Here is a 170,266-nt window from a genome sequence, read left to right as displayed (position 1 = left end):
CCCGCGGCTTACGCCGCTCCTTTGCTCATTATCGGGCGCTCACTTCATCAGGAATGGAAGGCTGATCCTTATGCAAGCATAAATCAGCCTGCCCATTCTGATGGCTGAACTGCTGCAACAGTTCAGCCGCGCCATTCGCAAAGTCGCGCTGACGCGCTGACCCGCGGCTTACGCCGCTCCTTTGCTCATTATCGGGCGCTCACTTCATCAGGAATGGAAGGCTGATCCTTATGCAAGCATAAATCAGCCTGCCCATTCCTGATGGCTGAACTGTTATTAAAATTTCCAAAAAACCATGTTGATAAATCTTTAGAAAGGGAGTATAATAGTTGATACGAATTTAGTGATTTAAAGCGTTTAACCGTAACGGTTTAGCGTGTTAAAATGATCCCGAAAAGTATGATAGCCTTGATATGGAATATACTACCGGGCTTTTGTCCGGACTATTTTCTGATTTGGCTTACAAAAATGTACTAGGATTAGTCAAGGAGAGGAGTTTTATTTATGAAAGGAAGATTAATGAAAAAAGGATTTGCTTTGTTTGTGTCGTGTATCATGGGAACCGCGCTCATCGCGGGATGCGGCAGTTCAGGCACCGGCGATTCTGCGGCCGCGGATTCATCCGCCCAGACAACAGCAGCGTCTGAAGCTGCTGACGGGCAGGAGGGGAGCCAAGCCGCTTCCGGTACCGACGGTACAGTTTATAATATCGGTATCTGCCAGCAGTTAGAGCATGATGCTCTGGATAAGGCTACACAGGGCTTTCAGGATGCCTGTACAGAGCTATTTGGCGCGGACTATGTAACTTTTGAGACTCAGAACGCCCAGGGCGAACAGGCCAACTGCGCGACGATCGTCAATAATTTTGTCGCCTCCGATGTGGATTTGATCCTGGCCAACGGCACAACTGCTCTGCAGAGCGCGGCAGCCGCCACCAATACGATCCCAATTCTGGGAACCTCTATTACAGATTTCGGCGCGGCGCTGGATATCTCCGACTGGACAGGGGTCAGCGGCACCAATATTTCCGGAACAAGCGACCTTGCCCCCATCGACCAGCAGGAGGATATGCTTCTGGAGCTTGTCCCTGACGTGACAAAAGTAGGTATTGTTTATTGTTCCGCCGAAGCAAATTCTGCCTATCAGGCTCAGGAATTTGAAAAAGCGCTGGAGGAGGACGGCATTGAATATGCCGAGTATACAGCAGCAGATTCCAATGAGATTCAGTCCGTTGTAACTTCCGCCACAACAGAATGTGACGCGCTCTATATCCCGACAGATAATACTATGGCCTCAAATACAGAAATTATCAATAATATCTGCGAGCCTGCCGGTATTCCGGTCATTGCCGGGGAAGAAAATATGTGCCGGGGCTGCGGTATTGCCACTCTTTCCATTGATTATTATGATATTGGTTACAAAGCCGGTGAAATGGCTTACGATATTCTTGTCAACGGCGCGGATGTCTCCGCGATGGAAGTGGAGTATGCTCCGGTAGTGGAGAAAAAATACAACGCTGATCTGTGCGAATCTCTGGGAATCACTGTTCCGGACGATTATGTTGCCATTGAGGCGGAATAAGAAAGGTTTGGATGAAATCATATGTTTGCATATTTTTCCTCTTTGGATCCCGGAGCATTAGCGCGTTCTCTGCCGGGGAACGTGGCTCAGGGACTGATCTGGGGTATTATGGCCCTGGGGGTGTTTATCACCTTTCGGCTGCTGGATTTTGCCGACCTGACGGTGGACGGTTCGCTGGCCACCGGAGGGGCAGTAGCCGTTATGCTTATCCGCGGAGGCGTTCATCCGGCGCTGGCCCTGGTGTTTGCTTTCCTCGCGGGAATGCTGGCCGGACTGGTGACCGGTCTGTTACATACGCTTTTGGGGATTCCCGGCATACTGGCAAGTATATTGACCCAGATTTCCCTTTATTCTGTTAATTTGGGGATTATGGGAAAAGCGAATCAGGGAATCAATGTGGATCAGTACCCGTTAGTGGCGTCTCTGCGGTATGTCACTGGCGATATGACTACCCGTGTAGTGTTTTTTGCCGGAATCATTATTGGATGTCTGGTTTTGATCGCTATCTTATACTGGTTTTTCGGTACTGAGCTTGGCGGAGCCATTCGTACTACCGGATGTAATCCAAATATGGCCAGGGCTCAGGGCATCAGTACAAATTTTATGAAAGTGTTGGCGCTTATGCTGTCCAACGGCCTTGTGGGACTGTGCGGCGGGCTTTACGCCCAGTATCAGGGTTCCGCTGATGTCAACATGGGCCGGGGCGCTATTGTCATCGGCCTGGCCGCTGTCATCATCGGCGAGGTGTTGTTCGCGAAGCTCTGTTCCGGGCGGAGTATGGCTTTTGCTTATACAATGATCGCTGTTGTTATCGGCGCTATTATTTACTATATGGTTATCGCCGTTGTCCTCTGGCTGAAAATGCCTCAGGACTACATGAAACTTTTTTCCGCCGTGGTGGTTGCCTGCTTCCTGGCCATCCCTTATCTTAAAGGCAAGTATGGCCGAAAGAGAAAGGCGGTGCCGGGAAAATGAGTTATATGCTTGAATTAGTCAACATACACAAAACTTTTAACATTGGAACGATCAATGAAAAGATCGCTTTAAACGGTGTCAATCTTCGGTTAAATCCTGGAGATTTTGTGACGATTATCGGCGGAAACGGCGCCGGAAAATCGACGACCTTAAACGCTGTAGCCGGAGTATGGCCGGTGGATGACGGAAAAATCCTCATTGACGGTGTGGATGTGACCCGCCTGCCTGAACACAAGCGGGCAAAGTATCTTGGCCGGGTTTTTCAGGACCCGATGACAGGAACCGCTGCCACTATGGCTATTGATGAAAATATGGCTATTGCCGCACGCCGGGGACAGCACCGGACGCTGCGGTGGGGAATTACCCGCAAAGAGCGGGAGCATTACTGTGAAATGTTAAAATCCCTGGATCTGGGACTGGAATCCCGGATGTCCACAAAAGTAGGGCTTTTGTCCGGGGGACAGCGTCAGGCCATCACCCTTTTAATGGCAGCGATCCAGAAGCCAAAGTTGCTGCTTCTGGATGAACATACGGCGGCTTTGGATCCTAAGACCGCTCAGAAAGTTCTGGATATTTCCGATAAGATCATCGCGGAAAATCATTTGACTGCCATGATGGTCACTCACAACATGAAAGACGCCATCGCTCACGGCAACCGTCTTGTGATGATGCATGAGGGGCGGATCATTTATGATGTGTCCGGCGAGGAGAAGATGAAACTTCAGGTTTCAGATCTTTTGCAGAAATTTGAGCAGGCCAGCGGCAGTGAATTTGCCAATGACCGTATGATGTTTACATAAGAAATTTTGTGCCGCGCAGATATGCGGCAATACTACAAAAGGCGCCGCGCCAGGTTTATGGCTGCGGCGCCTTTTCGGTGGTGCGCCCCGGCGGGCGCATAGTGACAGCTCAGCCGCGCCTTCGCTGCGCCCGCGCTGACCTGCGGCTTACGCCGCTCCTTTGCTCATTAACGGGCGCTCAGCCCATCCCTGATGGCTGAACTGTGTTACTGTTCACTGGCAAGCCAGCGAACAGTAACGTCGGCATATTGTTTCATCGAAAGGGCTGTTTTGCAATCGGGAGAAATAGTGTATAATATAGGAAACGTCATAATAATATTTATTATGACGTTTCCTGCGCCGATTTTTGCTGCGCAAAGCGCCGATCTTTCCTTGCAAAAATCGTGCGCATCCCCCGGAGGGTTTATAGTAAACGACAAATATATTTGTCGTTTACTATAAAAGCACTATGAAGATCGGACGTTGACGAAGGAGGCATGACCTATGAAGTTTCGACTGGCGCAGATACAGATGCCGGTATATAAAGAGATCAGACTGTCTGTGGAATATATGGAGCGGATGGCAGCCAGGGCGGCCGCCATGGGAGCGGACGTGATCGCCCTGCCGGAAATGTTTGCCTGTCCCTATGCTGTGGGAAATTTTCCGGTGTATGCCCAGGAGGAGCGGGGGCCTTTGTGGCAGACATGCCGGGAGACGGCGCGGCGGCTTCACGTTTATTTGTCTGCCGGAACCATACCGGAGAGAGACCCTTCCGGAAAAATTTACAATACCGCCTATGTTTTTGACCGCCAGGGCAATCCCATCGGAAAACACAGGAAGATGCACCTCTTTGATATTGCCGTGGAAGGCGGCCAGCATTTTCAGGAATCCGCCACTTTATCAGCCGGGGATCAGGTGACGGTGTTTGACACAGAGTTCGGCCGTTTTGGCCTGTGTATCTGCTATGACTTTCGATTCCCTGAGCTTGGGCGGCTTATGGCTCTTGAAGGAGCCCAGGTGATCCTTGTCCCGGCGGCTTTTAATATGACTACAGGGCCGGCCCACTGGGAGCTGATGTTTCGGTCACAGGCGGTGAATAACCAGGTGTTTGCCGTGGGAACCGCCCCGGCCAGAGATGAATCGGGGGATTATGTGTCCTGGGGCCACAGCATTGTGGCCGACCCGTGGGGCAGTGTGGCGGCCCAGATGGATGAGAAGGCGGGCATCCAGGTGACAGACATTGATCTGGATAAAGTGGCGGCCGTGCGCGAGCAGTTGCCTTTGTTAAAGCATCGAAGAACGGATATATATGTATTGAAAAAGAATGGGTTTTAGAGGAGGCTGTCGATGGCCGGATATCAGGAAGAAGAATTTACCATACAATTCGCTGAAAATATATCACAGCAGGAACATATGCACCAGGATGTGGAGCTGATCTTTGTTATTGACGGCAGAGTGAGGGTATCTATGCTGGAAAAGCAGTTTGACCTTGGGGAGGAAGATGTGATGGTTGTCAACAGCAATCACCGCCACGGCATATATTCCCTGGGGAACAGCCATGTGTGCCTCATCCGCCTGAATTATTTTGCCCTGCTGAAATATCAGGACAAAAAAATCTTATTTTTTTACTGCAACAGCACCGTGGAAAAAAATGACAAATATAATGGCCTGAGAATCATTATGGGAAATCTCCTCAGTGAGTGCGCGGTGAATATGGACAAAATGACATTTATGAAGAAAAGTCAGCTTTACAGGCTGCTCCACTATCTCTCCCGGTACTTTATGACAGATACTCAGGGAGAATCTCAAAAGGGGGAAGACGTCCGGACAGAAAAAATGCTCCAGTACATTAACGCCAATTATGCCAAGCCTCTGACTCTGGCGGAGATGGCGGATCTGATGTACATGGCCCCGTCATCCTTTTCCCGGTATTTTAAAAAGCGGGTGGGGATGACTTTTATTGAGTATGTCAATAACGTGCGCCTCCATTTTGCTCTGGAGGACATACGCTACACAGATAAGTCTATCGCATGGATCGCCCAGAATCATGGATTTGCCAATTCCTCAGTGTTCTGCCGGGCGTTTAAAGAACTTTATGGCATGTCCCCTATGGTTTACCGCAGACAGGGCCATGTGGAGAAGGCTTTGGAGGGCGCCTCCCTGGCGGATCAGAGTTTCCTGGAAAAATATGTACAGGGAAGCGATACACAGGTGTGGAATCCCTGGAAGAAAAACCATATAACGGCCAGGGCCAATGCCGGGCAGAGGGAGCCTTTTGACAATATCTGGGGGAAAGCGGTGAATCTGGGGCTGGCTGAGAAACTTCTTTCAGCGGTTCTTCAGTCCCAGATTGCCAGCGCCCGCCGGGATCTTGCATTTACCTATGGACGGGTGATCGGGATTTTATCTGAGACAATGCTGCTCCGCCCCGGTCATGAACCTTTTATCAGCAGTTTTGATACTCTGGATACAGTTTTCGACTTCCTTGTTGAGGAGGGGATCTGCCCTATTGTCAGTCTGGACAATAAACCTTACGGTATAAAAAAGAGCATTAACGAAGATGTGGTGGAGCGGCGGTCTGAAAAAATTTTTGAAACTATGGAGGAATGTCTGGGCGTCATTGACAGCCTGGTCAGCCATCTGATATCAAGATACGGTCTTCGGGAAGTGAAAAAATGGATATTTGAATGCTGGTATGACGAGTATTTTGAAAATACCATGGGCCTTCCGGGGGATTTTATAGATAATTTTTCCGATATAAGCAGGTGTATACACAGACGGCTGCCCCACGCCCGGATTGGTGGATGCGGCCTGAGTACGGCAATAAGCCCGGAAAAATTCCGTGGTTTGATTCACCGGTGGAGCGCTGAGGCTGAAAGGCCGGATTTTATCTCGATCTATCTGCTGCCCTATGAGAGGGCAGATATAGACGGACGTCTCCACGGGCAGCGCCGGCTGAATACAGCGGCCATGGAGGACGTCGCCTCCTGCAGGACTATAATGGCGGAGGAGGGATGGGACCATATGCCGCTGTACGTTACAGAGTGGAATATGACCATATCCCAGCGCAATTACTTTAATGATACTTGCGGTAAGGCGGCCCTTATGGCGGACCAGATGATCCGGCTCCTGGGGCAGATTTCTCTGGCAGCCTATGATGTTATCAGCGATTTTTCCGGGAGCTATTATGATTCATCCCGGCTGCTCATCGGAGCGTGGGGGCTGATCACCCGCGCCGGTATATACAAGCCTTCTTTCTATGCCCTGACATTTATGCAAATGCTTGGGCCTTACCTTCTGGGAACCTTTGAAAACGGGATCATTACCGCAGGGGAGCGCTCGGAGTATATTATCTTTTGCTATAACCATAAGCAGATGAAATATAATTACTACATGAGAGATGAATACGATTTTGACCTCCCGGAAGTCCAGCATCTTTTTGAGGATGAGGAAAGTCTTGATATTTCTTTTGTCCTGGAAGGTGTGGAAAACGGAGAGTATCTTATCCGGCAGTATAATGTGTCCCCAGTTCAGGGCAGCGTCCTTGAGGAGTGGGAACATCTGGGGCTTGAGGAACCCCTGAGTCTGGAAAATATTCAGTATCTAAAAAAGAGATGTATTCCCTGCCAGAAAAACAGCCACATCCGCGCCGATGGGGGAAAGCTGGAATTTATGGAGACTCTCAAGGCCCATGAGATACGGCTGATCAAAATCACCCGGAAGTGACCGGAGGAATCAGAAGGAAATGACAGCGCAGTAAAACATGACAAGAGCGACAAACGCCAGGGAAAGGGTGAAAAAAAGGCCGAAGACTGCTGGGACAATAGAAAAGAAAATGGAAACAATTTCAGAGGAGGATGGCATAAGAGAGCAAACGCCGGATTTTTTGTCCAGGTAAAGGGTGTAGATCTCGCCCATCCGAAAATGCTTTTTTGCCTTTTCGCGGGAGGTGTGCCATTGCATCCGGCCTCTTTGGGGATCGGTATAAGCGAACAGTGGATAATAACTGTATCCGTCCTCGCCTTTGTCTTTGCGGATCAGCCCGGTACATCGTGCTTCCACCGGCTCAAAGGCGCCCAAAACATATTTAATGCTCCACAGGATCGGATCGAAAAAGGGACGGAAACATAAGGGGATAAAAAAAATGAAGCACGCTATTGCGGCGGCCAAGACAAAAACGCCCAATATCCCCAGGAAAATACCGCCGGTGAGATTGGGGGCCTCTACCTGATAGTCTGAAAGTTCTGTCAGTATGTAATTTCCGCGAAATATGAAAGCAATGGCGGTTATCAAAAAGAAGGCGGCCAAAATAAGGTGCAGAATCCAAAAAGGCCTTGCTTCTCTGGACAGGCACCAGTTTTTAGTGGCAGGGTCAAAGAGGATCGGGAGACGTATTCCGGGCCGAGAGGGCGCCTTTAATATCCCTTTATACTCCCGGATCTTTTCATAGTCCTGACCAAGGCAGGAAAATCCCAATGTGACTTCGGTGGAGGATTTGTCGTCGTCAATGATATCCCTGGACGGCCTGGATTCGGAGTAGCGGATGCGGGTAACTGTTGCTTTTAGCCGGAAAGCTTTGACCCAGGTTTTTTTGCGGGATTTGTTCGCGCGGGCAAGAAGCAGGAAAATAATGGACAGAAAAAGACAGCAGACAATGATAATCCTCATAAAAGAACCCCCCCTCATATAATAAGAGTTGCCCGACAAATGGGCATGAGACACGGATTGCTCCGTACTTCGTACTCCCCAATCCTAAAAACACCTCAAATCCGCTCATTTTTCTGCGAAAAATGACTGCTTTTCGGTGTTTTGCGCGCCACAAAGCCATGCTTGCCTGCGCAAGCGCAGCCCGCATGACCTTTTGTCGCTTTCATCATGTAATGGGATAAGCAGTCAAAGACTACGGTTCGTTTGCCTGATAATCCATGGGGCAGAACATAAAAGGTTAAAATCAGCAATTTTTATTGCCGGATTTTAACCTTTAATTTATTTTTAGAGAAAATCGGCACGGGCAGGACAAAATCCGGACAAGAGGACGAATGAAACGGGGGACGGACAGAGGTATACTAAACTCATCTTAAAAAGCAGTGACGGTTCAGCCGATAGGCGGCCTGTCACTGAGAAATGTGGTTACTCTAATGGGAGAAATAAAAAGGAGGAGAACTTTTAATGAAAAATAAGTGGATGGCAGGTTTGCTGTGTGTGTCAATGATCGCTGCTCTGGGTGCAGGCTGCGGCAACTCGGAATCGTCCGGGGCAACGGCAGACAATAACGGCGGCGCGGCTGTAAGTGATGACAGCGGGGATGCTGGCAGCAGCGCAGCGGAAGATGACAGCGGTGCAGCAGCCGCGGAAAATACGGAGAACGGAGCAGACAGCGGCCAGGGCGTGCCGGTAGACTGGGAGGAAGACCCGGCGGAAGTGACGTGGATGATATGGAACGTGGGCGGCACCTACACTCAGGAAGGGCTGGAGGCTGTGGAAGCGGCTGTCAATGAGATCACTATGGAAAAGATCAATGTCCATGTCAACCTGGAAATGCTTGAGATGGGAAGCTATCTTTCCCAGATGCCTATGCAGGTGGGCGCCGGGGATAAGATTGATCTGATCTCCACATTCCCGGCAGGCGCGGGGAATTTTAATACTATGGTTAATGCAGGGCAGCTTTTGCCAATTGATGATCTTCTCGCGGATTATGCCCCGGAAACTCTTGAACTTTTGCCGGATACATATCTGGACGCAACTACTGTTGACGGCAGCGTGTACGGCGTTCCGGTGTACACCGATAATACCAACGATCTTTACTGGATCTGCCGTGAATCTTATCTGACAGAAGCGGGATTCACTGCAGAAGATATCCAGAGTGTGGATGATATTACAGAAGTTTTCGCGGCAGTTCATGAGCTTCACCCGGATATGAAGATGATCAGTTCCGGAGCAAAGAACCTGCTGGGTTCTAGCGGAGTTATGCTGACTGGCACTGCTTATGACACCCTTGGAACATCTATAGTGGGAGTTATGGTTCAGGATGATGCCGCAAAAGTGGTTAATATTTATGAAACTGAAGAATACAAAGAAGCGGCCGCCATTTTACACGATTGGTACACGAAAGGCTATATTGACGCGGATGTTATGATCCGTGAGGATGATCCCAGCGGGGATAATACAGTATTTTCCTATTTTCTTGCAGGAAACCGATCAAGGACAAGCGGAAGCGAGGAAATGGCGGGAGAACCTTTGGTTTCTGTAAAACTGGCGGATGGATGTGTAACTACAGGGACGATGACGATCATGACCATGGCTATTCCTGTCAGCGCCACAGAGCCGGAAGCGGCGGCACGTGTCCTGAACCTGTGCTATACAGATAAGGATCTGAAAATGCTTGTCAGCTACGGGCTGGAAGGAGAGAATTATGCCTACGACGATCAGGGAGGCCTTGTTGTTGATACAAGCAGCAGTTACGCGCCAAATACTGTGGGTATTTTCGGAAATGTTCTTTTATGTGATCAGACAGCATCCGATATGGCCCTTGGGTATAAAGTGTCGGATATTGACCAGAGCAGCCTGACTTACTCACCTCTCCTTGGCTTTGCTGTAGATACAGAGCCTATCACCAATGAGACCGCCCAGTTATCTTCCGTTTACTCGGAATATCAGGCCATGGTTGACTGCGGTATTGCCGATGAAGATACCTATAATGAATTTATTGACAGACTTTACAGCAGTGGTCTTGAGACTTATATGAATGAGATCCAGGGCCAGTTGGACGCATGGCTTGCCGAAAATGGCCAGGCCGCGGAGTAATTAGATTTGACAGACAGGTTTTATTGTGACGATCTTCTAAAGGGCGCGGCGGGATAAGAAATCCCGCCGTTCCTGTTTTTGAAAAAGAAAAGGAGATTGAAGACTATGGCAGTATTAGAAGTAAATTTTATATCTGAGACATTAATGCGCACCGTTCCTATGCACGTGATCCTTCCTGCGGACAAACTTCCTATGCCGGGAGAAAAGCGCAAACCGGTGAAACCCTTTAAAACCCTCTATCTTCTCCACGGGATACTGGGAAACTATACCGACTGGCTTTACGGCACCCGGATACAGCGGTGGGCGGAGGAAAAAAATTTGGCGGTAGTCATGCCTTCCGGCGACAATGCCAGTTATGTAGACCGGGCGCAGGAGCATAATTATTACGGACAGTTTATCGGTGAGGAGCTGGTAGATATGACCCGTAAAATGTTCCGTCTGTCGGAAAAACGGGAAGATACATTTATTGGCGGTCTGTCCATGGGGGGCTACGGGGCCCTGCGCAACGGCCTGAAATATTCAGAAACTTTCGGGTATGTGGCGGCCCTGTCCTCTGCGTTTTTCTTTGAACATCTGGATTCTCTGACAGAGGACGGGATGTATTTCGCCCAAAAGAGATCCTTCCGTGAGGCCACCTTTGGGAAAGATCTGGAAGCGGCGGCGGACAGCGACATGAATCCCCGTTATCTTGTGAAAAAGATGAAAGAAAATGGGGATAAGTTTCCTGAAATTTATATGGCCTGTGGACGGCAGGATGGATTGCTTGAGGATAACCGTGCTTTTGCTCGTTATCTGAAAGCGGAGAACGTCTCTGTCACATATGATGAGGAGGATGGAAGCCATGAGTGGGATTTCTGGGACCGCCAGATCAAAAAGGTACTGGACTGGCTTCCTCTGGATGAAAGACAGGCGGGGCGCAGCAGCGGAAATGTAGGTCTGGGGATAAATATGGAGAAATGAATAATCCCAGACTTGTATGTGGCCTTTTGTTATGGTATATTTAAGTTTACAGGGCTTTCACAGATGCAGATTTGTGAGGGCTGCCATAAATATGTGTGACGAAAGGAAAAAAATCTCATGAAAAATAATAATCCTGGTGTACTGCGCCTGATTCTTAGGATACTCCAGGGTGTCCTTATCGGTGTGGGCGCTGTGCTGCCTGGTATTTCCGGCGGCGTACTCTGTGTTGTTTTTGGTATTTACAAACCGGTCATGGAACTGCTGGGAAGCCCATTTAAAAGATTTAAGACCCATGTACCAAAGCTGCTTCCGGTGATTATCGGAGCGGTTATAGGTTTTCTGGGCGTGGCAAAGATTCTGGCCTTTTTCCTGGAGCGGTATCCGGACCCATCGGTATGTCTGTTTATTGGCCTGATCACAGGTATGCTGCCATCATTGTTCCGTGAAGCGGGAGAACAGGGGCGGCCAAAGGGAAGCTGGGTGTCTATGGTCATCGCTTTCGCAGTGATCTTAACCTTGCTGATTTCCCTGAATCTGTTTTCAGTGACCATCACCCCCAATTTCGGATGGTACATTTTCTGCGGTTTCTGCCTGGCATTGAGTGTGATTGCCCCCGGAATGAGCTTCTCCACCCTGCTTATGCCCCTTGGCCTGTACACGCCGTTTGTCGATGGTCTTGGAAGCCTTCAGATGGGGATCTTAGTTCCGGCGGCTATTGGCGCTATTGTCACTGTGATCTGCCTGGCAAAAGGGGTGGATGCTCTGTTTGATCATTTTTATCCCTACGCTTTCCATGCCATTATCGGTATTGTGATCGCTGCTACAGTAATGATCATTCCGTTTAAGAGCTTTACAGTGTCCGCCGGCTCTGCCGCTGTGAATATTATCTGTATCGTGGTAGGTATTATTGCCGCCCTGGCTTTGGATAAGTTTAATTCCCGGATTCCAAAGCAGGATTAAAATTAAATTTGACAATATCATTCTTTTTTGATATCATAAAAATGACATGTATGTTTCGGTAAAGATACAGATTTTAATTTGAGGTGTTTTAATGAGGATGAGCAATTAAAAAGCAATACGCAACACATTCGCTGCGCTTGGTTTTTGCTGCCTTTTTAAAACACCCTTTTTCTATTTTGCCGCAGATTTAGCCAGGGGGTGGGCCAAAATCCGCAGGCGGTCTGTATGAAATGTACCCATACATGGAGTTGTGCGCAGACCACCCGGCGTCTTAGAGCGCTTTGGGTTTTTGATCCAGTGAGTGAACTGGGCATGACATGGTTGTAAGAAATGTGGATCGAGGGAGTTTGTACCTTTAAGTACCATGATTTTCATGCGGGATCATGAGGAGGAGATGGACAGAAAAGTTTGATGATGAATTGGACGGCTGTAAGATGCCGGCCCCAAATTTATAAAGCAACTGATTTTTTACACATGAACTTGCCGTAAAACGTGCGGCATAATAATTATGGTAACAGTTTGGGATGGCGGGAAAAAGCAGGCTGCAGCCTGACAAGAAGATACGCCGTCCGAAATAGTTACTGACTATGAAGGAGTGATTTTCATTGGACTCAGTTCCCCAACAGATACTTTTACAGGTAATATTGATTTTAATTAATGCGTTTTTCGCAGCTACGGAGATTGCCGTTGTTTCCCTTAACAGCAACAAGCTTAAAAAGATGATGGAGGATGGCGACAAGACCGCCGGACGTCTTTTGAAACTGGTGGAAGAGCCTACGGGCTTCTTATCAACGATCCAGGTAGGTATTACCCTGGCCGGATTTTTAGGTAGTGCGTTCGCGGCGGATAATTTCGCCCAGTATCTTGTAGATTGGGTGTATAACGGTATTGGATTCCGAGGTCTGCCTCTTTCAGTCCTCAATACCCTTTCCGTAATTGTGATTACCATTATTTTATCCTACTTTACATTGATTCTTGGAGAGCTGGTACCGAAACGAATTGCCATGCAGAAATCCTATCAGGTGGCGAAATTTTCCTGCAGGGTTGTAAGCGCTGTGGCATTTGTCATGCGTCCTGTGATTTTCTTCCTCTCTGCATCAACCAACGTGGTCCTTCGCCTGCTCCGGTTTAAGACGGAAGCTGAGGAGGAGAGTGTTACAGAAGAAGAGATTCGCATGATGGTAGATCTTGGCGAAGAGAAAGGCGTTATTGACGAAGATGAGAAGGAATGGATACAAAATGTGTTCGCTTTTGATGACACGCCGGTGAGAGATATTATGACTCACAGCACTGATGTGATTTTTATCCCTCTCAAATCCGATGATAATGAAGTTCTTGAGATTATCCGGAACAGCGGAAAATCCCGTTTTCCGGTATATGATAAAGATTTTGACGATATTGTGGGCGTGCTGTATGCCAGAGATTTCCTTATGGCTCACAGCGAGGACCGCAAGGATCTGAAGAAGTTTCTCCGCGCGCCTTACTTTATCCCGGAAAGTATTTCTGCGGATAAACTGTTTAAAGATATGCAGACGAAGAAAATCCATTTTGCTGTTGTTATTGACGAATTTGGTCAGGTTAGCGGTATTGTAACGATGGAGGACCTTCTTGAGGAAATCGTCGGAAATATTTACGATGAGTACGACAAGTTTGAGGAGAAAGAGCTGGAACAGATCTCAGATAATATCTGGAGGGTTAACGGTGAATGTGATATCGAAAGCCTTTCCGAAGAACTTGACGTGGATAGTCTGGAGAGTCCGGACTATGATACAGTGGGTGGTCTGGTATTTTCTCAGTTACATACCATCCCAAAAGACGGAACAACTTTTGACATTAAAGTGGGAAATCTGATCTTTCATGTGAAACAGATTGAAAACCGAAGGGTCAAGGAAGTTCTGGTGGAGCGGTGCGAGCCGGAGCCGGAGGAATCTGCAGATGAGGAAGCTCAGAAAGATTCTAAGAAGGACGGAAAAGACTCAAAAGATTCTTAGTCACAGTTCAGCCATCAGGGATGGTCGGGCCAAACTGTTACGATTCTTTACAGTTTGGCAGAATAATTGGTTGACATTCCTTTGGTAACGTGATAAAGTTTTATTAAACCGTTGAGAAAGAATGAGTAACTGTAATAGAAATCTCACAGAGAGCTGCGAAAAGGTGAGAGCGCGGCAGAGGGATATACAGCGAATGGGCTTAGGAGGGCAACCCCAAAGCCGCCGGTTTGGTCCTTTTACAGGATCAGAGATGTTTCCGGCAGGCCGGTAGGGGAGACGGAGAGCATAACTTCGTTAAAAAAGGAGCATATGTCAGTATGCGATGAGTGGATGCGAAGGCATCAAGCTGGGTGGCACCGCAGGAGTTGAAAATAATATGACTCTTGTCCCTGCAATGGTATTACATTGCGTGGGACAGGAGTTTTTTTATGGTCGAAACTTCGGTTCCTATGACATAAAAAAACGCTCCGCGCAGGATTGCTTTGCGGCGGAGTATTAGAAAGGAGAGTTAATAATGAGCGAGAAAAAAATCCCTTACAAAATTTATCTTGATGAGAATGAAATGCCAAAAGATTGGTATAATGTGCGGGCAGACATGAAAAATAAGCCGGCTCCGCTCCTTAATCCGGCCACGCTGCAGCCAATGACAGCAGAGGAGCTGGGACAGGTTTTCTGCGAGGAGCTGGTAAAGCAGGAACTGGACGATGAAAACAGATATATTGAAATACCGGAAAAAATCCGGAATTTTTATAAAATGTACCGTCCGTCACCTCTGGTCAGAGCGTACTGCTTAGAGGAGAAGCTTCAGACCCCGGCAAAGATTTACTATAAATTTGAGGGAAATAATACTTCGGGAAGCCATAAACTCAACTCTGCCATCGCCCAGGCTTATTATGCGAAAGAGCAGGGACTTAAAGGCGTTACTACGGAGACGGGAGCCGGACAGTGGGGAACAGCTTTGGCTATGGCCTGCGCCTATCTCGATCTGGACTGCAAGGTGTATATGGTAAAATGCTCCTATGAGCAGAAACCTTTCCGCCGGGAAGTTATGCGCACTTATGGCGCCCAGGTAACGCCTTCTCCGTCGGAGACAACAAAAGTGGGCCAAAAGATCCTGGCCGAACATCCGGGCACATCGGGAAGCCTTGGCTGCGCCATCTCTGAGGCAGTGGAAGTGGCGACCCATACGGAAGGGTACAGATATGTTCTTGGAAGCGTACTGAATCAGGTTCTTCTCCATCAGTCGGTCATTGGTGTGGAGACGAAGATCGCCATGGATAAATACGGTATTAAACCGGACATCATTATCGGATGCGCCGGCGGCGGCTCCAATCTTGGCGGCCTGATCTCGCCTTTCATGGGCGAGAAGCTGAGAGGCGAGGCGGACTATCAGTTCATTGCGGTAGAGCCGGCGTCCTGTCCAAGCTTTACAAGAGGAAAATTTGCCTATGATTTCTGTGATACGGGTATGGTGTGTCCTCTGGCTAAAATGTATACTCTGGGAAGCGGGTTTATTCCATCGCCCAGTCATGCCGGCGGACTGCGCTATCACGGCATGAGTTCTGTTCTGTCCCAACTGTATCATGACGGCTATATGGAAGCCAGAGCAGTGGCACAGACGGCTGTATTTGAAGCAGCGGAGCAGTTCGCTCGGGTAGAAGGCATCCTTCCTGCTCCGGAAAGCAGCCATGCCATCAAAGTTGCTATTGACGAGGCGTTAAAATGCAAAGAAACCGGGGAGGAGAAGACCATTCTTTTCGGCCTTACGGGAACAGGATATTTTGATATGTACGCCTACGAGGCATTCCACGATGGAAAGATGGAAGACTATATCCCTACAGATGAAGAACTGAAGGCAGGCTTTGACGGGATTCCCAAATTCCCCGGAAATATGGAATAAAGACCAGCTTAAAAACAGAGAGCTTGTCCTGCGCGGAAAATTTATTCTGCGTTGGACAGGCTCTTTATTTTTGACAGGCTCTTCCGATTGTTAATAAGTCCGCCGATTTCCCGGCTGTCCCCGGATTCAATCCGGGGAAGCAAGGCGCAGGGTGATCAGCCGTATCTCATGGGGCTCAAGCCGTTGTGAAATCTCCAGACAATGGTCTGTAACGGAAAGGGTTTTTTTATAAAATCCGGGGCAGGCCCGGCTTTTTAAAAGCTGGAGTTCCTCCGGGGTATCCAGGTCGGGACGGCCCATGGATATCCACGCTTCAAAGGGGCTGCCGCAGCCGGGATGGATGTAGCGGCAGGAAAGTTCATAGGCGCCGTTGCGCATATCTGTCAGGGTGAAAGAGATTTCTTTCGTGACGGCGCCGGAAAAGGCAGCCTGCCAGTGTTCATCGGTTGTGTCAAAGGTGATGCCATGGCCGTACAGGTTATTAAAATGATAATAATTGTACAGAAGTATGGCAAAGTGGTCTTTGTCCCTGGTGATACAGCAGCCCTCGCCGTTATAGAGGATTTCCGGGAGCAGCCGGTTGAGAAAATCGTAAGCAAAATAGGCGGGTTTGGGGATGCCGTTTCGGGTAAACAGTCCCAGCCCTCCGTGAAAAAGGGCATGGGGCATGGGAAGCTCCTGATGGAGATCTGTGAGGCACCAGTGGCAGAACCCTGCCGCTTTGTTGTGATTTTGAACCATATTCCGGACAATATAGCAGGAGGAAAAACATGTATCATTCAGCCATTCTCTGTGAGATGGAGAGAAATTCCATTCCGTTATATAAATTTTATCCGCCTCAATCCCGGCTTTGGCCAGACTTTCCAGAAAATGATGGAAAATATCCGGGTCCCGGGACAGCGCTACAGCCTGGGTATAATCCTGGGCTTTCCACTGGCGGGCCGAGGCGTTAAACGCGTTATCGTCTGCCACCACAGGATAAAAGTGAAAAATATACACATCCGGCAGGCACTGATGCTCCCGGGCATAGTTTAAAAAACGGTCGTAATTCAGTTCCGGATATTTTAAAGCTGAGTAGGAAGTGCTGGCAAAGATCAGGGCAGGATCGCAGTCTTTCACCTTCTGACGGGTTTGGCGGTAAAGGTCAAGGGCTGTCTGGGCGTCTTCAAAATCAAAGGATAGGCCGCTGAGGGTTTCATTCCAGAAGGTAAAAATCCACTGACGCACCTGATGTGCCCCGTATCTTTCCAGAAGATGGCGGGTAAATGCGGTGATCAGGCTGCACCACTCATCGTTCGATGAGGGAGGTGAGATGATGACCGGTTTCTGGAAAACCGTATGATTGGCAGAAGCGGCAAGGGCAGCCGGCATAAAGGAATACTGGATCATGGGTCTGAGATGATTTTCCAGCAAAAAATCAAGGATCATATCCACATAGAAAAAGTTAAAATGAAGCTGTCCGGAAGCGTCCCGCGTACACACCATAAGATCATCGTCGAGAATACCGTGAAACTTAATGTATTTAAAGCCGATATCCTTCTGCGCCTGCCGGATCATATCCCGGATCGGAGGAAGAAGCAGCTCACTGGCCCGGCTGACGCCGCAGAAACACTTAAAACTGCTGTTCCACCGTCCGGCGCTATTGGAGATGGCAGAGATTTCCCCGAGCGCCGTCTTGGAAGAATATTCCTGAGAGTTTTGCGCCCCAGGGTGTTCCTGAAGATAGGGAGCCAGGCGACTTAAAAAATCGTAGCGCTCCAGCATGAGATAGGAGTTCTGGTGTTTGGGCCGGAGAAGCTCCTGGGGCGGCGCAAAGGCGCTTCCCTCACTGCTGACCCGGTACATCGTCTGGGAGCGGTCTCTTGTCTGGATATTGCGCCCGGTATCCGGCAGGCTCTTGATCTGCTTCCGGTATTCGCTGGGAAGCATATGATAATATTTTTTAAATACCGAAGAAAAAGAGCGGGGCCGGGCAAATCCGCAGCGGGCGGCAATGGCCTCAATGGAGTCGTCTGTATTGATCAGATCAATGATGGCGTGATCGAGACGCACGTTATTGATATATGTGGACAGAGATACCCCCATGGTTTTTTCAAAAAATGAAGACAGATAGGCGGGAGTGAGAAACTGGCGTTTTGCCAGATCCGTCAGTGTGATAGGTTCTTTATAATTTTCGTGGATATATTCCAGGATACTTTTTAAACGGTTCAGATATTTAATGGAATGGGGCGTATAGGCTTCGCCCTCCCGGCGGAAGTTCAGGCACAGTTCCCGGATCAGATCAATGGCACAGGCGTAGTTGGAAAGCTGGGAAAATTCACTGTCTGAGGTATTATTTTTTAACAGCATGGCAATCAGGTGTTTTAAATGAAAGTATCGCTGGCTGTTTCCCGGATCAAGAGCGCTGTTGCAGTCAAACTGGATATTTTCTGGGATCGCCCAGTCCAGATGAAATTCCCCGAGACGCATCTGGACAACGATAAGACTGCAGTCCGGACTGGAAAGTTCATGGATATGATTGGGATTAATAAGCAGGATATCATCTTCTTTTAATGTGAGGGAATGATTTTCGATGGCAACCTGCATACTGCCCTGAAGGACAAAGAGTATTTCAATACTGCTGTGCCAGTGGCGGGCAGATGTGCCGATCCTCTGAAAAAACAGTTTGACCGGGACGTTGGACTGATAATTAATGATTTCATGTGTGATTGTACTCATTGTAAAGCCCCCGTTCATTTTTGGCCGCTGCCGGCTGACGAAAAGGTCAGTGCAGTTTCGGTCATTGATATAAGAAAAAGATAGCATAATCGGGAAAAATGGGCAAGGGATATGCCGATTTTTACGATTTTTCGGCTTTGTATAAATTAATATAATCACTGATTTCAGAGAAGAGAAAAAAAATAAGCACATAAAAACAAAAAAGGCTTCATTGTTGGATGGTAAAAATTGCCCTATAATATGTTCAGAAAGAGAAACAAAGAAAACAATTTGAACAAAAAGAAGGGAGGATTTCATGGGAACCCGGTTTAAATGTAACGAGGAAACTATAGCCCGGACTAAGGCGGGGAAAATCAGAGGCTTTTATGACGACGGCATTTATACTTTTCACGGGATTCGCTATGCCAGGGCAAAACGGTTTCAGATGCCGGAACCGGTGAAACCCTGGGAGGGAGTAAAAGACGCTTTAAGTTACGGCTACATCTGCCCGGTTCTGAACCAGCCGAGACCGACAGGAGAAGTGACAACGCCTCATCGATTCTGGCCGGAAAATGAGAACTGCCAATATCTGAATATATGGACTGGTACCCTTGATCCCAGGGCTAAAAAACCGGTGCTTGTATGGCTTCACGGCGGAGGCTTCTTTTCCGGATCTTCTATTGAGCAGGTCTGCTATGACGGGGCTGCGTTGGCGGATTTTGGCGATGTGGTTGTTGTCTCTGTCAATCACCGGCTGAATGTTTTTGGCTATCTGGATTTGTCCTCTTTTGGCGAACCGTATAAGAATTCAGGAAATGCCGGCATGGCCGATCTTGTAGCTGCTCTCAAATGGGTTCACGAAAATATTGAGGCTTTTGGAGGAAATCCGGAGAATGTGACGATTTTCGGACAATCCGGAGGCGGCGCAAAGGTAACGGCCCTGGGACAGATCCCCGAGGCAGACGGGCTGTTTCATAAAGCGGTGATTATGAGCGGCGTTTTTTCCAGTATGTCTTCCGGGGAAGAAGTGAAAGGCAGAGAACTTGTGCTGGAAATTCTTCATCAGGCCGGACTGAAGGAAGATGATGTGGACCGGCTGGCCGGAATTCCTTCTCAAAGACTGATTGAAGCAGTCAATGCCGCGGAAAAGAAATTTTCCGGAGAAGGAAAATATGTGGAGTGGAATCCGGTTCCCAATGACTGGTACGTGGGAGATCCTCTGGATTGTGGATTCCGGGATCATTTTAAAGCCATTCCCACACTGGTCGGATCGGTTCTGGGAGAGTTTGATCTCCAGCCGCCGATTCTTCATAAGGATCAGTTAAGTCTGAAAGAGCGGCGGGATATTGTGGCTGAAAAATATGGTGACGAATATGCGGACGAAGTAATCCGTCGTTTTAAAGCGGCGTATCCCGATAAAAATGAAGTTTATGTCCGCAGTGTGGATCTTTTGTTCCGTCCGGGAACACTGGAATATGTCCGGAAGAAATCAGAAAAAGGGGCGGCCCCGGTGTACTGCTATATGTTTTCAGTATGCTTTGATATTGACGGAGACAAGCTGGCATGGCACTGTTCCGATATCCCTTTCTGGTTCCATAATACATCGTTGATCCCTGTGTGCCGGATTGACGGTGTGACTGAAAAACTGGAAAAAGTTATGTCTATGGCGCTTGTCAATTTTGCCCGCAGCGGAAATCCCAATGCGGCAGGACTGCCCGGATGGGATCCCTGTACGCCGGATCATGTTGTGACTATGATTCTGGACAGAATATGTGAAGTGAAGATTGACCATGAAAAAGATCTGATTCCATATCTGGAAAAAGTGACGCCCCCATTTCATTTTGACCCGTCTGTGATGGGATCAGACGATGATGATGACAGTGAGGGAAGCGCGTGGTTTTATTAAAAAATATACATTATTTAAACATAAGGAAAGGAAGAAAGAAATGAAAGGAAAGATTACAGCATTAATTATGGCAATGGCACTGACGGCAGGCTGCCTGGCCGGATGTGGAAACTCGGAAAATGGCGCCGCAAGCGGGAGCAGCACAGGCTCCGACAGCGGCGCACAGAGCGGTGAGGCCTCTGAGGCGGCCGATGCCGGGGAAGAACTGGAAGATATCGCGGACATTGTGGTAGCCTATCCTATGACTTACGCGCCCCAGGATGTCCAGACGGTGGAGGATGCTCTCAATGAGATTACAGAGGCAAAGATCAATACCCACGTTACGCTGTCACCGTTTGACCTGGGTACATATAATGAGCAGATCAACCTGATGATCAGCGGCAGTGAAAAGCTGGACGCTATGGTCACATTTTTCTACGGTTCCACAGAATTTACAAGTATGGCTTCCCAGAACCAGTTAGAGCCGTTGGATGACCTGCTGGCAGAGTATGGCCAGGGTATTCTGGAAACACTTCCGGAGCAGTATATGTCAACGACAAAGATTAACGGACAGACCGTAGGCGTTCCGGTATATAAAGATAATGTAGCCACTGTTTATCTGGCTATGCGCACAGATATTCTGGATAAATATGACCTGACGGAACAGGCTCAGAATATCCAGTCTGTCGATGACATCGAGGCTATTTTGCAGACCGTAAAAGATAATGAACCTTCTCTTGTACCTATGTTTGTTCAGAAAGATATGGGTGTTCTCACTCAGGGGATGTTTTTAACAGGTGATCTGGATGACGTTACCGTTTATGAACCGCTGTACCAGGAGCAGATCGTTTCTATCCCTAAGGATGATCCTACCGTTGCCCAGGAGGTTTATGATACTGATTACTACAGAGACGCTGTTGTAAAAATGCATGACTGGTATGAAAAAGGACTGCTGTTCCGTGATTCCGCAACGACAGAACTGATCAATACAACAGCGATTTCCAGCGACACCGCTTTTGCTATGGTATTTGCTGCTGAAAACGCGACAATGATGTCAACGGTTCAGGATTGCGGCTATGAAATGACTGTTATTCCTCTGGCTTATCAGAACGTCACATCTCAGAAGATCAGCCAGCTTGACTGGGTTATTCCGGTAACAAGCACAGAACCTGAGGCGGCGATGAAGTTTATGAACCTTCTCTATACGGACGCGGATGTGGTAAACCTGCTTAATTACGGTGTAGAAGGGGTTCATTATGTTAAAAATGACAATGGAACTATCAGTTTCCCGGAAGGCAAAGATATGAACTCTGTGGGCTACTACGGAAACCTGAGCTTCTTTATCGGCAATCAGTATCTTGCCTATGTGTGGGATAATTATGATCCGGATACCCGGGCCAAATCGCTTGAGATTAATGAAAATGCCACCTATTCGCCGCTGATCGGATTTACCTTTGACAGCAGTGCTTTTGCCAATGAAATTTCCGCTGTATCTAATGTCGTGGCTGAATATCATAACACATTAGTCAGCGGTATGGCAGAAGACCCGGAAGCAATGCTGGAAGAATTCCGGAATAAGTTAAATGCTAGCGGTATGTCCACACTTGTTGCCGGCGTTCAGGAGCAGTTAGACGCATGGATCGCTGAGAATGGTTTGCAGACATCCGACAGCGCCGCTGCATCAGAAGCAGCCGCTGAAACTGACGCCCAGGCAGATACAGCTCAAACAACTGAGGAGACAGAATAATGACGATAAAATATAAGGAAAAGGACGGCTACCGTCTGTACCTTAACGAGAAAGGCCCTGTACTGGGCCTTTCTCAGGATACAAAGGTAAACATTATTGAGAAAGACGGATGCCTTTTTAAAGATTTTGAAGGGACAGGCCAGCTCCTGCCCTATGAAGACTGGCGTCTGGATGCCAGGACAAGAGCCGCGGATCTGGCCTCCCGGCTTTCTGTGGAGGAAATTGCCGGGCTGATGCTTTACAGTGTCCATCAGCTTGTGCCCGCCACCAACGACTTTTTTTTCTGCGGGACTTACGGGGGAAAGGAATATGCTGAGAGCGGCGCCAATCCCTGGGATCTGACCGATCAGCAGAAAGAATTTCTTACAAAAGATAAAATCCGCCATGTGCTGGCCATGAAGCTGGCCGATGCGAAGACGGCCGCCCGGTGGAATAATCAGATGCAGGCTCTTGCGGAAAATACCGGCCATGGAATTCCGGTCAGCATCAGCAGTGACCCCAGGCACGGCGCCGGAGCTGTCACTGCGGAATACAAAGCGGGAAACGGGGATACGTCCAAGTGGCCGGAAGGTATTGCCATGTCCGCCACATTTGATCCGAAGATCTGTTATGAATTTGGTAAGATTGCTTCCAGGGAATACCGGGCTATGGGCATTACCACGGCGCTCTCCCCGCAAATCGATCTGGCCACAGACCCAAGATGGAACCGTTTCGGGGACACGTTTGGAGAGCATGAGCGGCTTACCATTGACATGACCAAAGCCTACTGTGATGGGATGCAGACCAGTATCGCCGACGTCCATTCGGGGCAGGAGAAGGATTTTTGTGAAGAAGGCCAGGGCTGTTACGGGGCGGATCGGGGCTGGGGGCCCTACAGCGTCAGCGCCATGGCCAAGCACTGGCCCGGGGGAGCCACCGGCGAGGGCGGCAGAGACGCTCATTTTTCCTATGGAAAATATGCCGTTTATCCGGGCCATAATTTTGCGCAGCATTTAAAGCCATTTACAGAGGGCGCCTTTAAACTGGATGGGCCTACCGGCCAGGCCGCGTCCCTTATGCCTTATTATACGATTTCCTGGGATGCGAATCAGGACTGTACTGAGCATGTCGGTAATTCTTATAACCATTATCTTATTTCTGAACTTTTAAGAGAAAAATACGGTTTTGACGGCGTTGTGTGTACAGACTGGGGAATTACTCATGATCAGAGCAGGGGCGCGGGATTTAGGGGCGGCGCCTGCTGGGGCGTGGAAAATCTCACGGAAGCGGAGCGCCACTATAAGGTGCTGATGAATGATGTGGATCAGTTTGGCGGCAATAATGACGCCGGACCGCTGCTGGAGGCTTACACAATGGGCTGCCGGGAACACGGGGAAGACTTTATGCGCCGCCGCATAGAAAAATCTGCGGTGCGGCTGCTGGCCAATATGTTTTGCTGTGGTCTGTTTGAAAATCCCTATGTGGACAGCGAAGAGAGCGCTGCCCTGGTAGGCTGTGACGATTATTGCCGGGCCGGGTACAAAGCCCAGTTAAAATCGGTTGTCCTTTTGAAAAACCAGGACAGGCAGGGAAAAACGGTTTTGCCATTAAAGGAGCGGGCAAAAGTCTATGTGCCTAAACGTTTTATCCGGGAATACAGAGACTTTTTCGGACATATCCAGGGAAATGAATGGGTGGACCCTGTTGACCGGTCTGTGCTGGAGCAATATTTTGACGTGGCAGATACGCCGGAGGACGCGGACGCGGCTCTGGTGGTGATTATGGCACCGGAAAGTGAGGGCTATAATGATGAAGATCGGGAAAAGGGGGGAAACGGCTATATGCCCATCAGCCTTCAGTACCGGCCCTATACGGCGAAAAACGCCAGAGTTCACAGCATTGCCGGGGGCGATCCTCTGGAAGATTTTACAGACCGGGGTTATCAGGGCAAGACAAATATGACTTTAAATGAGCAGGATCTGGATAATGTTCTTGAGATGCGCAAAAAGATGGGAGATAAGCCGGTGATCGTTATCGATGTGCTGAATAAGCCATCGGTGATGGCGGAATTTGAGCCAGCGGCGGACGCCATTGTGGCAGAGTTTGGCATACAGATTCAGGCTGTTCTTGATGTGATTACAGGAAAATTTCAGCCGTCAGGCCTCCTTCCTATCCAGATTCCCAAGGATATGGAAACAGTAGAGGCACAGCTTGAGGATGTCCCCTTTGATATGATTCCCTACAAAGATTCAGTAGGCCATATCTATGATTTTGGCTATGGCATGAATTTTAATGGCGTGATTGATGATGAGCGGACAAAGAAATATACAAGGCCATAAGTTAAGGAAGAAGCGATGGAAAAGAAAAAGATCGAAGAATGCCGGCAGAAAGCCGCCGCCCTTGTGGCCCAGATGACTCTGGAGGAAGCAGCATCCCAGCTTAGATTTGACGCGCCGGCGATCCCGCGGCTCGGAATCCCGGCATATAACTGGTGGAATGAAGCCCTCCACGGTGTGGCCCGGGCGGGAGCGGCCACCGTATTTCCCCAGGCGATTGCCATGGCGGCGATGTTTGATACGGAAGGGGTGGAAAAAATTGCCGATATCATTTCCACGGAGGCTCGGGCAAAGTATAACGCCCAGTCCGCCCAGGGAGACCGGGGTATTTTTAAAGGGCTGACGATGTGGTCGCCGAATATTAATATTTTCCGCGATCCCCGGTGGGGACGGGGGCATGAAACTTACGGCGAAGATCCCTATCTGACCGGTGCGTTGGGAAAAGCCTTTATCCGGGGACTCCAGGGGGATGGAGAATATTTAAAGGCTACGGCGTGTGCAAAGCACTTTGCGGTGCATTCTGGCCCTGAAGGGCTGCGTCATGAATTTGACGCCCGGGTTTCACAGAAAGATCTGTGGGAAACCTATCTCCCCGCTTTTGAGGAGGCAGTGACAGAGGCTCATGTGGAAGCGGTTATGGGCGCCTATAACCGGACCAACGGGGAACCCTGCTGCGGCAGCAAAACCCTTTTGGTGGATATTCTCCGGGGAAAATGGCATTTTCAGGGGCATGTAGTTTCCGACTGCTTTGCCCTGGCAGACTTTCATGAACACCATATGGTGACGAAAACAGCCACAGAGTCGGCGGCCCTTGCGATGACCAACGGCTGTGACCTCAACTGCGGCGTGACTTATATGTATCTGCTCAAAGCCTGTAAAGAAGGGCTTATTGGGGAGGATCTCATCCGTCAGGCCGCCATCCGTCTGTTTACAACCCGGTATAAGCTGGGATTATTTGATGAGGATTGTTCCTACAATAAAATTCCCTTTGAGGAAAACGATTCGGCCGGCCACCGCCAGGCCGCCAGGGAAGCCGCGGCGAAAAGTATGGTACTGCTGGAAAATAACGGTATCCTGCCCCTGGATTTTTCAAAGCTCTCCCATGTGGGCGTAATTGGCCCGGTGGCAGATTCCAGAAAAGTCCTTGAGGCCAATTATAATGGCACGTCATCTCATTTTGTCACTTTACTGGACGGAATTCGGGAACTGTGTGAGGAGAATCAGGTGCGCCTGTACTATTCTCCCGGCGGTCTGCTCAATGAGCCGGCAAATCCCTTTGAAGCCATGTTTGAAAACCGTATCGGCGATGTCAAGGCGATTGCCTGCCGGAGCGACGTTGTATTTTTATGTGTTGGTCTTGATCCTACTATGGAAGGTGAAGAAGGAAATGAGACAACGGACGGCACGGGGGACAAGCAAAGACTTGGCCTTTCAAGTCCTCAGAAGGAAATGTGCGACGCTGTATTTTCCACAGGAACCCCGGTGATCCTCCTGGTGACAGGCGGAAGTTCTATAGATATCAGCCCTTATAACAAAATGGCTGCTGCCGTACTTTATACGTGGTACAGCGGTGAAGAAGGCGGTCATGCCGCCGCAGATCTGATCAGCGGAAAACAGTCGCCCTCCGGACGTCTTCCCATCACTATTTACAAAGAGACCAATACGCTTCCGGATTTTACGGATTACGCCATGAAGGGAAGAACCTACCGCTATATGAATGAAAAGCCGCTGTACAGCTTTGGGTATGGGCTTTCTTATACTAATTTTGTTATTACTGACCCCAAAGCCCATGTGGAACAGGACATGGTGGTGTGCAGGGCCCGGGTATTCAACATCGGACCACGGCCGTCGGACACAGTACTTCAGGTATATATCCGATATGAAGGAGAGGCTTTTGAAAAACCGCTGTGCAGTCTGAAACATTTTCAGCGGATACATATTGAAGCCGGAGCGGAAAAAATGTGGGATTTCTGTCTTCCCCTCAACCGCTTTGAAAGTGTTCTTGAAGATGGTACATCCCGTCTCCTTCCCGGGCAATATACTATTTTGCTCACTGACAGGGGGCCTCTGGAGATACAGGCCAAAATCCAGGTCAGCTTATCTTAGATAGAGGTGTAAACGGAACTTCCTTTTTCGGGACTTTTCTCAATGAAATCAGAAAGGCAATCTATGGAAATATACATAGATACAGGCTATAAATATACAAGCATTATAACATTTTTTCGTGTATATTTATGATAGAAAAACGACTTGAAAATCAGGAGGAATGAGTATCGTATGAGTGCGCGGCAATGTTATGAGGCGGATGTCTGTCTGAATAGCGCAGATAAAGTCTGTGAAAAAGTTTTGCTGGATCTTTCTCTGAATCCACAGTTTATTGGGAAAAAGAGGCCGGAACGCTTTATCAGGGTTATGGAAGAAAATGACGGCGGAATTGCCATCTTTTCTCCCTGTGGCCCAACGGAAGATGGGCTGGAACGGAGAAATCCCTTAATCGTGGCTATAGGCGACAGTGTTACGGCAGGGCGGTTCCAGTGGCTAATATCTCCGAAAGAGCGGGAAGAAAACTATAACAAATTTATAGCGGGCGACTTTTCCCATGCCATTTTTCATATTGAGGCATCGGATACATTACAGGCATATCCAGAGCTGTTTCGCCGCAAGCTGATCCGCCATTATGTTTACACCTGCGTCAGCGTCATTAACGCCGGGATTGCCGGGGATCATCTGAAAGGAATGTTTGCACGACATGAGCGGGATATTATCACTCACCAGCCGGATCTTGTCCTGATTAACGGTTCTCTAAACTGGGATGAGACAACGGGAACTATGGGAGAATATAAGAAACTGCTGGGAGAGATGGTTAGGAATATAAAAGAACGTACAGAGGCTGATATTGTTTTAATGACATCCAACGCTATGGCCGGAGACCGGAACCGGATAAAGATTCTTGACGCCTGCGCAGATGCTATCCGGGAGACTGCCCAGGAAGAAGATGTATGTCTGGCAGATGCCTATGCCATGTGGCAGGTTTACAGCGCCATGGGCCATCCTGTTGAAACGCTGCTGTCCAACGGTCTGAATCATCCGGTGCCGGCGGGCCATGAGGCTTATGCCCGGCTGCTTATGCAGTTGATTTTATAAAGATATCCGTGTATACTTGATATAAGATTTGAGTAAAAATCCGTATCCGTGAGACTGGAAAGGTCAGGCGGGATGCGGATTTTTCTGTAAAGGGGAAGTTGCGGTGTCCAAAAGCAGGGAAACAGAAAGAAGGCCAAAGAGCAGTGACCTTTACGCCTTTAATGAGCATGAGCAGTGGCTCAGGGATCTTTATTACAATCATGGGGGAACATTTTTGGCACAGCCCATGACTTATACAGAATATGAACAGCTTATGGAAGAACATCCGGACTATCTGGATCTGAGAGAATTTTTTGAAGATACTATGGTGAGGAATATTACAAATTATTCTCTCGCGAATCGTGCAAAGATGCCGGAATATGGCAGCGATATTACTATGGTGAAACATGACCGGTATTCGTATACGATAAAACATACCCATGATTATGTTGAGGGTGCCTATGTACTCAGCGGCCGGAGTCATCAGTTTGTGGGAGAGCAGGATTTCTGGCTGGAACCGGGAGATTTTTGTCTCCTTTCTCCAAGTACATTCCATTGCATTTCATCTGCGGCGGATGACGCTATTGTTTTTGCGGTTCTGATCAGCCGCAAGCTGTTTAATTCAGCCTTTTTGGATATCATGAAGGATCATAATATTCTTTCGGACTTTTTTACATCGGTTCTTTATGAGGAATCGGCCAGCCCTTATATTCTGTTTAAAACCGGGGATGACAGCCGGATTCGCCAGGGCTTTCTTAATATGTATGAGGAAGTATGCCGGCGGCAGCGTTTTTTTGGCGAGAGTATCGTCCTGTATTTCAGGCAGATTATGATACAGCTTCTGCGGAGGTATGAAATGTTTGCCATTATCCCCAACCCGGTGAATAATCATATTGAAAATCATATTACAGCTATTTTGGGCTATATTGAGGCCAACTATAAAACGGTAACGCTTCATGAACTTTCCCGGTTTTTTTCTTATAATGAATCCTATCTTTCGCGGATGCTGCGCCAGTATACCGGGAAAACCTTTCCGGCGCTTACCGGCGGCCTTCAGATGAAAAAAGCGGCGGAATTGCTGCAGGCGACGGATATGAGCCTGAGTGATATTGCTCAGGAAACGGGCTGCTTTGATATGAGCCATTTCTATAAAAAATTTAAGAAGTACTATGGCACGTCACCGTCAGAATATCGAAAGCGGTTTAAAGGATGATGTCGGATTTGTACCAATGTACATAGCAAAAAGATACAATCACAGCCAGAAGTTATTTCCTATAATGAGTTTAATCTTAAAGCCGTAGATGGGTTAAGAAAATAAGGAGATAACGAAAGGAATGATGGTATGAAACATTTGGGAGGAACCGCGCTGATGGCAGCTTTGGCTTTTTGCCTGACAGCCTGCGGAAATGCAGAAAGCACCGGAAATTCAGAAAATAGCAGCACTCAGGCGGCTGGTTCGGAAAATACGGCAGTGTCGGCTTCTGCTGCTGAGGAAGATATTGCTGAAATTGTTGTGGCTTATTTTACAAACACAGATATTAGCAGTGATGAGACACAGAGAGTTCAGGATGCGATCAATGAATTAACGGTGGAAAAGATTAATACCGAAGTGACGCTGCTGCCCATAGCCATCGGTTCCTGGAGCCAGCAGATCAATTTGATGATTGCCGGCGGTGACGCGCTGGATTTGCTTCCCACATTTTATTATGGCTCCGGAACGTTTGACTCTATGCGATCTTCAAATCAGTTAATGCCGCTGAATGATCTTCTGGAAGAGTACGGGCAGGGCATATTAGCGGAAGTGCCTCAGGATTACCTGAATACTACAACCTATGATGGAAATATCTATGCGGTTCCCACAGCGGCAGATAAGGTTTCATCCATTTATTATGCGATGCGGACAGATATTCTGGAAGAACTTGGACTTTTAGAACAGGCGGAGGAAATCTCATCGATGGAAGATGTAGAGGCAATTCTGGCGGCGGTTAAAGAAAATACCGATTTGACACCTCTTTTTGGATCGGCATCGGGGAACGGTGTGATCCATTTTGGAAATGTTCTTGTGACAGGTGAGTTTGAAGACGCCATCGAGTTTAACAAGCTGGTTAATGACTATATTGTCACCCTGGATACTGATCCGACAACGGTGGTCAATTTGTACAGCACGCCGGAGTACCAGGCATCCGTGGAGTTGATTCATGACTGGTATAATAAAGGTTACATTTATAAAGATGCGACAACGACGGACGAGGTTAATTATGACACTGTAAAAAATAATGTGTGCTTCAGCTTTTTCTATGCCGCTGAAAATGCTACGAAGAATTCAGGTCTGGTCGGCTGCGGTTATGATATGACCGTTGTCAAGGTTTATGATACATCGATCAGTACATCCTCTGTGAATACAATTACATGGGGTATTCCTGTCAACAGCAGCGAACCGGAAGCGGCTATGAAATTTTTAAATCTGATGTATACTGACAAAGCGATTATTGATCTGCTTAATTACGGTGTTGAGGGCGTAAACTATACTGTTTTAGATGACGGAACCTATGGCCCGGTGACTGATGAAACGGTGGCGTCTACCGGCTATCCTCTGAACCTTACATGGCTGTTTGGCAATCAATATCTGTCCGGCGTATGGACGGGAGACGATCCGGATCTGCGTGAACAGTCCAGAGAAATTAATGATCACGCGAAATTATCTCCTCTGCTGGGATTTGCGGCCAACGCTGAGGGCTTTGATACACAGATCAGCGCCATTACCAGTGCGGTCAATGAGTATGTCCCCGGGTTAGTCTGCGGCGTGTCTGTACCATCGGAAGTTCTTCCGGATTTTAATGAAAAACTGGAAGCAGCCGGAATTGAGGATCTTATAACCGATGTTCAGTCTCAGTTGAATCAATGGCTGGAGGGACAGGAGCAGGAAAGTAATGAATAAAAATCAGAAAACATCAATTCTTTTTGGAGAGCATATGGTTCTCCAAAGGGGTAAGCCGGTGCCGGTCTGGGGAAAATCCAGACCGGGAGACCGGATCAAAGTATCGGTACAGGGGCAGGAAAAGAGTGGCTATGCCGATGCTTCGGGAAAATGGATGATCCGCCTGAACCCTTTAGCTATGTCCTGGGGCGAGACATTGAAAGTGTCCGGTGAGGATTTTGAAGAAATTTTTGAAGACGTCCTTGTCGGTGATGTGTGGATTGCGGCCGGACAGTCCAATATGGAATTTCCTATGTTTTATGAAAAAAATTATAAAGAAGAACTGGAACAGATCCGGGAATCCGGAATCCGTTTTTTTGATTACCCGGAAGTCTGCTATGAAGGTCAGTTGGATTTATATGAGTATAATAATGATGGGGTATGGCGGGTCTGTGATTCCAAAAATCTGGGCTATTTTTCTGCGGCGGCTTATTTTTTTGCAAAAGAACTCAGTAAAGCCCTTCAAATCCCCATAGGCATTATCGGATGTAACTGGGGCGGCACCACGGCGTCCTGCTGGATGGATCCGAAATATCTTAAAGATCATCCGGGGAAAGTGTGGCTGGAGGATTATCAGCGGCAGACTGCCGGTATGGATATAGACGCCTATGAAAAGAATATCCAAAAGGACGTCACACTGATCCGGAATAACTGGATTCATGATGAGGCGTCTCTGGAACATGAGACCGGGTATGAAGAACTGAAGACAATGTATGAAAACTTTTTGGCTATGGGAGATCAGGCGGAACCGGCTATGGGGCCGAAATCCTGTAAAAGGCCCGGCGGACTTTACTATTCCATGGTATGTGCAGTGGCGCCTGCGGCAGTGACCGGAGTGCTTTGGTATCAGGGAGAAAGCGATGTGCTTCACAAAGAAGTGTACAAAGATGTCTTTCCGGCGCTCATCCGCTGCTGGCGGCATCTCTGGGAAGAAGAACTCCCGTTCCTGTTTGTCCAGTTGGCACCGTTTAAAGGCGTCGGTCTTTTTGGCGGCAGTGATTATCCTTCAATCCGGGAAGCCCAGCAGCTTACTGCAGATTCCGTGAAAAACACAGGTATGGCGGTCATTACAGATGCCGGCTCTGTGTATGATATTCATCCGAAAAACAAAAAGCCGGTGGGGGAAAGACTGGCCCTCATCGCCCTGAATAAAGTGTATGGTATGGACAGCCTTCTCTGTGAGGCGCCGACGCTCATCAGAGGATGGCTGGCCGATAATGCACTAATTCTGGAATTTAAAAATGCCGGAGATGAGCTGGATCTTCGGGGAGACCGGGTCGGTGGCCTGGAAATTTTCAGAGATGGGACACCGGTTGAAAACTATTCTGTCACTGTGGAAGAAAATATTCTGCGTATTTGTGGGCCGGAGATTGTCCCAGGCGCGGCTTTTCTGGTGGAAATGGCCTGTACGCCCTATTATTGCGTGAATCTGTATAACAGCGCCGGGATTCCCGCCAGACCGGCCAGAGTTGAGATCTGAAAAAATATAAATATAAATGCCCTGCCGTCAAAAGTCCTCCTTTTTGGCGGCAGGGCGTTGTTTACTTGCCTAAAACAGCCGCCGCACTTCCCTCTCGTCAATGTCCCGTATCCGTTTTAAGGGGATTTTCGCGGCGGCAAAAGCCTTGTCTTTAAAGTGGTCCCGGCAGCGGGCGTCCTTTGTCTCATGGCTGGAATCGTCCAGTTCCACTGCGAAAAGAACATGGAGATCATGGTCGCAGATGACAAAATCCACATGCTTCTGGGCGATTTTGTGGAAATATTTCATATAATTTTTCGTATCAGTGACCGCCAGGAGATCTTTGACGCCCACTTTGGGACAGACCATACAGCCGTGGGCCTCCGCTTCCTGCCTGAGAAGCTGGTAAAAACGGTATTCCCGCCGGGTTAAAATGTGCTTTGCGGCGTAAGGATAGTAATTGCGTTTTTTATACCAGAGGATAAGAGCGGCTGCGGTCAGAATGATGATAATGATAGCACAGGCAATAATGATTTGCTGTTCCATTTTGTATTGTTTATGTTCCTGATCCACGGCGATACTGTTTTCGCCGCGGCCGAGTGAAACGACGGATCAGGAGCTTCCTTTCTGATTGCGTTAAAATTTCCAGTGGAATGTACAGGTCAATATCGGCCAGGAGAAGTCCCCGGCGATCCTTAAATACCCGGTGGATGTCCGTATATTTGAAGTCTGTGCGTTCACTGTTTCTCGTGACTGTAAAATGGCCGGTGCCAAAAGAGAGATGGAAAGTCTCGGCAGGATAATGACCGTCATAGTCAAGCTTTGTCCCCGGAAAATGAATCTGCAGGGGCCGTATAAAGTTGACCAGAAGAAGGAAAACAATGAAGCACAGTCCCCCAAAAAACAGCATCAGCCGAAGGTGCATAAGGATTTTTTCATGGAGTGGGAGCGGCGTTTGGAGACGGCTGATATCAATGCCCAGGAACAGGGCGATCATAAAAAAAGCGCAGACCGCAGACAGACTGATGATCTGAAAAGACCGGGATGATAAGACGCTGCTTTTCTTTTTATAAAGCGCCGTTTTTCTTTCCTCAAGCTGCCTTCCGGTGGAAAATTCAATTTCAAACATATGTAATACCCCCTCTTTAGAGTACCTTGTGTTTTTGTTTTGGCCGTCTGAAACGCTGGATCAGGAGCTTCCTTTCTGATTGCGTTAAAATTTCCAGTGGAATGTACAGGTCAATATCGGCCAGGAGAAGTCCCCGGCGATCCTTAAATACCCGGTGGATGTCCGTATATTTGAAGTCTGTGCGTTCACTGTTTCTTGTGACTGTGAAATAGCCGGTGCCGAAAGAAAGATGGAAAGTCTCGGCAGGATAATGGCCGTCATAGTCAAGCCTTGTGCCGGGGAGATGTATTCGCAGGGGATACATACTGTTGACAAAAAGGAGCAGGGCAATAGCGGCTGCCGCAGCGCAGAAAGTCATTAAAACCATATAAGCGGAGGTCTGTTCTGATTCCGGTGCAAGTTCATAATAGGGCAGTGACAGAACAATAAATCCACGGTCTATGGAAGCCCAGCACACGGCAAAAAACAGTCCGCCAACAACACATAGGCAAAAAACAGTGAGACAGATTAAACGGAATTTCCGGCTGGATAACAGGTTGTTGTGTTTACTGTATAAAATATCTTTTCGGTCTTCAATACACCGGCCAGTGGAAAATTCAATTTCAAACATAAAAAACCCCCTCCCCAGTTAAATGTTTAAAACCCCTTATTCGTCAAGCTGATCAAGCATTTGCCTTAATTCCTGGAGATCTTCCCGGTTTAGCGCTTTTGATCGGCCAAAAGCGCTTGCAAGAGCCCGGATGGATGGCTTTCCCCAGAAATCAATGATAGAACTCATTTGGTCGTTAAGATAAGCGTCCCGGTCGATCAGAGGATAGTAGCGATGGCTGCGGGTCGAACCAATATGTCCGGCAAAGCCTTTTTTAATGAGACGGGAAATGAACGTGGATACGGTCTGAGGCTTCCAGTCATGTCCATATTTATTGCGGCACATTTCTATAATTTCCCCAAGCCCTGCCGGGGAATCGCTGTCCCAGAGACAGCGCATAACGATTTCTTCAGATTCGCTGAGCTTCTCCATAAAAAAGCCTCCTTTCTTTGGCTGGTAGTTTGTGTGTCGATTTTCCAGGAAGATAATACTCATGGAAAATCTTTTATCCTGCATTTATTTTACTACATACGTAATATAAATGCAACAAAAGATTTGCTGTATTGATTTACCAGGAATCCCTGGCGCTACTATTCACGGGTAGCCGGAAACACTTGCTGTTTCCGGCGTAAGAAAGTGATTCAGGGGTGCGCTTAAACCATTCGAGCAGCGAACTTTGCATGGTTTAAGTGCAGGTTACTGTTCACTTCGTGAATAGTAATTCTCTGGCGGCGCTGTGAAGGGAAAATTGATTTTTGTGGAAAGTGATCAGGCTCTCCTGTTCCATTTTTCCAAGTTCTTTTGAGAGGGCGCTTCGATCAACACAGAGATAATCTGCAAGCTCCTGCCGGTTAAACGGTATTGTGAAAGTATTGCTTCCATTTTGGATGGCCTGGAAAGAGAGATATGACAGGAGACGTCCCCGTATCGACCGGCGGGAAATATCATTGATTTTTCTGGAGAGACTGAGATTTTTCCTGGCCATGACCGTCAGAAGATTGGCAATTAGCCGGCTGTGAAAAACACAGGCTGATGAACAGGTAGTGAGAACCTTCTGAACATTTAAAAAAAGGATCGAGCTGTCTTTTGCGGCGATGGCATCGACCATAAGTTTTTCCTCCGGAGCGCATGCATAGGTTTCTCCAAAGACCTGCCCTTCACATATATATCCGAAAATGTTCTGGCTGCCCCACACGTCGGTCTGCTCAATGCGGACTTGCCCGGACAGAACAAGGCCCATGGCACTGATAGTATCCAAGGCAGAATAAATAATCTCTCCTTTCTTATATTCCCTCGTATATGCCCCAAGGCAATTTAACAGTCCTTCAATATCCTTTGGCTCAATATGGTAAAAAAGAGGCGACTGGCATAAATCTTCGATTTTCATAAGCTCCTCCTTATTAATGATTCTTTTGCGGTTAGTATAATAGGCGGGACGGGGAAAGTCAATGCCCGTTTTCCTGCTGTCTGAGCTGTCAGGAAAAATTTTAAAAATGTGGTTTTTGCAACAGATTTTTCTTCGGCAATCACGTATGATAGGCACATAGACAAGAAATCACATTCCAAAACAGGGAAAGTCCTGAAATGGATTGCCATAAGGCCAGGGGCCAGAAGGAGGAATAAATATATGATTCGCAGAGTTATCCAGATTGATGAAGAAAAATGCAACGGCTGCGGCCTGTGTGCCAATGCCTGCCATGAAGGCGCTATTGGTATGGTCAACGGAAAGGCACATCTGCTGAGAGATGATTATTGTGACGGACTTGGAGACTGTCTTCCCTCATGTCCCACAGGGGCAATTTCCTTTATAGAGCGGGAGGCTGCAGCCTACGATGAAGCAGCGGTAAAAGCCCATATGGAACAGCGGGCAAAAGAGGCGGCCCAGGCCGGCGGGCAAAATCTGCCTCATGCACAGGCGGCCCAGGAAAGGCCGGCGCAGACCGGTGCGAAAGCAGTTCATGGATGTCCGGGTTCGGCTATGCGTCAGATGAACCGGAAGGCAGCGGATCACAGACAAAGTAACAGCGGCTCTGGAACAGAAGAGGACGCCATGAGATCTTTTGCAATGGAATCCCAGCTCTCACAGTGGCCGGTACAGATCAAGCTGGCGCCGGTGAAAGCTCCCTATTTTGACCATGCTAAACTTCTTGTTGCCGCCGACTGTACTGCATTTGCCTACGGCAATTTCCACAATGATTTTATCCGTGGAAAGATTACCTTAGTAGGATGTCCGAAGCTGGACAGCGTGGATTACAGTGAAAAGCTGACGGAAATTATCCGTGAAAATAACATTGAAAGCGTTACCATTGTCCGCATGGAAGTGCCCTGCTGCGGCGGTCTGGAAAATGCGGTGAAAAAGGCGCTTATGGACAGCGGAAAGTTTATTCCATGGCAGATTGTGACCATTTCCATTGATGGAAGAATTTTATAGTAAACGACAAATATATTTGTCGTCTACTATAAACTCTCCGGGGGATGCGCACGATTTTTGTAAGGAAAGATCTGCGCTTCGCGCAGCAAAAATCGGCGCGGGAAACGTCATAATAAAAATTATTATGACGTTTCCTATAGATTAAAGAATGCGGGAAACTGCTGCAAAACTACAAATTTATCAGGAGGACAATATGGATCAGAAAATGTTTTGTTTTCAGTGTGAACAGACGGCAGGATGTAAAGGCTGCATGGGAAACGCCGGGGTGTGCGGTAAAAAGGCGGACACAGCCGCCCTTCAGGATAAACTTACCGGCGCTCTCATCGGTCTGGCCGGAGCCTGTGCCAATAACGAAAAGACTGAAATGACAGACCACCTTATTCTGGAGGGGCTGTTTACAACAGTCACCAATGTAAATTTTAATAATGAAACGATCTTACAGCTCATTGACCGGGTTCATGAGGAAAAAAACAGAATTTCACCCGGATGTACAGGCTGCGGGGCGCCCTGCGGTCAGACGGAAGATTATGATATGAGTAAGTTGTGGAATGCCGATGAGGATATCCGTTCTTTAAAATCTCTGATCCTTTTTGGCATCCGGGGAATGGCTGCTTATGCTTATCACGCTATGGTGCTTGGCTACACAGATGATACCGTCAATGCCTTTTTCTACCGTGCCTTGTTTGTCCTTGGTCTGGACTGGACCATGGAGCAGCTTCTTCCGGTAGTATTGCAGGTGGGCGAAGTAAACCTGAAATGTATGGAACTTCTGGATAAGGCCAATACAGAAACTTTCGGTACTCCGGCGCCCACAATGGTGCCGCTGACTGTGGAGAAGGGGCCGTTTATTGTAGTCACCGGACATGATCTTTATGATCTTAAACTTTTGCTGGAACAGACAAAAGATAAGGGCATCAATGTTTATACCCATGGAGAAATGCTTCCGGCCCATGCCTACCCGTTGCTGAAAGATTACCCTCATCTGAAAGGAAATTTTGGAACCGCATGGCAGAATCAGCAGAAAGAATTTGCCAATATCCCGGCTCCGGTACTGTTCACTACCAACTGTCTCATGCCAGTAAAAGACAGTTACGCAGACCGGGTTTTTACAACAGAGGTTGTTTCCTATCCGGGAATGGTACACATCGGGGAGGATAAAGATTTTGCCCCGGTGATCAAGAAAGCCCTGGAGCTGGGCGGCTATGATAAAGATATGGAATTTACCGGAATTAACGGAGGACATCAGGTGACGACCGGGTTTAGTCACGGCACTGTTCTGTCTGTGGCGGATCAGGTCATCGACGCCGTGAAGTCCGGCGCTATCCGTCATTTCTTCCTTGTGGGCGGATGTGACGGCGCCCGTCCGGGACGGAATTACTATACAGAATTTGTAAAGCAGACGCCGTCAGATACCGTGATCCTGACTCTGGCCTGCGGCAAATACCGTTTTAACGATCTGGATCTGGGAACTATTGGAGGCCTTCCAAGGCTCATGGATATGGGCCAGTGCAACGATGCTTACAGCGCCATCAAGGTGGCTGCGGCTCTGGCGGACGCATTTGGCTGCGGCGTCAATGATCTGCCTCTGTCCATGGTTTTGTCCTGGTATGAGCAGAAAGCAGTCTGTATCCTGCTGACACTTCTCCATCTGGGGATTAAAAATATTTTTCTCGGTCCTAGCCTCCCGGCCTTTGTATCGCCCAATGTGCTGAATTACCTTGTGGAAAATTATAATATTTCGCCCATCAGCACACCGGAAGAAGATTTAAAGAAAATTTTGGGATAATTAAGGAGACAATAAATATTGCCTGAGCCTGAAAATAAGAGAGCCTGCGGGATTTCCACGGGCTCTCTCTTCATATCATTTGTACATTGTATAGGATTATCTTTTGTAAACAGGATTCCTCTGTTTACAAAATACACAACGTTATTCATAACAGTTCAGCCATCCGTAATGGGGCGGGCTGAACTGTTGCTTCCCTTACATATTGGTTCAGCCATCCGTAATAGGTCGGAATAAACTGTCACTATTTACTTTTTAATCCAAACTCTTCCAGCAGTTTTTCACGAAAAGCTTCATCTTCAAGGCTGCGTTTCAGATCCTTATAGCGTCCCTGACTTACCAAAGCATTGGCCAATTCCAATGACTGCTTTTCGCCGCGTTTTTCACCAATCTTTTCGCCTTCCAGACGTCCGGCCTCCCGCTCGTCCTTGAGCATTTCTTCCAACATCATATACTGCGCCTCCATTTCTCGGTTACATTGATTCAGAAACTTTCTTGTGCTTAGGTCCATGATTTCCGACAGGCAATGCCTTTGGCAGAGATATAGTGGGGCGCAGGGATTTCCCTGTGCCCCATAGATCAGGAACATATGTTATCTTTTGTAAAACTGTAGTTATGTGTAATGATCGACACCTTATCGGCGGATATATGAGTCTACAGTTGATATTCTTTAAATAATTTTTCCAGATATTCGCTGTCCACAGCGGCGCGCCTGATATCGTCAATACGGGAATCAAACAGAAGCAGGGCGTACAGACGGTTGATCCGCTCTGTGGCTAGTTTTGCGCCCTGTTTCAGTCCGCGTTCCAGCCCAATCTTTTCGCCCTGTTCCAGTCCGCGTTCCAGCCCAATCTTTTCGCCGCGCTCCAAACCCTTCTGCTCTCCCTCATCGAAAATCATTTGTCCCAGTCGTGTCATAAATATCACCTCTTTAATATCCTTCAGATCCTGCTCATTATCCAGAAACTTTTCTGCAAAGGCATATAGCATAGCCATGGCGTGAGTGGCTTTTGAACTGTGCTGCCCTTTCATTAAGCGAGCGGCATCTATGATTCGCTCTTTGGGGGAAGATGTGCCTTCAAACAATGGTGTTAATGCAAGCTGGGCAAGATCCTTATCGGTCAGAGCTTCACCCCGTGCCTTCTTTTCATGAAGCTGCGCCAGAATGTCATCGGCGTTGGCAACGTCCATACATATCGGGATCGTCCGATAAGTGTTAATGCCATAAGATTCTTCATAGCAGATCTTTCGGATTCCGCCTGTAAAAATCACATATGTAATGACATCTTTGCCGGAAATATAGTGGAGCCATGCTTCATAAGAATGAAAGCGCCGGAGATCGCCGATGCCCCCATCGGTAGTTTGAAATTCAAAATGAAGATATTTTCCTGATTTGGTCAGGAAAGTAAAATCCATATACATATTGGTTAAAACAAGGACAGGGATTTCAGTTATGCCGTTGTCATCTTCAAGTTCTTCATGGATATCCCAAAGAGGCAGAAGTTCCTTGCCAAAATAGGTGTGGGCGGTCTTTAAAACAATGTCTTCATAATTTTTATCCGAGTTGCTCAATGATTCATATTCGTTCCTTTCGTATTTGTCTAGTCATCTTTTGTGTTTTGAATATTTTATAAAATACGAAAGCTTCTTCTATGTTCCTGTCTTTACTATAGCAGATTTGGCAGGCTGACTCAAGATGTGGAAAAATTTCTCTGTTTTTCTGGATTAAAGGAAAAGAAGTCTATTGAAATAAAAAACGAAACATCGTATAATTATAACGATATAACGAATTAAAGCGGATGGCAGGGGGGTTTTCCTTTGGAATGGTTATCAGATCAGCTTTTATTTTACGGGGGATTAATTGGAGCTGCGCTCATATTGATTATAGCAGTCATATATTTTTGCGTTTCAAATATCCGTCGAAAGCACTTAATAGAACAGTTAGATAAGGAATACGGAAAAGATCGTCCCTGATTGTTTTAGAGGTGTTTTCAGGATACTTTATAAATCATACTTGTTTCAAGGGAGGAAAATGAATGAAGGGTAAAAGAGTGTTGTTAATGATGTCTGCTACATTATTATTGGCGGGTATGCCTGTATGGGCATCAGAAGTTAATTCAGAAGCTGCCGTCTCTGCGGAAATAAATAGGGAGACAGCGGATACTTATGTGACAACTGAAGAAAGTATGGAAATTTTTCAGTATAATGCCGCGGTTAATAGTAACGACAGCGCGGAAGGCTTCGTGTCCCGATTATATCAGTTGGTGCTTGGCAGACAGCCGGACGCAGGGGGCCTTAATGCCTGGACAAGTCAGCTTGTCAGCGGCCAGGCCACGGGAGTCCAGGTTGCCAATGGATTTATCTACAGTACTGAATTAAAAGGCAGGAATTTAAGTAATTCAGATTATGTGGAAATGCTTTATCAAACTTTTTTAAATCGTTTTTCGGATGTGTCGGGAAAAGCAAGCTGGGTGAATCTTCTTGAAAAGGGCATGTCCAGAGAATATGTCTATAAAGGATTTGCCAATTCCGGTGAATTTCAAGAAATTTGCGACGATTATGGCATTCAGAGAGGTGAAGTGGTTTTAACGGCGCCGAAAGACCAGAATCAGGGCGTTACGATGTTTATTTACCGCTGCTACGAGAAATTCCTTGGACGAAAAGCGGACGATGCAGGCCTTAATGATTGGGCCAATGAACTGCTGACCGGTCGTATTGACGCGAAAGAGGCGGCCAAAGGCTTTGTGTTAAGTCCGGAATTTCAGAAGAAAAATCTGAGTAATACAGACTATGTGAAAACGCTTTATCGCGGTTTATTTGACCGGGAAGCGGACTCAAAAGGATTATCTGAGTGGAAAGCTCATCTGGATGCAGGCAATTCAAGGGAAGCTGTTTTCTACGGATTCGCCGATTCTGATGAGTTCAGAAAACTGGCGGCCGGCTTTGGCTTAAACAGTTCATGGGCTGGGACGCCGGTGACATATAAAATGAGCAAATCGGCATTTGTAGAGTGTCTGTTGGATAATGAGAGCGTATGGCGGGATGATATAGATGATGGCTATGGCATACCTTTATATTATTCGTTAATAGATTTTGATCTGGATGAAGAATTAGAATTGATGGTTGTATATCCAGGCGGAACTATCCAGTTTGCGCCAGCCATTCTTTATGATATTTCTGACGGAAAAATACAGGAATTTTGTACTACGGAGATTGACCAAATAAAACTGTATAAAAATAATGCAACAGGAGGATATCAGTATATCATAAGTAATTATTGGAGTAATGGCATATATGGTTTTACTAGAGGAATGGAGGCTGTGCAGTATTCCTCTTCTGGAGAAACAACATTAGCGGAGTTTGTCCATAGAACAGAACTCAGTACTGATTACTATTATGTAAACGATACTGAAGTTTCTAAGGCCGAGTATGACTCTGCGTATAACGGCTATTTTTCAACCCTTACGGATACAAATATGAAATACGGACAACTCAGCTATGATAACTGGAAAGGGTATACAAGACAGCAAAAGAGAAATGCTCTTATTTCACTGTATGATGCCTTTTCATATACGAAGTAATGGGAGAATGTTTTTTATCATTTAAGGAGTTGATATGTTATGAAAGGAAAAATTATTAAAACTGTCATAGCTGTGGGACTTGCGTTTTCCATGACTTTTAATACGGGAATCCCTGCCCTGGCAAATTCCAACATGGCAGAAACGGAAACAGGTCAAGTTGAGACCTATGATGCTTCCGAAGATGGAGAAAGTACTGATGAAACCACGGAGGAAAGCATTCAGGATACAGGAACTGTAGAATCTACAGGAGAAAACATCCAGGATACATATGCGCAGGAGACAAAATCCATTGAAATTCAGACTGAAGAAACTCAGATGCCAGAATCCCAGACGGTGACAGAAACAGAGCAGGCTGTGACTGTTGAAACGGAGACTGTTCTCCAGACTCAGTTGGAAAGCGAAACAATAGAGATAGATTCTTTTGCAGGAAGCTCCATTGCAACGGCAACATCTATATCTTTGGGGAAAACCTATCAAGGAATGGTGTCTGAAACTAATAAAAAAAATTATTACAAATTTACTATTCCTTCATCTGGACGTGTTACGAATACAGCAATTGCTCATGCTGGAGGGATTAATTATTTCATATATGATAGCGCAGGAAATGAAGTTTATCATGGTGATCCTGGATGGAATAGTACAACCGGACAGAGTTCTGTGGATGATACAATTGACCTGACAAAAGGAACTTATTATTTTGCAGTTATTTATTCTTGGATGGACGGATCATATTCCTTTAATCTGAGCTTTGGTAGTGCTAATGAAAGTTTTACGGAGACAAATGGAGGAACAAATAATAGTATGGCCAGAGCCAATGGCATTTCATTAAATACCAGTTATAAAGGCCAGATTGCCGGCAATGATACCATTGACTATTATAAATTTACGATTGGATCATCCGGGCGGATAACCAATTATGCAACAGCAGAAATAGCAACCATTAATTATTATATTTACGATACATCAGGAAATGAATTGTATCATGGTTATTCCGAACGGAACTCTGTGACAGGTCAGAGCAGTATTGAAGATACCATAGATCTGACAAAAGGCACATACTATTTTGCCGTGGCACAAAATTATGGTACGGGAAATTACAGCTTTAAACTCCAGTTTGCCAGTGCAGGAGAAAGTTTCACAGAGACCGGAAATGGTACAGATAATACAATGGCAACAGCAAGAAATATTTCTCTTGGAAAGACATATAAAGGCCAGATCGCTGTCAATGATGATAAGGATTATTACAAATTTACCGTTTCAAGTACGGGTAGGTATGTAAATACTGCAACGGCCTATATGAGAGGAGTCAATTATTATATATATGATCTGTCCGGACATGAGGTCTATCATGGAGATGCTGTATGGAATGAAACCCTGAGATATAGTTCGATCACTGATAAATTCGAATTGGAAAAAGGCACATATTATTTTGTAGTAACCCGATATCTTGATTATGGTAACGGAAATTATTCATTTAAGCTTTCAAGTTATGCGCAAGTGACTGGAATTTCCTTAAATAAGTCAAACGCTACATTAACAGAAAAAGGACAGACGCTGCAGTTGACTGCGTCTGTAAAGCCAGACAACGCGACGAATAAAGATGTAGAATGGAGCAGCTCCGATTCTTCAGTGGCAAGTGTTAATGATCATGGGCTTGTGACCGCAAAAAATAATGGAACTGCCACAATTACTGCCAAAACTAAAGAAAATGAAAAAACGGCAAGATGTGTTGTCACAGTCTATAATATGTCAACTGAGGGCGCGTCTGGTTTTGTATATCGTTTGTATACAAACATGCTGAACCGTCAGCCGGATATTTCCGGACATTCTTCCTGGGTATCTGTTTTACAGAAAAGAGATGATACAGGAGCAGGAGTAGCCTGGGGATTTGTGTTCAGTACAGAGGTTAAAAACCAGAATTTAAGCAACACTGAGTTTGTAAAAAGGCTGTATCGCACATTTCTTGACCGGGAGGCAGATTCGGCCGGGCTGTCCAGTTGGGTAAAACAGTTGGATAATGGTATTTCCCGGGAAATGATTTTTAAAGGCTTTGCGGAATCCGCAGAGTTTACATCCATATGCCGTTCCTACGGAATTACCAGAGGAAATGTTAATCTGGCAGCACCAAGAGATCAGAATGCGGGAGTTACAATGTTTGTATTCCGGTGTTATCAGAAAGCATTAGGACGTAACGCGGATACAAGCGGATTAAATAATTGGGCGAATGTTCTTTTAACCCATAAGGAGACGCCAAAGCAAGTTGCCCATGGCTTCATCTTTTCTCCGGAGATGAACAGTAAGAATCTTTCCAACAGAGAGTTTATCAAAGTTCTCTATAGGGTATTTTTGGATCGTGAAGCAGATTCTGCCGGTTTGGAATCCTGGGTAAGAGTTTTGGAGCAGGAAGGTAAGAGCCGGGAACATGTATTTAACGGTTTTGCGGATTCTCCTGAATTTCAGAAAATAGTGGCTTCTTATGGACTATAAAAATTAGTATAAAGTGTGTCAATGATGATGGCAGGGGGAATAGCAGAAGCTGTTTCTCCTGCTCTCTAAATTTTTAATTTTATCAGGAGGAGATTAAAGTGAAACTGAAGAAATGGTTGTCAGGGATTCTTGCCATGATCCTCATATTGGCACTGGTGATCCCGTCAGGTTCGATGGCATCCGCCGCGGAAACTGAGACAATGAGCCAGAGTGAATCTTATGAAGAAACAACAGACACAGAAAGTGAGGAAGGCTCTAATGATTCTGTTACCGGAGAGGATTCTCTGACAGCGGATAGTGACGATGTGAAGGAATTGGACGAAACTATAGAATCTGTAAACAACAATTATACTGAAACATCGATAGAACAAACGGCAGATCAGGAGTCCGAAACTGGGGAGTCGTCCCAAAGTATGTCCGAAACAAGCGAAGATAGTAAGGCTCCCCAGGATAGTTTCGAGACGGATGTACAGCAAAGTACAGAGTCATCTGAGATGGGTGATACTTCGGAAGCGACAGGACAAAGCGGTACAGTGCAGGATCAGGATACAGAAAGTGAATCTATGGATGAAACTGTAACGTTAGACAGCGAAAATTTACAAACGGATATTGAAACAGAGGATACGGAACTTTTAGAAACAGATGAAAGTCAGTCGGAAACCAAAATGGAGACTGAAACGGAAACGAATTTTGAAGAAGATTTGAACAATAGCTTGCCTGAAATGATTGCCAACAGCATTCAGGCCGGGATTCCTCAGGTGATGTCATTATTGCCGTTGGAAGAGACAAAAGCCTATCTTATATTAAATGATTATTCAGAGGAAGATTTAAAGCAAGTACCACTTGAAACCATTTTAAATAATCTTCAGTATAGTGACGGAACATCTGTTTATATTGATCCGGAATCAAAAATCGTGTGGACTTATTTTAAAGATGAAGCTGGTAATATTATACAGGATGAATATCATGAAATTGGACGAAATGAGATTGTAGATTTGTCTCAGTTTCAAAATTCCACAGGATATACATTAGAATTAATTGTTGGCAACGGAAAACAGCTAGATCCTAATAATAAGCGATATATTATAACCGTATATATTTCCAATAAATATTCGGAGAAATTGGAATTTGAACTTTATACACAGAATCCGGACGCATCCCGTGAAAAAGTAAATATTTTAAGCAAACATTTTGCTGTAAGCGATTCAAATATTATGGGAAGTTCCGGTACATATATTCCGTTATGGGGATATTATTATGTATGTTCTGAAGGAGAGTATATACAGCCATATATTTCCGTATCTTCTTTGTTGGATCAACGTCCAGATGTGGATGTTGTTATTTATAAATTAGATGAATATTTACAAAATTCACAAAGTGGACATGAGATTTACCCGACGATTACAGACAAGATATTAAATCAGGATATGTCTGTGGCTAATTCTGGCTATAAAATAGATCGAACAACAGATTCAGGAGCCGGTGAAGTTTTTATTTTTCTTTATTACATTAATGGAATACAGTTAGATGCTACGGTTGTTGAATTTTTATTTGGCGGTCAGACATCCAGTTTGGAAGGAGATATTTTTGATCTTCAAGATTCAAACAAAACAAGTATTGTTTATCAAACAAATGTGAGCTTCTCAGCAGAAACAAATGAAAATGTAGATATTTATGAATATGTTTTGCAACAGGGATTTTCAGCGAATAGGGAATATCGTTTTGCATTAAATGCCATAAGCGGAACTGCGGGAAATGTTAATGAGCATATTACTAAAGTTGTAGAAGGACACTATAATTCTTTGGCGGAAGCCTCAAATTTACCGGATATCAAAGATTTATTATTGGGAGATGAAGCGGCAGGATATGAAAAAGATTATAGCAATGGCGTTGATTTTACAATTTTCTTTGATGATTCCGTATTTGGATTAAGCGATGTTTATCAATTTACGATAAGAACAAAGGAATATAATGATGTATGGATGGATTATACAGATGCCCCCATTGTAGGTGCGCAGGATCCATGGTTTCGTGTAACCGGTGCGTCGACTCCAGATGGGGGGACGCTGGATACATATGTTGTGGAAAATGGTAAAGAGATAAACATGGATACCATGTATGGTTATGGATACCAGACTATTTTTATTTATACTGAGAATGAAAAAGAGGATATATCAGCCATTGTCCCAACATTTGATATGGCCGATTCAGAAAATGTCAAAGTTACATCAATACATATTAATGATGGTCAGACTTATAATATCGGAGAGGCCATTCCCTGCCCTACAGATGAAACAACAGTAACTTTCCATGTAACTATCGAAGACGAAAATGGCTTGCATACTAAAAACTACAACGTATCCTTTATTAAAAGAAGTTCAGGCCCCAAACTTTATGTGACCGATCCCAAAGGAGATAACGGCGTAAGGTCTGTTTTCCTGGACGAATATTTTGAATACAAGCATGATATCTTCATCGCTAATATGGGCAGTGAACCTCTGACCGGGCTGAGGGTAGAGCTTAATGCAACCCATGTGAAGTTAGATGATTACTGGACGATTGGCGGAGAGGGAAATGATACTCTGGCGCCTTTTGATACGACGGCAGTGACGACAGAATATGGTGAATTGCCCAATATCGCAAAAATCCGACTGCTTCCTGATGGAGAAGGGGAAATTGAGGGGACGATCACAATATATGCTGACGGACAGGAACCTGTAACTATTCAGTTATCAGGCCGGGCCATGAATCCTGAAATCATCACATCATCTGTGGAAGACGCGGTTAAGTTCGTTCCATATTCATATATGATTTCCACAAATAATATGTATGATTGGACAGACGTAACTTTTACAATGGAAGGTGAATTGCCGGAAGGCGTAGAATTTATCGAATCTACTGGGGAAATCTATGGGGTTCCGAGAGAAACCGGAGAGTTCCCTCTGTCTGTGACAGCGGAGTTTACCAGTGATACCTATGATTTTGAGTCATCGACCATTGAATTTACATTAACTGTTCAAGATAACAGCAATGAAAATGTTTACAATGCCACAGATGACCAATATCAGATTCTTGATCCCATTGGCGAGGATGTAGACGGTAATTACGACTTTGTCCTTACAGAAACCGGAGATCAGATGTTTGTCTCCAATGGTGAATTTGATGAATTTGTAGACCTTTGGCTTAACGGTGAAAAATTAATTGAGGGCCAGGATTATACGAAGGAAGCGGGAAGCACCCGTATTACGATCCAGAGTCAGATTTTTGAGGATAAGGCAAATTCAGACGGCAGCAATACTATAGCGGCAGAATTCCGTGTGGATGGAGATTCCAATAATGAACTCAGAAGAACTGCGCAGAATTTCCGGCTGGATATTCAGCAGGAACCGTCTACAGGCGGTCAGCCATCTACAGACGAGACACAGAGGCCTGCAGAAACCACCACGCCGTCCACAGACAGACCGCCTGTACAGGATGAAACCCAAAGGCCGACGGAAACAACAACCCCATCAACGGATACTACTCCGGCACAGGATGAGACACAGAGACCTGCAGACACGGAAAATCAACGGCCGTCAGTAAATCCAGATGAAACGGATACCTCTTCAACATCGGCTCCGAATACAGATCAGCGCCCCTCAGGCGATGAAAATCAGGATGTTGATGACACCCAGGCAAACGGTTCAACAGGAAATTCGGATGGTGACGCAAACGCGAATACTAGCGCAAACACGAATACGAATGCTAATGCTGGTGAGAGCGGTTCTGAATCCTACAATAGCAGCGGGCAAAGTGATTCTGCCAATTCTGCCCGGTATGTTTCCTTTAATGTGGAACTTGTAGATGAGGAAAATGTTCCATTGGAAGATTATATTGTCGAAGTTCATTCTCAGCCGCAGAGTACGCGGACAGATTCTCATGGAAATGCTGTATTTAGCAAAGTGGAGTTTGGCGGCCATACTCTGATTGTAAAAGATGGAGACAGCAATACATTGGCGTCCAAAGATTTTGAACTGCGTTCTGGCAATAGCGTCTCTATTAGTGGAACAATAATCACTGCGGCAGGCGGTTCTGATGTGACATTAAAAGTCAGGTTGGAGGATGGACAGTTAGTATTTTTAAATGCGACGGCGTCTGTTGCCAGGACTGGGGATGCGATGATGCCAATGTTATGGATTGGTATATGTCTTGTATCAGGTTTTGCTGTTTTGGGATGCTGCGTATATATTACCAAAAAACGCAGATATAGAAGGTAAAGAGGTTAGTATGAGGCGGTACGGTGTGCCGCCTCATCTCTGTAATCTGGAGAATTATTTTATCAGATGTGGGAAGAATCCCGCGCCAAGACCCGCGAGCGGGTCTTGAATATGAGGAAGTAAAAATGTCAGAGATTATTAATTCGACCTATGAGATTATTGGAAAGATCGGTTCCGGAGGCGGGGGAAATGTTTTTCTGGCCAATCATCTGCGCCTTGGAAAGAAAGTGATTTTAAAAGCGGATAAGCGTAAACTGACAACCCGGCCGGATCTTTTGCGTCGGGAAGTGGATGTTTTAAAAGAACTGCATCATCCCTATATCCCTCAGGTGTATGATTTTTTCGTGGAAAATGAAACTGTCTACACAGTCATGGATTATATTGAAGGCGAAAGTCTGGACAGGCCATTGAAGCGGGGCGAGAGATTTTCTCAGCCGCAGGTGATTTGGTGGGGACGCGAACTTTTGGAAGCATTGTGCTATCTTCACAGTCCCACCCATGGTTCGCCGCCGAGAGGATATGTACATAGCGATATAAAACCGGCCAATCTCATGAGAACGCCGTCTGGTGATATTTGTCTTATTGATTTTAATATTACACTTGCCATCGGAGAGGAGACAGTGATCGGGTGCAGCGCGGGATATGCTTCGCCGGAACATTATGGACTGGATTTTTCTGTTGAAAGTACGACGGTAGATTATGGAGCTGTATTGGAAGGCGGGGACGAGACAAGGACGGTTAGGCAGGGAGTTTCCAGTACCGTGCCGGCCGGAGAAAAATCAACGGTGACTCTGGGTACAACATCAGAGAAAACTGTAAAGAAAAAAATCATTGTACCTGACGTGCGCTCGGATATTTACAGCGTTGGAGCCACTTTATATCATTTGTTAAGCGGGAAGAGACCCTCTAAAGACGCCAGAAAAGTCATTAAACTTTCTGACAAAGAGTTTAGCCCGCAGATCGTCCGGATTATTACAAAGGCAATGGAACCTAATCCGGATCTGCGGTATCAGACAGCCGATGAAATGTTAAACGCGCTGACCCATTTGCATGAAAATGACATTCGGATGCGCAGATGGAAAAAGCGGCGGATCGGGGCATATATTTGTTTTCCGCTATTATTTCTGGCAGGACTGGGCGTATCCTTTATCGGGCTGAAGAGAATGCAGACAACGGAGCGGTGGCTTAGGCTGGCTGAGTATTCGGAGAACGCTTTTTTACAGGGAGATACACAACTGGCTATAGATTATGCCATGCAGGCATTTCCTGAACATAGGAACATCTTTACCCCTCAGACCGTTCCCGAAGCTCAGGCTGCGCTGACCAAAGCTGTGGGAGTTTATGATCTGTCCGATGGTTATAAAACTGATCAGACACTGGCCCTGCCATCGGCGCCCTTTTTTCTGGAAATTTCACCGGATGGAAAAACTGGCGCTGCTGTATGCCAGCAGAAGCTGGTTATTTTTGATATAGATTCTGCTGGTGTATTATCAGAGCTGCCTGCAGGGGACTCCGCTTTAGCAGAAGCAGAGTTTTCAGATGATCATACCATAATATATGCGGGGGCAAATGGACTCCAATGTTATGACATAAATGAAAAGCAGGCTGTGTGGTCGGGGGAGGAAGCAACCGCTCTGGATGTTTCCGGGGATCTCCAGTCCGTGGTTTCGGTATATAAAGAACAAAGCTACGCCAATATTTATAATGTTTCCAGCGGGGAAATTGCAGACACTGTAGATTTCAGCGGGAAGTCTCAGCAGATAGCGGTCAATGATAATTTTGCCAATCCCCAAAATAACCTGCTGGAATTAAACGGGGACGGCAGCCTTCTTGCGGTGAGTTTTGAAGATGGATCATTGGAGATTTATGATCTTAAAAATAATGACAATGTGACCACACTTCTGGGTTCAGAGTCGGGATTTAACCATTTTGAGGGTGGTTTTTATAACAATTACTTTGCCTTTTCCGCATCATCTCCGGAACGTTCTGTCTTTGCGGTCATTGATGTGGATACAATGACACAGACAGGGGGCTTTGAATCGGAGAAAGCATTCAGTGTTCTGACTGATGAAAATGGAATTTATGTGCAGACGGAAAATATTCTTGTACAGATAGATCCGGTGACAGGAGATCAAACGCCCAGAGTTACAACCACAGAAAATATAACAGGATTTGACGTGTCCGGTGATTACACCGTTATTGCCTCAGATGAAGGGATTTCTTATTTTAATAATGGGACAATCGTCACCCGGTTTGATCAGATACAGCAAAATGATTTTCTTCAGATTTCGGGAAACGCCGCGTTAATCGGGAGTATGGATGCTCCTTATATACGGATAATGAAATATGAAAATCATCCGGAAGCAGAAGTACTTACCTACGATCCTTCCTATGAACATGATGAAGCCAGGATAAGTGGAGATGGAAAAACTGTAATGCTGTTTTCCTATGATCAGTTTCGTATATACAGCGCACAAGGCGATCTTATACAGGAAGTCGTGATACCTGATCCTCAGCAGGTATATGACCAGCAATATATCCGGGATGGGGAGAATTCTGTATTGGAAGTGCTGTATTATGACGGGACAAAACATGTATATAATGCAGAAGATGGAATACTGATCCGACAGGAGCAGGGCGAAGCTCCGGATGAAGAAATGTATGAAATCTTTTCCACAGATAAACTGAGATTTGAATCACCTCTTCATGGCGCTGTTACTGTCTATGATATTGAATCCGGGAAAAAGGTGGGAGAACTGGAGGAGGACGCATATCTTACATATATTACACAGGCAGAAAATTACATTATCGCCCAGTATGTGACGGCTGACGGATACTGTTACGGGCAGATGATGAATGAAAAGTGTGAAGTTTTAGCTCATCTGCCCTATTTAACAGATATTGTCGGTATGAAATTATATTTTGACTATCCGACGGGAAATATTCGCCATACCCATATTTACAATATTGACGATCTGATTGAATCTGGCCGCAGTCAGATATCGGGGATTGGATAGAATTTATAGGGTTTCTAAAAAGTTGATAAGCGCTGTGTACTGTTTTTCCTCTAATTTTGCGGCATAGTATAAAAGCCTTCGCTGCCGGTCATTGATCAGCACTACATTCTCTTCATCGTTTTCCACAAAAAACTGGGAAAGGGTAATGCCGAAGGCATTGCATATTTTGGCCAGTGACGGAATAGAGGGAAGCATATTTTTACGATACCAGGATGAGATCGTTGATTGTGTGAGACCGGATTTTTCCGCGAGCTGATATTCTGTCCAATTGCGTTCCAGCCTAAGTTGAGTGATTTTTTCTAATATATCCATAGCAAATCTCACCTCCATGTCTAAACAGTGTGCTATGTATGACGTTAATTATACTTAAAAATAATATTGCAAATTAGTACATTAAAGCGTATAATATTAACGATAAAACGTATTAAACAGAACATAAAATATGAGGGATGAGTGAGCATGAAACTGAAGATAGCAATTTTGGATTCGGATACCGTATTTGTCAATCGCCTGGTAAAGTCATTTCAGCAGAAGTATCCCGATGACATGGTTTTGTCTCTGTTTACCAATGAAGAAAAACTTTATGAAAGTCTGGAAAGATCCTATGTGGATATCGTGTTGGCGGATTCGTCTGTAAAATTATCAAAAGACCGTATTCCGGAAAATACAATGATCGGATATCTCAGCAGAGTTCCCAACGCGGAAGAAATTAACGGAATACCTGCAATTTGCAAATACCAGAAGGTAGACATTCTGTATAAAAGGATTCTGGACCTGTTTGCTGAAAATTCTTCCAATATTAAATTGCGTGAGATCGGAAATATTCAGACGAGGATCGTATTGTTCACCTCCTGCCAGGGCGGGTGCGGAACCTCGTCCGCGGCCGCGGCATATGCGTTGAGATGTGCCGCTGAAAAGAAAAGAGTCTTTTATTTAAATCTGGAAAAATTAGGAAATACCGGATTATATTTTTCCGGAGATGGAGCGTTAAGTTTTTCTGATATTATTTACGCGTTGAAAAGTAAAAAAAGTAATCTGTCATTAAAAATCGAGAGTGTATCAAGAGAAGATCCCTCTGGCGTAGTCTTTTTTGATTCCTGCGCTAATGCCTATGATATGTTTGAGCTTCGGGATTCTGAGTTGGGAGAACTTTTGCGGGAACTGTCAGGGATGAATAAGTACGACGTTGTGGTTCTCGATCTTTCAGGTGACGTGACAAAACGTATATTATTCCTTATGAGGGAATATGCGGATTCTATCGTATATCTTTCAGATGGAAGCAGTACAGGGAACGGAAAATTTCAGCGATTTTGTGAAGCTGTCCGGGTCATTGAACAGAGGGAAAAAGTGAATCTCCTTGGAAAGGTGAGATTGCTGTATAACCGATACAGTTCCAAAACCGGGACGCAGCTTGATCAGGCGCCGGTGGCTGTTATCGGCGGCATTCATCGCTTTGAAGGGATGAAGGAGAAGGAACTTATTCATCAGCTTTCTAATACAGAGGCAATCCAACAGATATAGACTGGGGGATGAAAATGATCGAAGAAAAATTGCTGCAGACGACCAATGATTTGCGCAAACGCTTGTTTGAAACATATGACCTCCACAAAATGTCCGACGATATGCTGGAAGACGCCATTGAGCGGATGATCGGGGATATATTTCATGACGAGTATTTAACCATCAATGAACGTGTTGAAATAAAAGACCGGGTTTTCAGTTCCATTCGCGGCCTTGGCATTCTTGATTCCATTTTAAAAGATGACGATATCACAGAGGTTATGATCAATGGGCCAGATGAGATTTTTATTGAAAAAGCCGGAGCATTACATAAACTGGAGCAGTCTTTTGACAGTGAAGAACAGCTTGAAAATATTATACAAAAGATTGTAGGACAGGCAGGACGTGAAGTGAACCAGGCAAATCCCATTGTCGATACACGTCTGCCTGACGGCTCCCGTGTCAACGTAGTACTTCCTCCCATTTCGCTCAACGGAGCCATTGTAACGATCCGGAAATTTTCAAAGACGCCAATGACAATACAGCAGTTGTTAAAATATGGTTCGATCACCCCGGAGGCTGCTCATGTACTGGAATTATTTGTCCGGGCAAAGTATAACATTTTTATTTCCGGAGGTACAGGCTCAGGAAAGACGACATTTTTAAACGCTATCTCTTATTTTATACCCCATGATGAACGTATTATTACCATTGAAGATTCTGCGGAATTACAAATTGAGGGCATTGACAATCTGGTCCGCATGGAGACAAGAAATGCCAATGCCTCTGGAAGCGGAGCTGTAACCATCCGTGATCTGATCCGCACATCTCTGAGAATGCGTCCGGAGAGAATTATTGTGGGAGAGGTGAGAGGCAGCGAGGCGCTGGATATGCTCCAGGCTATGAATACAGGACATGATGGCTCTTTAAGTACAGGCCATGCCAACAGTACACGGGATATGCTAAGCCGCCTTGAGACAATGGTTTTGCAGGGCTCCCAGGGGCTTCCTCTGGAGGCCATACGTCAGCAGATCGCTTCCGCGGTAGATATTATCATTCATCTTTCCCGGCTTCGGGATAAATCAAGGCGTACCATGGAGATCTGCGAAATTACAGGTATGGAAAATGGACAGATCATGCTGAATCCGTTATATCAGTTTATTGAAGATGAAAAAACAACGTTGACAAAAATATCCGGGCAGTTGGTACGGACAAAAAATCCGCTGGTCAATGACCATAAACTGAGGATTGCCGGGATTAATGAGGTTATTTAGTCATGGCTAAGAAGAAAAAGAAAGAAGTATATGTAGAAAAAAAAGGACTTATGGGAAATGCCAAAGATTATCATGTATACCATATGACCCGGACGGATTATATGATCGCCATACTTCTTGGCTTTGCCGCCGCTTTTGTGGTGATGTACGCGTTTTTTAACAGTCTGTTTTTTTCTTTGATTGGAGGTGTGATCTGCGCGGTCATCCTTCCCAAATATTACTGCAGATACCGACAGAAAAAACAACTGAATGAACTGAGAAATCAGTTCAGGGATCTGCTGGAATCGCTGGCGTCTTCCTATTCTGCGGGATCAAATACGGTGGATGCTTTTTCTAATGCCCTCAATGATATGGCGTCTATTTATGGGGAAGGCGCGGACATTGTCCGGGAAGTTCAGACAATCTGTACCGGCCTTGCCAATAACATGACTATAGAATCCCTCCTTCTGGACTTCGCCCAGCGGAGCAGTCTGGATGATGTTTTAAGTTTTGCCAATGTTTTTGAAATCTGCAACCGGAGAGGCGGAGATTTGAAACGGATTGTTTCGGATACCCGTGAGATTATCAACGATAAAATTGATGTTGAGATGGAAATTGAGACAATGGTCGCCGGATCTCAAAATGAGCTGAATATTATGATGGTTATGCCAGTGATCATCGTTGTTATGTTGAAAGGACTGGGTTCAGGAATGGCCGGAGAAAATACGCCGGTAACAGTCGTTGTTAAAATCTTCTGTATCGGGATCTTTATTCTGGCTTACGTCATTGGAAGAAAGATCATTGATATCAAAATATAAGGCGGTGGGGAAATGAGTGGTGAAAGATTGTTTATGCTCCTGCTGGCCACAGGGCTAGTTCTTTTCTGGATCATTCTGGCAAAAAAATATGAACGTCCTTATGCAGACATTATCTCATCCATAGATCCGGAAAAATATAAGTATCCGGAATTGTTTTGCGTGGGTTTTGCCCTTATGAAACTTTTTAAACTGGATGGAAGAAGTCCTAGGGCAAGAAAGCGGATTAAGGAAATATCGGAAGTCCAGGGCAGAAGATATGCCCAATACTATTATTATGTCATTAACGGAGCCAAATGGACCTACAGTTTTACTGTACTTGTACTGCTGGTTTTGCTTGGGGCTATGGGAAACTCCCTCATGCTGGTCTTCTTTGGGGTGTTTCTAGCGGTCGCGCTGATGTTCTATCTGGATGAGCTGCTCAATGATCAGCTTTCGGAGCGGAGGGATGAACTTCTGGCTCAGATGCCCCAGATGTTGTCAAAGATGACCCTTCTTGTCAATTCCGGCATGGTGCTTCGAGACGCCTGGAAAAAGATTGCTTTTGGGAGCAGCGGGGTGCTGTATAAGGAGATGCAGGAGACTGTCCAGGAAATTGATAACGGGACAGCGGAGCTGGTCGCTTACAGAAATTTTGCTGAGCGCTGTACCATTAAGCAGGCCCGGCGTTTTGCTTCCACAATGATTCAGAATATGCAGAAGGGAAACGCGGAACTGACCTTTTATTTAAAAGAATTGTCTGATGAAATGTGGGAGGAGAAAAAGCATCTGGCAAAACAAAAAGGAGAAAAAGCCAATTCCAGTTTGCTCATACCGACGGCGATGATTTTTATAGGGATTCTGATCATGATCATCATACCAGCATTTATGACGATGTAAGTTCGGAAATATACCGGCTTAAATAAAATAACACAAAAGTAAAGGAGAATGAAGAGATGAGATACGCGCTTTGGAGATTTAAACAGGATTTACTGGAAAAGATGATGAAGGAAGAAAAAGGAGCTGCGGAGATTGTGGCGATTATTGTGGTGATTGTCATTATTGTGGCAGTGGCATACATTTTTAGAGATGGTCTTACAAAGGCAATGAATAATATAATGAAGCAATTAAATACTTTTATTGGTGTCGAATAATATTCTTTCTGCTGCGGAATGAATCCGCAGCAGAATCTTTTAGGAAAAGTGCTATGAAAAAAACAGGAAATGAAAACGGGGCCATCATGGTAGAGGCGGCGATATACATGCCTATCGTGCTTTGCACTGTGATGGCTTTAATTTATCTGGCTTTATTTAATATGCAGGAATATATGATGATGTATCAGGTTCAGAGAGTGGCGGCGGTAGCGGCCAGGGAGGAAGCTTATATCGGATATGATGTTTTTGGCATGGGCGCAGATAATGAAATTGATTTCCCCGAAGGCGGTCTGCCCTCGTCCGGCGAAGTGACAGAGTATTACGGCGCTTATCACGGAAGGCTTTCCACACTGTACCGGGAGGTGGCAGATGTTTTGTCTGCTATTGGAGTAGCGGAGAGTGACGGAGGAAGCTATACCAGCAGATTTGCCAGTGACGCCCGAAGATCCACATTGATTGCCCTTGGAACTGTCAGCGCTCCGGAGGTGGAGATTGATACGGGATTTTTCGGGACGGAGATCACAGTGACCATGACCCATTCCATTCCCCTTCCGGGCGTGCTGGCCTATCTTGGATATGACGCGGATACAACTATCCGGACGGTGGCCTACAGTTACTCAATGAACCCCAGCGCCTTTGTGCGAAATGTAGATCTTGCCACGGACCTTGTGGATTATATTATGGAAAAGCTGGGCTATTCTGACGGATACAACGAATTTTTACAAAAGATGGATGAAGTTTTGTCTGTCATATTTTAGCCGGAGGGACGAACATTGAGATTGTTTTATAAAAATCATGGAGCCATATCTGTATTTTTGTGCCTAATCCTTCTGCCTGTCCTTCTTTTTGGCGGGATGACAGCCGATGCCGCCAGGATTTACATGGCGAAAGTGGTGATTTCAGATTCCGGCGAGATGGCCATGAATGCGGGGCTGGCTCAATATAATGAGCAACTTCACGATGAATACGGCTTATTTGTCATGGATGAATCGCCGGAAGCCATGTCCGGCCAGTTAGAGGGATTTTTTAACGCCTCCCTGAATGGAACCGGCCTGCCGGATACGGAAGATTATAATAAACTTCTGGATCTTCTCACTGAGAATTTTGAGGCGATCAATGTGGCAGGGTCAGAGATTTACCGCACAGAGGTAGAAAAACAGCAGATTCTGGAATATATGAAATACCGGGCGCCGGTCTGCCTTACAGAGGTTGTTCTGGAAAAACTCAATGAGCTAAAAGACACTCAAAAAATGACGGAAGCCATGGAGGCGGAGATGGATTTTAGTCTGTCCATGGAAGAATGCCAGGATTCTTTTGAAGAAGCGAAAACCGCTCTGGATCTTCTGGAACAGGCAATCCAGCAGTACGTCTCTCTGGGAGACGTGGGTACTGCTTTAAATAATGCCTATAATGCATTTACCGTGGATCTTTCCAGAGCCTTGCTCATGTGGGCGGCTATTCAGGATTATGAGGAAAGGTCTGGCAGTACAGATTTAAAATCCATGGCGGAAAGCTATATTGCTTCTGCACAGCAGGTGGATATGAACGCTGTCACCAGTTCCGTGTCCTTTAACAGCTACATGGACAGTTTATATTACAAAAATACGGTGAATGATCTTGTGGGTTCTGAAGGTATTGATAAACTGCTGAATGATTATGACAAGGCTCAGGAAGAAACCGAGGCCAGTTCGGAGACCGGTACCCAGGCAGAAACTGAGGCGGCTCAGGAAAATAATCAGGAGCGGGAAGAACTGGAAAAGATTGTATCCGATTATAAATACCATGAGCAGAGGCTTTCCGGTTATGAGGACGCTTTATGGAACACGGCAAGAAACATTGTCAATAACCACTACTCTATCTTACACAGTTTTGTAACTTCGGCTGAAGCTGTTGTGCCATTGGCCAGCGATGCTTATGACAAACTGGAAATTGTCGAGGACAAACTGGAGGACGCCGCGGATAAGTTTGAAAACTGGGATGATAAGACGCAGGCGCTTGTAGATCTGGGAAAAGGCGGCTCGATGGAAGAAGAAACCAACCGGTACAGAGACTTCTTTATGAGCGGTGAAGGGAAGAGCAACCTGGAAAATCTGGAAGATCTTATGGAAAAGGTGCAGCAGAACCAGACCTTCTTTGAAGATTTAAGTTCAGGGCTGGAAGGTGAAAAATTTTGGGATCAATCTATCGCAATAGAAGAACCATCTTCTCAGCTTTCTGAATACAGTCAGGAAGCCGAAAATACAGTTGCCGGATATACGCCGGAATATACATTCATTGAAACCGCGAGGGCCGTATATATACAAAACTATGAACATTTGAGTATGGCTGTTAGCCCAGCCTCGTTGTCTATTGGGGATGATTTTTTTTACAGGAGATTAATAGAATATTGTGAGGAAAAGTCTCAGGAGGATTCCCAGGAAGAACAGAATGCAGCCAATGAAAATCTTAACGGGAGCAAAGACGGGGCGGCGGAGGCAGGAACCATCGACGGCTATCCGGATTTTGACTGGAGCAGCGCGGGAGTCACTCTTCCTTCTTCTGTGACGAGTACCAGCGCCTCATCGGCAGACGATTCCCTGACCGGCCTGGATATTACCGGCGATGTAGACGATTCCGGGGCAAGAAAAGAAGCTGTCTCAGAATTTAAAAGCTCCATCAGCGCGGCCAACTCTTTCCTTGATCGAGTGGATGAAATTGTTACCAGGGGAGCGGAAAATCTCTATATTGCGGAGTACGCCATGCAGATGTTTTCCTACTATACGATAGATAAAGAAGATGGGGCAAGTCTTCCGGCAGAAGATGTGATCAGCATCAGCGGATATAAATTATCAGGGCATAAAGCCTATGGAGCGGAGTGTGAGTATATTTTGTGGGGGGATTCGTCTTCTCAGAATAATGTGCGTAATACAGTAATGCTGATCTTTGGTATACGAATGCTATTTAATTCTTTTTTCGCTTTTACAAACGGTACAATCAACTTAACAGCTCAAACGGCCGCATCGGCCATTGCAGGCGCAGCCCCCTATTTGATACCTATTGTATCGGTTGTGATCAAGCTGGGATTTGCAGGTGTAGAAACCGCCAATGATGTGCGACTACTTAAACAGGGATACGGAGTCGCCATAATAAAAGACGAACGTACATGGTGTACTGGTTCTCTATTTTCCAATGTAAACAGTAGTGCTGCGAAGATAACCTTTGATTATTCTGATTATTTGCGGGTATTCCTGAATATTTCTATACTGACAGGACATGAAGCCGGGGTTCTTGGGCGGATTGCCGACTGTATCCAGGTAAATCAGCCGGGCGTTGATCTTCTCAACAGTTATACAATGGTGGCCGTCCAGGCGGATGTGAAGTGCAGGACGACCTTTATGAGAAAGATTTCAGACTGGGGAGAAAGCGGTGCATGGGGATTTCCGGGAGATTATTACACTATTGATTATGAAAGTATTTTAGGTTATTAGACCATAAAAATATGGAGGATGTTGTATGGAGAAAAGGACAGTAATTTTGGCGATAGGGGCGATGATATTATCTGCTGCGGGATGCAGTCCTTTCCAGGCCGAAACTCAAATGGAAAGTGACGGCGGGCAGACAGTCACGACAATTAATGGCGAAACCCAGACAGTGGAAGATGATGGGGGTACAGAGGGGGATGTGTCTGATGCTATGACAATGATCTCTGTGCCTATGGGAACATATTATAACGGAGAACAGCAGCAATACTGTACCGTGGATATGCCGGAGAGGTATACCTTTATGGCCTGCTTTACAGGGGAAGATAATATGGAACATGCAGTTATTGAAACCGGAAACATTACTCTGGCAGAGGCTGCCCAGGAGGGACTCCTTGAAAATCGGGAAGAATATTTTTCTTATGTACAGCTAACCTCTGAGGATGACAGCGAAGTTCTGGGATTCCGATTATATACGCCGGATCTTTATTCTATGGATTTGCTGAAAGAGGAGTTTCCTGATGGGACAGATATGGGAACAGATCAGGTTCCCGCTTATTATTATGTGGATGAGAGCGAGTACGCTGTTTCGGATTTATGTTTAGCCTTACAGATGAGGGATTCGGTGATCATGCTTATAAGCTATGAGGGGCCGTTAGCTGACGAGATAGGATTAGAGCATCTGGCAGAACAGCTCTATGATCGTGTAACAGTTGCTGCTGAGTAAGTAAAGGGTGATAAGTTTGAGAAATTTAACAGGCAGAGGTACTACAAAAAACAGAAATAATGGTAAAGACAAAGGCTCGCTGACTGTGGAAGCTCTTTTGTTTCTGATCCCTTTTATGTGCGCTTTTTTTACACTGATTAACGCAGCCAGGTTTGTTCAGACCGAAATGCTGATCCATCATGCCATTACACAGACGGCAAAGCAGATTTCCACCTACAGCTATGTTCTCACGAAAGCGGGGATTGCTGAAAAGATGCAAAATTCAAACAGAAAAAGCAGGGAATTTACAAGTTCAGTGGAGGGAGCGATGGATTCCATAGAAAATCTCGGGGCTGTTCTCGGCGAACCCAGCGAACTTGTAGACGGTGTTTTCAGCCTGATCAAGTCTCAGGGCAGCCAGACCGTCCTGACGGCCGTGGTCGGTGAGCTATCAGAGAACAGCATTGAAAATTCCATCGCGCTGATTTCTGATGACCCGGATGAGTATTTAAGATCACTGGGTGTTGTTGATGGCCTGTCAGGTTTGAATTTTTCTCTGTCCCAATGGAATACGGCAGAAGATGGAAAAATGAATATTGATATTATTGTTACATATGAGATGGAAAACGCTATGTTTCCCCAGTTTAACTTTGGACGCTATGAATTTTGCCAGTGCGCGTCCACGCTGACATGGTAGAGGGACAGGAAGATGAAACAACAGATCCAATGGTTTAAAGAACAGTTAAAACAAAAAAAATTCAGAATCTTATTGATCCTGTTAATTCTGGTTTTGGTGGGATTTATAGCGGAATTTTCCTTGTTCCAATATGGATTTTTAAAAATCCTGCGGTATTTGATCCTTTTAACCGGATTGTTTTTGATCGCATGGATTGATCAAAAGGAAAAACGGATCCCCAATAAGATATTAATTATACTGTTAATCCTGCGCGTGTTTATATTGGCGGCTGAATGGCTTATGTATCCTGAATTTGGCCTGTCTATGGCTTTTTCAGCAGGTTTGGGGATGCTGTTTGGGGGCGGACTTTTTTTCGTGGCCTATCTTGTATCCAGAGGGGGCATCGGTTTTGGCGATGTTAAGCTGTTTGCTGTGATTGGCATATATATGGGAAGCGGAAGTATCTTTTCTGTGGTCTTTCTGACCGTAGTCGTCTCGGCTGTTTACAGCATTGTTATGCTGATCCTTAAAAAAATAAAGCTGAAGGAGGAAATACCGTTTGCGCCTTTTGTACTGATTGGAGCAATCTTGTCAATGGCACTTGGTATGTAAAAAGATGAAAAAATATGTCATTTTACTATTTGTGGTTTTGTTGGGATTATCGTGGTATACAGCGGTGTCGTCGGCATTAAATGATCCGTTAGAATTGGAAGCGCATCTGACCAGGGCCGGGGAATTGGAATCCAAAGGAATCTATGTGGATGCTGTGGCTGAATACGAAGCGGCGCTGGAATATGAGCAGAGGCCGGATATTTATATGAAACTGGCAAACGCCTATCTGCAAAGCGGCGACAATCAGTCATTTGTCAGTGTATGTCAGCAGCAAGCAGAGGCGGATCAGAAAGATTCTCAGGCATTGGATACTCTGATGGAATATTATGTGGAAAACAGTAATGAAACTGATGCATTACAATATTTAGACGGATTTCTGGAGCAGTATCCGGATAATGAAGCCGCTCAGGGATGGTTCATTGAATTAGAAGGAAGTTATGAAGAACTTTATTGCCGGTATGAGACTTTGAGTAATATTGTCAATGGATCAATGGTTGTCTCATCCGAAGGGCTTTATGGCATTGTTGATGCTTCCGGTGACGAAATAATCCCCTGTGAATATAAAGCGGCATTTCCTTTTTCCGCGGATGGGTTTGCCCTTGTATGCCGGGAAGATGATTCATGGATTTATATTGACGAAGACGGGCAGACACGAAAAGTACCGGACAGCGGCTATGAATCATTAGGAATGTTTGAATCAGACCGGACAATCGCGTGCCAGTCGGGAAAATATGGCTATCTTGATGAAAATATGGAGCCTGCGGCGGATTTTTCCTGGGATCAGCTCAGCGGTTTTAAAGAAAATGTGGGAGCCGGCCAGCAAAATGGACAGTGGTTCCTGGTGGATGAAGATGGAGAGCCAAAGTCAGAACAGTTTTACGAAGATGTGATCATGGACGAACAGGGTTTCTGCTCGTCACAAAATCGGATATTTGTAAAAGAAAATGGCAGCTATCATATGATTAACCGGAATGGAGATTCTGTCTGCGATTTGACGTTTGATGACGCTAAGGCTTTCCCGGAGGAAGGATACGCGGCTGTCTGCAAAGACGGAAAGTGGGGCTTTGTTAATCCTGACGGAGAGCTGGTCATAGATTACATGTTTGATGACGCAAGAAATATGACCAATAGATTCGCGGCAGTTTGCCAGGATGGTTTATGGGGATATATTGATTCGTCAGGCAACATGGTGATTGATCCCGTATTTACCGAGGCGACAGATATTTCAGATCAGGGAACTGCGGCAGTAAAACAGGAAAGCAGCGGCGAGCAGGTATGGAAGCTGATACAGTTGAATGTATTTTTATAGAATCTTACAGGGTCAGGAGGAAAAGAGACAATGATTGTGTTTGATAATGAAGTCCAGGGCGGAAAACAATATTTAGTTTACAGAAAAAATCCAGAAGATAATTTGGATATGGTATCCATTGAGATGATGCTGAACAATAAGATTGATGGAACTGTATCATTTTCCTGTGTACAGATGGATGATACGATGTATATGAAATATGATATTACAGGGCTGAAAAGTCTTCAGGAGTTTTTGTCCGCTATTGTTGGCCGGGATAAATTGCTGACAATTTTAGAAAATTTTATTGACGTATGGATGTCATCGGAAGATTATATGTTAGAAACCGCGTCATATGTTCTTGATCCAAATTATATTTTTGTGAATCCGGATAATATGAATATTCAGATGATAGTGCTTCCGGTATTTCGGGAAGCCGTTCCGATAGAATCTTTCTTGCAGAAATTGTTATTTAGCGTTCAGTATGATCAGCGGGAGGATTGCAGTTATGTGGCAGCGCTGGTGAATTGCTTTGGAACATTCGCGCCTTTTTCTATAACAGAATTTAAAACTTTGGTTCATCAGCATAAAACAGGAAAGCCGTATACAAGAGAAATTAAAAAGATTCCCGAAAGTTTTTCTGCACAGGAGAGATCGGGAAGAGAAGGTAATTACGGAAATTTTTCTGCGTATCAAAATGACAGACCGGATCAGTCAATTCCGCCGGTTCAGCCAATGCCGTCGATTCAGCCAATACCGCCCGTGGATCCTAATGCCAGGCCTGTGAGTGTACAGCCGGATGTGGCTGCTTCATCAGAACATCCCTCAAAGAAATCAAAAGAACATAAGGGATTATTCAGGAAAAATGAAAAAAAGGATAAGAAAGAAAAGCCCAAAAAGGATAAAAAGAGTCTGTTCAAAAAGAATAAGCAGGATGAAGATCCAACTGAAGGACGGAGGATCAGTCCCTGGGGAGATATCCTTATTCCGGGGCAAATTCCTCAAAATCCGAAAAATATAATCCCGGGAACTGGTCATGATCCGTCTGGAAATAGTGATATGATCATTCCGGGGCAGCCCATTAATATAGAGAACAGAACTGTAGAGAAACAGGATTTTGGAACAACGGTATATGGCAATGAAGAGGAGAACGTGCCTACGGTTTTTAAAATAGCAGATACTGTCCTGGTACGGCATTTTGTTTTATACCGGTGCAGAACTAAGGAAAATTATGAAATCACAAAAGAAATTACCCGCATTGGGAGAAATCCCAAGGCTACAGAATTTTGTATTTCGGGAAATGACGGTGTTGGAAGAGTTCACGCAATCATACGGGTGATTGATCAAAAAGTCTATATTGAAGATAATTGTTCTAAAAACGGAACTTTTGTGAACGGCGTCCGGATACAGCCGGGGATGGGGCCATATTTCCTGGAAAATGGAGCCAAAATACGTCTCAGCGATGAAGAGCTGGAGTTTCATGTGTATAATTAATCACAGAGCGCTCTGCCTGCATATACTTTAGATTGCCAATTCCTAAAACAGAAAAATGCTAAAAGTTGCAAAAATCTTTTTCAAGGAGGCTATTGAATGGAGATTCGCAGAAATTTCTACCTGGACAAATTGATAAAAAGAAAAAACAACGGCCTCATTAAGGTTATTACTGGTATTCGCAGGTGTGGTAAGTCCTATCTGCTAAATAACCTTTTCTATCATCATTTACTGGAGAATATATGCTTTATGGCGGTATTCCTCAGGATATCGTCAGACGGAACCCTAAAATAACTTCCAATACCATTAAAAAGTATTTGGATTATTTTGAAGATTCATTTCTCATCGAGTCTGCGCAGCGCTATGACATTAAGGGAAAGGCATATATTGAAACCCCAAAAAAATATTACTTTTCTGACCTTGGACTTAGGAATGCAAGAATTAACTTTCGTCAGTTTGAGCAGACCCGTTCCATGGAAAATGTGATTTACAATGAACTTCGTATGCGTGGTTACAGCGTGGATGTAGGAGTGGTACCTGCCGCTGAAAAAGATCGGAACGGAAAAGTAACACGTAAACAGTTGGAAGTTGATTTTGTGTGCAATCTTGGTTCTTCCAGATACTATATTCAATCCGCTTACATCCTGCCTGATGAAGCAAAGCGCACTCAGGAGGTCAGACCGTTCAGAAAGATTGATGATTCTTTTAAGAAAATTATTATTACCAGGGACATGGTGCCGACGCGGTATGATGAATATGGTATTCTGACCGTAAACATCTATGATTTTCTGCTTGACCCCAAATGTCTTGAAAAATAAAGATGTAACAAAAATGGCGCGGGATAAAATATATCGGGCCGCCGCTGGATAATTCGTTCAGCGACGGCCCTTGTTACTGGGTTGTATTTGGTTATTTAATAAAATCTTCAAGAGCAGCCTTTGTCTGAAGACCGATGACTTTGGAGGCTGCTGCGCCGCCTTTAAAAAGAATCAGCGTGGGAATGCTCATGACCTGGAAGGAGGCTGCGATGTCCGGATTCTGGTCAACATCCAGTTTGCAGAATTTTACTTCAGGATGCTCATCGGCCAACTGGTCAACAATGGGGGAGAGCATTTTGCAGGGACCGCACCATGTGGCAAAGAAATCAACAAGGACCGGTTTATCGCTCTGTAATACTTCCTGATTAAATGTGCTGCTGTTAATTGTAATAACTGACATAAATATCACTCCTCATAATTAAATAAAGTTAAAAACCTGAACCGGATGTTTCGGGGTTTTGTTTCATTTTTTGTTTCACTGTGGTCAGTATACCACAAACCCGGCGGCAGTTCTGTGACTTTGTTACATTTTCATCTGAAAAGCCGTGTATGAATCCTCGCCCACGGTCTGCGTCAACCTTTGCTCATTTTTCGGCGGCTAGGGCGGTAAGCCCGGCAAGGTCTGTGAGATGGACGTGGCCCCGTGAGAGACGCACCAGACCTTCGGACTGGAAGTATTTCAGCATCCGGGAAATGACCTCCCTGGCGCTGCCGAGATGGTTGGCGATCTGCTCATGGGTTAAGGCAAGATCTGTACTTCCTGAAAGATATTCTTCCTCCAGGAGAAGGGCGGCTAGCCGCTCGTCCAGCTTTTTGCTTAAAACCTGTTCCAGTACCCACATGACTTCAGAAAAACGGGAGGCCATAAGTTCATTGGTATACAGAGCCGCTCTGGCATTTTCCTCCAGGCAGGAGCGATAGACGTCCGCGGGAATGTGGATGACAGAGACGTCCTGGACCGGAGTGACGAAAATATCAAACTGGATGCTGTTAAAAACGCAGGAAGCGGTAAACAGGCAGATATCTCCGTCAAAGAGGCGGTACAGGGTCAGTTCCCGGCCTTCTTCTGTATTAATGTAGGCCCGGATCTGGCCGGAGAGAATGAGCAGTATACCCAGACAATCCTGGCGTCCCTGATGAATCACAGAGCCTTTGGGGTAATGACGTATGGAGGCGTTTCCCGCCAGTTGTTCCTGCCACTGGGAAGAAAGGCCCTCCCAAAATGGAAAAAAGAGGGCCATCTGCTTTTTCATTGGTTCATTCATGAGGTCGTTCCTTTTCTGCTTTTGATGACTTTAAGGCGGGTGAAATCTTCCCGCTCTTTTTCCTCCAGCGCCGTCTGAATGGTTTTCACCAGAGTTGTGTATCTGGGAATGGTAATATTTTGCAGAGCGTTGGCCCGCTTTCGGGTTTTTATAATGCTGGCGGCCAGGCGGTAGGCGCTGGTCTCCACCGTTGCCAGCTTAATGGTCAGCTCTTTGACCCTGCTGAAATTGTATACTGCTTCATCCAGGGCAATGGTGGAGTGGTAAAAGTCATAGGAGGGTTTTTGGGATGGCGGCGGCGCCTCCACCAGAGGGATCTCTGTGCCCATAATACTCCGGTATTTAATCCGTATGCCCGTTTCCTCAGGAACGGTGTAAGAGATATTTTCCACATTCATAATGCCCATTTCAATATTGGCCTTTTGAAGGGCCGCGTAGGCTTTTTTAAATGTTATATCAATCTCCTTTTGAATATTCTGCGCTTTTTCCGTTAATTCCATAAGCTCCCGGATGAGTATATTCCGTTTTTTATCCATAAGATCATAGCCCTGATTGGCCAGAGCCAGGGAATTTTTAGCAAGGATCAGATTGCCTTTGGTGGGAAATTCATTGGGATCCAATTTTAGTCACCTCCTGCGGAGTTTTTCATACAAGCATGAAACGCATGTCTATTTGACCCTGGTATCATCATAATATTTATCCAGAAGTTTTGTATCAATGCGGTCCAGTTCATCTTTGGGAAGCATACGCAGCAGCTTCCAGCCAATATCCAAAGTCTGGATGATGGAGCGGTTTTCAAAAATGTCCTGGCCGATAAATTCATTTTCAAATGCCTTGCCAAAGGAAAGATACTGTTTATCTACAGGGGAGAGTTCATCCTCGCCGATGACGGACGCCAGCGCCCTGGCCTCGCCCACCTTGGCGTAGGCGGAGAAAAGCTGGTTGGCTACGTCCTGATGATCCTCACGGGTAAAGCCTTCGCCGATGCCGTCTTTCATAAGACGGGAGAGGGAGGGCAGCACGTTTATAGGCGGGTAAATGCCCTGCTGGTGGAGGGATCGGTCAAGAACGATCTGTCCCTCGGTGATATAGCCGGTCAGGTCAGGGATGGGATGGGTAATGTCATCCCCTGGCATGGTCAGGATGGGGATCTGGGTGACAGACCCTTTGCATCCGGCGATAATTCCGGCTCTCTCGTAGATGGTGGCCAGCTCGCTGTAGAGGTAGCCGGGATAGCCCTTCCGGCTGGGAATCTCGCCCTTTGAGGATGAGATCTCACGGAGCGCCTCGGCATAGGAGGTCATATCAGTGAGAATAACAAGGACATGGTAGCCTTTGTCAAAGGCCAGATATTCCGCCGCCGTCAGGGCAACTTTTGGAGTGATGATACGTTCCGCTACCGGATCGTTGGCAAGATTTAAGTAGGTTACTACATGGCTGGCTGCGCCGCTTTCCTCAAAAGTACGGCGGAAAAATTCGGCCACATCATGCTTGACGCCCATGGCGGCAAAAACCACGGCAAACTGTTCGTTATCCCGGCGGTCACTGTACTCGCCGCTGATTTGGCTGTCAGCGCTGTCAGCGCTTCCGGCGCTGTCCGGACTGCTGTCCCTCTGATCGTCCCCTGAGGAAAGGGAGGCCTGTTTGACAATCTGGGCGGCGAGCTGGTCGTGGGGCAGACCGTTGCCGGAGAAGATGGGGAGTTTCTGTCCCCGAATCAGTGTAGTCAGGCCATCAATGGCGGAAATTCCTGTGCGGATATAGTTTCTTGGATATTCCCGGCGCACCGGGTTCATCGGCTTTCCGTTGACGTCCCGGCGGATGTCGGAGACGATTTCTCCGAGACCGTCAATGGGCTGTCCCAGGCCATTAAAGGTCCGGCCGAGGATTTCCTCGGAAAGTGTGATCTCCATAGGGTGTCCTGTCAGCTTTGTCCGGGTGTTGGACAGGGACATATTGGCTGTGTTTTCAAAAACCTGGATTACCGCCCGGTCCTCGTCAAGCTGGATAATACGGCCAAGTTTTGTTTCTGTGCCGTCAACTTTCATCTCGACGATCTCTTCAAATGAGGCGTTCATGACCCCTTCCAGGATAACGAGAGGGCCGTTAATGCTGGTTAATCCAAGATATTCAATGGACATGTCAATCCCTCTCCTTTCTATGCGTTTTCATCCATGAGACGCTGATAGAAAGCGTCGATATTGTCATGGTATTCATTAAATTTGTCCAGCTCATCGTTGCCCACGTTATATTTGATGGAAATGATTTCTTCAAAGATCCGGTCCTCTCTTAAAAGGGACATGGGCATATTCAGGCCGATGAGAGCTTCACATTTGTCGTAGAGATAGAGAATAGTCTCCATCATTTTTAACTGTTTTGCCAGAGGCACGTAGGTATCGGAAGGGTGGTAGGCATTCTGCTGCAAAAATCCAAGGCGGATGACCCTGGCGATCTCCAGTACCAGTTTCTGGTCATCGGGCAGAACGTCGCTGCCGATAAGCTTGACAATCTCATTTAATTCGCTCTCCTTTGTGAGAAGGGCAAGAATCCGTGTGCGGCAGGGAATGAAATCTCTGCCTACATGGGTTTCATACCATGGGGTGAGATCCCGCACATATTCACTGTAGCTGGTGAGCCAGTGGATAGCCGGGAAATGTCTGGCATAAGCCAGGGATTTGTCCAATCCCCAGAAGCAGCGGACGAAACGTTTGGTGTTCTGGGTGACCGGTTCGGAGAAATCACCGCCCTGGGGAGAAACGGCACCAATGATGGTGACAGAGCCTTCCATCCCGTTTAATGTCTCCATAAATCCAGCCCTCTCGTAAAAGGCGGAGAGGCGGGAAGCAAGATATGCAGGAAAGCCTTCTTCCGCAGGCATTTCCTCAAGGCGCCCGGAAAGTTCACGCAAAGCCTCGGCCCAGCGGGAGGTGGAGTCGGCCATGATGGCTACGTGATAGCCCATATCCCGGTAATACTCAGCCAGGGTCAGACCGGTATAAATACTGGCCTCACGGGCGGCCACAGGCATGTTGGAGGTGTTGGCGATGAGAGTGGTTCGCTCCATGAGGGAGTTGCCCGTCCGGGGATCTTTCAGCTTGGAAAAATCTTCCAGCACTTGAGTCATCTCATTGCCACGCTCACCGCAGCCGATATAGATAATCAGATCCGCGTCGCACCATTTGGCGATCTGGTGCTGAGTCATGGTCTTTCCGGTACCAAAGCCTCCGGGAACCGCGGCCGTACCGCCCTTGGCGATAGGGAACAGTGTATCAAGAATACGCTGACCGGTGATCAGGGGACGGTCAGAGGGAAATCTCTGGCGGGTTGGCCGGGGGACGCGGATCGGCCAGTGCTGAACCATAGTCAGGGGTATTTCATGGCCGGAATAGTCGGTCAGGGTGGCGATGACCTGATGAATGGTGTAGTCGCCGTCAGGGACAACATTTTTAATAGTTCCTGAAAGATTTGGCGGTATCATGATCCGGTGTTCCAGGGCGTGGGTTTCGGGAACGGTGGCAATGACGGTGCCGCCGGTGACTGCGTCCCCGTCTTTGACGGTCATGTGTGTGGGCCATTTTTTTTCACTGTCCAGAGATTCGACAGAAATGCCCCGGTCAATAAAGGCGCCGGAGTGTCTGGCAATCTCGCTTAAAGGCCGCTGGACGCCGTCGAATATATTTCCGATAATTCCAGGGGCCAGGGTGACGGAAATAGCGTCGCCGCTGCCAATGACTTCCTCCCCTGGCTTTAAACCTGTGGTTTCTTCATATACCTGGATAATGGTCTGACTGCGGCTTAACGCGATGACCTCGCCCACTAGCCGGTCTTTGCCCACGTAGACCATTTCGGACATTTTAAACCCCGGATCGCCTTTGACATAGATCACAGGGCCGTTAATTCCATAAATTTTTCCAGTGATTGTCATGATGTCCTCCTGTGGGCCGCGCTGTTGTGACTGGCGTGAAGCTGCCGTATCACAGGGCGCGCGGCGTCAGATAGTTACTATTCACAGTACCCTCCGCTTCAAATCGACTGTGAATAATAACATCAGATTTTAAAGTTGTTTTTTTCTTCCTCCAGCCGTGTGGCGTAGGAATAATCAATTAAAATATTTTTCGAGGGAACTTCGGCCCGGATGCCGCCGATAAAATCCTGGCTGCTGACAGAGATTTTTGTCCGGCAGCGCTGCTCCAGTTCCGGGATCAGACCGGAATCTGAGGCGTCCACATAGATGGTCACCGGATGGTTTTCCACCATGGCGAGAATCTTTCGTATATGAACTTCCAGACTGCGGATATATTCTGGATCTTTTTTGTATTCAACAAGCATATCAGTTACATCAGAAAAAATCTTTTCCTTTACCTGGTGATGTTTTTCGCCGATATCCCGTTTGATTTTGTTTTGCTCCATAGAAAGAAGACGATTGTGTTCCCTCCGAATCTTGTCTGTCTGGGTGACGATATAGGAGTCCCCCTCTTTCTTGACTTGCTCGATTTTGCTGTTATAAATTTTTTCAAGAGACTGACGGTACTGGGCCAACATGACACTGCCCTGGTGGCTGGCTTCGGCAATAGCGGAGTCCTTAAAAAGCTCCAGTTTTTCTTCAAGGGTCATTTTTCCTCCTCCTGTACCTTTACGCCAATGGCTTCATTGACGTAATCCATAATAAAGTTAGGGCTGCGCCCTGTGCCGTGGCGGTCCGGGATAGCAACCACAATAGGCAGGCGCCGGTTCAGTTTAATGTCTTCGATAATATCGGGGAAATGGCTGCCAAGCAGTTCAGTGATCAGCAGCACCCCGATAGTTTTATCCGCCAGCACCCGTTCAAGCTCCCGGCGGAGCGGTTCCCGGTCGTGAACTACAACGCCCTCAACGCCGGCCAGGCGCATACCGGTTAATGTATCAACGTTATCACTGATTAAATACATGCGCATAAAATCACCTTAATTCAGGATAAGGAAGGAGATCAGAAGTCCGTACAAGGCTACACCTTCGGCAAGGGCAACAAAGATCAGGGCCTTACCCATGACAGAGGAGTCCTCACTTAAAGCGCCGAGAGCCGCGCTGGCGGAAGATGCCACGGCAATGCCGGCGCCGATGGTGGACATACCTGTGGACAGGGCGGCGGCAATATAGCGAAGTCCCTGGGATATGCCGGACGCGGCATCTGCAGTCTCAGCGGCGTTGACGCTGCCTCCGAAAAGCATAATATTAGCAACGACAATGATGGCGAAAAAGGTGGTGATATTAATAGCCAGAGTAGTCTTTAAACGCCCTTTTTTCCGTTCGCCCAGAAGAAAGGCCATAAATGGGATAAAAATACTTAACATAAGAGCCGCGATGAGTATAATTTTTGCGATCATTTTTTAATCCTCCTGTGGTATTGGTGTCTTACACATAGTTATAACATTGCCATGTTTCAGGCTGCCTTTGAGTTTTTTTGCGGAGTGGGGACGGGTGCCGCGTAAGGCTTAAATTCTCTGCCTGTCCCGCTGTAAAAACGGCTGAACATTTCATAGTATTCCAGACGGAGTACCTGAATGCCTACAATAAGCCCTTCAAGGGCGGAGATTAGTATGTTTCCAAAAATAACAATAACGATGCCCGCCGGTGTGGCCGCGTTTTCAATATTGGAAAGCATCATGACAACGCTCATCATGCCGGCGTGGCTTAAAGCGAAGGCGCCGACACGGATAAAGGATACCGAGTTGGTCACAAAGCTTAAAAGAATTTCGATCAGTTCAAAAATAGATTCGACAACAAACATGACCGGGCCTTCATGGAGATGGACTTTCTTTTTGTTGATCGCATCCTGCAAAGGCTGGGCAAAGGCAATGGCAAAGAGGCATATGATGATCAGCGCCACTAAAAGTGCCATAAAACGTGTGGGCCCCATAGCCGGGATCAGTTTTGTTACAAGAATATAGATCACAGCCACATAGAAGATAAGGCCGGTCAGACCGTTGGTTCCAATTAAGGCCGCACCCGGATTTTTCTGGCGGATGCAGTTAATGATGTTGATGATCATAGCCACGATGATTAGGCCGACACCAAAGCATATGGCCAGGATGAGGGTAGTCATAATATTCTCCGATTCCATTGGCTTCATCCACACAGTGGGCAGCACATGTTCAAAGCCGAAGAAGCTGCCGTACATAAATCCGAAAAATACGGAAAAGAGGCCGCAGAAGGAGATGATCCCTGCAATGTTCATATGTTTGATCCGGTAAAGCAAAAATCCTCCGATGACCAGACAGGCGCCCTGTCCCACATCGCCGAACATGATGCCGAACATAAAAGCGTAAGTCAGAGCCAGAAATTTGGTGGGGTCAAGCTCGTTATAGGCGGGAAGGCCGTACATGGTCACAAACATCTGGAAGGGTTTAAAGATCCCCCGGTTGGACAGCCGGGTGGGCGGTTTCGCGGTGGGGGACTGATAATCGTCCTCGATGAGGATATCCACATCTTTGTCGCCCTTCATATCTTTTTGGAGGGCTAGGGCGTCTTTTTCCTCCATCCATCCGCACAGAATATAGAAAACTTCCTGACGTTCCCGGGTACAGGCGGCACGCTTGCGGATATCAAAGTGCCGGGATATATTCTGGAGGACACTGTAGGCTTCGTTTATTTCCGCGCGCCGCTCAAAGTACAGGTTGGAAAGTTCAAGGCTGCACTGGGTGATCTGCTGGCGCGTCTGTTCCAGCTTTTTCTGGATGGCGCTCCGGGCTTCTTCCGGCGTTCCTGTAATTTCTCCGGAAAGATGGATGCGTTCAAAGTGCATGGAAGCAAAGATAGCGTCCACTTTTACAAAAGTTGCCTGGGGAGCGAAGTACACGCCCCAGACGTACTGGGAGTCCCGGCTGCTTTCATAAAAGATGGTGTTTAAATTGTCGTAGACATATTTTGAAAAAGTATCAAAATAGTTGAGAGCGATCCTTCCAAAACGGAATTTAATAAACTTAAATTCAAGGATTTTTGAGATAGGAAAATGAATTCCGCAAAAGGGTGCGATCTCATCTAAAAGTTCCAGATAATGGGTTTCTGACGATTCCAATTCCTGTTTTTGCTGGGAAAGCTGTCCGCTTTTTTCACGTATGGAAGCAATGAGATTTTTCGAGCTTTCCAACAGTTCCCTTGCGCTGCGGCCGCAATTCACTAGGGGGAGATGATCCGGATCCCCGTGGTTGACTATCTGCGCCATATCTCTGAGTGTGGCCACTGTTTCTTTATAAGGATTTTCTTCAATAAAGGGCGTCAGCGTGTGAGTGTCACCCAGTTCTGAAAGGGCATTTTCAAGATGAATCGGGTAGCGCAGCAGATATTTTTGTGTAACCCGGTCAATATCTTGCTTAGGGCCGGTAATATTGACAAATTTCATCTTTGCGATCATAGTATGTCACCTCCTGAGTCGTATTTAGACCGTCGATTTTTGTCAGGTCGACTGTACATATCTTAAAGTCTGATCCGCGTCAAGGCCGTAGCGTATACATTCCATGGCCGTGGTCAGACGGTTGATTTCTTCTTCTCTTAAAAAAAGATATTCTTCAATAACAGCCAGAGAGTAAGGATATTTTCTGGCGGCCTGGCGGCGCAGATTTCTCATGATCTCCTGATACATCCGCCACAGGGCAGTGTCTGAGTCCGCTGCGCTTTGTTCCACAGAAGTCAGGGCGCGGCCGTAGAAGGATCTGCCCAGGAGTTCCCGATACTCGTCAAGTGTTTCGCTTTCAATAAGCCTTCGGATATATGAAGGGGTGAGACGGAAGTGAACCGGGATCAGATTGCTGTACATTTGTGAGGGTTCTACCTGATAGAAGCGTTTTGAACGGTAGATCCATAAAATGTTAAGCAAGTCGATCTGTGTTCCGTAAATTTTAGTCATCTGTTCCAGTTCCCATGCTTTCAGGACTTTGTCCTTTAACTTCCAGAGAAATTTGAAAAAATAAATATCCAGGGCAAGCTCGTAGTCAAACAGGCTGACGTCCGTCCGGTCTTTCAGGGCCTTCAGCAGAGGGTAGTAGTCGCTGTGTTCAATGACCTCAAAAAATTCATCCAGACTTTTGCACCGGGAAAGGGCATCCAGGGAAATGCTGGACTGATCCCGGAAATGGGGCGGGATCAAAGATGTATCAAAGAGAATATCCCGGTGATCAAAGATCAGGTGGAGAAATGTTTTGACAATCTGAATCTCATAGCGCCGGAAATAAACTTTCAAGAACTTCCGTTGGTCAGGGCCGGCGAAAGCGTAAATGCGGGCATAATCGTCATACAGTGCTAACTGGAGCAGTTTTTCAATCTCTCCCCTGTGCAGGACTGTTTCCGGAACACTCTCAAAGACTTTTATATAGGAAGGAACTGTTTTGATCCAAGAGAGAAATTCCGGGACAGACTGCATAGAAGCGATGTTATAATAAGCCTCCCGGTCAAGAAGCCGTCCTTTCATGGCGCGGACCTTGGCGGATATGCCGCTGTAATTCATAAGGGCGTTATTCATAGGCTCACGCTCCTATAATCCGTGAGAAGATCTCCCGGACATACTTGTCATGGTTAGTTTTATAATTCTCATCCAGGGCAGCCAGATCTTCCTTTGCCTGCAGGGACAAGTTGTTGATCTGTCGGGCGTTTTCTTCGTCCAGTTCCCGCGTAAGGGCTTCCATGTGGCTCTGGCACTGGGACTGGATCTGATCGGACATGATCTGGGCCTTTTCGTCAAATTCTTTTGCAAGGGCCTTTTTGCGGGCCAGGGCGTTTTCCATAATCTGGCTGGCTCTGGTGTCAATACTGCTGAGGGTTTCGATAACATCGGTTGTCAATGGCCATCACCTCCAAGTTCAATGCTTTTATAGTAAACGACAAATATATTTGTCGTTTATCTCAAAACCTCCGGGGGATGCGCACGATTTTTGCAAGGAAAGATCTGCGCTTTGCGCAGCAAAAACCGGCGCAGGAAACGTCATAATAAAAATTATTATGACGTTTCCTATAGTTTATAATACTACTTTTTCCGGAAAAAAGCCAAACAATTTTGGTAAACTTTGCCATGTCTTTGGACGTTTGATCCGCCGGTACTTTTTCAGATCAAAGCCATAGAAAAAAGCAGGTATTTCCGGATAATTTCTGGAAAACCTGCTTTTTTCTGACATTTTATTCCTGCGGGCAGTGAGCCAAGCGAACGCGCTCGCACGTCCATTTGGCGAACGCCGCGAGGGTCAAATACCCCGCCCCCCTGGGGCGCTGCTAGTTTGATGCTCCGTTGCTTACAGAGGGGTATTTGACTTTAAGGATGAAAAAACGGCGCGTTGCCGGCTAAGCCGGAACGCGCCATTGCGTAAGGAAAATGTGACTGCCGCAGGAATCCGCTGTTAAGCGAAACTCCTGAGACAATTTATATAAAGCAGCGGCTCATAAAAAACCTTGCCTGCTTTGCTGTGAACACTTAGCGAGTCCGAGGGCTATCTGCAAGATAGCACGAAAGACGAGCTTAGTGAGAACGCACATCGCAAACCTTAATGAGCCCGAAGGGCAAATTTAGTTTTGCGATGTTACCCGTAACGAACACTTAGCGAGTCCGAGGGCTATCTGCAAGATAGCACGAAAGACGAGCTTAGTGAGAACGCACATCGCAAATTATACAGAGAACAGAAGCTGATCGTATGTAGGGTACGGAAGGTATTCGTCTGGGATCTTAGCTTCAGCTTCATCTGCTGTCTTGCGCAGTGAATCCATGATTGGCAGCATTTCGTTGAGGCAGGTATTTGCAGCATCCTGCATGGAATCCATGCCGCTGATCTTCTCATTGATATGGGCGAGAACCTCAGTGATGGAGCCAAGACCGGAGCTTAAAGTTTCATAGGCGCCGGATAGACTGGAAACAAGAGACTCTTCACTGGCTGTGGATACAGAAGGCATGAATGCTTTCTTTGCGGCGGCGTTTTTAGCCACATCCGCAGCATAAGTGGAAATAGCGGGAAGGAAATCTTTGGCGAGCATTTCATGGAGTGTCTTTGCCTCGATCTCGATCGTCTTGACATAATTCTCCAGTAAAATTTCATAGCGGGAGAAGATTTCTTCCTTTGTGAAGATATGATGTTCAGTCAGGAGCTTCACGTTCTTATCGGAAATAAATTCTTTCAATGCTTCCGGTGTGGAAACAAGATTGTAAAGTCCGCGGCGTTTTGCCTCCTCAACCCATTCCTCAGTATAGCCGTTGCCGTTAAATAAAACTTTTTTATGTTTGCGGATAGCCCGCTTGATCAGTTCATGGACGGCTTCTTCCATATGTCCCGGTTCAGCCTCTTTCAGTTCCTCATAGAACTGTGCCAGAGCTTCTGCCACAGCAGCGTTGAGAACCATGTTGGGGTTCGCTACGGAAGCGCTGGAGCCAAGCATACGGAACTCGAACTTATTGCCGGTGAAAGCAAATGGTGATGTACGGTTTCTATCTGTTGTATCTTTGGTGAAATGAGGAAGAACATGAGCGCCAATATCCATCTGGATTGTTTCATGTTTTCCAAAGTAACGGTCTTCCTCAATGGATTTGAGAACTTCAGTCAGCTCATCTCCAAGGAAAATGGAGACAATTGCCGGCGGCGCTTCGTTGCCGCCGAGACGGTGGTCATTGCCGGCTCCCGCAACGGAGATACGCATAAGGTCAGCATAATCATCCACTGCTTTGATGACAGCCATGAGGAATACGAGGAACTGGATATTCTCAGCCGGGGTTTTTCCTGGATTTAACAGGTTGTCGCCGGTGTTGGTCGTCAGTGACCAGTTATTGTGTTTGCCGCTGCCGTTAATGCCTTCAAACGGTTTTTCATGGAGCAGGCATACAAGTCCATGTTTTTCTGCTGTCTTTTTCATCAGCTCCATAGTAAGCTGATTGTGGTCAACAGCAACATTGGCGGTCTCGAAGATGGGAGCCAGTTCATGCTGTGCCGGGGCAACTTCGTTATGTTTGGTCTTGGCGGGAATGCTGAGTTTCCAAAGCTCTTCGTCAAGATCATGCATATATGCGGATACACGGGGCTTTAATGCGCCGAAATAATGATCTTCCATTTCCTGTCCTTTAGGAGCGGGGGCGCCGATGAGTGTGCGTCCGCAGAAAATAAGATCCCGGCGTTTATTATATAATTCTTTATCAACAAGGAAGTATTCCTGTTCTGGTCCGACGGTGGCGTTGACGCTGGTCACGTCATCCCGGCCCAGAAGTTTGAGCATTTTAACAGCCTCTTTATTTAACGCTTCCATGGAACGCAGAAGCGGTGTTTTTTTATCCAGAGCCTCGCCGCTGTAAGAGCAGAATGCTGTGGGGATATACAGTGTATTATCTTTGATAAACGCCGGGGATGTGGGATCCCAGGCGGTATAGCCTCTGGCTTCAAAGGTAGCGCGAAGTCCGCCGGATGGGAAACTGGATGCGTCTGGTTCACCCTTTACAAGTTCTTTTCCTGAGAAATCCATGATTACATCGCCGCTGTCTGTAGGGGAAATAAAGCTGTCGTGCTTTTCAGCGGTATAACCGGTCATGGGCTGGAACCAGTGAGTATAGTGGGTTGCGCCATTTTCAACCGCCCATTCTTTCATAGCCACAGCAACGGAATTAGCTACATCCAGTTCCAGATGAGTGCCGTTTTGAATGGTCTTTTTAAGGGCTTTATACATATCCTTTGGTAATTTGTTGCGCATAACCTTATCATTAAATACGAGACTGCCATATAATGCAGGGATGTCTTTTGACATAGGGAACACTCCTTTCACTTCATTCACAAGAGGTCCGGAAGCCGGGAGAGAGAAAAGGGCTTCCGGAATAGAAAAAAAGGCGCCCTGGATAATCCAGAACGCCTTTGCTCTATGTTCGTTAGTATACTCGAAAAAAAATATTTGTCAAGAGATTTTTTGAAAAAAATTTTGTAACAGTGAACAGTAATAACAGTTCAGCCATCAGGGATGGGCGGAGCGCCGGTTCATGAGCAAAGGGGCGGCGTAAGCCGCGGGTCAGCGCGGCACAGCGCAGGCACGGGCTGAACTGCCGCAAAATTTTCCTTGCGGAATATATAAAAACCAGGTATAATAGCTATGGACAATTAAAGGGTGCTGTATATACAGCATCAGGTTTCCTGACAATAAATGTCACTCTGCTACTGTCGGACGGCGGAGGGGACATTTATTTTTTTGTCATGGGAAATTTTGTTTCCTGTGGCATAAAAACCGCTCTGATTTAGCTCGCGCTGCGGCAGAGAAGAAAATGTCGCCGATGCGGCCCGCAGCAGGCGGAGAATCCTGGCATTCAGAGTGGTTAAGCCTGGGGATCGTCCGATTTTTATTATTTTCGCTATCCAGATTTTTACGGTGGTGTGTCAGGTGGCTTTGGCCAGTATCCTTGGGGTGTACCATGGGTATGGCTTTACAGAACAGATTATTCCCAATTATCTGCTGACTTACTGCAGAAACTTTATTATGGTCCTTCCGGTGCAGCTTTTTATCGCAGGGCCTGCGGCCCGGTGGTTGTTTCGCCATATTTTTGTGGGAACCCAAAGAAGTGAAGCTGTTCAGGGGTAATATTTATATCTATTTTCCATTCATTTATGTGCGATATGTGATAAAATATGGAAAGGGAATTGGGTGGAACTGTAACAAATTAACAGATATAGAACAAAGAAAATTAAGGAGGGTAATCATGGGGAAATGAGTTCCAATTACAGAAGAACAGAAAAAATTATCTTACGCAAAATATTTTTACAGGCCCCTGGCGCCTGTGCCTGAGAAAAATCTTCAGGCAGCGCGATCTGGTCCTGTGGATGTGTCAAAAGCGCTGAAAATTCAGGATCGCAACCGCTTGTTTGAACCAGGATATCTGGATACGGAGACCGGCTATTGTATCATGGATGACGGCACAGGCTTTGTGGCTAATCTTTTGCAGATGCCGGGAGTTACGGGAGAGATGTTTGACTGGTGGTTTGCCTGGCATGGGCTAGGGGAGCTTCGCTATTCAATCTGGGATCCGGAAGATCATTACGACGCCCGCAGCCTGGATAAAGCGGTGGGAAGATGTCCGGCCCTACCAGCGGCGAGACGTCAGAGGTTATGTGTCATTTTATCAGGGAAACAGCTGATGGGGTGGAACTGCGGACCAGGTTTTGGATGGGGTGGACCATTGTAGATCAGAAAGCTGTCAAAACGCTGCCTGACGGCGTGCGTATCCCGGAAATCGCGGCCCAGACCCTTCTGTTCCATAATATGAAAGAATTTGCCAACCTGGCGTCTTTTCTGCCGGAAATTTTTGCGGAAGAAAAAAATAACTGGTAATATTTTTAAAACTGCCTTCGGGATTTTTGATTCCGGAGGCATTATTTTATCTTTCCATGTCTCAGAAGCTCAAGAACAGCGTCCTCTGTCTCAAGATCATAGTCGCCGGTAAATCCATGGCGATGATAGACCAAACCTTGGCCCATATTATTTTCGATATATGAAATGAATTTTTCAAGACCGTCTTCTTTGATACAGCGTATAAATGCACGGATTTTAACATTGTCCAAGGTATGCATATCTATACCGCAGGGACTTTCCGTGCATTCCCAGCAGCCGTTCAGATTTTTGGAGGAGCAGCAGTTATATTGAAAGCATCCCCTGGCAGAGCTTTGTTTGCTACAATGGTTTTCAAATTTACAGTTGCAGTCTCCTTCAGGATGGCATAAGCCGCAGAGAAGGCCGCAGTATGCGATTGAGTTTTCGGTCATAGTGTATACTCCTTTGTTATAAGTTGATTTTTTATCCTTGAGGTGAGACTGGCTCTGTGATTCTGTTATTTCCTCTGATAAGCGTTTTGGAATTTAAAATCTTTATAAGATCACTTCTGGTACAAGCCTGATATTATCATAATATATGGCATCAGGTTTGTATATCTTTATTTTCAAGATCATAGTCGCCGGTAAATATTTTTATAGTGCGTTTAGGCTGAAAATAAGGTAAAATAATTAAAAGAGAAGGAGATATGCCGGATATTTGTGATGAAAAGATTGGAGATTAGTGATGACACTGGAATTGAATGCAGAAGGATCATGGGAAAAATACGCGCTGCCGGATGAGAAGTTGTGGGAGCGCTTTGAATTTAGAAGTATTGGCCCGGAGGAGGGGGAACAGGCGGCCCAAATTGAACAGATATGTTTTCCGCCAAATGAAGCCTGTACAAAGGAACGTATGCTCAAGCGTGTTGAAAATGCGGCAGGGCAGTTTCTTGTAGCAGTGGACAGGCAGACGGGAAAACTCGCCGGATTTTTAAATGGACTGGCGACAGATGAGGGCACATTGAGAGATGAATTTTTTACGGATATAACCCTTCATGACCCTGCCGGAGAAAATGTGATGATCCTTGGCCTGGATGTGCTGCCCTCATACCGGGGGCAGGGCATTGCCAGGGAATTAATGTATGAATATTTTCGCAGGGAGAAAGCCCATGGCCGCCGGAAGATCATATTGACTTGTCTTTCGCAAAAGGTGGCAATGTACCGGAAAATGGGGTTTGAAGACCGGGGGATTTCTGAATCTGCCTGGGGCGGCGAACAGTGGCATGAGATGGTGTTTAACATTGATTAAGCATTTCTATAGGGAGGAAGAAAGAATGAAACATAAGGTGAGAGTAACGGTACTTGACACAAAACTGTATCCAGAGATTCAGCAGGAATATTGCGCGGATCCGGCATCCGGCGTCTGTCCGTGCTATAATCCCGGCGATGAGTTTGAGTTTTACCGTGACGGTGAGAGGGACGATTTCTGGCATATGGGACTGAATACACTGACAAAGACAAGTCATGACCCTGAGACGATTGCCGGAGGCCCCAAACTGCCGTTTTGTTCGGAAGCATGGGATGCTATCGCCCGGTATATTTATACGGGGCTGCAGGGCGGTTCCATTATGAAGGGCTGGATGAAGGAAGAAAATACAATGATTACCTGCTGTTCAGACGGGACAAGGCCGGTGATTTTCAAAATTGAGAGAATTGATTATGAATAAAAGGATAAAATAGAAAATGGAAAAAGTCATTGTCATTGGCTGCCCTGGGGCAGGGAAAAGCGTCTTTAGCAGGAAGCTCAGAGATAGAACCGGGCTTCCCCTTTATTATTTGGATATGTTGTGGCATAAACCGGATAAGACCAATGTGTCTTCGGAGCAATTTGACGCCGGACTAAAGGAAATCATGGAAAAAGACAGGTGGATCATTGATGGAAATTATCTGCGGACGATGGAAAGGCGTATTCAAATGTGCGATACTGTATTTTTGCTGGATTATCCGCTGGAAATATGCCTGGAAGGCGCAAAGTCCCGGATCGGAAAAGAAAGAGAGGATTTGCCGTGGAAGGAAACGGTCTTTGATGAGGAATTTCGGCAATGGATTCTGGACTTTTCCAGGGATCAGCTTCCGGTGATCTATGAATTGCTGAAAAAGTATAAAGAAAAAAAGATTATTGTTTTTCGGGCACGGGAGGAAGCTGGGAAATATTTGAAGAATCTGTAAAAATGGGTATATCTTTTTGCCGCCTGTACATACTAAGCAGTAGCCGTCTATTCGGGAAATCGGAGTGTAATGCAGTACGCAGGGATTTGCCCAGGAAGCTCTCAGTTGAAACCGGACAAAATCCTGCGCCAAAACTCACTCGCGGGTCTTGAATAAAAAGGGCTTGACCTTATACCAGGAATAACCTTTATAATGAAATTAACACTGGTAGGTTAAAGATATTGGGCTAAAGTTCTTTGAACCTGATATCGTGAAAAAAGCCTGAAAGGGCGCGCAAAAGGAGGTATTTTTATGGTGAATCTTGAAAAGATCCGTGTTGTGCAGTATGGCTGTGGAAAGATGAGTAAGTACATTCTCCGCTACCTGTATGAAAAGGGAGCCGAAATCGTTGGGGCGATTGATACAAACCCTGAAATCGTAGGGATGGATGTAGGCGACTATGCCGGCCTGGGGGTTAAACTGAATATTCCTATCCGCTCCGACGCGGATGAGGTACTGGATGAGTGCGATGCGGATATTGCCGTGGTAACACTGTTCAGCTTTATGAAAGATGTAATGCCTCATTTTGAGCGCTGTCTGTCCAGAGGGATAAATGTGGTCACTACCTGTGAGGAGGCCATTTACCCGTGGACTACCGCCGCTGCCATCACTAACCGTCTGGATAAGATGGCTAAAGAAAATCACTGTACCATTACAGGTACGGGAATGCAGGATATTTTCTGGGTGAATATGATCGGCGCTGTAGCCGGCGGTGTTCACAATATCCGTAGGATCGAAGGCGCGGTCAGCTACAATGTGGAAGATTATGGATTGGCGCTGGCAAAGGCCCACGGCGTGGGGCTGACGCCGGAAGAGTTTGAGGCGCAGATTGCCCATCCGGAAGTGCTGGAGCCGGCCTATGTGTGGAACTCCAACGAGGCGTTGGCAAACAAACTGGGTCTTACCATTAAATCTATCAGCCAGAAGAGTGTACCTTATTTTTACGATACAGATTTATGGTGTGAGACTACTGGTGAGACGATCAAAAAAGGCAATTGTATCGGCATGAGCGCGGTAGTAACTACAGAAACTTTCCAGGGGATCACTATTGAGACACAGTGTATCGGAAAGGTTTATGGACCGGATGACGGGGATATGTGCGACTGGAAGATTTTGGGCGAACCGGATACAGAATTTCACGTGGTTAAACCTGCCACGCCGGAACATACATGTGCTACTCTGGTTAACCGTATTCCTACCATCTTAAACGCTCCCGCCGGCTATATTACCGCAGAGAAGCTGGACGATGTAGAGTATCTTACATGGCCGATGCATATGTATATTGATTGAAGATTACTGATCTATTGAAACAGTGTTGAGCCGGGGCCTTTCTGTTCATCGGGAAGGCCCCGGCTCTGATGGCTGAAGGCGTGAAGTAACCGTTCAGCTCGCGCCATTCGCAAAGTCGCGCTGACGCGCTGACCCGCGGCTTACGCCGCTGCTTTGCTCATTATCGGGCGCTCAGTTCATGAGGGATAAGGCGGTCTGATTCTTATGCAAGCATAAATCATCCCGCCTTATCCCTCATGGCTGAACGGTTACAAAAATTTTTCTTTACAAACGGAAAAAAATAAGGTATAGTAATATGCATTAATAAAAAAATGGTGACAAAGGTGTCAGAACAATGTAATTGGGAGAGATTACAGTGGTTCTGACACTTTTTTGTTGCCGTCAGCGCACCGCGCACTGCATATAAGCAGATGGAAGATCACTGCCTGTGTGCCATAACAAGGAGGAAAATGTGATGGTAAAGTATGTTTTTGTAACCGGAGGCGTTGTCTCCGGACTTGGAAAGGGTATTACGGCTGCGTCCCTGGGGCGGCTCTTGAAGGCCAGAGGCTACAGGGTGACTATGCAGAAGTTTGATCCCTATATTAATGTGGATCCGGGGACTATGAATCCTATCCAGCATGGTGAAGTGTTTGTCACAGATGACGGTACAGAGACCGACCTGGATCTGGGCCACTATGAGCGTTTTATCGACGAAAGTCTTGACAAAAATTCCAACGTGACTACAGGTAAAATATACTGGTCCGTACTTCAGAAGGAACGTCACGGGGATTACGGCGGGGGAACGGTACAGGTGATCCCTCACATTACCAACGAAATTAAAAGCCGTTTCTACCGGGCAAAATCCCCGGATGAGGAGCGCATCGCCATTATTGAGGTGGGCGGCACAGCGGGAGACATTGAAAGCCAGCCGTTTTTGGAGGCAATTCGCCAGTTTCAGCATGATGTAGGCCATGAAAACGCCATTTTGATCCATGTCACCCTGATTCCTTATCTGAAAGCTTCCGGCGAGTTAAAGACAAAACCTACTCAGGCCAGTGTAAAGGAACTTCAGGGTATGGGGCTCCAGCCAGATGTGCTTGTATGCCGCAGCGAATATCCTCTGGGGCAGGATATTAAAGATAAAATTGCCCTGTTTTGTAATGTTCCCGGCAGCCATGTTCTTCAGAATCTGGATGTGGAGTATCTCTATGAAGCACCTCTTGCCATGGAAAAAGAACATCTGGCTCAGGTTGTCTGCGAATGCCTTCAGTTGGAATGTCCAAAGCCGGATCTTGGCGACTGGGAAGCCATGGTGGACGCTCTCAGACATCCGAAGACAGAAGTGGAGATTGCCATGGTCGGCAAATATGTTCAGCTCCATGACGCCTATTTAAGCGTGGTTGAGGCATTAAAGCACGGCGGTATCGCCAGCCACGCCAACGTGCATATCCGGTGGGTAGATTCAGAGGATATTGTGGACGAGGCATGCTGTAAAGAACTTCTTGGCGGAGTGGACGGTATTTTGGTGCCGGGCGGTTTTGGCACACGGGGAACGGAAGGAAAAATTATGGCGATCCAATATGCCCGTGAGAACAAAATCCCATTCCTTGGCATCTGCCTTGGAATGCAGTTGGCCATCGTAGAATTTGCCCGGAATATTCTTGGCTATCACGACGCTAACAGCATTGAGCTGGATCCGGATACCATGCATCCGGTCATTGCCCTGATGCCGGAACAGGACGGTGTGGAAGATATTGGAGGAACTTTGCGTCTTGGCGCTTACCCATGCGTGCTGACAGACGGCACAAAGTCCATGGAATTGTACGGACAGAAAGAGATTTCCGAGCGCCATCGCCATCGCTATGAAGTCAATAATGACTATAGAGATAAATTGAAAAATAACGGCATGACCCTGGCCGGACTTTCACCGGACGGACGTATTATTGAAATGATCGAGCTGAACGACCATCCGTTTTTTATCGGCACTCAGGGACATCCGGAATTAAAATCCCGGCCAAATAACGCCCATCCCCTTTTCCGTGGATTTATCGCGGCGGCCGTAAAATACAGAGAGAAAAAATAATGTAAGAAAGAGAGGATTTTTCAAATATGAGACAGGCTACCCGTCAAAGCGGTCTGTACCGCCCTGAATTTGAACATGATAATTGCGGTATCGGTGCCATTGTCAACAGCAAAGGACAGAAAAGCCACCGTACCGTGGAAAATGCGCTGAAAATTGTTGAGAATCTGGAACATCGCGCAGGAAAGGACGCTGAAGGAAAGACCGGTGACGGCGTTGGTATCCTGCTTCAGATTTCACATAAATTCTTCTCCAAAACATGCCGCAGCCTTGGCATTGAACTGGGGCCGGAAAAAACTTACGGTATTGCCATGCTTTTCTTCCCTCAGGACGAATTGAAATACAACCAGGCCAGAAAAATGTTTGAAGTGATTGTGGAAAAAGAGGGCCTTTCCCTTCTTGGCTACCGGGAAGTTCCGGTCTGCCCGGCAGTTCTCGGACAGAAAGCCAGAGAATGTATGCCCCGGATTATCCAGGCGTTTATCCAGAAGCCGGAAGATGTGGCTGTGGGACTTGATTTTGACCGCAAACTTTACATTGCCCGCCGTATTTTTGAACAGAGTAATGACAATACTTATGTTGTCTCTATGTCCAGCCGGACTATTGTATATAAAGGTATGTTTTTAGTGGGACAGCTGCGCACTTTCTTTGGGGATCTTCAGGACGAGTCCTATGAATCAGCTATCGCTATGGTTCATTCCCGTTTCAGCACCAACACGAACCCAAGCTGGGAGCGGGCACACCCCAACCGTTTTATTGTTCACAACGGCGAGATCAACACCATCCGGGGAAATGCCGACAAGATGCTGGCCCGTGAGGAAACCATGGCCTCCCCTTATTTTGAAGGGGAGCTTCACAAAATCCTTCCAGTAGTTAACACCAACGGTTCCGACTCAGCTATGCTTGACAATACTCTGGAATTTTTGACTATGAGCGGTATGCCCCTGCCCCTGGCGGTAATGATCACCATCCCTGAGCCCTGGGCCAACAACCCGGCAATTTCCCAGGATGAGCGGGATTTTTACCAGTATTATGCCACAATGATGGAGCCCTGGGACGGCCCGGCGTCTATTGTATTTTCCGACGGCGAGCTGATGGGTGCGGTTCTTGACCGGAACGGCCTGCGCCCGTCCAGATATTATGTCCTTAAAAACGGCGATGTAATTCTGGCCTCCGAGGTAGGCGTTCTGCCGGTGCCTGAGGAAGAAATCGTTTTAAAAGAGCGCCTTCATCCGGGCAAAATGCTCCTGGTGGACACCCGGACCGGGGAAATTTTAGATGACGCCCAGGTGAAAGAAAAATATATGGCAGCCCGCCCTTACGGCGAGTGGCTGGATTCCAACCTTCTGGAACTTAAAAATATTAAAATACCTAACATGCGCATGGAAGAATACACCTTCGAGGAGCGCAGCCGCCTTCAGAAAGCCTTTGGCTATACTTATGAGGAATTTCGCAAGTCCATTTACAGCATGGCTTTAAACGGCGCGGAAGGGACGGCGGCCATGGGAGATGACACGCCTCTGGCAGTATTATCCACAAAACATCCCCCTCTGTTTAACTATTTTAAGCAGCTTTTCGCCCAGGTAACGAACCCGCCCATTGACGCTATCCGGGAGGAGATCGTCACAAGCACCTCTGTGTATGTAGGTAAGAAGGGCAATCTTCTGGAACAGCGCCCGGAAAATTGTCAGGTGCTTAAAATCAATAATCCCATCCTGACAAACACGGATATGCTGAAAATTAAAAATATGAAGGCCGACGGCTTTAAAGTAGCTGTAGTGCCCATTACTTATTATAAGAGCGCCAACCTCAAGCGGGCCATCGACCGCCTGTATGTGGAGGTGGACAAAGCTTACGCTGACGGGGCCAATATCCTTGTCCTTTCAGACAGGGGCGTGGATGAAAACCATGTGCCTATGCCGTCTCTGCTGGCGGTGGCCGCAGTGCATCAGCATCTTGTTGTGACGAAAAAACAGACGTCCATGTCACTGATCCTGGAATCCGGTGAGCCAAGGGAAGTTCACCATTTTGCAACCCTTTTAGGTTACGGAGCCACCGCGGTGAATCCTTATCTGGCTCTGGAATCTATCCGGGAGCTTATCGACGAAAAAATGCTGGATAAAGATTACTACGCGGCGGAAAGTGATTACAATTCCGCAGTTCTCCACGGTATTGTAAAGATCGCTTCCAAAATGGGTATTTCCACCATCCAGTCCTATCAGGGCTCTAAGATTTTTGAAGCCATCGGCATTTCCCCGGAGGTTATTGACACCTATTTTGCCGGAACTGTCAGCCGTGTGGGCGGCATTACCCTGGACGATATTGCAAAAGAAGCTGATGAGCGCCATTCTAAGGCATTTGATCCACTGGGACTTGGCACAGATCTCACACTGGACAGTATGGGATGGCACAAAATGCGCAGCGGCGGCGAGGAACACCGGTATAATCCCGAAACTATCCATCTCCTCCAGCAGTGTACACGGGAAGGCAGCTATGAACTTTTTAAGAAGTTTTCAGCTATGGCAGATACTGAGCGCAACGGTTATCTGCGCAGCCTGATGGAATTTGATTATCCGGAAAAAGGTATTCCCCTGGAAGAAGTGGAGAGTGTGGATGAGATCGTAAAACGGTTTAAGACCGGCGCCATGTCCTACGGCTCTATTTCCGAGGAAGCCCATGAGACACTGGCTATCGCTATGAATCATCTTCACGGCATGTCCAACACCGGCGAGGGCGGCGAGAGCGATGAGCGTCTGGATTCTGCGGGAAGCGATGTGGACCGCTGTTCTGCCATTAAGCAGGTGGCTTCCGGACGTTTCGGCGTGACCAGCCGTTACCTTGTCAGCGCCCGTGAAATCCAGATCAAGATGGCTCAGGGAGCAAAGCCTGGCGAGGGCGGACATCTCCCGGCGAAAAAGGTTTATCCGTGGATTGCCAGGACCCGTCACTCCACCCCCGGCGTGAGTCTGATCTCACCGCCGCCTCACCACGATATTTATTCCATCGAGGATTTGGCTCAGTTGATCTATGACTTGAAAAATGCCAACAAATACGCCCGTATTTCCGTCAAACTGGTGTCTGAGGCCGGCGTGGGAACTGTTGCCGCCGGTGTGGCCAAAGCCGGGGCTCAGGTTATCCTTATTTCCGGTTATGACGGCGGTACCGGAGCAGCTCCGGAAAGCTCCATCCACAACGCCGGACTTCCCTGGGAGCTTGGCCTCGCGGAAACCCATCAGACTCTTATCCAAAACGGTCTGAGAGAGCGGGTGCGTATTGAGACCGACGGCAAGCTGATGACCGGCCGGGATGTGGCGGTGGCCGCCCTCCTTGGCGCCGAGGAATTTGGTTTTGCCACAGCGCCCCTGGTAACTATGGGCTGTGTGATGATGCGTGTGTGTAACCTGGATACATGTCCGGTAGGTATTGCCACCCAGAATCCCCAGCTTCGCAAGCGCTTTGCCGGAAAACCGGAATACGTGGAAAACTTTATGCGCTTTGTGGCTCAGGAACTTCGGGAATATATGGCCCGCCTCGGTTTCCGCACACTGGATGAGATGGTCGGCCGCAGCGATATGCTGAAAGTGAAAGAAAACTGCCAGTCTCCGGCCGCTTCCAAAGTGGATCTTGGCGCTATTTTAGGCGATGGACAGAACGTGATCTTTAATCCGTCCAAAGTCTATGATTTCCAGTTAGAGAAAACGCTGGATGAAAAAGTGCTGTTAAAGCGGTTTAAAACCGCCATTGATAATGGAACAAAGGCGGAACTGTCTGTGAATGTGAGCAATACGGACCGTACTTTTGGTACCCTTCTGGGCGCTCAGATCACAAGAGAGCATAAGGAGGGACTGCCGGAAGATACGCTGACCATTCACTGCAAAGGCGCCGGCGGACAGAGCTTTGGCGCGTTTATCCCATCGGGTCTGACACTGGAACTGTGCGGCGATACCAACGATTATTTTGGAAAAGGTCTTTCCGGCGGAAAGCTTATTCTGTTCCCGCCCCAAGACGCCGGATATGTGGCTGAGGAAAATATTATCGCCGGAAATGTGGCCTTATATGGCGCTACATCAGGAAAGGTATTCATTAACGGTGTGGCCGGCGAGCGTTTCGCCGTGCGCAACTCCGGCGCATGGGCTGTTGTGGAAGGCGTAGGCGAGCATGGCTGCGAATATATGACCGGCGGCCGGGTTGTTGTCCTTGGAAAAACAGGGAAAAACTTCGCGGCAGGTATGAGCGGCGGTATTGCCTATGTTCTGGATGAAAACAATCATCTTTACAGAAACTTAAATAAAGATATGATTTCCATTGAGAAGGTGGAAAATAAATACGATATTCAGGAGCTTCGCGAAATGATCCGGGAGCATGTGGAAGCTACCGGCTCTCAGAGGGGCAAAAAGATCCTGGACAATTTTGAAGAATATCTTCCCAAATTTAAAAAGATCATCCCCAATGACTTTAAGCGCATGATCGCGTTAAGCTCAAAGCTTGAGGAAAAAGGAATGAGTACCCAGCAGGCACAGATGGAAGCTTTTTATGAAAGCTTCGCGAAATAAGCAGGAGGTGAACGGACATGGGTAAATCAACAGGTTTTTTAGAATATGAACGCAAGGATGCCACGTCTGAGGCTCCGCTTACAAGAATCAAGCACTTTAATGAGTTCAAAACGCCTCTCTCCACTCAGGAGCAGAGCCGGCAGGGTGCCCGCTGCATGGAGTGCGGCGTGCCCTTCTGCCAGTTCGGAGGTTTTGTGGGGAGCATGACCTCCGGATGCCCGCTCCACAATCTGGTTCCGGAAACCAATGACCTGGTTTACACAGGAAACTGGGAGCAGGCGTACCGCCGGCTGGCTAAAACCCACTGCTTTCCTGAATTTACAGGGCGGGTGTGCCCGGCGCTGTGTGAAGCTGCATGTACCTGCGGCCTTCACGACGCTCCAGTAGCCACAAAAGAGAATGAGAAATCCATTATTGAACGTGCCTTTGCCTCCGGCTGGGTGGAGGCCTGCCCGCCGAAAATCCGCACCGGAAAGAAGGTTGCTGTTGTGGGAAGTGGCCCTTCGGGGCTGGCGGCAGCCATGATGCTCAACCGCCGGGGACACTCGGTCACTGTATTTGAGCGCAGCGACAAGATCGGCGGACTTCTTCGCTATGGTATTCCTAACATGAAGCTGGAAAAATGGGTTATTGACCGGCGCGTAGCCTTAATGGAAGAGGAAGGCGTTGAGTTTAAAATCGGCGTGGACGTTGGCAAAGATATAAAGGCCACCCAGCTTTTAAAGGACTATGACCGGGTGATCTTAGCCTGCGGCGCCTCCAACCCAAGGGATATCAGCGTGCCTGGAAGGGACGCCAAAAATATTTACTTCGCCGTTGACTTTCTCGGCGCGGTGACAAAAGCACTGACAGAGGCTAAACCCGGAAGCGTGGGTGATGAGGACAGCCGCAAAACTTATATGGTTCCGGACAAAAAGGACAGTCTGTGCAATTTTGTCAAAGGAAAAAATGTCCTTGTTATCGGCGGCGGCGACACAGGTAATGACTGTGTAGGCACATCGGTGCGCCTTGGCGCCAAGTCCGTGGTGCAGCTTGAAATGATGCCGATGCCGCCAAAGGAGCGCGCGGCCTCCAATCCGTGGCCAGAGTGGCCAAAAGTCTTAAAAACTGATTACGGCCAGGAGGAAGCCGCCGCAGTCTACGGCAAAGATCCCCGTGTATACCAGACCACTGTGTCTGAGTTTATCAAAGATGAAAAAGGCAATGTATGTAAGGCTAAGATTGTCAGCCTGACGCCTCAGAAAGATGAAAAGACCGGCCGCACGGCTATGGTACCTGTGGAAGGCTCTGAAAAGCTGATGGACGTTCAGCTTGTTCTCATTGCCGCCGGTTTCCTGGGAGCCCAGAAATATGTCGCCGACGCTTTTAAGACAGCCACAGACGGCCGGAGTAACATTGCGGCCAACGATGTGGATTATAAAACATCCACAGACCGGGTATTTGCTGCCGGCGATGCTCGCCGTGGCCAGTCCCTTGTCGTGTGGGCCATCCATGAAGGACGGGAGGCCGCCAGAGCTGTGGATGAGTCTTTGATGGGCTATACAAATCTGTAATAACAGTTCAGCCATCAGGGATAAGTGTTGTGAAACCTGTGAAAAAACCTGTTTTCGTTTTTTCACAGGTTTTTTATCATAGAAAACTACGTTTTTTATGACAAAAAATACTCCGTTTAAGGAGAGATATAGGGAAAATTTCTGAAAATGCCTGTCCTGGCCGCAGAGAGTATTTTCTTGTTCCTTTCCGGAAGGTTTGATATAATCAAAACAAACTGACTATTTTGATCGGAGAGGAGTAATTATGATTAAGATCTGTTCGTATTCACATATTGGGTTTAACGTGAAAAATATGGAAAAGATGTTGGAGTTTTACTGCAGCAAGCTGGGTATGAGGGAAAAGTTTACGCTGACAACGGACGATATCCTGGATTTTTCCCGCTATGAGGAGTCTCAGGGGATTGTGCCTTCGCCTCATTCAAAGGTGTATATTGAGTCTGCCAAGGCTCATCCCGGACGGCCTCTGATCACTTACGTGGAAATGGCGACAAACCAATTCCTGGAGTTTTTTTATTGTTACGAAGATTTGAAGGACTGCCCGGAAATGTCTCGATATTACGGGTACCAGCATTTGGCGATCCAGGTGGAGAATCTGGAAGATACATGGGAGACAATTATTAAAAATGGTATTGTGCCGGATTCACCTATAAATATGGGCCCGGATTTTACAAAACAGTTTTGGGTTCATGATCCGGAAGGCAACCGGATAGAATTTATGGAATATACATCCCGGTCGTTTCAGGTCCTTGGACACAGGCGGGATGGCGCGCAGGATTTTTGTTAAATAATATCTGCGTTTTAAACAGAAAACAAGTACAACAAACATTATAGAGAAGATTATTTAAAATGACAGAGGAAAGAACAGATAAGTCAGAGTATAATATTGTCCATCTTCCCAAAGAACAGTGGGAAGGGGAAATTTTGCCGATGGGATATACAACGCAGTCATACTTTGATGTAGATCTTTCGGAGAATGATTGTGGATATCATATTAAAATTTCAAAGAGGACTGTGGATAAGTCCATTACACATACGCCGGAAGAGTATGATTTCCCGGACCGGCTGTATCAGCCTCACTGGGAAAAAGCTTTTGCCTGGGGGATCGTGGATGATGTGGGGGAAAAGCCCAGACTTTTGGCGGCTATTGAAACATGTCCGGAGGAGTGGAGCAATCGGCTGGTGGTGACAGAGCTGTGGGTTCACGAAGATTTACGCCGTCGTGGAATCGGACACAGGCTGATGGCTGTAGCTAAAGAGCAGGCCCGATTAGAACACCGGCGCGCTGTGATTTTGGAAACTCAGTCCTGCAATACGGCGGCCATTGCTTTTTATCAGAGTGAAGGCTTTAAGCTTATCGGTCTGGATACCTGCTGTTACAGTAATCAGGATGTTGAGCGCCGGGAAGTACGGTTTAATATGGGATATTTTTTGAGGAAAGACCGGAAAGTGGCAGAAAAAGATATAGTGATCCGACCGGAGCGGCCAAAAGAGTACAAAAGGGTGGAACAGATGGTTTTAGATGCTTTTTGGAATAAGTACCGGCAGGGGTGCAATGAGCATTTTCTTGTACATCAGCTTCGTAAGCAGGATATCTATCTTCCGGATTTGTCCAGGATTGCTGTCATTGGTGATGAGATTGTTGGAGCTATTTTTTATTCTAAAAGTCTTCTTGAGAACGACCATGGCCGTAAAGAGATACTGACCTTTGGCCCTTTATGCGTGGCGCCAGAGTGGCAGGGCTGCGGTGTGGGGGAACGGCTGCTTAAAGAAACTCTGGAACTGGTGGGAAAGGCCGGATACGAAGGGGTGGTTATTATGGGTGAGCCGGATTACTATCCGAGATTGGGATTTAAGACATGTGACCATTTTGGAATAACGACGGCTGAGGGAAAAAACTTTGACGCCTTTATGGGAATTGAACTCGTTCCCGGCGGACTGTCAGCCTTCGGCGGCCGTTATATTGAAGCGGAATTCTTTGAAAGTCTGTCTGAAGAAGAAAATCAGGTGTTTACTAAAGGTTTTGAGACGCCCGGAATGCAGAAATTTCCAGGGCAGTGGAATGACAAATAACGTAAAGAGGCCGGGTTTTACCCGGCCCCTGCACTGTTTACGAGATGTCTGCTGAGAAAAGGACTATAAGGTCAAAGTCTTCTTTATAGCTTCGATTTCTGCAATGGGAAGCTCTGTCACCTTGTGGATCAGGTCGAAGACAGCATTGACGTCAGGGTGATGGAAGATATAGCTGCTGGTATCACAGATCTGGAGTAGATTCAAGGAATAGTCGTTAAAGTAACATTCCAGTTCCGGAGCCATGGGGAGCATTATGTCCTTTAGACATTTAGGACCGTCCCATGGGATTTCGCTGTAGTAGGCAACAATGGTGAAGACTGGATGGAGACGGTCAGTCTTTTTAAATCCAGAAAGAAATTCTGTGTTAGAAATCCGTTTTTCTCTTTTGTTATTTTTTGCTATTTGGGAGTATTCTTTAAAGTAATTAAGCCCGTCATAAAGAAGTATACGCAGAGGCATGGCATAGTGAACGTGGGACTGGTTTTCCAGCCCAAGAATGACAAACTCAGCTCCCATGCCCATCTTTTTTACCACATCTCTGTTGCGGTTAAGAATATCCCTCCTTTGAGATGTCTCTCCAGTAAGATTATTTTAACATAAAAAATATAAAAATAACACCGAAAAAAGCCCGATGCTATTGTTTTATTCTGCCTTTTTCGATGAAAAATGAGCGATTTCGAATGTTTTTAGGGTGCTAGGCGCCAGTGGCGCCTGTTTAGCACCGACCGGAGCGAAGCGTAGATTTTCGAGAGCGCAAAGCGCGGAGAAATCCGTGGCATCATGGGGTCAAAAGACCTTTTGACCTAAACATCCTTTGATTTTAGAAAAGCTTTTGCAGTCATTGGTTAATAGTAACGGTTAATATATTGTATTGAGATGAATCGCCAAAATTATACCTTGACATTGCCGTTGTAGATTGCTATAATACGAAAAATAAAGAGCAGTTTTATAAGAGAACAAAGGCGTTCTTACCTGAAAGTATCAGGGGTAAGAGCGCCTTTTTTGCAATTACAGGGAAATGTGACCGGCTGCGCCGGAATCTCGTAGTAAAGGAGAGCAGTAAGTATGAAAAATTACACGAAGGAACAGATCCTTCATATGGTTGAAGAAGAAGACGTAGAATTTATCCGGCTGCAGTTTACGGATATGTTTGGCGTTTTGAAAAATATAGCCATTCCTGTCAGCCGTCTGATGAAAGCGCTGGATAATCAGTGTGTCATTAATGGAGATTACATTGACGGGCTGGGAAATTCCGAGGAAAATGAGTATTATCTCTATCCTGATCTTTCCACATTTACTATCCTGCCGTGGCGTCCCCAGCAGGGAAAAGTGGCCCGCTTCATCTGCGATATCTACCATATGGACGGGAGACTGTGCGAAAGTAGCCCCCGGTCTATTTTGAAAAAAGTGATGGCCAGGGCAAAAGAGATGGGGTATGAAATCTGTGTCCGCCCGGAATGCGAGTTTTTCCTGTTTCACACCGATGACAACGGTATGCCGACCAATATTACCCACGAGAAGGCGGGATACATGGATACCACTCCTCTGGATCTTGGGGAAAACGCCCGCAGAGACATCATTCTTACCCTGGAGGACATGGGATACGATATTGACTCATCTCGCCATGAACTGGCGCCGGCCCAGCACGAAATTGATTTTCTCTACTCTGATATGCTGGAGACAGCGGATAAGATTATGACCTTTAAGGTGGCGGCCCGCACTGTGGCCAAACGTCACGGCCTTCATGCCACATTTATGCCCAAGCCAAGCGCGGATGTAGATGGTTCCGGAATGCATATCCACATGAAGCTGATAAAAAATGGGAAAAATGTATTCACTGACCCGTCAGACTCCAGGGGGTTGAGCAAAGATGCCTATGGTTTTATCGCCGGCCTCATGAAGCATATTAAAGGGATGTCAGCCATTAGCAATCCTCTGGTTAATTCCTATAAACGTCTGGTTACTGGATTTGAGGCCCCATACAATATTATATGGTCCTGCCGGCAAAACGGGGCGCTGCTCCATGCCTGCCATAAAAATAACGGGGATACAGCCCTTGAGCTGCGAAGCCCCGATGGCGCCACTAATCCCTACCTTCTGTTTGCCCTATGCCTGGCCGCCGGACTTGAAGGGATTGAGAAGGATCTTCAGGCTCCCGGTGATATCAATGTGGATGTGAGAAAAATGTCCAGGGAAGAGAAGAAAAAAGCGGGCATTGATTCACTGCCTGCCAATTTAAGCGTGGCTCTGGCGGAAATGGAAAAAGATGAACTTATCCGGGCGGTTCTGGGGAACGGGTTTGTCGATGAGTATTTAGAGAAAAAAGAGCAGGAATGGGAAAGTTATATGGAGCAGATTTCCGAATGGGAGCTGAGCCAGTACCTGTACTGTATGTGATCATAAAGAAAGGGGGATGGGGACACAAATGAGTGTTGTTATTATAGCACTGAAAAAGCAGGAAACCGCAGGAAAAATAAAAAGTGTTCTCATCTCCCACGGTTTTACCAATGTGGTCTGTGTGTCCACCGGGGCGGCGGCCTTGGTGGAAGCAGGGAGAGATGATTTTGGCATTGTAATCAGCGGCTACAGTCTTCCGGACATGTACTATAAACAGCTTTCAGACTGCTTGCCCAGATATTACCAGCTTCTCTTTGTGGGAAAGCCGGAAATGCTCCAGGACGGTGACAGCGGTATTCTTGCCCTGTCTGTGCCGGTTCGGGTGTCTGATCTGATCAACACCGTATCCATGATGCTTTCACAGCTTCAGCGGAGCCGGAAGAAAGATCAGAAAAAGCCGAAAAAAAGGACATGGCAGGAGGAAAATTATATACGCAATGCAAAGTTCTTGCTCATGGAGCGGAATCATCTTTCCGAGGAGGAAGCTCACCGCTATATACAGAAGTGCAGTATGGATAATGGGACGAATATGGTTGAGACGGCCCAGATGATCCTCACATTAATGTATGATGAAGTATAATGACCTGTACCTTAGAAATTAAATGATGTTGGAGTGATCACAATGGAGTGATCGAAAATGTCCAATCCTGGAGTATCCCCAGATGGCGGGATATTGCCAGGATTTTTTATCATATAGGGAAGATATCAGCTATCGCTGACCTGAGTCCCGCGCAGGACTCGCGGGCGAGTCTTAAAAATAAATTAAGGAAGTGTGTTGTATGGAATTTGTGACAGGTGAAGTAGTTTCAAAAAGTATGGATTTACAGGAGTTTATTGCCTGCGCGGGCAGCGACCGTCCCGTGTGTCTGGAAGGCGCGATACACAGTATCCGGAATATGGGTGAGATCGCGTTTATTATCCTCCGGCGGCAGTGCGGGCTGATTCAGACCGTGTGGGAAGATCAGAAGACGAACATGGATATTTCCCAGCTTCATGACGGGGACTATATCCGGGCGGAAGGCACCGTGCGCCTGGAACCAAGAGCGGTTCACGGGCGGGAACTATGTATCCGCACGATAACCATTCTTTCCCGGACGTCGGCGCCTCTGCCCCTGCCGCTGGCTAAGTGGAAATTAAATACATCTCTTGAGACAAAGTTAAATCTCCGTCCCGTTTCCTTAAGGAATATCCGTGAGCTGTCCCGCTTCCGCATACAGGAAGGGGTTGTCCGGGGCTTCAGAGACTTTTTATACAGCCAGGGATTTACCGAGATTCACACTCCGAAAATCGGCGCCAAAGGCGCTGAGGGCGGATCAAATATTTTTAAATTATCTTATTTTCACAAGCCGGCCATCCTGGAGCAGAGCCCGCAGCTTTATAAACAGATGATGGTTGGTGTCTTTGACCGGGTTTTTGAGACGGGGCCGGTATTTCGTGCAGAAAAACACAACACACGGCGTCATTTGAATGAATATACAAGTTTGGATTTTGAAATGGGATATATTGAAAGTTTCTTAGATATTTGCCGGATGGAGACAGGATTTCTTCAGCATACAATGAAATTTCTGGAGAAAAACTACAGCGATTCCTTAAAGCTTTTGGGAATTACCCTGCCAAAGGTAGACCAGATTCCCTATGTGCGTTTTGATGAGGCCAAAGAACTGGTTTCTGAAAAATATCAGAGAAAAATCCGCAATCCCTATGATCTGGAACCGGAAGAGGAGAGTCTTATTGGAAAATATTTTCAGGAAGAATACGGCTCAGATTTTGTTTTTGTCACCCACTATCCATCGAAAAAACGTCCTTTTTACGCCATGGATGATCCGGAAGATTCCAGATTTACATTAAGTTTTGACCTCCTTTACAAGGGGCTTGAAGTGACTACCGGCGGACAGCGTATCCATGACTATCAGATGCTTTTAGGCAAGATTGAGTCCAGGGGAATGACCACCGAGGGCCTTGAAACCTATCTTGAGGCATTCCGCTGCGGTATGCCTCCCCATGGCGGGCTGGGGATCGGCCTTGAGCGGCTGACCATGCAGATTCTTGGGGAGGATAATGTGCGGGAGGCATGTCTGTTCCCAAGAGATTTAAACCGGCTGGAGCCGTAACAGAATGAGGAGGAATACCATGGGAAAAATAGTTATTGATGATCAGGTTATGGATAATGTGGAAATTCTCGCGAAATTAAGCCTTACCGGCGAGGAACGGGCTCAGGCCATGGAGAAAATGCAGGAAATCCTTGACTATATGGAGCAGTTAAATACCCTGGACACAGACAATGTAGAGCCCCTTGTGAATTTGTATGACCGCGGAAATGTGTTCAGAGATGACGTTATTGAGGACAATGATATTAAATCGGAGATCGTGGCAGGAGCGCCAAAACAAAAAGACGGGCAGTATATGGTGCCTAAGACCATTTAATCCGTCACTAATGAATTTTGGAGGATAGATTTATGGGAATAGAACAGTTATCTGCCCTTGAGATCGGGCAAAAGATAAAGAAAAAAGAGCTGACTGCCGTGGAAGCGGCCCAGGCCTGCTTTGACCGGATGGACGCCATGGAATCGGAGGTCCATGCGTTTATTACCATTGACCGGGAGCGGGCTATGGCGGAGGCCAGAAGAGTCCAGAAGGGCATTATGGACGGGACATACACCGGGCCTTTGGCCGGCGTTCCGGTAGCAGTGAAAGATAATATATGCACTAAAGGAGTGGCTACCACCTGCGCTTCCAGAATTTTGGAAAATTATGTGCCGCCCTACGACGCCCATGTTATTGAACGGCTGAAGGAGGCAGGGGCCGTTATTATCGGAAAAACAAATATGGATGAATTTGCCATGGGAAGCACCACGGAGACAAGCGCCATGGGGATCACAAGAAATCCGAGAAATACAGATCATGTGCCCGGCGGTTCCTCCGGCGGCTCCTGCGCTGCCGTGGCCGCTAATGAGGTATTTGCCGCTCTGGGTTCCGATACCGGCGGCTCCATCCGCCAGCCCAGCGCATACTGCGGCGTTGCGGGAATGAAGCCTACCTACGGCACAGTGTCCCGGTACGGTCTGATCGCCTATGCGTCCTCATTGGATCAGATCGGCCCTGTGGGAAAAAATGTGGCGGATTGCGCGGCGCTGCTTGAAATTATTTCCGGGCCTGACCGGCGGGACAGCACATGCGTGGCCGGGGAATCTCTGGATTTTTCCGGCCTGTGGGAAGAATATAAAATATCGCCGGAGGCTGTGGCCGCGGGACTTCGGGGGATGCGGGTAGGCGTACCGGAGGAATATTTTACCGGCGGCATTGATCCTCAGATCCGGGACGCTGTATTGAAAGCCGCGGATACCATGAAAGCCGGGGGAGCCATTGTGGAAACATTTTCCCTTGGAATGACACAGTATATGATCCCGGCCTACTATATTATCGCCTGCGCCCAGGCCAGCTCCAACCTGGCCCGGTTTGACGGCGTCAAATACGGATATCGGACAGAAGGGGCCGGCGATCTTCACGATATGTATAAAAAGACAAGAGCCCAGGGCTTTGGCTGGGAAGTAAAGAAGAGGATCTTGCTTGGTTCCTTTGTTTTAAGCTCCGGCTATTATGACGCTTACTATATTAAGGCTCTCAAGGCAAACCGGCTGATCAAGGAGGCTTTTGACCGGGCTTTTGAAAAATATGACCTTATCCTGGCGCCGGCGGCTCCCTCAGCAGCCCCAAAGCTCGGCACCAGTCTCACCGACCCGCTGAAAATGTATTTAAGCGATATTTACACGGTTGCCGTCAACCTTGCCGGACTTCCGGCTATGTCCATGCCCTGCGGCCAGACCGGTAGCCTGCCAGTGGGCCTTCAATTGATCGGCCAGCGCTTTAAAGATGATATTGTTGTCCGGGGAGCTGCTGCCTATGAAGTTTTGCGGGGAAATTGGATGGCGTCTGAGGCGCCGTCGGAAGAAGTAAAGGAGGCGCTGTAATGTCCAAGCAATATGAAACTGTCATCGGTCTGGAAGTCCATGTGGAGCTTTCAACAAAAACAAAAATCTTCTGCGGATGTTCCACAGAGTTTGGCGGCGCTCCCAACACCCATATCTGTCCGGTATGTTCAGGCCTCCCAGGAGCCCTCCCGGTATTAAACCGTCAGGTAGTGGAGGATGCCCTGGCTCTCGGAGCGGCCACCCACTGTCATGTCAACCGGCTGTGCCGCTTTGACCGCAAAAATTATTTTTATCCCGATAATCCACAGAACTATCAGATATCCCAGCTTTATCTGCCCATCTGTCACGACGGATGGCTGGATATTTCCACCGGCGGGGGAACCCGGCGGGTTCGCATCCATGAGATGCATATGGAAGAAGACGCGGGCAAGCTGGTTCACGATGAGTGGGAGGACAGTTCCCTTGTGGATTTTAACCGGAGCGGCGTGCCCCTCATCGAGATTGTGTCTGAGCCGGATATGAGAAACTCGGAAGAAGTCATTGCCTATCTGGAAAAACTGAGAAGTATATGCCGTTACCTTGGTATCTCCGACTGTAAACTTCAAGAAGGCTCCATGAGGGCCGATGTAAACCTCTCTGTCCGGGAAGTCGGGAGCGATGTGCTGGGCGTGCGCACGGAGATGAAAAACCTGAACTCCTTTAAGGCAATCGTCCGGGCCATTGATAATGAGCGGGAGCGCCAGATTGAGCTTTTGGAGGAAGGACGCCAGGTTGAGCAGGAAACCCGGCGCTGGGATGACAATAAAGAATACTCCTACGCCATGCGTTCCAAAGAGGACGCCAAGGACTACCGTTATTTCCCGGATCCGGATCTCCCTCCTGTGTATATTGACGAGCAGTGGATGGCGCGGACAAATGAGGACCTTCCGGAAATGCGGGAGGAAAAAGCGGCCCGCTATATGGAAAGCTGGGGACTTACAGAGGATGAAGCGGCCCTCCTCACGGATTCCAGAAATATTGCGGAAATATTTGAAAAGACAGTAAGTCTGTGCGGGCAGGCAAAGAAGGCAGCTAACTGGCTGACCGGAGAGACGATCCGCCTGGCAAGAGAAACTTCTGTAGATCTGGATCATGTGTCTTTTGCGCCGGAACATCTTGCCGCGTTGATCACTTTGACGGATAAAGGGGATCTGAACAATCAGAACGCCCGGAAAGTTTTTGAAGCTATTTTCACTGACGATGCGGATCCGGAAATTTATATGGAAGAAAAAGGCTTAAAAACTGTCACAGATACCGGTCTTTTGGAGGAGATCACAGATAAAGTGCTGAGTGACAACCCGAAGACGGTGGAAGAGTATAAGGGTGGAAAAACAAAAGTTCTCGGTTTCCTTGTGGGACAGGTGATGAAACAGATGAAGGGCAAGGCTGATCCGGGTTTGGTGAACCGGATGCTGACAGAGCGGCTTGTGTCGTATAAGTTACCAAAAAATGATGACTAAATTTATCAATTTTGTTTAAAATTATCCTTCTCCAAGTCTTGACCGAAATAGCGAGTTTGATTAAAATAGCTTTGACAGGATCTATTCGAAATTAAGCTTAACTATATAGTATAATCGCCGCATTGGCGGCTTGCCGCCGCGGATGGTTATACAGGGAAACCCTATTTCCCGTGTACATATTTGGAAGAGACTTAAAGGAAGGAGAAGAAGATGCAATTTGTGAAAAAAATCAGTGAAGAGCTTTATTGGGTAGGAGCTAATGACCGGAGACTTGCCCTGTTTGAAAATGTTTATCCCATCCCAAGAGGCGTTTCCTATAATTCCTATCTCTGGACGGACGAGAAAACTGTGTTGTTTGATACGGTAGATAAGGCTGTAAGTCATCAATTTTTTGAAAATATACAGGCAGTTTTAGGCGACAGACCTCTGGACTATCTTGTAGTGACACATATGGAACCGGATCACTGTGCAGTGATAGACGAGCTGGTATTGCGTTATCCAAATGTGAAGATCATTTGCAATACAAAGATCCAGGGGCTGATCAAACAGTTTTTCGATTTTGATATTGACAGTAGAGCGGTTATCGTAAAAGAGAAAGACACCTTCTCCAGCGGAAAGCATACATTTACTTTTGTGTCTGCGCCAATGGTTCACTGGCCGGAAGTTATGGTTGCCTATGAAAGTACAGAGGGGATTTTATTCTCTGCGGATGCGTTTGGTACCTTTGGGGCTATTAACGGCAATATTTTTGCCGATGAAGTAAATATTGACCGGGACTGGATGGATGATTACCGCAGATACTACACAAATATTGTAGGCAAATACGGTGTGCAGGTTCAGGCATTGCTTAAAAAAGCTGCAGGGCTGGATATTAAGATGATCTGCCCTCTCCACGGACTGATCTGGAGAGAAAATATCGGAGAACTTATTGAGAAATATCAGCTTTGGAGTTCTTATACACCGGAAGATGCGGCTGTGACCCTGTTTTATGGTTCTATTTATGGGAATACTGAAAATGCGGTGGATATTCTGGCCGGGAAGCTGGCGGACCGGGGTGTGAAAAACATTACTGTCTATGACGCTTCTGTGACCCACGCCTCCTATCTGATCTCTGAAGCTTTCCGGTGCAGCCATATTGTATTTGCGTCGGCAACTTACAATAATGGAATTTTTGTATCCATGGAAAATCTGCTGCATGATCTGGCAGCGCACAATTTACAGAACCGTACGATGGCGATCATCCAGAACGGTTCATGGAGCCCGGCTTCCGGAAGACTGATGAAGGAGATCCTCTCCAGTCTTAAAAATAATACAATTCTGGAGGAGGAGCTGACATTAAAGTCTTCTCTGAAGCCAGAGCAGGAACAGTCTCTGGACGCGCTGGCGGATGCCATTGCGGCCTCTGTTGTTCCAGGCTTTGAAAATGAAAAAAAGGATGAAGGAAAGGAGAACGGCTCAATGAAGAAATATGTATGTGATGTATGTGGCTATGTTTATGACGAAGCTGAAGGCGATCCGGATAACGGCGTAGCAGCAGGCACAAAATGGGAAGATGTACCGGAAGATTGGGTATGCCCTCTGTGCGGCGTTGGCAAAGACCAGTTCAGCGAAGAAGCTTAAAGCTTAATACTTTGTAATCGTTTAGACGCGGAAAGCCCCTAAGATCGGGGCCTGCGAAACGGTTATATGATTTCTCAAAAGACTGTCGGCAAAGCAAGAAAGCTGCCGGCAGTCTTTTTTGGTAAAAGTTTTCTTAAAAGAATATAAAAACTGCCTTTTGGACGGAAAAATGTGTTATGATAAGAAACGGTTTACAGACATGAATCATTATGAGGAGGTTGTATTATGGATAATGATGACGTCAGAATCGAACTGCCGGGGATTCCCGGAGAAACACTGTCCTGGGGGAGAATGCTGCTGCTCTATGAGTCGGCATTGGAAGTGATTAAAACAAAGATTAATGTATTAAACAAAGAATTTGTATTAAGATGCGGCTATACACCCATCGAGCATATTAAATCGCGGATAAAATCCCCGAAAAGCATTGTACGAAAGATGAATATAAACCACAGGGAGCCTTCCATCGCTAATGTGGTTCGATATATTAATGATATTGCGGGCATCCGCATTACCTGTTCCTTTACAACGGACATCTATACTATCGCAGAGCTGATCGCCAGTCAGAATGATGTGAAGGTGCTGAAGGTAAAGGATTACATAGCCCACCCCAAAGAAAACGGTTATATGAGCTACCATATGATCGTGTCGGTGCCGGTATATCTATCCCAGCAGGTGGTCTATACAAAAGTTGAGATACAGATCCGGACCATTGCTATGGATTTTTGGGCAAGTTTAGAACACAAGATGTATTATAAGTTTGACGGCAAAGCCCCGGAACATATACGCCGTGAGCTGAAAGAGTGCGCGGATATTACCGCTTTTCTTGACCGGAAAATGCTGGCGCTTAACGAGGAGATCCAAAATTACAGGGAGCCGGAATATATGCCGGATTTAGACGAGGAAAGCTACGAAGAAAAAACCATTGAGGAAGTGTTCGGGGTTATTATTGAGGAGGAGCAGATCCGGGAAAACGGGGATGGGGAGGATAAAAAAGTAAATTCGTAAATGACCCGCCGCAGGCGGAAATCTGCAAAGCACACTTTTTAGATAACATGATCACAGAAAGGCGGCCCGGAAAAAACACGGGCCGCCTTTCCTATAATAAGGGGGATAAGGGATAAACAGTATGATCATTATTCAATGGCGATAAAACGCTTTTCTTTAAGCTTTTTCTGAACTTCTTTTGGAATGGTCAGCTTTAGTATGCCATTCTTAAAGGAAGCTTTAATATCTTCTTGCTGCAGGTCGTCGCCTACATAGAAGCTGCGCTTGTAGGAACCCTGGTAGCGCTCCCGGCGGACAAGCTGCATCTTTTCCTCGCCTTCCTCAATACGTCTCGGCTGGGATGCGGAGATGGTCAGATAGCCGTTCTCCAGTTCTGCCTGAATGTCGTCCCTGGAATAACCGGGAAGTTCAATCTCCAGAAGATACATGGAAGGCGTCTCATAAATATCTGTCTTCATAGGTCTGTCCTTGCCATCTGTGTAAAAAGTATTCCAAAACGGGTCTTTAAAAATATCATTAAATAAATCCAGACCATAATTATTTCTTGAAATCATAAAAATGCCTCCTTCAATGAGAACCCTATGTATAATGTGCAGCAGTCCAGTAATGAGAACTGTCACTATAATGCTATCCCTGTCAGGGATGTAACCTTGCTTTTTCTTTTCTATGTGTTTACTATAACACATGTTGTTAGCCATGTCAAGAGGTGAGTGCTAATTTGATTTTGCCTTTTATTAAAAGGGAAACAGTTTCCCTGACATCCTAAATAGTATACCCTATCCCGATGTTATCTGGCACCCATCCCTGATGGCCGAACTGTTACCAAAAATATAATCGCAGTCATACCGATCTCACAACAGACCAAGCTACAGACCAAGGTGGCCCGACAACAGACCAAGCAAAGGAAATGGCAGGGAAGCTTGGCTGGAGATTGAGCAAGGTAAAATATTATATTACAAAGATGAAAAAGAATCATGTGCTGGAGCGTGTTGGCAGCAGTCAGAAAGGCCAGTGGAATATTCTTGTTGCGTCCAACGTATTCAGCCTCCATACGCCAAATGAACCAAAATCGTAACTGCTTCTGCGGCCGTTCCTCCCGTTTCGGAAAAAAGCACAGAGCTGCGGGGGTTTGAGCAAAGCTTTTTGGTATTTTATTGAATAGTGTTTTTCGCCCCAGTCATGTTATAATAAAAAAAACGTATCTATTTGGCCATAGATCGTAAGATTCCCGCAGATGACGCGGTCTCACAGTCTCATGGCCAGATAGCGGCAAAAGTGAAAAGATATCCGGCGGCAAGGCCGGCTGTTTTTACGATATAAACTGGAGGAATGTTTATGATATGTATAAACTGCGGGGCGAAGCTTAGGGACGATGTAAAAATGAACCATTGTCCCAACTGCGGAGCTTTGTTAAATAACGGTTCAGAAGTGACCGGAGATACAAAGGTAAATATGAAATTATTTGAGGAGGATCATGATAAGACGGTGATCCTGCCGGATTTCGGGGAGGGAATACCTGTGCCGGATACCGCTAAAGGGCCGGCGGCCACAGCCATGAAGACCAATCCTCAGATGGAATTTACGCCGGAGGATTTTGAGCAGTATGGCAATTTTGATGCCGACGGCAGCAACCCCTACGGCATCGAGATGCCGGGAACACCGCCGAAAACGGAAAAAAATGCTGCTGCTTTTCCGTCATACAGTGAAGCAACAGTTGTTTTACCTCACAGTCAGGCACAACAGAGCGGCGGCGAAAGGGATTTTCAGGAAGATGAAGGGGACTTTCAGGATGGAGAAGAGGCGTTTCGTTACCACCGGGACTATGACCGGGAGGAATCCTTCACCCGGCCAGTTCAAGAGAAAGCTCCGGAGAAGGAGAAATATTTTCCTAACGGATTTTTGCAGGAACATCCGGACATTCGGCCGAAACAAAGAAAGCACCGGATTGGTGTTCTGGATGTCCTTGTGCTGCTCCTCGGTCTGGCAACCTTAGGCGTCTGCGTGGTGATCTTTCGCAGATCCGGCGGTCTGTCTTTAATCCGTCAGTTTCTGGGGGGAGACATGGATCTGATTATGGCCAATATTGATGATATCACGTATTTTGTGAATAATCTGGACGTTACCTGGCGCCTGTACTACGAAGTGGCGGCTCTGGTTATGCTGGCAATGATTACGGTTGTGCTGTTTGTGATTCTTCACTGTTTTGTAAAAAACCAGGCATTAAGTATATTAAAAGCGGTTTTGCTTTTGGGAACCGGGTGCGGTATGCTGGTTCTTTGTGTGGGATATGGTCTTTATTATCTTATTACTGTGGGCGGAGGATCATTTCTTATTGCCGGCGGAGGGACTGGAATTGCCTCGGCCGGAATGGCTACGGCGGGAGGAGTTGCGGTGATTATTGCCGGCGTACTCTGGCTGGTATATATGCTCCTGTGGGGATTTACTTCTTTTTTCCGGGGATTCCATGTAGCTTCGATGGCTCTGCTGTCCCTTGGGTTTGTATTTTCTTTCCTGCTTATGCTTCTTAATCTGTTCATTACATGGAGAAGCTGTTCTGCGGTTATGCCCCGGGATGCTTTATATGAGCTGATGAGTACACCGGCCATGATTGCCATGTTTATGGTGCTGTCGGTTCTGGCCAGCCTGGAAGATTTTCTGGCTAAACGGGCAGAGTAAAGAGAATAGAAATCAAGGAGGATTGAATATGAAACGCTATATGAAAATGGCTCTTCTGTACGCTGTTCTCGCAATGATTGGCGGCGTGTTTTACCGGGAGTTTACTAAGTTTAACGGCTTTACAGGCAAAACTGCCCTTGGGGTCGTACATACCCACTACTTTTTGCTGGGAACGGTATTTTTTCTCTTGCTGCTTTTGTTGGAAAAGAGTTTTTCCTTTACCGGGACAATGACCGGACGCATTCTGGTTATCTATCATATTGGTCTGAATCTGACTTCTGTAATGTTTGTGATACGCGGGGTGTTCCAGGTTCTGGGGACATCCCTGTCCTCCGGTATGAATGCGGCGGTTTCCGGCATTGCCGGGATCGGTCACATTTTGCTGGGTGTCAGCTTGATTCTTGTCCTGATACAAATCAAACGCAGAGTTTCGTAAAAAAATACTTGATATTTCTATCAATTCTGTGTATACTAATAGCTGTTCAGCTAATGTAGCTCAGTCGGTAGAGCAGCTGATTCGTAATCAGCAGGTCACGTGTTCAAGTCACGCCATTAGCTCATGATTATAGTCCTGGCTTACATCGGATTTTCCGGTGAGGCTGGGACTTTTTTTCTTGCGAAAGCGGCGTGGCTGGGACTGTGAATCGTAACATCAAGGGATGGGAAGAGTATAAAATCTCTGGAAAAAGATTGAGAATCCTATTGGGATATAGTAAAATAAAAATGAGTAACAGTTCAGCCATCAGGGATGGCGCGGGCTGAACTGTTACGAAAATGATTATTAGATTGATCCGGAAAACACGATGTATTGAATGAATTTGGAGGGATTTTATGGCAAAAAAGATTACGGCATTTTGTGCCGGAAGAAAGAACGGAAATACAGAAACTTACATGAAGATTGCCCTTATGGAAGCCAAAAAGATGGGCGTGGATGTGGAGCTGATCCGTCTGAATGAGTGTAATATTCTGCCATGTAAGGCCTGCGCGAATATGCCCTGTACATGGAAGGGACCAAAGGGCTGTATTTTAAAAGATGATGTTCCATGGCTTTTGGACAAGTTCCTGGACAGCGACGGCTATATTCTCGGCGCTCCGGTGTGGTCACTGTCCCCTTGCGGCGTTGTGACTGATTTCAGAGATAGGATTTTTGGGCCTAAGATGGATGTGGCCGGATGGGAATTGGACGGTGGCGCTCCGGAATGGCTTGGCGGACGGACACAGCACCGGCCGGGGGCTTTGATCTCCGTAGGGGGAGCCCTCACAGAGAACTGGACATCTCTTGGCCTTGCCACCCTTTACACAACCACATTTTCTGCCCAGATCAATGTGATTGATCACTTAAATATCCACGCGGTAGCTGATCCGGGAGAGGCGCTGACACGGGAAGATTATGTGCTTCGGGCAAAATATCTGGGACAGAACCTGGCATATGCTGTGAAACATCCGGAGATCGACTGGACGAAGAAATATCTGGGACAGACCGAGGAGGAGGAAGCGTGTCCGGGCTGTCATAACAGTCTGCTTATCGCAAAGCCGGGAAAAGATTATGTGGAGTGTGCCATCTGCGGACGTGTCGGAAAGATTGCTATGGAAGACGGCAAGATGAGGTTTATGTGGCCTGAAGACGATGGTGACCGCCTGACTGTTATGGGCAAGTTTAAACATATGCGGGAGATCAAGTACCATACCGAGGCGATCTATGAGCCGAAAAAAGCCGGGATCATGGAGGAGTATGAGGAGATCAAAAAGAATAATGAATTTCTCGTCAGACCGCCCCGGAATTAATGTACTAAAAAATAAATACGCAAAGCATTTATAGTAATGACAAATATTTTTGAGAGACTGCTTTTTTGAAGCGGTCTCTTTGTCTTTAAATAATTCCGTATATTGTCATAAGTTTGGGATGGGAGTAAAATAAAAGGAACGATGCTGCTTGAACGTAGAAAGGAGTTTTGTGAAAATGACCAGACTAATGATCGCTTCCGATATACATGGTTCCGGTTATTATTGTAAGAAAATGGCGGAGGCTTTTTTCAGGGAGAAGGCGGACCGGCTTCTCCTTTTGGGGGATATTCTCTACCACGGACCCCGCAATGATCTTCCAAGGGATTATGCCCCAAAAGAAGTGCTTAAACTGCTTAATGAGATGAAATCACGCATCCTTTGTGTCCGGGGCAACTGTGATACGGAGGTGGATCAGATGGTTCTTGAATTTCCCATCATGGCCGACTATGCAGTGATCGTCGCGGGGGACAGGGTCATTTATGTGACACACGGACACCGTTTTAACACAGATTCCCTTCCGCCCATGCAGCCGGGAGATATTCTTCTCCACGGCCATACCCATGTTCCGGCGTGGGAGACTTTTGGGGAAGATCACCTGTATCTGAATCCAGGCTCTGTCTCGATTCCCAAGAACGGGAGCGAACACAGCTATATGATCATGGAAGATGGAAAATTTCAATGGAAAACACTGGAGGGAGAAACGTATCACGAGATGATTATAGCGCCGGGAAAGCACACACCGGGCGCCGGTGCATAAAATAAACTACAGGCATTATGCCGGAGATGATCTTATCAGACAAGGAGAGAAACACAGGATGGTTTATGACAATATTTTGCAGGCTATGGGCAACACGCCCCTTATTCGGTTAAATCATATGGTGACAGATGATCAGGCAAGAGTGCTGGTGAAATTTGAAGGGCTTAATGTGGGCGGCTCCATTAAAACCCGTACTGCTTACAATATGATACGGGAGGCGGAGAAGCGCGGGCTGATCCGGGAGGATACGATCATTGTTGAGCCAACCAGCGGAAATCAGGGCATCGGCCTTGCCCTTGTGGGGGCGGTGCGTGGATATAAAACCCGGATCATTATGCCGGATTCCGTCAGCGAGGAGAGGAGAAAACTGATCGCCCATTACGGCGCTGAGGTGATCCTTATTCACGATGCCGGGAATATCGGGAAATGTATTGAGGAGTGCCTTGAGACAGCGCTGAAAATGGCCCAGGAAGATCCAAGGGTATATGTTCCCCAGCAGTTTGACAATCCGGCCAACCCACAGATACACAGAGATCAGACGGCGGTGGAGATTCTTGAGCAGGTGGACAGTCCCATTGACGGGTTCTGCTCCGGCATAGGAACCGGGGGAACGATCACAGGGATCGGGGAAGTGCTGAAAGGAAAAAATCCCCATATGACTATATGGGCGGTGGAACCGGAACACGCGGCCATACTGTCTGGCGGTTCCATAGGCACCCATTTGCAGATGGGGATCGGAGACGGCGTCATACCGTCCATATTAAATCAGAAAATTTATGATGATATCTGTATCATCACCGATGATGAAGCCATTGACACCGCTAGGGCGCTGGCATCACAGGAAGGCATCATGTGCGGAATTTCCAGCGGCACAAATGTGGCGGCGGCTCTTAGGCTGGCCAAAGTGCTTGGGCCGGGAAAGACTGTGGTGACTGTGCTTCCGGACACCGCAGAGCGGTATTTTTCCACTCCTCTGTTTCAGGAATAATCTCGCTTCCAGATGAGGTGTCATTTGTTACTGTTCACTCTGTGAACAGTAACATCAGTTTTCTTTTTCTGTGGCACAGCCCAACCCAGTGATGACCAGGACAATGACCAGGCCGATGGTAGTGACAATAAATTTACTCCGCACACCAGGGATACCTGCGGCACCCATGACAGCATTGATGATGATTGGGGACAGAGATGATCCTACATTGGTAAATGTAGAGAAAATGGCAATGCTCATAGAACGCTGGCTGAGGGTAGCGTGGTCGGAAACCAGACATGTTCCTGCCGGTGTAAATGTAGAGAAGCCGAATCCGCATAAAAAACCGCCAAGGACAACTAAAGGCATACTGCCGGCTAAATAGGCAAAGAGAAGTCCGAGACCGGAAATAAAAATGGCAAAGATCATGGTATATTTTTTCATAATCTTCATCATAGGCTGGAGAAGTATGCCGGCAAAAATTCCTGAAAAGGTATAAACGGATGTGGCGATACTTGTTGTCTGGGCAGTGCCGAGACCGGCTTCCTCAACAAAGAGGGAGACATTGGTGTTATATGTATTCTGGCAGATGTAGTAAACAAAGCCGATGATGGAGATAAACCATATAAAACTGCTTAGATGTCTGCGTTGCTTATGGTTTTGGCGGTTTTCGCCTTCCGGTTCCTGCTCGATGATGCCTTTGGGCATTAATAAAATAACAGCAAACAGGCAGGGAACCAGCAGTAAAAGGGCCAGATATGCCCGGCTCCATCCCCAGTTGGATAGCCATCCGCCGATCAGGGAGAAAACCATAGCGCCGCCGCTGATAGCCGCAGACTGGAAACCCATCATCCGGTTGCGGTCTTCCCCGGTATAGTAGTCGCAGATAATGGCCGGTGTTAAGGTAAGCATACCGCCAACTCCTACGCCAATGATTCCTGAGCAGATTAAAAGAAAGACAAGGCTTTCATGGAAGAATACAGGGAGCATGCCGCCGATAAGAATCGCGCACAGGGAGATAATAATCAGTGTTTTTTTGTAAAACCTTTTTGCCAGCCGTCCGGCTAACAGGGAAAAGATAAGAGACATCAAACTGGGCAGTGTGATGATCATCTGGACGGCGGATACATTGGCACCGGGAAAGGCATTTGCGATATCGGCAATAACAGGAGATATTGCCAGATAGCTCATGATGGCGGTGCATGAGCATAAAATTCCGAACATTTTTTTCATTCTTCATCCTCCGGTTAAGTAAAAATCTATAGCGTCATAGAATCCAAAGACAAAGGGTTATTTTATTCCTGCGGGCGGTGCTGTGTGCCGGGGGCACAAGTTTAGCACCGACTGTAGCGGAGCGAAGACCAAATACCCGCCCCTTGAGGCTCTGCTGGCTTGATGCCCCGTTGCCTGCTGCGGGATATTTGAATTTCATGTCCCGTCAGCCTCTTGTGGGGTATTGGACTCTCTAAATGTTACTATATTATAATTTTTAAAAATGGTAAAGGACAAATTAGTAGAAATTGCCAGATAAAAAAGCCAAAAGGTTCCGTGATTTGCGGAACCCCTTGTACTTATATTTTCTATCACTGAGTTATCGTGAGTTCCCCACTGTCTAAAGCCAGTGGGATTGCGGTAGCCTCATTTCAAATTCATTGCTTCGGGCTGTGAGCCAAGCGGACGCGCCTGCGCGTCCATTTAGCGGTGCTGTGTGCCGGAGGCACACGTTTAGCACCGACCGAAACGAAGTGAAGACCGCCGCGAAGAGCAAAAACACCGCGGCTCTGCCGCGGTGTTTTTGACTTACAGCATGGACTCTGACGGGCAGAGGATGCTTTTGACATGCTGGATCTCCTGTGGGGAAGCCTTCTGGGCCGGTATATAATACTGGTGCTGGCGGGCAATTTGATAAAGCTCTTCCTGAGACATTTCACACTGATTGCGCATTTGTTTTAATGTCTGTTTAAGTTGTGGATTTTCTGTCTGGGCAATCATATCGCCAAATAATTTTAATTCTCCGTTAATGCCTGTGAGGGCGTCTGAAACCATTGTTTTTTCGTCCATGTTGATCCCCTTTCTTTATAAAAACTGAAGAAGCTGCTGTTTGTTCTGAGCGGCAGACTGAGCTGCTTTCTGAAAAAACTGCTTGATTTGAGGATCTGTGGCCTCCTGCGCGTAATTTTCCATTTTGCAGTGAGTTGTCTCATAGCCGCCGATGAGATGGCGGAGATTTTGAAGATCCAGTACGGATATTTCCTGCATTGTAAATACCTCCTGTGAATTTCCGGTTGTATAAAAGTTACGGTAATAGTATGGATGACGGAAGAAAAAATATGTACACAATTTTACCGCTTGCGGCAAACAGAGTGTGGCGCTAAAATATAGTATGACGAAAGATGAAGGCGTCAAAAGGTATTTTGACGCCTATGATACCACGGATCGCTCATTTTTCTCCGAAAAATGGCTCTTTCTCATGTTTTTGCGGGTCAAGTAGACATGCTTTTTCATACAAGTATGAAACGCATGTCTATTTGACCCTGGTATCATCATAGTATGAAACTTAATTTAAACGAGGTTGAAATAAATGACAACAGAGAAACTTTATGAAAATGATAGCTATATAACAACTTTTCAGGCCACAGTTCTGGCCTGTGTGCCGGCAAATCAGGTATGTGCCGGGCAAAATGGGACGAAAGGCGGATGGGCAGACGAAAGTCGGGGACAGTGGGCCATTTGTCTTGACCGGACCGCATTCTTTCCGGAAGGCGGCGGCCAGGGAGCGGATACAGGGTGGCTGGATGAGAGCCCGGTCTGGGACGTCCAGATCATTGACGGGGCCCTATGGCACCGGACAGACCTTGAGGCAAAAGAAGGACAGGCCCTGCAGGGGCGGATCGACTGGCAGCGGCGCTTTTCCAACATGCAGCAGCATTCCGGGGAACATATCTTTTCCGGTCTGACCCACCGCCATTTTGGCTATGACAATGTAGGCTTTCATCTGGGAAGCCAGGTGGTGACTATGGATTTTAACGGAACCCTGACCCAAGAAGATCTGGACCGGATTGAGTGGGAAGTCAATGAGGCTATTGTAAAGAATGTCCCCATTTCGGTATCTTATCCGGACAGGGAACGGCTTGCTGCTATGGAGTATAGAAGCAAGATTGAAATTGACGGCCAGGTGCGTATTATTACCGTGGAAGGCTATGATGTCTGCGCCTGCTGCGCGCCCCATGTGGCAAGGACCGGGGAGATCGGCCTGCTGAAAGTTGTGGATCACATAAAATATAAAGGGGGAACGCGGGTCAGCATATTGTGCGGTTTCCGGGCGCTGACCGATTACCGGGAGAAGCTTGGGGCTGCCCGTCAGATTTCAAGAGCTTTGTCGGTTCCCGCCGGGGAGATCGCGCCGGCGGTGGAGGGCAAGTTAGAGGAAAACGCCCGCCTGCGCCAGAAAAACGTGGAGCTGACAGGGCGTCTGATCGAGCAGGAGGTGGCTCAGATTCCCTGTGGTCAGGAGAATGTCTGGTACTTTAAAGAAGGCCTGGAGGCCGCGGCCATGCGCCGGGCAGTCAACCTGGCGCTGGAGCGGGTGGAAAAGTGTGCCGGCGTGTTCTGCGGGGATGACAAAGAGGGCTACAAATATATTATCGGAACACGGTCAGGGTGCGGAAGGGAGCTGGCTAAGATCCTTAAAGAAAAGCTGGAGGCCAGAGGCGGCGGCTCCCCTGAAATGATCCAGGGCTTTGTGGCTGCCGGAAAGAGCCAGATTGAGGCGGTGCTGCGGGAGGCTGCCGGAAACATTTAAGAAACATTTGTTTCCTATAATGCTTCCAGGAGGGATTATGAATGATCAAAATCTTAATTGTTGAAGACGAGCTTCCCATTTCCAAATTGATCGAGATGAATCTGACAGATGCGGGATATACATGTACCTGCGCTTACGACGGGGTGACGGCGGCAGATCTGATCGAAAAGCATACCTACGATCTGATCCTGCTGGACATTATGCTCCCCGGCCTTAATGGCTATGAACTGTTTGAGTATATTAAACCTATGAATATACCGGTGATCTTTATCACCGCCAAAGCGGCCTTAAACGACCGTGTCCGGGGCCTGCACCTGGGGGCGGAGGACTATATTGTAAAGCCTTTTGAGGTGCTGGAGCTTTTGGCCAGAGTGGAAGTGGTACTGCGCCGGTATAATAAAAGCCAGCGGATGCTGGTTTACGGGGACGTGACCATTGACACTTTCAGTATGGTAGTGACTAAAGGGGGACAGAAGGTAAATCTGACCCCTAAGGAGTTTGATCTCGCTACATTGTTTGTGCGAAATAAAAATATTACCCTTTCCAGGGACAGGCTTTTTGAACTTGTCTGGGGCAGTGATTACGATGGTGATACCCGGACACTGGATCTTCATGTGCTGCGCATCCGCAAAAAGCTGGGCTGGGAAAACTGCCTGAAAACAATACACAGGATCGGATACCGTCTGGAGTAAAAGAGGCACAATGGCCGGGATGGAGGTTCAATGAAATTTCGTTATAAAGTACTGATCTGCAATATTATTCTCGTGGCTGTGGCTATTGCCATCAGCGGTTATCTGCTCATCCGCTATAACTATGAGATGAATCTTGAGCGGGCCTTTACCACAGCCCTGGAGGAGAACCAGCTCCTCCTGACGACCATTGAATCCGATGTGGCCAATCGTATTCTCCAGGGGGATTATGAATCGCTGGCGGATGTGGATATGATCCGGGAGGAACTGGAACAAAGGCTGGAGGGCACTCAGACAGAGGTCTATCTGCAAAAAGCGGAGGAACTGGATGAAGGCTCTCCTTTTTACAATCTCACCCTTTCCCTGGAAAAAGGGCAGAAAACCTATACCATCGAGGAAAACGGAGGTACATACCGGCTCTGGTGCGCCAGCATTCTGGGAATTGAAAACAGCCAGATTTATATTATAAATGTGAAAGATATTACCGAGGTCTACGACAGTATGGGGCGGCAGATCAGCTTTTACCGTATGGTCATGATCATTGCCGTGGCTGTGTGCAGCGTCCTCATGTTTTTTATTTCCATGCTTCTCACCCGGTCCATAAAAACACTGGCACAGGTCACCGGGACCATGGCCGGAGGGGACTACTCCGTCCGGTGCCACATCCGTGCAAGAGATGAGATCGGCGAGCTGGGCGCTTATTTTAATAAAATGGCGGCGGCGGTGGAACACCATGTGGCGGCTCTCAAAGAGGAAAACCGGCGGCGGGAGGATTTTGTGGCCAACTTTACCCATGAGCTGAAAACTCCGCTGACAGCGGTCATCGGCTACTCCGATATGCTGCGGAGCAAGCAAATGAGCGAGGAAAATATACAGATCGCCGCAGATTATATTTTCAGTGAGGGAAAAAGGCTGGAGGCGATGTCCATGAAATTGTTTGATCTGATCCTTCTTGGAAGGACGGGGATCGACCAGAGGCGCATTTACGTGCCCGACCTGCTGGAATCTGTGGAACACACGGCAGCGCCGATTATGGAAAAGCGGGGTGTTGGGCTGAGAGTTTTGCCCTGCGGCGCCTGTATTATGGGAGACAGAGACCTTTTAAAGACAGTGTTTATTAATATGCTGGATAACGCGTCAAAGGCTTCCCGCGGCCGGGGGACGGTGAACCTGGGAGCCTTTTGCAAGTCCGGGGTTGTTCTGATCATGGTGGAGGATCACGGATGCGGCATTCCAGAAGAAGATCTGAAAAAAATTACGGAAGCTTTCTATATGGTGGATAAATCCCGCTCCAGAAAGTCGGGCGGCGCGGGCCTTGGACTGACTTTGGCCTCAAAGATCATTGATCTTCACGGCGGCAGGTTAAAGATTGTCAGCCAGGTGGAAAAAGGTACCCGGATGATGGTCTATTTTAAGGAGGCGGCGCAAGAATGAAAAGAAAACTGTTCATTTGTTTGACTGCCGTCTGCGTGAGCCTGGGGATCGTGGCGGCCTGTATGTATATGCCCGGCGCACTGGTCAGCCGCCAGGGCCAGGGAGATATTGGCCTTGTTTACAGCGGAGGGCAGCAGTATTACGGCGACGCGGTTTCTGCCGGGGATATGATCGACTTTGATCTTCGGACCCGCCTGGCCATGCTGTCCGGCCAGTGGAAATGTGATAAAAAAGAAGTCTACCCGGCAAGTATTGAGGATAATGTTATGAAGGAGAGCGACGCCCAGATTTTCGCCATGGATTTCCTGCAATGCTTTACAGACGTAATGTGGTTCTATCTTACCGACATGATGGTGAATATGGGCGTCCCATGGGATGAGTTTAACGTGTACCATGAACCTATTGCGGCCTGGCTTAACGGCGCTTCCGGAAGAAATGTGTGGTTTGCCCAGTCGGAGGGCACTGGGTGGGCGCCTGACAGGTTCCAGGTTCAGGAGATCATTGACGCTATGTATGGGGCCCAGTGTCAGCTTTACCGGTACAGCGACGCTGTGCTGGACACTTACTATTTTTATGTGTGGGAGTGTATTGTGGAACTTGAAGATTATGGCGTTCGCTGTTCATTAATGGTTGACGCGGTAACTATGGACGTATACGATATTTATATCGGCGGCGATATCTTTGCGATGCTGCACTGGAAGCCCGCTATGGAAGAACTTTTGGACGGGCTTGGGATGTATGATATTTTTAATGACGGGATTTATAATGTAAGCCTGAACCTTCAGGACTATAAGGTATTTGTCCCGGCTATCATCCGATATTATGTTAACCAGGCGGTGGGCTATGGCAGCGGCTACGGACAGTATCCCATAGCTATCAGCATTCCCTGGGATCAGGCCAGAGACTATCAAACTTCCCAGGAGGGGTACAGTTTTGATGATAATTTCTTTCGGTTTCACACCCTCTATGGGACAGCCCTGGCAGAAAGCCCGGATATCTGCTTCAGGGCTGAAAACGGCAGTCTGGTTTATGCCTGCACTGATTTCTCTGAAGGGTTTCACTGGTTTATGACGGCGGATCAGCACCGAAGGCTTAACGGGGATTGGGAGTGGTATGATGGTTAGAAAATACAAAAAGCTGGCGGCGGCCCTTTGTGCCATGGCCCTGATCCTGGCTCTGTGCCTGGCTCTGCCCGGCGTGTTCCTGGGGGTGGACAGCCGCAGGGACGTGGGACAGGTGAACCAGGCGGGGCAGCAGTATTACGCGGATAATATTTCAGCGAAAGACACTTTTGACTTTGACCTTGTGACCCGGCTTCTTATGCTGTCCGGGGCCTGGAAAAGCAGCGGGATAGAGATCACCCCCGCAGATGTGGCGGAGGGGGATGATATTTTCGGGGAAAGCCAGATGATGCATTTTGGAAGAGACGTCTTTTTTGCCCTTTTTAATGGCGCCATTCAGTCCTATAATTGGGATGATGTTTTTTTGAATGAGCTGCTTTTGGGGATGGATGAGGCGGCGAAGGACTATGTCCGTTCAGTCATCGGCTATGAGATTGGCGGGGATTCTTCGGCGGCACAGAACCTGGAGGACGGCGGGGAGATGGCTGACCTGGAAAATGCCGGGGAGACCACGGCTTACGCATCTGTGGATTATGTTTTTCTGGAACTTTTTTACCATATGGCTGAAAATGACAGCTCATGTACGCTGCGCCGCTATGACGATAAAGTATTAAATTCCTATTATTTTTATGTGTGGGAATTTCAGGTAAAAAACGAGACGCTTGGGGTGGATTTTACCATTCTCATGGACGCGGTGACTTTGGAGCTTTACCGCCTTGAGTGCCATGGCAGTCTGGCGGAAGCGATTCCCTGGGACGTTACGATGTCCCGCTGGAAAGAGGCAAGTTACAACGAATGGTTATTAGATAATACAAATCGTCCGATGACGGGAAGTTCCCTGGAATTTCCCCTGACTTTGTGGATGGCTTACTGGGATTGTCTGACCGGCAATGGGTACATTGAGCCGGTTTACGGGGAAGATATGACGGGAACTGTACAATCCATTTATACATCAGAAAATCTCTACCGGTTTCCGGGAGGCAATATTTTTTTCGCCGGGAATGTCTACTATTCCTTTAATTCTTCTCAGTCAACCATCACTGTGGAGACAGGGGAGGGAAACCAGGTGTACATCCGGGGGGATTACAGCAAAGGGATTGAGTGGTACTTGTCGGCGGAGGAGGCGTAAGGAGGGATGAAAATTGATTTATGAAAATCGGACGGGGGAAGCTTTCTCCATGTTCCCTCTGGCCGGCATACCCACGGCCTTTAAGGCGTCTTACGGCCATGGCCGCCCGGTCATCGGCATCCTGGCTGAATTTGACGCCCTGGAAGGTCTCTCCCAGGAAGGCGGCGTGGCGGAGCGCAAACCTAAGGTGGAAGGCGGAAGCGGCCACAGGTGCGGCCATAACTGCCTTGGCAGCGGCGCCCTGACGTGGCATTCCTATGGCACCAACAATATTTTCAGCGGCTCAACACTGGCGGTAATCAACATGACCTTTAAATTTAAAGGGGTGGCGGCCCACGCGGCGGTTGTCCCTCATCTTGGGCGCTCGGCCCTGGACGCGGCGGAACTGACCAATATCGGCGTCCAGTTCCTGCGGGAGCATATGCCTACAGAGGATCGTGTTCACTATGCCTTTCTGGACGCCGGCGGCAAGGCACCCAACGTGGTCCAGGAGACGGCGGAGCTTATCTATAAAGTGCGCTCGCCCCGCCTTGAAGGGGTGATCGAGCTGGCAGAGCGGGTTAAACAGATTGCCAGGGGCGCGGCCATGATGACGGATACCAGTCTGACTATCGGCTACAGGGGGGCAACGTCCAATACCATACCCAATCAGGCGCTGGAGGAAGCGCTCCAGAAAAATATGGAGGAGATTGGCGTGCCGTCCTATACCAAAGAGGAGGAGGACTTTGCCAGGGCCATTGCGGATTCCTACGAGATGCCGGATAAAGCAGTGGATCTTGCCGCCAATCTGTCGCCTCTGTGGAAAGATATTCTGGAAAAACATTACAAAGAGAAGGGCGTTGGCTTAAACAATATGGTGCTGCCCTACCAGCACTGGGAAGATACCATTCCCGCTTCCACAGATGTGGGGGATGTGAGCTGGATCTGCCCTACGGCCATGTTTTTCGCTCAGTGCGCGGCGGCAAAAATCCCTGAGCATTCCTGGCAGTATGTGGCCTGCAACAATACCTCCCTGGCCCATAAGGGACTGATCTATGCCGGGAAGATACTGGCCGGGACTGCCGTAGATCTTTTTTGAAAATCCCAAAATCGTTGAGAAAGCCAGAGAAGAGTATGAAAAACGCCTTGGAGGCCGGAAATACCAGTGCCCGCTCCATCCAGATGAATTGCCGGAGCTGTAACATGAAAGGGGAAGTTGGGGCCGGCACATGGAGGGGTTCAAAAAAAGAAACCATATGGAACCGCAATTATGTGCTGTGTATGCTTGTGTCCGCCTGCGCTTCTTTTGCTCAGTCCATGTTTAACCCGGCTATGCCGGTTTACGGTCAGACCATTGGCCTGAGCGCGGATATTATCGGGATAATCACGGGCGTGGCGACGTTTATCTGTATGTTTGGGCGGGGGATCACAGGCAAACTTTCAGATACAATGAGCAAAAAATGCCTCGTCGCTGGCCCAGTGTTTTGCGCCAAACATCGGGACAAATCTTGCCTATGGGGGACATTTTACCATTTTATTTACAGCGGCGCCTGTTCTGATTTTGCTGGCAGCCTTTCTCGTGTCCCGCATTGAGGAAGGCCCCATCCCGGACAAAAAATCTCTGACTGTGAAAAAGAAAGGTTTTTCTCTGGATAAGCTGATCTGTTTTCCGGCGGTTCCCGCTGCGATACTTTTGCTGTTTAATGGCCTTATACATACGTGTATATCCAACTATCTGTCTCTGTACGGCCTGGAGAGAAATCTTGAGAATGTAGGGTTCTTTTTTACCATTAACGCCGTGACCATGATCGCTGTGCGCCCTCTGACCGGGCGTCTGTGTGACAGGCATCCCCTGGCTCTGGTGATTATTCCCGGATATATTGGGGAAATGGCCACCGCCCTTATATTAGCCCTGACGTCCAACATGATCTCCGTGGCAGTGGCCGCAGTATTTTACGGGATCGGCTTTGGATCTGTCCAGGCGGCTATACAGATCATGGCCGTGCGCTCTGTTGGGCCGGAGCGTCTGGGGGATGCCAACGGAACCTTTTATGTGGGCGGTGACATAGGCCTTGCTCTTGGAGCCTACGGCGCGGGAGCGATCTTTGACGCGGCAGGTTCCATGGCCATGTATCTGTTTATGGCTTCCATGGCGGTTTTATGTATCCTGTTTTATATTGTCTATCAGTTTCATATCCGGTTGAAAAAGCAGAGCGCGCCGGAGGCGTAAAACGGTTCTATAACACTGTTTAACTGTGGCGGCTGTGAATATGGATTGACATTGGAGAAGTACTTTTTTAAAATAAAAGAGTACTTCCGTTTTTTGTGCGATACACCCGGCAAGCAGCTGCCGCGCTTGCGCGAGCAGATATTTGCCGGGTAACGAACAGCGAGCAGCTTATACTGTGAGCTGTGTGGGATGCTCCGGTCGGCACGCGCCCGGCGCCCACCGGAGCGGAGCGGCGACCGGAAAATCCACGATACGCCTGGAAGGGGTGAGGCTGTTGAGAACATTAACTATAGATTCCTATACCATTGAGATTTTTGTGCCTGAGAAAGAAATGTGCGCTCCGGTATTTTGGCTCCACACCTTTGCCGGAGAAGGGGAAAAGATATGGGAGCAGTCCGGGAAACGGTGTGTTCTTATGTGTGTTACAGGTATTGACTGGAACCGGGATCTTTCCCCGTGGAAGGCTGGGAAAGTCTTTGACGATGGCGAGGATTTTGGCGGCGGAGCCGAAGACTATTTAAAATGCCTCAGAGGGCGGCTTGTGCCGGCAGCGGAGAGGGAGCTTTCCTGGACGGTAAGATACCGGGGGATTGCAGGCTATTCCATGGCTGGACTTTTTGCGGTTTATGCTATGTATCACTGTGATCTTTTTTCCTATATCGGAACGATGTCCGGTTCCCTGTGGTTTGACGGGTGGATGGACTATGTCCTTGATCACAGACCTCCGGGGAATGTCCGCGGCATTTACGTGTCCCTTGGAAGCAGGGAACACCGGACGAAAAATGAGCGTATGGCCACAGTGAAGGATTGTACCGACGTTCTGGCGAAATACTGGAAAGAATATACAACTGTAAAATATGAGATGAATGCCGGAAGTCATTTTAAGGAGCCAGAACTTCGGACGGCTAAGGGCATTGACTGGCTGTCCGGTCTTGCGGCAGCAGATATGGAAAGGTATCGGGAAAAGAATTAATGACTTGAGTTATAGCCGAATCCTTAGATTTTGGCAAAAACAGGAGGAGTAGAAATGGCAAAATTAAAAACATTTCAGGTATGCGAGATCGCGAAGGACACTTACGCCATTAATGAGGCCGGAATGGCGGCCATGTTTCTTGTTGTAGGGGAAAAGCGGGCGCTGCTTATTGACACAGGCGTAGGGCTGACCGACCTTAAATCGCTGATTGCTCAACTGACCGACCTGCCTTACGATGTTGTCCTGACCCACGGACATATGGATCATGTAGGCGGGGCGGCTCAGTTTGATCAGGTGTATATCCATCCCGCCGATGGGGCGGCCCTGTCCCCCATAGATTATGACGCGGTGGCGGATTATGTGGAAAAGATGATTCGGTTTGGAGCCACAGACGTGTACGACTGCTCCACGCAGGATATTAAGCGGCTGACGAAGATGCCGGAAGTAAAGTATCTGCGGGACGGCATGATTTTTAATCTGGGGGGACGGATATTGAAGGTGATCGAGACGCCGGGACATACGGCGGGAAGCTGTTCACTTATTGACGTGAGGGAGCGCATTCTTTTTTCCGGGGATGCCTGCAATGTGAATTTGCTGTGTATGTGGGAAAGTATAGAGACTCTTCTTTCCGGTCTTCGGGCCATTAAAGCCCACGAGCATGAATTTGACCGGAATTTTAACGGCCATATTGGCTATGCGGGAATGCCTATGATGATTTCCATGCCGGACAGTGTTCTCTCCGACGCCATCCATATCTGTGAGAGCATTCTGGAGGGCAGCGCTTATATTGAGAGGGGCGACGCCATGGGCCGCCCGGCAAGCGTGGTCACTTACGGCAATGTGCGGATCTGTTTTGACAAAGACCGGCTGCGCAACAGCTAAGGCCGGGAGGGGCGGTATATGGCCTTTTGTTCAGAATTGGCCGCCGCCTGGCCTGCTGAGAAGATGAGAAAATGTTAAGGAGGTTTACATAATGATTGACGGAAAAATTCAGGTACTTTTAATTACGGGAAGGGTTTCCATTGAACATGACTACCGGAAGGCTAATGATCTTCTGAGAACTCTTCTGGAGTCGACCGGACGGTTTGAAGTCCATATTACCGAGGAGTTTCGCGGCGCCACCGGCGAGACTTTAAAAGATTATGACGTGGCGCTGATCAATTATGACGGCAAGAAACTGTTGACCGGGGCAACAGTGACCTTTGGGGAGAGCGCCACCAATGCTCTTCTTGACTTTGTCAGGGGCGGAAAAGGGGCAGTATTTTATCATTCCTCTGTTTTGGTGGGCGATCAATGGCCGGATGAATATAAAAAGATGATGGGCGGTTACGGCGATATGACTAAAGGCACCCGGAAAAACCCGAAAAGTGACGCCATGGTGGACATGGCCTGCCTGGATCATCCCATTACCAAAGGCATGGCTTCCCACTGGATGGCCGTGGAGGATGACTTTTTTGCCGGGATCTTCTGGCATCCCCAGGCCGACGCCACAGTGCTGGCTACTGTGACCGATGATCTTAACGATTACATTCATGTCCCCGGTTTCGCGGATCCTTATCAGCCCCAAAATGCCGCGGCTCCGCAGCAGCTTTATAAACCAGGGGAGGGGACGCCTGTGGCCTGGATTAATAATTACGGCCAGGGCCGCAGTTTTTGCGTGTCTTTGGGCCACAGCGACGGCACAGTGAAGCGGGTAAACTTTCTGACTATGTTTGTGCGGGGTGTGGAATGGGCGGCCACCGGAGAGGTAACCATAGATTTTCCTGACCGTTCCGGGGACCGCAAGCGCAACCCATGGCCCTTTTATAAGCCGGAAGATTATGGACCGGCAGGGGATTTATAATTTATATCCAAAATCCGGAATACTCTTCCAGCGTTTCCTCAGATAGTGGGCGATCATTTTAGGCCGGCGTTTCCGGGTGAAAATACCTTTCTTGTTGCCCTGGACCCGGCCGGTGCCCTGGCATGCGGCAAAGTTCCACGCCTGCTCACCCACAAAGTTTTTCAGTGAATCAAAAACCTCATGGTTCATTTTGCAGTAGTCCACCTGATATTCTTCAGTGAACATGACAGGGACGGTGTCCCTCAGGCCTTCCACAGTATCGGCGCCGTACTCGGTGATCATGACCGGTTTCCCAAGGCCGTCCCACCATTCCATTTCTTTCTTCAGGGCTTTCTGTCCTTCTTCAAGTTCCCCATCTAAATTATTTCAGATTGATACCCACCGCCGGGGTCTCATCAATGACCACAATCCTTCCCTGTCGCACAGGCGCATTATTTCTTCGCTGTAAAGGTAATGGCTGGTGCGGAAATTGTTGGCGCCCTGTCATTTCATCAAGCTGATATCCTTGCCCCTGGACAAAGCTGTCTGTTTTTTGGAAACAATTTGGAAACATTTCTGAAACATTGGTGAAACCCCGGATTTTTATAATATAAAAAATGAAAATAAACAGGGGGAATTGTTATGAGAAGAAAAAACAGATTCCATTGCATGAGGCGGGGGATAGGACTGGCGGGATTGTGTCTGGGTCTGGCCTTTGGGCCGGCCTGTCAGCCCACACCAAAGACGGAGATTATTTCCCAGAAGGAAAATATTGAGGATGTTGTGTCCGATTATGAAAAGGGAGCTAAGGCCAGTGGCTCGTTAAGAGAGCAGACGGGGGCTCCCGATCAGGTGAGCTTTACCATAACGCTCTCAGAGGATGGGACAACACTTGTGGCTGAGAATGTGCCTGTGGAAATGCCAGATACAGATAAAGCGGGAGTTGTCAGTGCTGTGCGGGCTGATCTGACCCAAGGGCAGATCCAGGGCCTTGTGGAACAGTTTTTTGACGGGAAGACGGCATATATTATCCTTCCCATGACAAAAGAGGATTATATGAATGGGATCAAAAGTTATGAGGAAGAACTGGCCCGATTGACAAAAGAAAACGGGGATGAGAGCTATATTGAAAGTTTAAAAGGGCAGATCAGCTATTATCAGGATCAGATCAAGGCGGCTCCATCGGCGGACTCCCTGAAAACAGAGCCTGTGGAATTTGTCTGGAAACCTGGGGAAATACACTCCACAGGGGAGGAAATGTCCGGGGAGAATAATGAGGGCGATGTGACGTACCGTTTTCTGGCCGCAAAGCATGAAGCCTTTATGTTCCTGACTCTTTTCCAGGCGCCAAAGGCAGGGGCCCGGCCAAATTACATTGCCGGGGAGAAAAATACACCTGTGAGTTGTCAATATAGCCCCGAAGAAGCGGGCCAGATGGCCCTGGACTTTTTGTCGGAAGCAGGCATCCCAATGGGCGGGCTTATGGTCATCGAAGCAGAGCCTGTCATGTGCGTGGAGCGGCAGGATGAGGGGATCATCGGCTACCGTGTGCGGCTGGGTCACGGTGCGGGGCAGGTGGCGCCGGTGTACGCCATAAACCACATTGCTTATACCGGCCAGGACAGTGAAAATGAGGGGATCTTGCCCTATGACTATGAGCGCCTTGAAGTTATTGTCACAGATCAGGGGGTGACTGAATTGGAGTGGGAGAACCCTATGGCGGAAGGGGAGGCGCTGGTGGATCATGTGACATTAATGTCCTTTGATCAGATTCAGCAGATCATCCAGGAGCAGGCGGGCTATGCCTGGGAAAAATATATGAGCGCGGACGGTTTGGAATCAGAGACGCCAAAGATCCGCCTTGGGAAAATTGTCTTTGGCATGATGCGAGTGCAGAACCCGGACAAAGAAGGGGAATATACGCTGATTCCTGTGTGGGATGTATTTCCCATAAACAGCGCAACTGAAGCTGTCAACGATGGGTCTATGATGACCATTAACGCCATGGATGGAAGTATTATTGACCGGAGCAGCGGCCACTAAAAACATACGGGAGGAAGGTTAAAGATGATGAAAAAGATTCAGAAGAAATGCCTTGGGAAAAAGGGCTTTTTAGGAATTATTGTTCTATCCTGGGCTGGCATGATGGCATGTCAGCCCACGCCGGAGGCGGAGATTATTACCCAGAAGGAAGACATACATACAGTCATTGAAGATTACAGCGGGGAATCCGGTGAATCGCAGACGGGCGAGGGCGCAAAAGGGCAGACACTGGCAATGCGTCTTGGCGTCCCGGAAACAGTGGATTTTAATATTTTGGCCGAGGAAGGGCGGATACAGATCACAGGGGATCATGTGCCTGTGGAGTTTCCGGACACCGACAAAGCGGGGGCTGCGGCCATTGTCCGGGCAGACCCTTCCGATGAGAAATTATGGGACATGATCGACAAATTTACCGACGGCGTCACTCTCTATGAACCCGCGCCGCTGACAAAAGAAGATTGTCAGGCGTCCATTGAGCTGGCTCAGGAGGAGATCAACCGGATCATGGAGTCAGGGAGCGAGGAGGAAAAGCTGGTAATTCCTTCCCTGGAGGAAGAAATCCGGTTTCGCCAGTCCCAGATGGAGACTTTGCCTTCTAAAGATTCTCTGACATTAGTTCCTATTTCCAAAGGGTGGGAAAAGGAGGAGAGCGGCATGGGGTATAATGCTATCCGCGGTGAAAATCAGGAGGGGGAGATGCGGTATTCCGTTTACGCAGCCAGTGATCCGTCAGTCTACACAATTTCTCTGGGAAAATACCCGAAAGAACGGTCTTTTTCAGAACATCTGACAACCAGGGCTACTGTGGACAACATGGGTGTTCCCGTGGAAGATCCATTTTGGCAGCAGGCAGAAGATGCCTTTTCTTCCGTGTCCTGCACCTACACCCAGGAGGAAGCCGCGCAGGCCGCCCTGGATTTTCTCTCGGAATATGGCATTGATACCACCTATATTATGGTGCAAAAGATCGAGCCGGTGGCTTGGTATAATTCTCAGACAAGCCAGTTTTCTCAAAGCTGCGTGGGGTATCAGATGACCCTGTGCCACGGTGTTGGCGGCATTATGCCGACCATGACGGATAACCATATTATGTTTATGGATGCCAATGGGGATATCCCGCCGGAAAATCAGGGACGGGTACCCTATGACTATGAAGCCATGACCATAACAGTGACTGATGACGGCGTAGTGGATTTTTACTGGAACAATCCTATGGAGGTTACTGAAATACTGTCAGAAGATGTGGCGATGAAAAGTTTTGAGGAAATCAAGGCTATTATGGACCGCCAGATGGTTACCGCCTATGAAAGCTACAGCTTCAGCGACGGCTATGAACAGGGGCGGCCCCTCAGTATTGGAAAAGTTACATTCGGTATGATGCGGGTGCAAAACCCGGACGATGAATCGGAATATACATTGATCCCTGTGTGGGACGTATTTGCCTCAGATGAAATGAATCCGGAGGAAGTCAGCACCATGTCAATGCTCACCATTAACGCTATGGACGGCAGTATTATCAGCAGGGAGAACGGATATTAATGGAAAAGACATGGATACACTGGCTTAGGGCAATTTTTTCGGAGCTGGAACGGGGGATTTTCTCCCCGGCCTTCGGGTGCAGCGCGGCGGCCACTGTGGCAGTTCTGTTTTTAGGCAGCACAAGCCTGTGGTTTCCCTCAGAGGAGGCACTTGTATCGGGGCTGTCCTGGGACTATGACTGGACAATGCTGGATACAGGATGCAAATCGGAGGCATTTATTTTTTGCCTGCCCCTGATAGCGGCCTTCCCGGCGGCGCTGTCTGTGCTGACCGATCTGCGCAGCGGGTTTATCAAGTCCTACCTGGGACGGTGCGGCCTCAGGCCCTACATTGTCAGCAAAGTGATCTTATCGGCAGTGTCCGGGGGCGGCAGCATTTTTTTGGGATACATGGGGGCGGCCGGACTCATGTTTATGATCTACGGCCCCTTAGAGCAGACGCCGCCAAAGGCGGAAGTCAGTCTTGATATGGAAGCCCTCTCACAGCTTTTATCCGGGGAAGAAACCGGCCTGGCAGTGTCCGGGGCGGCGCCGGGGCGGTGGGAGGCTATGTGGCCCCAGGCGCTTGTCGTATTTCTGGCGGGGGCCCTCTTTGCCATGCTGGCGGCCATTCTGGGACTTTTGTTTGGCAGCAGGTACATGGCCTTTGGCGGCGCGTTTATGGTCAGCTATGTGCTGATCATTCTGACGGAACGTTTTTTGTCCGGTCTTTATACATTAAATCCGAGAGAATGGTTTCGCCAGGAACATTACTGGGAGGGCGGCTATATGGGATGCGCCGGCTTTTTGCTGGAATTGAGCGTTCTTATGGCTCTGGGTTACGGTCAGATTATTTTCAGGAAAATTATGGGAGGGAGCAGACGGTGAGAGAACTTTATCAGATCTGGCGGGTGTGCCTGTACCACTATTCCCGCTGGCGGGGAAACTGGCGTGTCATTCTTTCCTTTGGTCTTGGCGGAGTGATCAGTTTTCTCCTGACAGAAAATGTGGTCCGCTTTTCCCAGGAATACGGCCTGACCATGCAGATTTTTGAGCCTTTTATATGGGTATTTGGCGACGGAACGTCCATTTTGCTTGTGGCCCTGGCAATCATCCTCCTTTTTGGGAATATGCCTTTTTTAGACGGCAGCGTGCCTTATTACCTGATCCGCATCCGGGTGAGGGTGTGGGTGGGCGGACAGATGATCTACCTTATAACGTCCAGTCTGCTCTACACTTTTTTCATTCTTGTCATGACCATGGTCTTTTGCTTTCAAAATGCCTTTGTGGGCAATATGTGGAGCCCAACGGCGGCAAAGCTGGCCTATTCCGGGCTGGCCGACGATTATTTTATCCCGGCCCAGCTTAAAACATTTGAGATGGTCCGGCCTGTGGAATGCATGATCACCATTTTTGTCCTTATGCTTTTATACATCCTTGTGGCTGTTTTTGTTATGTATCTGGCAACACTGGTGAAAAATCAGGCTGCGGGCATCGGGGCGGCTTTTATATTTCATTTATACGGATTCCTTTTAAATGTAGACGGGCTGGCTCAGGTTTTTAAATTGAGCCGGGAAGTCACTTACCGGGCCAGCATCTGGTGCGGCTGGCTCTCCCCGTTAAGGCAGGCCACCTTTCCCTCCCACGATTTTGGCTACGACCGTCTGCCTACCCTTGGCAATACTTACACCATATTCGGAGGGGCGATTTTGGTTATGGCCATTTTGGTACTTTGGCGGATGAAATATTATTCTTTTTACTTTTCAGGCGGGACACAGGAGTGAAGGACAATGACAGATTATGTACATATTGAAAATGTAAGCAAATTTTTTGGTGAAGATCAGGTGCTAAAAAATGTGACCCACGACTTTGCCCAGGGGGAGGTTCACGGGCTCATCGGCAATAACGGATCGGGAAAAACGGTGCTGTTTAAATGTATCTGCGGCTTTATGCACCCCGATGAGGGAAAAATATCTGTGGACGGCGTTGTCATCGGACGGCAGCGGGATTTCCCGAAAAATACTGGAATTATTATTGAATCTCCGGGCTTTTTGCCCCATATGACCGGCTTTCGCAACCTGTCCATTCTGGCATCCCTCAATGGAAAAATCCACAAAGAGGATATTGTCCGTGTTCTGGAACTGGTGGGGCTTCCCCCAAAGCTGAAAAAACCGGTGAGCAAATATTCCCTGGGGATGCGCCAGCGTCTAGGTATTGCCCAGGCTATTATGGAGGATCCCCAGTTTCTTATTCTGGATGAGCCCTTTAACGGGCTGGACAAAAACGGTGTGGCCCAGATCCGTCAGGTACTTTTGGATTTAAAGAAAAGGGGCAAGACGATCTTGCTGGCCAGCCATAATATGCAGGACATAGAAGTGCTTTGTGATACTGTCTGTGAGATGGACGGGGGCGTTCTGCGGGAGGTGCGGTGATGAATCATAAAAATTGGTTTCGGATAGGTATTATTTTTATGGCGGTGGTCTTTCTGACCGTCTGGCTGCCGGGCTTTGGCGCGGCCCTGGCTGCAGATCATTCCTGGAACAACAGTTATTTTGCTATTGACGATGAAAATATCTATGAGGGAATGATTTTTCCAGGAGACGGCAGCGGAAAACTTTATATGCCGGTAAAAAATAAGACCGTGTATCTGCCGCTGATCTACCTCCCGAAAAACTCCTCTGTTGTTCCCGGTTCTGTCCGTGTCTTTATTGAGGCCGATGAAAAGGCCGAAAAAAATATGAAAATATTAAAATACGATATAAAAGCGAAAAACGCCTTTGCCAGAAATGATCCCGCCCGGCAGGCGTGGGTTGTGGAATGGAGGCCGGCTCTGAAAAGTCAGACCTCAGCCGGAAAGTTCCCGGCGCTAATCCGCATTGAGGCGGATATAGATCAGGATGGGGGCAGGGAAAGGATCATGGTGGAGGAAGAACTCCAACTGATTTTTAGAGACTACAGCCAGGATGAGGAAGAAAGTCAGACAGATGAAAGCGCGCCCGGCGAAACCGGAGGGGATTGGCCGGAAGAAACCACAGAGAGCGGCAGCACTGGCGAGAGTGCTGGTGAGGATGGAGGCGGCGAGACCGCGGTTGGTGAAACCGGGGAAGGTTTAGACACCGGGACGCCTTCAGAGAGCGAAAACACTGGCGATACTCAGGAGAGCGGCGAGTCCCAGGAAACAGAAGATATCGGTGAGAGCGGCGAGTTCCAGGAAACGGAAGATACCGGGGAGAGCGGTGAACCTGGCGAGACTGACGGAGGCAGCGAAACCGCCGAGACTGAGGTGACGGACACGGTTCCGGGAGAAACTTTTGAGGATGAGACAAGAGGATCCCAGACTGGAGAGCTGCAGGATGTGCTGCCTGACGGCGGTATGGATATGGGAGGCATTGCAGATACCTCCGGCGGCGCGGTATCCTGGGGAGGGGCCGGCGCTGGCCAAGAAGATCCCCAGGCGCCGCCAAAACTGAGGATTATTGACTGTACTGTGGATAAAGAAGAAATCTATCCCGGCGACGACGTGGAGATTTATGTGACGCTGAAAAATTCCAGCGCCAAATCCTGCGTGGAAGATGTGCGCATTGTCTATGAGAGCGCCACAGGAGAAGTTCTTCCGGCTGGCAGCAGCAACAGTGTTTATGTGGATTATATTGCTCCGGGGGGAACCTGCAATATTTCTTTTTCCATGGAAGTGGGTTATACTCTGACTTCAGAAACACAGAAAATTACTCTGGCCATGGAATTTACAGATGAGGACGCCCAGGCCCTTTCCTCTTCAGAAAGTATATTTCTTAAAATTACGCCCTCTTTTGATGTTCTTGTAGACCAGCCGTCCATGGCGGCTTCGGTGGAATCGGGGACGGCTCAGGACATTACTGTCAAAGTCTATAATACAGGGGGCAGTCTTGTGAAAAATGTGATCTGCTCTCTGGAAATGGATGGAGTGACAGGATCGGGCTCCGCTTTTGGCGGGGATATTGTTCCGGGAGAAAATGCGGAGATCGTACTTCATACGCTGATCGGAAAACTGACACGAAGCGTGGGCAGCGGGGGCGGCGCCACAGGCAGCGCCGGGAAAAGTTCAGAGTATGGACAGACCACAGGAACGGTTGTGGTCCGCTATGAGGATGAGGCGGGCAATGAATACACTCAGAAGGTGTCTGTGACAACCCAGATTACGCCCCCCGAAGGTGAGGCAAATCCTGTGGAACCTGTGGAAAAATCTTCCCAGTGGTGGGTGTCTATTGTCCTTGGTCTGGTTGCTGTCCAAGTGGTGATCTTTGTTCTTATTGGTGTTCACCGCCGCCGGAATGTGTGAAAGCGTAACAGTTTAGCCATCAGGAATAGGCGGGATGAATTGTTACGTAAAAGCGATATGGATATAAAGGCGGCCGGATACATACCGGGCCGTGATGGAGCCGCCCATGGCCTCCGTCAGGCTGCGGGCGATGGCAAGGCCAATGCCTCCGTCGGGTTTGCGGGCCGCTTCTACTGTGTAGTATCGGTCAAAAAAGCGCCCCACCTGAACCTGGTCAAGACCTGGGGCCGTATTGGAAAAAATAATCTCTCCGTCATCGGTCATAGTAATGTTGAGATCGCCGCTGCTGTATTTAATGGCGTTGCCGAGAATGTTGGAAAATATCCGGGACAGGGCGTTTTTATTGAGACGGCATTTTACCCGGACTGAGGGCATGTGGATTTGTGGGGTTATATTTCTGGCCGTTAAAGCGCCGTAATAGGCCAGAATACTTTCCTCCAGAGCCTGACAAAGATCCACATCCTCCAGAGGGAGATCTTCTTCAATGGAGGTGAGGGAAGAATAGGAGAATAATTCTTCCGCCAGGAGGCCCATGGTCCGGGCCCGCTCACCGATGATCTGTACATACCGGGCCCCGTCTTTGGACAGCTCCTCTTTTTCAAGGAGTTCCAGATAGCCAAAGATAGCGGTGAGGGGAGTGCGCAGATCATGACAGACTTTGAAATGACCTGGGAGGGGTTGGCCAGGAGGAGCTTTAAGATGGCGTATTCTGTTTTTGTCAATTTTACCGGGCAATCCTCAACAGTTACCTGATGGCTGATCGTATCCAGGTTAATGTTTTCAAAGGAGAGAAGGGAGTTTTTGCCATTGTCCGGGACATTTCTCAGACATACGGTGATCCGGGCCAGAAGCTCTCTTACGTCAAAAGGTTTAGTGACATAGTCCGCCGCGCCGCCAAGAAGGAGGGAAACTTTGTCACTGACATCCCCTTTGGCGCTGATGACAATGACCGGGATACCCTGGATTTTTGCCAGCACACCTTCGCCGGACAGGCCTGGAAGCATAAGATCCAAAAGAACCAGGTCCGGCCGGTTCGTCTGAAGACGCAAGAGAGCCTCCGTCCCGGACCATGCCTGGGACACGGCGTAGCCTTCTTTTTCAAGGACTTCTTTAAGCATATCTGAAATGTATGTATCGTCATCAATGACCATGATCTGTTTCATTGGGAGTACCTCCTGTGGTGATGGGTATAGTATATCCCCGGAAAGTAAAAAAATAAAGGCGAAATTTTTACTTATTCGGGAACATCGCTGTCAGCGAGATCATACGGATCTCACAAGGTTCAAGAATGCAGTTGAGATTGTATGTGCCTGCATCCGGAGTGATAATTTTTTTAATACGGGCCGGGATCGTCCGGTGGTTAATGTATTCACAGTCTGAAGGTTCAAAGGGAGTGAATGCCCCTTCCCTGAGCCATTCATCGTAAGCGCTGCCATGTCTGGTGTTAATAATGATACATTCAAGTAAATAACTGCAGGGCAGAAAATTTTCCAGAGATACAGACAGAGAAAGCGGGTTTCCGCCAATAATTTCATTTATATTTTTTTCGTATTGATCCAGCGGTTTGCCAAAACTGGAGTAATAGTGCCCGCTTTCCACAGATATGGGCAGATGTAAATGTGCTTCCCTGGGCAGGTGGATTTGGTATGAAAATGATGGTACATTTACCGCGAGAATCACAACCTTTTCAGGGGAACCTGTGACAAGCAGATGTTCACTGTGAAAAAGAACCGGAGACTGTAGTTTCAATATTTCCCAAAAGGCATAGTAAAAAGGCCGCCGTATAAATTGTCCTGTTAAAGAAAGACTGCTTTTTTCACCGGTTTCCGGGAACTTTTCAAGGATCTCCTTTATAAGATTGTCTATGCTTATGCCGGCCATATCCAGATATGGTGAGGCATTAAGCATATAAGAGGTCTTCTCGGCGCCGGAAAAAACAGTTTCACTGACAATGGAACGGGGCATCAGAAATCGTCCGGTGCAGTAAATAGAGATACTTTTGGGGCATAATTTCCTGAAGGTATTCCGCTTCGGAACAGGAGGTTTGGCCTCTTGCAGATAAGTAAAAAGAGGGTAAAAAGGAAATTGCCATTTTCCATTTGCTAATTTCATCCGGACCGAATTTTTCCAGAAGATGGGTTAAAAAGTCATGGATCAGTGTTTCCCAGTATGTAAAATCAGAGGGCAGACCGACGTTGGAATAGCCGAAATACTGGGACTGGCCGTTTTGTGAGAGTATGTTTGGGATACTTGAAATTGTAAGGATGGGCGTAAGGCCGTTGGAAATAACATATTCCAAAACATCATCAAGATTTGAAAAGTCCCAGTTGATATGATCCCCCAATTCTATATATCCAAGCAGCCCATGATCAAAAATTCCGGTCAGACGTATATATTGAAAATGCAACTGCTGCTGAACCGCTTTGAGGAGACGTCTGTATTTAGGTTTTTGAAGCTTAGTGGCAGGGCCTAGTTCCAGGAGTCTGAAAAGATGCTCCGGGAGTTCGTGGCCGGGGGTGGAGGAAAGTGATATGGCAGCCCTTTCCTCAGGGGGTTGTATTGTTATGTTGGTCTGTGTTTTTAAATATTGTTCCAGGTCGGGGAGGAATGCGGTATTTTGCTGTGGACCGGTGATTTTACGGTATTGGGCGGGGAGCATATGCTCGTTTTTTATAAAGGTGTGATTTAAGTTTCTCAGGTTTTTAAAGCCGGACGCTATGGCCGTCTGGGTTAGCGTTAATGGCTGTGACAAAAGTATTTTTGCGTGTTTCAGTCTTGTCTGCTGTAAAAATTGTGAGGGCGTCATTTTCAGTTTGGCCTGAAACAGGTGGGAAAGATAGGCCGGGGAAATATGGCAGTGACGGGCAATATCCTGAACCGCAATCGGTGTAGAGTAGTTTTTTTCAATATAGGTCAGTACATCGGATAAAAGTTCTCTCCTATTCTCTTTGTCTGAAGTTGGCTCACCAAAATTGAGGAGAAGTTCAGACAGCAGGTCAAATTCTGCTTTTTTGCGGGCTAACTCAGGGAGGCGATCATTTAATATAGTGTTCAGAACCTGGATAATCAGAGGAATCAGGGAATGAGCGGCAGGTAAGGTATCTCTGTGATCCTGGGAAAGGGGAGTATTAACGGGATTGAGTTTTAAGCGAAGCGGAGTATCTATATGGCAGTATGCGCCAAAGGCTTTGAGATCCAAAGTAAGGCAGAGACAAAGTCCCTCAACCCTTTTAATGGAATAAAGTTCAAAAGGACTGACACAGATAAGCTCTCCGCTTTTCAGATCAAAAGAGTCTTTCCCTATATACAGTTCCATACGGCCGTCCGGTACAAAAAACAGCTCTGTCTTTGGGCTCCAGGATAAATCTTCAGGTTTTGGAAATTTCAGTTTAATAAATGTCGGGCAATACATATAATCTTCTCCTAAAAATGACCAAAATTTGTTTTAATTATAGATTTTATATGCAAAAATATAAACAAAAAATTTCCCTGAGCAAAAAAACAGCAAAAAAATGGAAGTCTACAATAAGGAAAAAGGACAAGGGAGATCATTTTGAAAAAAATGCAATAATGTTATAATCGGGGTACATCTTAATGTATTGGGATGAAATTCAGAAGGAGGAGAAAGTAATGAAAAAAAGAAAAATGTGTTCATTGGGAGTCGCTTTCTCAGGAGTATTGTGCGCGGCGCTGTTGGGGGCGTGTTCACAGGACGGCGAAACTGCTGGAGCATCCGATGAAAATGTTGTGGTGGAAAGTTCTTCTGAAAGCGAGGCCAGCACAGAGACTGCCCCAAATGTCGAAACATCCGCCCCGGCACAGACGGAATCAGAGACAGAAACAGCCCCGGTTTCCGGGACGGCCAGTGTTCTTGGAACCGCAGTCAGTGATGTGACGGTGGAACAGCCTTCGGAAAATATTCAGGGAACGATTCATCCGGAAAAACTTTCAAACGGAGCGGTGGCCTATGTATATGTCCCGGATAACAGTTCTTATGGCCTGAGGGCAACGGCAGCGCCGATTTTAGTTGTTTACGGAAATACGCCCTACACATCAGCGTCCGCTCTGGAAACAGCCTATTCTTCAGGGCTGGCTTCTATCGCGGATCTTGAACAGGGCGCGGTTGTGTTTGTTAATCCTGTGGGCGAGACATGGGGGGAAGATGACCTTACATCTTTGGAAGCGGCAAAAAATCTTTTTTCTGACAGCACAAACAATGAACAGAAAATAAGTAATTATACACAATACGGAAAGAGTGATGCGGCGGCCTATCCCGGATCGTACACACGCCTGTATGTATTTGGAGAAGGCACCGGGGCCGACTTTGTGTATCAGTCTCTGTCCGCCGGTGTTGACGGCTCCGGCCAGTTTTTTGGAAACGCAGTGTTTAAACCTACGGCGGCCCTTCTTATGAATCCATCCAGTGAAGAAAGTGTGGATCTGACCCAATTGGATGGAAGGGAGATCCCGGTGGCGTTGATCAATGCGTCAGAGGCGGTGGTATCTTCCTATGAAGCTTTGAATCAGACGACAGAAACACTGGTGCTGACAAGTGATGTATCCCAGGGATTTGACGCGGATATTGTCACTGAGGCCTATGATCAGGTAATGGAACACTATATGGTGAGAGTTCAGTCCAGCGTGGGCGTGGAGGACTGCCAGACGTCCCTGTTAAGAATTGGCGGGAACGAGGAATTGGGCCTGACCGAGACTAAAAATGATTATGAGTTTTCAGATGGATCTGTATTAACCTATTATCAGTGGGTTGACGGAGATGAAAATCAGCCCCTTGTTCTCGCTTTTCATGGTTCAGGCAGTTCTGCGGAAAATTTGGTATGGTCTTCTGGGTTTAATGATCTGGCAGCCTCTGAAGGCTTTAATCTGGTTTCTTTTGAAAACTATTCCAATGAAAATCTGGACAACGCCAAGATCATGGAAGCCGTTGACCATATTATCGCGGAGACGGCAAGCGATTTCACCAAAGTGTATGTGTCCGGTTTTTCCATGGGAAGTATGCGCACATGGGCCTTAGCCTCCCAGTACAGCGACCGTTTCGCCGGAGCCATTGCTATGAATGGCTTTAACTCTGGCATGGAAGAGGGCGCAGAATTCAAGACAAGCGTTCCATTTTACGCAATTGGCGGTAAGGAATCTTACCTGGCCGCGTTCTTTGAGTTCCCCGGCGCGGATAATTATGTGCAGGAAGCGGCTCTTTTTAAGGTAAACAATGTTTCTGATAATTTTGTATTTGATGAGACTGCCGGCGTATGGGGAATGGAACCTGCGGAAACTTATACGATTACCGCAGAGGATCTTCCGGATCTTACTGTGGAAGTCAGCCTGTTCGCGGATAGCGATGGAAATGTTATGACTGCCTTTGCATCGGCTTCCTCCGCTGGACACGAACCTTTAAGATCGGCAACGGCTGACGGATGGAATTTTGTCAGCCAGTTTAGCAGAAATTCTGACGGTTCCCTTTCTGTAGATGGGGAAAATTAATAAAAGACTGATATTAGAGATAAAAGGTCAAAAATATAGTGTTTTTCTTGTGATAATATTTACCGCAGCCAATGTAAATGTCAAATCCGCGACCAAAAACAGGCAAAGGAGATAGAAGATTTTATAGGGGAGAATGGTTAAAATAGCATCAGAAGACAGATAGAAAACAGGTATGGCAAGGATACATTAAACGAGGAAAGAAAAATGGGATACCAAAAAGAAAAACTGTTTAATATTTATTTTTTTGTAATTGCTCTGGTGAATCTTGCCAGTTCTGTAATGATGCAAATGTTTAACGCTACTATTGCCCTACATATGGACGCTCTGGGTTCAGCCGCGTCTGTATCCGGGACAATTATCTCTATCGGTGCTGTTTCAGCGACGGTATACCGCTTTTTTGGCGGAAAAATTTGTGAAAAACGAGGACGGCGGAAGCTGATGGTTATCGGAATGGCAGATTTTGCTCTCATGTCTTTATTTATGGGACTTACAAATGCGCTGCCGCTCCTTTATATTTTAAGAGTGCTGCAGATGTTTGGATATTCTATGGCCAGCACGTGCGCATCTGTCGCTGTGATTGATGTTATCCCCCAAAAAAGAGTGGGCGAGGGGCTGGGCTATTACAGCCTGGCAGCCTCCGCTGCCCAGGCATTTGGTCCTTCGGTTGCTCTTTTTTTCTACCATACAGAAGGTGGATTTTTTTCTGTTATGAGCGGTATGTGCTTTATGGGCGCTGTTGCTGTGATGATCACTCTTTGTTTTCTCAATTATGAAATAAAGGGAAGAAAGGCTTCTGACCAATGGAATACAAGTGGGCAGGAGAATGAGGGAAAAGGTATTTGGCAGTATATTGAGAAGCGGGCCCTTCCTGCCGCATGGGTATATTTTTTTGTGACCCTCACCGGAAGTCTGGTCACAATGTATCTGACACTTTTTGCCTCAAGGTCAGGGATTGACAATGCAGGCATGTTTTTTACCATTTCAGTAGTTTTTATGGTTGCTGCCAGAATCGTGTCGGGAAAACTCAGTGATCGCAGAGGTGTTTTATGGGCTGTGGTTCCAGGTATGCTTCTTTTAATTTCCGGATATATGATGCTGATTTTTTCTGACGAAATACATCTTCTTTTTTATATTGCCGGAGGATTTTACGGATTTGGCACGGGTATGGCTTCACCGGCCCTTAATGCCCAGGCTGTGAAAGGCGTGCCCAAAACAAGAGTGAGCGTAGCGTCATCCACATTTTTCCTGCCCATGGATATATCTTTTATGGCCGGATCGGTGCTGTGGGGCGTAATGATTGATTATTTTGAGTTCCGTTTGTTATTTATCATGGCCGCAGGGCTTTCCTGTATTGCTGTTTTATTATCTTTCTTGTTGTTTTCTGCCCGTCCTAAGCAGCAAAGGGTTGAAACAGCAGAGCAGGTCCTTTAAAATAAAATTAAAAAAGAGGAGGTTGTTCATATGGGGCACAAAATTAAGAGAGGTATTACGATTTACAGTTGGCATCGTCAGGTTGAGGCGGGGAAGCTGACCTGGGAGGATTGTATTGAGGCAGCGGTAAAAATGGGATGCAATGGCCTGGAACTTTTAGGTCAGCTTTATTTTCGCTATTGCCCGGAGGCCCTTCAGGAAGACATTGATTCCTGGGAAGAAATGATGTGGGAGTATGGTACAAAAACCATTGCTCATGACTTTTTTGTGGATAAAACATTGTACGCTCACAGAAACCTTACTGTCCGGGAAGGTGTGGATATTGTCCGGCGTCACGCTTTATTCGCAAAATCCATTCACTGTCCGATCATGCGTGTGGGCGGTCAGGTGGATCCGGAAGTGTTCCGCCAGTCCATTCCTATTTTGGAAGATCTTGGGATTAAAATGGGACTGGAGATCCACAGCGGCTCTTCGTCTTTTTGTCTTCCTCAGGTACAGGATGTCATTGAGGTGATTCAAAAGAGCGGCTCCAAATACATCGGTATTGTGCCGGATATGAGCATGTTCTGTAAAGAAGTCAGCAAAAGCCAGCTCAATCTTGCCATTTCGGAAGGTGTTGACGAAAAACTGGTGGAGGAAGTGGAACAGTTATACAAGGCTGTGGACAATGTGGAATTTCGTGCGTTCTGCAATGAGCAGATGGCGCTGGCAAAGGACGACGCGACGAAAGGCTTTCTGGCCAGAGTGCGCCGGACAGAATATTACGACCCTAAGGTACTTCTTGAACATATGCCTTATATTATTCACTGTCACGGAAAGTTTTACGAGATGGATGACAATAACGAGGAGACAACCATTGACTATCCAGGAGTTTTAAAAGTTTTAGTTGAAGGCGGATATAAAGGTTATATTTCCGCAGAATATGAAGGGAAGCCCATTAACGGGGATACCTTTGAGCCTTTCCGACGGTATCAGAAAATGCTTGATAAATATTTGGGTACTTATCCTGACGCCAATTATCCGGAATGGCCCAATGCCGAACCTGTATCCGGCGGCGGTTTTGGCGTTCCTGTTCAGGCTTTGCTGCCCACTGGTTTTAAAAATCATTATGAGGATGGAAAATGCACTGGTTTTGAGGTTCAGGTTTCCAACTACTACTACCGTGGTGTGCCGTTAAGTCTTTTTGAGTCCTGTTATGTGGAGGTGAATGGAAAGCTTTATGGCCCGGAGAGTATGCGGGTTGCCGTGGACGGCGAAGTGTTCCGTTTCGCGGATATGTGTGATGTGACCCTTCACTATTGGAATAAAGGTTATCCGGCAACGATTATTATTGACGAGCCCGGCGGTCTGATACCGGGAACGGAGTACGATATTTCCGCGGTGGTGACAATCCGCGCCTACTATATGAGGGAGGGCATTGCCGCTCAGATCCAGACAGATACGGTAAAGATGCCTCCTACAGAAAAAAGGGTGCTGGAAGGTTAATAAAATATTTTGTGATTTCAGCGGTCACGCCATAAGGCGCGGCCGCTTTTTTCAATTGCTCTGTTTTGGAATATAGGGGGATATTCCATTTGTTTTTCAGTGATTTACCAGTGACCTCTAAGAATATAACGAAGCTGCATGGAAAAGGGAATAAAGTTGCGTATGTAAAAAATAAAAGCTATAATGTTAAGTGATTTTATTTATATTCAGGGGGGATTACAATGCAGATCAGAAGCGACAATGGTCTGGAAATCAGGGTGGATTTTGTTCAAACCCAGGCGTCTCATTTTCATGAAGCGCTGGAAATATTATTTTTGTGCGGGGAGGGATCTATGGAAGTGCGGACGGATTCAGATTCATGGGTGATGAATCCGGAGGATATTATTGTGATCAACAGCGGAATCCGTCATCAGATCCTTTCTTACGATCAGGGGAGCATTTTGTGCAGTCTGTGGATTCCGAGAAGCCTGATTTCCCGAAGTATCCATCAAGACCTTTTTCTTATAGTGTGTAATTCGGTGACAGATAAAAATCATCATTTTGGAGAATTGCGTTCGATTATAAAGTCACTGATCAAACATTGTCTCATGAACAAAAGTGCGGATCTTTATTTTCTGGGGAAGTTTTATCAGTTTCTCTATGAATTGACAAAGCATTATCTTATATTGCACGATGACGTCCGGTATAAAGAAAAGATTAGCAAAAATGAGGAGCGCACACAGCAGATATTATCCTATCTCTATGATAACTATAACAGGGATATTTCTCTTAATGAGCTGGCGGGAAAGTTATATTTAACAAACGCTTATTTATCCCGGTTTTTCAAAAAAACCTTTGGTGTTAATTTTGGGGAATATGTGAATATGATCAAACTGCACTATGCGGCTTCGGATCTGCTCTATTCTTCTAAAACCATTACCCGTATTGCGATGGATAACGGTTTTTCAAATATGGCTAGTTTTAATAAAAGTTTTAAGACTGTTTATCATATGACTCCAAAAGAATATAAAGAAAATGGAGGAAGTTCCTCTGGGGAAAATGAATGGGAGACGGATCAGAACCGTCGATCTTTGGAAGAACAGCTCCAGGGATATATGGAGCAAATCGACAATACGGACTCCACACCCGAAATCTGCGCCGTTGCGGATTGTACTCAGAAAAATGAGAACTATCCATGTAAACGTCCCTGGCAGGTCTTGCTTAATGTTGGGGATATGGTTTCATTGAAAGATTATCGTATTCGTTCAGAATTGTTAAGGATTAACAGCAGTTTGAAATTTACCTATGCCCGCCTCTGGAATGTTTTAAGCAACGATATGCTTCTTGGAACCTATATCTCCGACGATCCCTCGGATTATGATTTCAGTTATTTAGATGAATGTATTGATTTTCTTTTGCAGAATGGTCTTAAACCTTTTTTGCAGATGGGCTATAAGCGGGTTAGAGATCAGGAGCGGATACGCATGGATGTGCGGAGATTTTCTGTGATGTCTCTGTTTTCATTCAAATCTCTGGACGAGTTGATTAAAGTTCTCAGGCTCACGCTGAAACATCTAATCGTTCGCTATGGGCAGGATGAATTGAATACATGGCGTTTTGAAATATGGCATCCGAATATATCTTATTACCTCCCAGATATCTTTTTTTCAGGAAACGAGGATATTTTTTCAGCAAAAGTCTATTGGGAAATCCGCAGCCTGCTGCCCCATGGAAAGATCGGAGGGGCTGAGTTTTCCCTTCTCCTTGATATGGATCAGAACTACAACTCAATGATGAGGTATAAAGAAGAAGGGATACAGTTTGATTTTATTACCTGTGTTTCTTTTCCCTATAAAGTATCCCATGAAGGCGGAAGTATGAAACGGGAGTGGCAGATTGACAGGCATTTTATGAGAAATGAAATGGAGGCTTTGAAGCAAAATCTTATAAAAGTTGGATGGGGAAATTGCCCCGTTTGGGTAACAGAGTATAGCTTTACGCTGGAACACAGGAATATTTTAAATGATACCCGTTTTAAGGGCGCATATATTTTGCGTAATATGATGGATGTGTTTGACATTGTTGATGCTGCCGGGTACTGGCTGTTGTCGGACATTTATTCGGAGGGCGGCGATTCCAACCGTCTTCTGTATGGAGGAAGCGGTCTGGCAACGAAGGATTGCATCAATAAGCCGGTATATTTTGCTTTTTATTTTTTGTCTGTAATGAAGCCTCTGTTTGTGGAAAAGAATGAAAATTATTTGCTGACTACAGATGGAAATGGAAATTACAGTTTACTATGCCATAACATGAAAGAACTAAATTATCTTGCCTTCTCAAAAAGTGAAAAAGATCTGACCCTGGAAGATATGAATAAAGTTTTTGAGGATGAGAAGGCGCTGCGTTTAAAGATCATACTGAAAAATATAGGCAGCGGACTTTATCGGCTCAAGTGTCTGAAAATTGACGCGGCTCATGGGGATATTCAGACCTGGGTCAGGGAAAATAATACGATTATGGGACTTAAACGGCAGGAAATCTGGCATTTACAGCAGTCCTGTATGCCTCAGATTAGGATTTACTGTCAAAAAATATCTGGATCACAGAGCCTGGGCATTGAAGAGAAGATTGAAGCTAATGATTTTTTATATTATGAAATTGAGAGGGTGCTTTAGGGCACCCTTTTATTACGGTGGGCGGTGAGACAAAACCAAATACCCAGCAGCTTTGCTGAATAAACTATTTTCAGGCCCCGTCGGCTTGCTGCGGGGGATTTTACGTGAGGTCAGTTTTATACGCTGTGAATTTATCTGAAATGTATTTTTCTCTGTAAAGTTCGCTGATAATGATAAGGAGCATTTCAAAAATATATCTGCGGCTGAGAGGGTACTCTAACGACAGATTTCCGGAAAGAAGCACATAATCCGCATAAGAAGCATAGCGGGATTTTGCTTCATCTGCCAGGATAAGGATGGCTCTGTTGTCCCTGATTTTTTCAAAAACCGGCGTCATGTCTTTCATATCCTGGGATTCAATAGGATAGGCGAATACAACTGAATGGGGGGTCAATTTTCCAGCGTCGCGGTTCATATCGGGCCACAAACTGTATAGACCGACATCTTTTCCTGTCATGATCAGATTTTGGATCAGAAAATCGGTACTTGTATTTGGAAAATCATAAAAACTGATGTGATCCGCCTGGCGTAAAAGCTGTACGATAGAAAGAGCCATACTTTCCGAGGCGGTTTTTATAATGATGTCACTGCTTTCTTTAAGGAGCCCTGAGGCCATATGAACAATTGAGTTAAAATCCGGCCGGGGATCAACAGGCAGGGCCCGATTATAATAAGAGTATTGGGTAATGATTTTTTTCAGTTCATGATGAAATTCTCCATAGCTATTATAACCGATCATTTTCAGCATTCGCCATATAGTAGTTCTTGAAGATGATGTGATTTCCGCCATATCAAATATGGTGGCGTCGGCCATCTGATCCAGATTATTCAGTATGCCTTTAATAACTGCCCGGTAAGTACTTTCCGCAGGCAGGCGATTATAAAGTGAAATTAAACTCATCAGAACATTCATGCTCAAATCTCCTCCGGTACATCAATGAAATTATTATATCATTTCTGCGAAAATTAATCCAATTTTTCCCGGAGTATTTCTGGTTTCAATTCTGAAACGTCTATTGCCCGACCTGCAACTCCTCTTTTTCAGAAATTCAGTAAAATAAAGGTATCAGAACATGATTCACAGATCCAAAAGGATTTCAAATTTAATTTTTCAAAGGGAGGGTTTCATATGGAACATGTAATGGAGGAACATAACATTAAACGAGCTGTGACAATTTATAGTTGGCACCGTCAGGTTGAAGCCGGCCTGCTTACCTGGGATGACTGCGTCAAGGCGGCTGTGAAAATGGGGTGTAATGGAATTGAGCTTCTTGGACAGCTATATTTCCGTTATTGCCCGGAGGCGCTTCAGGAAGATATTGACGCATGGGAAGCAATGATGTGGAAATACGGGACAAAAATGATTTGCCATGATTTTTTTGTGGATATGACTATGTACGCTCACAGACGCCTGACCGTTAAGGAGGGAGTTGATATTATCCGCCGTCACGCCTTATTCGCGAAAAAGCTTCACTGTCCTATCATTCGGCTTGGGGGAACAGCCCTTCCGGAGATTACAAAAGCGGCGATTCCTGTGCTGGAAGATATCGGCGTGAAGATGGGACAGGAGCTGCACAATGGCGCGTCCAGCTTTGCTATGCCGTGGACGCAGGAGCTTCTGGACGTCATTGCTCAGAGTGGCTCAAAATATGTGGGAATTATTCCGGATATGAGCATGTTCACAAAACATATCGGCCAGAGAAATATTAATGCGGGCATTGCTCAGGGAGTTGATGAAAAACTGGCTTACGAGGTGGCGGACATGTTCGAGAAAGTCAGCAATGAGGACTTTAGAAAATACTGCTCAGAGCAGATAGAGAGGGCTGATAATAATGCCACAAAAGACTGGCTGAGCATGATCTACCGTATGGAATACTTTGATCCGTCTATTTTAAAAGAACTGGCGCCCTACATTGTTCACTGTCACGGTAAGTTTTATGAAATGGATGATAATAACGAGGAGACGACCATTGACTATCCGGGAATTATTAAGGCGCTGGTGGAAGGCGGCTATAATGGGTACATTTCCGCGGAATATGAGGGAAGTCCCATTAATAACGACACTTTCGAGCCGTTTCGGAGGTATCAGAAAATGCTTGATAAATATCTTGGAAAATATCCGGACGCAAATTATCCGGAATGGCCCAACGCGCAGCCAATGGGCGGCGGCGGATTTTTTACACCTAATCAGCAGGCTATTGAAGGGACGCTGGCAAACTGGTATGACGATGGGGAATGTACAGGATTTTGTGTGGATGTGCGCAGCTATTATTACCGTGGCGTGCCTCTGGCCTTGTTTGAGAGCGCATATGTGAATGTGGATGGTGAGGTGTACGGGCCGGACAGTATGCGTGTCCTTGTAGACGGAGAAATGTTTGAATTTAAAGATATGTGTGATGTGACTTTGCACTATTGGAACAAAGGATATCCGGCAAAACTGATTATAAGAAAGCCGGGCGGACTGTCTAAAGGAGTCCATGACATCTCCGCTATTGCGGAGATCCGTGCTTACTATATGCGGGAAGGCTTTGCTCCGCGGAGAAGGAGCGTGACATTTGCGCCGGCGGTAAAGATGGAAGTAAATAATTAAAATAGGGTTCAGCAATTATTGAAGTGGATTGTTGACCTTATATGTATTGGGGAAAAATAGGGTTGTCAAAAAAATAGACGAAAAAAGCCAATGAAAAAACAGAAAAAAGCGTCAAAAACACTATAATATTCTTAAAAATATCGTTAAATATGATATTTTTGCACAAAATAGGAGGAGGTATAAAGGGGAAATGTTATGGTACATTGTCAAAAGGATTCTCTATGTGATCCCTGTTATGCTCGGAGTGTTGATCATTGTTTTTGCCCTTAAAAGTATTATGCCGGGCGATCCGGTGGACATGATTCTACCAACAACGGCAACTGCCGAGGAACGGGAAGCGAAGAGGGAAGAACTGGGGCTAAATGATCCGATCATTGTCCAGTTTGTTGATTACGTAAAAGGGATTGTAACAGAATTGGATTTTGGAACTTCCTATAAAACAGGACAGCCGGTATCTGAGGAACTGATGCAGAGATTTCCAATAACATTTATTCTGGCCCTTGGATCGGTATTGCTTGGAACACTGCTGGCGATTCCGCTGGGGATACTGTCAGCGGTGAAGCAATATACTTGGATTGACAGTCTGATTCTGGTGATTTCCATGCTGGCTGTATCCATACCAAGCTTCTGGCTGGCTTTAATGTTTTTGTCATTATTCAGTGTGGAGCTGGGGTGGCTGCCCTCGATTTATGACGCAAGTCTGGCAAGCTGGATTATGCCGGTGATTGTTATCGCATTGTCAGCAATGTCCGGGCTTACACGTATCACCCGCTCCAGCATGCTTGAGGTTATACGTTCGGATTATATCCGTATGGCGCAGGCGAAGGGGCAGACGGAGGAAAAGATCATTACCCGCCATGCTCTGAGAAACGCCATGATTCCCATACTTGCTGCAGTTGGAAATTCTCTAGGTACCCAGCTTGGAGGAGCGCTTGTCATCGAGACGATTTTTGGTATGCCGGGTATTGGAAAGTATATTACAGATGCCATTAGCCAGAGAAATTTCCCGGCAGTACAGGGCGGCGTCATTTTGCTGGCCTTTGTGTTTACCTTTGTCAATCTGGTTGTAGATCTCAGCTATACATTTGTTGATCCCCGGTTGAAAGGTACCATTGTTACAGGGACGAAACGAAAGAAAAAAGCGGCTGCGGCTTAGTTGGGAGGGGGATTCATGTCAAAAATTGAAACTGATGCCATGAGGCGCATTAATAAAAAAAGGAAAAAAAGAAAAGGCAGCGCGTCTCCCGGAAAGGACGCATGGAGACGCCTTACGCGAAATAAAACGGCAGTATTGGGAATGGTGATCATTGGAATCCTGCTTCTTGTAGCGATTTTCGCGGATCTTATCGCTCCCTATTCTTATCAGGAACAAAATTACAGCGCCATAGCCCTGGGGCCATGTCTTGAACATCCTTTTGGGACGGATAATATGGGCCGGGATATTTTCAGCCGTTGTGTTTACGGGGCCAGATGGTCATTGCCTATCGGACTTTTGTGTGTGGTGGCAGGCATGGCTCTTGGTGGAACTATAGGTGTTATTGCCGGATACTGCGGCGGAAAAGTCGACAATATTATCATGCGAATTATGGATGTTTTTCAGGCAATTCCGGCCATATTAATGGCAATTGCTGTCGTGGCTGTTCTTGGCAATGGAATACCTCAGCTTGTAGCAGCAATGTCTATCGCTTTTATGCCCAATGTGGCGAGAACATGCCGGGCTGCTATATTTACTGTAAAGGACAGTGACTATGTGGAATCGTCAAAGGCTATTGGCGTTTCAGAAGGGAAAATTATTATCCGCCATCTTGTACCTAATGCTATTGGTGTGATTGTGATCAACGCCGTCGGTATGGTTGGCGCCGCAATCCTTATGGTGTCCACTTTAAGCTATATTGGTGTGGGAATTGTGCCGCCAACGCCGGAGTGGGGAGCCATTTTGTCCGCTGGCAAAGAGTATTTGAGGAGCGGTGTCCATATGGTACTTTTTCCGGGGCTGATGATTATGTTTACAGTTATTTCCTTTAACCTGTTCGGTGATGGTCTGCGGGATGCCCTTGATCCCAAACTGAAATAGGAGGAGACGGCCCATGAAAAATAAATTACAGCAGAATATTTCAAACAAAAAATTAGTGGAAATAAAAAATCTGATTGTTCACTACGAAACGGATGATGGGGTTGTGGAGGCCGTTAATAATGTGTCCTTTGACATTGAAAAGGGGGAGGTTTTAGGTCTGGTCGGGGAGACTGGCGCAGGTAAAACGACGATTGCGCTGAGTATTATGAATCTTTTGCCAAAACCTCCGGCCCATGTGATCTCCGGAGAAATCTATCTGGAAGGCCAGGATCTGATGAAGAAAAGCAAAAAAGAACTTCAAAAGATCCGCGGCAAAAAAATCAGTATGGTATTCCAGGATCCTATGACCGCTTTGAATCCTGTCCAGACTGTAGGCGCACAGATCGCCGAGGTTATACAGCTTCATAATTCCAGTATGGCGCCAAGCGAGATCAAAGAACATGCGGTGAAGATGCTGGAAACTGTCGGTATTCCGGGAACAAGATATAACGATTATCCCCATCAGTTTTCCGGTGGGATGAAGCAGCGGGTAGTTATTGCTATTGCCCTGGCCTGTGAGCCGGAACTGATTATTGCCGATGAGCCTACAACAGCTCTGGATGTGACCATTCAGGCCCAGGTTCTCGAATTGATGAAGCAGCTTCAAAAGAAGTTCGGTACAGCTATGCTGCTGATCACTCATGATTTTGGCGTGGTTGCGGATATTTGTAATAAATGCGCAGTAATATATGCCGGTGAAATTGTTGAAAAAGGAAGGGTGGAACATATTTTTGATCATCCTATGCATCCCTATACCATTGGTCTGTTTGATTCTTTGCCTACTATGGATAAAGATGTGGAGCGCTTAAAGCCCATTAAAGGTGCCGTGGCCGATCCCACCCAACTGCCGCCTTACTGTAGTTTTTATGATCGGTGTGACTATTGTACGGAAGAATGTAAAAGGCAAAATCCGGCATTAAAAGAAGTTGAACCTGGGCATTTTGTGAAGTGTATCCACGAAGTTCGTGGGAAGGGAGATGAGGATCATGGCGCTGATTGAGGTTAAGCATTTAAAAAAATATTTTAACACAGCGGGCGGGATCCTTCATGCTGTGGATGATGTGACATTAAATATTGAAAAATCAACAACTCTTGGAATTGTAGGGGAATCCGGATGTGGAAAATCAACTCTGGGACGAACGATAATCCGGCTTCTGGAACCCACCTCCGGAGAAGTGTGCTTTAAAGGCGAAAATATTACATCTCTTAGCAATAAAGAGTTTAAACATCTTCGAGTGGGAATGCAAATGATTTTCCAGGATCCGTATGCATCTTTGGATCCCAGAATGAGTGTATCACAGCTCATAGCGGAGCCGATCCAGACGTACAAGCTGACATCCAGTAAGCAGGAGCTTGAGAAAAGAGTCAGCGATCTCATGGACACAGTAGGTTTGGCCGCCAGGCTGAAAAACAGTTACCCCCATGAATTGGACGGTGGAAGGAGACAGAGGATAGGTATTGCGAGAGCCCTGTCTCTGAATCCGGATTTCATCGTCTGCGATGAGCCTGTGTCGGCCCTGGATGTGTCAATCCAGGCGCAGGTGTTAAATCTTTTGCAGGATCTGCAAAAGGAAAGAAACCTTACATATATGTTTATCACCCATGATATGTCGGTTGTTAAGCATATTTCAGATGAAATCTGTGTTATGTATCTGGGTCAGGTTGTTGAAAAATGCCAAGCTAAGGAATTGTTTAAACGGCCGCTGCATCCATATTCAAAAGCCTTGCTGTCAGCTATACCCATACCGAATATTCATGTGAAACAGCATAAAATTGAGATGAAAGGAGAACTTACGTCACCCATTGATCCAAAACCCTGCTGCCGGTTCGCACCGCGCTGTCCCTACGCCAAGGATCAGTGTTTTGCCTCAGAACCGCAGCTTACGGATTGCGGAAATCACCACTATGTATTGTGTCATCGGGTCAATGAAATTTAAAACTGTACCAAAGGTACTCAAAGAATTGGAGGAGAAGATATGAAGAGAAGAACAGCATTATTTATGACAGCCGTATTGGCACTGGGGTTATTATCCGGCTGCGGTGGGAACAGCGGGCAGGCAGATACTTCCGGAAGCGGCAGTGGAGACGCACAGACGGCATCCGGTGGAACAGAGTCCGGAGCAGCAGTGTCTGACAGTGGACAGCAGGGGGTTACAGGGACTTCTGATGAGACTTTAACTATTGCTCTGACAGCGGAGCCGCCAACGTTGATGCCGTCACCGTCTTCTTTAAAGGAGGCAGGCGTTGTCATTAATTGTATGGCTGAAACTCTGGTAAAATGGGACTCGGAAACCGGGGAAATTCTTCCAAACCTTGCGGACTATGAGTGGATTGATGATACTCATTTCCGGATTACATTAAAGGAAGGAATTTATTTCCAAAACGGTGATGAGCTGACAACCGACGATGTTTTGTATACATTCCAGGTAAAATCTGAGCTTAGTGGCGGAAGCTTTCAAATTTATAATCTTGATGCCACAGAAATCGAAGATGATTATAATATGGTCTTTGAGACCAATGGAATCTGGGTTCAGGCTCCGGAGCGTTTCTGCCAGGATACCTTTACAATTTTAAGTAAAAATACCCTGGAGGCCATGGGCGGTGTGGACAACACAGAATTGTATCCCGTTGAGGGCTATGGCACAGGGCCGTATACCTTTAAAGAATGGGTGCCGGGGCAGTATATTCTTCTTGAGCGCAATGATAATTATTGGAATACAGAGAAAGCACCTTATTATAAAAATCTGAGATTTGTATTTGTTAACGACGCTGCCGCCAGAGCTATGGCTGTAGAGAGCGGCGATGTGGATCTGGCAATGGAACTGCCAACATCGCAGGGGCAGATTTATGAGGGAAACGAGGCAGTTTCTGTTCATTATCTTGATACAATGCTGACTGGCGGTATTTATCTCAACTGTGAGCGGGAAGGCTTAAACAATGAGCTTGTCAGAGAAGCAATCTGGAACCTGGTTGATGTTAAAGCGTTAAATCAGTTGACAGGAAATGGTCTTGGAAAAGAGTGCCAGACAACAATTTCGCCTTATTCCATCGTTTATGATCCAGAACCGGAAGGCACAGTGCGTGAAGTCAATGTTGAGCGGGCAAAAGAGCTTCTGGCTGAGGCCGGATATGCGGATGGCCTTACTCTTGAGATGACATGTATGGCAGTTCAGCAGCCCCAGTGTGAGATCATTCAGGAGAATCTTCGCCAGGGAGGTATTACTGTGAACCTTACTGTCAATGAAACGCCGATTCATTTTGATCTTCTTCGCTCAGGCGATTATGACATGGCCATTACCGATTTAAGCCCGATGTATTATACAGAAAACCTGCGTCTGGTTGACGGCCGTATTTCTACAGATGAAGTAGCCGGCGGATGTAATTACAAGGATGAAAACTTTTATCCGCTTCTTGACGCGGCTTACAATGCCTTTGATATGGACGAGCGCATTGCCGCTTACAAGGAATGCCAGGATTATATGAAAGAACATTATGTGTTTATCGGAACAAATACGACAGTAAAAATGGAACTGACAACAGCAGGGCTGACTTGCCCTGGACTGACAGGAACAGGATGGGAAGATTTTACAACGGTACGTCCTGTGCAGTAAGGAGCAAAACTTAAATGAAAGAAATACGTATCGCTGTCATAGGGACGGGCTCTATTTCTCACCGGCATATGAAGGTATGGGCTCATATCCCTCAGGTAAAAGTGATCGCGGCCGCGGAGATTGATGAAAAAAGGCTGCGCGTCTGGTCTGAAAAATACGGAATCGCGGATACATATACAGATTTCAGAGAAATGCTGAAAAGAGACGATATTGACGCAGTAGATGTATGTGTACACAATAACCTTCATGCACCCATTTGTATTGCTGTAATGAAAGCCGGCCTTCACTGCTACTGTGAAAAACCAATGTCGGCGTCCTATTATGACAGTAAACTTATGATGGATTGTGCCAAGACCTGCGGCGTGAAATTCGCTGTTCAGATCAGTTCATTATTTTCAGAGCAGACTCGAACAGGTCTGAGGCTGATTAAGGATGGTATACTGGGAGAGATTTATCATGCCCGGTCTGTCATTGCCAATTACAGGAGACGGCCTTCCATAGATGGTCCTTTTAACGGAGGAACGCCGGATTTCATGAAAACGGAAATGGCCGGACACGGGCAGAGCATTGATACAGGGATATATCATCTTGGTCAGATGCTTTTCCTGCTAGGACTTCCAAAACTGCACGGCGTCTTTGGAAAAGAGTACCATAAAATTCCCAGTCCTATCCGGGGAAGAAATATTGAAGTGGAAGATATGTGCGTCGGACTGGCAGAGTTTGAAGGCGGTCTTACACTGGATATTCAGGAAGCTAATGCATGTAATGTGATCCAGCTGCCCACTTCCTATATTACCGGGGATAAAGGAGCATTATCCTGGTGGAATATTGACGAGGTTGGCGGAGACTGGTCTATGGGACAGGGACCGGGCGGTTATCTGCCTGAAAATATGCAGCCGGGAATGAGATTTACCGGAGAATATCATGGTATACATATCGACTGTGATCTGAGAACCTACTATAATCAGATGCAAAATCGGTGTTATGATTCCCAGGTCATGGTCTGGTATGATAATCAGATGCACTGGTATAAATATTTGATCGGAGAGCTGAAAGAGGACGAGCGGTATAATACACCGGAAATCGCTCTGAATGTCTCCCTTCTGACCGATGGGATCTTCTTATCCAGCAGAGAAGGCCGATTTGTAACAACTGAAGAAATTAAAGCGCAGTCAAAATCTCTGGCTATGTGGAAACAGGAAACGCCCTGGGGAGTTTTTGACTACGAAGCAACATATTAACAATCATTAATTAAATATATCCTTCTTTACCCGTTATTTCTATCTGTTACGATTTTCATCAGAGAACACCGGCAGTAAACATTTTATCGGAAGCATCCTAAAATATGGATAAAATGTAACTTCCGGTGTTTTTGTGTCAAAAGAAACAGTGTTTTGCAGTTTGCGGATATTGCCGGGTTAGTCGTAGCTCATCAGCAGATCATTGCAGGATTTCTTCAACCTGTTCTTTTGAAATGTTGCACTGCCTTGCGATTTCTTCCACAGAAAATCCCTGGTGTGACAATGAAAATACAGTTTTAGTTAATTGAATGCCTTTTTGAAGTCCCTTTTGAAGTCCACGGTTTTCTGATTCTTTAAAATCTTCCGCGAATAATTCTTTTAAAGCGTCACACATTTTTCTCGCAGCCTCCGTTTCGGCCCAGTTGCCCTGGATGATAGCTTCCATGACAGACTGGTATAAAATAGACTTTTATGGCTTTCATAGTTCTCGATATGGATCTTTGCACCCCCCGGAGTTTATAACTGTTTTAATGCCGCCAATTATTGCAGAATTTCTTCAACCTGCTCTTTTGAAATGCTGCACTGTCCTGCGATCTCTTCCGCAGAAAATCCCTGAATGGATAATGAAAATACGGTTTTAGTTAATTGAATACCCTGTTGAAGTCCCTGTTGAAGTCCTTGCTGAAGTCCTTTTTGAAGTCCGCGGTTCTCTGATTCTTTAAAATCTTCCGCGAATAATTCTTTTAAAGCGTCGCACATTTTTCTCTCAGCCTCCGTTTCGGCCCAGTTGCCCCGGATGATAGCTTCCATGACAGACTGGTATAAAATAGACTTTTTATGGTCTTCATAGTTCTCGATCAGTGTTTTGATCTCGCCTCCTGATTTCAGATCTTTTCTCAGATGCTGAAGCCAGTAATAATCCTTTTTAGAAAGCTCTCTGGTGTTTAAGATCTGTATGGGAAAAATTCCGCCCTGTACGTGAAAAATACCTGTATCATATGCTGTGATCCGTAAGTGAAGATCTTTTTGCATATGAGCCAACAGTTTTTTAGGAAAATGGCTGCTGGCAAAAGTGAGAGTGATCTCTTCCGGACGGATCTCCATGACCTTTAAAGTGTCCGACTGATAAAAGCAGCCATAGCCCATAATTTTGTAAAAGTCATTGATGGATAAGTAATCCTCAGGAGATTTATATTCGATCAGGTTGTATTTGCGGAAAATATGTCCCATTGTCTTATGTATATGATAGTCATCCGGCTTTTTAATAATAATGACGTCAATCTGCATCGGTTTTTTACTGAGGAGATGTTCAGATTCAAAAGCCAGGGCAGAGGCGTCTGCAGCCAGCTCAATCTGAAGAGCGGAATAAAAAGCGGGATGCCATTGAATGGGGCCATCCATAAGTTGTCCTCCTTATAAGTATAGTCAATTTTGGGGAAGTTTACAATAAAAGATAAAAAGAAATGCTTTATAAAGATATGGTTTATCACGATTTGCGGCAGCCGGAAACAGTAATCATGATTTTTTGACTCCGACATCACTTTATGGTATCATCATATTAAAACAAACATGAGGGGGAAGCGATATGCTGATCAACTTCAATGAGATGCCCGAGCGCACCGCCCCGGGTATGAATAATGGAATCGGAGAAATGACAGCCAGGATGTACATGGGCAACGGAGGTAAGATCATTCCCTGCCGTATTCATGCTGGCGGTTCTATCGGCAATCATAAGCATGAAACCAGCGATGATATTAATTATGTCCTGTCCGGAACAGGGAAAGCAATCTGTGACGGAGAATTGGAGATCCTGACTCCAGGATGCTGCCATATTTGCAAAAAAGGCTCCCAGCACAGCATTATTAATACCGGACAGGACGATCTTTGCCTGCTTACCATAGTTGTAGAACGATAAATATTGTGTGATTCCCGGGGCTGCAAAGAAATATGAATCTTTGCACCCCCGGAGTTTATAACTGTTTTAATGCCGTCAATTATTGCAGAATTTCTTCAACCTGTTCTTTTGAAATGTTGCACTGCCTTGCGATTTCTTCCACAGAAAATCCCTGGTGTGACAATGAAAATACAGTTTTAGTTAATTGAATGCCTTTTTGAAGTCCCTGCTGAAGTCCCTTTTGAAGTCCACGATTTTCTGATTGTTTAAAATCTTCCGCGAATAATTCTTTTAAAGCGTCGCACATTTTTCTCTCAGCCTCCGTTTCAGCCCAGTTGCCCCGGATAATAGCTTCCATGACAGACTGGTATAAAATAGATTTTTTATGGCCTTCATAGTTCTCGATCAGTGCTTTGATCTCGCCGCCTGCCTTCAGATCTTTTCTAAGATGTTGAAGCCAGTAGTAATCCTTTTTTGAAAGCTCTCCGGTGATCAGAACCTGTATGGGAAAAATTCCGCCCTGCACATGAAAAATACCTGTATCATATGCGGTGATCCGTAAATGAAGATCTTCTTTCATATGAGCCATCAGTTTTTTTGGAAAATGGCTGCTGGCAAAAGTGAGCGTGATCTCCTCCGGCCGGATCTCCATAACTTTTAAAGTGTCTGACTGATAAAAACAGCCATAGCCCAGAACTTTGTAAAAGTCATTGATGGATAAGTAATCCTCTGGAGATTTATATTCGATCAGGTTATATCTGCGGAAAATATGTCCCATCGTCTTATGTATATGATAGTTATCCGGCTTTTTGATAATAATGACGTCAATCTGCATCGGTTTTTTGCTGAGCAAATGCTCAGATTCAAAAATCAGGGCAGAGGCGTCTGCGGCCAGCTCAATCTGAAGGGCAGAATAAAAAGCGGGATGCCATTGAATGGGGCCATCCATAGCTTGTCCTCCTTAATAAGTATAGTCAATTTGGGGGAAGTTTACAATAAAAGATAAAAAGAAAATAGAAATGTTATTAACAGTTCATCCCAGCCTACGCTGCGCCGCGCTTGCGCGCTGACCCGCGGCTTATGCCACTCCATTGTTCATTATCTGACGCTCCGCTCATCAGGAATGGGGCGGGCTGCTTCTTATGCAAGCATCAATCATCCCGCCCATCCCTGATGGCTGAACTGATATGCTATCAATAGTATAAAGTATGTTAAGACAGAGCGCAAGAGCGAAAAAAGGCGATGCCGGTCTGCTTTTGTCAAAGTTTGTCAATCATTTATAAAAATATCCTCTTTAAAATCCATGAATATTCTGCTACAATAAGTTTAAAGTCACGGGAGAGAGTTTTTATAACTGTTCAGCTATCTCTGATCTGAATCCCGTGCTAAGACTTGCGAGTCTTAAATATTCATTTCTGCGGATGCTTATTTTGCCGGCACCAAGCCGGGGGATAAGAGGACATATCTGTTTGACAGTTTTCTTGAAATTTCACCGATTTAAAATTTGTAATTATTTAGCCATGCATCACGGATTGTCGCCGATAACGCTGCTTTACCGCCGCTAAGGCGTCTGAAGCCTCGATTTGGCTTGGCACTATATGTCTGCTTTAATAAAAATTTCTGGCAAGTAAACTTGCGCCGTATTTTTTGTTAAACCGGACATGGCCTAATAGTTGCTAAAATTTTTGCAAAACCTGGAAACTGATGTTATACTGACAGTAGGACATTGGGTCAGGAAGGGGAGAAACCTTCCAGTATAGTGAGCATAAATATTGGGGTTCAGGCACTACCCAGTGTATACATCATTGCAGATGCCCGGTACGGCTGGGCGATCATCGTTATGAAAGGTTCAAAAAGGTGAGTCTATGGATATCCAGGTAGGCGATGTAGTTAAATTGAAAAAAAAGCATCCCTGCGGCAGTTTTGAGTGGGAAGTCCTTCGTATCGGGGCAGATTTCAGGCTTAAATGTATGGGGTGCGGACATCAGATCATGATTCCCAGAAAACAGGTTGAAAAAAATGTGCGCCAGATTACCCCGGCGGCTTTCCGGGGTATCTAAAAGGCTGCAGTATTTTAGTCTGCGCCATTGGCAAAGCCGCATTTGAGTATGGATAAATCTGTGGAAATGAACAAGTTACATGAAAACGGCAGCTTGAAGATATGCAGGTTTTGGTACCCTTTACGGTGGCCGGAAACAGCGAGTGTTTCCGGCATAAAATAGTAACATGCATAAAATAGTGACAAGGTTTAGGCTGCCATCGTCCTGAAAACGAATTAATAATGGGTAAAAAATGCTTGCTTTTCCTTCTGAAACATGGTATGCTTATTAGCTGTGAGATACGCTCACGCAGAGAACAATCCTTGCTCTCCGCCAATCGGAGGGCCAAAAGACCAGAAGGAGGTGTACTTGGCATGAAAAAGTACGAATTAACAGTTGTTGTCAGTGCAAAAGTAGAAGACGACGTAAGAACAGCAACCATCGAAAGAATTAAAGAGTATATCACTCGTTTCGGCGGTACAGTTGTTAATGTTGATGACTGGGGCAAGAGAAGACTTGCTTATGAAATCCAGAAAATGAAAGAAGGATTTTACTACTTCATCACTTTTGAATCTGATTCTAATTGCCCGAATGAGATCGAGCAGCGCGTACGCATCATGGAAAATGTTATCCGTTATTTATGCGTTAAACAGGACGCTTAATCAGGAGAGGAAGGTCCAAGCATGAATAAGGTCATTTTAATGGGTCGTTTGACAAGAGATCCTGAGATTCGTTATTCTCAGGGTGAGAAAGCAACCGCAGTCGCAAGATACACGCTGGCCGTAGATCGTTCTTACCGCAGAGACGGGGAGAACAACGCGGATTTTATCGGATGTGTAGCCTTTGGACGTACTGCTGAATTTGCTGAGAAGTATTTCAGACAGGGGACAAAGATTGCGATCGTGGGAAGGATCCAGACCGGCAGTTACGTGAACAAAGACGGTGTTAAGGTTTATACTACAGACGTTGTTGTTGACGAACAGGAATTTGCCGAGAGCAAGGCAGCCAGCCAGAATAACGCAGGTTATGGCGGCGGCTATCAGGCGGCAGCTCCAAAGCCGGAACCCAGCGCGGCGATTGGCGACGGTTTCATGAATATTCCGGAAGGAATTGACGAGGAATTACCATTTAGTTGATGATTTATTTTTTGTTTGAAGCAGGCTTTGAACAAAAGGTGTATTAAATTTGATGAAGGAGGTTTTTGCTATGCCATACAATAAAGAGAGAAGCGACGCTCCTATGAGAAAACGCGGCGGCCGCAGAAGAAGAAAAGTATGTGTATACTGTGCAGATAAAAACGCAGTCATTGATTACAAAGACGTGAACAAGTTAAAGAGATATGTATCTGAGAGAGGAAAAATCCTTCCCAGAAGAATCACAGGCAACTGCGCAAAGCATCAGAGAGCCCTTACAGTTGCTATCAAGAGAGCAAGACATATCGCTTTAATGCCATATGTTCAGGAATAAGTAAAATAGTAAAACCGGTTCTTGGGAGATACTCAGGAGCCGGTTTTTTGCGTAATACGCGGTCGGGCGCTGCGTGCCGGTGGCACGCGTCCAGCGCCGACCGGATAAATATTGGAGGAAATAGGGAATGAAGCTGACAATGCTTGGCACAGGAAATGCCACAGTAACAGAAATTTACAACACATGTTTTGTTTTTTCAAATGATCAGGGTCACTTTCTTGTGGATGCCGGCGGAGGCAATCAGATCCTTGGCATTTTAAAGCGGCAGGGGATAAAACTGTGCCAGATCCATGATATTTTTGTAACTCACGCGCATCTTGATCATGTGACTGGCGTGCTTTGGCTGATCCGCATGATCGGACAGCAGATGAATCAGGGAAAATACGACGGAGAATTACGGATTTACTGTCACAGCGGTCTTGTTTCTGCTATAACAACTATGGCACGTTTTACTATCCAGAATAAAGTGACAAAACATTTGGGCGGGCGTATACATTTCGTATCTGTGGAAAATGGAGATAAAGCGAATATTCTTGGAGGAGAGGCGGTATTTTTTGATATCCAATCTTCAAAGGAACGTCAGTTTGGATTTTCCTATAGGACGCCGGAAGGCGTGTTGGTGGGATGCTGCGGTGATGAACCTTATAATCCCTGTGAAGAAAAGTATATCCGCGGGTGCGACTGGCTTCTTCATGAAGCATTCTGTCTTCATTCAGAGGCGGAGCAGTTTAAACCTTATGAGAAACATCACAGTACTGTAAAGGATGCCTGTGAGTTGGCTCAGACTATGGAAATTCCCAATCTGATCCTCTATCATACTGAGGAAACCCATGGCAAGGAGCGCAAAGGGCTGTATATGGAGGAAGGGAAGCGCTATTATTCCGGAAATCTGTTTATGCCGGATGACGGAGAGTCCTTTGAGTTATGATGATATTTTCTAAATAAAAAAGCAGACGCTCAATGGTCAGGAAGTGGGAGTCTCCCCTGAGATTATGTTCCGAAGCAAAATCTTTGCTGACATTGAGCCGGCTGCTCTTTTCTAATGCTTATTGTAAAATTTCTTCAACCTGTTCTTTAAAAATATTACACTGTTTTGCGATTTCTTCAGGCGCGAGGCCCTGGCAGGATAATGAAAACACATTTTTCTCTCAGCCTCCGTTTCAGTCCAGTTGCCCCAGATAATAGCCTCCATGAAAGACTGGTATAAAATAGATTTTTTATGGTCTTCGTAGTTTGCAATCAGTGTTTTGATCTCGCCTTCTTATTTCAGATCCTTTCTCGGATTACGAAAAATAAAATATGGTAACCTCTCAGTGTATAGGGGTCAGTAATGCAAAAATATGTAATAAAATTTTGTTTATAAATTACTGCGAAACAAATTGTCAAATTTATCTGATTAAAAATAGCCTATTTCTGTGAGCCATTTCTGCCTATAATAGCATCCAGAAAGATAGAGAACAGACATCAGAGATGAACGCAGGTACTGCCAGACGCGCGAAATTATACAGGCGGTATCATGCATATGAAATGGAGGAATTGGGATGGCAATTACAACTACCCGTTATCAGTCCCCGGCGCTGGGACGATTTGTAACATTTACGGCGATCCTTCCTTTTGAAGATTTCGGTGATTTTCCAAATTTTAATCCAAAGCCCTTTGAGATGAAAAAGCCGCTTCGGACACTGTATCTTCTTCATGGGATCACAGGCGACGACAGAGACTGGATTTATGGGACACAGATTGTCCAGTATGCCACAGACCATCATCTGGCAGTGATCATGCCTGACGGACATAATAATTTTTATATTGATAACAATCCCAGTGAGCCATGGGGAAAATTTATCGGCGAGGAACTTGTGGAAATGACAAGAACCCTGTATCCCCTGTCAGACAAGAGGGAAGATACCTATATTGGAGGGCTTTCCATGGGCGGATTCGGAGCTTTGCGCAACGGTTTGAAGTACAATGAAACATTCAGCAAGATTATTGCCCTGTCCAGTGCCCTGATTATGGATGATGCGGTAAACTCTACGGAGGATGCCAAATTGAGCTTCCAGAAGAGAAGCCACTATGACCGGATCTTTGGCGGCGATGTGTCAAAACTTCCGGGAAGCGATATGGATCCGAGACAGTTGTTTCTGGACGCAAAACTTCCAGTAGACATTTTTATGGCCATCGGCAAGGATGACGGACTGCTTGAAAATAATCGTAACTATAAAGAGTTTCTGGAAAAACACGGAGCCAGCCTATTGTATTACGAAGATGATGGCGCTCATGAATGGGATTTCTGGAACCGCAACATTAAAAAAGGTATTGAGTGGCTGGATTAAAGCAGAGCAATACCTGAGTAAAAACTAGGAGGGTTTTTAATGAACAAAAAAGGAAGAAAATGGATAGCGATGGCGCTGGCAGGTACAATGGCACTGACAGTTGCCGCAGGCTGCGGCCGGTCTGAATCCGCGGCAACAAACAATGGCGTAGATACACAGGCTCAGGCCAGCGAAGGAACACAGGGCGGCGAAGATACCGCAGCCACGGAAGGCGGCGACAGCGCTGCTTCCGAAGTTGGCGTTCCCTGGGATGATATTGTTGATATTAATATTCTCTATGTATCCATGGGTCCGGTACCTGCCGGAGTGGACGCTGTGGAAGCGGAGATCAACAAGATCACAGAATCTGAGATCAATACCCATGTAAATGTCGAAGTTATTGAGATTGGTTCCTATGATCAGCAGGTGAACCTGAAACTTTCCTCCAGCGAGCAGCTTGATCTGATCCTGACCATGCCCGGCGGCCCCGCAAGCTTTACGACGATGCGTTCCCAGGGACAGCTTCAGGACATCAGCGATCTTCTGGAAGAATACGGCCAGGGTGTGCTTGATACAGTTGGTGATCTTATGGCGGCTACTACCGTAGACGGCGGTATTTACGCAGTGCCGGTTTACAGGGATGTATCATCGTCCGAGTATATAGTTATGCGTACAGACGTCCTTGAAGACCTTGGACTTTTAGAGAAAGCTCAGAATATGACCTCCATGACTGAGTATGAAGAAATTCTGGAAGCCGTTGCCAGCAGTGAGAAATGGTCAAATCTGGCGCCGATTGGAGCTGGAGCTGGTATTCTCATCTTTACTACAGGCGGCGGATGCATTGGCGGAGATAAATTCGCGGACATGACAGCCTTTGATATGCTTGGCGATACAATGAACCTTGTTGGCGTAAATCCGGACGGATCTGATCCTACAGTAGAACTTACTTACAGTTCTGATGAGTACCGGGCAATGTATGAGCAGGTTAAAGACTGGTATGACAGAGGTTTCGTTTATAAAGATGCTCAGACAGAAAGTGCTACGGGCAGCGAGCTGATCAAGAGCAATGTAGCGTTTTCCTTTATTATGGACGGCGAGTATGGTGTTGAAGACGCCCAGACACAGTTGTGCGGTATGCCTGTGACCTGCGTGCCTATTTTATCCTACCCTATCAGCACAGGATCATGTACCAAATTTACATGGGGCGTACCGTCCGCTGCCAAAGAACCTGAAGCAGCTATTGCTTTCTTAAATATGATGTACACTGACGCCCGCATTAACAACCTTATGGCATGGGGAATCGAAGGCGTGGACTATGAAGTGACTGACGGTATCGCCCATTATATTGAGGGCAATGAAAACCCCGCATACCACCTGGCGGACTATACTGTTGGAAACCAGTTCCTTGTTCTTCCATGGGAAGGCGCTGAGGCCGACCGCAGAGAGATTACCAAAGAACTTATGGATTCTACTCCGGTATCTGCTTATCTTGGATTTTCTGCGGATTTAAGCGCTGTGACTACTGAACTGTCCGGAATCAACAATGTGCTTGCCGAGTTCAGACCTCAGGTTGAGACTGGAATGGCCAGCGAAGAAGTTTATCAGGATTTCCAGGAACGTCTCGCTGCTGTAGGCGCGGACAAGATTGTCGCTGAATATCAGAATCAGCTTAATGACTGGCTGGCGCAGCAGTAAGAAGACCGCAGGCGGTAAGTCAGGCGGATGCGCTTGCTTCGGGATATGTGATTTAAAACTAAGAGGAAAAGACGATTCCCTTAAATATCAGAATTTTTCGGAAGATAGAATTTTGACAGGGTCGTCTTTTCTTTTTGGCTAAATAAGAAGATTGCGTCCGCTCAATGATAGGAGAAGATTTTATGTATCGTTTAACAGATGAACAAAAACAAAAGGTAAAAACATTGATTGCACAGATGACTCTTGAGGAAAAGCTGGGACAGCTTAATCTCATTTCCCCATCCATTGTCGGCGGTTTTGATCTGCCTTTCCCTGAATTAGTCAAAATGTTTGACGAAGGGAAGATTTCTTTTGAGGATTTTGGAAAGATTATAAATAGTGCTGACAGAGATTATCAGGAAGATGATATCAGAGCCGGACGTGTTGGCGGGGAGATGCTCCATGATCCGGAAATAGCAAATGAACTTCAGAGGATTGCTGTTGAAGAAAGCCGCCTTGGTATTCCACTTCTGATCGGATTGGATGTCATCCATGGCTTCCGTTCTGTTTATCCCATTGCTATTGCGGAAGCCGGAGCGTTTGATCCGGATCTGTTTGAACGCACAGCCGGTATGGCTGCGAAAGAGTCAAGGACACAGGGAGTTAACTGGCATTTTGCGCCGATGATCGATGTGGCCCATGATCCCCGATGGGGCCGTGTATGTGAAGGGCCTGGGGAAGATCCTTATCTTGCCTCGCAGTTTGCCCGGGCGAAGGTTCGGGGGCTTCAAGGGGATCTTTCCTGTGTGGACAATTATGTGGCGGCGTGCCCTAAGCATTATGTGGCATACGGCGCCTGTGAATCCGGTCGGGATTACAATACGGTCAGTATGTCCGCTTCCATGCTTTTTAATACATATATGCCTCCTTTTAAAGCAGCCGCAGAGGAAGGCGCGGCGTCGGTGATGTCTGCCTTTAATGATCTGAACGGTGTTCCGTGTACTGTTAACAAGTACACGCTGAGAGAGATTCTTAAAAACAGGTTTGGCTTTAAAGGTTTTGTCGTCAGTGACGCCAATGCCGTGAGGGAATGTGTCGATCATGGCATTGCGGAAGATGACATGGAAGCTGGTATCCAGGCGGTAAATGCCGGCCTGGATATGGATATGGGAACAGGAATCTTTTTAAAATATCTGGCCGGAGCTGTAGCTGACGGCAGGGTTTCCTTAGATGTGATCGATGAGGCTGTTGAAAGAATATTATCTGTAAAAGTATGGCTGGGCCTGTTTGAACATCCTTATGTATCTAAAGAAGCTATGAGCCGCTATGATATACTTCCGGAAGAACATAAAGCGCTTACCCGGGAAGCCGGACAAAAATCTATTGTCCTTTTGAAAAATGAAGGAAATATTCTCCCATTAAAAAAGGGCCAGAAGATCAGTCTTGTAGGTAATCTTGCCGATATGAAAGAAGAAATTATCGGAGCTTGGGGAATGAATTGGGAAAAGAAGGATTGCGTGTCCATTCTTGACGGCCTGCGCAATGCCGGAGCCAATATTTCTTATTATCCATGCGGAGGCCCGGAAGGGGATCTAAATGAAAATGAAATTTCAAAAGCTTTAGAGGATGGAGACGTTATTGTCGCGGTTCTGGGAGAGCTGGTTGCTATGTCTGGTGAAGCTGCTTCAAAAACGGATATTACCCTTCCTGGAAAACAGAGAGACCTCCTGCAAAAACTTCTGAAAGGAAATAAGCCTGTGGTTACTGTGCTTATGAATGGCAGGCCTCTGGCTCTTGGCTGGGAAAACGAAAATCTGCCGGTCATTGTCGAAGCATGGCACCTGGGTATTCAGATGGGTAATGCGGTGGCAGATGTACTCTTTGGAGAATATAATCCCACAGGGCGTCTGTCGGTTTCCTTTCCTTATGTCACAGGTCAGTGCCCGATATACTACAATCATCCGAATACGGGACGTCCGGGAAGCAGCAGCAAGTTTTCATCCCGCTACCTTGACGCTCCTTTTGAGGCTCTGTATCCTTTCGGCTACGGTTTGAGCTATACGACCTATGTTTACAGCGATTTAAAAATTGACGATAAAGGTGATTTTATCGATGTATCAGTGAATGTGGAAAATACAGGGAAATATCCGGGAGTGGAAACGGTGCAAATGTATATGCAGGATGTTGCGGCATCTCTTGTGCGTCCTGTGCGGGAACTTAAAGGCTTTTCCAAAGTATCCCTCGATCCTGGTGAAAGGAAAAATGTTGCCATAAAGCTGTATAAGTCGGATATGGGTTTTTATGATAATCATGGGAAGTATTGTCTGGAAGACGGAAAATTTAATATCTATGTCGGTGCAAACTCCAGGGAGTGTATCTGCCAGGAGATTGTTGTAAAGTTCTGATCCTCCTTATGCCGTTTTCCTGAATTTTGATAAAGGCCAGGCACTCTAATAAAAGGGCGCCTGGCCTTTTACAGAAACCTTCCGGGGATGCGCGCGATTTTTGCGGGTGAAAATCTGTGCTTGGCACAGCAAAAACCGGCGCAGGAAACGACATAATTATATAATATTTTTTTGCCTGGGGAGGATCTAAAACAAATATTGAAAACTATATGATTAAAAATTATCTATACGAATCCGCAGTTATTATATATAATTAAATCACAAAAGGCGATAAGAAAATCTCCACCAATAAATCTATGGACAAGGTTTTAAAAAGTCAATATAGTGAACACGAAAGTGTGAGAACGGTCCAGAGCGCGGACAGGCCATCAGGTCTTGTCGGTGCTTTTTTGTTTTTTGCCCGGAAAACAGTGTTTCGCGCCATAAAAGCAAAAGCGCCGCAAAGCTTGAGCGCCGGATCAAAATCTTCGCCAATGAGGAGGAGTGATTTATGGATGAAGCGATGATATTTAATATACAAAGTTTTAGCCTTCATGACGGGCCGGGAATACGCACCACCATTTTTTTTAAGGGATGTCCGTTAAAATGCTTGTGGTGCCATAATCCTGAATCTCACAAAGCGGCGCCGGAACTGCTGTTTTACAAAGAGCGGTGTACCGGCTGCGGCATATGTGTACAGGCGTGCCCCAGGGGCGCAGTTGTGATTAAAGACGGCAAATCGGTCAATGACCGGACAAAGTGCGCGGCCTGCGGCGTGTGCGTGAAAGTCTGCCCTTCCGGCGCCCGGGAGATTTCAGGAAAAAAGATATCGGCCGGTGAACTGATGGAAATTGTGGAAAAAGACCGGATGTTTTATGAAAGTTCCGGCGGCGGCGTCACTTTAAGCGGAGGCGAACCGCTGATCTATGGGGAGTTTGCCAGAGAATTTATGGAGCGGTGCCATAAGGCAGGGATTCACACGGCGGTGGAAACAAGCGGATATACCGATGAGGAAAATCTGAGGCGGACGCTGGCTTTGGCGGATTTAGTCCTTTTTGATATCAAAGCCATGGACGAAAACCTCCACCGGAAGCTGACCGGCGTATCCAATGAAAAAATATTAAAAAATGCCCGGATTCTCTGCCATAATATGAAGAAAAAAATGGTTATACGGATACCTGTTGTCCCGGGATGTAATGACGGAAAAGATAATATTGAAAAAACAGCGCGGTTTATTAAAGAGAAGCTTGATCTGTCGGTGCCGGTTCATCTGCTGCCTTATCACAATTTTGGCACAGCCAAGGAAGAACGGCTGGAATGGGAGCGGCAGAATATTTTTTCAAAGCCGGAAGAGGAACAGATGGCTCAGATCAAAACATGGATGGAAAACTATGGGATTGCCGCACAGATCGGCGGTTCTATGTAATATAAAAACAGTGCCGGGACGAAAGTTTTTTGCCCTGGGAGTTTTAAAAATCAGAGGTGAAGATGATGAGAGAAAACATTAAAAAACTGTATGCCAATATGCGCAAAAAAACATCAGTGTCTATGGAAACTTACCGGATTATCCAGGAAACTTACAGAGAGATGACCGGTCAGCCGATGATCAAATGCCGGACACAGGCCTTTTATAACATTATGGCCAGAATTCCCGTATTTATCGAAAAGGGGGATATTCTTGCGGGAAATGGGGCTGCCTGCCCTGGCGGTCTTGAGATTGATTATGCCAATGGCATATGGAACCGCTATGAAATTGATGAACTTAAAAAAGACGGCTATGGATTTTACGGGGATGAAGAAGAACTGTTTAAGCTCAATGAGAGCGTTCCTCCCTATGGCCTTAACGACGGTATTGCCGAAGTTCTTTCTGAAGATTCCTTCCTCATGCCTTTCCTTCGCTCTGGAATGGCCCTTGTAAAATGGGAGGGGCTTGAGCATGGCCGCCAGACCCTACAGTGCGGCGCTCAGGGAGGGCTCAATCTTACCCCGGCTCAGGCTCTTGTCTGCCTGGACTACGAAAGCGCCCTTAAAACCGGCCTGGAAGAGATGATGAATCAGTGCGACCGGGAAATGGAAAAACTTTCTTTTGAGACAACGGAAGAATACGACCGCTATATTTATATCAAATGTATGAAGAAAAGTCTGGAAGGCATATGCCTGTACGCAGAAAGAATGGCGGATCTTGCCGGGAAAATGGCAAAGACAGAAACCGATGAGGGTTGGAAGGCGCAGCTTCTTCAGATGGAAGAAATCTGCCGCCGGGTACCCCGCTATCCGGCCCGCACATTCCGTGAAGCTGTACAGATGTATTGGTTTATCTTCCTTACAGTAGCCTGCCCCAATGTGGCGCTGGGTATGGGACGTCTGGATCAGATTTTTTATCCTTACTATAAGAAAGATATTGAAGCTGGCCGCATTACAGATGAAGATGTTCTGGAACTTTTTGAACTGCTCCGCATTAAAGATTATCATCTGGGAACGATCCAAAGTAAGGACAACCGGGACCAGACCAACGGTGAAGCCAAATGGCACAATATTGTTATCGGCGGTGTAAAGCCGGATGGATCAGACGCAGCCAATCCATTGAGCTATCTTATCTTGAAAGCGCTGCGGGAATGTCCGGGCGCCCATCCGACAGTCACTCTCCGGGTGGCTGAGAGTACGCCGGAAGATCTCCTGGAAATGGGGTTGGAATGTGTCCGTATGGGCCTGAGCATGCCGGCTTTTGTAGGCGATAAATCCTATATTAAGTACCTGACAATAAACGGTGTGGATATTAAAGACGCCAGAGATTATGTACTTACCGGATGCATTGACGTCAATCTCCCCGGAAAATCCAGGACAATGACGGCCTGCATGTTTGTAACGCCTATGTGCCTGGACGTTTTTCTTAATCATGGCATTAAAGACGGTATGGTTTTGGGCCACGATGCGGGAGATCTGGATCAGTGGACCGACTATGAAGAATTTGAAGCGGCATTTAAAGATGAATTTAAATATTTTATTTATCTTATGTCCCAGTACTGCAACCTGATGATCACCTCCATGCAGAGAAACTTCCCTGAGCCGGTTAAAACCGCTTTTATGTACAGAGGTATTGAAGATGGGATTGATTACCAGATTAAACAGATGCCTTTTGAGAATGCGGGAGTTATCTGCCCGGTAGGTCTTGTGAATCTTGGAAATGCCCTGTACGCGGTGAAAAAACTGGTATATGAGGAGCGTAAAGTGACGCTTTCCCAGTTAAAAGCGGCTATGGACGCCAACTGGAAAGGGTATGAGGATCTGCAGAAGATGTGCCTGGAAGCGGAAAAATACGGCAATGATATTGATGGCGTGGATAAAATGGTGGGCGATATGTACGCCTGCTTTGATGAATACTGCCATGAAATGAAATGCGTGACAGGAACCATTTACCGTTCCTCCGCCGTATCTATTTTTGGACACGCGCCGGGCGGAGCCATGACCGGGGCGACGCCTGACGGGCGTTTTTGTGGGGAAACACTGGCCGATGCCGGAGCATCGCCGATGCGGGGACAGGATGTGAACGGGCCGCTGGCAGTGATTCGCAGCGCGATTAAAATTCCTCAGGACAGCTACCAGGCTGTACTTTTCAACATGAAATTTCAGCCGGCAGCGGTGAGAGATGACCGGGATCTGTCCAAACTCGCGGCAATGATCCGCACATATTTCTCCTATGGCGGAAAGCACATCCAGTTTAATATTGTGGATGAAAAGGAACTGCTGGACGCCAGAGTTCATCCGGAGAATCATGAAGACCTGATGGTTCGTGTGGCCGGATACAGTGCTTATTATGTTCAACTGACCCAGAGACTGCAGGATGAAATTCTGGCGAGAACTCAGAACGAGGCTGTCCGATAAGACATTTTTCTGCCGCCGCGGGGCTGTTTCGGGGAAAGGTTTTGTAAGCGGCCATGGAGTATGCTATACTTTAAAAAGATAACTTTGATCCGTGTCCTGGATAAAAATGGAGGTATGGCATATGCTGGAGGTAGAGATTTTAAACAGAGAACAGCCGCAGGTTCACAGACATATGGATGTGGAAATGATTTATATGCTGGAGGGTCAGGCATGTGTGCAGATCAATGACAAAGAGTATGCACTGGGAGCCAACGATATCATTATGGTGAATTCCAATAACCGGCACTGCATTATGAAGGGCAAAGATGCCGGCAGGGAATCCTGGTGGTTCTGCCGTATTTCTCTGGAGTACAGGCCGCTTTTGGAAGATCTTGGCAGTGACTTTGCCCTGTTCTGGTGCAATTCCGCGGTCAGTGATTCTGATGAGTACCGAATGCTGACATCCATACTGGATGAGATTTTAGACGTGTGGAAAGTCAGTGAATCGGAAAATTATATGAAGAAAAGTCTCTACTATAAACTGGTGGGATGTCTGGCCGAACATTTTCTTGTCACCGGTATGGAAAACCAGTGGAGCAGAAAAAGCCGGTTTGAGCGGGAAGAAATGCTTCAGTATATGAACGCAAATTATTTCCGCCCGGTGACTTTAAAGGAAATGGCTGACAAAATGTATATGTCCGAGACGTCCTTTTCCAAATATTTTAAAAAAATATCCGGTATGAATTTTGTCCAGTATATGAATAATATACGGCTGCACCATGCCATTGAGGATCTTCTCTATTCTGACAAACCTATGACAAGGATTGCCGTTGATAATGGTTTTGCCAGCCCGTCTCTGTTTAACCGGGTGTTTAAGTCAGTATATCAGATGACGCCCACGGAATATAAAGAATCGGCCAAAAAAGAGACAAAGACCAGGGTGGATATTCCGGAAGCCGGGAGCAGGGAAGTGATTGAAAATTATCTGGAAAAAAAGGCGCTGGAAAAAACAGATAAAAAGCTGGAAAAATATATCCGGGAGGACGGGGAAGGACGCCGGGCTTGTCGTAAGATCTGGACAAAGGCGATCCATCTCGGCGATGCCAAAGATATTCTCTCAGCCCGCATTCAGCGCCAAATCTGCTTTGCCTGTGAAAACATTCCTTTTGAATACGGGCAGGTGGACAATCTCTTCGGGTGGGATATGAAGCTGAGGGAAAACCATACGTTTCAGACGCTGAATTTTGCCCGTGTTGATGAAGTCCTTGATTTTCTCATTGATCACAACATTATTCCGGTGATCGACCTTGGTGACCGGCCTAAAAGTACACTTAAAGATTTTGACCGGGCCATTTTTACCTCGGAGCGGAAGAAAGTCTATGAAAGCCAGAAGGAATTTGAAAAAGTCCTGAATCTGTTCATGAAGCATGTGATCCGGCGGTATGGGGAGGAAAATGTGGGGCACTGGATGTTTAACGTATGGTTTGACCCAGGAGAGGCCTACGCCAACGCCATTGTAACGGTGATGGAAGATTATGATTATACCAAAGTGTTTGAGGCCGCGGCAGGGATCATTAAAGGCTATATTCCGGAAATTATGGTAGGCGGCGCCGGTTTTGTTCTTGGAAATATGCACGTGCCTGTCAGGGAATTTCTTGAGAAAGCCGCAGAGCTTCCCTGGCCGCCGGATTTTATATCCATCTATACATTCCCATATTGTCACATTGATGAAAATGACGTTCTGGGATCAGCGATCCGGCCCCACACCCGGTTCATAGCCATAGAGCTGGAGCATTACAGGGAGATGGCCCGGTCATGGGGGATTGAGCATATTCCCTTGTATATTATGGAGTGGAATATGAGTCTGTCCCAGCGAACTTTTTATAATGATAGCTGCGGTAAGGCGGCCTTGATGCTGAAAAACATGACTGATAATCTGGAAGGCGCCTGGATGTGCGCGTACAGCCTGCTCAGCGATCAGGATTCCGATTACTACGATTCCCCGAAGACGCTGATTGGAGCTGCCGGGCTGCTGACCAAGGAGGGCATTGTCAAACCATGCTTTTACGCCCTTCAATTTATGTCGTTTATGGATCAGATGCTTGTGGCCCGCGGCGACGGATATATGATCACTGCGGACAGAAACGGCCGGTATAAGATTTTATGCTTTAATTATAAGGCCATTGGACAGACGTATTATCTGCGCAGAGAAAGCGACCTGAAACTGAAAGATCTTGATCATCTCTATGAAAACCAGTTGGAGCTGACCATTCATATGACCATGGTCAATATGGAGAATGGCGTGTGGGAGCTGCGCCGCTATCGGATCAGCCCTCAGTACGGCAATGTTTTAGGAATGTGGTATCAGCTCGGGCAGGAGATATCCAGCCGGTCAGAAGCAGAATATCTGCGCCGGATGTGTACGCCAAGGATCGAAGGCGAAAAGATCCAGTGCCATGAAGGCACATTGAATCTTACAGAAACGCTCCAGGCTCATGAAATACGCCTGATTGTTTTGAGCCGTTAAGTTTGGGCGGCTGCAATGCCGTAGCTTAGGCTGTCATATTTTGAAAGGAAAGGGTAATATCATGAAAGCCTCTCCTTCCTTTTTTAGTGATACAATGAAACTGTCTGAGAGAGTATTTTGGCAAACGACAGATAGACGTGTTAAAAGGACTGGAAATAGATGAATACAGCGCATAAAAGTCCGGAAATTGTGAGAGATTACCTGTCACCTACCGGTTATAGCGTCATTTTTCGGTATATGGATAAAGATGCCGAAAACGTAGGGATTATTGGCGA

General features: G+C 46.7%; 139 protein-coding genes, 1 tRNA gene and 4 pseudogenes. 105 read left to right on the top strand and 39 right to left on the bottom strand.

The genetic code is table 11. The features are described 5' to 3' along the window. Positions 1 to 504 precede the first annotated feature (504 nt). The 5 genes from HNP82_RS09285 (at position 505) to HNP82_RS09265 (ending at position 7,061) form a co-directional block, all read left to right on the top strand. On the top strand, positions 505 to 1,581 hold the full coding sequence (locus HNP82_RS09285) for an ABC transporter substrate-binding protein (RefSeq protein WP_243164713.1): 1,077 nt from the start codon (positions 505 to 507) through the stop codon (positions 1,579 to 1,581). Between the two features lie 21 nt (positions 1,582 to 1,602). Next, complete coding sequence (locus HNP82_RS09280) at positions 1,603 to 2,556, top strand: ABC transporter permease (RefSeq protein WP_183773650.1); 954 nt, start codon at positions 1,603 to 1,605, stop codon at positions 2,554 to 2,556. 5 nt (positions 2,557 to 2,561) lie between these two features. Then, positions 2,562 to 3,356 (top strand): ABC transporter ATP-binding protein, encoded by a 795-nt coding sequence (locus HNP82_RS09275; RefSeq protein ID WP_183773756.1) that lies wholly within the window; start codon positions 2,562 to 2,564, stop codon positions 3,354 to 3,356. Between the two features lie 483 nt (positions 3,357 to 3,839). After that, positions 3,840 to 4,670 carry a carbon-nitrogen hydrolase family protein gene (locus HNP82_RS09270; RefSeq protein ID WP_183773647.1) on the top strand — a complete coding sequence of 277 codons (831 nt, stop codon included), beginning with the start codon at positions 3,840 to 3,842 and terminating at the stop codon, positions 4,668 to 4,670. 12 nt (positions 4,671 to 4,682) lie between these two features. Then, a complete protein-coding gene (locus HNP82_RS09265; protein WP_183773645.1) occupies positions 4,683 to 7,061 on the top strand; it encodes a GH39 family glycosyl hydrolase in 2,379 nt (792 codons plus the stop codon). A 9-nt stretch (positions 7,062 to 7,070) separates the two neighbouring features. Here HNP82_RS09265 and HNP82_RS09260 read toward each other — a convergent pair whose 3' ends face one another. After that, entirely contained in the window at positions 7,071 to 8,003 is a 933-nt protein-coding gene (locus HNP82_RS09260) for a hypothetical protein (protein ID WP_183773643.1), read from the bottom strand. A gap of 501 nt (positions 8,004 to 8,504) precedes the next feature. Here HNP82_RS09260 and HNP82_RS09255 point away from each other — a divergent pair. The 5 genes from HNP82_RS09255 (at position 8,505) to HNP82_RS09235 (ending at position 15,950) form a co-directional block, all read left to right on the top strand. Continuing rightward, positions 8,505 to 10,139, top strand: coding sequence for an extracellular solute-binding protein (locus HNP82_RS09255; protein WP_183773641.1), 1,635 nt, complete (start codon positions 8,505 to 8,507; stop codon positions 10,137 to 10,139). 105 nt (positions 10,140 to 10,244) lie between these two features. Further along, positions 10,245 to 11,099 (top strand): alpha/beta hydrolase, encoded by an 855-nt coding sequence (locus HNP82_RS09250; protein ID WP_183773639.1) that lies wholly within the window; start codon positions 10,245 to 10,247, stop codon positions 11,097 to 11,099. A 117-nt stretch (positions 11,100 to 11,216) separates the two neighbouring features. Continuing rightward, entirely contained in the window at positions 11,217 to 12,059 is an 843-nt protein-coding gene (locus HNP82_RS09245; protein WP_183773637.1) for a DUF368 domain-containing protein, read from the top strand. Between the two features lie 644 nt (positions 12,060 to 12,703). Next, complete coding sequence (locus HNP82_RS09240) at positions 12,704 to 14,050, top strand: hemolysin family protein (RefSeq protein ID WP_330599516.1); 1,347 nt, start codon at positions 12,704 to 12,706, stop codon at positions 14,048 to 14,050. A gap of 514 nt (positions 14,051 to 14,564) precedes the next feature. After that, on the top strand, positions 14,565 to 15,950 hold the full coding sequence (locus tag HNP82_RS09235) for a TrpB-like pyridoxal phosphate-dependent enzyme (protein ID WP_183773633.1): 1,386 nt from the start codon (positions 14,565 to 14,567) through the stop codon (positions 15,948 to 15,950). 126 nt (positions 15,951 to 16,076) lie between these two features. On the opposite strand, the gene HNP82_RS09230 is transcribed toward HNP82_RS09235, so the two are convergent. Continuing rightward, positions 16,077 to 18,668 (bottom strand): GH39 family glycosyl hydrolase, encoded by a 2,592-nt coding sequence (locus HNP82_RS09230; protein WP_183773631.1) that lies wholly within the window; start codon positions 18,666 to 18,668, stop codon positions 16,077 to 16,079. 295 nt (positions 18,669 to 18,963) lie between these two features. Between HNP82_RS09230 and HNP82_RS09225 the strand changes: the two genes are divergently transcribed. The 8 genes from HNP82_RS09225 to HNP82_RS09190 all read left to right on the top strand — a co-directional run bounded on the left by HNP82_RS09225 (position 18,964) and on the right by HNP82_RS09190 (position 32,174). Further along, positions 18,964 to 20,553 (top strand): carboxylesterase/lipase family protein, encoded by a 1,590-nt coding sequence (locus HNP82_RS09225; RefSeq protein WP_183773629.1) that lies wholly within the window; start codon positions 18,964 to 18,966, stop codon positions 20,551 to 20,553. A gap of 40 nt (positions 20,554 to 20,593) precedes the next feature. Continuing rightward, positions 20,594 to 22,279 (top strand): ABC transporter substrate-binding protein, encoded by a 1,686-nt coding sequence (locus tag HNP82_RS09220; RefSeq protein WP_183773627.1) that lies wholly within the window; start codon positions 20,594 to 20,596, stop codon positions 22,277 to 22,279. Beyond that, a complete protein-coding gene (locus HNP82_RS09215; protein ID WP_183773625.1) occupies positions 22,279 to 24,597 on the top strand; it encodes a glycoside hydrolase family 3 protein in 2,319 nt (772 codons plus the stop codon). Before HNP82_RS09220 ends, HNP82_RS09215 begins: the two co-directional genes overlap by 1 nt. 15 nt (positions 24,598 to 24,612) lie before the next feature. Then, complete coding sequence (locus tag HNP82_RS09210) at positions 24,613 to 26,700, top strand: glycoside hydrolase family 3 N-terminal domain-containing protein (RefSeq protein WP_183773622.1); 2,088 nt, start codon at positions 24,613 to 24,615, stop codon at positions 26,698 to 26,700. Positions 26,701 to 26,871: 171 nt separating this feature from the next. Further along, positions 26,872 to 27,738, top strand: coding sequence for an SGNH/GDSL hydrolase family protein (locus tag HNP82_RS09205; protein ID WP_183773620.1), 867 nt, complete (start codon positions 26,872 to 26,874; stop codon positions 27,736 to 27,738). A gap of 103 nt (positions 27,739 to 27,841) precedes the next feature. After that, positions 27,842 to 28,930: an AraC family transcriptional regulator gene (locus tag HNP82_RS18385; RefSeq protein WP_183773618.1), complete on the top strand. Its 1,089-nt coding sequence runs from the start codon at positions 27,842 to 27,844 to the stop codon at positions 28,928 to 28,930. A gap of 129 nt (positions 28,931 to 29,059) precedes the next feature. Next, positions 29,060 to 30,655, top strand: a complete 1,596-nt coding sequence (locus tag HNP82_RS09195; RefSeq protein ID WP_183773616.1) for an ABC transporter substrate-binding protein — start codon at positions 29,060 to 29,062, stop codon at positions 30,653 to 30,655. Continuing rightward, entirely contained in the window at positions 30,648 to 32,174 is a 1,527-nt protein-coding gene (locus HNP82_RS09190) for a sialate O-acetylesterase (protein ID WP_183773614.1), read from the top strand. Before HNP82_RS09195 ends, HNP82_RS09190 begins: the two co-directional genes overlap by 8 nt. A gap of 69 nt (positions 32,175 to 32,243) precedes the next feature. Here HNP82_RS09190 and HNP82_RS09185 read toward each other — a convergent pair whose 3' ends face one another. From HNP82_RS09185 to HNP82_RS09165, 5 genes are all read right to left on the bottom strand, one after another. Further along, complete coding sequence (locus HNP82_RS09185; RefSeq protein WP_183773612.1) at positions 32,244 to 32,699, bottom strand: DUF2726 domain-containing protein; 456 nt, start codon at positions 32,697 to 32,699, stop codon at positions 32,244 to 32,246. Positions 32,700 to 32,709: 10 nt separating this feature from the next. Beyond that, positions 32,710 to 33,282 carry a hypothetical protein gene (locus HNP82_RS09180; protein WP_183773610.1) on the bottom strand — a complete coding sequence of 191 codons (573 nt, stop codon included), beginning with the start codon at positions 33,280 to 33,282 and terminating at the stop codon, positions 32,710 to 32,712. 16 nt (positions 33,283 to 33,298) lie between these two features. Then, complete coding sequence (locus tag HNP82_RS09175) at positions 33,299 to 33,892, bottom strand: hypothetical protein (RefSeq protein ID WP_183773608.1); 594 nt, start codon at positions 33,890 to 33,892, stop codon at positions 33,299 to 33,301. A 36-nt stretch (positions 33,893 to 33,928) separates the two neighbouring features. Continuing rightward, complete coding sequence (locus HNP82_RS09170; RefSeq protein WP_183773606.1) at positions 33,929 to 34,303, bottom strand: BlaI/MecI/CopY family transcriptional regulator; 375 nt, start codon at positions 34,301 to 34,303, stop codon at positions 33,929 to 33,931. Between the two features lie 271 nt (positions 34,304 to 34,574). Beyond that, on the bottom strand, positions 34,575 to 35,258 hold the full coding sequence (locus HNP82_RS09165; protein WP_183773604.1) for a Crp/Fnr family transcriptional regulator: 684 nt from the start codon (positions 35,256 to 35,258) through the stop codon (positions 34,575 to 34,577). A gap of 240 nt (positions 35,259 to 35,498) precedes the next feature. On the opposite strand from HNP82_RS09165, the gene HNP82_RS09160 reads away from it, so the two are divergent. Together HNP82_RS09160 and hcp are read left to right on the top strand one after the other, a co-directional pair. Further along, a complete protein-coding gene (locus HNP82_RS09160) occupies positions 35,499 to 36,302 on the top strand; it encodes an ATP-binding protein (RefSeq protein ID WP_183773602.1) in 804 nt (267 codons plus the stop codon). 193 nt (positions 36,303 to 36,495) lie between these two features. Then, complete coding sequence (gene hcp / locus HNP82_RS09155) at positions 36,496 to 38,088, top strand: hydroxylamine reductase (RefSeq protein ID WP_183773600.1); 1,593 nt, start codon at positions 36,496 to 36,498, stop codon at positions 38,086 to 38,088. Positions 38,089 to 38,329: 241 nt separating this feature from the next. On the opposite strand, the gene HNP82_RS09150 is transcribed toward hcp, so the two are convergent. Both HNP82_RS09150 and HNP82_RS09145 read right to left on the bottom strand, forming a co-directional pair. Further along, complete coding sequence (locus HNP82_RS09150; RefSeq protein ID WP_183773598.1) at positions 38,330 to 38,536, bottom strand: hypothetical protein; 207 nt, start codon at positions 38,534 to 38,536, stop codon at positions 38,330 to 38,332. 203 nt (positions 38,537 to 38,739) lie between these two features. Next, entirely contained in the window at positions 38,740 to 39,657 is a 918-nt protein-coding gene (locus HNP82_RS09145) for an RpnC/YadD family protein (protein ID WP_183773596.1), read from the bottom strand. Between the two features lie 464 nt (positions 39,658 to 40,121). Here HNP82_RS09145 and HNP82_RS09140 point away from each other — a divergent pair, with 464 nt between their 5' ends. From HNP82_RS09140 to HNP82_RS09125, 4 genes are all read left to right on the top strand, one after another. Beyond that, positions 40,122 to 41,666, top strand: coding sequence for a DUF4214 domain-containing protein (locus HNP82_RS09140; RefSeq protein ID WP_183773594.1), 1,545 nt, complete (start codon positions 40,122 to 40,124; stop codon positions 41,664 to 41,666). A 39-nt stretch (positions 41,667 to 41,705) separates the two neighbouring features. Beyond that, positions 41,706 to 44,153 (top strand): DUF4214 domain-containing protein, encoded by a 2,448-nt coding sequence (locus HNP82_RS09135; protein WP_183773592.1) that lies wholly within the window; start codon positions 41,706 to 41,708, stop codon positions 44,151 to 44,153. Positions 44,154 to 44,458: 305 nt separating this feature from the next. Next, positions 44,459 to 48,409 carry a hypothetical protein gene (locus HNP82_RS09130; protein ID WP_183773590.1) on the top strand — a complete coding sequence of 1,317 codons (3,951 nt, stop codon included), beginning with the start codon at positions 44,459 to 44,461 and terminating at the stop codon, positions 48,407 to 48,409. A gap of 125 nt (positions 48,410 to 48,534) precedes the next feature. Further along, on the top strand, positions 48,535 to 51,426 hold the full coding sequence (locus HNP82_RS09125) for a WD40 repeat domain-containing serine/threonine protein kinase (protein WP_183773588.1): 2,892 nt from the start codon (positions 48,535 to 48,537) through the stop codon (positions 51,424 to 51,426). Between the two features lie 3 nt (positions 51,427 to 51,429). Here HNP82_RS09125 and HNP82_RS09120 read toward each other — a convergent pair whose 3' ends face one another. Beyond that, entirely contained in the window at positions 51,430 to 51,738 is a 309-nt protein-coding gene (locus HNP82_RS09120; protein ID WP_183773586.1) for a helix-turn-helix domain-containing protein, read from the bottom strand. Positions 51,739 to 51,885: 147 nt separating this feature from the next. Between HNP82_RS09120 and HNP82_RS09115 the strand changes: the two genes are divergently transcribed. From HNP82_RS09115 to HNP82_RS09055, 13 genes are all read left to right on the top strand, one after another. Then, positions 51,886 to 52,947 carry a P-loop NTPase family protein gene (locus HNP82_RS09115; protein ID WP_183773584.1) on the top strand — a complete coding sequence of 354 codons (1,062 nt, stop codon included), beginning with the start codon at positions 51,886 to 51,888 and terminating at the stop codon, positions 52,945 to 52,947. Between the two features lie 14 nt (positions 52,948 to 52,961). Next, positions 52,962 to 54,200, top strand: a complete 1,239-nt coding sequence (locus HNP82_RS09110) for a CpaF family protein (RefSeq protein WP_183773582.1) — start codon at positions 52,962 to 52,964, stop codon at positions 54,198 to 54,200. A 2-nt stretch (positions 54,201 to 54,202) separates the two neighbouring features. Further along, on the top strand, positions 54,203 to 54,997 hold the full coding sequence (locus tag HNP82_RS09105; protein ID WP_183773580.1) for a type II secretion system F family protein: 795 nt from the start codon (positions 54,203 to 54,205) through the stop codon (positions 54,995 to 54,997). Positions 54,998 to 55,009: 12 nt separating this feature from the next. Beyond that, positions 55,010 to 55,873 carry a type II secretion system F family protein gene (locus HNP82_RS09100; protein WP_183773573.1) on the top strand — a complete coding sequence of 288 codons (864 nt, stop codon included), beginning with the start codon at positions 55,010 to 55,012 and terminating at the stop codon, positions 55,871 to 55,873. A 56-nt stretch (positions 55,874 to 55,929) separates the two neighbouring features. Continuing rightward, complete coding sequence (locus HNP82_RS09095) at positions 55,930 to 56,127, top strand: Flp1 family type IVb pilin (protein WP_183773571.1); 198 nt, start codon at positions 55,930 to 55,932, stop codon at positions 56,125 to 56,127. Positions 56,128 to 56,180: 53 nt separating this feature from the next. Further along, the gene (locus HNP82_RS09090; RefSeq protein ID WP_183773569.1) at positions 56,181 to 56,885 is read left to right on the top strand and encodes a hypothetical protein; all 705 of its coding nucleotides are present in this window, start codon (positions 56,181 to 56,183) and stop codon (positions 56,883 to 56,885) included. Between the two features lie 15 nt (positions 56,886 to 56,900). Then, positions 56,901 to 59,594 carry a DUF5702 domain-containing protein gene (locus HNP82_RS09085; RefSeq protein ID WP_183773567.1) on the top strand — a complete coding sequence of 898 codons (2,694 nt, stop codon included), beginning with the start codon at positions 56,901 to 56,903 and terminating at the stop codon, positions 59,592 to 59,594. A gap of 25 nt (positions 59,595 to 59,619) precedes the next feature. Continuing rightward, positions 59,620 to 60,312 (top strand): hypothetical protein, encoded by a 693-nt coding sequence (locus HNP82_RS09080; RefSeq protein ID WP_183773565.1) that lies wholly within the window; start codon positions 59,620 to 59,622, stop codon positions 60,310 to 60,312. Between the two features lie 16 nt (positions 60,313 to 60,328). Beyond that, positions 60,329 to 60,988 (top strand): hypothetical protein, encoded by a 660-nt coding sequence (locus HNP82_RS09075; RefSeq protein WP_183773563.1) that lies wholly within the window; start codon positions 60,329 to 60,331, stop codon positions 60,986 to 60,988. A gap of 12 nt (positions 60,989 to 61,000) precedes the next feature. Then, positions 61,001 to 61,579 (top strand): prepilin peptidase, encoded by a 579-nt coding sequence (locus HNP82_RS09070; protein WP_183773561.1) that lies wholly within the window; start codon positions 61,001 to 61,003, stop codon positions 61,577 to 61,579. A gap of 4 nt (positions 61,580 to 61,583) precedes the next feature. Further along, positions 61,584 to 62,888, top strand: coding sequence for a WG repeat-containing protein (locus HNP82_RS09065; protein ID WP_183773559.1), 1,305 nt, complete (start codon positions 61,584 to 61,586; stop codon positions 62,886 to 62,888). Positions 62,889 to 62,918: 30 nt separating this feature from the next. Further along, complete coding sequence (locus HNP82_RS09060) at positions 62,919 to 64,361, top strand: DUF6382 domain-containing protein (protein WP_183773558.1); 1,443 nt, start codon at positions 62,919 to 62,921, stop codon at positions 64,359 to 64,361. A gap of 239 nt (positions 64,362 to 64,600) precedes the next feature. After that, entirely contained in the window at positions 64,601 to 65,176 is a 576-nt protein-coding gene (locus HNP82_RS09055) for a DUF4143 domain-containing protein (RefSeq protein WP_330599513.1), read from the top strand. A 91-nt stretch (positions 65,177 to 65,267) separates the two neighbouring features. Here HNP82_RS09055 and trxA read toward each other — a convergent pair whose 3' ends face one another. From trxA to HNP82_RS08995, 12 genes are all read right to left on the bottom strand, one after another. Beyond that, positions 65,268 to 65,576, bottom strand: coding sequence for a thioredoxin (trxA, locus tag HNP82_RS09050; protein WP_183773556.1), 309 nt, complete (start codon positions 65,574 to 65,576; stop codon positions 65,268 to 65,270). Between the two features lie 184 nt (positions 65,577 to 65,760). Next, entirely contained in the window at positions 65,761 to 66,441 is a 681-nt protein-coding gene (locus HNP82_RS09045; protein WP_243164712.1) for a Crp/Fnr family transcriptional regulator, read from the bottom strand. Then, positions 66,438 to 67,061 carry a V-type ATP synthase subunit D gene (locus HNP82_RS09040; protein WP_183773554.1) on the bottom strand — a complete coding sequence of 208 codons (624 nt, stop codon included), beginning with the start codon at positions 67,059 to 67,061 and terminating at the stop codon, positions 66,438 to 66,440. Before HNP82_RS09040 ends, HNP82_RS09045 begins: the two co-directional genes overlap by 4 nt. Positions 67,062 to 67,109: 48 nt before the next feature. Continuing rightward, positions 67,110 to 68,582 carry a V-type ATP synthase subunit B gene (locus tag HNP82_RS09035; RefSeq protein ID WP_183773552.1) on the bottom strand — a complete coding sequence of 491 codons (1,473 nt, stop codon included), beginning with the start codon at positions 68,580 to 68,582 and terminating at the stop codon, positions 67,110 to 67,112. Between the two features lie 17 nt (positions 68,583 to 68,599). Next, a complete protein-coding gene (locus tag HNP82_RS09030) occupies positions 68,600 to 70,366 on the bottom strand; it encodes a V-type ATP synthase subunit A (protein ID WP_183773550.1) in 1,767 nt (588 codons plus the stop codon). 122 nt (positions 70,367 to 70,488) lie between these two features. Beyond that, positions 70,489 to 71,055: a V-type ATP synthase subunit E gene (locus HNP82_RS09025; protein WP_183773548.1), complete on the bottom strand. Its 567-nt coding sequence runs from the start codon at positions 71,053 to 71,055 to the stop codon at positions 70,489 to 70,491. Beyond that, positions 71,052 to 71,375, bottom strand: coding sequence for a V-type ATP synthase subunit F (locus tag HNP82_RS09020; RefSeq protein ID WP_183773546.1), 324 nt, complete (start codon positions 71,373 to 71,375; stop codon positions 71,052 to 71,054). Before HNP82_RS09020 ends, HNP82_RS09025 begins: the two co-directional genes overlap by 4 nt. Before the next feature lie 9 nt (positions 71,376 to 71,384). After that, complete coding sequence (locus HNP82_RS09015; RefSeq protein WP_183773544.1) at positions 71,385 to 71,804, bottom strand: ATP synthase subunit C; 420 nt, start codon at positions 71,802 to 71,804, stop codon at positions 71,385 to 71,387. A gap of 56 nt (positions 71,805 to 71,860) precedes the next feature. After that, positions 71,861 to 73,831: a V-type ATP synthase subunit I gene (locus HNP82_RS09010; protein ID WP_183773542.1), complete on the bottom strand. Its 1,971-nt coding sequence runs from the start codon at positions 73,829 to 73,831 to the stop codon at positions 71,861 to 71,863. Between the two features lie 42 nt (positions 73,832 to 73,873). After that, positions 73,874 to 74,935, bottom strand: coding sequence for a V0D/AC39 family V-type ATPase subunit (locus tag HNP82_RS09005; RefSeq protein ID WP_183773540.1), 1,062 nt, complete (start codon positions 74,933 to 74,935; stop codon positions 73,874 to 73,876). A 4-nt stretch (positions 74,936 to 74,939) separates the two neighbouring features. Next, complete coding sequence (locus HNP82_RS09000; RefSeq protein WP_183773538.1) at positions 74,940 to 75,254, bottom strand: hypothetical protein; 315 nt, start codon at positions 75,252 to 75,254, stop codon at positions 74,940 to 74,942. 814 nt (positions 75,255 to 76,068) lie between these two features. Then, complete coding sequence (locus HNP82_RS08995) at positions 76,069 to 78,180, bottom strand: glutamine synthetase III family protein (RefSeq protein WP_183773536.1); 2,112 nt, start codon at positions 78,178 to 78,180, stop codon at positions 76,069 to 76,071. Between the two features lie 552 nt (positions 78,181 to 78,732). Here HNP82_RS08995 and HNP82_RS08990 point away from each other — a divergent pair. From HNP82_RS08990 to HNP82_RS18035, 3 genes are all read left to right on the top strand, one after another. Next, on the top strand, positions 78,733 to 78,999 hold the full coding sequence (locus HNP82_RS08990) for a hypothetical protein (RefSeq protein ID WP_207720593.1): 267 nt from the start codon (positions 78,733 to 78,735) through the stop codon (positions 78,997 to 78,999). A gap of 196 nt (positions 79,000 to 79,195) precedes the next feature. Continuing rightward, positions 79,196 to 79,600: a DAPG hydrolase family protein gene (locus HNP82_RS18040; protein ID WP_330599511.1), complete on the top strand. Its 405-nt coding sequence runs from the start codon at positions 79,196 to 79,198 to the stop codon at positions 79,598 to 79,600. Continuing rightward, complete coding sequence (locus HNP82_RS18035) at positions 79,489 to 79,746, top strand: DAPG hydrolase family protein (RefSeq protein WP_330599510.1); 258 nt, start codon at positions 79,489 to 79,491, stop codon at positions 79,744 to 79,746. Before HNP82_RS18040 ends, HNP82_RS18035 begins: the two co-directional genes overlap by 112 nt. 41 nt (positions 79,747 to 79,787) lie before the next feature. Here HNP82_RS18035 and HNP82_RS08980 read toward each other — a convergent pair whose 3' ends face one another. Further along, the gene (locus tag HNP82_RS08980) at positions 79,788 to 80,177 is read right to left on the bottom strand and encodes a hypothetical protein (RefSeq protein ID WP_183773532.1); all 390 of its coding nucleotides are present in this window, start codon (positions 80,175 to 80,177) and stop codon (positions 79,788 to 79,790) included. Positions 80,178 to 80,469: 292 nt separating this feature from the next. On the opposite strand from HNP82_RS08980, the gene HNP82_RS08975 reads away from it, so the two are divergent. From HNP82_RS08975 to HNP82_RS18030, 9 genes are all read left to right on the top strand, one after another. After that, positions 80,470 to 81,033 carry a GNAT family N-acetyltransferase gene (locus HNP82_RS08975; RefSeq protein ID WP_183773530.1) on the top strand — a complete coding sequence of 188 codons (564 nt, stop codon included), beginning with the start codon at positions 80,470 to 80,472 and terminating at the stop codon, positions 81,031 to 81,033. 25 nt (positions 81,034 to 81,058) lie between these two features. Next, a complete protein-coding gene (locus HNP82_RS08970; RefSeq protein WP_183773528.1) occupies positions 81,059 to 81,451 on the top strand; it encodes a TIGR04076 family protein in 393 nt (130 codons plus the stop codon). A 16-nt stretch (positions 81,452 to 81,467) separates the two neighbouring features. Continuing rightward, positions 81,468 to 81,953, top strand: coding sequence for a P-loop NTPase family protein (locus HNP82_RS08965; RefSeq protein ID WP_183773526.1), 486 nt, complete (start codon positions 81,468 to 81,470; stop codon positions 81,951 to 81,953). A gap of 291 nt (positions 81,954 to 82,244) precedes the next feature. Beyond that, entirely contained in the window at positions 82,245 to 83,282 is a 1,038-nt protein-coding gene (locus HNP82_RS08960; RefSeq protein WP_183773524.1) for an NAD(P)H-dependent amine dehydrogenase family protein, read from the top strand. Between the two features lie 451 nt (positions 83,283 to 83,733). After that, on the top strand, positions 83,734 to 85,347 hold the full coding sequence (locus tag HNP82_RS08955; protein WP_334298274.1) for a CTP synthase: 1,614 nt from the start codon (positions 83,734 to 83,736) through the stop codon (positions 85,345 to 85,347). 26 nt (positions 85,348 to 85,373) lie between these two features. Beyond that, the gene (gene gltB, locus HNP82_RS08950) at positions 85,374 to 89,897 is read left to right on the top strand and encodes a glutamate synthase large subunit (protein WP_183773520.1); all 4,524 of its coding nucleotides are present in this window, start codon (positions 85,374 to 85,376) and stop codon (positions 89,895 to 89,897) included. Between the two features lie 17 nt (positions 89,898 to 89,914). Further along, a complete protein-coding gene (locus HNP82_RS08945) occupies positions 89,915 to 91,450 on the top strand; it encodes a glutamate synthase subunit beta (RefSeq protein ID WP_183773518.1) in 1,536 nt (511 codons plus the stop codon). Between the two features lie 244 nt (positions 91,451 to 91,694). Beyond that, positions 91,695 to 92,234, top strand: a complete 540-nt coding sequence (locus HNP82_RS08940; protein WP_183773516.1) for a VOC family protein — start codon at positions 91,695 to 91,697, stop codon at positions 92,232 to 92,234. Between the two features lie 62 nt (positions 92,235 to 92,296). Next, the gene (locus HNP82_RS18030) at positions 92,297 to 93,520 is read left to right on the top strand and encodes a GNAT family N-acetyltransferase (RefSeq protein WP_243164709.1); all 1,224 of its coding nucleotides are present in this window, start codon (positions 92,297 to 92,299) and stop codon (positions 93,518 to 93,520) included. Between the two features lie 63 nt (positions 93,521 to 93,583). Here the strand turns inward: HNP82_RS18030 and HNP82_RS08925 are convergent, their stop codons facing one another. Beyond that, positions 93,584 to 94,042: a hypothetical protein gene (locus HNP82_RS08925; protein ID WP_183773514.1), complete on the bottom strand. Its 459-nt coding sequence runs from the start codon at positions 94,040 to 94,042 to the stop codon at positions 93,584 to 93,586. A gap of 543 nt (positions 94,043 to 94,585) precedes the next feature. On the opposite strand from HNP82_RS08925, the gene HNP82_RS08920 reads away from it, so the two are divergent. From HNP82_RS08920 to HNP82_RS08880, 9 genes and pseudogenes are all read left to right on the top strand, one after another. Beyond that, complete coding sequence (locus tag HNP82_RS08920; protein WP_183773512.1) at positions 94,586 to 95,917, top strand: glutamine synthetase family protein; 1,332 nt, start codon at positions 94,586 to 94,588, stop codon at positions 95,915 to 95,917. Positions 95,918 to 95,945: 28 nt separating this feature from the next. Beyond that, positions 95,946 to 96,497 carry an ANTAR domain-containing response regulator gene (locus HNP82_RS08915; protein ID WP_183773510.1) on the top strand — a complete coding sequence of 184 codons (552 nt, stop codon included), beginning with the start codon at positions 95,946 to 95,948 and terminating at the stop codon, positions 96,495 to 96,497. Between the two features lie 199 nt (positions 96,498 to 96,696). Then, positions 96,697 to 98,028, top strand: a complete 1,332-nt coding sequence (gene aspS, locus HNP82_RS08910) for an aspartate--tRNA(Asn) ligase (protein ID WP_183773508.1) — start codon at positions 96,697 to 96,699, stop codon at positions 98,026 to 98,028. 19 nt (positions 98,029 to 98,047) lie between these two features. Next, positions 98,048 to 98,341, top strand: a complete 294-nt coding sequence (gene gatC / locus HNP82_RS08905; RefSeq protein WP_183773506.1) for an Asp-tRNA(Asn)/Glu-tRNA(Gln) amidotransferase subunit GatC — start codon at positions 98,048 to 98,050, stop codon at positions 98,339 to 98,341. Between the two features lie 32 nt (positions 98,342 to 98,373). Beyond that, complete coding sequence (gene gatA / locus HNP82_RS08900) at positions 98,374 to 99,885, top strand: Asp-tRNA(Asn)/Glu-tRNA(Gln) amidotransferase subunit GatA (RefSeq protein WP_183773504.1); 1,512 nt, start codon at positions 98,374 to 98,376, stop codon at positions 99,883 to 99,885. Continuing rightward, entirely contained in the window at positions 99,885 to 101,345 is a 1,461-nt protein-coding gene (gene gatB / locus HNP82_RS08895) for an Asp-tRNA(Asn)/Glu-tRNA(Gln) amidotransferase subunit GatB (protein WP_183773502.1), read from the top strand. The genes gatA and gatB overlap by 1 nt, the downstream gene beginning before the upstream one ends. A 210-nt stretch (positions 101,346 to 101,555) precedes the next feature. Then, positions 101,556 to 102,752, top strand: a pseudogene (locus HNP82_RS08890) (FprA family A-type flavoprotein); the annotation flags it as partial. A 51-nt stretch (positions 102,753 to 102,803) separates the two neighbouring features. Beyond that, positions 102,804 to 102,965, top strand: a complete 162-nt coding sequence (rd, locus tag HNP82_RS18630; protein ID WP_183773750.1) for a rubredoxin — start codon at positions 102,804 to 102,806, stop codon at positions 102,963 to 102,965. A 225-nt stretch (positions 102,966 to 103,190) separates the two neighbouring features. Then, entirely contained in the window at positions 103,191 to 103,970 is a 780-nt protein-coding gene (locus HNP82_RS08880) for a GTP pyrophosphokinase (RefSeq protein WP_183773500.1), read from the top strand. Positions 103,971 to 104,098: 128 nt separating this feature from the next. Here HNP82_RS08880 and HNP82_RS08875 read toward each other — a convergent pair whose 3' ends face one another. Further along, a complete protein-coding gene (locus HNP82_RS08875) occupies positions 104,099 to 104,524 on the bottom strand; it encodes an Hsp20/alpha crystallin family protein (RefSeq protein WP_183773498.1) in 426 nt (141 codons plus the stop codon). Between the two features lie 377 nt (positions 104,525 to 104,901). Between HNP82_RS08875 and HNP82_RS08870 the strand changes: the two genes are divergently transcribed. From HNP82_RS08870 to cysK, 7 genes are all read left to right on the top strand, one after another. Then, on the top strand, positions 104,902 to 105,045 hold the full coding sequence (locus HNP82_RS08870; protein WP_183773496.1) for a hypothetical protein: 144 nt from the start codon (positions 104,902 to 104,904) through the stop codon (positions 105,043 to 105,045). Between the two features lie 260 nt (positions 105,046 to 105,305). Then, positions 105,306 to 106,646 carry a zinc ribbon domain-containing protein gene (locus HNP82_RS08865; protein WP_183773494.1) on the top strand — a complete coding sequence of 447 codons (1,341 nt, stop codon included), beginning with the start codon at positions 105,306 to 105,308 and terminating at the stop codon, positions 106,644 to 106,646. Between the two features lie 28 nt (positions 106,647 to 106,674). Continuing rightward, the gene (locus HNP82_RS08860; RefSeq protein ID WP_183773492.1) at positions 106,675 to 107,082 is read left to right on the top strand and encodes a DUF2871 domain-containing protein; all 408 of its coding nucleotides are present in this window, start codon (positions 106,675 to 106,677) and stop codon (positions 107,080 to 107,082) included. Positions 107,083 to 107,131: 49 nt separating this feature from the next. Next, positions 107,132 to 107,204: transfer RNA gene (locus HNP82_RS08855), tRNA-Thr, on the top strand. A gap of 273 nt (positions 107,205 to 107,477) precedes the next feature. Further along, entirely contained in the window at positions 107,478 to 108,431 is a 954-nt protein-coding gene (locus HNP82_RS08850) for a flavodoxin family protein (protein ID WP_183773490.1), read from the top strand. A 175-nt stretch (positions 108,432 to 108,606) separates the two neighbouring features. After that, positions 108,607 to 109,188, top strand: coding sequence for a phosphodiesterase (gene yfcE, locus HNP82_RS08845; protein ID WP_183773488.1), 582 nt, complete (start codon positions 108,607 to 108,609; stop codon positions 109,186 to 109,188). Positions 109,189 to 109,246: 58 nt separating this feature from the next. Further along, positions 109,247 to 110,176, top strand: a complete 930-nt coding sequence (cysK, locus tag HNP82_RS08840; protein ID WP_183773486.1) for a cysteine synthase A — start codon at positions 109,247 to 109,249, stop codon at positions 110,174 to 110,176. A gap of 54 nt (positions 110,177 to 110,230) precedes the next feature. On the opposite strand, the gene HNP82_RS08835 is transcribed toward cysK, so the two are convergent. From HNP82_RS08835 to HNP82_RS08825, 3 genes are all read right to left on the bottom strand, one after another. Continuing rightward, positions 110,231 to 111,388 carry an MFS transporter gene (locus tag HNP82_RS08835; protein ID WP_183773484.1) on the bottom strand — a complete coding sequence of 386 codons (1,158 nt, stop codon included), beginning with the start codon at positions 111,386 to 111,388 and terminating at the stop codon, positions 110,231 to 110,233. Positions 111,389 to 111,955: 567 nt separating this feature from the next. After that, positions 111,956 to 112,216: a spore coat protein gene (locus HNP82_RS08830; RefSeq protein ID WP_183773482.1), complete on the bottom strand. Its 261-nt coding sequence runs from the start codon at positions 112,214 to 112,216 to the stop codon at positions 111,956 to 111,958. A gap of 15 nt (positions 112,217 to 112,231) precedes the next feature. Then, positions 112,232 to 112,414, bottom strand: a complete 183-nt coding sequence (locus HNP82_RS08825; RefSeq protein WP_183773480.1) for a hypothetical protein — start codon at positions 112,412 to 112,414, stop codon at positions 112,232 to 112,234. Positions 112,415 to 112,736: 322 nt separating this feature from the next. On the opposite strand from HNP82_RS08825, the gene HNP82_RS08820 reads away from it, so the two are divergent. The 11 genes from HNP82_RS08820 (at position 112,737) to HNP82_RS08770 (ending at position 123,355) form a co-directional block, all read left to right on the top strand. After that, positions 112,737 to 113,957 (top strand): alanyl-tRNA editing protein, encoded by a 1,221-nt coding sequence (locus tag HNP82_RS08820; RefSeq protein ID WP_183773478.1) that lies wholly within the window; start codon positions 112,737 to 112,739, stop codon positions 113,955 to 113,957. 41 nt (positions 113,958 to 113,998) lie between these two features. Next, positions 113,999 to 114,649: a response regulator transcription factor gene (locus HNP82_RS08815; protein ID WP_183773476.1), complete on the top strand. Its 651-nt coding sequence runs from the start codon at positions 113,999 to 114,001 to the stop codon at positions 114,647 to 114,649. Between the two features lie 30 nt (positions 114,650 to 114,679). Further along, positions 114,680 to 116,080, top strand: a complete 1,401-nt coding sequence (locus tag HNP82_RS08810; protein WP_183773474.1) for a sensor histidine kinase — start codon at positions 114,680 to 114,682, stop codon at positions 116,078 to 116,080. Then, a complete protein-coding gene (locus tag HNP82_RS08805) occupies positions 116,077 to 117,204 on the top strand; it encodes a hypothetical protein (RefSeq protein WP_183773472.1) in 1,128 nt (375 codons plus the stop codon). Before HNP82_RS08810 ends, HNP82_RS08805 begins: the two co-directional genes overlap by 4 nt. Then, on the top strand, positions 117,194 to 118,330 hold the full coding sequence (locus HNP82_RS08800; protein WP_183773470.1) for a hypothetical protein: 1,137 nt from the start codon (positions 117,194 to 117,196) through the stop codon (positions 118,328 to 118,330). The genes HNP82_RS08805 and HNP82_RS08800 overlap by 11 nt, the downstream gene beginning before the upstream one ends. Before the next feature lie 13 nt (positions 118,331 to 118,343). Beyond that, positions 118,344 to 119,408 (top strand): peptidase dimerization domain-containing protein, encoded by a 1,065-nt coding sequence (locus tag HNP82_RS08795; RefSeq protein ID WP_183773468.1) that lies wholly within the window; start codon positions 118,344 to 118,346, stop codon positions 119,406 to 119,408. A 35-nt stretch (positions 119,409 to 119,443) separates the two neighbouring features. Continuing rightward, positions 119,444 to 119,902 (top strand): MFS transporter, encoded by a 459-nt coding sequence (locus HNP82_RS08790; RefSeq protein ID WP_183773466.1) that lies wholly within the window; start codon positions 119,444 to 119,446, stop codon positions 119,900 to 119,902. Next, on the top strand, positions 119,889 to 120,539 hold the full coding sequence (locus HNP82_RS08785; RefSeq protein ID WP_183773464.1) for an MFS transporter: 651 nt from the start codon (positions 119,889 to 119,891) through the stop codon (positions 120,537 to 120,539). Before HNP82_RS08790 ends, HNP82_RS08785 begins: the two co-directional genes overlap by 14 nt. A gap of 175 nt (positions 120,540 to 120,714) precedes the next feature. Then, positions 120,715 to 121,512, top strand: coding sequence for an alpha/beta hydrolase (locus HNP82_RS08780; protein ID WP_183773462.1), 798 nt, complete (start codon positions 120,715 to 120,717; stop codon positions 121,510 to 121,512). A gap of 54 nt (positions 121,513 to 121,566) precedes the next feature. Beyond that, positions 121,567 to 122,394, top strand: coding sequence for an MBL fold metallo-hydrolase (locus tag HNP82_RS08775; protein ID WP_183773460.1), 828 nt, complete (start codon positions 121,567 to 121,569; stop codon positions 122,392 to 122,394). A gap of 91 nt (positions 122,395 to 122,485) precedes the next feature. Continuing rightward, on the top strand, positions 122,486 to 123,355 hold the full coding sequence (locus HNP82_RS08770; protein ID WP_183773458.1) for a ThuA domain-containing protein: 870 nt from the start codon (positions 122,486 to 122,488) through the stop codon (positions 123,353 to 123,355). On the opposite strand, the gene HNP82_RS18025 is transcribed toward HNP82_RS08770, so the two are convergent. Further along, positions 123,350 to 123,670: a glycoside hydrolase family 2 TIM barrel-domain containing protein gene (locus HNP82_RS18025; protein WP_243164708.1), complete on the bottom strand. Its 321-nt coding sequence runs from the start codon at positions 123,668 to 123,670 to the stop codon at positions 123,350 to 123,352. The two genes, HNP82_RS08770 and HNP82_RS18025, sit on opposite strands and share 6 nt — an antisense overlap. A gap of 51 nt (positions 123,671 to 123,721) precedes the next feature. Then, positions 123,722 to 123,823, bottom strand: a pseudogene (locus tag HNP82_RS18625) (glycoside hydrolase family 2 TIM barrel-domain containing protein); the annotation flags it as partial. A 153-nt stretch (positions 123,824 to 123,976) separates the two neighbouring features. Here HNP82_RS18625 and HNP82_RS08760 point away from each other — a divergent pair. From HNP82_RS08760 to HNP82_RS08735, 6 genes are read left to right on the top strand one after another with little or no spacing between them, the layout of a single operon-like run. After that, positions 123,977 to 125,377, top strand: a complete 1,401-nt coding sequence (locus tag HNP82_RS08760; protein ID WP_183773456.1) for a DUF6034 family protein — start codon at positions 123,977 to 123,979, stop codon at positions 125,375 to 125,377. 24 nt (positions 125,378 to 125,401) lie between these two features. Further along, positions 125,402 to 126,916: a DUF6034 family protein gene (locus tag HNP82_RS08755; RefSeq protein WP_183773454.1), complete on the top strand. Its 1,515-nt coding sequence runs from the start codon at positions 125,402 to 125,404 to the stop codon at positions 126,914 to 126,916. Continuing rightward, the gene (locus HNP82_RS08750) at positions 126,916 to 127,782 is read left to right on the top strand and encodes a hypothetical protein (protein ID WP_183773452.1); all 867 of its coding nucleotides are present in this window, start codon (positions 126,916 to 126,918) and stop codon (positions 127,780 to 127,782) included. The genes HNP82_RS08755 and HNP82_RS08750 overlap by 1 nt, the downstream gene beginning before the upstream one ends. Next, on the top strand, positions 127,779 to 128,678 hold the full coding sequence (locus HNP82_RS08745; RefSeq protein ID WP_183773450.1) for a hypothetical protein: 900 nt from the start codon (positions 127,779 to 127,781) through the stop codon (positions 128,676 to 128,678). Before HNP82_RS08750 ends, HNP82_RS08745 begins: the two co-directional genes overlap by 4 nt. 6 nt (positions 128,679 to 128,684) lie before the next feature. Continuing rightward, positions 128,685 to 129,326: an ABC transporter ATP-binding protein gene (locus HNP82_RS08740; RefSeq protein WP_183773448.1), complete on the top strand. Its 642-nt coding sequence runs from the start codon at positions 128,685 to 128,687 to the stop codon at positions 129,324 to 129,326. After that, on the top strand, positions 129,326 to 131,212 hold the full coding sequence (locus HNP82_RS08735) for a hypothetical protein (protein WP_183773439.1): 1,887 nt from the start codon (positions 129,326 to 129,328) through the stop codon (positions 131,210 to 131,212). The genes HNP82_RS08740 and HNP82_RS08735 overlap by 1 nt, the downstream gene beginning before the upstream one ends. A 42-nt stretch (positions 131,213 to 131,254) precedes the next feature. Here the strand turns inward: HNP82_RS08735 and HNP82_RS08730 are convergent, their stop codons facing one another. The 5 genes and pseudogenes from HNP82_RS08730 to HNP82_RS08715 all read right to left on the bottom strand — a co-directional run bounded on the left by HNP82_RS08730 (position 131,255) and on the right by HNP82_RS08715 (position 134,624). Continuing rightward, positions 131,255 to 131,671 carry a sensor histidine kinase gene (locus HNP82_RS08730; RefSeq protein ID WP_183773437.1) on the bottom strand — a complete coding sequence of 139 codons (417 nt, stop codon included), beginning with the start codon at positions 131,669 to 131,671 and terminating at the stop codon, positions 131,255 to 131,257. Positions 131,672 to 131,761: 90 nt separating this feature from the next. Then, positions 131,762 to 131,947: pseudogene (locus tag HNP82_RS18805) on the bottom strand (histidine kinase dimerization/phospho-acceptor domain-containing protein); the annotation flags it as partial. Between the two features lie 113 nt (positions 131,948 to 132,060). Continuing rightward, a pseudogene (locus HNP82_RS18800) lies at positions 132,061 to 132,363 on the bottom strand (response regulator transcription factor); the annotation flags it as partial. 79 nt (positions 132,364 to 132,442) lie between these two features. After that, complete coding sequence (locus HNP82_RS08720; RefSeq protein WP_183773434.1) at positions 132,443 to 133,177, bottom strand: hypothetical protein; 735 nt, start codon at positions 133,175 to 133,177, stop codon at positions 132,443 to 132,445. Beyond that, positions 133,155 to 134,624 carry a helix-turn-helix domain-containing protein gene (locus tag HNP82_RS08715; protein WP_183773432.1) on the bottom strand — a complete coding sequence of 490 codons (1,470 nt, stop codon included), beginning with the start codon at positions 134,622 to 134,624 and terminating at the stop codon, positions 133,155 to 133,157. The genes HNP82_RS08720 and HNP82_RS08715 overlap by 23 nt, the downstream gene beginning before the upstream one ends. Before the next feature lie 218 nt (positions 134,625 to 134,842). On the opposite strand from HNP82_RS08715, the gene HNP82_RS08710 reads away from it, so the two are divergent. The 4 genes from HNP82_RS08710 (at position 134,843) to HNP82_RS08695 (ending at position 142,281) form a co-directional block, all read left to right on the top strand. Further along, entirely contained in the window at positions 134,843 to 136,711 is a 1,869-nt protein-coding gene (locus HNP82_RS08710; protein ID WP_183773430.1) for a hypothetical protein, read from the top strand. Between the two features lie 204 nt (positions 136,712 to 136,915). Further along, positions 136,916 to 138,142: an MFS transporter gene (locus HNP82_RS08705; protein ID WP_183773428.1), complete on the top strand. Its 1,227-nt coding sequence runs from the start codon at positions 136,916 to 136,918 to the stop codon at positions 138,140 to 138,142. A 30-nt stretch (positions 138,143 to 138,172) separates the two neighbouring features. After that, positions 138,173 to 139,627, top strand: a complete 1,455-nt coding sequence (locus tag HNP82_RS08700; RefSeq protein WP_183773427.1) for a C-glycoside deglycosidase beta subunit domain-containing protein — start codon at positions 138,173 to 138,175, stop codon at positions 139,625 to 139,627. A 221-nt stretch (positions 139,628 to 139,848) separates the two neighbouring features. Further along, positions 139,849 to 142,281, top strand: a complete 2,433-nt coding sequence (locus HNP82_RS08695; protein ID WP_183773425.1) for a GH39 family glycosyl hydrolase — start codon at positions 139,849 to 139,851, stop codon at positions 142,279 to 142,281. Between the two features lie 100 nt (positions 142,282 to 142,381). Here the strand turns inward: HNP82_RS08695 and HNP82_RS08690 are convergent, their stop codons facing one another. After that, positions 142,382 to 143,194 (bottom strand): MurR/RpiR family transcriptional regulator, encoded by an 813-nt coding sequence (locus tag HNP82_RS08690; protein WP_183773423.1) that lies wholly within the window; start codon positions 143,192 to 143,194, stop codon positions 142,382 to 142,384. Positions 143,195 to 143,410: 216 nt separating this feature from the next. On the opposite strand from HNP82_RS08690, the gene HNP82_RS08685 reads away from it, so the two are divergent. The 7 genes from HNP82_RS08685 to HNP82_RS08655 all read left to right on the top strand — a co-directional run bounded on the left by HNP82_RS08685 (position 143,411) and on the right by HNP82_RS08655 (position 151,836). After that, on the top strand, positions 143,411 to 144,871 hold the full coding sequence (locus HNP82_RS08685; protein ID WP_183773421.1) for a C-glycoside deglycosidase beta subunit domain-containing protein: 1,461 nt from the start codon (positions 143,411 to 143,413) through the stop codon (positions 144,869 to 144,871). Positions 144,872 to 145,061: 190 nt separating this feature from the next. Then, a complete protein-coding gene (locus HNP82_RS08680; RefSeq protein WP_183773419.1) occupies positions 145,062 to 146,027 on the top strand; it encodes an ABC transporter permease in 966 nt (321 codons plus the stop codon). A 15-nt stretch (positions 146,028 to 146,042) separates the two neighbouring features. Further along, complete coding sequence (locus HNP82_RS08675) at positions 146,043 to 146,945, top strand: ABC transporter permease (RefSeq protein ID WP_183773417.1); 903 nt, start codon at positions 146,043 to 146,045, stop codon at positions 146,943 to 146,945. A 13-nt stretch (positions 146,946 to 146,958) separates the two neighbouring features. Beyond that, positions 146,959 to 147,984, top strand: coding sequence for an ABC transporter ATP-binding protein (locus tag HNP82_RS08670; protein ID WP_183773415.1), 1,026 nt, complete (start codon positions 146,959 to 146,961; stop codon positions 147,982 to 147,984). Beyond that, on the top strand, positions 147,971 to 148,921 hold the full coding sequence (locus HNP82_RS08665) for an ABC transporter ATP-binding protein (protein WP_183773413.1): 951 nt from the start codon (positions 147,971 to 147,973) through the stop codon (positions 148,919 to 148,921). Before HNP82_RS08670 ends, HNP82_RS08665 begins: the two co-directional genes overlap by 14 nt. A 39-nt stretch (positions 148,922 to 148,960) precedes the next feature. Beyond that, on the top strand, positions 148,961 to 150,595 hold the full coding sequence (locus HNP82_RS08660) for an ABC transporter substrate-binding protein (protein ID WP_183773405.1): 1,635 nt from the start codon (positions 148,961 to 148,963) through the stop codon (positions 150,593 to 150,595). A 14-nt stretch (positions 150,596 to 150,609) separates the two neighbouring features. Beyond that, entirely contained in the window at positions 150,610 to 151,836 is a 1,227-nt protein-coding gene (locus HNP82_RS08655; protein WP_183773403.1) for a Gfo/Idh/MocA family protein, read from the top strand. 199 nt (positions 151,837 to 152,035) lie between these two features. Here HNP82_RS08655 and HNP82_RS08650 read toward each other — a convergent pair whose 3' ends face one another. Then, complete coding sequence (locus HNP82_RS08650; protein WP_183773401.1) at positions 152,036 to 152,230, bottom strand: hypothetical protein; 195 nt, start codon at positions 152,228 to 152,230, stop codon at positions 152,036 to 152,038. A 146-nt stretch (positions 152,231 to 152,376) separates the two neighbouring features. Continuing rightward, on the bottom strand, positions 152,377 to 153,237 hold the full coding sequence (locus HNP82_RS08645; protein ID WP_183773399.1) for a 3-isopropylmalate dehydrogenase: 861 nt from the start codon (positions 153,235 to 153,237) through the stop codon (positions 152,377 to 152,379). 184 nt (positions 153,238 to 153,421) lie between these two features. Here HNP82_RS08645 and HNP82_RS08640 point away from each other — a divergent pair, with 184 nt between their 5' ends. Continuing rightward, the gene (locus tag HNP82_RS08640; RefSeq protein ID WP_183773397.1) at positions 153,422 to 153,751 is read left to right on the top strand and encodes a cupin domain-containing protein; all 330 of its coding nucleotides are present in this window, start codon (positions 153,422 to 153,424) and stop codon (positions 153,749 to 153,751) included. Between the two features lie 79 nt (positions 153,752 to 153,830). Here HNP82_RS08640 and HNP82_RS08635 read toward each other — a convergent pair whose 3' ends face one another. Then, on the bottom strand, positions 153,831 to 154,679 hold the full coding sequence (locus HNP82_RS08635; protein ID WP_183773395.1) for a 3-isopropylmalate dehydrogenase: 849 nt from the start codon (positions 154,677 to 154,679) through the stop codon (positions 153,831 to 153,833). A 916-nt stretch (positions 154,680 to 155,595) separates the two neighbouring features. Between HNP82_RS08635 and HNP82_RS08630 the strand changes: the two genes are divergently transcribed. The 11 genes from HNP82_RS08630 to HNP82_RS08580 all read left to right on the top strand — a co-directional run bounded on the left by HNP82_RS08630 (position 155,596) and on the right by HNP82_RS08580 (position 169,991). Further along, positions 155,596 to 155,790: a DUF951 domain-containing protein gene (locus HNP82_RS08630; protein ID WP_183773393.1), complete on the top strand. Its 195-nt coding sequence runs from the start codon at positions 155,596 to 155,598 to the stop codon at positions 155,788 to 155,790. A 353-nt stretch (positions 155,791 to 156,143) separates the two neighbouring features. Further along, positions 156,144 to 156,431: a 30S ribosomal protein S6 gene (gene rpsF, locus HNP82_RS08625; protein ID WP_183773391.1), complete on the top strand. Its 288-nt coding sequence runs from the start codon at positions 156,144 to 156,146 to the stop codon at positions 156,429 to 156,431. A 21-nt stretch (positions 156,432 to 156,452) separates the two neighbouring features. After that, entirely contained in the window at positions 156,453 to 156,905 is a 453-nt protein-coding gene (locus HNP82_RS08620) for a single-stranded DNA-binding protein (protein WP_183773389.1), read from the top strand. Between the two features lie 70 nt (positions 156,906 to 156,975). Beyond that, entirely contained in the window at positions 156,976 to 157,236 is a 261-nt protein-coding gene (rpsR, locus tag HNP82_RS08615; protein WP_183773387.1) for a 30S ribosomal protein S18, read from the top strand. 127 nt (positions 157,237 to 157,363) lie between these two features. Beyond that, a complete protein-coding gene (locus HNP82_RS08610; RefSeq protein WP_183773385.1) occupies positions 157,364 to 158,164 on the top strand; it encodes an MBL fold metallo-hydrolase in 801 nt (266 codons plus the stop codon). Positions 158,165 to 158,777: 613 nt separating this feature from the next. Then, positions 158,778 to 159,566 (top strand): alpha/beta hydrolase, encoded by a 789-nt coding sequence (locus HNP82_RS08605; protein ID WP_183773383.1) that lies wholly within the window; start codon positions 158,778 to 158,780, stop codon positions 159,564 to 159,566. A 39-nt stretch (positions 159,567 to 159,605) separates the two neighbouring features. After that, positions 159,606 to 161,240 (top strand): ABC transporter substrate-binding protein, encoded by a 1,635-nt coding sequence (locus HNP82_RS08600; protein WP_183773381.1) that lies wholly within the window; start codon positions 159,606 to 159,608, stop codon positions 161,238 to 161,240. A 182-nt stretch (positions 161,241 to 161,422) separates the two neighbouring features. Further along, a complete protein-coding gene (locus HNP82_RS08595) occupies positions 161,423 to 163,624 on the top strand; it encodes a glycoside hydrolase family 3 N-terminal domain-containing protein (RefSeq protein ID WP_183773379.1) in 2,202 nt (733 codons plus the stop codon). A 490-nt stretch (positions 163,625 to 164,114) separates the two neighbouring features. Then, the gene (locus HNP82_RS08590) at positions 164,115 to 165,029 is read left to right on the top strand and encodes a glycyl-radical enzyme activating protein (protein ID WP_183773377.1); all 915 of its coding nucleotides are present in this window, start codon (positions 164,115 to 164,117) and stop codon (positions 165,027 to 165,029) included. Positions 165,030 to 165,091: 62 nt separating this feature from the next. Beyond that, the gene (locus HNP82_RS08585) at positions 165,092 to 167,485 is read left to right on the top strand and encodes a pyruvate formate lyase family protein (protein ID WP_183773368.1); all 2,394 of its coding nucleotides are present in this window, start codon (positions 165,092 to 165,094) and stop codon (positions 167,483 to 167,485) included. A 121-nt stretch (positions 167,486 to 167,606) separates the two neighbouring features. Beyond that, positions 167,607 to 169,991, top strand: a complete 2,385-nt coding sequence (locus HNP82_RS08580) for a GH39 family glycosyl hydrolase (RefSeq protein ID WP_183773366.1) — start codon at positions 167,607 to 167,609, stop codon at positions 169,989 to 169,991. The last annotated feature ends 275 nt before the right edge of the window (positions 169,992 to 170,266 follow it).

This window comes from Catenibacillus scindens, assembly GCF_014202115.1.
GTDB classification, from domain to species: domain Bacteria; phylum Bacillota; class Clostridia; order Lachnospirales; family Lachnospiraceae; genus Catenibacillus; species Catenibacillus scindens.
Note: the sequence above shows the minus strand (reverse complement) of the source record. Positions and strands in the feature narration are given on the sequence as shown.

What these genes read in the sequence shown, in the direction of transcription:
- HNP82_RS08800 (WP_183773470.1), top strand. Translation starts at nt 117,194, where the DNA reads ATGATGGTTAGAAAATACAAAAAGCTGGCGGCGGCCCTTTGTGCCATG.
- HNP82_RS09110 (WP_183773582.1), top strand. Translation starts at nt 52,962, where the DNA reads ATGATCGAAGAAAAATTGCTGCAGACGACCAATGATTTGCGCAAACGC.
- HNP82_RS08810 (WP_183773474.1), top strand. Translation starts at nt 114,680, where the DNA reads ATGAAATTTCGTTATAAAGTACTGATCTGCAATATTATTCTCGTGGCT.
- HNP82_RS09065 (WP_183773559.1), top strand. Translation starts at nt 61,584, where the DNA reads ATGAAAAAATATGTCATTTTACTATTTGTGGTTTTGTTGGGATTATCG.
- HNP82_RS09280 (WP_183773650.1), top strand. Translation starts at nt 1,603, where the DNA reads ATGTTTGCATATTTTTCCTCTTTGGATCCCGGAGCATTAGCGCGTTCT.
- HNP82_RS08645 (WP_183773399.1), bottom strand. Translation starts at nt 153,237, where the DNA reads ATGGATGGCCCCATTCAATGGCATCCCGCTTTTTATTCCGCTCTTCAG.
- HNP82_RS18025 (WP_243164708.1), bottom strand. Translation starts at nt 123,670, where the DNA reads ATGGAATGGTGGGACGGCCTTGGGAAACCGGTCATGATCACCGAGTAC.
- HNP82_RS09195 (WP_183773616.1), top strand. Translation starts at nt 29,060, where the DNA reads ATGAAACATTTGGGAGGAACCGCGCTGATGGCAGCTTTGGCTTTTTGC.
- HNP82_RS09190 (WP_183773614.1), top strand. Translation starts at nt 30,648, where the DNA reads ATGAATAAAAATCAGAAAACATCAATTCTTTTTGGAGAGCATATGGTT.
- HNP82_RS08925 (WP_183773514.1), bottom strand. Translation starts at nt 94,042, where the DNA reads ATGGGCATGGGAGCTGAGTTTGTCATTCTTGGGCTGGAAAACCAGTCC.
- HNP82_RS09185 (WP_183773612.1), bottom strand. Translation starts at nt 32,699, where the DNA reads ATGGAACAGCAAATCATTATTGCCTGTGCTATCATTATCATCATTCTG.
- HNP82_RS08600 (WP_183773381.1), top strand. Translation starts at nt 159,606, where the DNA reads ATGAACAAAAAAGGAAGAAAATGGATAGCGATGGCGCTGGCAGGTACA.
- HNP82_RS09070 (WP_183773561.1), top strand. Translation starts at nt 61,001, where the DNA reads ATGAAACAACAGATCCAATGGTTTAAAGAACAGTTAAAACAAAAAAAA.
- HNP82_RS09045 (WP_243164712.1), bottom strand. Translation starts at nt 66,441, where the DNA reads ATGAATGAACCAATGAAAAAGCAGATGGCCCTCTTTTTTCCATTTTGG.
- HNP82_RS08705 (WP_183773428.1), top strand. Translation starts at nt 136,916, where the DNA reads ATGGGATACCAAAAAGAAAAACTGTTTAATATTTATTTTTTTGTAATT.
- HNP82_RS09250 (WP_183773639.1), top strand. Translation starts at nt 10,245, where the DNA reads ATGGCAGTATTAGAAGTAAATTTTATATCTGAGACATTAATGCGCACC.
- HNP82_RS09005 (WP_183773540.1), bottom strand. Translation starts at nt 74,935, where the DNA reads ATGAATAACGCCCTTATGAATTACAGCGGCATATCCGCCAAGGTCCGC.
- HNP82_RS08965 (WP_183773526.1), top strand. Translation starts at nt 81,468, where the DNA reads ATGGAAAAAGTCATTGTCATTGGCTGCCCTGGGGCAGGGAAAAGCGTC.
- HNP82_RS09035 (WP_183773552.1), bottom strand. Translation starts at nt 68,582, where the DNA reads ATGTCCATTGAATATCTTGGATTAACCAGCATTAACGGCCCTCTCGTT.
- HNP82_RS08630 (WP_183773393.1), top strand. Translation starts at nt 155,596, where the DNA reads ATGGATATCCAGGTAGGCGATGTAGTTAAATTGAAAAAAAAGCATCCC.
- HNP82_RS09090 (WP_183773569.1), top strand. Translation starts at nt 56,181, where the DNA reads ATGAAAAAAACAGGAAATGAAAACGGGGCCATCATGGTAGAGGCGGCG.
- HNP82_RS09125 (WP_183773588.1), top strand. Translation starts at nt 48,535, where the DNA reads ATGTCAGAGATTATTAATTCGACCTATGAGATTATTGGAAAGATCGGT.
- HNP82_RS08960 (WP_183773524.1), top strand. Translation starts at nt 82,245, where the DNA reads ATGGTGAATCTTGAAAAGATCCGTGTTGTGCAGTATGGCTGTGGAAAG.
- HNP82_RS09080 (WP_183773565.1), top strand. Translation starts at nt 59,620, where the DNA reads ATGGAGAAAAGGACAGTAATTTTGGCGATAGGGGCGATGATATTATCT.
- HNP82_RS08815 (WP_183773476.1), top strand. Translation starts at nt 113,999, where the DNA reads ATGATCAAAATCTTAATTGTTGAAGACGAGCTTCCCATTTCCAAATTG.
- HNP82_RS09165 (WP_183773604.1), bottom strand. Translation starts at nt 35,258, where the DNA reads ATGAAAATCGAAGATTTATGCCAGTCGCCTCTTTTTTACCATATTGAG.
- HNP82_RS09205 (WP_183773620.1), top strand. Translation starts at nt 26,872, where the DNA reads ATGAGTGCGCGGCAATGTTATGAGGCGGATGTCTGTCTGAATAGCGCA.
- HNP82_RS08860 (WP_183773492.1), top strand. Translation starts at nt 106,675, where the DNA reads ATGAAACGCTATATGAAAATGGCTCTTCTGTACGCTGTTCTCGCAATG.
- HNP82_RS09175 (WP_183773608.1), bottom strand. Translation starts at nt 33,892, where the DNA reads ATGTTTGAAATTGAATTTTCCACTGGCCGGTGTATTGAAGACCGAAAA.
- HNP82_RS18030 (WP_243164709.1), top strand. Translation starts at nt 92,297, where the DNA reads ATGACAGAGGAAAGAACAGATAAGTCAGAGTATAATATTGTCCATCTT.
- HNP82_RS08720 (WP_183773434.1), bottom strand. Translation starts at nt 133,177, where the DNA reads ATGCCCCGTTCCATTGTCAGTGAAACTGTTTTTTCCGGCGCCGAGAAG.
- HNP82_RS08970 (WP_183773528.1), top strand. Translation starts at nt 81,059, where the DNA reads ATGAAACATAAGGTGAGAGTAACGGTACTTGACACAAAACTGTATCCA.
- HNP82_RS09235 (WP_183773633.1), top strand. Translation starts at nt 14,565, where the DNA reads ATGAGCGAGAAAAAAATCCCTTACAAAATTTATCTTGATGAGAATGAA.
- HNP82_RS09270 (WP_183773647.1), top strand. Translation starts at nt 3,840, where the DNA reads ATGAAGTTTCGACTGGCGCAGATACAGATGCCGGTATATAAAGAGATC.
- HNP82_RS08700 (WP_183773427.1), top strand. Translation starts at nt 138,173, where the DNA reads ATGGGGCACAAAATTAAGAGAGGTATTACGATTTACAGTTGGCATCGT.
- HNP82_RS08940 (WP_183773516.1), top strand. Translation starts at nt 91,695, where the DNA reads ATGATTAAGATCTGTTCGTATTCACATATTGGGTTTAACGTGAAAAAT.
- HNP82_RS08710 (WP_183773430.1), top strand. Translation starts at nt 134,843, where the DNA reads ATGAAAAAAAGAAAAATGTGTTCATTGGGAGTCGCTTTCTCAGGAGTA.
- HNP82_RS08760 (WP_183773456.1), top strand. Translation starts at nt 123,977, where the DNA reads ATGAGAAGAAAAAACAGATTCCATTGCATGAGGCGGGGGATAGGACTG.
- HNP82_RS09135 (WP_183773592.1), top strand. Translation starts at nt 41,706, where the DNA reads ATGAAAGGAAAAATTATTAAAACTGTCATAGCTGTGGGACTTGCGTTT.
- HNP82_RS09010 (WP_183773542.1), bottom strand. Translation starts at nt 73,831, where the DNA reads ATGATCGCAAAGATGAAATTTGTCAATATTACCGGCCCTAAGCAAGAT.
- HNP82_RS09095 (WP_183773571.1), top strand. Translation starts at nt 55,930, where the DNA reads ATGAGATACGCGCTTTGGAGATTTAAACAGGATTTACTGGAAAAGATG.
- rpsF (WP_183773391.1), top strand. Translation starts at nt 156,144, where the DNA reads ATGAAAAAGTACGAATTAACAGTTGTTGTCAGTGCAAAAGTAGAAGAC.
- HNP82_RS09220 (WP_183773627.1), top strand. Translation starts at nt 20,594, where the DNA reads ATGAAAGGAAAGATTACAGCATTAATTATGGCAATGGCACTGACGGCA.
- yfcE (WP_183773488.1), top strand. Translation starts at nt 108,607, where the DNA reads ATGACCAGACTAATGATCGCTTCCGATATACATGGTTCCGGTTATTAT.
- HNP82_RS08975 (WP_183773530.1), top strand. Translation starts at nt 80,470, where the DNA reads ATGACACTGGAATTGAATGCAGAAGGATCATGGGAAAAATACGCGCTG.
- HNP82_RS08820 (WP_183773478.1), top strand. Translation starts at nt 112,737, where the DNA reads ATGACAACAGAGAAACTTTATGAAAATGATAGCTATATAACAACTTTT.
- HNP82_RS09210 (WP_183773622.1), top strand. Translation starts at nt 24,613, where the DNA reads ATGGAAAAGAAAAAGATCGAAGAATGCCGGCAGAAAGCCGCCGCCCTT.
- HNP82_RS08980 (WP_183773532.1), bottom strand. Translation starts at nt 80,177, where the DNA reads ATGACCGAAAACTCAATCGCATACTGCGGCCTTCTCTGCGGCTTATGC.
- HNP82_RS09260 (WP_183773643.1), bottom strand. Translation starts at nt 8,003, where the DNA reads ATGAGGATTATCATTGTCTGCTGTCTTTTTCTGTCCATTATTTTCCTG.
- gatB (WP_183773502.1), top strand. Translation starts at nt 99,885, where the DNA reads ATGTCCAAGCAATATGAAACTGTCATCGGTCTGGAAGTCCATGTGGAG.
- HNP82_RS08655 (WP_183773403.1), top strand. Translation starts at nt 150,610, where the DNA reads ATGAAAGAAATACGTATCGCTGTCATAGGGACGGGCTCTATTTCTCAC.
- gatC (WP_183773506.1), top strand. Translation starts at nt 98,048, where the DNA reads ATGGGAAAAATAGTTATTGATGATCAGGTTATGGATAATGTGGAAATT.
- HNP82_RS09245 (WP_183773637.1), top strand. Translation starts at nt 11,217, where the DNA reads ATGAAAAATAATAATCCTGGTGTACTGCGCCTGATTCTTAGGATACTC.
- HNP82_RS09180 (WP_183773610.1), bottom strand. Translation starts at nt 33,282, where the DNA reads ATGTTTGAAATTGAATTTTCCACCGGAAGGCAGCTTGAGGAAAGAAAA.
- HNP82_RS09140 (WP_183773594.1), top strand. Translation starts at nt 40,122, where the DNA reads ATGAAGGGTAAAAGAGTGTTGTTAATGATGTCTGCTACATTATTATTG.
- HNP82_RS09255 (WP_183773641.1), top strand. Translation starts at nt 8,505, where the DNA reads ATGAAAAATAAGTGGATGGCAGGTTTGCTGTGTGTGTCAATGATCGCT.
- HNP82_RS08880 (WP_183773500.1), top strand. Translation starts at nt 103,191, where the DNA reads ATGGATAATGATGACGTCAGAATCGAACTGCCGGGGATTCCCGGAGAA.
- rd (WP_183773750.1), top strand. Translation starts at nt 102,804, where the DNA reads ATGAAGAAATATGTATGTGATGTATGTGGCTATGTTTATGACGAAGCT.
- HNP82_RS08995 (WP_183773536.1), bottom strand. Translation starts at nt 78,180, where the DNA reads ATGTCAAAAGACATCCCTGCATTATATGGCAGTCTCGTATTTAATGAT.
- HNP82_RS09020 (WP_183773546.1), bottom strand. Translation starts at nt 71,375, where the DNA reads ATGCGCATGTATTTAATCAGTGATAACGTTGATACATTAACCGGTATG.
- HNP82_RS08945 (WP_183773518.1), top strand. Translation starts at nt 89,915, where the DNA reads ATGGGTAAATCAACAGGTTTTTTAGAATATGAACGCAAGGATGCCACG.
- HNP82_RS09265 (WP_183773645.1), top strand. Translation starts at nt 4,683, where the DNA reads ATGGCCGGATATCAGGAAGAAGAATTTACCATACAATTCGCTGAAAAT.
- HNP82_RS08595 (WP_183773379.1), top strand. Translation starts at nt 161,423, where the DNA reads ATGTATCGTTTAACAGATGAACAAAAACAAAAGGTAAAAACATTGATT.
- HNP82_RS09015 (WP_183773544.1), bottom strand. Translation starts at nt 71,804, where the DNA reads ATGATCGCAAAAATTATACTCATCGCGGCTCTTATGTTAAGTATTTTT.
- gltB (WP_183773520.1), top strand. Translation starts at nt 85,374, where the DNA reads ATGAGACAGGCTACCCGTCAAAGCGGTCTGTACCGCCCTGAATTTGAA.
- HNP82_RS08915 (WP_183773510.1), top strand. Translation starts at nt 95,946, where the DNA reads ATGAGTGTTGTTATTATAGCACTGAAAAAGCAGGAAACCGCAGGAAAA.
- HNP82_RS08735 (WP_183773439.1), top strand. Translation starts at nt 129,326, where the DNA reads ATGAATCATAAAAATTGGTTTCGGATAGGTATTATTTTTATGGCGGTG.
- HNP82_RS09030 (WP_183773550.1), bottom strand. Translation starts at nt 70,366, where the DNA reads ATGACAATCACTGGAAAAATTTATGGAATTAACGGCCCTGTGATCTAT.
- HNP82_RS08675 (WP_183773417.1), top strand. Translation starts at nt 146,043, where the DNA reads ATGTCAAAAATTGAAACTGATGCCATGAGGCGCATTAATAAAAAAAGG.
- HNP82_RS08715 (WP_183773432.1), bottom strand. Translation starts at nt 134,624, where the DNA reads ATGTATTGCCCGACATTTATTAAACTGAAATTTCCAAAACCTGAAGAT.
- HNP82_RS09160 (WP_183773602.1), top strand. Translation starts at nt 35,499, where the DNA reads ATGATTCGCAGAGTTATCCAGATTGATGAAGAAAAATGCAACGGCTGC.
- HNP82_RS09275 (WP_183773756.1), top strand. Translation starts at nt 2,562, where the DNA reads ATGCTTGAATTAGTCAACATACACAAAACTTTTAACATTGGAACGATC.
- HNP82_RS08585 (WP_183773368.1), top strand. Translation starts at nt 165,092, where the DNA reads ATGATGAGAGAAAACATTAAAAAACTGTATGCCAATATGCGCAAAAAA.
- HNP82_RS09230 (WP_183773631.1), bottom strand. Translation starts at nt 18,668, where the DNA reads ATGAGTACAATCACACATGAAATCATTAATTATCAGTCCAACGTCCCG.
- HNP82_RS08680 (WP_183773419.1), top strand. Translation starts at nt 145,062, where the DNA reads ATGTTATGGTACATTGTCAAAAGGATTCTCTATGTGATCCCTGTTATG.
- HNP82_RS09025 (WP_183773548.1), bottom strand. Translation starts at nt 71,055, where the DNA reads ATGACCCTTGAAGAAAAACTGGAGCTTTTTAAGGACTCCGCTATTGCC.
- HNP82_RS08850 (WP_183773490.1), top strand. Translation starts at nt 107,478, where the DNA reads ATGGCAAAAAAGATTACGGCATTTTGTGCCGGAAGAAAGAACGGAAAT.
- HNP82_RS09170 (WP_183773606.1), bottom strand. Translation starts at nt 34,303, where the DNA reads ATGGAGAAGCTCAGCGAATCTGAAGAAATCGTTATGCGCTGTCTCTGG.
- HNP82_RS08865 (WP_183773494.1), top strand. Translation starts at nt 105,306, where the DNA reads ATGATATGTATAAACTGCGGGGCGAAGCTTAGGGACGATGTAAAAATG.
- HNP82_RS08755 (WP_183773454.1), top strand. Translation starts at nt 125,402, where the DNA reads ATGATGAAAAAGATTCAGAAGAAATGCCTTGGGAAAAAGGGCTTTTTA.
- HNP82_RS08620 (WP_183773389.1), top strand. Translation starts at nt 156,453, where the DNA reads ATGAATAAGGTCATTTTAATGGGTCGTTTGACAAGAGATCCTGAGATT.
- HNP82_RS08685 (WP_183773421.1), top strand. Translation starts at nt 143,411, where the DNA reads ATGGAACATGTAATGGAGGAACATAACATTAAACGAGCTGTGACAATT.
- hcp (WP_183773600.1), top strand. Translation starts at nt 36,496, where the DNA reads ATGGATCAGAAAATGTTTTGTTTTCAGTGTGAACAGACGGCAGGATGT.
- HNP82_RS18035 (WP_330599510.1), top strand. Translation starts at nt 79,489, where the DNA reads ATGTCCGGCCCTACCAGCGGCGAGACGTCAGAGGTTATGTGTCATTTT.
- HNP82_RS08665 (WP_183773413.1), top strand. Translation starts at nt 147,971, where the DNA reads ATGGCGCTGATTGAGGTTAAGCATTTAAAAAAATATTTTAACACAGCG.
- HNP82_RS08690 (WP_183773423.1), bottom strand. Translation starts at nt 143,194, where the DNA reads ATGAATGTTCTGATGAGTTTAATTTCACTTTATAATCGCCTGCCTGCG.
- HNP82_RS08750 (WP_183773452.1), top strand. Translation starts at nt 126,916, where the DNA reads ATGGAAAAGACATGGATACACTGGCTTAGGGCAATTTTTTCGGAGCTG.
- rpsR (WP_183773387.1), top strand. Translation starts at nt 156,976, where the DNA reads ATGCCATACAATAAAGAGAGAAGCGACGCTCCTATGAGAAAACGCGGC.
- HNP82_RS08640 (WP_183773397.1), top strand. Translation starts at nt 153,422, where the DNA reads ATGCTGATCAACTTCAATGAGATGCCCGAGCGCACCGCCCCGGGTATG.
- HNP82_RS09150 (WP_183773598.1), bottom strand. Translation starts at nt 38,536, where the DNA reads ATGATGTTGGAAGAAATGCTCAAGGACGAGCGGGAGGCCGGACGTCTG.
- HNP82_RS09100 (WP_183773573.1), top strand. Translation starts at nt 55,010, where the DNA reads ATGAGTGGTGAAAGATTGTTTATGCTCCTGCTGGCCACAGGGCTAGTT.
- HNP82_RS08650 (WP_183773401.1), bottom strand. Translation starts at nt 152,230, where the DNA reads ATGTGTGACGCTTTAAAAGAATTATTCGCGGAAGATTTTAAAGAATCA.
- HNP82_RS08775 (WP_183773460.1), top strand. Translation starts at nt 121,567, where the DNA reads ATGGCAAAATTAAAAACATTTCAGGTATGCGAGATCGCGAAGGACACT.
- HNP82_RS08830 (WP_183773482.1), bottom strand. Translation starts at nt 112,216, where the DNA reads ATGGACGAAAAAACAATGGTTTCAGACGCCCTCACAGGCATTAACGGA.
- HNP82_RS09120 (WP_183773586.1), bottom strand. Translation starts at nt 51,738, where the DNA reads ATGGATATATTAGAAAAAATCACTCAACTTAGGCTGGAACGCAATTGG.
- HNP82_RS08635 (WP_183773395.1), bottom strand. Translation starts at nt 154,679, where the DNA reads ATGGATGGCCCCATTCAATGGCATCCCGCTTTTTATTCTGCCCTTCAG.
- HNP82_RS09285 (WP_243164713.1), top strand. Translation starts at nt 505, where the DNA reads ATGAAAGGAAGATTAATGAAAAAAGGATTTGCTTTGTTTGTGTCGTGT.
- gatA (WP_183773504.1), top strand. Translation starts at nt 98,374, where the DNA reads ATGGGAATAGAACAGTTATCTGCCCTTGAGATCGGGCAAAAGATAAAG.
- HNP82_RS08805 (WP_183773472.1), top strand. Translation starts at nt 116,077, where the DNA reads ATGAAAAGAAAACTGTTCATTTGTTTGACTGCCGTCTGCGTGAGCCTG.
- HNP82_RS08670 (WP_183773415.1), top strand. Translation starts at nt 146,959, where the DNA reads ATGAAAAATAAATTACAGCAGAATATTTCAAACAAAAAATTAGTGGAA.
- HNP82_RS08695 (WP_183773425.1), top strand. Translation starts at nt 139,849, where the DNA reads ATGCAGATCAGAAGCGACAATGGTCTGGAAATCAGGGTGGATTTTGTT.
- HNP82_RS09115 (WP_183773584.1), top strand. Translation starts at nt 51,886, where the DNA reads ATGAAACTGAAGATAGCAATTTTGGATTCGGATACCGTATTTGTCAAT.
- trxA (WP_183773556.1), bottom strand. Translation starts at nt 65,576, where the DNA reads ATGTCAGTTATTACAATTAACAGCAGCACATTTAATCAGGAAGTATTA.
- HNP82_RS09055 (WP_330599513.1), top strand. Translation starts at nt 64,601, where the DNA reads ATGCTTTATGGCGGTATTCCTCAGGATATCGTCAGACGGAACCCTAAA.
- HNP82_RS09215 (WP_183773625.1), top strand. Translation starts at nt 22,279, where the DNA reads ATGACGATAAAATATAAGGAAAAGGACGGCTACCGTCTGTACCTTAAC.
- HNP82_RS08580 (WP_183773366.1), top strand. Translation starts at nt 167,607, where the DNA reads ATGCTGGAGGTAGAGATTTTAAACAGAGAACAGCCGCAGGTTCACAGA.
- HNP82_RS08835 (WP_183773484.1), bottom strand. Translation starts at nt 111,388, where the DNA reads ATGAAAAAAATGTTCGGAATTTTATGCTCATGCACCGCCATCATGAGC.
- aspS (WP_183773508.1), top strand. Translation starts at nt 96,697, where the DNA reads ATGGAATTTGTGACAGGTGAAGTAGTTTCAAAAAGTATGGATTTACAG.
- HNP82_RS08875 (WP_183773498.1), bottom strand. Translation starts at nt 104,524, where the DNA reads ATGATTTCAAGAAATAATTATGGTCTGGATTTATTTAATGATATTTTT.
- cysK (WP_183773486.1), top strand. Translation starts at nt 109,247, where the DNA reads ATGGTTTATGACAATATTTTGCAGGCTATGGGCAACACGCCCCTTATT.
- HNP82_RS08590 (WP_183773377.1), top strand. Translation starts at nt 164,115, where the DNA reads ATGGATGAAGCGATGATATTTAATATACAAAGTTTTAGCCTTCATGAC.
- HNP82_RS08790 (WP_183773466.1), top strand. Translation starts at nt 119,444, where the DNA reads ATGAAAAACGCCTTGGAGGCCGGAAATACCAGTGCCCGCTCCATCCAG.
- HNP82_RS08605 (WP_183773383.1), top strand. Translation starts at nt 158,778, where the DNA reads ATGGCAATTACAACTACCCGTTATCAGTCCCCGGCGCTGGGACGATTT.
- HNP82_RS08740 (WP_183773448.1), top strand. Translation starts at nt 128,685, where the DNA reads ATGACAGATTATGTACATATTGAAAATGTAAGCAAATTTTTTGGTGAA.
- HNP82_RS09225 (WP_183773629.1), top strand. Translation starts at nt 18,964, where the DNA reads ATGGGAACCCGGTTTAAATGTAACGAGGAAACTATAGCCCGGACTAAG.
- HNP82_RS08825 (WP_183773480.1), bottom strand. Translation starts at nt 112,414, where the DNA reads ATGCAGGAAATATCCGTACTGGATCTTCAAAATCTCCGCCATCTCATC.
- HNP82_RS08920 (WP_183773512.1), top strand. Translation starts at nt 94,586, where the DNA reads ATGAAAAATTACACGAAGGAACAGATCCTTCATATGGTTGAAGAAGAA.
- HNP82_RS08770 (WP_183773458.1), top strand. Translation starts at nt 122,486, where the DNA reads ATGATTGACGGAAAAATTCAGGTACTTTTAATTACGGGAAGGGTTTCC.
- HNP82_RS08610 (WP_183773385.1), top strand. Translation starts at nt 157,364, where the DNA reads ATGAAGCTGACAATGCTTGGCACAGGAAATGCCACAGTAACAGAAATT.
- HNP82_RS08660 (WP_183773405.1), top strand. Translation starts at nt 148,961, where the DNA reads ATGAAGAGAAGAACAGCATTATTTATGACAGCCGTATTGGCACTGGGG.
- HNP82_RS09060 (WP_183773558.1), top strand. Translation starts at nt 62,919, where the DNA reads ATGATTGTGTTTGATAATGAAGTCCAGGGCGGAAAACAATATTTAGTT.
- HNP82_RS09105 (WP_183773580.1), top strand. Translation starts at nt 54,203, where the DNA reads ATGGCTAAGAAGAAAAAGAAAGAAGTATATGTAGAAAAAAAAGGACTT.